The organism is Streptomyces sp. 351MFTsu5.1, from assembly GCF_000383655.1.
Classification (GTDB): Bacteria; Actinomycetota; Actinomycetes; order Streptomycetales; family Streptomycetaceae; genus Streptomyces; species Streptomyces griseorubiginosus.
In genome coordinates this window covers 340873-520431 of record NZ_KB911779.1, presented here as the reverse complement: position 1 = coordinate 520431, position 179559 = coordinate 340873, and the positions used below count along the sequence as shown (strand labels likewise).

At 70.6% G+C, this 179559-nt stretch carries 168 protein-coding genes, 1 rRNA gene, 1 pseudogene and 1 riboswitch (1 of these 171 only partly in view); of the genes and pseudogenes, 106 read left to right on the top strand and 64 right to left on the bottom strand.

What is annotated here, in order from left to right; translation table 11 throughout:
- Window positions 1-111 precede the first annotated feature (111 nt).
- The 10 genes from rrf to H295_RS0114430 all read left to right on the top strand — a co-directional run bounded on the left by rrf (window position 112) and on the right by H295_RS0114430 (window position 8098).
- A 5S ribosomal RNA gene (gene rrf / locus H295_RS0114475) occupies window positions 112-228 on the top strand.
- A gap of 62 nt (window positions 229-290) precedes the next feature.
- Window positions 291-935 carry an HAD family hydrolase gene (locus H295_RS0114470; protein ID WP_028809354.1) on the top strand — a complete coding sequence of 215 codons (645 nt, stop codon included), beginning with the start codon at window positions 291-293 and terminating at the stop codon, window positions 933-935.
- 78 nt (window positions 936-1013) lie between these two features.
- Complete coding sequence (locus H295_RS0114465; RefSeq protein ID WP_020136050.1) at window positions 1014-1697, top strand: VC0807 family protein; 684 nt, start codon at window positions 1014-1016, stop codon at window positions 1695-1697.
- A 76-nt stretch (window positions 1698-1773) separates the two neighbouring features.
- Window positions 1774-2985 carry an MFS transporter gene (locus tag H295_RS0114460; protein ID WP_028809353.1) on the top strand — a complete coding sequence of 404 codons (1212 nt, stop codon included), beginning with the start codon at window positions 1774-1776 and terminating at the stop codon, window positions 2983-2985.
- Entirely contained in the window at window positions 2936-4108 is a 1173-nt protein-coding gene (locus H295_RS0114455; RefSeq protein WP_028809352.1) for an acetoin utilization protein AcuC, read from the top strand. Before H295_RS0114460 ends, H295_RS0114455 begins: the two co-directional genes overlap by 50 nt.
- Before the next feature lie 178 nt (window positions 4109-4286).
- Window positions 4287-5102 carry a phosphatase gene (locus H295_RS0114450; RefSeq protein ID WP_028809351.1) on the top strand — a complete coding sequence of 272 codons (816 nt, stop codon included), beginning with the start codon at window positions 4287-4289 and terminating at the stop codon, window positions 5100-5102.
- Window positions 5103-5231: 129 nt separating this feature from the next.
- Window positions 5232-5441 carry a helix-turn-helix domain-containing protein gene (locus H295_RS0114445; protein WP_016437488.1) on the top strand — a complete coding sequence of 70 codons (210 nt, stop codon included), beginning with the start codon at window positions 5232-5234 and terminating at the stop codon, window positions 5439-5441.
- Window positions 5442-5616: 175 nt separating this feature from the next.
- Window positions 5617-5715 (top strand): 30S ribosomal protein bS22, encoded by a 99-nt coding sequence (locus H295_RS45435; RefSeq protein WP_003948845.1) that lies wholly within the window; start codon window positions 5617-5619, stop codon window positions 5713-5715.
- A gap of 233 nt (window positions 5716-5948) precedes the next feature.
- The gene (locus H295_RS0114435) at window positions 5949-7031 is read left to right on the top strand and encodes an NAD-dependent epimerase/dehydratase family protein (protein ID WP_020136046.1); all 1083 of its coding nucleotides are present in this window, start codon (window positions 5949-5951) and stop codon (window positions 7029-7031) included.
- Between the two features lie 14 nt (window positions 7032-7045).
- Window positions 7046-8098, top strand: a complete 1053-nt coding sequence (locus tag H295_RS0114430) for a lysophospholipid acyltransferase family protein (RefSeq protein ID WP_020136045.1) — start codon at window positions 7046-7048, stop codon at window positions 8096-8098.
- 69 nt (window positions 8099-8167) lie between these two features.
- Here the strand turns inward: H295_RS0114430 and H295_RS0114425 are convergent, their stop codons facing one another.
- The 3 genes from H295_RS0114425 to H295_RS0114415 form a co-directional block, all read right to left on the bottom strand.
- Complete coding sequence (locus H295_RS0114425) at window positions 8168-9382, bottom strand: DUF5667 domain-containing protein (protein ID WP_020136044.1); 1215 nt, start codon at window positions 9380-9382, stop codon at window positions 8168-8170.
- A 243-nt stretch (window positions 9383-9625) separates the two neighbouring features.
- Window positions 9626-10399, bottom strand: a complete 774-nt coding sequence (locus H295_RS0114420) for an ECF subfamily RNA polymerase sigma factor, BldN family (RefSeq protein WP_028809350.1) — start codon at window positions 10397-10399, stop codon at window positions 9626-9628.
- 315 nt (window positions 10400-10714) lie between these two features.
- On the bottom strand, window positions 10715-11617 hold the full coding sequence (locus H295_RS0114415) for an HAD family hydrolase (RefSeq protein ID WP_051135548.1): 903 nt from the start codon (window positions 11615-11617) through the stop codon (window positions 10715-10717).
- A 103-nt stretch (window positions 11618-11720) separates the two neighbouring features.
- Here H295_RS0114415 and H295_RS0114410 point away from each other — a divergent pair, with 103 nt between their 5' ends.
- The 7 genes from H295_RS0114410 to H295_RS0114380 all read left to right on the top strand — a co-directional run bounded on the left by H295_RS0114410 (window position 11721) and on the right by H295_RS0114380 (window position 19269).
- Window positions 11721-11999 (top strand): glutaredoxin family protein, encoded by a 279-nt coding sequence (locus tag H295_RS0114410; protein ID WP_020136041.1) that lies wholly within the window; start codon window positions 11721-11723, stop codon window positions 11997-11999.
- Between the two features lie 235 nt (window positions 12000-12234).
- Window positions 12235-13035 (top strand): redox-sensing transcriptional repressor Rex, encoded by an 801-nt coding sequence (locus tag H295_RS0114405; RefSeq protein ID WP_020136040.1) that lies wholly within the window; start codon window positions 12235-12237, stop codon window positions 13033-13035.
- On the top strand, window positions 13032-14741 hold the full coding sequence (locus tag H295_RS0114400) for a glutamyl-tRNA reductase (protein WP_020136039.1): 1710 nt from the start codon (window positions 13032-13034) through the stop codon (window positions 14739-14741). The genes H295_RS0114405 and H295_RS0114400 overlap by 4 nt, the downstream gene beginning before the upstream one ends.
- Window positions 14738-15697 (top strand): hydroxymethylbilane synthase, encoded by a 960-nt coding sequence (gene hemC, locus H295_RS0114395; RefSeq protein ID WP_028809349.1) that lies wholly within the window; start codon window positions 14738-14740, stop codon window positions 15695-15697. Before H295_RS0114400 ends, hemC begins: the two co-directional genes overlap by 4 nt.
- Complete coding sequence (locus tag H295_RS0114390; protein ID WP_043217452.1) at window positions 15694-17400, top strand: uroporphyrinogen-III synthase; 1707 nt, start codon at window positions 15694-15696, stop codon at window positions 17398-17400. The genes hemC and H295_RS0114390 overlap by 4 nt, the downstream gene beginning before the upstream one ends.
- Before the next feature lie 224 nt (window positions 17401-17624).
- Window positions 17625-18617 carry a porphobilinogen synthase gene (gene hemB, locus H295_RS0114385; RefSeq protein WP_020136036.1) on the top strand — a complete coding sequence of 331 codons (993 nt, stop codon included), beginning with the start codon at window positions 17625-17627 and terminating at the stop codon, window positions 18615-18617.
- 295 nt (window positions 18618-18912) lie between these two features.
- Window positions 18913-19269 carry a DUF805 domain-containing protein gene (locus H295_RS0114380; protein ID WP_020136035.1) on the top strand — a complete coding sequence of 119 codons (357 nt, stop codon included), beginning with the start codon at window positions 18913-18915 and terminating at the stop codon, window positions 19267-19269.
- A gap of 29 nt (window positions 19270-19298) precedes the next feature.
- Here the strand turns inward: H295_RS0114380 and H295_RS47515 are convergent, their stop codons facing one another.
- Window positions 19299-19475 (bottom strand): hypothetical protein, encoded by a 177-nt coding sequence (locus tag H295_RS47515; RefSeq protein WP_199788585.1) that lies wholly within the window; start codon window positions 19473-19475, stop codon window positions 19299-19301.
- A 231-nt stretch (window positions 19476-19706) separates the two neighbouring features.
- Between H295_RS47515 and H295_RS0114370 the strand changes: the two genes are divergently transcribed.
- Both H295_RS0114370 and H295_RS0114365 read left to right on the top strand, forming a co-directional pair.
- Window positions 19707-20609 carry an SAM-dependent methyltransferase gene (locus H295_RS0114370; RefSeq protein ID WP_020136033.1) on the top strand — a complete coding sequence of 301 codons (903 nt, stop codon included), beginning with the start codon at window positions 19707-19709 and terminating at the stop codon, window positions 20607-20609.
- Window positions 20610-20723: 114 nt separating this feature from the next.
- Window positions 20724-21926 (top strand): PLP-dependent aminotransferase family protein, encoded by a 1203-nt coding sequence (locus H295_RS0114365; RefSeq protein WP_020136032.1) that lies wholly within the window; start codon window positions 20724-20726, stop codon window positions 21924-21926.
- A gap of 46 nt (window positions 21927-21972) precedes the next feature.
- Here H295_RS0114365 and H295_RS0114360 read toward each other — a convergent pair whose 3' ends face one another.
- Entirely contained in the window at window positions 21973-22569 is a 597-nt protein-coding gene (locus H295_RS0114360; protein ID WP_020136031.1) for an NADPH-dependent F420 reductase, read from the bottom strand.
- Between the two features lie 25 nt (window positions 22570-22594).
- Window positions 22595-23428 (bottom strand): inositol monophosphatase family protein, encoded by an 834-nt coding sequence (locus H295_RS0114355; RefSeq protein ID WP_020136030.1) that lies wholly within the window; start codon window positions 23426-23428, stop codon window positions 22595-22597.
- Window positions 23429-23575: 147 nt separating this feature from the next.
- Between H295_RS0114355 and H295_RS0114350 the strand changes: the two genes are divergently transcribed.
- Window positions 23576-24517: a LysR family transcriptional regulator gene (locus H295_RS0114350; RefSeq protein WP_020136029.1), complete on the top strand. Its 942-nt coding sequence runs from the start codon at window positions 23576-23578 to the stop codon at window positions 24515-24517.
- On the opposite strand, the gene H295_RS0114345 is transcribed toward H295_RS0114350, so the two are convergent.
- The 3 genes from H295_RS0114345 to H295_RS0114335 are packed head-to-tail and all read right to left on the bottom strand — an operon-like array spanning window position 24487 to window position 26356.
- Window positions 24487-25314, bottom strand: coding sequence for a DUF4253 domain-containing protein (locus tag H295_RS0114345; RefSeq protein WP_028809348.1), 828 nt, complete (start codon window positions 25312-25314; stop codon window positions 24487-24489). The genes H295_RS0114350 and H295_RS0114345 overlap by 31 nt on opposite strands.
- 44 nt (window positions 25315-25358) lie before the next feature.
- Window positions 25359-25535, bottom strand: a complete 177-nt coding sequence (locus H295_RS0114340) for a DUF397 domain-containing protein (protein WP_020136027.1) — start codon at window positions 25533-25535, stop codon at window positions 25359-25361.
- Window positions 25532-26356: a helix-turn-helix domain-containing protein gene (locus tag H295_RS0114335; protein WP_020136026.1), complete on the bottom strand. Its 825-nt coding sequence runs from the start codon at window positions 26354-26356 to the stop codon at window positions 25532-25534. Before H295_RS0114335 ends, H295_RS0114340 begins: the two co-directional genes overlap by 4 nt.
- A gap of 113 nt (window positions 26357-26469) precedes the next feature.
- On the opposite strand from H295_RS0114335, the gene H295_RS0114330 reads away from it, so the two are divergent.
- From H295_RS0114330 to H295_RS45430, 3 genes are read left to right on the top strand one after another with little or no spacing between them, the layout of a single operon-like run.
- Window positions 26470-26871 (top strand): ATP-binding protein, encoded by a 402-nt coding sequence (locus H295_RS0114330; RefSeq protein ID WP_020136025.1) that lies wholly within the window; start codon window positions 26470-26472, stop codon window positions 26869-26871.
- A gap of 56 nt (window positions 26872-26927) precedes the next feature.
- Entirely contained in the window at window positions 26928-28862 is a 1935-nt protein-coding gene (locus tag H295_RS0114325; RefSeq protein WP_020136024.1) for a P-loop ATPase, Sll1717 family, read from the top strand.
- A gap of 55 nt (window positions 28863-28917) precedes the next feature.
- Entirely contained in the window at window positions 28918-30639 is a 1722-nt protein-coding gene (locus H295_RS45430; protein ID WP_020136023.1) for a serine/threonine-protein kinase, read from the top strand.
- Window positions 30640-30651: 12 nt separating this feature from the next.
- Here the strand turns inward: H295_RS45430 and argS are convergent, their stop codons facing one another.
- Window positions 30652-32406 carry an arginine--tRNA ligase gene (gene argS, locus H295_RS0114315; RefSeq protein WP_020136022.1) on the bottom strand — a complete coding sequence of 585 codons (1755 nt, stop codon included), beginning with the start codon at window positions 32404-32406 and terminating at the stop codon, window positions 30652-30654.
- Between the two features lie 133 nt (window positions 32407-32539).
- Here argS and lysS point away from each other — a divergent pair, with 133 nt between their 5' ends.
- Entirely contained in the window at window positions 32540-34285 is a 1746-nt protein-coding gene (gene lysS / locus H295_RS0114310; RefSeq protein ID WP_020136021.1) for a lysine--tRNA ligase, read from the top strand.
- Window positions 34286-34353: 68 nt separating this feature from the next.
- Here the strand turns inward: lysS and H295_RS0114305 are convergent, their stop codons facing one another.
- From H295_RS0114305 to H295_RS0114295, 3 genes are all read right to left on the bottom strand, one after another.
- Window positions 34354-35616 carry a DUF2637 domain-containing protein gene (locus H295_RS0114305; protein WP_234021607.1) on the bottom strand — a complete coding sequence of 421 codons (1263 nt, stop codon included), beginning with the start codon at window positions 35614-35616 and terminating at the stop codon, window positions 34354-34356.
- Window positions 35617-35720: 104 nt separating this feature from the next.
- Window positions 35721-36620: a DUF3558 family protein gene (locus H295_RS0114300; RefSeq protein ID WP_106960837.1), complete on the bottom strand. Its 900-nt coding sequence runs from the start codon at window positions 36618-36620 to the stop codon at window positions 35721-35723.
- 132 nt (window positions 36621-36752) lie between these two features.
- Window positions 36753-37589 carry a hypothetical protein gene (locus tag H295_RS0114295; protein ID WP_020136018.1) on the bottom strand — a complete coding sequence of 279 codons (837 nt, stop codon included), beginning with the start codon at window positions 37587-37589 and terminating at the stop codon, window positions 36753-36755.
- A gap of 203 nt (window positions 37590-37792) precedes the next feature.
- Between H295_RS0114295 and H295_RS0114290 the strand changes: the two genes are divergently transcribed.
- The gene (locus H295_RS0114290) at window positions 37793-38986 is read left to right on the top strand and encodes an RtcB family protein (protein WP_020136017.1); all 1194 of its coding nucleotides are present in this window, start codon (window positions 37793-37795) and stop codon (window positions 38984-38986) included.
- Between the two features lie 13 nt (window positions 38987-38999).
- On the opposite strand, the gene H295_RS48385 is transcribed toward H295_RS0114290, so the two are convergent.
- A complete protein-coding gene (locus H295_RS48385) occupies window positions 39000-39134 on the bottom strand; it encodes a hypothetical protein (protein WP_258318921.1) in 135 nt (44 codons plus the stop codon).
- Window positions 39131-39895, bottom strand: coding sequence for an SDR family NAD(P)-dependent oxidoreductase (locus tag H295_RS0114280; protein WP_020136016.1), 765 nt, complete (start codon window positions 39893-39895; stop codon window positions 39131-39133). Before H295_RS0114280 ends, H295_RS48385 begins: the two co-directional genes overlap by 4 nt.
- 136 nt (window positions 39896-40031) lie before the next feature.
- On the opposite strand from H295_RS0114280, the gene H295_RS0114275 reads away from it, so the two are divergent.
- Complete coding sequence (locus H295_RS0114275) at window positions 40032-40466, top strand: ester cyclase (protein WP_020136015.1); 435 nt, start codon at window positions 40032-40034, stop codon at window positions 40464-40466.
- Between the two features lie 24 nt (window positions 40467-40490).
- On the opposite strand, the gene H295_RS0114270 is transcribed toward H295_RS0114275, so the two are convergent.
- The gene (locus tag H295_RS0114270; protein ID WP_028809347.1) at window positions 40491-40823 is read right to left on the bottom strand and encodes a YnfA family protein; all 333 of its coding nucleotides are present in this window, start codon (window positions 40821-40823) and stop codon (window positions 40491-40493) included.
- Between the two features lie 129 nt (window positions 40824-40952).
- On the opposite strand from H295_RS0114270, the gene H295_RS0114265 reads away from it, so the two are divergent.
- Window positions 40953-41420, top strand: coding sequence for a hypothetical protein (locus H295_RS0114265; RefSeq protein ID WP_020136013.1), 468 nt, complete (start codon window positions 40953-40955; stop codon window positions 41418-41420).
- Window positions 41421-41543: 123 nt separating this feature from the next.
- On the opposite strand, the gene H295_RS0114260 is transcribed toward H295_RS0114265, so the two are convergent.
- On the bottom strand, window positions 41544-41945 hold the full coding sequence (locus H295_RS0114260; RefSeq protein ID WP_020136012.1) for a winged helix-turn-helix transcriptional regulator: 402 nt from the start codon (window positions 41943-41945) through the stop codon (window positions 41544-41546).
- Between the two features lie 126 nt (window positions 41946-42071).
- On the opposite strand from H295_RS0114260, the gene H295_RS0114255 reads away from it, so the two are divergent.
- From H295_RS0114255 to H295_RS0114235, 5 genes are all read left to right on the top strand, one after another.
- Complete coding sequence (locus tag H295_RS0114255; protein WP_020136011.1) at window positions 42072-42959, top strand: NADP-dependent oxidoreductase; 888 nt, start codon at window positions 42072-42074, stop codon at window positions 42957-42959.
- Between the two features lie 223 nt (window positions 42960-43182).
- Window positions 43183-44298, top strand: a complete 1116-nt coding sequence (locus H295_RS0114250) for an LLM class flavin-dependent oxidoreductase (RefSeq protein ID WP_020136010.1) — start codon at window positions 43183-43185, stop codon at window positions 44296-44298.
- Window positions 44295-44906, top strand: a complete 612-nt coding sequence (locus H295_RS0114245; protein ID WP_020136009.1) for an FMN reductase — start codon at window positions 44295-44297, stop codon at window positions 44904-44906. The genes H295_RS0114250 and H295_RS0114245 overlap by 4 nt, the downstream gene beginning before the upstream one ends.
- A gap of 74 nt (window positions 44907-44980) precedes the next feature.
- Window positions 44981-45706 (top strand): response regulator transcription factor, encoded by a 726-nt coding sequence (locus H295_RS0114240; RefSeq protein ID WP_199788584.1) that lies wholly within the window; start codon window positions 44981-44983, stop codon window positions 45704-45706.
- On the top strand, window positions 45707-47131 hold the full coding sequence (locus H295_RS0114235) for a sensor histidine kinase (protein WP_020136007.1): 1425 nt from the start codon (window positions 45707-45709) through the stop codon (window positions 47129-47131).
- Between the two features lie 139 nt (window positions 47132-47270).
- Here H295_RS0114235 and H295_RS0114230 read toward each other — a convergent pair whose 3' ends face one another.
- From H295_RS0114230 to H295_RS0114220, 3 genes are read right to left on the bottom strand one after another with little or no spacing between them, the layout of a single operon-like run.
- Window positions 47271-48110 (bottom strand): PaaX family transcriptional regulator C-terminal domain-containing protein, encoded by an 840-nt coding sequence (locus H295_RS0114230; RefSeq protein ID WP_020136006.1) that lies wholly within the window; start codon window positions 48108-48110, stop codon window positions 47271-47273.
- A gap of 52 nt (window positions 48111-48162) precedes the next feature.
- Window positions 48163-49536: an alpha/beta hydrolase family protein gene (locus H295_RS0114225; protein ID WP_020136005.1), complete on the bottom strand. Its 1374-nt coding sequence runs from the start codon at window positions 49534-49536 to the stop codon at window positions 48163-48165.
- Window positions 49533-50870: an MFS transporter gene (locus H295_RS0114220; protein ID WP_020136004.1), complete on the bottom strand. Its 1338-nt coding sequence runs from the start codon at window positions 50868-50870 to the stop codon at window positions 49533-49535. The genes H295_RS0114225 and H295_RS0114220 overlap by 4 nt, the downstream gene beginning before the upstream one ends.
- A 161-nt stretch (window positions 50871-51031) precedes the next feature.
- On the opposite strand from H295_RS0114220, the gene H295_RS0114215 reads away from it, so the two are divergent.
- From H295_RS0114215 to H295_RS0114205, 3 genes are all read left to right on the top strand, one after another.
- Window positions 51032-51679 (top strand): RNA polymerase sigma factor, encoded by a 648-nt coding sequence (locus H295_RS0114215; protein ID WP_020136003.1) that lies wholly within the window; start codon window positions 51032-51034, stop codon window positions 51677-51679.
- Window positions 51676-52764 carry a CU044_5270 family protein gene (locus tag H295_RS0114210; protein WP_020136002.1) on the top strand — a complete coding sequence of 363 codons (1089 nt, stop codon included), beginning with the start codon at window positions 51676-51678 and terminating at the stop codon, window positions 52762-52764. The genes H295_RS0114215 and H295_RS0114210 overlap by 4 nt, the downstream gene beginning before the upstream one ends.
- Before the next feature lie 145 nt (window positions 52765-52909).
- Window positions 52910-53416, top strand: coding sequence for a hypothetical protein (locus tag H295_RS0114205; protein WP_020136001.1), 507 nt, complete (start codon window positions 52910-52912; stop codon window positions 53414-53416).
- A gap of 86 nt (window positions 53417-53502) precedes the next feature.
- Here H295_RS0114205 and H295_RS0114200 read toward each other — a convergent pair whose 3' ends face one another.
- The gene (locus H295_RS0114200; protein ID WP_020136000.1) at window positions 53503-53946 is read right to left on the bottom strand and encodes a peptidase inhibitor family I36 protein; all 444 of its coding nucleotides are present in this window, start codon (window positions 53944-53946) and stop codon (window positions 53503-53505) included.
- Window positions 53947-54086: 140 nt separating this feature from the next.
- Here H295_RS0114200 and H295_RS0114195 point away from each other — a divergent pair, with 140 nt between their 5' ends.
- The 4 genes from H295_RS0114195 (at window position 54087) to H295_RS0114180 (ending at window position 57412) form a co-directional block, all read left to right on the top strand.
- Window positions 54087-55088, top strand: a complete 1002-nt coding sequence (locus tag H295_RS0114195) for an ArsR/SmtB family transcription factor (RefSeq protein ID WP_020135999.1) — start codon at window positions 54087-54089, stop codon at window positions 55086-55088.
- Window positions 55089-55199: 111 nt separating this feature from the next.
- Window positions 55200-55421 (top strand): hypothetical protein, encoded by a 222-nt coding sequence (locus H295_RS0114190; protein ID WP_158691048.1) that lies wholly within the window; start codon window positions 55200-55202, stop codon window positions 55419-55421.
- 171 nt (window positions 55422-55592) lie between these two features.
- Window positions 55593-56276 carry a response regulator gene (locus tag H295_RS0114185; protein WP_020135997.1) on the top strand — a complete coding sequence of 228 codons (684 nt, stop codon included), beginning with the start codon at window positions 55593-55595 and terminating at the stop codon, window positions 56274-56276.
- A complete protein-coding gene (locus H295_RS0114180) occupies window positions 56276-57412 on the top strand; it encodes a sensor histidine kinase (RefSeq protein WP_020135996.1) in 1137 nt (378 codons plus the stop codon). The genes H295_RS0114185 and H295_RS0114180 overlap by 1 nt, the downstream gene beginning before the upstream one ends.
- A 54-nt stretch (window positions 57413-57466) precedes the next feature.
- On the opposite strand, the gene H295_RS0114175 is transcribed toward H295_RS0114180, so the two are convergent.
- On the bottom strand, window positions 57467-60343 hold the full coding sequence (locus tag H295_RS0114175; RefSeq protein ID WP_020135995.1) for an ATP-binding protein: 2877 nt from the start codon (window positions 60341-60343) through the stop codon (window positions 57467-57469).
- 450 nt (window positions 60344-60793) lie between these two features.
- Between H295_RS0114175 and H295_RS0114170 the strand changes: the two genes are divergently transcribed.
- From H295_RS0114170 to H295_RS0114160, 3 genes are all read left to right on the top strand, one after another.
- Complete coding sequence (locus H295_RS0114170; protein ID WP_020135994.1) at window positions 60794-61693, top strand: ribosome-inactivating family protein; 900 nt, start codon at window positions 60794-60796, stop codon at window positions 61691-61693.
- A gap of 1107 nt (window positions 61694-62800) precedes the next feature.
- Window positions 62801-64255 (top strand): hypothetical protein, encoded by a 1455-nt coding sequence (locus H295_RS0114165; RefSeq protein WP_234021605.1) that lies wholly within the window; start codon window positions 62801-62803, stop codon window positions 64253-64255.
- An 11-nt stretch (window positions 64256-64266) separates the two neighbouring features.
- Entirely contained in the window at window positions 64267-64671 is a 405-nt protein-coding gene (locus H295_RS0114160) for a hypothetical protein (RefSeq protein ID WP_020135992.1), read from the top strand.
- 980 nt (window positions 64672-65651) lie between these two features.
- Here H295_RS0114160 and H295_RS0114155 read toward each other — a convergent pair.
- Window positions 65652-66296 (bottom strand): hypothetical protein, encoded by a 645-nt coding sequence (locus tag H295_RS0114155; protein WP_078616646.1) that lies wholly within the window; start codon window positions 66294-66296, stop codon window positions 65652-65654.
- 303 nt (window positions 66297-66599) lie between these two features.
- Here H295_RS0114155 and hemL point away from each other — a divergent pair, with 303 nt between their 5' ends.
- The 8 genes from hemL (at window position 66600) to H295_RS0114110 (ending at window position 75422) form a co-directional block, all read left to right on the top strand.
- Window positions 66600-67919 (top strand): glutamate-1-semialdehyde 2,1-aminomutase, encoded by a 1320-nt coding sequence (hemL, locus tag H295_RS0114145; protein WP_020135990.1) that lies wholly within the window; start codon window positions 66600-66602, stop codon window positions 67917-67919.
- Entirely contained in the window at window positions 67916-68605 is a 690-nt protein-coding gene (locus tag H295_RS0114140) for a histidine phosphatase family protein (RefSeq protein WP_020135989.1), read from the top strand. Before hemL ends, H295_RS0114140 begins: the two co-directional genes overlap by 4 nt.
- A 190-nt stretch (window positions 68606-68795) precedes the next feature.
- Window positions 68796-70094, top strand: coding sequence for a hypothetical protein (locus tag H295_RS0114135; protein WP_020135988.1), 1299 nt, complete (start codon window positions 68796-68798; stop codon window positions 70092-70094).
- Window positions 70095-70160: 66 nt separating this feature from the next.
- Complete coding sequence (locus H295_RS0114130; protein WP_028809344.1) at window positions 70161-70769, top strand: TlpA family protein disulfide reductase; 609 nt, start codon at window positions 70161-70163, stop codon at window positions 70767-70769.
- Between the two features lies 1 nt (window position 70770).
- Window positions 70771-71544 carry a cytochrome c biogenesis CcdA family protein gene (locus H295_RS0114125; RefSeq protein ID WP_020135986.1) on the top strand — a complete coding sequence of 258 codons (774 nt, stop codon included), beginning with the start codon at window positions 70771-70773 and terminating at the stop codon, window positions 71542-71544.
- Between the two features lie 3 nt (window positions 71545-71547).
- The gene (gene resB, locus H295_RS0114120; protein WP_020135985.1) at window positions 71548-73260 is read left to right on the top strand and encodes a cytochrome c biogenesis protein ResB; all 1713 of its coding nucleotides are present in this window, start codon (window positions 71548-71550) and stop codon (window positions 73258-73260) included.
- Window positions 73257-74363 (top strand): c-type cytochrome biogenesis protein CcsB, encoded by a 1107-nt coding sequence (gene ccsB, locus H295_RS0114115; RefSeq protein WP_020135984.1) that lies wholly within the window; start codon window positions 73257-73259, stop codon window positions 74361-74363. The genes resB and ccsB overlap by 4 nt, the downstream gene beginning before the upstream one ends.
- Window positions 74364-74504: 141 nt before the next feature.
- Window positions 74505-75422: a transglutaminase-like domain-containing protein gene (locus H295_RS0114110; RefSeq protein WP_043217487.1), complete on the top strand. Its 918-nt coding sequence runs from the start codon at window positions 74505-74507 to the stop codon at window positions 75420-75422.
- On the opposite strand, the gene H295_RS0114105 is transcribed toward H295_RS0114110, so the two are convergent.
- Window positions 75362-76693, bottom strand: coding sequence for a PucR family transcriptional regulator (locus H295_RS0114105; RefSeq protein ID WP_020135982.1), 1332 nt, complete (start codon window positions 76691-76693; stop codon window positions 75362-75364). The genes H295_RS0114110 and H295_RS0114105 overlap by 61 nt on opposite strands.
- Window positions 76694-76785: 92 nt before the next feature.
- Between H295_RS0114105 and H295_RS0114100 the strand changes: the two genes are divergently transcribed.
- The 3 genes from H295_RS0114100 to H295_RS0114090 all read left to right on the top strand — a co-directional run bounded on the left by H295_RS0114100 (window position 76786) and on the right by H295_RS0114090 (window position 79110).
- Window positions 76786-77253, top strand: a complete 468-nt coding sequence (locus H295_RS0114100) for a nucleoside deaminase (protein WP_020135981.1) — start codon at window positions 76786-76788, stop codon at window positions 77251-77253.
- A complete protein-coding gene (locus tag H295_RS0114095) occupies window positions 77246-78220 on the top strand; it encodes an isopenicillin N synthase family dioxygenase (protein ID WP_020135980.1) in 975 nt (324 codons plus the stop codon). Before H295_RS0114100 ends, H295_RS0114095 begins: the two co-directional genes overlap by 8 nt.
- A gap of 80 nt (window positions 78221-78300) precedes the next feature.
- Window positions 78301-79110, top strand: a complete 810-nt coding sequence (locus tag H295_RS0114090) for a hypothetical protein (RefSeq protein ID WP_020135979.1) — start codon at window positions 78301-78303, stop codon at window positions 79108-79110.
- A 6-nt stretch (window positions 79111-79116) separates the two neighbouring features.
- Here H295_RS0114090 and H295_RS0114085 read toward each other — a convergent pair whose 3' ends face one another.
- Window positions 79117-80508 carry a purine-cytosine permease family protein gene (locus H295_RS0114085; RefSeq protein ID WP_020135978.1) on the bottom strand — a complete coding sequence of 464 codons (1392 nt, stop codon included), beginning with the start codon at window positions 80506-80508 and terminating at the stop codon, window positions 79117-79119.
- Window positions 80509-80589: 81 nt separating this feature from the next.
- Entirely contained in the window at window positions 80590-80979 is a 390-nt protein-coding gene (locus tag H295_RS0114080) for a PLD nuclease N-terminal domain-containing protein (RefSeq protein WP_020135977.1), read from the bottom strand.
- Between the two features lie 218 nt (window positions 80980-81197).
- Here H295_RS0114080 and H295_RS0114075 point away from each other — a divergent pair, with 218 nt between their 5' ends.
- From H295_RS0114075 to mqnP, 3 genes are read left to right on the top strand one after another with little or no spacing between them, the layout of a single operon-like run.
- Window positions 81198-82655, top strand: a complete 1458-nt coding sequence (locus H295_RS0114075) for a menaquinone biosynthesis decarboxylase (protein ID WP_020135976.1) — start codon at window positions 81198-81200, stop codon at window positions 82653-82655.
- The gene (locus H295_RS0114070; protein ID WP_020135975.1) at window positions 82652-83122 is read left to right on the top strand and encodes a hypothetical protein; all 471 of its coding nucleotides are present in this window, start codon (window positions 82652-82654) and stop codon (window positions 83120-83122) included. Before H295_RS0114075 ends, H295_RS0114070 begins: the two co-directional genes overlap by 4 nt.
- Window positions 83119-84036, top strand: coding sequence for a menaquinone biosynthesis prenyltransferase MqnP (gene mqnP / locus H295_RS0114065; RefSeq protein WP_020135974.1), 918 nt, complete (start codon window positions 83119-83121; stop codon window positions 84034-84036). The genes H295_RS0114070 and mqnP overlap by 4 nt, the downstream gene beginning before the upstream one ends.
- 58 nt (window positions 84037-84094) lie before the next feature.
- On the opposite strand, the gene H295_RS0114060 is transcribed toward mqnP, so the two are convergent.
- Window positions 84095-84688: a rhomboid family intramembrane serine protease gene (locus H295_RS0114060; protein ID WP_020135973.1), complete on the bottom strand. Its 594-nt coding sequence runs from the start codon at window positions 84686-84688 to the stop codon at window positions 84095-84097.
- Window positions 84689-84771: 83 nt separating this feature from the next.
- Here H295_RS0114060 and H295_RS0114055 point away from each other — a divergent pair, with 83 nt between their 5' ends.
- The 6 genes from H295_RS0114055 (at window position 84772) to H295_RS0114030 (ending at window position 88907) form a co-directional block, all read left to right on the top strand.
- Window positions 84772-85452 (top strand): UbiX family flavin prenyltransferase, encoded by a 681-nt coding sequence (locus tag H295_RS0114055; protein ID WP_078616645.1) that lies wholly within the window; start codon window positions 84772-84774, stop codon window positions 85450-85452.
- Window positions 85453-85568: 116 nt separating this feature from the next.
- Window positions 85569-86024, top strand: coding sequence for an Lrp/AsnC family transcriptional regulator (locus tag H295_RS0114050; RefSeq protein ID WP_020135971.1), 456 nt, complete (start codon window positions 85569-85571; stop codon window positions 86022-86024).
- Between the two features lie 38 nt (window positions 86025-86062).
- On the top strand, window positions 86063-87226 hold the full coding sequence (gene mqnE / locus H295_RS0114045) for an aminofutalosine synthase MqnE (RefSeq protein ID WP_020135970.1): 1164 nt from the start codon (window positions 86063-86065) through the stop codon (window positions 87224-87226).
- A 44-nt stretch (window positions 87227-87270) separates the two neighbouring features.
- Window positions 87271-87795 carry a GNAT family N-acetyltransferase gene (locus tag H295_RS0114040; RefSeq protein WP_020135969.1) on the top strand — a complete coding sequence of 175 codons (525 nt, stop codon included), beginning with the start codon at window positions 87271-87273 and terminating at the stop codon, window positions 87793-87795.
- Window positions 87796-87886: 91 nt separating this feature from the next.
- The gene (locus H295_RS0114035) at window positions 87887-88198 is read left to right on the top strand and encodes a DUF4229 domain-containing protein (protein WP_020135968.1); all 312 of its coding nucleotides are present in this window, start codon (window positions 87887-87889) and stop codon (window positions 88196-88198) included.
- 46 nt (window positions 88199-88244) lie between these two features.
- Window positions 88245-88907: a TetR/AcrR family transcriptional regulator gene (locus H295_RS0114030; RefSeq protein WP_043217485.1), complete on the top strand. Its 663-nt coding sequence runs from the start codon at window positions 88245-88247 to the stop codon at window positions 88905-88907.
- Window positions 88908-89317: 410 nt separating this feature from the next.
- Here H295_RS0114030 and H295_RS0114025 read toward each other — a convergent pair whose 3' ends face one another.
- Together H295_RS0114025 and H295_RS0114020 are read right to left on the bottom strand one after the other, a co-directional pair.
- Window positions 89318-90148, bottom strand: a complete 831-nt coding sequence (locus H295_RS0114025) for a MaoC family dehydratase (RefSeq protein WP_028809342.1) — start codon at window positions 90146-90148, stop codon at window positions 89318-89320.
- Window positions 90149-90639: 491 nt separating this feature from the next.
- Window positions 90640-91923, bottom strand: a complete 1284-nt coding sequence (locus H295_RS0114020; protein WP_028809341.1) for a 3-oxoacyl-ACP reductase — start codon at window positions 91921-91923, stop codon at window positions 90640-90642.
- 89 nt (window positions 91924-92012) lie between these two features.
- On the opposite strand from H295_RS0114020, the gene H295_RS0114015 reads away from it, so the two are divergent.
- Both H295_RS0114015 and H295_RS0114010 read left to right on the top strand, forming a co-directional pair.
- Window positions 92013-93284, top strand: coding sequence for an acetyl-CoA C-acetyltransferase (locus H295_RS0114015; protein ID WP_028809340.1), 1272 nt, complete (start codon window positions 92013-92015; stop codon window positions 93282-93284).
- 218 nt (window positions 93285-93502) lie between these two features.
- Entirely contained in the window at window positions 93503-95419 is a 1917-nt protein-coding gene (locus H295_RS0114010; RefSeq protein ID WP_020135963.1) for an AMP-dependent synthetase/ligase, read from the top strand.
- A gap of 11 nt (window positions 95420-95430) precedes the next feature.
- Here H295_RS0114010 and H295_RS0114005 read toward each other — a convergent pair whose 3' ends face one another.
- The 3 genes from H295_RS0114005 to H295_RS0113995 form a co-directional block, all read right to left on the bottom strand.
- Window positions 95431-97062 (bottom strand): peptide-N4-asparagine amidase, encoded by a 1632-nt coding sequence (locus H295_RS0114005; protein WP_020135962.1) that lies wholly within the window; start codon window positions 97060-97062, stop codon window positions 95431-95433.
- Window positions 97063-97145: 83 nt separating this feature from the next.
- On the bottom strand, window positions 97146-97337 hold the full coding sequence (locus H295_RS0114000) for a DUF397 domain-containing protein (RefSeq protein ID WP_020135961.1): 192 nt from the start codon (window positions 97335-97337) through the stop codon (window positions 97146-97148).
- Window positions 97334-98188 (bottom strand): helix-turn-helix domain-containing protein, encoded by an 855-nt coding sequence (locus H295_RS0113995; protein ID WP_028809338.1) that lies wholly within the window; start codon window positions 98186-98188, stop codon window positions 97334-97336. Before H295_RS0113995 ends, H295_RS0114000 begins: the two co-directional genes overlap by 4 nt.
- Window positions 98189-98305: 117 nt before the next feature.
- Between H295_RS0113995 and H295_RS48575 the strand changes: the two are divergent.
- Window positions 98306-98716: pseudogene (locus H295_RS48575) on the top strand (ATP-binding protein); the annotation flags it as partial.
- Here the strand turns inward: H295_RS48575 and H295_RS0113985 are convergent.
- Window positions 98717-99340 carry a LysE family translocator gene (locus H295_RS0113985; protein ID WP_020135959.1) on the bottom strand — a complete coding sequence of 208 codons (624 nt, stop codon included), beginning with the start codon at window positions 99338-99340 and terminating at the stop codon, window positions 98717-98719. It lies immediately after the preceding pseudogene.
- Window positions 99341-99393: 53 nt separating this feature from the next.
- Window positions 99394-99969, bottom strand: coding sequence for a CGNR zinc finger domain-containing protein (locus H295_RS0113980; protein WP_020135958.1), 576 nt, complete (start codon window positions 99967-99969; stop codon window positions 99394-99396).
- A 165-nt stretch (window positions 99970-100134) separates the two neighbouring features.
- Between H295_RS0113980 and kstD the strand changes: the two genes are divergently transcribed.
- Window positions 100135-101862 carry a 3-oxosteroid 1-dehydrogenase gene (kstD, locus tag H295_RS0113975; RefSeq protein WP_020135957.1) on the top strand — a complete coding sequence of 576 codons (1728 nt, stop codon included), beginning with the start codon at window positions 100135-100137 and terminating at the stop codon, window positions 101860-101862.
- On the opposite strand, the gene H295_RS0113970 is transcribed toward kstD, so the two are convergent.
- Complete coding sequence (locus H295_RS0113970; protein ID WP_020135956.1) at window positions 101859-102080, bottom strand: hypothetical protein; 222 nt, start codon at window positions 102078-102080, stop codon at window positions 101859-101861. The two genes, kstD and H295_RS0113970, sit on opposite strands and share 4 nt — an antisense overlap.
- 148 nt (window positions 102081-102228) lie before the next feature.
- Window positions 102229-102432 carry a cold-shock protein gene (locus H295_RS0113965; protein WP_003992177.1) on the bottom strand — a complete coding sequence of 68 codons (204 nt, stop codon included), beginning with the start codon at window positions 102430-102432 and terminating at the stop codon, window positions 102229-102231.
- 285 nt (window positions 102433-102717) lie between these two features.
- Between H295_RS0113965 and H295_RS0113960 the strand changes: the two genes are divergently transcribed.
- The 5 genes from H295_RS0113960 (at window position 102718) to H295_RS0113940 (ending at window position 107940) form a co-directional block, all read left to right on the top strand.
- Window positions 102718-103566, top strand: coding sequence for a menaquinone biosynthetic enzyme MqnA/MqnD family protein (locus H295_RS0113960; RefSeq protein ID WP_020135955.1), 849 nt, complete (start codon window positions 102718-102720; stop codon window positions 103564-103566).
- A gap of 31 nt (window positions 103567-103597) precedes the next feature.
- On the top strand, window positions 103598-105397 hold the full coding sequence (locus H295_RS0113955; protein ID WP_020135954.1) for a serine/threonine-protein kinase: 1800 nt from the start codon (window positions 103598-103600) through the stop codon (window positions 105395-105397).
- A complete protein-coding gene (locus H295_RS0113950; protein ID WP_020135953.1) occupies window positions 105394-106122 on the top strand; it encodes a prepilin peptidase in 729 nt (242 codons plus the stop codon). The genes H295_RS0113955 and H295_RS0113950 overlap by 4 nt, the downstream gene beginning before the upstream one ends.
- 71 nt (window positions 106123-106193) lie before the next feature.
- On the top strand, window positions 106194-107393 hold the full coding sequence (mqnC, locus tag H295_RS0113945) for a cyclic dehypoxanthinyl futalosine synthase (RefSeq protein WP_020135952.1): 1200 nt from the start codon (window positions 106194-106196) through the stop codon (window positions 107391-107393).
- Between the two features lie 7 nt (window positions 107394-107400).
- On the top strand, window positions 107401-107940 hold the full coding sequence (locus H295_RS0113940; RefSeq protein WP_020135951.1) for an imidazolonepropionase-like domain-containing protein: 540 nt from the start codon (window positions 107401-107403) through the stop codon (window positions 107938-107940).
- Window positions 107941-107998: 58 nt separating this feature from the next.
- On the opposite strand, the gene H295_RS0113935 is transcribed toward H295_RS0113940, so the two are convergent.
- Window positions 107999-109006, bottom strand: coding sequence for a chitinase (locus H295_RS0113935; protein WP_020135950.1), 1008 nt, complete (start codon window positions 109004-109006; stop codon window positions 107999-108001).
- Between the two features lie 222 nt (window positions 109007-109228).
- Between H295_RS0113935 and H295_RS0113930 the strand changes: the two genes are divergently transcribed.
- The 4 genes from H295_RS0113930 to H295_RS0113915 are packed head-to-tail and all read left to right on the top strand — an operon-like array spanning window position 109229 to window position 113776.
- The gene (locus H295_RS0113930) at window positions 109229-109597 is read left to right on the top strand and encodes a hypothetical protein (RefSeq protein WP_078616644.1); all 369 of its coding nucleotides are present in this window, start codon (window positions 109229-109231) and stop codon (window positions 109595-109597) included.
- A gap of 17 nt (window positions 109598-109614) precedes the next feature.
- Window positions 109615-111879 (top strand): bifunctional polysaccharide deacetylase/glycosyltransferase family 2 protein, encoded by a 2265-nt coding sequence (locus H295_RS0113925; RefSeq protein WP_020135948.1) that lies wholly within the window; start codon window positions 109615-109617, stop codon window positions 111877-111879.
- Window positions 111876-113084, top strand: coding sequence for an acyltransferase family protein (locus H295_RS0113920; RefSeq protein WP_020135947.1), 1209 nt, complete (start codon window positions 111876-111878; stop codon window positions 113082-113084). Before H295_RS0113925 ends, H295_RS0113920 begins: the two co-directional genes overlap by 4 nt.
- Entirely contained in the window at window positions 113081-113776 is a 696-nt protein-coding gene (locus H295_RS0113915) for a demethylmenaquinone methyltransferase (protein ID WP_020135946.1), read from the top strand. Before H295_RS0113920 ends, H295_RS0113915 begins: the two co-directional genes overlap by 4 nt.
- 68 nt (window positions 113777-113844) lie before the next feature.
- Here the strand turns inward: H295_RS0113915 and H295_RS0113910 are convergent, their stop codons facing one another.
- A complete protein-coding gene (locus H295_RS0113910) occupies window positions 113845-114162 on the bottom strand; it encodes a PASTA domain-containing protein (protein WP_078616643.1) in 318 nt (105 codons plus the stop codon).
- Between the two features lie 110 nt (window positions 114163-114272).
- Entirely contained in the window at window positions 114273-114797 is a 525-nt protein-coding gene (locus H295_RS0113905) for a GNAT family N-acetyltransferase (protein WP_020135944.1), read from the bottom strand.
- Between the two features lie 98 nt (window positions 114798-114895).
- Between H295_RS0113905 and H295_RS0113900 the strand changes: the two genes are divergently transcribed.
- A complete protein-coding gene (locus H295_RS0113900) occupies window positions 114896-116182 on the top strand; it encodes a geranylgeranyl reductase family protein (protein ID WP_020135943.1) in 1287 nt (428 codons plus the stop codon).
- 40 nt (window positions 116183-116222) lie between these two features.
- Here the strand turns inward: H295_RS0113900 and def are convergent, their stop codons facing one another.
- Window positions 116223-116870 carry a peptide deformylase gene (gene def, locus H295_RS0113895; protein WP_020135942.1) on the bottom strand — a complete coding sequence of 216 codons (648 nt, stop codon included), beginning with the start codon at window positions 116868-116870 and terminating at the stop codon, window positions 116223-116225.
- Window positions 116871-117066: 196 nt separating this feature from the next.
- Entirely contained in the window at window positions 117067-117873 is an 807-nt protein-coding gene (locus H295_RS0113890; protein WP_020135941.1) for a C40 family peptidase, read from the bottom strand.
- A 733-nt stretch (window positions 117874-118606) separates the two neighbouring features.
- Here H295_RS0113890 and H295_RS0113885 point away from each other — a divergent pair.
- The 14 genes from H295_RS0113885 to nuoN are packed head-to-tail and all read left to right on the top strand — an operon-like array spanning window position 118607 to window position 134591.
- Window positions 118607-118966 (top strand): NADH-quinone oxidoreductase subunit A, encoded by a 360-nt coding sequence (locus H295_RS0113885; protein ID WP_007383963.1) that lies wholly within the window; start codon window positions 118607-118609, stop codon window positions 118964-118966.
- A gap of 14 nt (window positions 118967-118980) precedes the next feature.
- A complete protein-coding gene (locus tag H295_RS0113880) occupies window positions 118981-119535 on the top strand; it encodes a NuoB/complex I 20 kDa subunit family protein (protein ID WP_003998928.1) in 555 nt (184 codons plus the stop codon).
- Window positions 119532-120275 (top strand): NADH-quinone oxidoreductase subunit C, encoded by a 744-nt coding sequence (locus H295_RS0113875; protein WP_020135940.1) that lies wholly within the window; start codon window positions 119532-119534, stop codon window positions 120273-120275. Before H295_RS0113880 ends, H295_RS0113875 begins: the two co-directional genes overlap by 4 nt.
- Window positions 120272-121594, top strand: coding sequence for an NADH-quinone oxidoreductase subunit D (locus H295_RS0113870; RefSeq protein WP_020135939.1), 1323 nt, complete (start codon window positions 120272-120274; stop codon window positions 121592-121594). Before H295_RS0113875 ends, H295_RS0113870 begins: the two co-directional genes overlap by 4 nt.
- Entirely contained in the window at window positions 121591-122451 is an 861-nt protein-coding gene (gene nuoE / locus H295_RS0113865; RefSeq protein WP_020135938.1) for an NADH-quinone oxidoreductase subunit NuoE, read from the top strand. Before H295_RS0113870 ends, nuoE begins: the two co-directional genes overlap by 4 nt.
- The gene (gene nuoF, locus H295_RS0113860; protein WP_199788583.1) at window positions 122448-123797 is read left to right on the top strand and encodes an NADH-quinone oxidoreductase subunit NuoF; all 1350 of its coding nucleotides are present in this window, start codon (window positions 122448-122450) and stop codon (window positions 123795-123797) included. The genes nuoE and nuoF overlap by 4 nt, the downstream gene beginning before the upstream one ends.
- Complete coding sequence (locus H295_RS0113855) at window positions 123794-126298, top strand: NADH-quinone oxidoreductase subunit G (protein WP_020135936.1); 2505 nt, start codon at window positions 123794-123796, stop codon at window positions 126296-126298. The genes nuoF and H295_RS0113855 overlap by 4 nt, the downstream gene beginning before the upstream one ends.
- The gene (gene nuoH / locus H295_RS0113850) at window positions 126295-127662 is read left to right on the top strand and encodes an NADH-quinone oxidoreductase subunit NuoH (protein WP_020135935.1); all 1368 of its coding nucleotides are present in this window, start codon (window positions 126295-126297) and stop codon (window positions 127660-127662) included. Before H295_RS0113855 ends, nuoH begins: the two co-directional genes overlap by 4 nt.
- The gene (gene nuoI / locus H295_RS0113845; protein WP_020135934.1) at window positions 127655-128305 is read left to right on the top strand and encodes an NADH-quinone oxidoreductase subunit NuoI; all 651 of its coding nucleotides are present in this window, start codon (window positions 127655-127657) and stop codon (window positions 128303-128305) included. Before nuoH ends, nuoI begins: the two co-directional genes overlap by 8 nt.
- Complete coding sequence (locus H295_RS0113840) at window positions 128302-129144, top strand: NADH-quinone oxidoreductase subunit J (protein ID WP_020135933.1); 843 nt, start codon at window positions 128302-128304, stop codon at window positions 129142-129144. The genes nuoI and H295_RS0113840 overlap by 4 nt, the downstream gene beginning before the upstream one ends.
- Window positions 129141-129440: an NADH-quinone oxidoreductase subunit NuoK gene (gene nuoK / locus H295_RS0113835; protein WP_003974374.1), complete on the top strand. Its 300-nt coding sequence runs from the start codon at window positions 129141-129143 to the stop codon at window positions 129438-129440. The genes H295_RS0113840 and nuoK overlap by 4 nt, the downstream gene beginning before the upstream one ends.
- Before the next feature lie 14 nt (window positions 129441-129454).
- Window positions 129455-131368 carry an NADH-quinone oxidoreductase subunit L gene (nuoL, locus tag H295_RS0113830; RefSeq protein WP_028809335.1) on the top strand — a complete coding sequence of 638 codons (1914 nt, stop codon included), beginning with the start codon at window positions 129455-129457 and terminating at the stop codon, window positions 131366-131368.
- Between the two features lie 5 nt (window positions 131369-131373).
- The gene (locus H295_RS0113825; RefSeq protein WP_020135931.1) at window positions 131374-132945 is read left to right on the top strand and encodes an NADH-quinone oxidoreductase subunit M; all 1572 of its coding nucleotides are present in this window, start codon (window positions 131374-131376) and stop codon (window positions 132943-132945) included.
- Window positions 132942-134591, top strand: a complete 1650-nt coding sequence (gene nuoN, locus H295_RS0113820; protein WP_020135930.1) for an NADH-quinone oxidoreductase subunit NuoN — start codon at window positions 132942-132944, stop codon at window positions 134589-134591. The genes H295_RS0113825 and nuoN overlap by 4 nt, the downstream gene beginning before the upstream one ends.
- A gap of 102 nt (window positions 134592-134693) precedes the next feature.
- Here the strand turns inward: nuoN and H295_RS43215 are convergent, their stop codons facing one another.
- A complete protein-coding gene (locus H295_RS43215; protein WP_020135929.1) occupies window positions 134694-135251 on the bottom strand; it encodes a hypothetical protein in 558 nt (185 codons plus the stop codon).
- 267 nt (window positions 135252-135518) lie between these two features.
- Here H295_RS43215 and recQ point away from each other — a divergent pair, with 267 nt between their 5' ends.
- Window positions 135519-137594: a DNA helicase RecQ gene (recQ, locus tag H295_RS0113810; RefSeq protein ID WP_020135928.1), complete on the top strand. Its 2076-nt coding sequence runs from the start codon at window positions 135519-135521 to the stop codon at window positions 137592-137594.
- A gap of 47 nt (window positions 137595-137641) precedes the next feature.
- Here the strand turns inward: recQ and H295_RS0113805 are convergent, their stop codons facing one another.
- Entirely contained in the window at window positions 137642-138598 is a 957-nt protein-coding gene (locus tag H295_RS0113805) for an alpha/beta hydrolase (protein WP_020135927.1), read from the bottom strand.
- Between the two features lie 40 nt (window positions 138599-138638).
- Complete coding sequence (locus H295_RS0113800; protein ID WP_020135926.1) at window positions 138639-138956, bottom strand: putative quinol monooxygenase; 318 nt, start codon at window positions 138954-138956, stop codon at window positions 138639-138641.
- A gap of 149 nt (window positions 138957-139105) precedes the next feature.
- Here H295_RS0113800 and H295_RS0113795 point away from each other — a divergent pair, with 149 nt between their 5' ends.
- Both H295_RS0113795 and H295_RS0113790 read left to right on the top strand, forming a co-directional pair.
- Entirely contained in the window at window positions 139106-140011 is a 906-nt protein-coding gene (locus tag H295_RS0113795; protein ID WP_020135925.1) for an AraC family transcriptional regulator, read from the top strand.
- Between the two features lie 168 nt (window positions 140012-140179).
- Entirely contained in the window at window positions 140180-140929 is a 750-nt protein-coding gene (locus H295_RS0113790; protein ID WP_020135924.1) for an SDR family oxidoreductase, read from the top strand.
- Between the two features lie 42 nt (window positions 140930-140971).
- On the opposite strand, the gene H295_RS0113785 is transcribed toward H295_RS0113790, so the two are convergent.
- The 8 genes from H295_RS0113785 to fahA all read right to left on the bottom strand — a co-directional run bounded on the left by H295_RS0113785 (window position 140972) and on the right by fahA (window position 150397).
- Window positions 140972-143740: a fumarate reductase/succinate dehydrogenase flavoprotein subunit gene (locus tag H295_RS0113785; RefSeq protein ID WP_020135923.1), complete on the bottom strand. Its 2769-nt coding sequence runs from the start codon at window positions 143738-143740 to the stop codon at window positions 140972-140974.
- A gap of 11 nt (window positions 143741-143751) precedes the next feature.
- Complete coding sequence (locus H295_RS0113780; protein ID WP_020135922.1) at window positions 143752-144531, bottom strand: ABC transporter ATP-binding protein; 780 nt, start codon at window positions 144529-144531, stop codon at window positions 143752-143754.
- The gene (locus tag H295_RS0113775; RefSeq protein ID WP_020135921.1) at window positions 144515-145396 is read right to left on the bottom strand and encodes an ABC transporter permease; all 882 of its coding nucleotides are present in this window, start codon (window positions 145394-145396) and stop codon (window positions 144515-144517) included. Before H295_RS0113775 ends, H295_RS0113780 begins: the two co-directional genes overlap by 17 nt.
- Complete coding sequence (locus H295_RS0113770) at window positions 145393-146730, bottom strand: ABC transporter substrate-binding protein (protein WP_020135920.1); 1338 nt, start codon at window positions 146728-146730, stop codon at window positions 145393-145395. Before H295_RS0113770 ends, H295_RS0113775 begins: the two co-directional genes overlap by 4 nt.
- A 16-nt stretch (window positions 146731-146746) precedes the next feature.
- Complete coding sequence (locus H295_RS0113765; protein WP_018568287.1) at window positions 146747-146974, bottom strand: 4Fe-4S dicluster domain-containing protein; 228 nt, start codon at window positions 146972-146974, stop codon at window positions 146747-146749.
- A 31-nt stretch (window positions 146975-147005) separates the two neighbouring features.
- Window positions 147006-147791, bottom strand: coding sequence for a GntR family transcriptional regulator (locus H295_RS0113760; protein ID WP_020135919.1), 786 nt, complete (start codon window positions 147789-147791; stop codon window positions 147006-147008).
- A 237-nt stretch (window positions 147792-148028) separates the two neighbouring features.
- A complete protein-coding gene (locus tag H295_RS0113755; RefSeq protein ID WP_020135918.1) occupies window positions 148029-148970 on the bottom strand; it encodes a M56 family metallopeptidase in 942 nt (313 codons plus the stop codon).
- A gap of 209 nt (window positions 148971-149179) precedes the next feature.
- On the bottom strand, window positions 149180-150397 hold the full coding sequence (gene fahA / locus H295_RS0113750) for a fumarylacetoacetase (protein WP_020135917.1): 1218 nt from the start codon (window positions 150395-150397) through the stop codon (window positions 149180-149182).
- Between the two features lie 244 nt (window positions 150398-150641).
- Here fahA and H295_RS0113745 point away from each other — a divergent pair, with 244 nt between their 5' ends.
- Both H295_RS0113745 and H295_RS0113740 read left to right on the top strand, forming a co-directional pair.
- Entirely contained in the window at window positions 150642-151880 is a 1239-nt protein-coding gene (locus tag H295_RS0113745) for an ATP-grasp domain-containing protein (RefSeq protein WP_020135916.1), read from the top strand.
- A gap of 51 nt (window positions 151881-151931) precedes the next feature.
- Window positions 151932-153134 carry an FAD-dependent oxidoreductase gene (locus tag H295_RS0113740; protein WP_028809333.1) on the top strand — a complete coding sequence of 401 codons (1203 nt, stop codon included), beginning with the start codon at window positions 151932-151934 and terminating at the stop codon, window positions 153132-153134.
- A 22-nt stretch (window positions 153135-153156) separates the two neighbouring features.
- Here H295_RS0113740 and H295_RS0113735 read toward each other — a convergent pair whose 3' ends face one another.
- Together H295_RS0113735 and H295_RS0113730 are read right to left on the bottom strand one after the other, a co-directional pair.
- Window positions 153157-155988: a right-handed parallel beta-helix repeat-containing protein gene (locus H295_RS0113735; RefSeq protein WP_020135914.1), complete on the bottom strand. Its 2832-nt coding sequence runs from the start codon at window positions 155986-155988 to the stop codon at window positions 153157-153159.
- A gap of 180 nt (window positions 155989-156168) precedes the next feature.
- Window positions 156169-157323: a glycoside hydrolase family 53 protein gene (locus H295_RS0113730; RefSeq protein WP_020135913.1), complete on the bottom strand. Its 1155-nt coding sequence runs from the start codon at window positions 157321-157323 to the stop codon at window positions 156169-156171.
- 357 nt (window positions 157324-157680) lie between these two features.
- On the opposite strand from H295_RS0113730, the gene H295_RS0113725 reads away from it, so the two are divergent.
- The 5 genes from H295_RS0113725 (at window position 157681) to H295_RS0113700 (ending at window position 163271) form a co-directional block, all read left to right on the top strand.
- Window positions 157681-159018: an ABC transporter substrate-binding protein gene (locus H295_RS0113725; protein ID WP_020135912.1), complete on the top strand. Its 1338-nt coding sequence runs from the start codon at window positions 157681-157683 to the stop codon at window positions 159016-159018.
- A complete protein-coding gene (locus tag H295_RS0113720) occupies window positions 159015-160019 on the top strand; it encodes a carbohydrate ABC transporter permease (protein ID WP_020135911.1) in 1005 nt (334 codons plus the stop codon). The genes H295_RS0113725 and H295_RS0113720 overlap by 4 nt, the downstream gene beginning before the upstream one ends.
- A complete protein-coding gene (locus tag H295_RS0113715) occupies window positions 160016-160882 on the top strand; it encodes a carbohydrate ABC transporter permease (RefSeq protein ID WP_020135910.1) in 867 nt (288 codons plus the stop codon). The genes H295_RS0113720 and H295_RS0113715 overlap by 4 nt, the downstream gene beginning before the upstream one ends.
- 35 nt (window positions 160883-160917) lie before the next feature.
- Window positions 160918-161946: a LacI family DNA-binding transcriptional regulator gene (locus tag H295_RS0113710; protein ID WP_020135909.1), complete on the top strand. Its 1029-nt coding sequence runs from the start codon at window positions 160918-160920 to the stop codon at window positions 161944-161946.
- A gap of 512 nt (window positions 161947-162458) precedes the next feature.
- Window positions 162459-163271, top strand: a complete 813-nt coding sequence (locus H295_RS0113700) for an HAD family hydrolase (RefSeq protein ID WP_020135907.1) — start codon at window positions 162459-162461, stop codon at window positions 163269-163271.
- Between the two features lie 35 nt (window positions 163272-163306).
- Here H295_RS0113700 and H295_RS0113695 read toward each other — a convergent pair whose 3' ends face one another.
- Window positions 163307-163789, bottom strand: a complete 483-nt coding sequence (locus tag H295_RS0113695) for a transglycosylase SLT domain-containing protein (RefSeq protein ID WP_020135906.1) — start codon at window positions 163787-163789, stop codon at window positions 163307-163309.
- Between the two features lie 5 nt (window positions 163790-163794).
- A riboswitch (cyclic di-AMP (ydaO/yuaA leader) is annotated at window positions 163795-163997 on the bottom strand.
- A gap of 239 nt (window positions 163998-164236) precedes the next feature.
- Window positions 164237-166210: a CocE/NonD family hydrolase gene (locus H295_RS0113690; RefSeq protein WP_020135905.1), complete on the bottom strand. Its 1974-nt coding sequence runs from the start codon at window positions 166208-166210 to the stop codon at window positions 164237-164239.
- A 282-nt stretch (window positions 166211-166492) separates the two neighbouring features.
- Between H295_RS0113690 and H295_RS0113685 the strand changes: the two genes are divergently transcribed.
- The 4 genes from H295_RS0113685 (at window position 166493) to H295_RS0113670 (ending at window position 170881) form a co-directional block, all read left to right on the top strand.
- Window positions 166493-167503, top strand: coding sequence for a polyprenyl synthetase family protein (locus tag H295_RS0113685; RefSeq protein WP_020135904.1), 1011 nt, complete (start codon window positions 166493-166495; stop codon window positions 167501-167503).
- 230 nt (window positions 167504-167733) lie between these two features.
- Window positions 167734-168981: a LolA family protein gene (locus tag H295_RS0113680; RefSeq protein ID WP_020135903.1), complete on the top strand. Its 1248-nt coding sequence runs from the start codon at window positions 167734-167736 to the stop codon at window positions 168979-168981.
- 30 nt (window positions 168982-169011) lie between these two features.
- Window positions 169012-170010: an ABC transporter ATP-binding protein gene (locus H295_RS0113675; protein WP_020135902.1), complete on the top strand. Its 999-nt coding sequence runs from the start codon at window positions 169012-169014 to the stop codon at window positions 170008-170010.
- Entirely contained in the window at window positions 169997-170881 is an 885-nt protein-coding gene (locus tag H295_RS0113670; protein WP_020135901.1) for an ABC transporter permease, read from the top strand. The genes H295_RS0113675 and H295_RS0113670 overlap by 14 nt, the downstream gene beginning before the upstream one ends.
- Here the strand turns inward: H295_RS0113670 and H295_RS0113665 are convergent.
- Together H295_RS0113665 and H295_RS0113660 are read right to left on the bottom strand one after the other, a co-directional pair.
- On the bottom strand, window positions 170871-171461 hold the full coding sequence (locus tag H295_RS0113665; RefSeq protein WP_020135900.1) for a flavodoxin family protein: 591 nt from the start codon (window positions 171459-171461) through the stop codon (window positions 170871-170873). The genes H295_RS0113670 and H295_RS0113665 overlap by 11 nt on opposite strands.
- A gap of 145 nt (window positions 171462-171606) precedes the next feature.
- Window positions 171607-172068: a DUF6668 family protein gene (locus H295_RS0113660; RefSeq protein WP_020135899.1), complete on the bottom strand. Its 462-nt coding sequence runs from the start codon at window positions 172066-172068 to the stop codon at window positions 171607-171609.
- A gap of 160 nt (window positions 172069-172228) precedes the next feature.
- Between H295_RS0113660 and H295_RS48380 the strand changes: the two genes are divergently transcribed.
- Window positions 172229-173899 (top strand): tetratricopeptide repeat protein, encoded by a 1671-nt coding sequence (locus H295_RS48380; protein ID WP_020135898.1) that lies wholly within the window; start codon window positions 172229-172231, stop codon window positions 173897-173899.
- A gap of 25 nt (window positions 173900-173924) precedes the next feature.
- Here H295_RS48380 and H295_RS0113650 read toward each other — a convergent pair whose 3' ends face one another.
- From H295_RS0113650 to H295_RS0113635, 4 genes are all read right to left on the bottom strand, one after another.
- Window positions 173925-174875, bottom strand: coding sequence for a M28 family metallopeptidase (locus H295_RS0113650; RefSeq protein WP_020135897.1), 951 nt, complete (start codon window positions 174873-174875; stop codon window positions 173925-173927).
- Window positions 174876-175035: 160 nt separating this feature from the next.
- The gene (locus H295_RS0113645) at window positions 175036-175488 is read right to left on the bottom strand and encodes a VOC family protein (RefSeq protein WP_030327247.1); all 453 of its coding nucleotides are present in this window, start codon (window positions 175486-175488) and stop codon (window positions 175036-175038) included.
- A 38-nt stretch (window positions 175489-175526) separates the two neighbouring features.
- A complete protein-coding gene (gene rarD, locus H295_RS0113640; RefSeq protein ID WP_234021609.1) occupies window positions 175527-176522 on the bottom strand; it encodes an EamA family transporter RarD in 996 nt (331 codons plus the stop codon).
- Between the two features lie 186 nt (window positions 176523-176708).
- Complete coding sequence (locus H295_RS0113635; RefSeq protein WP_020135894.1) at window positions 176709-177563, bottom strand: SDR family oxidoreductase; 855 nt, start codon at window positions 177561-177563, stop codon at window positions 176709-176711.
- A gap of 92 nt (window positions 177564-177655) precedes the next feature.
- On the opposite strand from H295_RS0113635, the gene H295_RS0113630 reads away from it, so the two are divergent.
- Window positions 177656-178054, top strand: a complete 399-nt coding sequence (locus H295_RS0113630) for a winged helix-turn-helix transcriptional regulator (protein ID WP_020135893.1) — start codon at window positions 177656-177658, stop codon at window positions 178052-178054.
- A 96-nt stretch (window positions 178055-178150) separates the two neighbouring features.
- Here H295_RS0113630 and H295_RS0113625 read toward each other — a convergent pair whose 3' ends face one another.
- Complete coding sequence (locus tag H295_RS0113625; RefSeq protein WP_020135892.1) at window positions 178151-179230, bottom strand: 2-oxoacid:ferredoxin oxidoreductase subunit beta; 1080 nt, start codon at window positions 179228-179230, stop codon at window positions 178151-178153.
- On the bottom strand, window positions 179223-179559 hold the 3' portion of the coding sequence (locus H295_RS0113620; protein WP_020135891.1) for a 2-oxoacid:acceptor oxidoreductase subunit alpha. It continues 1592 nt past the right edge of the window; the window shows 337 of its 1929 coding nt (coding positions 1593-1929); the start codon falls outside the window, past its right edge; it ends in the stop codon at window positions 179223-179225. Before H295_RS0113620 ends, H295_RS0113625 begins: the two co-directional genes overlap by 8 nt.

The following is a 179559-nucleotide window of genomic DNA, read 5'->3' as shown; positions in this document are numbered from 1 at the left end:
GGGTGGAGGTGACCGGTACTAATAGGCCGAGGGCTTGTCCATATTTGCTCGCGTCCACTGTGTTAGTTCTGAGGCAACGACCGTGTCTTTTCCGGTCTAATTTCATAGTGTTTCGGTGGTCATAGCGTGAGGGAAACGCCCGGTTACATTCCGAACCCGGAAGCTAAGCCTTACAGCGCCGATGGTACTGCAGGGGGGACCCTGTGGGAGAGTAGGACACCGCCGAACTCCTTTTGATGGAAAGGCCCACACCTTATGGTGTGGGCCTTTCTGCGTTTATGGTCAATGGCATGCGCTATGAACTCGTCATCTTCGACAACGACGGCGTCCTCGTCGACAGTGAGCCGATCTCCAATCGGCACCTCGCTGCCTATCTGACGGAGCTCGGGCATGCGACCTCATACGAGGACTCCATTCGGGACTACATGGGCTCCGCCATGCACCGGATCCATGAGCTCGTCCTGGAGCGGAGCGGAGAGCGGCTGCCTGCGGACTTCGACGATGTCTTCCACGCGAGGGTGTTCGCCGCGTTCGAGCGGGAGTTGGAGGCCGTGGCCGGCGTCAGCGGCGTACTGGAGAAGCTGGTCGCGGACGGGGTGCCGTACTGTGTCGCCTCCTCCGGGAGCCATGCGCGGATCCGGGTGGGGCATCGGGCGGCCGGTCTCGACCGGTGGTTCGAGGATGCGCGGATCTTCAGCTCCGAGGACGTGGGGCGCGGGAAGCCGGCGCCGGATCTGTTCCTGTACGCCGCCGAGCGGATGGGGGTCGAGCCCGGGCGGTGCGTGGTGGTCGAGGACAGTCCGCTGGGCGTGCAGGCGGCCAACGCGGCCGGGATGGACGTGTACGGGTTCACCGCGATGACGCCCGCCGCCAAGCTGGCCGGCGCCACTCAACTCTTCTCCGACATGGGGGAGTTGCTCGACCTTCTCGTCTGACCCGTCTGACATTTGTCATGCCGGGTTCCGGACGATCGTTTCTACCGGCGCCCCCTCGCCGGACGAGAAGCTGAGGGCATGACGACGAAGACGAACTCGAAGCACGCGAACCTGACTCCCCTCATCGTGGACGTGGCTGTGCCGATCGGGGCGTACTACCTCCTCAAGGACGGGCTCGGTATGAGCACGCTGATGGCCCTCGGCCTCAGCAGTGTCGTGCCCGCGGTGCGGACCGTCTGGAGCGTGGTGCGGGAGCGGACGGTCAACGCTTTCGCCGCGCTGATCCTCGTCGTGAACGTCGTGGGGCTGCTCCTCAGCTTCGTCGCCGGGGACCCGCGGCTGATGCTCGCCAAGGACAGCGGGGTCAGCAGTGTCATCGGGATCGGCATCCTCGTCTCCGTCGCGCTGGGCAAGCCGATGATGACCGCCGGCATGAAGCCCTGGCTGGTGAAGGGGATCGCCGAGCGTGAGACGGCGTGGGCGCGGCTCCAGGCCGGGTCGGCGGACTTCCGGCGGGCGGAGCGGCGGTTCTCCGTGGTGTGGGGTGTCGTTCTGCTGGCGGAGTGCGTGGGGCGGGTCGTGGGGGCGTACACGCTGCCGGTGGACACGATGGTGTGGCTCGGGTCCGTGGTCATGGTCGCGTCGATGGCGGTGGCATTCCTGGTCAGCGGGGCGCTGGGCGCCGGACCGATGGCCCGGATGCTGATCGCCGAGACGAAGAACCACGCTCCCGCGATGCCCGAGGTCGCCCTCGCCAGGTAAAGACCGGTAAAGCTGAGGGAAATTCACCTTTGGCTGGATCTACCCACGAGTACGTTGGGGCCCTACGCTCGCCGCCATGACAGATGTGCTGCGGCGCGGTAGGGCCTCTTTGGCGTTCAGCTTCTTCGCGCAAGGTGTCGCCTTCGCTCTGCTGGTGACGCGGATCCCGGCGATCCAGGACCGGTACGGGGTCTCCGACGCGCTGCTGCCCGCCTTCCTGGCGGCCGTGCCGATCCTCGCCGGGGTCGGGAGCGTGTCGACCGAGCAGCTGGTGAAGCGGATACCGCCCAGCCGGCTGCTGCGGTTCGCCCAGCCGGTCGTGCTCCTGGCGCTGCTCGGGGTGGGGGCCGGGGACTCGACGGTCGGGCTCGGTGTCTCGCTGGCCGCGTTCGGGCTCGCCGTGGGCATGCTCGACGCGTCCATGAACATGCTGGGGGTGAGCCTCCAGCGGGCGTACGGGCGCAGCATCATGCTCAGCTTCCACGCGGTGTTCAGCCTGGGCGGGATCGTGGGGGCCTCGCTGGCGTGGGTGGGGGCGCACTGGCATCTCGCGCTGTTCGTGTCCTACCTGCCGGTCGTGGCGGTGCTGTTGCCGCTGTGCCTGGTGGGCAGCCGCTGGTACGTCGACGGCGACGGGACCGCCGTGGAGGAGAAGGCGGGAGGCGCGGAGCCGATCGTCTTCAAGCTGCTGCTGCCGCTGTGCCTGGTGATGACCTTCGCGTACATCGGTGACTCCACGGTCTCCAACTGGAGCGCGAAGTACCTCCAGGACGTGCTGGGGAGTTCGGAGCAGCTCGCCACCGTGCCGTACAACGTGTACATGGTGACCACGCTGATCGGGCGGGCCGTCGGGGACTTCGGGGTACGGCGGTTCGGGGCGGTGGCGGTCGTACGGCTGGGGGCGTTGGTGGCGGCCGGGGGGTTCGCGGTGGTGGCCGTGGCGCCCGGGCCGTGGGTCGGGATGCTCGGGTTCACGCTGCTGGGGATGGGGCTGTGTGTGCTGGTGCCGCAGACCTTCGCGGCGGCCGGACGGCTGTTCCCGGGGGCGTCGGACGCGGCGGTGGCCCGGCTCAATGTCTTCAACTACGTCGGGTTTCTGGTCGGTTCGCCGTTGGTGGGCGCCCTGGGAGACACGTGGAGCTATCGCGGGGCCATGCTGGTGCCGATGGTGTTGGTGCTGGTGACGCTGGTGTACGCCAAGTCGTTCGCCGCTCAACCGGACCGATACGGTGGCGGGCATGAGCGGCCGCGCACAGCTGATGTGGGACGAGGCAGTAACGGGCTATGACTTCGGTCCGGACCATCCGATGGATCCGGTCCGGCTGGATCTGACCCGGCGCCTGGTGGACGCCTTCGGGCTGGACCGGGACGTGGAGGTCGTGGCCGCGAAGGCGGCGGGCGAGTCGACGCTGCGGCTCGTGCACCGGGAGGACTACGTCGAGGCCGTGAAGGCGGCCTCCGTGGATCCGGGGGCCGCCGACCAGTCGTACGGGCTGGGGACCATGGACGATCCGGCCTTCGAGCGGATGCACGAGGTCTCCGCGCTGATCGCCGGGCAGTCGGTGGGGGCGGCGGAGGCCGTGTGGCGGGGGGACGCGCTGCACGCGGTGAACTTCGCGGGCGGGCTGCACCACGCGATGCCGGGGGGAGCGTCCGGGTTCTGTATTTACAACGACGCCTCGCTCGCGATCGCGCGGCTGCTGGAGCTGGGTGCCTCGCGGGTCGCCTATGTGGACGTCGACGTGCATCACGGGGACGGGGTGCAGGCGGCGTTCTGGGAGGATCCCCGGGTGCTGACGATCTCCCTGCACGAGCATCCCCGGACGCTGTTCCCGCAGACCGGCTGGCCGGAGGAGACCGGGGCGGACTCGGCCGAGGGCAGCGCGGTGAACGTGGCGCTGCCGGCGGGGACGGGGGACGCGGGGTGGTTGCGGGCCTTCCACGCCGTGGTGCCGGAGCTGATCGCTGATTTCCGCCCGGATGTGCTGGTGACCCAGCACGGGGCGGATACGCATTTCGAGGATCCGCTCGCGCATCTCGCGGTGTCGTTGGACGCGCAGCGGGCCGTGCAGGTGGCCTGCCATGAGCTGGCGCACTCGTATGCCGGGGGCAAGTGGATCGCGCTGGGGGGTGGGGGGTACGCCGTGGTGGATGTCGTGCCCCGGTCGTGGACGCATCTCGTGGGGATCGCGGCGGGGCGGGAGATCGAGCCCGAGGCGATGATCCCCGAGGGGTGGCGGCAGGAAGTGTTCGCGCGGACGCGGCAGTTGGCGCCGGCGCGGATGACGGACGGGCGGTGGCCGGTGTCGTTCGCGGAGTGGGATGCGGGGTACGACCCTGCGGATCGGCTGGATCAGGCGGTGTTGGCCACGCGGCGGGCGGTTTTTCCGTTGCGAGGGTTGTTGGCCTGAGCGACGCCCAAGGGGGTGCCTCGCTGTGTCGTCCGGCGGCTGCGGGTGCGTTGTGGCTTGTCGCGCCCACGCGGCGGAGCCGCATATCGACACAGTCCCGCGCCCCTGACTACTCCGACTGTGCGGTGTTTTCCTGTTCCGCCACCCTCCTCACCCTCCATCCGCCACCATCGCCATCGTGTTGAGCACCGGCGCTCTGCGCGCCCATCTGCTGGCCGCTCGGCTGGCCGGGACCGTGGCCACCTCGCGGGAGGTGAGTCTGCGGAGCTATCGGTTGTTCGCGGCTCGGGATCCTCGGGTGTTGATCGGGATCGACCCCGAGAGGTCGTGGAGTGAGCGGGACTTGCTCGGGCTCATGGCGGACAAGTGCGGGGTTTCGAGCGATCCGAGGTGTACAACTGGCCAGGATGTGATCGATCCTGAGCGGACCCTTGCCGCGCTCGATGCCTTCGCGCTGCGGCTCGCCGCGGTTGCCCAGCGCAGCGGTCCCGTGCTGATCGGGACGGGGCATCCGCACCGGCTGCTCGGGTTCTACGCCGCTCTCGCGGACGCTCTCTCGGCGGCGGGATGTACCGTCCTCACCCCTGCGCATGGTCGCCGTGTCGACATAACGACCCGGTTCGGTCTACGCATGCACAACCTTCGCTACGTACGAGGAGTCGCGCTCGTGCGGGGAGCGGACGGGAAGGGCTCCGGTGGTGAGCCGGGCGCACACACGCACTCACCGCTGCCGGTTCGTACCGCCCTCGCGGCCGCCGCGGAGAGCGGCGGGCCGCTTCCCGGGCTCGTGATCGGGGATCACGGATGGGTCTGCGGAGCAGGTCAGCTGGGGTTTGAGGCCATTGGTCTCGCGGATACGGATGACCCCGCGCTCTTCGTGGGCGAGGCCGAGGGGGTCGTGTCCGTAGTCGTTCCACTTGATGACGCCGTGCGGTCCGCTTACTACCGGCCGCTGACCCGCTACGTACTCAATCGAGCGTGTCTGTCACAGTAGGCCGCCGATGGGTGCACCTCTTCCCCACTTGCATCACCCGCCCCTACATTGGGGAGTGAGCACGCAGCGACGAAGAGTCACCGGAAGGGGAAGCCGGTGGCCGTCGAGTGCGGAAGGTTCAGGTGTGTCATGGCTGCTGAGCAGAGGCCTCTGAGCGAGGTTCAGTTCCTTACCGTGGCGGAGGTCGCCTCGGTGATGCGAGTGTCGAAGATGACCGTGTACCGCTTGGTGCACAGCGGTCATCTGCCCGCGATCAGGGTGGGGCGGTCCTTCCGCGTCCCCGAGAACGCGGTTCACGAGTACCTCCGCGAGAGTTACGTGGGGGTGGAGACAGCCTGACGGCGAGGTTCCGGGGAGGTCATGGGGGCCTCAGGGCACTCGTGGACCCCCTGCCCGATCTCCCCGGTTCACCTCGATTACGACCTCAGCGCTCGGACGGGTAGGCTAGCCCCTCGTAGGTCGTGTGGGCCCATGATGCCCAGCACCGAGTGATGAGAAGTGAGCGAGGGTAGTCGTGGGCTCTGTTATCAAGAAGCGGCGCAAGCGGATGGCCAAGAAGAAGCACCGCAAGCTGCTCAAGCGCACGCGCGTTCAGCGTCGCAACAAGAAGTAAGGCGACGCCGCGCAAGCAGCGTGTCTGTGGCCCCCCACCCAATGCCGGTGGGGGGCCACATGCGTGTCCGGAGGGTGGCGGTGGGCCGGATGTCGTCACCTCGCGCAGTGGGCGGTCATCACAGCGCAACATCGAACCGCTAAGTTGGCGGCACACGGGGAACGCGGCACAGGACCGGTGTCGTATCGGGACGGCACCAGGGCTGGACCACGGCTGGAAGGAAGGCGCTGATCTTGGGAAAGGTCGTGCTCGTGACCGGAGTGGCCCGACAGCTGGGCGGCCGCTTCGTACGACGCATCCAGCGTGACCCGCAGGTGGACCGTGTGATCGCCGTGGACGCGGTCGCGCCCGAACATCATCTGGGCGGCGCCGACTTCATCCAGGCGGACATCAGGCAGCCCGGTATCGCCCGGGTCCTGGCCGAGACGGCCGCCGACACCGTCGTCCACCTGGACGTGACGGCGATGGCGCTCGGCAGCGGGAGCCGGACCACGGTCAAGGAGACCAACGTCATCGGCACCATGCAGCTGCTCGGTGCCTGCCAGAAGTCGCCGAACGTGAAGCGGCTCGTGGTGAAGTCCAGCACCAACGTGTACGGGTCCGCGCCGCGCGATCCGGCCGTGTTCACGGAGACCACGCCGGCCAAGTCGCTGCCCTCCGGCGGGTTCGCCAAGGACGCGGTCGAGGTCGAGGGATATGTGCGCGGGTTCGCGCGCAGGCGTCCTGACGTGGCCGTGTGCGTGTTGCGGTTCGCGAACATCCTGGGGCCGACCACGGACACCCCGCTCGCCTCGTACTTCGCGCTGCCGGTGCTGCCGACCGTGTTCGGGTACGACCCGCGGCTCCAGTTCGTGCACGAGGACGATGTGATCGAGGTGCTCAGGATCGCCTCGCACGAGCCGGCGCGGGGCACGCTCAACAGCGGCACCTTCAACATCGCGGGCGACGGCGTGCTGTTGCTGTCGCAGTGTTCGCGGCGACTGGGCCGGCCCACCGTGCCGCTGCTGCTGCCGGCCGTCACGTGGGCCGGGTCGCTGGTGCGTACGCTGGGGATGACGGACTTCTCGCCCGAGCAGATCCGGTTGCTCACGCACGGCCGGGTCGTGTCGACGGTCCAGATGCGTGAGACGCTCGGATTCCGGCCGAAGTACACGACGGCCGAGACCTTCGCGGACTTCGCGCGCAGCCAGGGCCCGGGGCTGGTGCCGCCGGAGGCCGTCGCGGGGGCCGTCGACCGGATCGCCGCGCTGCCGCCGCTCGCCGGTGCCGGCCACCCCCCGACGCAGAGCGCCAGCTCGACGCAGAGCGCCAACTGAGGAGCGCATCAACGATGGCGGACGCCAAGGTCATTCCGTTCGACGACGACCGGTCCCGCGCGGGCGCCGTGCAGCGGCCGCAGCGGCGCCGGAGCGGGGGGAGCCGGCGCAAGGGCCCCGAGCCCGGGCCGGTCCGTGAGGTCCAGCCCCTGCCCAGCGCGGCCCCGGCGCAGGATGATGTTCCTGTGACGCGTGAGGAACAGCCGCCGCAGCAGGCGAACGACGAGGGCGGTCTGGAACGGCGGATCGCGGGGGGCCTGAACTTCCTGCGCCGGCGGCTCACGGGGGACTACGAGGTCGACGACTTCGGCTATGACGAGGAACTCACCGACCAGGTCCTGATGTCGCTGCTGCGGCCGGTGTACGAGAAGTACTTCCGGGTCGAGGTGAAGGGCGTCGAGAACATCCCGGCGGAGGGCGGGGCGCTGATCGTCGCCAACCACTCCGGGACGCTGCCGCTGGACGGGCTGATGATGCAGGTCGCCGTCCACGACCACCACCCCGCGGGGCGGCATCTACGGCTGCTCGCGGCGGACCTGGTGTTCATGCTGCCGGTGGTCAACGAACTCGCCCGCAAGCTGGGCCACACCCTGGCCTGCGCGGAGGACGCGGAGCGGCTGCTGGGGCAGGGCGAGGTGGTCGGGGTGATGCCGGAGGGCTTCAAGGGCATCGGCAAGCCGTTCAGCGAGCGGTACAAGCTCCAGCGCTTCGGCCGGGGCGGGTTCGTCTCCACGGCCCTGCGTCGCCGGGCTCCGATCATCCCGTGCTCGATCGTGGGCGCGGAGGAGATCTACCCGATGATCGGCAACGCGAAGACGCTGGCCCGCCTGCTCGGGTTCCCGTACTTTCCGCTGACGCCGACCTTCCCGTGGCTGGGTCCGCTGGGTGCGGTTCCCCTGCCGACCAAGTGGACGATCCAGTTCGGTGAGCCGATCCCCACGGACGGCTATCCGCCGGAGGCGGCGGAGGACCCGATGCTGATGTTCAACCTGACGGACCAGGTCAGGGAACAGATCCAGCACACGCTCTACAAGCTTTTGGTGCAGCGGCGGTCGGTGTTCTTCTGAGGGGGTTGGCGGTACGACTGTGGGGGCGCCCTCTCTGCACAGGGCGCCCCCACAGTCGTGCTGGAAGAGCTAGTTGGCTTCCTCGCCGTTGATGCCCAGGCCGGGGAGGAGGCCGGGGAGGAGCGGGGGGAGGGTGACGTCCGGGTCGGCCGAGGGGGACGGGGAGGTCGGGCTGGTGGTGCCGCTGGACTTCGGGGGGTCCAGGAGGCCGCCGGTGCTGCCGCCCAGGAGGCCGTCGTCCTGGTTGCCGGACGGGGACGCGTTGCCGGGGCTGCCGCCCTGGTGCTCGGTGGAGCCGCCGGAGCCCGGGGGCGTGGAGCGGTCGGTGCCTGTCGAGGTGTCCGAGGAGCTCGAACCGGAGCCCTGGCCCGGACCGCCGCCCTTGCCGCCGCTCTGCGTGGGCGTCTCGGGGAGCAGGGACTGGAGCGGGGCGACCTCTTCGTCTATGGCGTCGAAGACCGAGGAGACCTGCTGGCTGACATCGCCGAGCTGCACGGGGAGCCGCTCGCGGAGCGCGCCCCAGGCCTCTCGGTGCGAGCGGGAGAAACCGGCCAGGGCCTGGATGGGCCCCAGCGAGTTCGGGTCGCGCTCGTACGCCTCGTGCAGCAGCCGGTGGCCCTCGGAGGCGTCGTGCTGCATGCCGGACAGGGTGCGGCGGATCTCGCCCAGGGACTCGTGGTCGAGGTGGCCGCCCCGGCCGCGCTCCATGAGCCGACGTGCCTCGTTCAGCCGGGTGGAGGCCTGGTCGAGGTAGGCGACACCGCGCTCGTCGTCCCCGTCGGACAGGTAGTTGAGCTTGAAGTCCTCGATGCCGCGCTTGAGGCCGTACAGGGAGTCCCCCGGCAGCGCGTCCGAGCTGGCCGCGGCGACTCCGCCGAAGGCACCGGCGGCCACGCCGACGCTCAGACCGCCCGCGGCCAGGCCCTTGGTGAGCCGGGAACGCGGTCGCAGTTTGCCCAGCCCACTCGCCCGGTGCGCGCCCTTGGCCCGGTGGGAGCGCTGCTCGGGGACCGCGGGCTCGCCCACGGTGCCCTCCAGCAGCATGGCCTCCATCGCGGCCACCAGCTGGGCCCGCTGGACGACCTTGACCTCGGGGTCCAGCTCGGGCCTGGGCAGCTCGCCGAGACACTCCGCGAGGGTCAGCAGGCGGTCCTGCCCGGAGTGCTCCGCGGCGGCCGGCTGCTGTCCTTCGGACTGCTCGGCCGCCGGGTCCCGGTCGGACTGCTCCTCCAGGGCCTGGGCGAAGGCGTTCGCCCGCCGGTGCGCCGATACGTTCGCGATCACTGGCGGCACCTCCTCTCGTCATGACGGTCGACTCCCCAGGGGGTCCTGAGGGTTGCACACCCTGACCACAAGCACTCGATCGGGTGATCGAAGTCGGCCAGGGAGTGACCACAGGGAGCCTGCATCCCGCACAACGAGCGGCGCGGCACTTGGGTTACGGACTGCGGATGATCGGATCGCGGAGTCAACGGACTTTCACCGAGAGCGAGTTGGCGATTACCGGGTGTGCGCGGACGGGTGCTCTCAGCGGGCGTCGTCCGGGAGGAGCCGGGCCAGGGTGCGGACGGCCCGGTACTGGAGGGTCTTGATGGCACCCTCGTTCTTGCCCATGACCCGGGCGGTCTCGGCGACCGAGAGGCCCTGGAGGAAACGGAGGGTCACGCACTCCTGCTGCTGCGGGTTGAGCCGGCGGACGGCGTCGAGCAGCGCGGCGTTGGAGAGCGACTCCAGGACGGAGTCCTCCGGAGAGCGCTCCACCTCGTTGGCGTCGAGCATCTCGCCGGTGGTGACCTCGAGCCGGAAGCGGCTCGACTTGAAGTGGTCGGCGACGAGGTTGCGCGCGATGGTGACGAGCCAGGCGCCGAAGTCGCGGCCCTGCCAGGTGAAGGTGCCGATCCTGCGCAGCGCGCGCAGGAACGTCTCGCTCGTCAGGTCCTCGGCGGTGGCCTTACCTCCTACCCGGTAATAGATGTACCGGTACACCGTGTCGCTGTACTGGTCGTACAGGCGGCCGAAGGCGTCGGCCTCGCCGGCCTGGGCGCGTTCGACCAGGTCCATCATGCGGGCGCTGTCGCTGTCCGCGGCCGGACGGCGGGCCGTTGCGGCACCGGTCGAACGCCCTCGTCTGCCGACGGCCGCGGAACCTTCGGCCAGTGCGTAGCACGGGCCGATCGGTGCCGTGGCTACGGCGAGGGCGGGGACGGCGTACGCGGTGGGGACGAAGCCGCGCAACAGGTCTTGGACCGTTGCGCGCAGCGTAGCCAGGCCCGAGGCGTCAACCCCGACGTGTGGGTACACGGGACTCCCAGAGGCAGAGCTTCCATCACGTGCAGTGCGGGACCGTTCACCCGTCGTAGCGACGGAAGGGGTACCGGATTGCGTCTGAGGAGAATAACGCTTAGTGCAGGCCCTGCTACACCCAGTTGCTCTATTCATCGATTACGTCGCTTCTGTAACCGATTGATGCCCCATCAAGTACCGCAGAGTGACCGCTTGTTGATCGAAAGCGGTCACGTTCCGTCAGGGAAGGGGGCGTGTTGTGGCCGTGTGCAGCCAATGTCGCTGGACACGGCGTTACGCCGGTAAAACCCGGGGATCGGTGTGTTTGCCTGGCTAGCGGCGGCGCTTGTGCAGAGCGATCGCCGCCGCCGTGCCCCCGGCCACCGCGCCCACTCCGGCCGCCGCGGGGATGCCGACCTTCGCGGCCTTGCGGCCGGTGCGGTAGTCGCGCAGCCGCCAGTCCAGTTGACGGGCGTGCTTGCGCAGCTTGGAGTCCGGGTTGATGGCGTAGGGGTGGCCGACCAGGGAGAGCATCGGGATGTCGTTGTGGCTGTCGCTGTAGGCGGCGCAGCGGGACAGGTCCAGGCCCTCCGCCGCCGACAGGGCGCGCACCGCCTCCGCCTTAGCGGGGCCGTGCAGCGGCTCACCGACCAGCTTGCCGGTGTAGACGCCGTCCACCGACTCCGCGACCGTGCCCAACGCGCCGGTGAGGCCGAGGCGTCGCGCGATCACCTGGGCGATCTCCACCGGCGCCGCGGTGACCAGCCACACCTTCTGGCCGGCGTCCAGGTGGGCCTGCGCGAGGGCACGGGTGCCCGGCCAGATGCGCTCGGCCATGTACTCGTCGTAGATCTCCTCGCCGATCGACTGGAGTTCGGCGACGCGGTGGCCCTTGACGATGGACAGTGCGGAGTCGCGGGCCTCCTGCATGTGCTCGGGGTCCTCGGAGCCGGCCAGCCGGAACCAGGCCTGCTGCCAGGCGAAGCGGGCGAGGTCGCGCGTCTCGAAGAACTTCCGCTTGTACAGGCCGCGCCCGAAGTGGAAGAGGGACGCGCCTTGCATCACGGTGTTGTCCAGGTCGAAGAAGGCGGCGGCCTTGTCGTCGCCGAGGACCGGGAACGCGGGTTCCTCGGCGGGCACCGACTTGCGCGCGGCCTCCGCCGAGGCCTCGCCTGCCAACACGCTCCGCGCCGTGGCGGAGCGCCTACGGGGAGTGAGCCATCCGAGAGCGGCCATGGCGTGAGCATAGCCAGTTTGTTCGGGGGTTCCGGAGTCGTGAGGTTTGGAGGGTGTGAACTCTCCGAGACTCGGCCGTTAATCAGGCGGGAGAATGGGCCGCATGAGTCCCATCTTCCGCCGCAAGCAGGGCCGGGCCCCCGAGGACCGGCTCGTCACCCTGATCCGCAAGCCGGGCTGCCATCTGTGTGATGACGCACAGTCGGTGATCGAGAAGGTGTGTGGAGATCTCGGGGTTTCCTGGGAGTACAAGGACATCGACCAGGATCCTCAACTCCACGACCAGTACTGGGAGCAGATCCCCGTCGTGCTCGTCGACGGCGAGCAGCACACCTTCTGGCGGGTGGACGAGAACCGCCTCCGCAAGGCCCTGACCGACTAGTCTAACTGGTCCCGTTGGTCGCTTAGGATCGATGGCGATGTGGTCCCGGGGGCGAGATTGATGAGGGAAGTGTGCGGTTTTGCCTCCGAGAGAGACGCGCGTGACCCCGGTCACGTTGGCCGGGCAAATCGGACACCATCTTTGTGCACGCGTTCACAAAGACATAGCCTGCATTCGACGGGGCGGTCCGGGGACGCATGACCGCCCACAGCCCCGCTCTACCCGCAGGAGCACCGTGGCAACTGGCCGAACTCACCGACCGGCGACCCGTAGCCGAGGGATTCCCGAGGCCACCGTCGCCAGGCTTCCGCTGTACCTCCGCGCGCTGACCGCACTGTCGGAGCGCTCGGTACCCACGGTCTCCTCCGAGGAACTGGCCGCGGCCGCGGGGGTCAACTCCGCGAAGCTGCGCAAGGATTTCTCTTACCTGGGTTCTTACGGAACGCGCGGTGTCGGCTACGACGTCGAGTATCTCGTCTACCAGATCTCCCGCGAACTCGGCCTGACCCAGGACTGGCCGGTTGTGATCGTCGGTATCGGTAATCTCGGTGCCGCGCTCGCCAACTACGGCGGCTTCGCGTCCCGTGGATTCCGTGTGGCGGCGCTGATCGACGCCGATCCGGCGATGGCCGGCAAGCCCGTCGCGGGCATCCCGGTGCAGCACTCGGACGACCTGGAAAAGATCATCGAGGACAACGGCGTGTCCATCGGTGTCATCGCGACCCCCGCCGGTGCCGCCCAGCCCGTCTGCGACCGGCTCGTGGCCGCCGGGGTCACCTCCATCCTGAACTTCGCGCCGACCGTGCTGTCCGTGCCGGACGGCGTGGACGTGCGCAAGGTCGACCTCTCCATCGAGTTGCAGATCCTCGCCTTCCACGAGCAGCGGAAGGCCGGCGAGGAGGCCGCCGCGGGCTCGTCCGACGGAGCGGGTCCGGTCGCCGCGGCGGGCCGCGGTGCGTCCGCCCCCGCATCCGCTGCCGCCTCCGCATCCGACCAAGGGCCTGACGGGGACGTACCCGCCGTGATGCCGGCATGAGTCTCCTCGTCGTCGGACTGAGCCACCGCAGCGCACCGGTCAGCGTGCTCGAGCGGGCGGCCCTGCATGCCGATGCGCAGGTGAAGTTGCTCCAGGACACGGTCGCCGCGGAGCCGGCCACCGAGGCCGCGGTGCTCGCCACCTGCAACCGGATCGAGCTGTACGCCGACGTGGACAAGTTCCACGCGGGTGTGGCCGAACTGTCCACGCTGCTCGCCCAGCACAGCGGGGTGGGGCTCGACGAGCTCACTCCCTATCTGTACGTGCACTACGAGGACCGGGCGGTCCACCACCTGTTCTCCGTGGCCTGCGGGCTCGACTCCATGGTCGTCGGGGAGGGGCAGATCCTCGGGCAGATAAAGGACTCCCTGGCCCGGGCGCAGGAGCTGCACACCGCCGGCCGGCTGCTGAACGACCTCTTCCAGCAGGCCCTGCGGGTCGGCAAGCGGGCGCACTCCGAGACCGGGATCGACCGGGCCGGGCAGTCGCTGGTCACGTTCGGACTGGAGCAGCTTGCTTCCGGTACGGCCGTGCAGGACTGGGCTCTTGGTAAGAAGGCGCTGGTCATCGGGGCCGGGTCGATGTCCTCGCTGGCTGCGGCGACGCTTGCGCGGGTCGGCGTTTCCGAGGTCGTGATCGCCAACCGTACGGCTGAGCGGGCCGAGCGGCTGGCGGAGATCCTCAACGACTCGGCCGACTCGGACGTGGTTGCCCGTGCGGTACCGATGGATTCGGTGCCGGACGAGCTGACACGTGCCGATGTCGTGGTGTCCTGTACGGGGGCGACGGGCCTTGTTCTGACGGCTGAGGCTGTTGCTGCCGGCCGGGGGCTGGACACACAGCCCGGCGCCGGCGAGGTGCCGCCCCGCTTCGGGTCGGGAGCCGCCCCAGCGGCACGACTGCCCGCAGGCTCCGCGGCCGAAGAGAACTGTCCCCTTGACCTGGCCCCCATCCAGGCCACCCCCGGGTTCTCCGTGCTCGGTGAGGCCGCTGTTGCCGGGATGGCTGCTTCCGAGCTGGAGCAGCATGCCGCCTGGGTGGACAACGCCCCGAGGCCGCAGGGGGCCGTCGCTCTCGTCGATCCGCTCGCGGAGGCCGACGCCATCGCCGCGCTCGCCGCCACCGCCGCCGTCATCGGGCGGGTGCCCGAGCGGCGCAAGCCGGAGCCCGTCGCCGAGATCCCGCGGCCCGTTCCCTCGCTCTTCCTGCTCGACCTCGCCATGCCCCGGGACATCGACGCCGCCGTGCACCGCCTCACCGGCGTGCGGCTCGTCGACATCGAGTCGCTCGCCGAGGCCTCGGCCGACGCTCCCATGGCGGCCGACGTCGACCAGGTCCGCCGTATCGTCGCCGACGAGGTCGCCGCGTTCGGGGCCGCGCTGCGGGCCGCGCACATCACGCCGACCGTCGTCGCGCTGCGGACCATGGCCGCCGATGTCGTCGCCGGTGAGATCGCGCGGCTCGACGGGAGGCTGCCCGGCCTCGACGACAAGCAGCGCAGCGAGATCACGCAGACCGTGCGGCGCGTCGTCGACAAGCTGCTGCACGCGCCGACCGTACGGGTCAAGCAACTCGCGGCCGAGCCCGGTGGTGCCGGGTACGCGGACGCGCTGCGAACCCTGTTCGACCTCGACCCCGAGACGGTGGCCGCCGTCTCCCGCGCCGAGGACAGCACCACCGATGAGGAAGGCCGAGGGTCGGCATGAGTACCAAGGCGCTACGGCTCGGGACCAGGCGGAGCAAACTCGCCATGGCCCAGTCCGGGCAGGTCGCCAAGGCCGTGAGCCAGGTGACCGGGCGGCCCGTCGAGCTCGTCGAGATCACCACGTACGGCGATGTGTCCAGGGAGGCGCTCGCGCAGATCGGCGGCACGGGCGTGTTCGTGACCGCGCTGCGCGAAGCCCTGCTCAAGGGCGAGGTCGACCTCGCGGTGCACTCGCTGAAGGACCTGCCGACCGGGCAGCCGGACGAGCTGGCGCTGGCCGCCGTACCGCCGCGCGAGGACCCGCGGGACGTCATCGTCGCCCGGGACGAGCTGAAGTTCACCGACCTGCCCCGAGGCGCGCGCATCGGCACCGGCTCGCCCCGGCGCATGGCCCAGCTGAACGCGTACGCCCGCGCGCACGGGCTTGATATCGAGACGGTTGCGATCCGGGGGAACATCGACACCCGGGTGCGGTTCGTGAGCGATGGTGAGCTTGATGCGGTGGTGCTCGCCGCGGCGGGCTTGCAGCGCATCGGCCGTATCGACGAAGTGACCGATTTCCTCTCGGTCGACACAGTTTTGCCCGCTCCCGGCCAGGGAGCACTCGCGATCGAGTGCACCGCGGACAACGCGGACCTGATCGCAGCGCTCGGCGAGCTCGACGACCCGTTCACGCGGGTCGCCGTGACCGCCGAACGGTCACTGCTCGCCGCCCTGGAGGCCGGCTGCTCCGCCCCTGTGGGCGCGCTGGCCGACCTTCTGGCCGACGGGCAGATTGTCAAGGAAATGCGCCTGCGGGGCGTCGTCGGCACGACCGACGGCTCTCGCATGGTGCAGTTGTCCACCACCGGTCCCGTGCCCGAGACGTACGACCAAGCAATGGCGCTCGGCCGTGAACTCGCGGCCGGCATGCTTGCCGAGGGCGCGGCCGGTCTGATGGGGGAGCGAGCACAGTGAGCCCCACCACCCTTCCCGCCGGTCCTGAACACGGGCACGTCACCTTCCTCGGTGCCGGACCCGGAGATCCGGGACTGCTGACTCTGCGCGCCGTGGAGGCGCTCACGAACGCGGACGTCCTCGTCGCCGGGCACGAAGTGCTCGACGTCGTGCGCGTCCACGCTCGGTCGGGCGTCGCCGTCGTGAACACGGACACGGAGTCGCCTTCGGCTCCGGTTCCGGGCACGGGCGCGCCCCAACTGACAGTTGTTGACAGCACGTCAACAACCGCCCCTGCCCCCGCTGTACGGGATGCGGCACATCTTGTCATGGAGGCCGCGCGGGGCGGCAGGCGGGTCGTCCGTGCGGTGTCCGGGGACCCCGGACTCGACGCGTACGCCGCCGAGGAGATGCTGGCCTGCGCCCGCGCGGGCGTGCCGTTCGAGGTCGTGCCCGGTGTCGCCGCGGCCGTCGGCGTGCCCGCGTACGCCGGCGTGCCGCTGCGGGACGCGCACGGCGCGGACGTGCGGTTCGTCGACGCGCGCACGGCCTCCGACCGGTGCTGGACGGAGGTGGGGGCGTCCGACGGGACCGTGGTCGTGTCGACGTCCCTGGACTCCGTCGGCGCCGCCGCCGGTGAGCTGGTCGCGGCCGGGCGCAAGCCCGACACCCCGATGACGGTCACCGTCGCCGGTACGACGACCCGGCAGCGGACCTGGACGGCGACGCTGGGCACCATCGCCCAGACGCTCAAGCAGGCCAAGGTGCTGCCCTCGCCCGAGGGCGGGCGGCCGGTGATAGCCGTGGTCGGTGAGCGGTCCGCCGCGGCTCAGCGCGAGCAGTTGTCGTGGTTCGAGTCCAAGCCGCTGTTCGGGTGGCGGGTGCTCGTACCGCGTACGAAGGAGCAGGCGGCGTCGCTCTCCGACCAGCTGCGGTCCTACGGGGCCGTGCCGCACGAGGTGCCGACGATCGCCGTCGAGCCGCCGCGGACGCCGCAGCAGATGGAGCGGGCCGTCAAGGGGCTCGTCACCGGGCGCTACGAGTGGATCGCGTTCACCTCGGTCAACGCGGTGAAGGCGGTGCGGGAGAAGTTCGAGGAGTACGGGCTCGATGCCCGTGCCTTCGCGGGGATCAAGGTCGCCGCGGTGGGGGAGCAGACGGCGAAGGCGTTGATCGCGTTCGGTGTGAAGCCTGATCTCGTGCCGAGCGGTGAGCAGTCGGCCGCGGGGCTCCTTGAGGACTGGCCGCCGTACGACCCGGTGTTCGACCCGATCGACCGGGTGTTCCTGCCGCGGGCCGACATCGCCACGGAGACGCTGGTCGCCGGGCTCATCGAGCTCGGGTGGGAGGTCGACGACGTCACGGCGTACCGGACCGTGCGGGCGTCGCCGCCGCCGGCGGAGACGCGGGAGGCGATCAAGGGGGGCGGGTTCGATGCCGTGCTCTTCACTTCGTCGTCGACCGTGCGGAACCTGGTGGGTATCGCGGGGAAGCCGCACAACGTGACGGTGATCGCCTGTATCGGGCCTGCGACGGCCAAGACCGCCGAGGAGCATGGGCTGCGGGTGGATGTGATGGCTCCTGAGCCGTCGGTGCATCGGCTGGCCGAGGCGCTCGCGGACTTCGGGCTGAAGCGGCGGGCGGCGGCGGTGGAGGCGGGCGATCCGGTGACGCGGCCGAGTGAGCGGCGGCCGGGGGCGCGGCGTCGGCGGTCGACCACCTGAGGTTGTTCGGCGGGTGCGGGTGCGTGGGGGCTGGCGTTTTTTGCGCAGTTCCCCGCGCCCCTGAAATCCGTGGCGCAGGCCGCCTGCACCCCCCAGGGGCGCGGGGAACTGCGCGACGAGCCACAACGCACCCGCACCCGCCCGACTGCCTGACCGGCACCCCCTTGGGCCTCCCGACGTCACGTCGGTAAAGGGGGTCACGGGGCGGGCGTAGCCTCGAGGGTATGACGATGTACGGATCCTTTCCCGGTGCCCGGCCCCGGCGGCTGCGGACCAACCCCGTCATGCGGCGCATGGTCGCCGAGACCCGGCTGGACCCCGCTGACTTCATCCTTCCGGCGTTCGTGCGGGAGGGCGTCAGTGAGCCCGTGCCGATCGCGGCCATGCCCGGGGTCGTGCAGCACACCCGGGACAGTCTGAGGAAGGCCGCCGTCGAGGCCGTGGCCGCCGGGGTGTCCGGGATCATGCTGTTCGGGGTGCCCGAGGAGGAGAAGAAGGACGGCCTCGGGACGCCCGGGACCGACCCTGACGGGATTCTCCAGGTCGCCATCCGGGACGTGCGGGCCGAGGTCGGTGACGAGCTGCTCGTGATGTCCGACCTGTGCCTCGACGAGACGACCGATCACGGGCACTGCGGGGTGCTGGACGCCGAGGGCCGGGTCGACAACGACGCCACCCTCGAGCGGTACGCCGAGATGGCTCAGGTGCAGGCCGACGCGGGCGCTCATGTGGTCGGGCCCAGCGGGATGATGGACGGTCAGATCGGGGTCATTCGCGATGCCCTTGATCAGATCGGGCGGGAGGACGTGGCCATCCTCGCGTACACGGCCAAGTACGCCTCCGCCTTCTACGGCCCTTTCCGTGAGGCCGTCGGGTCTTCGCTGAAGGGTGACCGCAAGACCTATCAGCAGGACCCCGCGAACGCGCGCGAGTCGCTGCGGGAGCTCGCCCTCGATCTGGAGGAGGGCGCCGACATGGTGATGGTCAAGCCGGCCGGGCCCTATCTCGACATCCTCGCGCGGGTCGCGGACGCCGTGGACGTGCCGGTGGCCGCGTACCAGATCTCGGGTGAGTACTCGATGATCGAGGCCGCCGCCGAGAAGGGCTGGATCGACCGGGACCGGGCGATCCTGGAGTCGCTGACCGGAATCAAGCGGGCCGGGGCGCGGAACATCCTCACCTACTGGGCGACCGAGGTGGCTCAGAAGCTGCGCTGACGGGGGCGTTGATACGGCGTGTCACGGCAACGTTTCGAGCTCGGTCCGGATACGGGCCGAGCTCGTTCCGGCCAACGTCAGGACAACGCCGTTCTGTTCGGTCGGTGATCTTCGTATGATCTGTCCCGAATCGGGCTTCTGGCGGGGTGGATTTGTCGGGATGTGACAGGTGCCTGTCTTGATGGACTGCTTACATCCGTCGAATTGACGAGTTCTCGACATCGTTCATATCTTCTGCGCCTGGCCTGATCCATTCGGAACGGTTCCGGATGTCGATTCCTGGGGGGACACCACCATGAGCTGGTTCATCGAGGCACTCAAGAAGTACGCGGTCTTCAGCGGTCGTTCGCGCCGCAAGGAGTACTGGATGTTCGCGCTGTTCGCCGGGATCATCTACGTGGTGTTCCTGGTCCTCGGCCTCGTGAGCAAGCAGTCGTGGCTGCCGATCCTGCCCTACATCGCCTTCCTGCTGCCCGGCCTCGCCGTCACCGCGCGCCGTCTGCACGACACCGGCCGCAGCGGCTGGTGGATCCTCTTCGGCCTGGTCCCGCTCGTCGGTGGCATCACCCTGTTCGTCTTCTCCGTGCTCGACAGCGAGCCGGGTGACAACAAGTACGGCCCGAACCCGAAGCTGGCCCCGGCGCACGTGTGATGCCGTAACTCCGCTTCGAGGCCGCCCGGTCAGTGCCGGGCGGCCTTCGCGTTTTCCGCGGGGGCGACGGCGGCCGGCCCGGCCTTGGCCGGGCCCTCGTCGCGCACGCCCTGGCCGTCTTTGCAGCCCGAGAGGGTGAGGAGGGCGAGGAGGGTCAGCGGAACCATGGCGGTGCGGACGTGGTGCATGTGGGGTCGGGTGGGCATGGGATCAGGTTGCGGGGCGGGTGCGGTGTGCGCCAGACCCGGTGGGGGATTCGGGACGGGGAGCTTGGGGGAGCCCGGCTGACCTGCGCGGATGTCGTGTCCCGAGCGGCCCTCGTGGGATGCGGGACGGGGCATGTCGGGCATCGGGCACCATCAAGTCGCCCTGGGAGTTAGGTTCTTGACCATCGCGGTGGTTGTCCGTTGAAGGACCTACTCACAGGGGAGACGTCCATGTCCGGTGACGCGCTGAGCCAGGATCCGGCCGAGATGGCCAGGCGGATCGACACGACCAAGGCGCACTCGGCCCGCGTCTACGACGTGTTCCTCGGCGGCAAGGACAACTACCCCGTCGACCGTGCGGCAGCCGCCGCCGCGCTGGCCGCCAACCCGCGCGGCTACCTCGATGTGCGCCACAACCGCGACTTCATGCGCCGGGCCGTGAGCCGGCTGGCCGGGCGGGACGGGATCCGGCAGTTCCTGGACGTCGGCACCGGGCTGCCCACCGCCGAGAACGTCCACCAGATCGCCCAGCGCATCCTGCCCGAGACGCGGGTCGTATACGTCGACAACGACCCGGTGGTGCTGGCCCACGCGCGGGCCCTGCTCACCAGTGGGCCCGAGGGGCGTACCGACTACATCGACGCCGACTTCAAGAACCCCGCGCAGATCCTCGAACAGGCCGCCAAGACCCTCGACTTCGACCAGCCGATCGCCCTGGGACTGGTCGCCCTGCTGCACTTCGTCGAGGACGAGCAGGCCTATCCCATCGTGCGGGAGCTGGTGGAGGCACTGCCGGCGGGGAGCCGGGTCATCCTCAGTCATCTCACCGACGAGATGCATCCCGAGCCCATGCGCGCCGTGCAGCGGACGTACACCGAGCGGGGGTTCACCTTCGTGTTCCGGTCCAGGCCGGAGGTGGAGCGGTTCTTCACCGAGGTACCGGGGGTACGTCTGGACGAGCCGGGGGTCGTGCCCGTGCACCGGTGGCACCCCGGCCCGGCGCCCGCGCCGCCCGCCATCGAGCCCGAGGACTTCGAGGCGCTCGACGACATCGAGAAGATCCGCTACCGCGACATCAACGACGTCACGGACGCCGACATCAACGTCTACGGGGCCACCGGCACGAAGTCCTAGCGAGGGTGGTGCGGGTGGCGGAGTCCGTATCGCGGAAAGGTGCTTGTAGACGGCACTTAGTTCCCTAGGCTGCGCTGCACCCTGTCGTCGCAGTCCGCAGCCCAAGGAGCCGTCATGACGGTGCCCACGTTCGCTTCCGTGCCGCCGCTCGCCGCCCGGGCCCGGGCGGTCGGCGGGTCGCCCGTACGGGACATCCTCGCCGTCACCGCCCGCCCCGAGGTGATCAACTTCGCGGGCGGGCTCCCGGCACCCGAGCTGTTCGACGCGGCGGGGATCGCCGAGGCCTACCGCGCGGTGCTGGAGGAAATGCCCGCACGGGCCCTCCAGTACTCCACCACCGAGGGGGAGCCCGTGCTGCGGGCGGCCCTCGCCGAGCGGATGTCGGTGCGCGGGCTCGCCACCGGCGCCAACGACGTCCTCGTCACCACCGGCTCCCAGCAGGCGCTCTCCCTCCTCGCCACCGCCCTGATCGAACCCGGAGACACGGTCCTCGTCGAGAGCCCCTGCTATCTCGCCGCCCTCCAGGCCTTCGGGTTCGCGGGCGCCCGGGTGGTCGCCGTGCCGGGCGACGAGGAAGGGCCCGATCCCGCGGCCCTGGAGGACCTCGTGCTGCGGGAGCGGCCCAAGCTGCTCTACACCGTGCCCACGTTCCAGAACCCGACGGGCCGGACCATGTCCGCCGCACGCCGGGCCGCCGTGGCGTCCGTGGCCGCGCGGTGCGGGCTGTGGATCGTCGAGGACGACCCCTACGGCGAACTCCGCTTCGAGGGCGAGCGGGTGCCGTGGATCGCCGCTCACGAGGAGGCCCGCGACCGGGTCGTGCTGCTCGGCTCCTTCTCCAAGGTGATGGCGCCCGGACTGCGGCTCGGCTGGCTGCGGGCGCCCGGCGAGCTGCGCCGGGCCTGCGCGGTCGCCAAGCAGGCCGCCGACCTGCACACCCCGACCGTCAACCAGCTCGCCGCGGCCCGCTATCTGGCCGACCGGGACCTCGACGCCCATGTGCGCCGGGTCGCGGGGGTCTACGGCGAGCGCCGGGACGCCATGCTGGCGGGGCTCGGCGAGGCCCTGCCCCCGGGCTCGACCTGGACCCGGCCCGAGGGCGGCATGTTCCTCTGGGCGCGCCTGCCGTCGTCGTACGACACCACCGCACTGCTGCCGCAGGTCGTGACCCGGGACGTGGCCTACGTCCCGGGGGCGCCCTTCTACGCCGGCGAGCCCGACCGGTCGACCCTGCGGCTGTGCTTCGTGACGCAGACACCGGAGGAGATCGGGGAGGGGCTGCGACGGCTGGGGGCCGGGTTGCGGGGCGGGGCGTAGGGGCTCGGCCGTCCTGGTGGACCGTGCTTCAGCGGTGATCGAGGCTTCAGCGGGTGATCGAGACGGCGAAGGGCGTGAACCCGCTGGACCGGATCACGTGCGGTACGAACAGGATCGCGGCCTCGGTGGCCCGCGCGGTGCCGATGCCGCCGAGGTCCGTGATCCACTCCTGGTGCCAGCCGAGGTCGGCGAGCAGCCCGCGTACGACCTGCTTGGCCTCCGGGTCCTCGCCGGAGAGGAAGGCGGTCGGTGCCTGGGTGAGCGCGGCGGGCGCGGTCATCACCGTGTAGAGCATCGTGTTGAGCGTCTTGACGACGTGGGTACCGGGGAGCGCTTCCTGAAGTCGCTCCGCGAGGCTCGACCCCGGGTAGAGCAGGTCGGCTGGCAGTCCGTCCGGGCCGTCGACGGTGGCGTTGGAGACGTCCACGAGGATCCTGCCCCGCAGTTCCTCGCGCAACGCCCCGAGCCGTTCCAGCGAGCCGGCGCCCGGGGTGGCGTTGATGACGATCCGCGCTGTCCGGACGGCGTCGGCGGCGGAGCCCGGTGAGCGGTCCGCCACGGTCACCTCGTGCCCGGCCCGGGTGAGGGCCAGGGCGAGGCTGCCGCCGACGTGGCCGTTTCCGAGAACGGCGATCGTGGTCATGGTGAGGGGGTCCTTTCGGCGTCGGTCAACGGGAGAGCGTGGTGACGGCTTCGGTGTGCACGCCGGGCGTTGCGGCCAGGAAGCTCTCGCTCTGCGGGGTCCAGGGGCGGCCCTCGGCGTCCGATATCCGCCCGCCGGCCTCGGTGACGAGCAGCGCCCCGGGAAGCAGGTCCGCACGGGCCCCGGCGAACTGCCAGAAGGCGTCGATCCGCCCCGCGGCCAGGTTCAGCAGGTGCAGGGTGGCGGGCACGGAGGTGCGCACCACGAGCGCGTCGAAGAGCATCGCGGTGATCGAGGCGCCGACGCGCCGCACGACGCCCTCGTCCTCGTCCGGCCTGGCCTGGCTGGTGGCCACGAGGCTCAGGCCGAGGTCCGTGGTCGGGGACACGTGCAGCGGGCGGCCGTCGAGGTGGGCGCCCGCGCCGACGCGAGCGGTGTAGGTCTCACCGGTCAACGGCAGATGGACCGCGGTGAGCACCGGCTGGTTGTCGCGCACGAGAGTGGCGGTCACCGCCCACTCCGGCAGGGCGTGCAGGTGGTTGACGTTTCCCTCGGCCGGATCCAGGACCCACCACTCGCCGGAGGGCAGCGCCCCGCCCGCGAGTTCGTCCTCCACCAGGCGCGCGTTCGGGCGCAGCCGGGTGAGGCGGGGGCGCAGGACGTCGAGCGCCGCGTCGTCGTTGGCGGCGAGCGCGCCCATCAGCTCGTCGCGGGTCTGGTAGCGGACCACGTTGCCGAACCGCTCCCGCAGCACCGCACCCGCCTCCCGCACGGCGATCGCGGTCTGCGCGAGCAGGTCGGCGTCGGACAGGTGGCCGGGAGTCGCGGCGATTCCGGTGGTCCGCGTCGATTCGGGCATGGCGGTGCTCCCGTCGGAGGAGGGGGGGATGAGGGGTGAAGAGGCGGACCAGGTGGAACCGCGTTCGGTTTCCGTGCCCGCATCTCGAAGGTAGGAGCGCCGTTGATTAACTGCAAGTGCATGTAAAGCACGGCTAGCATGACTCTCATGCAACTGGATCTGAACCTGCTTGCCGCGCTCGACGCGCTCCTGGAGGAAGGCAGCGTGGCCGGAGCCGCCGAGCGCCTGCACGTCACCGCCCCCGCGATGAGTCGAAGCCTCGGCCGGATCCGGCGCACGACAGGGGACCAGATCCTGGTGCGTACCGGGCGCACGATGACTCCGACGCCGTACGCGATCGCCGTGCGAGGGCAGGTGCACGAGCTGCTGCGGCAGGTTCAGGGCGTGCTGGCACCGAGCCGTGAACTCGACCTCGCTTCGCTCGAACGCACCTTCACGCTCCGCTGGCACGAATCGCTCGTCGCCCTCGGCGGCCCCGCACTGCTCGCGGCCGTACGGGAGCAGGCGCCGGGTGTGCGTCTGCGGTTCCTCGCGGAATCGAGCGTCGACACCCCCGAGCTGCGGCGCGGCGAGATCGACCTGGAGGCGAACGCGAACCGCCCGACCGCACCCGACATCCGCGCCGAACAGGTCGCCGAGACCCGGCACGTCATCGTCGTGCGGCGCGGCCACCCGCTCACCCGGGTCGGGACGGTCACCGCCGCGCGGTACGCCGAGGCCGAGCACCTCACCGTCTCGCGGCGCGGCAGGCTCGGGAACGCCCTCGACGACGCTCTCGCGCGGCTCAGCCTCACCCGGCGGGTGGTGGCGGCCGTGCCCACCGACGGGGCCGCGTTCGAGTTCGTGCGCGGCTCGGACCTTCTCGTCACCGCCCCCGAGGCGACGACGCGTTCAGCGGCCGCGGTTCTCGGACTGAGCCTGCTCCCCCTGCCGTTCGACCTGCCGCCGGCCGCGGTGTACCTGTCCTGGCATCAGCGCTACGACACCGACCCCGCACACGTCTGGCTGCGCGGTCTGGCGCGGACCGCGTTGGCGCCCGACGCCGATTCCGAGGTGGGTCAGTCCCACCAGAAGGACCAGGTCCGCTGACCGAGCACGGCGTGCTCGGCGTACGCGGCCAAGGTGCTGTGGCTGCCCTGGTGGATGTTGTCCGGGCAGAACGCGAAGTGTTCGGCGGCGACGGCCTCCGCGGCCTCCTGGGTGCTGGGCGGAGCGGCGACCGAGACCTCCAGCCGGTCGAAGTCCAGCGCGATGACGCGTATGCCGAAGCGGTCCTCCCAGGAACGCAGGACCGCGCACAGCCGCGCCACGTCGTTCTCGTGGTTCAGCGGGCCCGTCCAGCCGATCGCCGCCGGGATGTCCGCACTGCGGCGCGCCGGGACCAGCGCCAGACGCGGGTCCTTGAACCACGAGCCCTCGTCGAGAAGGGCGTCGGCGGTCTCGGCGGCCCGCCGGTCGGGGTCGACGGGGAGAGCGGAGGGGGCCTCCGCGAGACCCGGCCAGGACCAGTCGTCCTCCCCGGCCGCCCCCTCGCCGTCGTCGAGTTCGTCCCCGGCGTACGCCTCCCAGAAGTCCGCCAGGACCTCCTCCGGGTCGTGGTCCCCGGGGTACGACATCCTCCCGGGCATCAGCTCCCACTCCTCCGGCCCGCCCTGGCCGCCACCGACCTCTATCAGCACCGGCAGCAGACCCACGCGCGCGGCCCGGCCGCCCAGCGCGGTCCACGCCCCGGACGACGCCGCGTACTCGGCATGCCACAGCAACGGCTCGTGCCACGGACCGTCTTCGGTCTCGTCGATCAGCCTCCCCAGAGGGAGTCCGAGTCCGAGCGAACGACCGCTCGGGTCTGCCGCGAGTCGGGGCAGCGGGTTGGGAAGAGTCGCCATGCCAGTGACTGTAGGGGGAGCCACTGACAACGGGGTGCGGGGCGTTACTTGAGGGCGGTGGTGAAGGTGGTCCAGGTGGTGGGGGAGACCTGGAGGGGGGTCTTTTCAGGGTGCTTGGAGTCGCGGATGTGGATGGCCCGGGGGGAGACAGCCACTTCGAGACACTGGCCGCCCTCACTGCTGCTGTAGGTCGACTTGAACCACTGAAGTGCCGTGCTCATCGCTCTCCTAGCAGACGGTCCAACAGGCGTCTGGAGTCCTCAATGGTGAGGGCCTGAGTCCGCAGCATCGCATATTTGCGCGCCAGGATGGACACCTCGTCCGCGTTGGAAACCCACTGGCTGCCGCGTTGGGACTCGGTGTACGCGAGGTGCTGATGGTCGGGAGTCTCCAGGAGCGTGAAGGGGCCGGCGTCCCCGGCGTGAGAGTGGCGATCCAGCGGCAGGATCTGCAAGGACAGGCAAGGGAGTTCGGAGCACTCGCGCAGGAAGCGCAGTTGGTCCAGATGCGTCTCGCGACCGCCTGTGGGCATGAGGAGCGCGGGCTCCCAGACCACGAAGCTCAGCGTGGGTGGCACCCTGCGCTCAAGGATCTCCCGTCGGCCCACGCGCGCGGCGACCTTCGTCTCCAGTTCGTCGGAGTCGTAGGCCGGGACCCGTCCGCTCAGCAACGCGCGTGCGTACGGCTCGGTTTGCAGCAGACCGGGCACCACCAGGGCGTCGTACCAGGACAGGGCGATGGCCTCGCGCTCGTGCTCCACATACAGCTCCGCCCACATCGGGAACTGGTCGATGTCCGGCAGGTTGGCCACCCCCGCCGCCAACATCCCCTTCGTCTCCAGGACTTCGTCGAGCAGCGCGGCCAGGTCCGGTTTGAGTGTCCTTCTGCCCTGCTCGATCGACGCGATCGTCTCCTCGTCCACGCGGACCAGGCCGGCGAGGGCGATCTGGGTGTGGCCCGCGGCCCGACGCGCGGTGCCGAGTTGCTTGCCCAGCATCTTCAGGGACGTGAGGTTCTTCGGTCGCGGCTTCCTGGCGCTCATGAGATGGTCCATCCCCCTTGGCACGCGTACGTCACCGGGTAAGAGCCCGTACAAAAAATCTGTACGGCTTCACCGAGTGATCCACGGTAGTCACTCTCCGCAACTCTCGTCCCGTGAACGAGACGACCCGACTACCGCCTCTGCGTGAGCGGTTCTTCCGCCGTGAACGCCGATCCGCCCAGGCCGCACGCCGGTTCACGGCCGAGACCCTGGCCGGCTGGGGGCTCGCCGAGACACCGAGAACCGACGACGTGCTGCTCTGCGTGAGCGAACTCGTCACCAACGCGCTGCTGCACGGCGTACCGCCCGGACGGCAGCTGCGGCTGTTCCTGCGTCACGAGGGGCACGCGGTGGTCGTCGAGGTGCACGACAGCGGCCCCGGTGTCCCTCGGGTCGTGTACGACGGCGACGAGGGCGGCCGGGGCCTGCTGCTGGTGTCGGCACTGAGCGACAAGTGGGGGGTGCGGGAGCGGGAGTTGGGCAAGGCGGTGTGGTGCGAGTTCGCGTTGGCGTAGCCCGTCTGTCGGTGCAGCCCGCTACCTTGGGGATCAGTACGACCTAGGGGGACGGGATGGCCGACGGGCCGGGGCTCGCGCAGCTCCACTTCGGGCGTGAGGACGCCGAACGGGATGTGACCGAGGGGCTGTTGCTGCGAGGCGGCTTTCTGCCGAACGCCGCTTACCGGGGCGCGCTCAGCGGGCGCAAGATGCTGATCATCGGGCGCAAGGGGTCCGGGAAGAGCGCCATCTGCATGCAGCTCATGTCCGACGGCGAAGGTGGGCACCGGGGCGGCAAGGTGCTGGTCACCCCCGACGAGGCGGCGGGAGAGGAGATCCGGCGGTTCGAGCTCCAGGGGCTGCCAGGGGACTCCGCCAAGGCGTTGATCTGGCGGTACGTGTTCGCCGTACACGCCGCCAGGCATCTCGTGGACCATGCCAAGGGCGCTCATGACGGCGGCCACAAGGCCGACGCGGTGAAGGCGCTCGCGCGGTTCCTCAAGCAGAACGGCGAGGCGCCGGGTGGGGGCGGCCGGCTCGTGGAGCGTCTGGCGCAGGCCGCCCGTGGGCTGCAGAGCTCGCTGTCCCTGGAGGCGTTCGGGGTCAAGGCGAGCGTGGACCTCGCCCAGTCGCCGTCCGAAGGGGCCCGCGCGGCACGGCAGTTGGAGATCGTCGAGCAGGGCGTGGCGCGGGCCTTCGGCGACCTGGGCTGCGACGGCGCCGTACACCCGCCGCTGCTGCTCATGGTCGACCAGCTGGAACAGGTGTGGTCGGCCGAGCCGGACAGCAACTCCATGGTGATCGGGCTGCTGCTGGCGGCGAAGCACGCGGCGGGCCTGTACGGGCGGGCCGTGCGGTTCCTGCTGTTCCTGCGCGCCGACATCTACGACTCGCTGTCCTTCGGGGAGGGCGACAAGTTCCACGGCGACGAACTGCGCATCGCCTGGACCGAACAGGCTCTGCGGGACCTCGCGTTGGCGCGGGCGCGGGCGTCCGTCGGGGACGAACTGACCGGGGACCGGCTGTGGAAGGAGCTGTTCCCCGAGTCGGTGGCCGGTGAGGAGATCACGGGCCATCTCTTCGGGCGCTGTCTGCCGCGGCCCCGGGACGCCATCCAGTTCCTCAACCTGTGCCAGGAGAAGGCCTGGCTGGAGCACGAGCGGGACCGGATCACCGAGGCGGACGTGGTGCAGGCGGGCCGGCAGTTCTCGGAGTGGAAGCTCAAGGACCTGACCTCGGAGTACCTGGTCGCGCACCCGTTCCTCAGGAACCTCTTCCCGCTCTTCCGGAACACCGGGTACGTCGTCACCCGCACCGCGCTGGCCAGACGGTTCGAGGCCGCCGCCGAGACCCTCCACCACGACTTCCCGGCGTACGCGAACGCGTTGACGCTCCCCGGGATCATCGACGTGCTGTACGGGACCGGATTCCTCGGCGTGCGGCGCGGCAACGACGTGGTGTACGTGGGCGACGACGGACTGCCGGTCCAGCCGCACGAGACGGAGTTCCAGGTCCATCCCTGCTTCCGGGCGGCGCTCGGTGCGACGACCGCGTTCGACCTGCGGCGCTACGAGCCGCAGTTCGCGGGCGCGCGGATCGCCTCAGGCACCGCGGGCCCGCCCGGCTCGGGTCCGTCGTCCCTCAACCGCGACGACCGGCTCCTGATGCAGCTCGCGCGCTCCTGCCACTCGATCCTCGCCCAGGTGGGGCGGGCGGTGGCCCTGACACGGGACGTCCGCGACGAGATCACTGCCCAGGTCACCTGCGTCCTGGACGAGGTCAACGGCATTCCTCCGGGTGGGGCCGCGTCCGCCGGGGTCGACGTCGACGACCACCTCCTCACCACCGCCCACTACTTCACCGGCCTCGCCGCCGAACTCCGCGCCGGCGGCCTCGAGGAGGGCACGGGCATCGGAGAGGTCGCCGGCCGGATGGAGGAAGAGGCACGCAGACTACGCCGCACGGCGGGCGGCTCCTACGGAAGCTCCGGTGAGTCCGGGGGGGCCTGACGCGCCATACTCGTAGGGGACTTGCGGGTCGTGGTGCCTATGGGGGAGGGGACCGGTGCTGAACGAAGTGCTCGCCGGACGATTCAGGATCACCGCCCTGCTGGGCTCCGGCGGCATGGGGCAGGTCTGGGCGGCCGAGGACGAGCGCATGCGGCGGGACGTCGCGGTCAAGGTGGTGCATCCGCAGTACGGCGCGGGCGAGGCCGAGGCCCGGGACCGGTTCGAGCGCGAGGTCCAGCTGGCCGCACGCCTCACCCACGAGAACATCGTGACCGTCCATGACTGGGGAGAGGTCCTCGACGGTGGCCGCCAGACCCTCTACCTCGTGATGGAACTCGTCGACGGGACGTCCCTGGACAAACGGCTCAAGGGACCCGTCCCCACGCTCTGGCCGCTCGCCATCGGATGGGCCGCGCAGATCACGCAGGCGCTGCACGCCGCGCACAGCCAGGGTGTCGTCCACCGGGACATCAAGCCGGCGAACGTACTGCTCAGACCCGACGGGACGGTGAAGGTCCTGGACTTCGGGGTCGCGAAGTTCCTCGGCGACACCGTAGGCGCCCGCAAGCTCACCGCCACCGGAGCCCTGCTCGGCACCCCGGCGTACATGTCTCCCGAGCAGATCGAGACCACCGGGACGATCGACCATCGCAGCGACCTCTACTCCCTGGGCTGTCTTCTCTACCATGCGGTGACCGGCAGACCGCCCTTCGACGGCGACAGCCAGTGGTCCATCGTCGTCAAGCACCAGCAGGAGACTCCCGCCCCGCCGAGCACGCGGGTCGAGGGGCTGCCGCCGGTCCTGGACGACCTCGTCCTGAAGCTGCTGGCCAAGCACCCCGGAGACCGGCCGGAGGACGCCGCCGCCGTCCACGATGTCCTGAGCACGATCCTCGTCGACCAGGCCGTCGCGCTGTCCGATCCGAGCATCCTGACCACTGCCCGGCTGAGCACCGTGGGAAGCCTCGCCGGGCGGCTGGTGACGAGGGCGTGGCAGGTGTGGGAGCGGTCGGAACAGCAGGCGGCGGAGCGGCTGAAGGCCGCCGAAGCCGTCGCGGAGTCGACGGAACGCTCGCGGATCCGCGCCGAGGCCCAGGCCCGGCACCTGATGGAGGAGGCACGCGCCGAGGCCGAGCGGACCCGGGCCGCCGCCCGCGCGGAGGCCCGGAGCATCGTCGCGCAGGCATGGGACAGCACCGGGACCACTGCGCCTGACCGGGCAGACCCGGTCCCATTGACCGACGCACAGTTCGAGATCTTTGTGAAGGCGGCCGTCGAGCGAGCCGTCCGGCGGGACACGGGGGAGGGGGACGCGGGCCCCCTTCCCCACCCCGAGCGGTTCGGTGGGTTCGAGCTGGTGCGGCGCGGTTACGACCGCACGCAGGTGGACGAGCGCCTCCGCGAGCTGGGCAAGGCGCGCGTCCGGCGCCGGGACGAGCTGGCCGCGCTGGAAGGGAAGTTCGTCGAGAGCAGGCTCAGGGCGCGGACCTCGGCGCGCTCGTCCGAGGAGCAACGCGAGGCCGTACTGCGCGATGTCCTGCAGGAACTCGATGACGTCGCCGCCTCAGCCCAGCGGGAACTCGCCGCCCCGCGGAAGGAGCGCCCCAAGAGCGACCTGCCGCCGTTCGAACTCGTCCGCAGAGGCTATGACCGCGAGCAGGTCGACCGGCATATCGAGAGTCTCCAGGCCGAGCAGCACAACCTGCTGTACAGGATCATGACGCTGAACCGGCTTCCGGTTCCTCGAAGGAGCTACCGGAAGCCGGAGGTGCGCTGAACCCATGCCGCGTCAGAGGCGCTCGGGCGTCCTGATGCCCAGCAGGGCCATGCCCTGGTGGAGGGTGCGGGCCGTCAGGTCGCAGAGGAACAGGCGGTTCTCCACCTGGGCCGGGGTGTCGGCCTTCAGGACCGGGCACTTGTCGTAGAACGACGTGTACAGGGACGCCAGTTGGTACAGGTACGCCGCCAGCTTGTGCGGGGCGTACTCCGCAGCCGCCTCGAAGACCGTGCTGCCGAACGCGTCCAGGTGCAGGCCCAGCGCCCGCTCCGCGTCGGCCAGTTCGAGCTCCGGGTGCGCGGACGGCCGTACGTCTCCCGCCTTGCGCAGGATCGACTGGATACGGGCGTACGCGTACTGGAGGTACACGGAGGTGTCGCCGTTCAGCGAGACCATCTGGTCCAGGTCGAACTTGTAGTCCCGGTTGGGGGACGTCGACAGGTCCGCGTACTTCACCGCGCCGATGCCGACCTGCGCGGCCCGCTCCTGGATCTCGTCCTCGGTGAGGTCCTGGGCCTTCTCCCGGACGACCTCGGCGGCCCGCTGCACCGCCTCGTCCAGCAGATCCTCCAGCTTCACCGTCTCGCCCTCGCGGGTCTTGAACGGCTTGCCGTCCGCGCCCAGGACCGTGCCGTAGCCCATGTTGTGCGCGGTGACCTCGTCGGTCAGCCAGCCGGCGCGGCGGGCCGTCTCGAAGACCATCCTGAAGTGCAGGGACTGCCGGACGTCGACGACGTACAGGAGCGAGGTCGCGTGCAGGTCGGTGACCCGGTTCCGGATCGCCGTCAGGTCGCTCGCCGCGTAGCCGAAGCCGCCGTCCGCCTTCTGCACGATCAGCGGGACCCGCTGGTCGTCCTTGCCGCGGATGTCGTCGAAGAAGACGACGAGCGCGCCCTCGGAGCGCTCCGCGACACCCATCTCCTCCAGGAGGCGGGCGGTCTCCGGCATGCCGTCGTTGTACGCCGACTCGCCGACGATCTCCTCGTCCCGGATCTCCATGTCCAGCTTCTCGAAGACCGAGTAGAAGTAGACCTTCGACTCGTCCACGAACTGCTGCCAGAGCTCCAGGGTCTCCTTGTCGCCGGACTGGAGCGCGACGACCCTCTTCCGGGCCCGCTCCTTGAACTCCTCGTCGGAGTCGAAGACCACGCGCGACGCCTTGTACACCCGGTTCAGGTTCGACATGGCCTGCTCGCCGTCGACCTCGGCCGCGGGGGCCAGCTCGCCCGGGTTCTCGATCAGGTACTGGATGAGCATGCCGAACTGGGTGCCCCAGTCGCCGATGTGGTGCCGGCCGATCGTCTTCTCGCCGGTGAAGTCGAGCATGCCGCGCAGGGCGTCGCCGATCACCGCGGAACGCAGGTGACCGACGTGCATCTCCTTCGCCACGTTCGGCTGGGCGTAGTCGATCACCGTGATGCCGGGCCGGTCCTTGACCGGTACGCCGAGACGGTCGCCGTCCTCGTACCGCGCGGCCAGGTTCTCGGTGATCGCCCGGTCGGTGAGCGTGATGTTGAGGAAGCCGGGGCCGGAGACCTCGATGTCCTTGATCACGGCACCGGCGACCACCTGCGACACGACCTGCGTCGCCAACTCCCGGGGGTTCGCCTTCGCCTTCTTGGCGAGCGCCAGGACACCGTTCGCCTGGAAGTCCGCCCGGTCGCTGCGTCGGAGCAGGGGCTCGGCGTCGGCCTCCGGCAGGGTGGCGGAGAGCGCGGAGGTGAGCTGCTGGTTGACGGCGTCGCTGAGGGACGTGACCGGGGCCATGGGAGTGGGTGCCGTTCTCCTCGGGGGATCAGATAGACACGGTCAGTATCCCATGGGGGGTAAAGCGGTTTTCTCCGGCGCGGGGCCGTCTGGGAGAATGGAGCCTCCATCAACGCCATCATTAAAAGAGGACGTGCCGATCGTGGGTCAGAGCGCTGAGACCACCGACTGGGTCTCCCGTTTCGCGGATGAGGTCATCGAGGAGTCGGAGCGTCGGGCCCCGGGCAAACCGGTCGTCGTCGCGTCCGGGCTGTCCCCCTCCGGGCCCATCCACCTCGGGAACCTTCGCGAGGTCATGACCCCGCACCTCGTCGCCGACGAGATCCGGCGCCGGGGCCACCAGGTGCGCCACCTCATCTCCTGGGACGACTACGACCGGTACCGCAAGGTGCCCGCCGGGGTCCCCGGTGTCGACGAGACCTGGGCCGAGCACATCGGCAAGCCCCTGACCTCCGTGCCCGCGCCCGCCGGGTCCGCACACCCGAACTGGGCCGAGCACTTCAAGGCCGCCATGGTCGACGCCCTCGCCGAACTCGGTGTCGAGTTCGACGGGATCAGCCAGACCGCGCAGTACACCTCCGGCGTCTACCGCGAGCAGATCCTGCACGCCATGGCCCACCGCGGGGACATCGACGCGATCCTCGACCAGTACCGGACCAAGAAGGCCCCCGCCGCTGCGAAGAAGCAGCAGAAGCCCCTCGACGAGGCCGAGGTCGAGGCCGCCGAGGGGTCCGGCGCGGCCGCCGAGGACGACGGGTCCAGCGGCTCCGCCGGGTACTTCCCGTACAAGCCCTACTGCGGCAACTGCGAGAAGGACCTCACCACGGTCACCTCCTACGACGACGCCACGACCGAGCTGTCGTACACCTGCAACGCCTGCGGTTTCTCCGAGACCGTCCGGCTCAACGAGTTCAACCGCGGCAAGCTGGTCTGGAAGGTCGACTGGCCGATGCGGTGGGCGTACGAGGGCGTGATCTTCGAGCCCAGCGGGGTCGACCACTCCTCTCCCGGCTCCTCCTTCCAGGTCGGCGGCCAGATCGTCGGGATCTTCGGCGGGAAGCAGCCCATCGGGCCCATGTACGCGTTCGTCGGCATCTCCGGCATGGCCAAGATGTCGTCCTCCCGCGGTGGTGTGCCCACGCCCGGGGACGCGCTGAAGATCATGGAGCCGCAGCTCCTGCGCTGGCTCTACGCCCGCCGCAGGCCCAACCAGTCCTTCAAGATCGCCTTCGACCAGGAGATCCAGCGGCTCTACGACGAGTGGGACAAGCTGGACGCCAAGGTCTCCGACGGCTCCGCGCTGCCGGGCGATGTCGCCGCCCACTCGCGTGCGGTGGGCACGGCTGCCGGCGAGCTGCCCCGCACCGCGCGCGTGCTGCCGTACCGGACGCTGGCCTCCGTCGCCGACATCACCGCCGGGCACGAGGACCAGGCGCTGCGGATCCTCAGCGAGCTGGACCCCGACAACCCCATCTCGGCGCTGGACGAGGCGCGGCCCCGGTACGACAAGGCCGAGGCCTGGATCAACACGCAGGTGCCCGCCGACCAGCGGACCATCGTGCGCGACGAACCCGACGCCGAGCTGCTGAAGTCCCTCGACGAGGCCTCCCAGCAGTCCCTGCGGCTGCTCCTCGACGGCCTCGCCTCGCACTGGTCCCTCGACGGGCTCACCCACCTCGTGTACGGGGTGCCCAAGGTGCAGGCCGGGTTCTCCGCGGACGCCACGCCCAAGGAGCTGCCGGCCGAGATCAAGACGGCCCAGCGGACGTTCTTCGCCCTGCTGTACCAGCTGCTGGTGTCCCGTGACACCGGTCCGCGGCTGCCGACGCTGCTGCTCGCGGTCGGGCAGGAGCGGGTACGGGCGCTGCTCGGGGAGTAGGCGGTACGGCGGTACGGCTTAACGGGAAGGGGGCCCTCCGATGTGGAGGGCCCCCTTTTTCATGCCTCTTACGCGATGTGGTCTTCCTGGAGCTCCGCCGTGTGGCGGTTCGTGAAGCGGTTGACCATGCGCTCGGCGTCGCGCTGCGAGAGGACCACGCCGTACGTCGCCTCCACGTCGCCCCTGAGCTGGCCGGGGGACGGGTAGCTGCCGTCTATCGACTTCTTGAAGACCTGGTAGAAGTCCTCCTCGGTCGGCTCCGGGGTGCCGCCGCCCTCGCCGAGCTCACGGGTGCGGCCGCTGGACACCGGAATGGGGAAGCTGCCGGTCTCCTCCATCGAGGGCTCGACGGCGGGCTCCCTGGGCGGCTCCTCGTACTGGATCTGCTGGAGCTCGTACTGCTCGGCCTCCAACTGCTCCTCGTACCAGCGGTTGTACTGCTCCGCCGGGTCGTAGTCGGGGTTGTAGCCACCCTGGTACTCGACCTGCTTGGGAGTCTCGAACCAGGGGCTCTGGTCGGGCTCGGGCTCAGGTTCCGGAGCTGCTCGCGGAGGGACGGGGGCCGCCACCGCGGGACGACTGTCCGCAGCCGCGGCGACCGGGGCGGCCGAGGGCAGTTCCGCCTGCACCGGCGCCGGGGGCAGCAGGACCGGCTCGATGCCCGCCGCCGCCAGACCCGCCGGGCCCGTCTCCGCCAGCGGGACGCCGTAGCGCGCCAGCCGGAGCGGCATCAGGCTCTCCACCGGGGCCTTCCGACGCCACGCCCGGCCGAAGCGGGAGTGGAGACGGGCCCGGTAGACGAGACGTTCCTGCTCCAGCTTGATGACCTGCTCGTAGGAGCGCAGCTCCCACAGCTTCATACGGCGCCACAGGAGGAACGTGGGGATCGGGGAGAGGAGCCAGCGCGTGAGGCGGACACCCTCCATGTGCTTGTCCGCCGTGATGTCGGCGATCCGGCCGATCGCGTGCCGGGCCGCCTCCACCGCCACCACGAACAGCACCGGGATCACCGCGTGCATGCCCACGCCCAGCGGATCCGGCCAGGCCGCCGCGCCGTTGAAGGCGATCGTGGCGGCCGTCAGGAGCCAGGCCGTCTGACGCAGAAGAGGAAAGGGGATACGGATCCACGTCAGCAGCAGATCCAGGGCCAGCAGGACACAGATACCCGCGTCGATGCCGATCGGGAACACGTAACTGAAGTTCCCGAAGCCCTTCTTGATGGCGAGCTCACGGACGGCCGCGTACGACCCCGCGAAGCCGATGCCGGCGATGATCACGGCGCCGAACACGACCACGCCTATGAGCACGCGGTGCATTCGAGTCAGCTGCATGGGCGCGGCCACCCGTACTCCCCTCCCTGTGCGTGTTGTTGCGCGCAACAGAGTGGCACATATGTGCTGCGCACGGGTGGCCGGATCAGGCCCTCAGTACTGCTTCAGCTCTTCTTCGCGGCCGACTTGGACGGAGAAGCCGACGTCGAGGCCGACTTCGACGCGGTCGGGGACGGCGACGCCGACTTCGACGGAGCCTTGGACTGAGGGGCCGACGGGGCCGGGTTCGCCCCTCCCTCGCCGTTCGCCGCCGACACCGCGGCCACGGTCTCCTTGGCTGCCCGCTCCGCCAGCTTGCTGAGATCGTCCGCGTTCGGCGTCTTGTCGCCGGCCAGACCCGCGCCGTTGTAGTCGACCGTCACCACGACGTTCTCCACCCGGGCGACGACCGTCTGCTGCTTGAAGGCGCCTTCCTTCTTCTTCAGGTCGTAGCGCACCAGCGTCGCCACGTCACCCGTCCCCGCCACCGCCTGCGACTTGGTGTTCTTCGCACCGGCCACCGACTGGGCGTCCTGGATCTGCTGCTCGTAGTACTTCGCCGCCTGCGCCTCACCCGTACCGCGCGAGGTGTCCGACTCGAAGCGCAGCAGCGAGACGTTCAGCCAGCGGAACTGGGAGCCCTTCACACCGTTGTTGTCGAGGCTGCTCCACGAGCAACTGCCCCGCGTGCCCGCCTCCGCCGTGCCCTTCTTGCCCTTGGACGTCTCCGGGGTCAGCGACTTCAGGGTCTTCTTCGACAGCGTCCCGCACGCGTCGGGAAGCGAGTTGTACGCCGCCGCCTGCACCGTGGGAGCCGCGGACGCCGAGGCACCGCTCTCCGCGCCCGGACCGCTGCTCGCGCTTCCGTTGCCGCCGCCGGCGCTGTCACCGCCGGATCCGGAGCCGGAGTCGGAGGAGCAGCCGGCGGCGATCAGCATCACCGGGACTGCGGCCGCGCAGACAAGGACGCGGTGAAGACGCTTCGCTCGCTGGGCACCCTGGTCACGCTCTGCTCGTCGCTGCATGGTTCCTTCACTCAAGACGCTGTGGTTCCTGCCGTCGGATCGGGTCCGAGGGGCCACGGTACGCGGTGAGGATGCCGTGCGGTCCAGCTTCGAACGCCTCGCGCGCATGCGTGAGAGGTGTGTGGAGAGCGCTCAACCGGACAGCGACCCGTCCAGCTGAGAGGCCAGTTTCCGGGCGTTGTCCTGCATTTCCTCACTGTCCGGAGTGACGCCGATCGTCGTCGGCTGCTCCTCGTACTCGATCGTCACGATCACGTTGGACGTGCGGAACGCCACAGTCACCTTGCGCTGCTTGGCCGTCGAACCCGACGTGCTCAACGCGTCGTCCAGGAACGCCTCGTCACCCAGATCGTCCAGCAACCGGGGCTGGACATCGGCCGGGGTGACGGAGGACGACCCGCTCGGGGAAGCGGAGGCCGAGGCGGAGGCGGAGCCGCTGGGCTTGGCCGCCGGGGACGCCGTGGAACCGGCGGCCGTGCCGCTCTCCTCCACGTCCGAGGTGGCACCCGCGGTCGCCGATGCCGGCAGATCGGCCTTCTCCTCGGCCTGCGCGAACACCTCCTGCGCCTTGCTGTCGTCGCTGACCGCGTTGTCGTACGACACCACACGCTCGAAGTCGACCGAGAGGTACTCGGTGGCGTCCGCGGCCTCCACCTTCCAACGGCAGCCGACCTTGCGGTCCGTGTCGTAGGTGAGGGTGGCCTCGCCCTCGTAGGCCTTGGCGCGCTGGTCCTCGTCGGTGATCTGCTGGATGCCGGGCAGCAGCGTGTCCAGGGTGCTCTGGCTGACCACACCGCAGGCCTCGGGCAGGGTGCGGTACTTGCCGGGCTGGGCCACGGCGGAGGCGGTGCCCGCGTCTCCGGGGTTGGCGTCGTCCGTCGTGCCGTCGCCGCCCGAGCTGCCGGTGCAGCCGGCCAACAGCGCCGCGAGGAGGGCGGCGACGCCGGGTACGTAGGCCTTCCGCTGCACGGTGGGGCTCCTCTCGGATGTCTCCGACTCGTGGGGATCTCAGTGTCCCCGCAGGTTATTCGCTTGCCGCGCGGGGGCGTCCCCAGCAGACAATGTGTATCGCACGCACAGCCGTGAACGCCGGTCCGTCATCCCATACGTCGACCTTGGCGCCGGTTTTGCGCTATGAGACTTCTGTTTGTTTCCGGGGGAATGAGGACGATATGTCGTACGTGGAGATGCCGGGCGCCAAGGTCCCGATCAGGATGTGGACCGACCCGGCGACGGTCGAGGACGTGGCCCTCCAGCAGCTGCGCAACGTCGCGACCCTGCCGTGGATCAAGGGCCTCGCGGTGATGCCCGACGTCCACTACGGCAAGGGGGCGACGGTCGGGTCCGTGATCGCGATGCAGGGTGCGGTGTGCCCGGCGGCGGTCGGTGTGGACATCGGCTGCGGAATGTCGGCGGTGAAGACGTCCCTGACGGCGAACGACCTGCCGGGGGATCTGTCGCGACTGCGGTCGAAGATCGAGCAGGCCATTCCGGTGGGGCGGGGGATGCATGACAGTCCCGTCGACCCCGGGCGGATGCACGGCTTCGCGACGGCCGGGTGGGACGACTTCTGGGGGCGGTTCGAGGGAGTGGCCGAGGCGGTCAAATTCCGTCACGAACGCGCCGGGAAGCAGATGGGAACGCTCGGATCCGGCAATCATTTTGTAGAAGTGTGCACGGATACGACCGATTCTGTCTGGCTGATGCTGCACTCCGGTTCCCGGAACATCGGCAAGGAACTGGCCGAGCATCACATCGGCGTGGCCCAGAAGCTTCCGCACAACCAGGGGCTGGTCGACCGGGATCTGGCCGTCTTCATCGCGCAGACTCCGCAGATGGCGGCGTACCAGAACGATCTTTACTGGGCCCAGGAGTACGCGAAGTACAACCGGTCGATCATGATGGCGCTTCTATCGGATGTGATCCGCAAGGAGTTCAAGAAGGCCAAGGTGGTCTTCGAGCCCGAGGTGAGCTGCCACCACAACTATGTGAGCCGCGAGCGGTACGAGGGCATGGACCTGCTTGTCACCCGCAAGGGCGCGATCAGTGCCCGGGCCGGCGAGTACGGCATCATCCCGGGATCCATGGGGACGGGCTCGTACATCGTGAAGGGCCTCGGCAACGAGAAGGCCTTCAACTCGGCGTCCCACGGCGCCGGTCGGCGCATGAGCCGCAACGCGGCCAAGCGGCGGTTCTCGACGCGGGACCTGGAGGAGCAGACGCGGGGCGTGGAGTGCCGCAAGGACTCCGGCGTCGTGGACGAGATCCCGGGCGCCTACAAGTCGATCGACCAGGTCATCGACCAGCAGCGGGACCTGGTGGAGGTCGTGGCGAAGCTGAAGCAGGTCGTGTGTGTGAAGGGTTGAGTTGTACCTGCGTTCACTTCGGGGCGTGCATTGCCGCGTAGATCATGACGAACGCCACGATGTGGATGCCGAAGAGGAAGTAGGCGAGCCACCACCACATGTGGCGTTCGTCGTGGGGGTCTTTTCTGTCCTTCTCGGGTCCGGTCACAGGTCGCGGTGGACCTTCGTGTTGGAGGCCTGGGCTCGGGGGCGGAGGACCAGGAGGTCGACGTTGACATGGCTGGGGCGCGTCACCGCCCAGGTGATGGTGTCCGCCACGTCGTCGGCCGTCAGGGGGGCCGCCACGCCCTCGTAGACCTTGGACGCCTTCTGCTCGTCGCCGCCGAAGCGGGTCAGGGCGAACTCGTCGGTCTTGACCATGCCGGGGGCGATCTCGATCACGCGGATCGGCTTGCCGACGATCTCCAGGCGGAGCGTTTCCGCCAGCACGTGTTCGCCGTGCTTCGCGGCCACATAGCCTCCGCCGCCCTCGTACGTGCCGTGGCCGGCCGTCGAGGAGAGGATCACGATCGTGCCGTCCTCGCTCGCCTCCAGCTTGGGGAGCAGGGCCTGGGTGACGTTCAGGGTGCCGATGACGTTCGTCTCGTACATCGTGCGCCAGTGGGCCGGGTCGCCGGTCGCGACCGGGTCGGCGCCCAGCGCTCCGCCGGCGTTGTTGACCAGCACGCCGATCGTCCTGAAGGCCGTCGCGAACTCGTCGACCGCGGCCCGGTCCGTGACGTCCAGCTGGTAGGCCGTGGCCTGGTGGCCCGCCGCGTTGATCTCCTCCGCGAGCGCCTCGATCCGGTCCTTGCGGCGGGCGGTCAGGACGACGCGGTAGCCGGCCGCGGCGAGCTGCCGGGCCGTCGCGGCGCCGATTCCGCTGCTCGCACCGGTGACGACGGCGATGCGGGACGCTGCGCTGGGCATGGGTGCTCCTCGGGCGGGGGACGATCCGGCTTCGTCAGCCAGGATAGGCAGGCGCTCCGGCCTCCTCTCCGGCGGTCCGTATCGCGGGCCGGTGGGAGGATGGGAGGGGTGATCCTCCGAGCCGAGGAGGTGGATCATGGGAGAAGCGCGTGAGGTCATGGACCGGCTCACCGATGCGCTCACCGAACACCCGGACCTGAAGGTCATCGCCGAGCTGTACGCGGAGGACGCGGTCGCCTCCACCCCGGACGAGGGGGCGCTCCACGGGCGGGACGACATCGTCGAGTACTGGCGGCGGATGACGGAGGCGGTGCCGGACGCCAGGTTCGAGTCGCTGCACTCCTACGAGGTCGGGGACACGGCCATCGACGAGGGCTTCTACCACGGGCGCAACACCGGGCCCATCCAGCTGCCCGACGGAGGCACGCTGCCCGCCACCGGGAAGGAGATCCGGATCCGCGGGGTCGACATCGCCACCGTGAAGGACGGCCGGATCACCGACTACCGGCTCTACTTCGACGAGATGGAGTTCCTGGGGCAGTTGGGGCTGCTGCCCGACGAGGCTTCGTGAGTACGGCTCCCAGCAGTACGGCTCTCAGTCGCGCGGCGCGTACATGATCACGGCCATGCCCGCGAGGCAGATCAGCGTGCCCGCGATGTCCCAGCGGTCGGGGCGGTAGCCGTCCGCGGCCATGCCCCACAGGATCGAGCCGGCCACGAAGACACCGCCGTACGCGGCGAGGACGCGGCCGAAGTGGGCGTCGGGCTGGAAGGTGGCGACGAAGCCGTAGGCGCCGAGGGCGAGGACTCCGCCGGCGGTCCACATCCAGCCGCGGTGCTCCCGTACGCCCTGCCAGACCAGCCAGGCGCCGCCGATCTCGAAGAGGGCGGCCACGACGAACAGGGCGGCGGAACGGGCTACGAGCATGGCGCCCAGCTTCGCACGCCGTCCGGCCGGGACCTGTGTCACCTGATGGAGGGCGCCTGTCGTTCGCCGTACGTGGGATACATCCCTGCGACCACGCGGTTCGGGCGGCGGGAGCGAGGAGTGGGTGGCATGCGGGTGCTTGCGGTGCGGGGTGCGGCGGCGGTGGCGGCTGCGGTGCTGGTGGGTGGGGGTACGGCGGTCGCCGTCGGCGGGCCCGAGGCGGATCTGGCGTATCACGGGGCCGCGTCCCTGGCCGGGGGGCGGGTGGACCTGCGGTTCACTCCGCGCAATCACGGGCCGGCGGCCGTACCGGACGCGACCGTGCGGCTGCGGTGGTCGGAGCCGTTGGAGGACCGGCTGACGTTGCCGGACGGGTGTGCTCGGGCGGAGGAGCGGGTGGTGCTGTGCCGGGTGGGGGCGTTGGCCGCGGACGCGGTGGGGGAGCGGGTGGAGATGCGGGTGCGGTTGGTGGGGGTGCCGTCGGAGGTGCTGCTGGAGATCGACACGGTGTGGAACGGAGGGACGGTGGATCTGAACCGGGCGAATGACCGGCAGCGGGTGTTGGTGCTGGACAGTGGGGACGAGTACTACTTCTGACGGCCGGGGAGGGACGAGGTGGGGGGCGGTGCGGTCGTCGGTCGGCTGCGGCCCGGTGGGGGTTTGTCGCGCAGTTCCCCGCGCCCCTGAGGGAGTTACCTGGGCCGGTGTCGCATGGGAACCTCAGGCCGTTTCCGCGTCGTAGCGGTCTCTTGCTTCGTGGACCTCTTCGATGTGGGTCTCCGCCCACGTTTTCACTGCCGTGAGGAGGCCCGCGAGGCTGCTTCCCAGAGGCGTCAGGGCGTAGTCGACCCTTACCGGGACCGACGGGGTGATCGTGCGGGTGAGGATGCCGTCGCGCTCAAGGGTGCGGAGGGTCTGGGTGAGCATCTTCGGGCTGACGCCGGCGATCTTGCGGCTGAGGTCGCTGTAGCGCATGGGGCCGCCCGAGAGCGCCGCGACGACGAGGCTGACCCACTTGTCGCTGAGGCGGTCCAGGAGCTGGTTGGTGGGGCAGCCCTTGATGAACGCGTCGTACTCCACGCGTGCCTGTTCGCGCCGCTGGGCCGCTGTCGTGGTCGGCATGGCTCACCTCCGGGGGACCTACGCACTTCCAGGTAACTACTTACCGATAGATAGTAGCTCTTCCTAGGGTTGCCGTCAGCGGCGGAGGTTCCGGCGCTGACAGTGACCGATGGGAAGTGCTCAGTCATGCGTGCTGCTGTGGTGAGGACGTTCGGCGGACCCGAGGCCGTGGAGGTGGTGGAGACCGCGCTGCCGGAGCCGGCGGCCGGGCAGATACGGATCAAGGTGGCCGGTGCCGCGCTGAACCCGGTGGACCTGGGGGTCCGGGGCGGGTTCTTCGGCGGCGAGGGCAAGGACCTCGGGCTGGGCTGGGACGTCGCCGGGACCGTGGACGCGGTGGGGGCGGACGGTCCCTGGAGCGTGGGGGAGCCGGTGGTGGCGCTGTACCACGGGCTCACGAAGGACGTGGGGACGCATGCCGAGTACGTCGTCGTCGACGCGGACGCGGTGGCCAAGGCGCCGGTCACGGTCGACGCGGTGCACGCCTCGACGCTGCCGCTGAACGCGCTGACCGCCGTACAGGCCCTGGATCTCCTGGAGTTGACCGAGGGGCAGTCGCTGCTCGTCACGGGGGCGGCGGGGGCGGTCGGTGGGTTCGCCGTGCAACTCGCCTCCCGGCAGGGGGTGTCGGTGACCGGGCTGGCCCGGGAGGGGGACGAGGAGTTCGTACGGTCCCTGGGGGCCGCGGAGTTCACCACCGCTCCCGGTGCGGGTGTCTACGACGCCGTACTGGACACGGCCGTGCTGGGGGAGGCGGCGCTCGCGTGCGTGCGGGACGGGGGTGCCTATGTCGGGGTGCGGCCGGGGGCGCATCCCGGGTCGGTGCGTGGGGTGCGGACGGCGTCCGTGTCGGTGACGGCGGACGGGGCGCGGCTCGCGGAGCTGGTGGGGCTGGTGGATGCGGGGGCGCTGACGCTGCGGGTGGCCGAGACGTATGGGTTGGACTCGGTGGCCGAGGCTCATGCGCGGTTGGAGAAGGGTGGGGTGCGGGGGCGGCTTGTGCTGGTTCCGTGAGGCGTGGGGCGCCTAGGGGGGGTGCCGGGTTCGGTTGTGGGGCGGCTGCGGGCCGGTGGGGGCTTGTCGCGCAGTTCCCCGCGCCCCTGAGTGGCTTGGTGGGGGCGTGGGGCGAGGCTGCACCGCGTCCCTGGGTGGCCCCCGGAATATGTGCGGGTGGGTCCTCGTTCTCCTGGGCGTGCGGTTATAGTTTAACCGTCAACTACTTGGAGGGTGAGCGACCATGCAGTTCGGGATCTTCAGCGTCGGTGATGTCACGCCGGACCCGACCACCGGACGTACGCCGACCGAGCGCGAGCGGATCAAGGCGATGGTCGCGATCGCGCTGAAGGCGGAGGAGGTCGGGCTCGACGTCTTCGCGACCGGGGAGCACCACAACCCGCCGTTCGTGCCGTCGTCGCCGACGACCATGCTCGGCTACATCGCGGCGCAGACCGAGAAGCTCGTCCTCTCCACCTCCACCACGCTGATCACCACCAACGACCCGGTGAAGATCGCCGAGGACTTCGCGATGCTCCAGCACCTGGCCGACGGGCGCGTCGACCTGATGATGGGCCGCGGGAACACCGGGCCGGTCTACCCCTGGTTCGGGCAGGACATCCGCGAGGGCATCAACCTCGCCATCGAGAACTACGCCCTGCTGCGCCGGCTGTGGCGCGAGGACGTCGTGAACTGGGAGGGGAAGTTCCGCACGCCGCTCCAGGGGTTCACCTCGACGCCCCGGCCGCTGGACGGGGTCGCGCCGTTCGTCTGGCACGGCTCCATCCGGTCGCCCGAGATCGCCGAGCAGGCCGCCTACTACGGTGACGGCTTCTTCCACAACAACATCTTCTGGCCGGCCGACCACACCAAGCGGATGATCGAGCTCTACCGCAGCCGGTACGCCCACTACGGGCACGGCACCGCGGAGCAGGCGATCGTCGGGCTCGGTGGACAGGTGTTCATGCGGAAGAACTCCCAGGACGCCGTCCGCGAGTTCCGCCCCTACTTCGACGTCGCCCCGGTCTACGGTCACGGGCCCTCCCTGGAGGAGTTCACCGACCAGACCCCGCTGACCGTCGGCTCCCCGGAGCAGGTCATCGAGAAGACGCTGAAGTTCCGCGAGTACGCCGGCGACTACCAGCGCCAGCTGTTCCTCCTGGACCACGCCGGGCTGCCGCTGAAGACCGTCCTCGAGCAGCTCGACCTGCTCGGCGAGGAGGTCGTCCCGGTGCTGCGCAAGGAGTTCGCGGTGAACCGGCCGGCGGACGTCCCGGAGGCACCCACCCACGCGTCCCTGCTGGCCGCCGCGCAGAACGAGGCCGGACAGGCCGTGCAGAAGAAGGAGGTCGTCGCATGAAGCTCGTCGTCGTGTCCGCGGGGCTGAGCGTCCCGTCGTCCACCCGTCTGCTGGCCGACCGGCTGGCCGCGGCCGTGGGGCGTACCGCCGAGGTGGACGTCCAGGTCGTGGAGCTGCGGGAACTCGCCGTCGACATCGCGCACCACTTCACCAACGGCTTCCCCGGCCAGGCGCTGAGCGCCGCGCTCGACGCCGTGACCGGGGCGGACGGACTGGTCGTCGTCACACCGGTGTTCTCGGCGTCGTACAGCGGGCTCTTCAAGTCCTTCTTCGACCTCGTCGAGCCGGAGGCGCTGGCGGGGAAGCCGGTGCTGATCGCCGCGACCGGCGGGACCGCACGGCACTCCCTGGTCCTGGACCACGCCCTGCGGCCGCTCTTCTCCTACCTGAAGGCCATCGTCGTGCCGACCGGGGTGTACGCCGCCTCGGAGGACTGGGGTGCGGAAGGTCTCGACGCGCGGATCGAGCAGGCGGCCGGGGAGCTGGCCGCGCTCATGAGCGGGCTGTCGGCGGGCCCCGGGGCCACCGGCCGGCGCCCCTCGGCGGACAGCTTCGAGGACGTCGTGCCCTTCGAGGAGCGGCTCGCCGCGTTGCGGCCGACGGGGTGAGAGGCCAGTAAGAAGGGTGCCGGGTGAGCTACGCATCACGTCGCGCGACTCGGCGGGCACGGCACACTGAGGGGGTGCCCCAAAACGTGCTGCTCGCCGAAGACGACCGCGCCATCCGTCACGCCCTGGAGCGCGCCCTGATCCTGGAGGGCTACCAGGTCACCGCGGTCGCCGACGGGGTGGAGGCGCTGGCGCAGGCCCACAGGACGCCGCCGGACGTGCTCGTCCTCGACGTGATGATGCCCGGCATCGACGGACTCCAGGTCTGCCGGGTGCTGCGCGCCGAGGGCGACCGCACACCCATCCTCATGCTCACGGCGCTCGTGGAGACCCAGGACCGGATCGCCGGCCTCGACGCGGGCGCCGACGACTACGTGGTCAAGCCCTTCGACGTCGAGGAGGTCTTCGCCCGGCTGCGCGCCCTGCTGCGGCGGACCAGCCCCGACGGGATGGCCCCGGTCGGCGCGGCGCCCAAGGCCGTGGCGCCCGAACTGCCCGCGGGGCGGATCGAGGCGGCCGGGCTGCGCATGGACATCCAGGCGCGGCGGGCCTGGCGCGGGAACCGCGAGCTGGAGCTGACCCGCACCGAGTTCGAGCTCCTGGAACTGCTGGTGCGCAACGCGGGCATCGTCCTCGACCACTCCACGATCTACGACCGGATCTGGGGCTACGACTTCGGGCCCGGCTCCAAGAACCTCGCCGTCTACGTCGGCTACCTGCGCCGCAAGCTCGACGAACCCGGCGCGCCGCAGCTGATCCACACGGTGCGCGGCGTGGGTTACGTGCTCCGGGAGGACTGAGTGGGGCGGCTGGCTCAACTCTGGGCCCGGCCGCGGCCCCGGCTGCTGTCCCTGCGGACCACGTTCGTGGTGTCCTTCGCCGCGGTGACGGCCGCGGTGACCGTTCTCGTGGGTGTGCTGTCCTACAGCGCCGCGGCCCGTCTGGTGCGGGTCGACCAGGAGTCCGTGTTCGACCAGGTCGTGCAGGATCTGCGCGGTGAGGTCCGCCAGCAGCGGATGGCGACGGAGGACTTCTCGTCCTCGGCGCCCGGGCACGACCTGGTGCGGCCCGCCCGTACGGATGTGCAGGTGCTCGGGGCCACCGGGGCGGTCGCCGACCCCGGGCGGCCGGGACTGCCCGTCACCGCCGGGGACCGGGACATCGCGGGTGCGCGGGTCGCCGGGCGGATGGTGCTGCACAAGGAGGTCTCGGTCGGCAGCGACGTGTACCGGATCGCCACCGTCTCCCTCGGCGGGGGGCGGGGGGCCGTGCAGGTCGCCCAGGAGTTCAGCGACACCGAGGATCTGCTGCGGGCGCTCCAGCAGCGGACGTTTCTGCTCATGGCCGCGGTGGTGATCGGGGCCGGGCTGTTCGGCTGGTGGCTGGCCCGGCGGATCACCCGGCGGCTGGTGCTCCTCACCTCCGCCGCGGAGGACGTGGCCCGGACCCGCCGACTGGAGATCGAGGTGCCGGTCACCGGGTACGACGAGGTGGGGCGGCTGGGGCGGGCCTTCGACCGGATGCTGGGGCGGCTCGCGCAGTCCGAGGAGGACCAGCGGCGGCTGGTGCAGGACGCGGGGCACGAGCTGCGGACGCCGCTCACCTCGCTGCGTACGAACATCTCGCTGCTGCGGCGGATCGACGAGCTGCCGCCCTCGACCCGAGAGGAACTGGTCGCCGATCTCACGCAGGAGGCGCGCGAGCTGACCGACCTCGTCAACGAGCTGGTCGACCTCGCGGCGGGGCAGTCGGACAACGAGCCGCCGCAGCGGGTGGATCTCGCGGATGTCGCCGAGGACGTGGCGGGGCTGGCCCGGCGGCGGACCGGGCGGGAGATCGTGGTCCACGCGAAGGGGTCGACGGTGACGGACGGTCGGCCGGGGATGCTCCAGCGGGCGGTGTCCAACCTGGTCGAGAACGCGGCGAAGTTCGACCGGGAGGGGTCTGCGCCGATCGAGATCTCAGTGTCCGGGTTCACGGTGGCGGGGCCGGTGCGGGTGGAGGTCCTCGACCGGGGGCCGGGGATCGCGGACGCGGATCTCGTGCGGGTGTTCGACCGGTTCTTCCGGGCCGCGGATGCGCGGTCCCTGCCGGGGTCGGGGCTGGGGTTGTCCATCGTGCGTGAGGTTGCGCTGTCGCACGGCGGAGCGCCGTTCGCGTTCTCCCGGGACGGGGGCGGGACGGTGATCGGGTTCACGGTGGGTGGGGATGCGTCCGGCGGTTGAGCGGTGTTGCGTCTGCGGCTCGGTGGGGCGGGCGTGACTGCAACTCCCTAGGGGCGCGGGGAACTGCGCGACCAGCCACAACGGACCCGCACCCGCCGAACAACCGAACCCGGCACCCCTCTAGGCGCCCCGCCCAAGCTCAGCGCAGCGGGACCGTCTCCAGGGACGTCCGGGCCGCCTGCAGGGCCGGGTGGGTTTGTTTGGCGACCTTGTAGAAGGTGTCCTGGGCCGTGTGGGCCGGCCAGGTGGGGGGAAGGTGGCGGGCCGGGAGTCTCGGGTCGGTGCGGATGGTCCACAGCCACTCGCTGACCAGGCGGAGCCGGGTGCCGATCGGGTCGGCGTCGGGGGCGTGGCCCAGCCGGTCGCTCCAGCGCTTGTCGAAGGTGACGTAGCGGGCGGCGATGGAGTCCAGGTCCCAGGTGTCGCTGATCATCTGCTCGATGTCGGTCACCTCGGCGGCCCGCGCGTGGAAGATCTTCACGTGCGCGGTGAGGCCGAGTTCGGCGACCACCGCGGAGACGTCCACCTCGCCCGGAGCGATCCACAGGCCGCTGTACAGGGCGCCGAAGCCGGACCAGGTCAGCCGGGAGCGCAGGTCGTGGCGCTGGCGCTTCCAGGAGTCGGGCAGGGAGAAGCCGAGCAGGGTCCAGGAGCCGTCCCAGTCGTCGTTGACGGCACCCTGCTCCCAGATCCGGGTCCGGCCGTCGATCAGGACACGCGTGGCCTGCGGGGTCAGGCCGAAGAACATCTTGCGCCCCTCGCGCTGCCGCTGGAGCAGGCCCCGGTTGACCATGCGGGTGAGGGTGGAGCGTACGGCCTGTTCGCCCACGCCCACGCGGCCCAGGACGTCGATGATGCTGCCCGAGTAGACGGCCAGGTCTCCCTCCTCCAGGACGTGGTTGCCGAAGAAGGTGAGCATGAGCGACTGCGGGCGTGACTGCGGCCCCTCCGCGGTGTCCAGGATGTCGTCGTCCTCCACGGGGGCAAGCGTACGACCGCCCACCGACCGTGCGGCAGGCGGTCGTACGAGGTCATCGGCGGTCGGCGGGGTGGGCAAGGTCGTACGGGCGCAGGTAGGCGGTGGGGCGGTACCGGACGTAGCGCGTGGGGGTGGTGGGGTCGGCCGCGGTGGCGCGGGCGTTGAGGGACGCCGGGTCGGTGCCCTGCCAGGTGCCGGTGGTCAGGCGGTCCTCCAGGGTGTGCAGGGCGGCGAGCTGTTCGGCGGGGCTGAAGGTGCAGTGGCCGGCGTTGTCGACGTACGCCTGGCGCAGCAGGGAGCCGGAACCGGCCGCCGTGACCGCCCGCTTCAGGGCGCTCTCCGTCTGGACGGGGACCAGGGGGTCGCCGATGGTGTGGATGGTGAGCTGGGGCTTGGCCAGCTTGCCGGTGAAGCTGCTGGTGCGGCTCATCCAGTCGGCGGCCTTCGGGTCGGCGCTGATGCGCGGGGCGCGGTTCAGGGCCGCGAGGTCCTTGCGCAGGGAGAGGCCGGCCTTCTTGTACAGCTCGGTGACCTCCTTGCGGACGGAGGACTCGGCGAGGAGCCGGGTGTAGTCGACGCCGGTGTTCCAGGACATGTTGCCGCCCGCGCGGACCTCGGCCTCCTGGCGCCGGTTGAAGGCGGCGATCTTCAACAGGCCCTTGACCGCGTCGTACTGGTTGGCCTGCTGGGCGTCCCAGTCGGTGGGGGCGGGGCGGGTCTGGGCGGTGGCGTTCCAGACCGGGATGTTGTGGAGGGCGGCGGCGAGGGCGATCCGGGCCCGGCCCTCGGCCGTCGACTGGGCGGAGTCGACCGCGGCGGTGAGGGTGTTGGCCGCGTCGGTGGCGGCCTGCTGCGTCGGGAGGCCGACGAGGGGGACGTCGGAGCCCAGGAGCGTCTTGAGGGCGAAGGCCGGGTCCAGGGTGTTGTTCCAGTTGGCCACGCCGCCCTGGACCAGGCCGCACATGGAGATCGAGCCGTCGATCTCGTCCGGGGCGCGTTCGGCGATCGCGGTGGTGACCAGGCCGCCGTACGACGATCCCCACGCGATGGTGCGGGAGGCCTCGCCGAAGCGGTCGGTGAAGGTCTTCAGGGTGGCCAGTTGGTCGGGGACCGCGTCGGTGACCGCCCAGCCGGTGCTGGCGTAGGAGGAGCCGACGAGGGCGTAACCCTGCTGGAGGAGCAGGGACTGGGCGGCGGCGCTCGGGGCGTCCTGGGCGGGGTTGGCGGGGCCGGTGGCGTAGCCGTGGCTGAAGAGGAGGACGGTGCCGTTCCAGGTGGTGGGGACGTCCATCATGTACGTGGCCCCGGAGGGGAGTCGGCCGTCCACGTGGGTGGTTGCCGGGTCGGCGGCCGCCGTGGCCGCCGGTGCGGTGGTGAGGGTGAGCAGCAGTGCGGCCGCGCAGGCGATGCGGGTGCTGGGCCTCATGCGGTGATCTCCTCGGTGTGGGGGGTGGGGAGTTCGGGCGCCGGGTCGGTGAGGGAGGTCCGGCTCGTCTCGCGGACCAGGAACACCGTCAGCGCGGTGATCAGCGAGCCGCCGCACAGCAGCAGGGCGACCGGGGTGCCGTTGCCGCTGCTCGCGACCAGGCTCGTGGCGATCAGCGGGGAGAAGCCGGCGCCGACCAGGGTGGCGCCCTGGTAGCCGAGGGAGGCGCCGGTGTAGCGGACCCGGGTGCCGAACATCTCGCTGAACAGGGCGCCGAGCGGGCCGTACATCAGCGACTGGGAGATGCCGTGGCCGATGACGACGGCCAGGATCAGCGCCCCCGAGGACTTCCGGTCGACCAGTGCCAGGACGGGGAAGGCGGTCGCGGCGGAGAGGAGCGCGCCGGCGAGGACGACCGGGCGGCGGCCGATCCGGTCCGAGAGTGCGGAGGCGCACGGCAGCACGACCAGGGCGACCGCGGCGGAGACGGTGAGCGCGGTGAGCACCTGCGGGCGGGGGTGGCCGATGCCGGTGGCGTACGAGATGAGGTAACTGGTCAGCAGGGACTGGGCGGTGAAGGCGCCGATGCCGACGCAGCAGGCCAGCAGGACGGGACGGGGGCGCTTGAGGACGTCGAGGATCGGCAGCCGGGACTCCGCGCGCTCCTTCTTCACCTCGGCGAACAGCGGGCTCTCGACCACCTGGAGGCGGACGAACAGGCCGACGCCGAGCAGCAGCACGCTCAGCAGGAACGGCACCCGCCAGCCCCAGGCCGCGAACTGGTCCTTGGGGAGGGTGGAGACCAGGGCGACGACGGCGGCGGAGATCAGGGAGCCGAGCGGGGCTCCCATCTGGGTGAAGCTGGACCACAGACCACGGCGCTTCTCGCCCGCGTGCTCCACGACCATCAGGGTCGCGCCGCCCCACTCACCGCCGATGGCGATGCCCTGGACCACGCGCAGGGTGATCAGCAGGACGGGCGCCCACACGCCGATGGTGTCGTAGGTGGGCAGCAGGCCGATGAGGAAGCTGGCGCCGCCCATCAGGCCCATGGTGAGCAGCAGCATCTTCTTGCGGCCGAGGCGGTCGCCGAAGTGTCCGAAGACGATGCCGCCGATGGGGCGGGCCACGTATCCGGCGGCGAAGGTGCCGAACGCGGCGATGGTGCCGACGGCGGGGTCGGCGCCGGGGAAGAACAGTTCGCCGAAGACGAGGGCCGCGACCGTGCCGTAGACGAGGAAGTCGTAGAACTCGACTGCGGTGCCGAGCAGACCGGAGAGGGCGACTCGGCGGAGCTGGCGGGTGCGGTCGGATGCGGTGGGGGACGGGGGCATCTCGCTCTCCCTTGAGCGGGGGAAGGACACCGTGAAATTAGGCTGTCTGGTGACTGCCGTCAATAAAGTGCACAACATTGACAGGTGCGTGATGGGCGAGTGTGACGTGTGTCACTGGAACTCGGCGATCCGGGCGCGCAGTTGAGGACGTGACCACAGATATGCGAACCCGGATACGGGCCGGAGATCCGGACGCCTTCGCGGAGCTCTACGACCAGTGCGCCCGCTCGGTGTACAACCACGCCTTCCGGCTGACCGCCGACTGGTCCGTGGCCGAGGACGTCATGTCGGCCACCTTCATGGAGGCCTGGCGGCGCCGGACCTCCGTCGACGCCGACGGGGGGTCGCTGCGGCCGTGGCTGTTCGGCATCGCCACCAACGTCGCCCGCTCCCACTGCCGCGGCAACCGGCGCTACCGCGCGGCGGCCGGAGCGGTGGCCGCGGCGGGTGTCCCGGAGATCGCCGACCACGCGGACGAGACCGCCGGGCGCGTGGACGACCGGCGCCGGATCGCCGCCACCGTGACCGCGCTCGCCGCACTGAGACGCCCCGAGCGTGAGGTCCTCGTGCTGTGTCTGTGGGAGGGCCTGGAGTACGCCGACGCGGCCCGCGCCCTCGGCATCCCCGTCGGGACCGTCCGCTCCCGGCTCTCCCGGGCCCGCGGCCGGCTGCGGAAGCTGGCCGAGGCGGAACTGGCTCAACCGGCGGCTCAACCGGCGCGAAAAAAACGGGAACTCACCCGGACGAACCGGCAGACAAAGGGTGATCGCGACTATGTGATCCGGTCCGCACAGGAAGGAAACCGATGAACGCCAGCCCCTCCCAGCCGCACCCGGCCGAGTGGACGGAGACCCAGGGTCTGCTGTCCGCCGAGGAGCGGGACCTGCCGGCGGGCCGCCACCAGTTCCACAAGGAGCAGATGATGGCCCGGATCCACGAGGACCTTCGTACGACCGCCGTCGCCCCGGCCGTTGCCGCGCGTGACACCCCGTCGGCCGGAGCCGCCCCCGCCCGTTCCCGCCCGTTCCTGCGCCGCGCGGTCCTGCTGCCCGCCCTGGCCTGCGCCCTGGCCGGCGCGGTGGTGGGCGGTGTCGCCCTGACCGGCGGCGGGGACGCCGGCACCTCCCCGGCCGCCGGACCCGTGCTGACGACCCGGATCGGCGCCGCCGACGCCCGGGGCGCCGAGCCGCTGCTCGACCACATCGCCCTGGCCGCCGCCGACACCTCCGAAACCACCGTGCGGGCCGACCAGTTCCTCTACATCGCGTCCAAGGTCGCCAGCACCTATCCCAGGACCGTCGGTGACAAGACCACGATCGTGAGCCAGAAGCTGCACTCCCGTCAGGTCTGGCAGTCCCCCGACGGCCGCGACGGCTGGCTGATCGAACCCGGCAACACGGACAAGGACGGCACCACCCTGGCCGGACCGAACCCGGTCAGCTCGGCCTACGACCGGCTCGCGAAGCTGCCCACCGACCCCGCGGCACTGCTGCGGAAGATCTACCAGGAGTCGGACGCCGTCCGGGACCCCGAAGTCCCGCGCGACCAGGCGGCGTTCGTCGCCATCGGCGACATGCTGACCGAGAGCTACCCGCCCGCGAAGCTCACCCCCGCGCTCTTCAAGGCCGCCGCCCGGATCCCCGGGGTCGTCGCGGTGAACGACGCGGTCGACGCGGTCGGCCGTCACGGGGTCGCCGTCGCGCGGCTCGACGAGCAGAGCGGGCAGCGCACGGAGTGGATCTTCGACAAGAAGACCTACGCGTTCCTGGGGGAGCGCAGTGTGCAGGTCGGGCCGAGCGACACCTTCAAGAAGGGGACGGTGACCTTCACGGTCGCGATCACCCGGAGGGCGGTCGTGGACGGGATGAAGGAGGTGCCGGGGCAGGAGGGCTGACGGGCGTGAGGGGGCGGCGGGGTGCCTTTGGGACGGCGGCGTGCCTTTGGGGCGGCGGGTGAACGCGCGTGGGGGTTCACCCGTACCCCCAGGCGACCGTGTGTCCCCGATCGGGCCGCCAGCGCCTGGATACGGAGCAAACGACGTGCCTCTCCCGCAGCCGCCGTCACGCACCGGCCGCACTCCCGCCGTCACCGTCACCCGCCGTCTCGCCCGTGGTGCCGCCGTCGGTGCCGGGCTCGCCCTGATGCCGCTGACCGCGGCCTGCGGCGGCGGGGCGGACGAAGCGTCCGGCGAGCGCAAGGCGTCGAAGAGCCCCGCGATCTCCGCGGTGCGGGCGGGAGTCGTGGCGCCCGCGAAGGTCGAGGTCATCGCGGGACTCACGGGCTGCAAGGCCAAGATCCGCATCGAGGCGGACGAACTGCGCCAGGGCGTCTGCCACACCGAGGACGTCGACTATCTCGTCACCACCTTCCCCGAGGAGCGGTTCAAGGAGGCGTGGCTGGAGTCCGCGTCCGTGTACCGGGCGGACTTCCTCGTGGGCCCCCGCTGGATCGTCAGCGCGAAGATCGACGCGCTGAGGAAGTTCCGCGAGCGGACCGGCGGGGAGATCGTCAGCCACTCGGGCATGGGGCCGACCGGGGGCCGGTAGACGGACGTCCGCGCTGGGCCGGACCCCGGGATGAACCACGGATCGGCGGGACCCGGCACTCCGGGTCCCGCCGCTCCGTCACGCGGTCACGAGCAGGTGGAGCGCCAGCGGTGGGAGCGGATCTTGGTGTTGAACTCCGAGCCGAAGCCGCCGTTCTGCGCCCAGCAGTAGTGGTCGCCGGTGTAGTTGGCACCGGTGTAGAGGACGACCCAGTTGTACGAGGACGAGGTGCCGCGGTTGTAGATCGACCGGACGACCTGGTTGTCGGCCCACGAGCACTGGATGTCGCCGCTGTACCAGTCCGGGTCGGCGTTGCTCCACGAACACCGGCTGCCCGTGCCGTTGTTGCCGCTGTAGACGCACACGTTGCCGCTGTTGCACTCCCACGCCTGCGCCGTGGCGCTCGCGGAACTCGGTGCGACCAGACCCAGGGCGGCGGTGGCGAGGGTGAGCGCCGCGGCGACGAGACCCAGGCGGCCCCGACGGGTGCGGCTGGACGTACGGTCGTGCTCCAACGCGGACGAGATCATGTCGTACCTTCCTGGTGGACTGCGCCAACGGGCCTACGGCTGGCGGGAATTCATGCTTCCCGGCCCGGCGCCTAGCTGTCATGCTCATGCGAGCCCAGTGACACGTCGCAGGTCGGCACCACCGCTCCACGGGGAAACGGATGCTCCGCTTTCACTTCACGTCCGAGGACCTCACCAGAGTCAGAGTGGCGACCGAACCGCACGCCCTCTGGGAGATCGCGGTCAGTCTGCACCGGCTCCAGACCCGCGAAGGCCGCTGGGCCTACGCCCCCTGGTTCCGCACCGCCTGTGACGCGCTGCGACTGACCGGGCTCGAACGGACCGTGAAGACCTTCCTGTTGCCGCTCTTCCCCCGCGCCAGCTACTTCCCGGACTTCCTGACACCGCCGGAGGGCATCCAGGGACTGGACGCCGGTCTTGAGGCGGTTCTGGCGACTCCGTGCGAGCGGGTCGCGCGCGAGGTGGACGCGCTCGGCCGGGCCGTCGGAGCACCGGCCTGGACCCGTCGGCTCACCGAGCCCGACCTGCGCGCACAGCTCGTGGACGCCCTGCGCGCCTACCACCGGGCCGTGATCGCCCCGTACGAGGAGTCCATCCAGGAACGCCTGCACGCCGAACGGGCCCGGCACGCCCACACCCTGTTCCACGCGGGGACCGAAGGCCTGCTGGCCGGACTGGGCCCCACGATCCGCTGGCGGCCACCGGTCCTGGAGATCGATCCGTACCCGGACCACCGCGACGTCCACCTCGACGGGCGGGGCCTGCTCCTGATCCCCTCCTACTTCTGCTGGCAGGCGCCCGTCGCGCTGGCCGACCCCGGGCTCCCGTCCGTGCTCCTCTACCCCCTCCACCACCGGCCGACGACGACCCCGCACACGGACTCACCACCGCTGAACGCGCTGCTCGGCCCCACCCGCGCCGCCATCCTGAGAGCCGGTGCGACCGGCTCCACCACCACCGAGGCCGCCCGCCGGGCCGGCGTGACCCCCACCACGGCCAGCCATCACACCGCCGTACTGCGCGACGCCGGCCTGATCACCAGCCACCGCCACGCCAACACCGTCCTGCACACCCTCACCCCGCTCGGAGCGGCCCTGCTGGAGAACGGGCGAGAGCCGGGCGGACGGAGGCCCGGCAGTTGACCGTTGCGCCGACGGCCACCACCCCGGGCCTGTCGTCTCCAGCCACTCGGCGGGGGTGGTCCCGACAGTCGTCGGATGTGCGGACAGCGCCCGGGTGTCCAGGCTGGGGACATGACACCACACGTGCATGACAAGGAGCCCGGCACCGTTCCGGGGGCGTCGGCCGACGTCGGCGTGCCGGACCGTGACGTCCCGCCCCGCAAGGGCGAAGTGCGGGAATTCCTCGGCCTGGCGCTGGCGGCGGGCGCCGGTGCCCTGTTCGTCGTCCGTCCCGAGTTCTACGCAGCAGGGGTGCACGTCCTCGCCACGCAGGCGGCCGCACTGGTCCACTGAGCCGGCGGTCGCAGATCGGCGGGATCTCACGCCGGGTGCCGGGTGCCGGGTGCCAGGTGCCAGGTGCCGGGTGTCCGCAGTGGCCGTGCCGCCGCCCGCCGAGCCGGACGTAGTGTCGACGACAGCGGTGGACAGAGCAGACGAGTGTGAGGCGACGCGGTGATCCGGGTAGTGGTGGTCGACGACGAGGCGCTCGTGCGGTCCGGGTTCGAGCTCATCCTGAACTCCGCCGACGGCATCCAGGTCGTGGCGACCGCGGCAGGCGCGCAGGCCGCCGACGTGATCCGGCGCGAGCACCCGGACGTCGTGCTCCTCGACATCCGTATGCCGGACGTGGACGGCCTGACCGTCCTGAGGCAGGTCCAGGAGCTGCCGGAGCCGCCCACGGTGGCCATGCTGACCACCTTCGACACCGACGAGTACATCGTGACCGCACTGCGCTCGGGAGCCGCGGGCTTCCTGCTCAAGGACACCGAGCCCGGACAACTCGCCCACCTCGTACGCACCCTGGCCGCGGGTGGGGTGGTGATGTCCCCGAAGGCCTCGCGGGCCCTGCTGCGCGGTCATCCCGGTCCGGGCGGGCCCCAGGACGCGGACGCGGCGCGCGTGAGGCTGCTCAGCGACCGCGAACGTGACGTCCTGGTCCTGATCGCGGAAGGACTGTCCAACGCCGACATCGGCAGCCGCATCCATCTGAGCGCGGGCACCGTCAAGGACCACGTCAGCTCGATCCTGACCAAGCTCCGGGTCGCCGGCCGCGTCCAGGCCGCGCTCCTCGCGGAGCGGGCCGGACTTCTCGGCGGCGGCGGCGGCGACGGTGGCGACGGCGCCGATGTGGCTCGGGGCCACAGGTGATGAGCACGGGCCGGGGACCGTGGCGGCGGGTGCCGCCCTGGGCGGTGGACGCGGGCCTCGTCGTGCTCGCCGCGCTCGACGCCTGGATCAACCTCTACGACGAGGCGACACCGTTCATGTGGGCCTGCGCCGCCCTCGGCTGCGCCGGACTGCTGCTGCGCAGACGCTTTCCCCTGACCGTCTTCCTGCTGACCCTGCCCATGACCCTGTTCATGGACGTGGCGGTCGCACCGCTCTCCGCCCTGTACACACTGGCCACGCACACCCGCAACCGCCCGCTGCTGGCCGGCTGCGCCCTGCTGAACGCGGCGGCGGCCACCCTCGCCTGGCCCCTGTCCGACACGTTTCCCGGCGACCCGACGTCCGGCGACCGGACCTGGACGCTCATCCAGTTCGTCTACACGCTGGCCACGGCCTTCGCGCCGATCCTGTTCGGCCAGCTCGTGCAGGCCAGGCACGACGTGGCCCGTCAGCTCGTCGAGGTCGAAGTGGCCCGCGAACACGAACGCGCCCTGTACGCCCAGACCGTCCTCGCCCGCGAACGCGCCCAGCTCGCCCGCGAGATGCACGACGTCGTCTCCCACCAGGTCAGCCTGATCGCCGTACAGGCCGGAGCCCTCCAGGTCGCCGCCAAGGAACCCGACGCCCGCGCCGCCGCCCGCACCATCCGCACCCTGAGCGTGGACACCCTCGACGAACTCCGCCACATGGTCGCCCTGCTGCGTGCCTCCGGTGGCAAGGAGACCGAACTCACCCCCCAGCCCACCCTCGCCGACCTCCAGCAGCTGGTCGCCCACAGCGGCATCGAGACCACCCTGACCGGCGGCCTCCCGCCCGGCATCAGCACCACCGCGCAACGCACCGTCTACCGCACGGTCCAGGAAGCCCTCACGAACGTACGCAAGCACGCCCCCGGCGCCCGCGCCGACGTACGCCTGTGGCACGACACGCAGGACTTCGGCGTCACCGTCACCAACACCGCCCCCACCCGCCCCTGTGTCGCCCTGCCCAGTGCCCGACACGGCCTGATCGGCCTGAGGGAACGCGCCGACCTGCTGGACGGCACCCTCACCGCGGAACCCACTCCACAGGGCGGATACCAGGTCGAACTACGGGCCCCCGCCCGGCCCGCCTAGCACCACCCGCCCGACGGCCCTTCCGGCACGGAAAAGGGCGAGGCCCACGCGTTCTCAGGCAGGCTCGTCGGATCTGGGCCTGTCGGAGTTGAGCAGGCTGCTGTGGATGTCCTTCCGGCCGGTGCCCAGTTTCGTCAGGACGCGGGCCACGTGCTTCTCGACGGTGCGGGGGGACAGGAACAGGGCCTGGGCGATGTCCTGGTTGGTGGCGCCGTCGGCGAGCAGCTTGGCGATCTCCAGTTCACGGGGTGACAGCTGGGTTCCGTAGCCGCGACGCCCGGGTCGCTGCGACGGCCGGGCACCGAGTTTGCGCAGGCGGCGTTGGCAGCGTGCGGCGTCGCCGGTCGCGCCGAGCTCGGTGAAGCCGCGCGCGGCGTCGGCCAGGTGGGTCGCCGCGTCTTCGGGAGACGAGCAGGTCAGGGCTTCACCTCGGCGTTCGGCGGCCTTGGCGGCCTCGTAGGGCCGGCCGATGTCCTGCCATCTGTGCTGCGCCTCGGCGAAGTGCTCGGCGGCCCGCGCCGGTTCGGTGGAACGGAGCAACACGCCTCGGGCCAGCGCCAGTTCGGCCGAGGCAGCCGGTGCGTCGCGGTCGCACAGGTCCGACTCGGCCTCCGCCACGAGTCGTTCGACCAACGCGTGGTGTCCACAGGCCAGCGCGGCCTCGGCCGCGACCGGGACGAGGTCCAGGGTCCGAGCCCAGGACCTGAGTCCTCGCAACGTGGACAGCGCGGGTTCGGCGATCGCCCAGGCCGCCTGCGGGGCACCCTCGGCGAGCCGGAACCCGGCGAGCGCGGCGGCGACTCTGACGCTCACGTCCACCTCGCTCGTGCCGTCGGCTACCGCCGCCGCGGTGGCGAAGTGGTCGTGGGCCAGGGAGGGCCGCCCCTGGGCGAGGGCGAGGTGTCCCCGGCACAGAGCCCGGTCCACGTTGATCTGCTTCACGTCGGGGTGGGCATCCGCGAGGGCCGCGTAATCCTCCTCCAGCCGGGTCCAGCGCCCGGCCAGCCAGTCCAGGCGTAGCTCCGCAACGCGGGGGAGGCACTCGATGCGCCCGTGGGTTGCGTGTTCGACCAAGTCCTCGACCTCGACCAGTAAAGCGCGGGCCCGCCGGTCGTGGCCGACCTGCATCGCAACCTCGGCGAGGGCATACAGCGCGTAGGCGGCGTGGCGCAGCACCGCTCCGGCGGCATCTCGGCGCGGCAGCCGGTCCAGCAGCGGCCAGACGGCGGGATCGCCGTCCCGGGCCATCAGGATGAGCCGGTTGATCCGGACCACTCTCCGGCTCGCCTCGTCGGCGCTGTCGTGGACGGTCCGCTCGGCTCGGCCTTGCCACTCCCACGCGTGCGCGGCGGCACCGTCCCGCTCGTAGAGGGCCAGGTTGATCATCGCCACAGCCGCCTTGTGCGGCTGTGTGGCCAGCTCGTCGACGGCGTGGGTGATTTCGCGGAAACCGGCCGGGTCGGCGTCGACGATGAGCATGACCAGTCCGAGCCCCAGGCGGATCTCGCCCCGGGTGGCGTCCGGCAATGTCGGATCGTCCAGCACGGTCCGCAGCTCGCGGACGGTCACGGCGTAGTCGACGCCGTAGCTGACGATCCGGGCGAGCATGAGCGCGGCCCGGGACCTCCGTTCGGTGTCCACTCCGGGCCGGTCCAGGATCTGGTGCAGGAGGAAGGCGGCGGTGCCGGTGTCGCCCAGGGCGACGGCCTGGTCGGCGGCCTGCTCGATGCGCTCCAGCCACCCCTTCTGGTCGCCGGTGGCCAGGGTGTGGTGGGCGATCTGCACCAGCGGGAGCGGGTCCTGGCTCTGGAGGCGGTCGATCGCCCGCTGGTGCAGGCGCCTGCGGTGCGGCCCGGGGATGTGCCGGTAGGCGACCTGCTGGGCCAGCACGTGACGGAAGCCGTAGAGGCCGCTTGCGGTCTCGCGCAGCACGGCCGCCCGCAACGCGTCGACCAGCCCGTCCGCGGCCTCGTCGCCGCCCAGAGCGGCGACCTCGGCGAGCAGCGTCTCGCTGGACGGCACGGCCAGTACGGCCGCCGCGTTCACGACCGCCGCACCGGCCGGCGACAGGGCGGTCAGCCGCTCGCTGACCGCTTCCCGCAGGCCGCCCGGCACCTCGGCCCGCTCCAGCTCCGTGCTGTCGCGGCAGCCCTGGTCCCGTAGCGTGATCAGGTCTTCCTCGGCAACCAGCGGCAGCCCCTCGCTGCGGCGGTGGAGCGCCGCGCACAGCTCGGGCGAGGCCTGGTCGCCGAGCGCGGCACCGGCCAGGTCGGCCACATCGTTCTCGGTCAGCGGTGACAGCCGGATCACCGTGCCGCCGGCGCCGGGCGGCGGACGGTAGGCGGCGCCCAGGGCCGCGGCCCCGGGCGGCAGGTCCTCGGCCCGGTAGGTGCCCACCAGCGCGAACTGGTCGGGCAGGTCGCGGGCGAGCAGCAGGAGCAGGTCGCGGGTGGCGTCGTCGGCCCAGTGCAGGTCCTCGACGACCATGATCACTCGTCCGACGTGCGCCAGCACCGAGCGCACGGCCTGGATCAGCTGGTGGCGGGCGGCGCCCGGGCTCTGCGGCGTGCCCGGCGCCGGCGGCAGGCGGTCGGCCAGGTCCGGGAGCAGCGAAGCCAGCGCCCCGGTGCTCGGCGGCAGCGCGGCGTCCGGCAGCCACGGACCGATCTTGCCGAGCGCGTCGATCACCGGCCCGTACGGCAGGGGCTCGCGCAGCGGGTGGCAGAAGCCTGTCATCACCCGCCAGCCTTGCGACTTGAGGATCGTGGTGGCTTCGCGTACCAGCCGGGACTTGCCCATGCCTGCGTCGCCCTCGACCATCACCACGGCCGGTGGCTGCCGGATGGCGGCGAGCACCTGGTCGAGTTCGTGGCGGCGACCGACGAACGCGAAGCCCCGGCCAAGTCCCGAAGAGCCCTGCTGGGCCGCCATACCATCACCGTCCTGTACGGGACGCCCTGCCTCGGTCACGCACAGGGGCCGCTCGGGCCGACGTCATCGGCGATCCCCATCTTAATGGCGGCACTACCCACTAAATGCGTCGCACCCCCCACTAAATGCGTCCTCCTACCCACTAAACGCGGCCCCCATTGTTTCGGCCTCACCTGCACCGGCATCGTCATTGCCATCCACGCAGGTGGAAGCCGCGACAACAGCGTTGTTGCCGCATGGCACACAGCACGAGGGGCCGAGCCCATCGCAGCGGAACCTCTGATCCGGTGCCGCTCAGACCCTCACGAGCACTGAGAGCCCCACACCGCCTGGTCCACTCCGGGTACCGGTCTCCGGTCACGTCGGAAAACGATGGCCCGCACGCCGTTCGACACAGTTCATCTCCTTCCCTGGGCCGGCCCACCGGCCACGCACAACGGAGCGCACACCATGTCCCGAGCACACATCTTCCGCAGGCTCAGCACATCGGCCGTACTCTCGGCGGCCGTCGCCGGCGCCGTCGCCTTCGCCGGTCTGGGCGGCAACCTCACCACCGGTGCGCAGCACCAGTCACTGGGCGGGCACGTCCAGCTGGCCAACGCGACGACCCCGACCGATGGCATGACCTTCGACATGGCGAGCGCCACCCCCGACCAGTACGACGCCATCATCAACTTCATCCGCGAGCGGGGCGGCGGCTGGTCCATCTACAACAGCATCCGTGTCACACGGACGAGCGACGACTACTTCCCCGTCACCCTGCAGAACAACGGGAACCGGGTCACTCTGATCTTCAACGCGCGGAACCTGTACGTGACCGGCTGGTACAACGAAAACACCCACACGTACATCCGGCTGGGTACCGGACCCCAGACCATGCCGGGGCAGCGGGGTGATACGCAGAACCGGAACTGGCTCAACTACACCAATATGGAGTCTGCCGGTCAGGTCGACCGCGGCTCCCTCAGCATCACCCTGGGTTCCATCCGGAATGCGGTCACCGACCTGGCAAACGGCAACTGGCGGGACAGCGCGCGGGGCCTGCTCGTCCTCACCCAGGCCCTCTCCGAGGGTGCCCGCTTCGACTTCATCTCCTACCGGATCGGCCACGCGATGCGCAACAACGGCAGCTTCTACGCCGGGTCCTCGTCCGCCGTCAACGGCGGGGGGCGCAGCCTCACTCTGACGGCCCTGGATCTGGAGAACAACTGGGGAGGCCTGTCCCAGGCAGCCGAGAACGCGACACAGCACGGCTATCCCCTGAACTACCAGATCGGCGATGGGGCCTTCACGACGATGCAGGCGCTTGACGAGCAGCTGGCCCTGGCCCTGTACATCAAGATGGACTAGCTCGAAAGCGCGCAAAATAGCCCAAACTGTAAGCGGGCTCGGGAGTGGGACAGTGTCCGCCCTCGAGCCCGCTTACCGTCGCCGGGCGGTCCTTCCCGCGACCGTGCAACGTGAGACGGCGCACGGATCCGGTCGGAGACGCGTCCGAAACTCCCAGGTCGTGTGCCACGAACGCTGAAGGAGGCGTTGATGTAGGAGCCACCACTCACTGCGTCGGTTAAGTGCCGGTCGTGGTGAGCGCAGCGGGAAAAGGCGCGGCAATGACTGCGCCAGGTATGGGTCGGGAAGGCGAGCGTGAGGGTGTGCTGATCGGTTCGTACGAGCCGCTCGCCCGAGGGCCTCTCTCCGCACGTGACGTGGGCGGGGTGGATAAACCCCGCCCGAAGCCTCTTAAACCCCGGCTCACGGCCACACAAGGCAGTACGGCTGATGCTCCGCCTCATGCAGGCGATGGCTGAAGTCCTGCCATTCGTGCAGCGAATGGGGACGGGAGGCCGCTGAACCGGGGTTTCGCAGCGAAATGTGCGTTGAGCCGGGAAAACTCCTCTCGGTAGTTCTCATCTGTCGACGCCGTTTCCCAGGCTCATGTGCCCTGGATGTGCCCTGGGTCCTCTCGCCGGACGGCCCATTGCCCAGTGAGTCGCAGGCGTAGCCTCTCCGAATTCCTCGCAGCGGCGAGATCCGGCCAAAGAACCCAAGATTCCCCTGGTTGTGTACATTGCCGCGTTTGTGCTCTAGCGCTTTGCTCGCCGTGCAGTGAGGATGCCCGCCGTACTGAGAACCGGGGGGCGGTTAATGGGGTTCGGTTGGGGGTCGCGTGTACGGGAGCGGGCCGAAGGAGGGCTGTCCCACTGGCCCGAAGTGCCGGTCCAGGCCGGTCCTCCGACGGTCGAGGACGGACGTTCCGATGCAGGGGATCCGACTTCTTCAGAAGTGACTGGGTTGCTGTGCCAGGCCGTGTACACGCGTCCTGACCGCATCGGGGCTGTCAAGGCATGGTGGCGCAAGGTACGCGGCAAGGGTGGTAAGGCCGATAAGCCGCGGCGTAGTACGCGTCGGCGTATCTATCTGGAGGGGAGTGACGACTGTCCTCCGCTGGGCGAGCCGATGGCGCGCTGGGTGATGGATCACGTTCTGCATGGGCCGCCGCTGGCTGTCCCGTCCTACGGGTTCGACCTGGTGCCGGTGGTGGCGCACAGCCTCCGCGCACGAAGGGGCTGGTGGGTGAGAAGGCTTGGCGTGCTGCTGGTGGCTGCGGCCTTGGCATACCTGACACCACGAGCCGGCGTGGTGTGGGCCGTTGCAGTCCTCGTAGCCCTGTTGATGCGGTGGGTTGCACTGCGGGCGCAGAGAAAGTCGAAGAAGTCACGGCTGGCGGTCTCTCCCCGGTCGGCGTATCTCGTGCTGTGCGTGCCGTGGGTGCTCGCGGTCGTGCCCTATGCGTCTACCGGCGCGGAGGTGGTGGGCCTGCGGGTCGGCCTGGTCGTCCTGCCATTCGCGCTGCTGGCGGGTGCCGCGCTGGTACATGCCGGTGACCGGTTCGTGGCTCGGGCTGCTCTGAGAGAAATCACCCGTGAGGGGGTGTCCTCGGACCGGTTGCCCTGGGTGGCCCCGATAGGTGGGCGCCGGATGGCGAAACTCGGCCGAGAACAGACGTGGTTGGAGCTGCCGTACGACGATCCCGAGCGCTTCGTCGGTGCCGGCCGCGATGTCTGGGGCGCTGCGGACATCGGCATCCCGCTCGTACCCAAGGACCCCGAGGTGTCGGTCAAACAGTTCGGGGAGGAGGAGCTGCTACGGCGGATGGGCACGGCTCTGAGAGATCTCGGACGTGGAGCGCGTGAGATCACCGAACCGCTGCCCGGCCTGACCGTAACGAAGGTGCAGGGGCTTCCAGCTGCCCTGTGGCTGCAGCGCACCCGCGCGTCGAAGTTGGAACTGCCGGATCTGCGCGGCCGGGGTCGCCGGTCGCCGTCGAGTATCCCTGATCGGCTCTACCTGCGCGCCCAGTGCGTCAGTTGGGACGGGCAGGTCGTGGTGAGCGTCTTCGTGCACGCCGCGCTTGAGGCGGGAGAAGTCCGTCTGACAGTACGACCGCACGTGATGACGCCCCTGTACAACGAATTACGGGTGACCGCCGCTCCGGTCGCCAAGCGTGGACTCCGCCTGCTCGGCTGGGTCGCTGTACAGGCGCTACTGGACGCCCTGTCGGGGCCGCTCGCGCTCTGGAGGTCCGTGTCCCGGCTCGCCCTCGGAGAACCGGGCGAAGACGGACGGGCGGAGGAGAAGGACCCGGTCAGCCTGCGCGACCGGTACTCCACCGAGGAGGTCACCGACATGCACCAGAACGACGACGCCAAACGGCACGTGGTACTGATCCAGACCTGCATCTTCCGCACCGTCTCCGAGTACCTCGACGAACTGGGCGTCGACACGGCGCCGTACGAGCGTCAGGTGGCCGCGGTCATTACCAACATCCAGGTGTACGGCGACAACAACGCTCCCATCCAGAACGTCGCGGGCAGCGACATCCACGGCGTGGGCCAGAGCAACGGATCTTGAGGAGGGAAACGATGATCGTGGGACGTGGCCGTCGTGGGGAGGAGCTGCCTGGGCACGGCTCGGGCATCCATGTGGGCGGCAACAACAATGCCCCCATCCAGAACGTCGCGGGTCAGAACATCTCCCACGTGTACCAGCACGCCCCGGTCCAGGGAGCCGTCGATATCGAGGCCGTACGGGGGCTCCTCACGTCCTTCCGGGCCGAAATCGACCGTAACGAGGGAACCCTGGACCACGCGACGGCGCTGCGGGCGATGACGAACACCATCGATGCGTCCTTGTCGGCTCCCGACCCCCAGGCTCGGGCCGGTGTGCTCCGGGGAGTCGTCCAGGCCCTGCCTGCACTGGTGGCAGGAACGGTGGTTGAGCAAGGCGGCGAAGCACTCGTCCACGCCATTGCCGGCTGGTTGACCTGAGGTGCGGTGGCCCGTGCCGTCCTGATGGCGGCGAACCGCCCTGCCGACGCAGGCTGCTGGCGCGGCAGGGAAACCGGAAAGCCCCTCTCCTGGCGCGACGTGGTTTCGACGCCGTCGCACGGGAGGCGATATAACCGAGATCGGCGCCGGTGAGGGCAAGCTCCACCCCGCGTCCGGCCACGATGCGTTCGCCCATCGGGCACCTGGATACACCATGGGCCCGACGCGGCACCGTCCTCGTCGGCTTTTGCACTGCAGAGGGCGATGACCAACTGGGGCGGCGAAGGGAACCGCGTAGTCTTCCGCTCCGACCGCGGCCCGGAATGCGGCAGGTGCCGGTCCGATGGGGCATCGCCCCCGGGCGTCGCTGAACGCATCATCGGTGGGTTGGTTTTCGCCTACGGCTGCTTGGCCGCCGTGGCAACGTTCTGCGCCCGTCTCGCGCAGATCTTTGAACTCTGGTCCGAGCAGTGCGCTGTCACGGCAGCGCAGACCCGCGGCCGATTGGTTGCGCGTCCGCCTGCCCTCATGGCCCGCGTCATGGCTGCGGCGTCTGCGGCGGCAGCTGGCGTGGCCGAGCTACTGGCCTCTCTCTACGGCTGGCGATCCTTCGGAGGCGAAGTCTCACGACGCGCCCACCTCGCCCGGCTGAATACAGCGGCAAATGCGAAGAGGGCCCGAGCCGCAGCGCAGAGGCCCAGAGCTTGTTGGTGAGCAGGACTGCCCAGCGTCCTTGCTGCGGCGAGATCTACATGCTGGTGCCGGTGAAGCCGTAGTGGACCCAGATGTCCTCAGCGGCACAGAGCGGTGTGTCGCGTACACGCATGTGCTGCCATCCAGCGAGACCCGCACGCGTAAGGCGATCGACGACGTCTGAACAGAAGCCGAGGGAGAAGCCGACGCAGAAGGCGAGGACGACCGGCCCGGCACCAAAAAGGGCGAGGCCCGAAGACCCCGCCCGAAACCACCGAAACCCTAGGTCACGGCCACACAAGGCAGTACGGCTGATGCCCCGCCTCATGCAACCGATGGCTGAAGTCCTGCCACTCGTGCAGCAGTTGGTACACGTTGAACGCGTCCCGCGGGCCGCCCCGGTCCGGGACCGTCGACCAGATGAAGGCCGCCGCGCCGACCGCTTCCTCGCCTATGCCGCGCAGCGGGTCCACCACCGTCATGGGCAGCTTGACCACCGCGTAGTCGGGGTGCAGGACGACCAGTTCGAGCGGGGGGACCTTGTGGAGGGGGACGCCTTCTATGCCGGTGAGGACCATCGCCGCCATGGTCTCCGGCTTGATCTTGGTGAACATGCCGTTCATGCCGAGCTCGTCGCCGCCGAGTTCCTCGGGGCGCATCGAGATCGGCACGCGGGCCGCGGTCGCGCCGTCGGGCGCGCCGAAGTACTTGTACGTCACCCCCACCCGACCACCATTCCTGCTTCCCGCCCTCAACGGATCGATACGACGTTCGATACGTCGCTCGTCGCGATCCGACTCACCCGGCGCCACGGCGCCATGACCCTGGCGTGTCTCGCCGGCTTCCTCCGCCTCGCGCCGGTGTTTCCCCCGCCGGGCACGTCGAGGACCCAGGTCGTCAGTCCCCTCGCCCAGTCCGCCACCGCGATGCATATCTCCACCCGACTGCTTTTCTAGGACGCGCAGGCCCCGCCGCGCAACCCGATCATCGTGTCAGTGACCTCCCCCACGGCCGCCCGCCGAAACGTGCGCTGAAACACCTGTCCGCAGGATCTTCGCAGCCCCCGGACAAACGGCTCGCCGCCATCGTCCCCGTGAGCTGTGTGTATCTGCATCCAGTTTCGCAGATCGCCGGACGCCGGAGGGTTCCGAGGCCTGGCCTACTCTGAGGTGGTCACCGGCAACGGAGTCCGAGAAAGCAGAACGAACCGGAGAAGGTCGGAGTAGTCGCAAGTTATGAGTGAACTGCCCTATTCGTACGATGCGCCTGTCTCGCAGGCCCTGTTCGACCGCGCGTCGGCCGTCACGCCCGGCGGTGTGAACTCCCCGGTCCGCGCCTTCCGTGCCGTGGGCGGCACCCCCCGCTTCATGGTGTCCGGCACCGGCCCGTACCTGACGGACGCCGACGGGCGCGAGTACGTCGACCTCGTCTGCTCCTGGGGCCCCATGATCCTCGGGCACTCGCACCCCGAGGTGATCGCCGCCGTCCAGGAGGCGGTGTCCAGGGGCACCTCCTTCGGCACCCCCGGTGAGGGCGAGGTCGCGCTCGCCGAGGAGATCGTGGCCCGGGTCGAGCCCGTCGACCAGGTGCGGCTGGTCTCCAGCGGCACCGAGGCCACCATGTCCGCGATCCGGCTCGCCCGCGGCTTCACCCGGCGCACCAAGGTCATCAAGTTCGCCGGCTGCTACCACGGTCACGTCGACTCCCTCCTCGCCGCGGCGGGCAGCGGGGTCGCCACCTTCGCGCTGCCCGACACCCCCGGCGTCACCGGCGCCCAGGCCGGCGACACCATCGTGCTGCCGTACAACGACCTCGAAGCCGTCCACGAGGCCTTCCACCGGCACCCCGGCGAGATCGCCTGTGTGATCACCGAGGCCTCGCCCGGCAACATGGGCGTCGTGCCGCCGCTGCCCGGCTTCAACCAGGGGCTCAAGGACGCCTGCGCGCAGAACGGCGCCCTCTACATCTCCGACGAGGTGATGACCGGGTTCCGGACCAGCCGCAGCGGTTGGTACGGCATCGACGGCGTCCGGCCCGACCTCATGACCTTCGGGAAGGTGATGGGCGGTGGCTTCCCGGCCGCCGCCTTCGGTGGCCGCGCCGACGTCATGGCGCACCTCGCGCCCGCCGGGCCCGTCTACCAGGCCGGCACCCTCTCCGGTAACCCCGTCGCCACCGCCGCCGGCCTCGCCCAGCTGCGGCTCCTCGACGACGCGGCCTACGAGAAGGTCGACGCCGTGTCCCGGCAGATCCAGTCCCTGGTCTCCGAGGCGCTCGGCAAGGAGGGCGTCGCGCACACCGTGCAGAACGCCTCCAACATGTTCTCCGTGTTCTTCACGGACCGCGCGGTGCGGAACTACGAGGACGCCAAGGCGCAGGAGTCCTTCCGGTTCACCGCGTTCTTCCACTCCCTTCTGGAGAACGGCGTCTACCTGCCGCCGTCCTCCTTCGAGTCCTGGTTCGTGTCCACGGCCCACGACGAGCAGGCGGTTCAGCGGATCGCCGACGCCCTTCCGGCGGCGGCCCGAGCGGCGGCGGAGGCCACGGCGGCATGAGCAGCGACCACACCAGCGACATCACCGTCGTCCACCTCATGCGGCACGGCGAGGTCGCCAACCCCGACGGGGTCCTCTACGGCCGTCTCGCGGGCTACCACCTCTCCGAGCTCGGCCGGCAGATGGCCGACCGGGTCGCCGAGCACCTCGCCCCCCGGGACATCACCTACGTCTGCGCGTCCCCGCTGGAGCGGGCCCAGGAGACCGCCACGCCGATCGCCAAGGCGCACGGGCTCGACATCGCGACCGACGAGCGGCTCCTCGAGGCCGAGAACGTCTTCCAGGGCAAGACCTTCGGGGTCGGGGACGGCGCCCTGAAGAACCCGGAGAACTGGAAGCACCTCGTCAACCCCTTCAAGCCGTCGTGGGGGGAGCCGTACGTCGACCAGGTCGTCCGGATGAAGGGGGCGCTGGACGCTGCGCGGGACCAAGCGCGGGGGCATGAGGCGGTGCTCGTCAGTCACCAGCTGCCGATCTGGATCGTGCGGTCGTGGGTCGAGAAGCGGCGGTTGTGGCACGACCCGCGGAAGCGGCAGTGCACGCTGGCGTCCCTGACGTCCTTCACGTATCAGGGGGACCGGATCGTGTCCGTGGGGTACAGCGAGCCGGCGATCGATCTTGTGCCGGTTCATCTTCGGGCCGGTGCCAAGCCTGTGAAGGGTAAGTCCAAGGCCTTTGGGGCCTAGCGGTTCGTGGGGGACTGCGGGTCCGTCGTGGCTGGTCGCGCCCACGCGGCGGAGCCGCAAATCGAAACAGGCCCGCGCCCCTGACGGGGCGCGTTCCTGTTACCGAATCCGCAAATAGTGGCGGAACCCTCCCCCCTCCCCGTCACCTCTGACTGGGTGACCACCCAGGAACGTGATGAATCGGGGAAGCATGCCCACTCTCAGTCGAAGGGGAGCACTCGGACTCGGGGCGGGGGCCGCGGCCGCCGTCGGACTGTCGGGGTGCGGGACCCTCACCGGGTCGGACGGGTCGGACGGCGTGTCCCACCCTTCCAAGGGCTCGGATCCCAAGCCCTCGCCGAAGCCCACGGCTCGCCCCATCGGTGACGGCTCCACCTCCTTCACCGGCAAGCAGCCCCACCAGCCCGGCAAGCCCGTGCCGTTGGAGCCGGGGCAGACCCCACCGCAGTTCGTGATCTTCTCCTGGGACGGGGCCGGCGAGGTCGGCAACGGGCTCTTCCCGCGGTTCCTGGACCTCGCCAGGAAGCACGACGCCCATATGACCTTCTTCCTCTCCGGGCTGTATCTGCTGCCCGAGTCGAAGAAGCGGCTCTACGACCCCCCGAACAACCCCCGCGGCGCCTCCGACATCGGCTACCTCACCGACGAGCACGTCAAGGCGACCCTGGCCAACGTCCGGCGTGCCTGGCTCGAGGGGCACGAGATAGGCACCCACTTCAACGGCCACTTCTGCGGCGGCTACGGCACCGTCGCGCACTGGACCCCGGCGCAGTGGCGCTCGGAGATCCAGCAGGCGAAAGCATTCGTCAAGGAGTGGCGCACCAACACCGGCTGGACCGATCTGCCCTCCCTGCCCTTCGACTACGACAAGGAGCTCATCGGCGGCCGCACCCCCTGTCTGCTCGGCCAGGACAACCTGCTGCCCACCGCCCGCGAGCTCGGCTGGCGCTATGACGCCTCCTCGCCCGGCGGCCGCCAGGTCTGGCCCCGGAAGACCAAGGGGATATGGGACCTGCCGCTCCAGGCGATACCCTTCCCCGGCCGCGGCTTCGAGGTCCTGTCCATGGACTACAACATGCTCGCCAACCAGTCGATCAACTCGACCAACGCGCCCGCCTACCGCTACCCGGCCTGGCGCGAGCAGGCGGCCGGCGCCTACATCGCGGGCTTCCAGCGGGCCTACGAGACCAACCGTGCCCCCTTCTTCGTCGGCAACCACTTCGAGCACTGGAACGGCGGCATCTACATGGACGCCGTGGAGCAGGCCTTCACGCACATCGCGCGGGAGAGGGAGAAGGGCGCGGACATCCGCATGGTCTCGTTCCGGCAGTTCGTCGACTGGATGGACGTACAGAAGCCCGAGGTGCTGGAGAACCTGCGGACGCTCGATGTCGGGCAGCGGCCCGCCGGTGGCTGGAACACCTTCCTCAGGACCCCCTCGACGCCCCCCTCGGCACCCACCTCCACAAGCTCCTCGAACGCTGCCTGAAATGCGGGTTTCCGCCCGCAAGGGGGGTGCGCAAGATCCCCAGAACGGGCATGCGAAACTTTTCACATGAGTGCCGCCAGCCGTAGCCGCTCCCGAGTCCGTGCCAGCCTGTTCAGCGCAGGTGCCGCAGCCGCAGCGCTGATCCTTTCCGCGTGCAGCTCGGGCGGCACCTCGGGCGGAGGCGGCGACACCAACTTCATCATGGGCGCGGACGGCATCTCCACGGCCAAGCAGGGCGACCGGGGCACCGCCCCCGACCTCTCCGGCAAGACCGTCGACGGGGCACAGCTCGACGTCGCCGACTACAAGGGCAAGGTCGTCGTCCTGAACATCTGGGGCTCCTGGTGCGCCCCCTGCCGGGCCGAGGCGCCCAACCTGGAGACGGTCTACAAGGACCTCAAGTCCCAGAACGTGCAGTTCGTCGGCATCAACACCCGCGACACCAGTATCCAGAACGCCCGCGCCTTCGAGAAGGACATGGGCATCACCTTCCCCAGCCTCTACGACCCCACCGGCAAGCTGATGCTCCGCTTCCAGAAGGGCACCCTCAACCCGCAGGCCGTGCCCTCCACGCTCGTCATCGACCGGGAAGGGAAGATCGCCTCCCGCTCGCTGGCCGCGCTCAGCGAGAGCAAGCTGCGCAAGATGATCGCCCCGGTCCTCGCGGAGAAGTGACGTGAGCGCAGTCGTCACGCTCGCCGCCGACACCGGCTACAACGGCACCGTCCTCAACGGCGCCCTGCTGCTCGCGCTGCCCATCGCGGTCCTCGGCGGCCTGGTCTCCTTCTTCTCCCCGTGCGTCCTGCCGCTGGTCCCCGGCTATCTGTCGTACGTCACCGGCGTCACCGGGACCGACCTGGCCGAGGCCCGGCGCGGCCGCATGGTCGCCGGGGCCTCGCTGTTCGTGCTCGGCTTCACCGTGGTGTTCGTCTCCAGCGGGGCGCTGTTCGGCTACTTCGGGCAGACGCTCCAGGAGAACCAGGGCGTGCTGTCCAAGGTGCTGGGCGTGCTCATGATCCTCATGGGCGTCTTCTTCATGGGCCTGATGCCCTGGATGACCCAGCGGGAGTTCCGCTTCCACAACCGGCCCGCGATGGGCCTGGTCGGCGCCCCGCTGCTGGGTGCGCTGTTCGGCATCGGCTGGACCCCCTGCATCGGCCCGACCCTCGCCTCGGTGATCGCCCTGTCCTCCCAGCAGGGCAGCGCGGGCCGCGGTGCCATACTGACCGTCGCCTACTGCCTCGGCCTCGGCCTGCCGTTCGTGCTCGCCGCGGTCGCCTTCCGCAAGGCGCTCGGCGCCTTCGGCTGGGTCAAGCGCCACTACGTCTGGGTCATGCGCATCGGCGGCACCATGATGATCGTGACCGGGCTCCTGCTGCTGACCGGTGTGTGGGACCGCCTCGTGCAGGACGTCCAGTCCTGGTCCGCCGGCTTCTCTGTGGGGATCTGATCCATGAGCAAGACCACACCCGACACTCCCGCCACGGACCAGGACCTCGGGGCCGCCGGCTCCCAGCTGTCCACCGCGCCGGTCGAGGGCCCGCCGAACCTGCCCTCCCTCGGTGTCGTCGGCTGGGCCCGCTGGTTCTGGCGCCAGCTGACCTCCATGCGGGTGGCGCTGCTGCTGCTCCTGCTGGTGGCGCTCGGCGCGATCCCGGGCTCCCTCATCCCGCAGTCCGGCACCGACGCGACCAAGGTCGCCGACTTCGTCAAGAACAACCCCACCCTCGGGGACGTCTACGGCAAGCTCGGCCTCTTCCACGTCTACAGCTCGGTGTGGTTCTCCGCGATCTACATCCTGCTGTTCGTCTCCCTCGTCGGCTGCATCATCCCCCGCACCTGGCAGTTCGTCGGGCAGCTGCGCAGCCGGCCGCCGGGCGCGCCCAAGCGGCTGACCCGGCTGCCCGCCTACACCACCTGGCGCACCGAGGCCGAGCCCGAGCAGGTCCGCGAGGCCGCGCTCGCCCTGCTGAAGCAGAAGCGCTTCCGCGCCCACCTCGCCGGGGACAACGTCGCCGGGGAGAAGGGCTACCTGCGCGAGGTCGGCAACCTCGCCTTCCACATCGCGCTCATCGTGCTGCTGATCTCCTTCGCCTGGGGCCAGCTCTTCAAGTCCGAGGGCAACAAGCTGGTCGTCGAGGGCGACGGGTTCTCCAACACCCTCATCTCCTACGACGACTTCAAGTCCGGCAACCTCTTCGACACCGAGGACCTGGTGCCGTTCAGCTTCACCCTGGACAAGTTCACCGGCACCTACGAGACCAGCGGGCCCAACAAGGGCACTCCGCGCCTCTACCAGGCCGCCATCACCTACAGCAAGGGCGCCTACGGCAAGGAGCGCAAGACCCTCGTCAAGGTCAACGAGCCGCTGGAGATCGACGACGCGAAGGTCTACCTCACGGCCCACGGCTACGCCCCCCTCATCACGGTCCGGGACGGCAAGGGCAACGTGGTCTTCCACGACGCGGTCGCGATGCTGCCGCTCGACTCCAACGTCACCTCCACCGGTGTGATCAAGGTTCTCGACGGCTACCGGAACGCCAAGGGCGTCGCCGAGCAGCTGGGCATCTCGGCGTTCTTCATCCCGACCTACACTCCGGGCAGCGAGACGGCCTCCACCTTCCCGGCCCTGAACAACCCGGTGCTCAACCTCACGCCCTACCACGGTGACCTCGGGGTCGACTCGGGCATCCCGCAGAGCGTGTACCAGCTCGACAAGTCGCATGTGAAGGACTTCAAGGACGCCAAGGGGCAGGAGCTCAGGAAGAACCTGCGGCCCGGCCAGACCATGAAGCTCCCGAACGGCGCCGGGTCGGTCACCTACGAGGGCACCCGGCAGTGGGCGAACTTCCAGGTCGTCCAGCAGCCCGCCAGCGGCTGGGCCCTCACCGGCGCCCTCACCGCGATCTTCGGCCTCGCCGCGTCCCTGTTCATCCAGCGCCGCCGGGTGTGGGTGCGGGCGGTGCGCGGGGACGACGGCGTGACCGTCGTGGAGATGGCCGGCCTCGGCCGCAGCGAGTCCGCGAAGGTGCCGGAGGAGCTGGGCGAACTGGCCGGGGTCCTGTACGACCGGGCTCCCGGGGCCCCCGACCCCCAGAACGACCCCCCTCAAGACGACACCACCCCCGAACCCCGAGCAACACCCTCCGAAGGGGCTGAGAAGTGACTCTCGCCGCCGCAACCGAGTTGGCCACCGCCACCAACGAACACCTCGCCAACATCAGCAACACGCTGATCTACTCGTCGATGGCCGTCTACACCCTGGCCTTCTTCGCGTACATCGCCGAATGGCTCTTCGGCAGCCGCAGCAAGGTCGGCCGCACCGCCGCCGCGCTCACCGCCGACGCCGGGAAGACCGGGGCCAAGAAGTCGCCGGCGGTCACCGTGAACCAGGGGGGCAGTACCGCCGTACTGGAGCGGCCGCAGGTCGTGGTGCGGTCGGCGTCGGGCTCGCGCGACGTGCCGGACGGGCCGGGGGCGCACGGCGGGGACGAGCAGGGCGACCTCTACGGGCGTATCGCCATCTCCCTGACGGTGCTGGCCTTCCTGGTCGAGCTCGCCGGGGTGGTGGCCCGCGCGGCCTCGGTGGAGCGGGCGCCCTGGGGCAACATGTACGAGTTCAACATCACCTTCTCCACGGTGGCCGTCGCCGTGTACCTCGGGCTGCTGGCCCTGAAGAAGAACGTGCGCTGGCTCGGGCTGTTCCTGGTCACCACGGTCCTCCTCGATCTCGGCCTCGCCGTCACCGTCCTGTACACCGCCAGCGACCAGTTGGTCCCCGCCCTTCACTCGTACTGGCTGTACATCCACGTCTCCACCGCGATCTTCTGCGGCGCGGTCTTCTACGTGGGCGCGGTCGCCACGATCCTGTACCTCTTCAAGGACAGCTACGAGAACAAGATCGCGAACGGCGGCACGCCCGGCCGGTTCGCGAACTCCGTGCTCGACCGGCTGCCGGCCTCCGCGAGCCTCGACAAGTTCGCGTACCGGGTCAACGCGGCCGTCTTCCCGCTGTGGACGTTCACGATCATCGCGGGCGCGATCTGGGCGGGCGACGCGTGGGGCCGCTACTGGGGCTGGGACCCCAAGGAGACCTGGTCGTTCATCACCTGGGTCGCCTACGCCTGCTACCTGCACGCCCGCGCCACCGCCGGCTGGAAGGGCCGCAAGGCCGCCTACCTCGCGATGATCGCCTTCGGCTGCTGGCTGTTCAACTACTACGGCGTCAACATCTTCGTCTCCGGCAAACACTCCTACGCCGGCGTCTGAACCTCCGTACGGCGAAGGCATGGTGCAGGGCCCCGGATCAACCCGGGGCCCTGGACATTTCGCGGCGAATTTTGACACGGTGGGGTGCGCCGGCCCGTATTCGAACACGTGGTCGATGACGCCTTTCGGGAGGCCGCCGCCGTGTCCCTCTCCTTCTACGCCACGCAGAGCGTGTTCTCCGACCCGGGGGAGATGGCCCCGCTGTACGCCGGGCTGCCCCGCGACCCCGCCCGACTCGCCCGGATCGTCCGGGACCTCATGATCCACCGGGTCGAGGGCGAGCTCTTCGGACACACCCACCCGACCGACCGGCTCCACAACGACGCCGAGTCCCGGTACATCGACGACATCCTGCGGCTCCTCGCCGGGCGGAACGACGCGCCCCTGACCGAACGACGGGAGCCGGGCGACCGGTTCGTCGGGATCTGCCGGGACTTCGCACTGCTGCACGTCTCCCTGCTGCGCGACGCCGGTGTGCCGGCCCGGCTGCGGTCCGGGTTCGCCGACTACTTCGGTACGACCGGCTTCCACGCCGACCACGTCGTCACCGAGTACTGGGACGAGGAGCGGGGCTGGCTGCTGGCCGACGCGCAGCTGACCGACCCCGCCGTCACCGCCCACTGGCCCGTGGACTTCGACCCGATGGACGTACCCCGGTCGCGGTTCCTCGTCGCCGGGGAGGCCTGGCGGGCGATCCGGGAGGACGGGGCGGACGAGACCGGGTTCGGGCTGCACGGGCCCGAGGACGGGCCGTTCTTCGGGGAGCGGTTCGTGGCGGGCAACATCCGGCTCGACCTTGCCGCGCTGAACAAGGTGGAGACGTTGCTGTGGGACGTGTGGGGGGCGGATGACGGGGAGCCGGGGAGTGCGCTGCCGCGGGGTGTGCGGGAGCTGTATGACCGCGTCGCGCCTGTGGTGAGCGGGGAGGTGTCGTTCGAGGCGGTGCGGAAGGTGTTTGCCGAGGAGGATTTGTTGCGGACGCCGTCTACGGTGACTTGTTATGCGCCCTTCAACGGAACCAGTTCGGTGACCTTGCGGGAGGCGGCGGTTCGGAGGTAGTTCGTCTGCGGGTGTGTGGGGGCTGGTCGCGCAGTTCCCCGCGCCCCTGAAGGGCGTTGAGCGACCCGGTATGCGCATGTTGCTGTCAACAACTCACCCAGCAGGTCGGGATTGTTGATCTCAAGGCCCAGCAACGACTCGATGCGTTCCAGGCGCTGGTAGAGGGACTGGCGGCCTATGTGGAGCAGGGCGGCCGTGCGGGTCGGGGAGCAGCCGTTCCGCAAGTGGGTCTCCAGGGTGCGGACCAGGTCGCTCGGGTGGGCGGCCTCCCAGGTCAGCAGCGGGCCCAGGGTGTGCTGGACCAGGGCGGTCAGGCGGTCCCGGTTGGCGTCGATCCCGCCCCGGGTCAGCTCCCGTTCCAGGGCCAGAGCCCTCGACGAGGTCACCAACGGGCCGTCGGGGGCGGCCGGTTCCGCCGCGGGCACCGTCAGCGCCAGTTCCAGGGTCGTACGGGCCGTCCGCAGGGTGTCGCTCCAGCGCAGCCAGCCGGCGTCCCCGGCCACCGCGTGGCCCACCGCCACCGTGAGGCCGGGGTCGGCCACCGTGCGGAAGACCTCCTGCACCCCCTTCACCGGGTCACCGGAGCGGGTTCCGGGCAGGGACAGCAGGGCCAGGACGTCCCCGGCGAACGCGGCCCGCATCGCCCCGGCCCCGCCCAGCAGCCGTACCGCGCGGTCGACGGTGCCGGCGTCCCGGGTGCCGTGCAGCGACACCCCGATCAGGCGGGCTCCGGGCCCCGGGTGGAACCCGGCCAGCGCCGCCCGCGCCTCCACCTCCGGCTGGTTCAGCGCCGCCCCGTCGGCGAGGTCGGCCAGCAGGGCCGCCGTATGGTCGTCGCCCCACGGCCGTACGACCGCACGGCCCGACAGTCCACGGGCCACGATCGCCCGGTTGGCGGCCTCCGTGATCCGCACGAAGGGCACCACCCGGTGCAGGGCCACGAGGGGCAGTTCGCGGCGCTGGGCCTCGTCCACCACCTCGGCGGGCATGGCGGGCAGGGACCGGCCCACCTCCACCGCGAGGCCCGCCGCGCCCCGGGCGGCCAGCTCGCGGACGTAACGGCGGCGGGACTCCTCGTCGGGGTCGGCGAGGCCGAAACCGTTGGTGAGCAGCAGCTCACCGCCGTCCAGGAAGTTGGCGCCCTCGTAGACCTCGCTGGAGTGGACCCAGCGGACGGGGCGGTCCAGGCCGGTGTGGCCGGCGAGCAGCTCGGGCTCGGAGGCGCGGACCGGATCGAGCGCCAGGATTTCGCGGAGGGTGAGCGCGGGCATGGATGCCTCCCGACAGTTCGTCCGGCTGTGGGCTGCCCGGAGAGTACTTTCCGCACGTTGCCCTCGTGTTTCGGCCACAGGAGAGTGAGGACATGAACACTCCGGACCCCTTGGACCAGGCGACGGCACGCCGCTGGCTCGCCACCGCCGTGGCGGAGGCCCGCACCGGGCTCGCCGAGGGCGGCATCCCGATCGGCGCCGCGCTCTACGGCGCCGACGGCACCCTTCTCGGGCGCGGCCACAACCGGCGCGTCCAGCACGACGACCCCTCGGTGCACGGCGAGACGGACGCCTTCCGGGCGGCGGGGCGGCAGCGGTCGTACCGTGGCACGACCATGGTGACCACGCTCTCCCCGTGCTGGTACTGCTCGGGGCTGGTCCGCCAGTTCGGCATCTCGCGTGTGGTGATCGGCGAGGCCGCCACCTTCCACGGCGGGCACGACTGGCTGGCCGAGCACGGGGTGGAGATCGTGCTGCTCGACGATCCCGAGTGCGTCCGGATGATGACCGACTTCATCGAGAAGAACCCCGCACTGTGGAACGAGGACATCGGTGACTGACACCTCCCGGCCGCGCATCCCGACCATCGACCTCGGGCCCTGGCTCTCCGGCGACCCCGACGCTCGCGCCGCCATCGCCCGCACCCTCGACGAGGCCCTCCAGACCGCCGGGTTCTTCCTGGTCACCGGGCACGGTGTCGACCCGGCGCTGCGTGCGGGCATCCGGGAGGCGGCGCGGTCCTTCTTCCGGCTGCCCGCGGAGACCAAGCAGGCCTACGAGGCGAAGGTCGGCGGCCGGGGCTGGCTGGGACCCGGCGCCGAGGCCAACGGCTACTCCGAGGGCACCGAGACCCCGCCCGACCTCAAGGAGTCGCTGACCTTCGCCACCCACGAGCCCTTCGAGGACCCGGTCGTCAACGCGGAGTGGTACGCGCCGAACGTCTGGCCGACCGAGGTCCCCGGACTGCGTGAGCTGTGCGAGGAGTACCTGGGGCGGATGGCGGAACTGGAGAAACAGCTGCTGACGCTCCTCGGGGAGGCCCTCGGGCTCGAACCCGACTTCTTCTCCCGGCACATGGACCATCCCACGTACGGCTTCAACATCAACTGGTACCCCGGTACCGAGGTGATCGGGGAGCCGCAGCCGGGGCAGTTCCGCATCGGCCCGCACACCGACTTCGGCACGGTCACCATCCTCGACCGGCAGGCCGGCAAGGGCGGGCTCCAGGTCTTCACGGACGAGGGCGGCTGGGAGGACGCCCCCTTCGACCCCGACGCCTTCACCATCAACATCGGTGACCTGATGGCCCGTTGGACGGGCGACCGCTGGTGCTCCGGCCGCCACCGGGTGCTGCCGCCGCCCGCGGACGCGCCCGCCGAGGAGCTGATGTCCCTGGTCTACTTCGGCGAGTGCACCCCCGGCACGATCGTCGAGTCCGTCCCGGCCCCGGTCGGCCGGGTGCCCCACGAACCGGTCGACTCCCACGAGTACTTGAGGGCCAAGCTGGACTCGATCACGGTCGACTGAGGGCCCTTGCAAGCCCTCCGGCAAGGGCGGATACAGTTCGACGGCCGTCTTCCGAGGCGGCCGTCGAAGCTGGGGGAGACATGAGGAAGCGTGCCGTCGCGCGTGGCCTGGTGTACGTGGCGATCGCTCTGGTCGCCGGGGCCGCGGGCGTGGGTGGCACGCTGCTGCGCCAGCGGCTCACCGCCCCTGACACGACAGCCGTCGACGCGCAGGCCGCCGCCCTCGCCCAGGACCTGCGCAAGGACCTCAACGCCGGCTTCTACTCGGCGGGCGGCGGCACCTACGGCGGCCCGTTCACCGAGGGCACGCTGGTCGCACAGACCGAGGAGCACGGCGGGGTGTTGCTCAGCGTTCGGTCCGCGGGCCTGACGCACACGGCGGAGGTGATGCTCGGGCTGGTGCCGCCCACCGGGGCCACCGTCGACGCCGACGCCTACCCGGTCCGCTGCTACCGCATCGCCTTCGCCCGCGGCCCGGGCAGTGTGCGGCGGACCCCCTCCACCTGCCCGGCCGTCCGGGCGGACGGCCGACCGGGCAGTCCCGTCGCCCAGTTGGGCGCGCTGCTCGCCCGGCTGCCCGCCAACCCGTACCGCGCGACGTCGGCCGCCGGTTACGACCACACCCGCCGGGGCGCCACGGACTTCCTGAAGGGCGGGGAGCTGGTCTCCGCCTGGGACACCGTGACCGATGTCGCGGGCCGGGAGACAGGCGACGACGTGTACGCCGTCGCCCTGCGCGTCAACGGTGTCTGCCACTACCTGCGGATGTCCTCCGACGCCGACCTGGTCCCGCTGTGGACCGCCCCGGCCGACGAACAGCACACCTGCACGGCCCGACAGGCGGTCACGGCCTCCGCGTTGTACGGGAGCGACCCGGCGAAGGAGGGCTGACCCCCCTCACCGCTGGGGCGACCGCCTCCGCAGCGCCGCGTACAGCAGTGCGCTCAGGGCGAAGCCCACCACCGGGGTGATGTCGCCGAACGACGGCCAGTGCTTCGGTACGTAGCCGACGTAGTCCTCCTGGTTGGAGAAGAGCGGGACCGAGACCGCCACGCCGATCAACAGGGCCGCGAACCCCGGCCAGTTGGTGAAGGAGCGGTCGGTCAGGCGGGCGGACAGGACCTCGTCGGCGTCCCGGCGGCGCAGCAGCCGTTCGACCAGGACCACGCCCAGCCAGGGCGCCACCCAGTACGCGATCACCAGCAGGAACGCCTCGTAGGCCGCCCCCGCGTCGGAGAGCGACGCCCACGCCGCCGCCGTACCCGCGACCCCGGACACCACCACGAGCACGCTGCGGCTCAGCCAGGCCGGGAGGTTCAGACCGAAGGAGGCGATGGAGATCGCGCCGGAGTACACGTTGAGGGCGTTCGCCGAGACCCCGCCCAGGATGATCGCGATCAGCACCAGGTCGCCGAGCCAGCCCGGCAGGTGCCCGGTGAAGGCCGCCGTCGGGGTGGCGTCCTTCGGGGCCACGATCGTCGCCGAGGCCGCACCGATCACGGCCACCACCGAGACCGACAGGAACAGGCCGAGCGCCGGGTAGAGGATCGTCCGGGCCCTGTTCGCGGTACGGGGGAGATAGCGGGAGTAGTCCGCGGCGTACGGGTTCCAGCCCGCCGCGTAGCCCCAGGCCGCGCTGAACGCCAGCAGGAAGCCGCCGACGCCGCCGCCCGTGCCGCCCCCGCCGAGGTGGGCGTCCTTGAAGGTCCACACCCCGGCCAGCAGGAAGATCACCGCGAGGGCGGGGAAGGCGTACTTCTCGAAGACGTGCACGAAGTTGTGGCCGATGAAGCCGATGAGGATCTCGGCGGCCACCACGAGCAGCAGCGACGGCAGCGGTCGCAGGCCGGTCAGGGTGTTCAGCGCGAAGGCCGCGCTGACGCTGTTGACCGCGAACCAGCCGACGCCCGCCACCAGGCCGTTGGCCGCGGCGGGCAGGATGTTGCCGAAGTAGCCGAAGGAGAGGCGGCCGACGACCATCTGCGGGACCCCGAACCTGGGCCCGTCCAGGGACAGCACGCCCTGGGTGAGCGCGCCGAGCGCGGTGCCGAGCACGATGGCGGCCGTGGCCTGCCAGAAGCTCAGTCCGAAGAACAGGACGGCGATCACGCCGATGAAGACGGTCGCGAACTCGATGTTCGGGGAGGCCCAGGTCCACAGCAGCTGGAGCGGGCTGCCGTGGCGTTCGGACTCGGGAATCGCTTCCGAGCCGGCCGATTCGACGGCGATGACCTTGTCGCCGTAGGCGGGGGCGAGAGTGCCGGCGGAGTCGGCGGGAGCTGTCGTCATGCGAGGTAAGTGTCCGGCCCCCGCCCGCCTCCGCCCAGGGGCGAGATGTCCGCTTCGGGGGGCTCGGCGGCGTACAGCTTGTCAGTCGCCCTTCGGCTCCTCGCCGGCCTCCCGGCGCTTCAGCTCCTCCTCGCGGCGGCGCAGGTCCGCCTCCCAGTCCTTCAGCAGGGCCTCGTCCTTTTTGTTCTCGGCCTTGAGGGAGTTCAGGAACTCGGGGTTGTCGTCGGGGGCGACGTACTCCATGCGGTGGTTGCGGTGCCACTCGGAGGGGGTGCGGCCGCCCGTCGGCGGGGTGCGCAGCTTGCCCGCGGCGAGCCAGGCGATCGGGCCGACGATCCAGAACAGCAGGATGATGAAGACCCAGGCGATCTTGGGCAGGTGCTTCGCCTCGTCCTCGGGGGTGTTGAGGCAGTCGATGAACGCGTAGATCGTCAGCGCCAGCGGGATCAGGTACATCAGCAGCCGGAACATGTGCTTTTGGCCCCCAGGGAAGTATGTGCGAAGCCTGTGACAGGCCCCCCGACGGGGTCAGGGTAGCGGCTCGACACCGCACCCTCGCCTTCGCCGGCGGCCGGCTTCGCGGCCGGGGCATCGGGCTGCACCGTGCCGCGGCCCGGGCGGGGTCCGCGCCGAGGGTGAGCGGTGGGGCGGGCGTCGGGGTCGGGCGGGGCTCGGCGATACTGGGGGGCATGGCTTACGACGATCTTCGCTCCCTGCTCAGGGCACTGGAACGCGAGGGAGACCTCAAGCGGATCAAGGCCGAGGTCGACCCGTATCTGGAGGTCGGGGAGATCGTCGACCGGGTGCAGAAGGCGGGCGGGCCCGCGCTGCTTTTCGAGAACGTCCGCGGCTCCGCGATGCCGCTCGCCATGAACGTCTTCGGGACCGACCGGCGGCTGCTGAAGGCCCTGGGCCTGAAGTCGTACGGCGACATCTCCGACAAGATCGGCGGGCTGCTGCGTCCCGAACTGCCGCAGGGCTTCGTGGGGGTGCGCGAGGCCTTCGGGAAGCTCGGCTCGATGGTGCACGTCCCGCCGAAGAAGGTGAAGTCCGACAACGCCCCGGTCCAGGAGGTCGTCCTCACCGGCGACGACGTCGACCTCGACCAGCTGCCCGCCCTGTTCACCTGGCCGCAGGACGGCGGGTCCTTCTTCAACCTCGGACTCACCCACACCAAGGACCCCGAGACCGGCATCCGCAACCTCGGGCTCTACCGGCTCCAGCGCCACGACAAGCGCACGATCGGCATGCACTGGCAGATCCACAAGGACAGCCGCAACCACTACCAGGTGGCCGCCCGGCGCGGTGAACGCCTGCCGGTCGCGATCGCCTTCGGCTGCCCGCCCGCCGTGACCTACGCCTCCACCGCCCCGCTCCCCGGCGACATCGACGAGTACCTCTTCGCCGGGTTCATCGCGGGCAAGCGGATCGAGATGGTGGACTGCAAGACGGTCCCGCTCCAGGTCCCGGCGCAGGCCGAGGTGGTCATCGAGGGCTGGCTGGAGCCGGGGGAGATGCTGCCCGAGGGGCCGTTCGGCGACCACACCGGGTTCTACACCCCGCAGGAGCCGTTCCCCGCGCTGACCATCGACTGCGTGACCATGCGCAAGCGCCCGCTGCTCCAGTCGATCGTGGTGGGCCGCCCGCCGACCGAGGACGGCCCGCTGGGCCGCGCCACGGAACGCTTCTTCCTCCCCCTGCTGAAGATCATCGTCCCGGACATCGTGGACTACCACCTTCCCGAGGCGGGCGGCTTCCACAACTGCGCGATCGTCTCGATCGACAAGAAGTACCCCAAGCACGCGCAGAAGGTGATGCACGCGGTCTGGGGCGCGCACATGATGTCGCTGACCAAGCTGATCGTGGTCGTCGACGCCGACTGCGACGTCCACGACCTGCACGAGGTCGCCTGGCGCGCGCTGGGCAACACCGACTACTCCCGTGACCTGTCCATCGTCGAAGGACCGGTCGACCACCTCGACCACGCCTCCTACCAGCAGTTCTGGGGCGGCAAGGCGGGCATCGACGCCACGAGGAAGTGGCCCGAGGAGGGGTACACACGGGACGGCGGCTGGCCCGAGATGGTGCTGTCCGACCCGGAGACGGCGGCGAAGGTCGACCGCCGGTGGAAGGAGTACGGCCTGTGAGCCCCATCCCCGCGGGCGGCCCGGCCCTGTTCATCGGCACCGACACCGACTACGTGGCGCTCGTGCGGCCCCAGCTGGACCCGGACGACCCGGGTGTGCGGGAGGCCGCCGAGCAGGCGGGCGTCTCCCCGGAGGAGCTGGCCGGCCCCGGCGACACCTGGGCGGTCCTCTTCGAGCGCGGCGGCGACGGTGACGGCTTCGAGCTGCCCGGTGTGCGCGACGCGGAACCCGCCGACTTCGCGGAGCGGCTGCGTGCGGAACTCCTCGCGGCCTCCGGTCCCTTCACGGTCGACGGGGGAGCGGCGCTGCGGCTGGAGGCCCGCCCGGCCGACGCGGACGCATACGCCTTCACCGCGTACATCACCCCGCCCGACGACGTCCTGACACCGCTGACCGTGGAGACGGGACCGCTGCCCGCCGCCGCACTCCTGACCGACCTCGACGCCTTCCTCGGGAGCCTCGCATGATGACCACCGCCGACGGGGTCGTGGGTCCGGTACCGCAGCCGACCGGCAAGGTGAAGGGCTTCCTGCGGCTCGTGATGATCGAGCACTCGGTCTTCGCGCTGCCCTTCGCGTACATCGCCGCGCTGACCGCGATGTACGAGTGGGACAAGAACATCCACTGGGGGCGGCTGCTCCTGGTGACGATCTGCATGGTCGGCCTGCGGACCTTCGCGATGGCCGTCAACCGGATCATCGACCGGGAGATCGACGCCCGCAATCCCCGTACGGCCCAGCGGGAGCTGGTCACCGGGGCGATGTCGGTGAAGCACGCCTGGACCGGGGCGCTGGTCGCGGTCGTGGTGTTCCTCGGCTCGGCCGCCCTGCTCAACCCGCTGTGCCTGGCCCTCGCTCCGGTCGCGGTGATCCCGATGGTGGTCTACCCGTACGGCAAGCGGTTCACGAACTTCCCGCAGGCCATCCTCGGCCTCGCCCAGGCGATGGGCCCGGTCGGCGGCTGGCTCGCGATCACCGGGGAGTGGTCCTGGGACGCGGTGATCCTCGGTCTCGCGGTCGGCATCTGGATCGGCGGGTTCGACCTGATCTACGCCTGCCAGGACGTGGAGACGGACCGGGAGACCGGCGTCATGTCGGTACCGGCGCGGTTCGGCATCCCGGCGGCGATCCGGGGAGCGCGGGTCTGCCACGTCCTGACGACGGCCCTGCTCGTCTGGTACGCGGTCGCCACGGACGCGGGCGGGTTCTTCTGGGTGGGACTGATGATCGTCGCGGGCGCGTTCGTGTACGAGCACTCGATCGTGCGGCCGCATGATCTGTCCCGGCTGAACCGGGCGTTCTTCAGCGTCAACGGGTTCATCGGGATCGCGTTGTTCGTGTGTGCGCTGCTGGATCTGCTGGTGCGGGGGCTCACGGTCTGAGGCGGGTTCGTTGTGGGCTGCGGGCCGGTGGGGGCTGGCCGCGCAGTGCCCCGCGCCCCTAAGTTGCTACAGGTCCCCGGCGTCGAAACGCGAACGCCGCCGCGACCCCTGCCGCGAGGCCCAGCAGGTGGCCCTGCCAGCTGACTCCCGACTGGGTCGGAGCCAGGCCGATCACGATCGACGTGCCCCAGACCGCGGCCACCAGCAGGCCGACCAGGACGCCCAGCGGGCGGCGCTCCACGAAGCCCGCCACCACCAGGAAGCCGAACAGGCCGAAGATCAGGCCCGATGCGCCCGCCGTGTTGGTGTGGGCCGGGGCTATGAGCCAGACGCCGAGGCCGTCGGCCACGATGATGGCCGCGCAGACCATGGCGAAGCGCCGGATGCCGCCGAGGGCCGCGAGGAACCCCATCACCAGCAGCGGGACGCTGTTCGCGGCCACGTGGGCGAAGCCGAAGTGGATGAACGCGGCCGGCACGACGTCGACCAGCTCGGACGGGGTGCGCGGGGTGATGCCGAAGCCGTCCAGGGCGTGGCCGCTCGCCACGTCGACCACTTCCAGCAGCCACAGCAGCGCGACCCAGCCCAGCATCAGCTTGGCCGCGGCCTTAGCCCGGTCTCCGCGCGACCACTCGAGTTCTGTGCCCGTCATGACAGTCCCCTCCCCGTGTTCAGAAGAACGCCCGGCCCCCCTTGACCGGTTCCCACCCTGCGACGCCGGATAGGCTCGGGGGTGTGAACCCAGTCAAGCCAGGAGAGACACGGCGTACACCTTGGATCGTAGGGGTGTCCGGCGCCTCCGGCACCCCGTATGCCGCGTCTGTGCTGCGCGCGCTCCTCGCCGCCGGGGAGAGCGTCGACCTGGTGGTCTCCCGGGCCTCGCGGCTCACCCTCCTCGACGAGACCGGCATCTCCTTCAGGGACGCGCACTGGCGTGAGGACCTGGGGGAATGGCTGGCCCGCGGCGCCGACGGCAAGCCCGCGAGCTTCGACGCCGACCTCGACGCGGTGCGGTACTGGAGCGCCGGGGACCTGGCCGCGGGGCCGTCCTCGGGGTCGTACGCCACGAAGGGGATGCTCGTCGTGCCGGCCTCCACGGCCTGTGTCGCGGGCGTCGCCCTCGGTCTGTCGAAGGATCTGCTCCAGCGCGCGGCGAGCGTCACACTGAAGGAGCGCCGGCCGCTGGTCGTCGCGGTACGGGAGACCCCCCTGAACGGGCAGACCCTCCGGCACCTCGTCACGCTGGACGACGCCGGCGCGAGCGTGGTCCCGGCCTCGCCGGGCTTCTACGCGGGCGCCACCCACATCCAGGACCTGGTGGACTTCGTCGCCGGGCGGGTGCTGGACGCGGCGGGCGTCGAGCACGGTCTGTACCGGCGCTGGCGGGGCGCGCTGGGCGGCGGCAGCGCCGACTGACGGGGCAGGGGCACGGGAGCGCAGCAGCACAGGCCCGCAGGAGCACAGGGTCACAGGGCACGTCGCAGTACCACTCAGCACTTTCAGGAACTTTTTCAGCGGAAGGCATCGATCGCATGGACGCGGTGGACAGGCAGCTCATCCAGGCCCTGAGGGAGAACGGCCGGGCCTCGTACGCGGAGCTGGGGCGCCTCGTCGGTCTGTCGGGACCCAGCGTCACCGACCGCATCAACCGGCTGGAGGCGGCCGGGGTCATCACCGGTTACCGCGCCACCGTCGACGCCGCCTCGCTCGGTCTCGGCGTGATCGCGCTCATCGGCATCTCGCTGTCCGACGCGGCCGACCACGAGGACGTGGCCATGCGGCTGCGGGACCTCACCGAGATCGAGGACTGCTGGTTCATCGCGGGCGACGACTCGTACATGCTGAAGGTGCGGGCGTCGGACGTCGACGGCCTGGAGAAGACCATCCGGCGGCTGTCCGGGACCAAGGGCGTCTCCCGCACCCGGACCACGATCGTGCTCTCCACGAAGTGGGAGAACCGGGTCGGAGAGCTGCCCGAAGAGGCGTAGACGTACGGTGGGACAGGTCGTCGTAGAAAGGGTGTCGCATGGACGTCGGGCTCAAGCGCGAGCTGGAGGAGAAGGTCAGGGCCGGTGAGCGCCTGACCCGTGAGGACGGCATCGCGCTGTACGAGTCGGACGACCTGGCGTGGCTGGGCGGACTCGCGCACGAGGTGCGGACGCGGAAGAACGGCGACGTCGTCCACTTCAACGTCAACCGGCACCTCAACATGACCAACGTGTGCACGGCGTCCTGCGCCTACTGCTCCTTCCAGCGCAAGCCGGGGGAGAAGGACGCGTACACGATGCGCATTGAGGAGGCGGTGAAGCTCGCCAAGGCGATGGAGGGCGAGAACCTCACCGAACTGCACATCGTCAACGGCCTGCACCCGAACCTGCCGTGGCGGTACTACCCGCGGTCGCTGCGCGAGCTCAAGGCGGCCCTCCCGAACGTCTCCCTGAAGGCCTTCACGGCGACGGAGATCCACCACTTCGAGACGATCTCGGGCATGTCGGCGTCGGAGATCCTCGACGAGCTGATCGACGCGGGCCTGGAGTCGCTGACCGGCGGTGGCGCGGAGATCTTCGACTGGGAGGTCCGCCAGCACATCGTGGACCACCGCACCCACTGGGAGGACTGGTCCCGGATCCACCGCCTGGCGCACGAGAAGGGTCTGAAGACCCCGAGCACCATGCTGTACGGCCACATCGAGGAGCCGCGGCACCGGGTCGACCACGTCCTGCGGCTGCGTGAGCTCCAGGACGAGACCGGCGGCTTCCAGGTCTTCATCCCGCTGCGCTACCAGCACGACTTCGTGGACGTGAAGGACGGCAAGGTCAGGAACCGCCTCCAGGCGCGGACGCAGATGGCGACCGGTGCGGAGGCCCTGAAGACCTTCGCGGTCTCCCGTCTCCTCTTCGACAACGTCCCGCACGTGAAGGTCTTCTGGGTCATGCACGGCGTCCAGACCGCGCAGCTGGCCCTCCAGCACGGCGCGGACGACATGGACGGGTCGGTCGTCGAGTACAAGATCACCCACGACGCGGACAACTACGGCACGCCCAACAAGCTGACCCGCGAGGATCTGCTGGACCTGATCCGGGACGCGGGATTCCGGCCGGTGGAGCGGAACACGCGGTACGAGATCATCCGCGAGTACGAGGGGCCGGACGCGGGGCGTCGCGAGGCTCCGCAGCCGATGCGGCTCTGAGGCCGAGCCCGGAAGCGGTGGATCGTAAGGGGTATGATGCTGCCGTGCCCCTTACGTTTACTCTCGACCCGCCCGTCACCCCCGCCCTCCGCGACGGCGTCCTCGACCTGTGGACGGACGTCTCCAACGCGGGCGGTGCCGTCGGTTTCGTCGCGCCCGTGGAGCGGGAGACGGTACGCCCCGAGCTGGTGAGGCACTTCGTGGCGATGGCGGAGGGCCGTACCCGGCTGCTCGTGGGGCAGGACGGCGAGGGGAAGGTGGCCGCAGCCGCTTTCCTCACGCTCAACTCGCACCGGCTGATGACCCACTGGCTGTGGCTGTACACCGTGATGGTCCACCCCCGTCATCAGGGCAAGGGCTACGGCCGTGACCTGCTCGGCGCCGCCGCGGACGCGGCCCGCGGGATCGACGGCATCGAGGCGATACGGCTCACCTGCCGCGGCGGCCTCGGTCTGGAGCGCTTCTACGGCTCCTGCGGCTACAAGGAGGTCGGCCGGATCCCCGGTGCGATCCGGGTCGCGCCGGACGACGACCGCGACGACGTGATCATGCTGCTGCCGCTGCACTGACCCCCGTCGAAGATCGGGTGCCCGGCGTGCTTCACTGGACGGTGCCCCTTTGTGGTGTTCAGAACCGTTCGAAACGGAAGAGTGGATTGACATGCTCCGCTACACGCTGATGCGCCTCGGGATCTTCGTGGGCTGCCTCGTGGTCGTCTGGGGCCTCGTCTACGCCGGTCTCTTCCCGCGCGGTCTCGGCTCCTCCAACGGCATGTGGATCGTCCTGCTCTCCCTGCTGATCTCGGCCCCGATCAGCTTCGTCGCCCTGCGCAAGGAGCGCGACCGCGCCTCCGTCCAGGTCGCCCAGCGCGTCGACCGCATGAAGGCCAACCTGGACGCCAACCGCAGCCAGGAGGACGAGACGGCCGACGAGGCCGGTCACTCCCAGGGGCAGGCCCCGCAGGCCTCCTGAGCACAACGGCCCCGCCGCCGCGCGCACATGACCGTACGCTGTGGTCATGGGTGTCGTGAAGAGCAAGCGGATGCCGCGCGCGGTGCGGGAACAGCAGATGCTGGACGCGGCCGTGGAGATCTTCGGGCAGCGTGGGTACATGGCCGCCTCCATGGACGAGATCGCCGAACTCGCCGGGGTGTCCAAGCCGTTGGTCTACCTGTACCTGAACTCCAAGGAAGACCTCTTCACCGCGTGCATCCGCCGGGAGGCCGCCGCGCTCACCGAGGCCGTGCGGACGGGGGTGCGGACCGAGCTGCCCGCCGACCGGCAGCTGTGGGACGGGCTGCTGGCCTTCTTCACGCACACCTCGCAGCACCCGCACGCCTGGTCCGTGCTGCATCTCCAGGCCCGGATCCACGGTGAGGCGTTCGTCGCCGAGGTCACCGCGATGCGGGAGGAGATCGTCGCGTTCGTGACCCAGCTGATCGTGGTCGCCGCCCGTGCGGCGCACCGCGACCCCGATCTGCCCGAGCGCGAGGTCGCCGGGCTCGCCGAGGCCCTCGTCGGCGCCGCGGAGTCCCTGGCGGCCTGGGGCAACGCGACCTCCGGGGTGACGGCACGGCAGTCCGCGGCCACCCTCATGAACTTCGCCTGGGCCGGGCTCGGCAACCTGATGGAGGGCCGGCCCTGGTCGCTCCCGCAGGAGGCGGAGCAGCCCGTCCTGTGACGCGGCCCCGTCGGCGACGTCCACGCCGGTTCCCGCACGACGGACACTGGGGAACGCCTCCCTCCGTCCGTACTTTCATGCCCATGAAGAAGACCAGGGGCGGGGACCCGCAGAAGACCGACACCGCCTCAAGGGCGAGACCCTGCACGAGTGCACCCTCACCGCCTCCCTCGTCGGCGGCGCGGACATCGACCTCACCGACATCGACATTCCCGACGGCGCCGAGCTCCGCGTCACCAAGCTGAGCCTGATCGGCGGCGTCAGCCTCAAGGTCCGCCCCGACGTCCGCGTCTAGGTCCACGGCATCCGTCTCGGCGGGGTGAAGGACGACGGCCCCACCGAGCCGTCAGCCGTGGCTGAACGAGCCGTCACGGCAGGGGCAGGCGCAGGGGGCAGGCGTCGGGGCGGCGCTACGGCAGCGGATCCACCCGCCCGCTGACGTGCACGCGGCCGTCCTCGCCGCACAGTTCGAAGCGCTCCCCGTTCGCCGCGTACGTCACCGTCCCCGGGAGCAGTACCGGCGCCCTGAACTCCGCCCGGACCAGGGACGCCTGGGGGGTGCCGTGGGCCGCCAGGCAGCGGGCCGCCGTCCACATGCCGTGCGCGATCGCCCTCCTGAAGCCGAAGAGGCGGGCCGTGAGCGGGTACAGGTGGATCGGGTTGCGGTCGCCGGACGCGGCGGCGTACCGCCGTCCCACGTCCCCGGCCAGCCGCCACTCGTCGAGTCCGGGCAGCGGCTCATGCGTCTCCCGCGCCCGCTCCTCGCCGGTCGCCTCGGTGCGGTGCCGTGCCAGATACGTGCTCACCGACTCCCATACGACGTCCTCGCCCACCCGCAGTTCGGTGACCACCGAGGCCTCCGTACCGCGTCGGTGCGGCGCCAGTCCTTCGACGTGCACGGAGAGTTCGTACTCCCCGGTCGCCGTCAGCTCCCGGTACCGGGTGACCTCGATCGACGTGTGCACCAGCCCGAGCAGCGGCAGCGGGAAGTCCGGGCCGCTCATCAGGCTCATCGCCAGCGGGAAGCCCAGCACATGCGGATACGTCACCGGCAGCGCGTCCTCCCCGGTCGGGAACCCGCACACCCGCTCGTACGCGGCCAGCCGGGCCAGGTCGACCCGCAGCCCGCGCAGCACGAGCCGGGTCCTCGGGAACTCGGCGCCGGCGGAGGGCCGCTTGAAGGGCGACCGCAGAGCACCGACGACGAACAGCGGCCCGAGCGAGGGCGACCGGGCAAGCACCCGCGCCGGGCTGACGGGGTCCTGCGGGGCGGGAGGCGGGTTCTCGGGGCGCGTGCCTCCGGCGCCGACCGAACCGGCGGTGGTCGAGCCGCCGACGGCCGAACTGGCGGGGGTCGATCCGGTGGAGGCCGAGTCCGCGGTGGCCGAGCCGCTGTTGGTCGAGGCGTCCGTGGGTGAACTGGCGGGGGTCGACTCGGTGGTGGTCGAGTCCGCGGTGGCCGAGCCGTCGGCGGTCGATCCGGTGGAGGCCGAACCGCTGTTGGTGGAGGCGTCCGTGGGTGAACTGGCGGGGGTCGATCCGGTGGTGGTCGAGTCCGCGGTGGCCGAGCCGTCGGCGGTCGAACCGGCGGGGATTGAGCCGTCGGTGGGCGAACCGGCGGAGGCCGAGCCGCTGTTGGTCGAGCCGTTGGCGGGCGGACCGGCGGAGGTCGAGCCGGTGGAGGTCGGCCCAGGTGGCTGTGAACCGTGGGGATGCGAAGCGCGGGACTCCATCACGCCCCCAGCAGGCTCTGGCCGCACACCCGTACGACCTGGCCGTTCACCGCGCCGGAGGCGGGATGGGCCAGCCAGGACGTCGTCTCGGCCACGTCGACCGGGAGGCCGCCCTGGGCCAGGGAGTTCATCCGGCGGCCCGCCTCCCGGATGAACAGCGGGACCGCCGCCGTCATCCTGGTCTCGATGAACCCGGGGGCCACCGCGTTCACCGTGACCCCGTGCCCGGACAGCGCCCGGGGTGCCAGGGAGCGCACCAGGCCGACCACGCCCGCCTTGCTCGCGCCGTAGTTCGTCTGCCCGGCGTTGCCCGCGAGCCCCGCGATCGAGGCGGTGGCGACGATCCGCCCGCCCCGCCGCAGCGCACCCGCCTCCAGCAGCGCGTCCGTCGTGCGCAGCACGCTCGCCAGGTTGACGTCGAGCACCGAACTCCAGCGTTCGGCGGGCATGTTGACCAGTCTGCGGTCCCGGGTGATCCCCGCGTTGTGGACCAGCACGTCCAGCCCCTCGGGCACCGCCTCGGCGATCCGCTCGCCCGCGTCGGCGGCCGTGACGTCCAGCGTGAGCGACCTGCCCCCGAGCCGCGTGGCCAGCCGTTCGGCGTCCGCCGAGGCCCCCGGGACGTCGAGGACGACCACCCGCGCCCCGTCCCTCGCCAGTGTCTCGGCGACCGCCGCGCCGATGCCCCGGGCACCGCCGGTCACCAGGGCGGTCCGCCCGGCCAGCGGCAGCGACCAGTCGACCTCGGTGTCCTGGACCGTCTCGCCGACCTCGATCACCTGCCCGCTGACGTACGCGGACTTGGGGGAGAGCAGGAACCGCAGGGTCGACTCGGCGGCGGACGCGTCGGTGAGCCGGACCAGGTTGACCGTCCTGCCCCGCCCGATCTCCTTGCCGAGCGAGCGGGTGAAGCCCTCCAACGCCTGCTGGGCTGCGGCCTGGTGATGGTCGACGGACGAGAGGGGCGATCCGAGGACGACGACCCGTCCGCTTGCCGCGACCGTCCGCACGACCGGGTGCAGGGCCGCGTGGACCTCCGCCAGGTCCTCGACGTCCCGCACTCCGGTGGCGTCCAGGAGGACCCCGGCGGGCGCGCCCGCGGGAGAGGCGAAGTCCAGTCCGGACAGCTGTGACTTCCCCGCCGTGAGCAGCAGCACCCCACTCTCGAACCCAGGGGACGCCGTCGACCACCGCCGCAGCTCCGCCGGTTGCGGAAGGCCGAGCCTGCGGGTGAGGAACCTGCCCGGCGCGGTACCGGTGAAGCTCAGATAGCGGTCGGCCATGTCCATCTCCCGGGTCGGTCGCAGATTCCTTACTCTGGAGTAAGGTTACCGCAGGTAAGTCAATCTCCAAGGTGAGGAGCCGGCGGAAAATGAGCCCTGTGAACCCACCGGTCGCCCGGCGCGTGGCGGTCGTCGCCGGTGCCCGTGTGCCCTTCGCCCGCTCCGACGGGCCGTACGCCACCGCCTCCAACCAGGAGATGCTCACCGCGGCCCTGGACGCCCTCGTGGAGCGACAGGGGCTCGAAGGGCCGGGCGCGGTCGGGGAGTTCGTCGCCGGCGCCGTCCTCAAGCACAGCCGGGACTTCAATCTCGCCCGTGAGACCGTCCTCGGCTCGAAGCTGGACCCGCGCACCCCGGCGTACGACATCCAGCAGGCCTGCGGGACCGGCCTCCAGGCCGTCATCGCCGCCGCCAACAAGATCGCCCTGGGGCAGACCGAGTCCGCGGTCGCGGGCGGCGCGGACACCGCGAGCGACGCCCCCCTCGGCGTCAACGACCAGCTGCGCCGCATCCTGCTGGAGGCGCGGCGGGCGAAGTCGGCCGGCGCGCGGCTGAAGGCGCTCGCCCGCATCCGGCCGGGCCATCTGGTCCCCGACATCCCGCGCAACGCCGAGCCCCGCACCGGCCTCTCCATGGGCGAGCACGCCGCGGTGACCGCCGCCGCGTGGGGAGTGACCCGGCAGGACCAGGACGAGCTGGCGGCGACGAGTCACCAGCGGCTGGCGGCGGCGTACGAGCGCGGTTTCTTCGAGGAGTTGGTGGTCCCCTTCCGCGGCCTCACCCGCGACCAGAACCTCCGCCCCGACTCCACGCCCACCAAACTCGCCGCCCTCAAGCCGGTGTTCGGCCTCAAGGGCCCCGACCCGACCATGACGGCCGGGAACTCGACCCCGCTGACGGACGGTGCCGCGGTCGTCCTGCTGGCCTCGGAGGAGTGGGCGGAGGCGCGCGGCCTGGAGGTGCTCGCCCACCTCACCGCCTACGAGACGGCGGCCGTGGACTACGTGGACGGCGAGGACGGCCTGCTGATGGCCCCCGCCTACGCCGTCCCGCGCATGCTGGAGCGCGCAGGTCTCGGTCTCGATGACTTCGACCTGGTCGAGATCCACGAGGCCTTCGCCTCCCAGGTCCTCGCGACCCTCGCGGCCTGGGAGAAGCAGGGGCTGGGCACCGTGGACCGGGACCGCCTCAACATCGCCGGGTCCTCCCTCGCCACCGGGCATCCGTTCGCCGCGACCGGCGCCCGGATCGTGGCCACGCTCGCCAGGCTGCTGGCCGAGCGGGAGGGGCCGGGCCGCGGGCTGATCTCGGTGTGCGCGGCGGGCGGACAGGGGGTGACGGCGATCCTGGAGCGGCCGTAGGAGCAAACAGCTGACAAACTCTCACTTTGCGGTCGAGGTTGCACAGTCCCGGCTCCGGACCATCAACAAACCCGCACGGACTCGCCACTTGTGACCCATAGGATCACCCTCCTAACCCGCGGTAACCCTTCCAGGCGCACTCGCGGGTGAACGCCCCGGTACGTCCCCTGCGTACCTCATGCAGGAGCGGTATCGAGCTGTACGTCCCAGGAGCTGACATGTCCCTCTCGTACGTGTCCGGACACGACTACGACGGCGCCCCCGTCCTCGTGGAACCAGAGATCGTGCGGCTGGACGGTGAGGTCCGCGAGGTGGCGGTGCCTCCGCTGGTCGCGCCCCTGACCCACGGCTCGCTGGCCGACCTGCCCTTCGACAACGCCGAGACGGCGCCGGAGCAGCGGGTGATGAGCCGCCGTACCGAGGACGGCCGGTGGATCGACCTGACGGCGGCGGAGTTCGCCGCGCAGGTCCTCGCGCTGGCCAAAGGGCTGATCTCCGAGGGCCTGATGCCGGGCGACCGGGTCGCCATCATGGCCCGGACGACGTACGAGTGGACGCTCCTCGACTTCGCCGCCTGGGCCGCCGGCCTGGTGACGGTCCCCGTGTACCCGACCTCCTCCGTCTTCCAGACCCGGTTCATCCTCCAGGACTCCGGCGCGGTCGCCCTGGTGACCGAGACCGCCGCGCAGGCCGCCGCCCTCGGCCCCGAGCTCAGCCGGCTCCCGGACCTCAGGCACATGTGGATCATCGAGAAGGGGCATGTGGAGCGCCTGGCGGAGCTGGGCGAGGCCGTCCCGGACCAGGAGATCGGCGTGCGGCGCGGCATGCTGGGCCCGGCCACCGTCGCCACCGTCGTCTACACCTCCGGCACCACCGGCCGCCCCAAGGGCTGTGTGCTCAGCCACGGCAACTTCCTCGCCGAGGTCGACAACGCGATCGAACTCCTCTACCCCGTCTTCAAGTCGAAGTCGGAGGAGGCGGACCTCGCGACCCTGCTCTTCCTGCCCATCTCGCACGTCTTCGGCCGGATGGTCGCCGTCGCCTGCGTCCGCGCCCGGGTCCGGCTCGGCCACGCGCCGAGCCTCCAGGCCGAGGACCTGCTCGCCGACCTCGGCAGCTTCAGGCCGACCTTCCTCCTCGTCATCCCGTACATGCTGGAGAAGGTCTTCAACAACGCCCGGGCCAAGGCGGAGAGCGGCGGCCGGGTCACCGTCTTCGACCGCGCGACCAACGTGGCCGTCCGCTACGGCGAGGCGCTGGAGTCCCGCCACGCGGGCACCGGCTCCGGCCCCGGCACGGCCCTGAAGGCGGCCCGCACCTTCTACGACCCGCTGGTGTACCGCCGTATCCGCAACGCCATGGGCGGCCGCATCCGGCACATCATCTCCGGCGGCTCCCCGCTGGGCCGCCGCCTCGCCGCGTTCTACGCGGGGGCGGGCATGGAGATCTACGAGGGCTACGGCCTGACCGAGTCGACCGGGGCCGCGACCTGCACCCCGCCCCTCAAGCCCCGCCTCGGCACGGTGGGCTGGCCGATCCCCGGCACCCGGATCCGGATCGCGGCGGACGGCGAGATCCTGCTCAACGGCGGCCAGGTGTTCCGCGGCTACTGGGACCCCTACGGCGAGGGCGTGGCCCCCGCCTCCGCCGACGGCTGGTTCCCGACCGGTGACATCGGGGAGCTGGACGACGAGGGCTATCTGACCATCACCGGCCGCAAGAAGGAGATCCTGATCACGGCGGGCGGCAAGAACGTCGCCCCGGCCCCGCTGGAGAACTGGCTGCGCTCCCACCCGCTGATCTCGCAGTGCATGGTCCTCGGCGACCGCCGCCCCTACATCTCGGCGCTGATCAGCCTGGACATGGACGGCGTGAACCACTGGCGCCAGATGAACGGCAAGCACCCCGTCCCCGCCGAACTCCTGGTCAACGACGAGGAGTTGCTCCAGATCCTGCAACGGGCCGTGGACGAGGCGAACAAGCTGGTCTCGCGCCCGGAGTCCATCCGCCGCTTCACCGTGCTGCCCACGGACCTCACCGAGGCGGCGGGCCATCTGACCCCGTCGATGAAGCTGCGCCGGGAGACGGTCATGCGGGACTTCGCGACGGAGATCGAAGGGCTGTACGAGCGCTGAGCGCGTCCTGATCACTGCTGCTCTGCGACACGGCAGCCGTGCACGTCTTCGGTCAGTACCCCCTGCTCCGTCGCGAGCGTGTGGTCGTAGCAGGTGCCGGGGGCCCGCAGCCGGTACCGCTCGCCGGTGGTGGCGACCGCGTGCCGGTCCTCGCGGGCCACGCCGAGGGTGAAGGTGGCGTCGCCCCGGTAGGTGTCGTCGGTCCGGGTGGCCCCCGTCAGGGCGTGGTCGCCCACGGACATCACGACCCGCAGCCGGTTCGCGCTGTCGATGCCGGCCTGTCCGTCCAGGGTGTACTCGCGGTCGGTGCGGGCCGTCCTGCCGTTCGTGGCGACGACCTGCCGGTCCGTCCAGGTGCCGGACACGTCGTCGGTGTTCTCGTCGGGCGTCCACCGGTGGTCGACGGCCGTGGTGAGGGTCCGGTCGACGGTCGTGGTCACGCGGCCGTGGGAGGTGTTCAGATAGCCGGAGACCTTCAGGTGGTCCCCGCCGGAGGTCGCGAGGTGCCTCAGCGAGCCGTCGGTGAAGTCGTCGGACAGCGTGGGGGCGGTCCTCCGGTACGACGTCATGGCCCCGGTCAGCACCGACCGGTGCGCGTCCTGCCACACCAGGACGTTCGTCGGCGCGCTCCACCCGGTCTGCCCGGCCGGCACCCCGACGACCGACACGTCCACGGTGTGCGCCCTGCCGTCGTCGAGGAGACCCGCGAACGGGGTGAGGTCGAAGGTCAGCGGCCGTACGTCGAAGGCGGTCGGGGACGGGATCACCGACCACAGATAGGGCGACCAGCCACCGGTCCACACGTTCGGGTAGGGCGACGCGATCCCGGCGACCTTCCCGTCCACGCTGACCTGCACCTCGCGGTACGGCCCGTCGTCGCCGCCCTGGCAGGAGTACGACGCGGACGGCGTCGTCGCCGTGTACCAGAACTCCTCGCAGCCGCCGCCCGACCCGGTGGCGTACACCTCGGCCAGGATGCGCTCGGAGTTGCGCGGGGTGGTGAGGGAGGCGCCGGTGGTGACACTGTCACCGGCGCTGAGGGGGATGACCTGGTCCGGGGCGTCGGGCGCGGGCCGATGACGCTCGGGGGCGTAGAAGGTCAGGGTCACCCTGACGTCGAGGACGCCCGTGTAGGTGCCGTCGACAACGTTCCCGATGAGCATGGCGACGGGCTGCGTGCCGCTCAGCGTCTTCTCGTACTCGGTGACGTCCTTCTGCACGGACCAGTCGATCCCGTCCTGCGAGGGCTCGGGTGTCGAGGTCCGGAAGACCTGCACCCCGCCGATGTCCAGGTACCCGAGCCGGTCGAACTGCCGGCCTTTCACGGTGCCGTCCATCCGCAGCACGACCTTCGACCACCGTCCGGCCGCGCCGCATCCGGTCGGTGGCGTGTACGTGCCCGTGTACGGCGTGAAGTCCTTGAACTTCGCCTCGGCGACGGTGACTTGGCAGGACCTGGTGTGCGGGGTGCTGATCGGCGGGGCGGCGGTGACGGGGTCGTGGTAGTCGGTGCCGAACTCGACGGGGACGGGCGTGTCGGCGGCCGCGGTGCCCGTCGTGCCCGCCGCGAGGGCCAGTGAGGCGAGGGCGGCGGTGAGCAGAGCGGCCGCGCGCCTTGGGATGTGGGGGAGAGGACGTCTCATGCGGCGCAGTGAACCCGCCCGCCTCGCCGGTGACCAGAGGGCCAGGAGAGGCCTTGACCAATTCCAGGCCGATCGCTGACCGACTACGAGGACGTGACCCAGTGGCGGGAGACGAAGGCGGACCACGCCGTGGGGGAGAGGGTGAGGTGAGGGCCGGCGGGCTGCTTGGAGTCGCGGAGGTGGATGGTGTCGGGGGTGACGGCGACTTCCAGGCACTGCCCGCCCTCGCCGCTGCTGTAGCTCGACTTGAACCAGTGCAACTTCTCTATGGTCATCGCTCTTCCAGCATCTTCTCGATCAAGTCCAGGGACTCGTACGGGTTGAGGGCCTGAGCTCGGATGATCCCATAGCGGGCGGCGAGGATGCGTACCTCTTCCCGGTCGGTGATCAGCCGTGGGTATCCCTGGCTCTCCATGTACCCCACCTGCTCCCTGCCCTTGGCGGTCAGGAGGGTGAACGAGTTGTCCAGGCAGGGGTGTTCGGCCCGCGCGGTCGGCATCACCTGAAGTTGTACGTTCCGCATGCGGCCGACCTGCAACAGCCGCTTGAGCTGCCCCGTGTGCACCGAGCGGCCGCCGATCGGCCGTTCCAGCACGGCCTGTTCGATGACGAAGCTGCACTCGGGCGGCGGCCACTTCTCGAAGAGCTGCTGTCGGGAGAGCCGGTCGGCGACGCGCTTCTCGATGGTCGCCTCGTCGAGCGGTGGGTGCCGTTGCGTGAACACGGCCCGGGCGTAGTCCTCGGTCTGGAGCAGGCCCAGGACGCCCATGGTGCTGTAGTCGTACAGCGAGACCGCCTCGGCCTCCAGCCCCGCGTAGTCGCGATACCACTCCGGATGGCGGGTCCGGCTCTTCGCCATCGCCTGCTCGACCTCCGGGAGGACCTCCTTCAACAGGCCCCCGGCGTCCAGGAGTTCGTCCGCCTTGGCCAGCACCTCCGGCCGGAGCGTCCGTACGCCCCGCTCCATCGCCGAGACCGCGTCCGGGCCGTAGCCGACCAGCTCGCCGAACTCCTTCTGCGTCAGCCCCTTCCGCTCGCGCAGGAGCTTGACCATCTTGCCCAGCGCGACGAACAACCCCGCCGTACCGTCCGCCTCCGCAGGCGTGTCCGGCCTCCGCTCACTCATGCGCCCCACCCCTCCCGCACGACAACCCGTACACCGAACCCCTCGCACCCGTACAGTTACTCAGCGTCGCCGAGTCACCCCTGGTCAGCGTAGAGACAAGGCAGCACGCTCGGTCACGTGAACGCCGAAATCTCCACCCCCATCGACGAACTGACCCAGCGTCTGAGCGCGACCCCGAGAGGCGCCCGGCTGGCCCGCAGGCTCACCGCAGCGAGGCTGGAGGCCTGGGGGCACCCCTACGGCAGCGAGGTGAACGACACCGCGCAGCACCTGGTCGCGGAGCTGGCCGCCAACGCGGTGACCCATGGGCGCGTGCCGGGAAGGGACTTCGAGCTGCGCCTCCTCCGGCTCCCGGAGAACACGCTCCGTATCGAGGTGAGCGACGCGAGGGGGGATCGCCGGCTCCGGTTCGTGAACGACGCGGAGGGCGAGCACGGCCGGGGACTGATCCTCGTGACCCTGCTCGCCCGCACCTGGGGCGTCACGGAGCGGGACGTCGGCAAGACGGTGTGGGCCGAGATCGGGCTGTCAGGCGAGCAGGATCTCGCCGGTGATGGTCCCGGCCAGCACGACGTAGACCGTGCACGCCATGTAGTTCAGCACGGCAGTGGCCTTGGTCGAGCCGGCCAGGCGCGCCTGGAAGTATCCCGCCAGCACTCCGACGGAGCCGTAGAGGATCACCTCCATCAGAATGTCGATCGCGCCGAGGATCGCCATCTGTAGTGCCGGGTTCTCCGCGCTTCCGATGAACTGCGGGAGTATCGCGAGGAAGAAGAGAATGATCTTCGGATTCGTGATGCTGACCAATATGCCCCGCACGTACCAGCGGCCCGCCGGGACATCGGTGTGTCCACTGATCGCCCGACGGGCGTGGCGCATCGTGACGTACGCCAGCCACAGCAGGTACACCGCGCCCAGGATCCGGATCGTGTCCAGGAGCGACGGGTGCGAGCGGGCGATCTGCCCCACGCCGGCCACCACGGCGGCGGCGTAGACGCTCATGCCGGTCGCGATGCCGAGGATGGCCTTCACCGCGGCCCGGCGCCCGCCCTCGAGGCCCACCGCCAGCATGTAGGCCATGTCGGGCCCGGGCGGGCCGAGGAAGAGCATGATCACTGCCACGTAACCCGGCAGCACTGTCAGATCCACCATCGGCGGCGACCTCTCGTCGGATGGAACCGTCTAAGGTGGTTCCACCGTACAGGTCAGTTCGCCGGCGGTGACTCCTTGCGCTTGTTGGCCAGGTAACGGGCCTTCTTCTCGCGGTTCCCGCACGTGTTCATGTCGCACCATCTGCGGGTGTGGCCCCGGCTGGTGTCGACGAACGCGGCTCGGCACGTCGGAGAGGCGCACAGCGAGATCTTCCCCTCCCGCTCTCCCGAGAGAAGGCCGATCGCGTCGGCGGCGATCACGCTGAGGGCGTCCTCCACCGACGCGGAAGCCAGTCGCCACTCACGGCCGCCCTGCGGGGTCAGAACCGCCGAGGCCAGGCCGTGGGTGCTGCGGTCATTGATGACCTGGACAGCCGAGGAGGGCAGGGGGTTCTCGTTGGCGACAGCGGTGGCAGCCGCGTGGATCGCTTCCCGTAGCTCCCGCGCCCGATCGAGCTGGGCCTGATCGCAGGAGTCGACGGCGAGTCCGTTGTCCGCCAGCCAGTCCACGAGCCGGGAGGGGACAGGAATGCGCTCCAGCGTCTCGCCGTGACGCTCCGAGAGGGTTCCCGTGAACCTGGTCGCCAGTACCTTGCCCGTACGGAACTCGGGGAAATGCTGCACCGCCACGAAAACCACCTCAGCCGGTTGCCTCTTGCGGCGCAAGCATAGGAGAACCCGCTCAGATGGTTCCGCAGCTCGGGTTCCCGTTCCCTTCACGCCCCTTGACTTCTCAAGACCCCCGCGCGACGTTCCGGACCTCTTCGTCCGTACCAACCGCTGGGGGACCTGCCCATGAGCGTGACCCGAAGACACCTGCTCGCCTCCGGTGCCGGTCTGGCCGTCGCCGCCGGGGTGCAGCAGGGTGCGAGCGCCGCCGACCTGCCGACGGCCGGGATCTACGACGTCGTCGTCATCGGCTCCGGGGCCGCCGGGATGACGGCCGCGCTCACCGCCGCCAAGCAGGGACTCAGTGTCGTGGTGCTGGAGAAGGCGCCCACCTTCGGCGGGTCCGCCGCCCGTTCCGGCGCCGGGATCTGGATCCCCAACAACCCCGTCCTCCTGGCCGCCGGGGTCCCCGACACCCCGGCCAAGGCGGCCGCCTACCTCGCCGCCGTCGTGGGCCCGGACGTCCCCGCCGCCCGGCAGCAGGCCTTCCTCACCCAGGGACCGGCCATGATCTCCTTCGTCATGGCCAACAGCCCGCTGCGCTTCCGCTGGATGGAGGGGTACAGCGACTACTACCCGGAGCTCCCCGGCGGTCTTCCCAACGGCCGCTCCATCGAGCCCGACCAGCTCGACGGCAAGATCCTCGGCGCCGAACTCGCCCACCTGAACCCGCCGTACCTCGCCGTGCCCCCGGGACTGGTGGTGTTCAGCGCCGACTACAAGTGGCTCGCCCTGTCCGCGGTCAGCGTCAAGGGCGCCGCCGTCGCCGCCGAGTGCCTGGCCCGCGGCACCAAGGCCGCCCTGCTCGGGCAGACACCCCTCACCATGGGACAGTCCCTCGCGGCCGGCCTCAGGAAGGGCCTCCTGGACGCGGGTGTGCCCGTCCGCCTGAACACCCCCCTCACCGAGCTGTACGTCGAGAACGGCACCGTCGCCGGAGCGGTCACCCCCGCCGGCCTCTACCGCGCCCGCCGAGGCGTGATCGTCGGCTCCGGCGGCTTCGAGCACAACGCGGCGATGCGGACCCAGTACCAGCGGCAGCCCATCGGCACGGCCTGGACGGTCGGCGCGAAGGAGAACACCGGGGACGGCATCCGCGCCGGACAGCGGCTCGGCGCCGATGTCGCCCTCATGGACGACGCCTGGTGGGGACCGGCCATCCCGCTGCCCGACGAGCCGTACTTCTGCCTCGCCGAACGCACCCTCCCCGGCGGCCTCATCGTCAACGCGGCCGGACGCCGGTACGTCAACGAGGCCGCTCCCTACAGCGATGTCGTCCACACCATGTACGACCGGAACCCGACCGACCCGGACATCCCGTCCTGGCTGGTCGTCGACCAGAACTACCGCAACCGGTACCTCTTCAAGGACATCGCGCCGACCTTCGTCCTCCCGGCCGACTGGTACAGCTCGGGGGCCGCGCACAAGGCCTGGACGTGGGACGCCCTGGCCACCTCCATCGGCGTCCCCGGCGCCGCCCTCCGCGCCACCGTCGACCGCTTCAACTCCCTCGCGCTCAAGGGCGACGACACGGACTTCGGACGCGGGGACAGCGCCTACGACCACTACTACACGGACCCCGCGGTCCTCCCGGACTCCTGCCTCGCCCCCCTGTGGCTGCCCCCGTACTACGCCTTCCGGATCGTCCCCGGCGACCTCGGCACCAAGGGCGGCCTGCGCACCGACGCCCGCGCCCGCGTCCTCAGGCCGGACGGCTCGGTGATCCCGGGCCTGTACGCGGCCGGGAACGCGAGCGCGGCGGTCATGGGCCACAGCTACGCGGGCGCGGGCTCGACGATCGGACCGGCGATGACGTTCGGGTACATCGCCGCCCGGGACATCGCGGGGAGTTAGGGCCGGCGGGCGATCAGGAACGCCTGTTGCGACACCTGGTCGGGGGTGGGTTCGCGCACCGTCCGCGAGACGAGCGCGAACCCGGCCGCCCGGAGCAGGCCGGCGACCAGTTCGGGCCGCCGCCTGCGGAAGGTCAGCGCGACGGGGCGCCCGCAGGGCCGGTCATGGTGCCGGTCCCGGTCCCCGGCCTGATGGCCGGGGACCCTGGTGGCCCCCACTGACACCCGCCCGGTTCCGGCCGTCCGGGCCGGACAAAGCGCCCGTGCCGGACAAAGGCAGGAGCCCCGCTGCCGTGCGGCGCGGGGCTCCTTGTGTACTGCATTCAGGTCCGGATCAGAGGCTGGAGTGCCTCGGAGACGGGATCGCTCAGACGGGGGTGACGTTCTCCGCCTGCGGGCCCTTCGGGCCCTGGGTCACGTCGAAGGAGACCTGCTGGTTCTCCTCCAGCGAGCGGAAGCCGCTCGCGTTGATGGCGGAGTAGTGGACGAACACGTCCGGGCCGCCACCTTCCTGGGCGATGAAGCCAAAGCCCTTTTCGGCGTTGAACCACTTCACGGTTCCGGTAGCCATAAGCCCTCCTTGGGCCCAAAAGGGTTGCCCTGCTCCAGAACCTGCAAGTGTGAAACAGTGCCGCACAACTGCATACGTCTGAAAACGACTAGAGCCCGCGGTTACATGCTCCGCAGGCTCTGTACTGCAAGGGAAACCAAACTGCAACTTGCGGCGAGCCTAGCACGCGGGCAGCCGAAAGCAATAGAGGCCAAGATCACGTCACCCGGATGTTTGAAGATCGTGTCGGGGTTTGACTTGGGGGCCGAAGTTCGAAGCGTACCGCAAGGGGTCTACTGTCGCGATGTGGACAATTCTCGCACCCGGCCGCGCGTCGGCCACATCCAGTTCCTGAACTGCCTGCCCCTGTACTGGGGGCTCGCGAGGACGGGCACGCTCCTCGACTTCGAGCTCACGAAGGACACCCCGGAGAAGCTCAGCGAGAAGCTGGTGCAGGGAGATCTCGACATCGGTCCCATCACCCTCGTCGAGTTCCTCAGGAACGCGGACGACCTGGTCGCCCTCCCCGACATCGCCGTCGGCTGCGACGGCCCGGTCATGTCCTGCGTCATCGTCTCGCAGGTCCCGCTGGACGAGCTGGACGGCGCCCGGGTGGCCCTCGGGTCGACCTCGCGCACCTCGGTCCGTCTCGCCCAGCTCCTCCTCGCCGAGCGCTACGGCGTCCGGCCCGACTACTACACCTGCCCGCCCGACCTCAGCCTGATGATGCAGGAGGCGGAGGCCGCCGTACTCATCGGGGACGCGGCGCTGCGGGCGAACCTCCTCGACGGGCCGAAGTACGGCCTCCAGGTGCACGACCTCGGCACGCTCTGGAAGGAGTGGACCGGGCTGCCGTTCGTCTTCGCCGTCTGGGCCGCCCGCCGGGAGTACGTGAAGCGCGAGCCGTTCATCACCCGCAAGGTCCACGAGGCCTTCCTCGCCTCCCGCAACCTCTCCCTGGAGGAGGTCGGCAAGGTCGCCGAGCAGGCGGCCCGCTGGGAGGACTACGACGAGGAGGTCCTGGAGAAGTACTTCACGACCCTGGACTTCCGGTTCGGGGCGCCGCAGCTGGCGGCGGTCACCGAGTTCGCCCGCCGGGTCGGCCCCACGACGGGTTTCCCGGGGGACGTGAAGGTGGAACTGCTTCAGCCCTAACCTGCATCTGAACCTTATGGGGGAGGCCGGTATGCAGCCGCTGGGAGTCGACGAGCCCACCGCCGTGGGTCCCTACCGGCTGCTGGGCCGGCTCGGGTCCGGCGGCATGGGCCGGGTCTACCTCGGCCGCAGCGCCGGGGGCCGCACCGTCGCCGTCAAGATCGTGCACCCGCACTTCGCGCTCGACGAGGAGTTCCGCGCCCGCTTCCGGCGCGAGGTGGACGCGGCGCGCAGGGTGGGCGGGGCGTGGACGGCCCCCGTGCTGGACGCCGACCCGGAGGCCGCCGTCCCGTGGGTCGCCACGGGGTACGCGGCGGGCCCCTCGCTGGCCACGGCGGTCGCGGACGGCGGCCCGCTGCCCGAGCACTCCGTACGGGTCCTGGGCGCGGGCCTCGCCGAAGCCCTGGCGGCGGTGCACGAACTGGGGCTCGTCCACCGGGACGTGAAGCCCTCCAACGTGCTGCTCACCGTCGACGGCCCCCTCCTCATCGACTTCGGCATCGCCCGGGCCACGGACGGCACGGCGTCGCTGACGTCCACCGGCGTCTCGATCGGCTCCCCCGGCTACATGGCGCCCGAACAGATCCTGAGCAAGGGGATCTCCGGCGCGGCGGACGTCTTCTCGCTGGGCGCGGTGCTGGCGTACGCGGCCACGGGTGCACCCCCCTTCCCCGGGGACTCCTCGGCCTCCCTCCTCTACAAGGTCGTCCACGAGCAGCCCGAACTCGGCTCGCTGAGCGGCGAGCTGCGGGACGTCGTGGAGTCCTGCCTCGCCAAGTCGCCCCAGGAACGGCCGGCTCCGGGGGAACTGGCCCGACGGCTCGCTCCCGAGGGCGCGGCCCGGCTGGTGGCCGCGGGATGGCTGCCGGGGGCGCTGGTCGAGCAGGTGGGGCGAAGTGCCGTACAGCTGCTGAACCTCGACGCGGCGGGGGAGCAGGTGCTGTCCGGGCCGGTGGAGTTCAGCACGCCGTCGGTCGGCGGGTTCGGGCCGCCGCCGGTGATGCCGGTCGTCTCCGCGGGCGCGCCGCCGGCCGAAGCGGCCGGGCCCCCGGCGTTTCCGGTCACGCCGCCGACTCCTCCCGGTGTGCCCACCGGGCCCGGCGTTCCGGAGCCCCGGGACGCCACGCCGGACGAGACGGTGGTGCCCTCCGACCAGCGGCCCGGCCGGCTCTCCGTCTCGGTCGCGGCCACCGCCGCACCGGGGGAGGGCGGTCGCGGCCGCCGGATGAGCTGCACCGTGGCGCTCGCGGTCGCCGGGGCGCTGGCCGCGGTGACCGTGGGCTCGGTCTTCCTGTTCGACCTGCTCCCGGGGCGGGGCGACCACGACTCGGCGGGTGCTCCGACCGGCAGCGACGCGTACTCGTCGGCGCCCACCTCCGAGCCGTCGGCCTCCGGACCGCCCGCGCCCGAGGCCTCGGCGACCTCGGTCTCCCCGTCGTCGAGCGACACGGCGACCGATGCGGCGAGCGGCGCGGCCGAAGTCCCCGCCCGCTACCTCGGCACCTGGGAGGGCGAGGGCAGCGGCCTCGGCGGGAGCGTGCCGATGGGGACCTTCCGGATCACCGTCAAGAAGGTGGCCGTGGGCAAGGAGCTGGGCCGGCTGGTGCAGACCGACCCGATCGGCGCCGTGTGCACGGACGTCCTCACCCTCAAGAAGGTCACCGACACCGGGCTCGTCACCACGGCCGTCGGCGCCCCCGACAACCACGCGGGCTGCAACCCCACCGCGCACACCGTCCGCCTCACCCCGGACGGCGACGACCTGAAGTACACCTCGGAGAGCGCGGCCGAGGGATACCCCGAGGCACGGATGTCGAAGGTCGAGGAGTGACCGGGCTGATCGTCGCCCTCGCCGCACTGTGGGGAGCGACGGCGGGCGCCCTGCTGCCCCGCGCCGCCCACCGCTTCTCCGTGCCGAGCGGGGAACCCTGGCGGCACACCTGTCCCGAGGGTCACCGACTGGGTGGCTGGCTCGGCCCGGCGAGCTGCCCCACCTGCGGCAGGGGGCAGTCGTACGGCCCCGGCGCGCCCCTCCTCGCCGGCGTCACCGCCCTTGTCTGCGCCGCCCTCGCCGCCGCCACCGGCACCCGCCCGGAGCTCGCCGTCTGGCTGCTGCTCGCCCCCGCGGGCGTGCTCCTCGCCGTGATCGACCTGCGGGTACGACGGCTGCCCGACCCGCTCACGCTCCCCCTCGCGGCCGCCGCGCTCACACTGCTCGGCCTGGTCTCGCTCGTCCCCGAACACGCCGGGAGCTGGACGGACGCCCTGCTCGGCGCCCTCGTGCTCGGCGCCGGGTACTGGGTGCTGTGGCGGATCAACCCGGGCGGCATGGGCTTCGGCGACGTCAAGCTGGCGCTCGGCGCGGGGGCGGTCCTCGGGTGGTACGGCTGGGACACCGTGCTGCTCGGGACCTTCGCCGGCTTCCTGCTCGGCGCGCTGTGGGGCGGTGTCCTGGTCCTCCTGGGCAGGGCGGACCGCAAGACGGCGATCCCGTTCGGGCCGTTCCTGATCGCGGGGGCGTACGCGGGGCTGCTGATCGGCGCGTACACGGCCTGAGGTCGGGCCTGTCACAGGGCTGGCGTAGGCTGGCTTGGTCCGTGAGAACCCTTGACGAAAGGCACGCCCCGGTGACCGAGAAGGCCGACCTTCAGACCGTCCTCGACCGTGCCGCCGAGGGTGGGCGCATCACTCCGGAGGAGGCGCTCGACCTCTACCGCGACGCCCCGCTGCACGCGCTGGGCTCCGCCGCGGACGCCGTGCGCCGCAGGCGGTACGCGGGCACCGAGCACATCGCCACGTACATCATCGAGCGGAACATCAACTACACGAACGTCTGCGTGACGGCGTGCAAGTTCTGCGCGTTCTACGCCCCGCCCACCGCCAAGGACAAGGGCTGGACCCGCGACCTCGACGACATCCTGCGCCGGTGCGCGGAGACCGTGGAACTCGGCGGCACCCAGATCATGTTCCAGGGCGGCCACCACCCGGACTACGGCGTCGAGTACTACGAGAAGCACTTCGCCGCCATCAAGAAGGAGTTCCCGCAGCTGGTCATCCACTCCCTCGGTGCCTCCGAGGTCGAGCACATGGCCAGGATCTCCAAGGTGAGCGTGGAGGAGGCGATCCAGCGCATCCACGCGGCCGGCCTCGACTCCTTCGCGGGCGCGGGCGCGGAGCTGCTCCCCGAGCGCCCCCGCAAGGCCATCGCCCCGCTCAAGGAGTCCGGCGAGCGCTGGCTGGAGATCATGGAGACCGCGCACCGGCTGGGCGTGGAGTCCACCTCCACCATGCTCATGGGCACCGGCGAAACCAACGCCGAGCGCATCGAGCACCTGCGGATGATCCGCGACGTCCAGGACCGCACCGGAGGCTTCCGCGCCTTCATCCCGTACCTCTACCAGCCGATGAACAACCACCTGAAGGGCCGCACCCAGGCCACGATCTTCGAGTACCTGCGGATGATCGCGATCTCCCGGCTCTTCATGGACAACATCGCCCACATCCAGGGCTCCTGGCTCACCACCGGCCAGGACGCGGGCCAGCTGACGCTGCACTACGGCGCGGACGACCTCGGCTCGGTCATGCTGGAGGAGAACGTCGTCTCGGCGGCCGGTGCCCGGCACCGCTCCAACCTCCAGGAAATGATCGACATGATCCGCACCGCGGGTCGCGTCCCGGCCCAGCGCGCCACGACCTACGAGCACCTCGTGGTCCACGAGGACCCGGCGAACGACCCGGTCGACGCGCGCGTCCAGTCCCACATCTCCTCCACGGCCATCGAGGGCGGCACGGCCCACCCCGAGCTGAAGATCCTCGCCTCCAACTAGGCCCGCGTTGCTGACGATCCACACCGCCGACGAGCTGCTCCGCGGGGACGGGGGACCCTCCTTGCCCGGCGGGGCGGTCCTGGTCGAGGGCCGCGAGATCGCTGCCGTGGGGGCTTACGAGGAGTTGATCGCCGCCCATCCCACGGCAAGGGTCCGCCGCTGGCCGGGAGTCATCACCCCGGGTCTGTTGAACCCGGACGGCCCGGAACTCCTGGAGCGGTCCTACCACCCGGACCCCCGCGAGGACTTGGGCAGCGAACCCCTCACGGGCGAGGCGCTGTCGGCCCTCGACATGACCGAGGCGAGATGGGGCGCGAGCGCGAGGCGGGGGGTGCAACGGCTGCTGGCCCGGGGCACGGTGGCGGTCAGGGGTCCCTTGCAGCGCCCTGCGGTGATCGACGCGGTGCACAGGTCGGGCCTGACGATCGAGCACGGGGTAACACCGATGCCGTTGCGGCCCGGCGCGGACGCGACGTTCGCGGTCTTCGATGCAACGGAATGCGTGGCCACGGTCATCAGGGGCCGCTTGCTGCACAGGCGCAGGTGACGTCCTTTAGGGGCGCGGGGAACTGCGCGACAAGCCACAACGGACCCGCACCCAAAACTCAACCGGCCAGCGCCTCCCCGAACGCCCCCGCCGACTGAGAAACCCCACTGCAATTCGTCAACGCGTCACCCCCCTCCTCGCACTGCTGATCCCGAAACGTAGCCCACATCGACACCCACGCCACCCCCTTCGACTCGGCGAACTCCCTTACCTGCGCCGCGTCCGACAACGTGAACGTCTCCCCGGCCACATCATTCGTGCCGATCATCGAAGTGAGCGCCAAGGCCCGCCACGCAGTGGAGTCGTCCGTGCCGAACACCGACTTCAACTGCTTTTGCGCCGCCTTCGCCGAAGTGATCGCGTATTGCCCCATGTCCCCGTCGTAGGACTCCCCGTAGCTCATCGTCATGATGTTGACCGTGGAGACCTGAACCGAGTGGTTGTTCGCGGACTCCAACAGGGCCACGCTGTCGGCGTCGAGCCCGGACGGCATGACCGGCAGCGTGAACGAGACGGCGACATCGGTCCGTTCCTTCTGGAGCAGCGCGATCGCCTCCGACCGCAGGTCCACCGAGTCGGAGTCCGTCAACGCGTCCCCCTCGATGTCGAAGTCGGCGCGGGAGGAGTCGGCGGCGTCCAGGGCGGTGCTGTACGCCGCCGCCAACTTCTCCGCGCTGGAGCAGGTTTCGGCCAGCTCCTGCCCGGACGCCCCGCCGAAGGACACCCGCACCTCGGCACCGTCCTCCTTCAGTGCACTGATCCGGGACGTCACCGAGGAGTCGCCGACGGCGTTCGTACCGTTCCAGGACGGCGTGCAGTCACTTCCGTCGGCGATCACGAACGCGAGGTTGTAGACGGACGGCGACCCCGCGGAGTCGTTGCCGGAGGCCTCGGTCGCGCTGACGTAGGGCGCATAGGCGGTGGCGGCCGACGGGGTCTGCGACGCGGTCTCCCGGGGTGCCGCCGGCGCGCCCTCCGCCGCCCGGCCGGCCTGCGCGGAACACCCCGTGCCGGCCAGGACGAACAGGCAGGTGAGCCCGGCGGCCGGCCTCAGGAATCCCCGCATGGTTCATGCACCCGCTCTCGTTCTCCGTCTCGGGAGCAGCGAATGTCTCACACCCACCTGGGTCCACGACCACATTCTGCGAACAGCCGCCGCACAGACAAGCGGGCTGGTAAAGGGCGAATCGGGAAACCTCTCAGGGAACAGACAGGGCAAGGCATTTCTCGTATGCGTCGCACAAGCACGCCACATGTGAACACATAAGGGCTCTTTAATCTCTGCGGAATGCATTTCGAGCCAGCCACCGAAAAGAGTGCGGCCCCGCGCGGTCGCCGCCGTGAACGCGGCGGTGACGAGCCCGCCGAGGGGCCCGTGTTCGTCGACAACTCCGGACGCCGCTCCCGACTGCTGCGCCGGATCGGAGTTCTCCTCGGCGTCCTGTGCCTCGGCTACGCCGTGGTGCTCGGCCTCGCCTTCCTGGGCATCGGCGTCTCCAGCACCTCGCTGCTGCCCTTCGGGGGCGGCGGACCGGGCGCCGGCGCCGGCTCCGGTCCCGGCGGTCTCCAGCCGCAGGGCGGCATCGGCAGCCCGCCTGCGCTGCCCACGGGCACCCCACCGACCGCCGCCCCGACCGCCTCCGCGGCCTCCGACTGACCTGAACGGCCCACCACATGACCACGACGACGCCCTCCCGCGGCCGCCGGCGCGCCCCCACCCGCATGGAGCGGGCGGCGGGCAGGGCCGCGGCGTTGCAGAAACCGCGGGTCATCCTCGCCCTGCTGCTCCTGCTCGGCCTGACCAGCGTGATGCTCCTCGACGGCTATCTGCGCGCCGAGGTCGGCGGCGACGAGCGGGTCCGCGACGGCGCGAGCTCCAGCAAGGTCCCCGAGAAGATCCTCGACGGCGGGCCGATCCTCAGCTTCCGGGGCGGCCGGGCCACCACCACCTCCGTCCCGGCGAAGACGATCGCCCTCACCTTCGACGACGGCCCGAACCCGACGTACACGCCCCAGGTCCTGAAGATCCTGGAGAAGTACGACGTCCCGGCCACGTTCTTCGTCGTCGGCTCGATGGTCTCGCGCTACCCGGAGATCGTGAAGGACATGGTCGACCAGGGCAATGAGGTCGGCATCCACACCTTCACCCACGTCGACCTCTCCTACCAGAGCGACGCCCGGGTCCGGCGCGAGATGACCCAGACCCAGCTCGCCCTCGCGGGTGCGGCCGGCATCACCACCACGCTGTTCCGGGCGCCGTACTCCTCGGAGACGGACGCGATCGACAACTACAGCTGGCCCGTCTACAAGACGCTCGGCGAGGAGGGCTACACCAGCGTCTTCGTCGACACCGACAGCGACGACTGGAAGAAGCCGGGCGTCTCGAAGATCGTCCAGTGGGCCACGCCGTCCGGGACCTCGGGCGCCGCCGTGCTGATGCACGACGCCGGTGGCGACCGCGAGCAGACGATCGAGGCACTGCCGAGGTACATCGAGAAGATGCGGGCGAAGGGGTACACCTTCACCACCGTCAGCGGAGTCGTCGAGGCGCAGAACGCGGACGCGCGGATCCCGGCCGCGGACCGGACCGGCGGGCAGAACGCCGCCGACCAGAACGCCGCCGACCGCCTCCAGGCCGCCCACCGCGAGGCCACCGGCACCACCCTCTACGAGGGCAAGGCGCTCGTCGCCGCGGTCGCCGTCGCCGAGTACGCGGTGCCCACGCTCTCGGTCGGGCTGGTGATCGTCGGCGTGGCCGTCCTGGGCCGGTTCGGGATGATGCTGGTCCTCGCCCGCCGCCACTACGGACAGCGCAACAGACGCCGTTTCTGCTGGGGGCCCGTGGTCACCCGCCCCGTGAGCGTGATCGTCCCGGCGTACAACGAGAAGGAGTGCATCGCCAACACCCTGAAGTCGCTGGCGAGGAGCAGCCATCCGATCGAGATCATCGTGGTCGACGACGGCTCGACGGACGGCACCTCCGAGATCGCCCGCGAGGCCGCCCGGCGACTGGGCATGACCAACGTGCGAGTCATCCGCCAGGAGAACGCGGGCAAGCCGGCCGCCCTCAACAACGGGGTCCGCAGCGCCCGTCACGACATCGTCGTGATGATGGACGGCGACACCGTCTTCGAGCCGGACACCGTACGGCAGCTGGTGCAGCCCTTCGCCGACGAGGAGGTCGGCGCGGTCGCCGGCAACGCCAAGGTCGGCAACCGGAACACGGTCATCGGGGCCTGGCAGCACATCGAGTACGTGATGGGCTTCAACCTGGACCGCCGCATGTACGACCTGCTGCGCTGCATGCCCACCATTCCGGGCGCGATCGGCGCCTTCCGCAGGGACGCCGTGCTCCAGGTCGGCGGGATGAGCGAGGACACCCTCGCCGAGGACACCGACATCACCATCGCGATGCACCGCGCCGGTTGGCGGGTCGTCTACCAGGAGCACGCGCGCGCGTGGACCGAGGCACCGGGCTCCCTGAAGCAGTTGTGGTCGCAGCGCTACCGGTGGTCGTACGGCACCATGCAGGCGCTGTGGAAGCACCGGAAGTCCCTCACCGACCGGGGGCCCTCGGGCCGCTTCGGCCGGGTCGGGATGCCGCTGGTGGTGATCTTCCAGATCGTCACGCCGGTCTTCGCCCCGCTGATCGACGTGTTCACCGCCTACTCGATGATCTTCGTCGACTTCCGGGCGGCCCTGTACGCGTGGCTGGCGGTGCTGGGGATCCAGCTGGTGTGCGCCGCGTACGCCTTCCGGCTCGACCGGGAGAAGTACCGGTACCTGCTGATGATGCCGCTCCAGCAGCTGGCCTACCGGCAGATGATGTACCTCGTCCTGATCCACTCCTGCGTCACCGCCCTCACCGGCGGCCGGCTCAGGTGGCAGAAGCTGAAGCGCACGGGTGAGGTCGGGACACCGGCGGGGGTGGGCCGATGAGCTGGGAGCAGCAGGCCCACGAGCAGTCCTGGCCCTCGCCGGGATACGACCCCGAGTACGGGTACTCGGGGTGGGCGCAGCAGCCGTATCCCCGGGAAGCCCCCGTTGACGCCGAGGCGGAGGAGGAGAAGCCTCCGCCTCGGCCCCCCGGCCGGGACCGCTACTTCGACACCCTGCGGGCCGCCGCCCTGATCCGGGTCGTCGGCTATCACACCTTCGGGTGGGCCTGGGCGGGCATGGTCTTCCCGTCCATGGGGATCATGTTCGGCCTGGCCGGCACCCTGATGGCCAGGTCGCTGGAGAGACCGGCGTTCGAGGTCGTCAGGAGCCGGATGCGGCGACTGCTGCCGCCGTTCTGGTTCTGGGGCGTCTTCGTGGTCCTCGCGATGCTGGTCCACGGCTGGATGCCGGGCCGGCAGATCGTCTTCTGGATCGTGCCGCTCGGCGATCCGCCCGGCAACGCCTGGGGCGAGCAGGCCTGGGAGATCCTCTGGTACCTCAGGACCTATCTCTGGTTCGTGCTGCTCTCCCCGCTGCTGCTCCGGGTGTTCCGGCTCGCCCCGGTGCCGGTCCTGCTGCTGTCCCTGGCTCCGGTCGTGGTCCTCCAGTTCCTGTGGGAGCCGCCGGACAACCGTCTCGGCAGCGCGCTGACCGACCTCGCGACCTTCCTGTTCTGCTGGATCCTCGGCTTCGCCCACCGCGACGGGGTCCTGGAGCGGCTGAAGCCCTTCGCCGTCGTCGTGCTCTCGCTCGCCGCGATCGGCTTCGGCGGCTGGTACGCCCTCACCCACCAGGCCGCCACCGGGTCGTACGACCTCGACGACATCCCGCTCGCCCAGGCCTTCTGGTCCGCCGGGTACGTGACACTGCTGATGTGGGCCACCTCTTGCTTCGGGATCGACTTCGCGTGGCTCATCCGCTTCCGGCGGACCGACCGGCTCGTCACCGTCTTCAACTCCCGCGCGGTGACGATCTACCTGTGGCACGAGATCGCGCTCATCCTCGCCGTGCCGCTGATCGACCTGTTCTGGGACGTGCCCGCCTTCGAGAAGTGGCTGCCGCTGGAGAGCCAGTGGTTCCTGTTCGGCGTGGGGTGGGTGCTGATCGCGGTGTTCGTCCTGCTGTGCGGATGGGTGGAGGACGTGGCCGGGAAGAAGAAGCCGCAGCTCCTTCCGGGAGGGCGGCCTGCAAGAATGGGGCCGTGACCCGCGCCTCCCTGAACAAGCAGCCGCACGAAGTCGCCTCGATGTTCGACGACGTGGCGGAACGGTACGACCTGACCAACGACGTGCTCTCGCTCGGCCAGGACCGGGCGTGGCGCAAGGAGGTGGCCAAGGCCGTCGACGCCCGCCCCGCGCAGAAGGTCCTGGACCTGGCGGCGGGCACGGCCACGTCCTCGCTGCCCTTCGCGCGGACGGGCGCCTACGTCGTCCCCTGCGACTTCTCCCTCGGCATGCTCAGGGTCGGCAAGAAGAACCACCCGTGGCTGCCGCTCACGGCGGGCGACGCGACGAAGCTGCCCTTCAAGGACGACACCTTCGACGCCGTCACCATCTCCTTCGGGCTGCGCAACGTCCAGGACACCGACGCGGCGCTGCGCGAGATGTTCCGGGTGACCAGGCCCGGCGGCCGGGTCGTGATCTGCGAGTTCTCGCACCCCACCTGGGCGCCCTTCCGCACGGTGTACACCGAGTACCTGATGCGCGCCCTGCCGCCGGTCGCCCGCGCGGTCTCCTCCAACCCCGACGCGTACGTCTACCTCGCCGAGTCCATCCGCGCCTGGCCCGACCAGCCTGCCCTGGCGGAGCGTCTCCAGAAGGCCGGCTGGTCCAAGGTGGCGTGGCGCAACCTCACGGGCGGGATCGTGGCGCTGCACCGGGGCGTCAAGGCGCACTGAGCCACTGCGTGGGTGACCTTCCGGCGCGGTGCGCGGTGTCCTCCGGTGTCCTCCGGTGTCCTCCGGTGTCAGAGTCCCGTCACGCACCGGACCACGTAGGGGTCGCCCGGCTCGTCCAGTTCGCGCTGGAGGCCGCCGCTCGGGGGCCTCGGGACGCGGGGCTCGCGGATGCCTCCGCCGCCCTCACCGGGACCGTGGTCGAACCAGACGTACACCAGGGACTCCCGCGGCACCTCGGCACCGGGCTGCGGGTACTGGCGTACGACGTAGTCGACCACGGCCAGGTGGAAGTCCTTGCGGTCCGGCGCGTTGATGAACAGGCCCTGCGCCTGGGCCGTCTCCCGCGCGTCCACCGCCATGAGTCCGACCAGACGCGGCACGCGCACTTCGGGTGTTTTGGGTGTTATGCGCACAGATGTCACCCCCAGTGGTACTGGCAGGGTAACTCTGCCGCCGTGACAGCCGGAAGGGTCGCGCTCCGTTCTGTAGCAGACGGCTACGCTGTGTCACCGTCGCGCAGGGAGAGCCGGAAGCACAGGGCGTCCTCCGGGACCCGCGGGTCCGGAAAAGTCTCCGCGAGGTCCATGCCGAGGCGCTTGGTGACCGCGATCGACCGTTCGTTGCCGGGTCTGACCATCGCGACCACGTCCTTGACGCCCGCAGCCCGCAGTCGCTCCAGCGTCATCCGCGCGGCCACGGTGGCGTACCCGTTGCCCCAGTACTCGCGCCCGAGCCGCCAGCCGATCTCGATCTCGCCGGTCGGCCCCCAGTCCCGCGGCCACGGCTGGGCGCCCGTGAAACCGATGACCCGGCCGTCCTCGCCGACCATCGTCCACAGGCAGAACCCGAGCTCGGCGTCGTGCCGGCGCTGGCGCGCGGTGAGCTCCTCGTAGAAGGACAGCTCCGCGGACTTCCCGCCGTGGAACTCCATGACGTCCGGGTCGTCGAAGACCCGGTGCCAGGCGACGGCGTCCTCGTCGGTGGGGACGCGCAGCCGTACTACGGGCAGAGCTCGGTTCACTGGGGCAGCCCTTCAGCCGGGTGATCAATTCTGCTGAATAGACTGCCCATGTCCAGTGCCGGTCGGCACGCAGATTTCGAACTTGGGGAGATCCCGCCGTGACCGAGCCCCTGTCCGAGAACACCGCCGATGTCATCGTCGTCGGCGCGGGGCCGGCCGGCTCCACCACCGCGTACCACCTCGCCAAGGCCGGACTCGACGTACTCCTGCTGGAGAAGACCGAGTTCCCGCGCGAGAAGGTGTGCGGCGACGGCCTGACCCCGCGTGCCGTCAAACAGCTCGTCGCCATGGGCATCGACGTCTCCGAGGAGGCCGGCTGGCTGCGCAACAAGGGCCTGCGGATCATCGGCGGCGGGGTGCGACTCCAGCTGGACTGGCCTGATCTGGCCTCCTTCCCCGACTACGGGCTGGTCCGCAAGCGTGACGACTTCGACGAGCAGCTCGCCCGCCAGGCCCAGAAGGCCGGCGCCCGGCTGTACGAGCGCTGCAACGTCGGCGCCCCGATCACCGACGAGCGCACCGGCCGCATCACCGGCGTGCACGCGAAGCTCGGCGAGGAGAAGCGCGAAGTCACCTTCCACGCGCCCCTGGTGGTCGCCGCCGACGGCAACTCCACCCGGCTCTCCCTCGCGATGGGCCTGCACCGCCGCGAGGACCGCCCGATGGGCGTCGCCGTACGGACGTACTTCGAGAGCCCCCGCCACGAGGACGACTACCTGGAGTCCTGGCTGGAGCTGTGGGACCGGCGCGGCCCCGGCGAGGACCGGCTGCTGCCCGGCTACGGCTGGATCTTCGGCATGGGCGACGGCACCTCGAACGTCGGCCTCGGCGTGCTGAACACCTCCGACTCCTTCAAGGAGCTCGACTGGCGCGAGGTGCTGAAGGCCTGGTGCGCCTCCATGCCGGAGGACTGGGGCTACACCCCGGAGAACATGACCGGGCCGATCCGCGGGGCCGCCCTGCCCATGGCCTTCAACCGGCAGCCCCACTACACGCGCGGCCTGCTGCTCGTCGGCGACGCCGGCGGCCTGGTGAACCCCTTCAACGGCGAGGGCATCGCCTACGCCATGGAGTCCGGCCAGATCGCTGCCGACGTCATCGTGCAGGCCCACGCCCGCTCCACGCCCGCGGGGCGCGAGATGGCCCTCCAGCGCTACCCGCGCGTGCTCAAGGACACCTACGGCGGCTACTACACGCTGGGCCGCGCCTTCGTGAAGCTCATCGGCAACCCGAAGGTCATGAAGATCGCGGCCCAGCGCGGGCTGACCCACCCCGTGCTCATGAAGTTCACCCTGAAGATGCTCGCCAACCTCACCGACCCCACGGGCGGCGACGCGATGGACCGGATCATCAACGGGCTGAGCAAGGTGGCGCCGAAGGCGTGACGCCCGCCCGGGAGCCGGGCTCCTCGGGGGACGGTGCCCCTCAGGCCTCCAGGGTGCCCTGAGCGCCCTTCAGCGCCTCGACGTTGGCGGCCCGGCGGGCGAAGACCTCGTCCCGCCGGGCCGCCGCCTGCCGCAGCGCCTCCTTGCGGTCCCGCCCGGACAGCCGGTCCACATACACGTGCCCGTTCACATGGTCGGTCTCGTGCGCGAGGCAGCGCGCGAAGTACCCGGTCCCCTCGATCACGAGCGGCTCGCCGTCCTTGTCGAACCCGCGCACCACGGCCCGGTCCGGACGCGGTACGTCCATCACGGCACCCGGCACGGACAGGCACCCCTCGCCGTCGTCGACCAGCCTGCGCGCGGCCGGATCGAGCGGATCGAGGACCGGGTTGACGATGTGTCCGACATGTCGGACACCGTCGTCGTCGGGGCAGTCGTACACGAACAGCCGCAGGCCGACGTCGACTTGGTTGGCCGCGAGTCCGGCCCCGTCCGCGATGTACATCGTGAGGAACATGTCGTCGATCAGCGCGGCCAGGTCGGGCCCGAACTCGGTCACGTCCCGGCACGGCCGGTGCAGGATCTCCTCGCCGACCTCCGTGATGCGCCGGACCCGCCCGCGCCGGGCCTCGGGCGCGAGCCGCGGGTACGCGTCGGTGGGCCGGCCCTGTACGAACACACTGGGCATGGTGAAGTCTCCTGTCCTGTCGGGGCGGTGCGGGGATGCGCCGCCCGCACCCATCCAACCCCGGACGGGCCGACGGCAGGACCTCTGATCCCGGACAGGACAACGGAAGGGCCGCAGCCCCCGAGCGGCTGCGGCCCTTCCGTGTGTTCGTGCTGTTCTGTGACTCGATGTCCCAGGTGTTCCAGGTGTCCCGGTGTCAGAGCACCCGCACCGCGCCGGTCGGCGGGTCGTACGACAGCGGCTTCTCGGCGACGCCGGTCGAGGGGTTCTGCGCGCCGACGAACATGCCGTCGCCGACGTACACCGCCACGTGGTACGCGCTGCCCGCGCTGCCCCAGTACAGGATGTCGCCCGGCTGAAGGTTGCTCAGCGAGACCTGGGTGCCGGCCACCGACTGGTCCTGCGAGACGCGCGGCAGGTCGATGCCCACCTGCGCGAAGGCGGTCTTGACGAGACCGGAGCAGTCCCAGGAGCTGGGGCCGGTGCCGCCGGAGACGTAGGCGTCACCGATCTGCGCCTTCACGAAGGCGATGACCGCCGCGGCCGAACCGGTCGCCGTGGACGAGCTCGTGGAGACGCTCGCGCCCGCCGAGGCGGACAGCGTGGCCCGCGCGGAGCTGCGCGAGGCAGCCTCCTCGGCGGCGGCCCTGCGGGCCTCCTCGGCCTTCTTCTTGGCCTCCGCCTTCTTCTTGGCCTCGGCGAGGTCGGCCTTGGCCTGCTTGGCGGCGCTCGCGGCGGCAGCGTCACGCTCCGCCTGAAGCTGGTAGTTCGCGGCCGCCTGCTGCATGGCGTCGGCGGACTCGGCGACCTGGCTGCCCAGGTCGGCCGAGAGGGTGGGCAGTTCGATGGTCTGCGTCGTCGACTCGGCGGCGAACGCCGAAGCCGACGCGCCCGCCGCTGCCATGCTGAGAACGCCACCGGCGACTCCGGCACGCACGGCGATCGAAGTCGTCGCGCTGCGGCGGGGTTTCCGGTGGCTGCGTATGTGAGCGGTGTGGGACATGAGACCAACTCGTATCAGGGGCTCCTCCATACCTTCAAGAAACGTGGGCTGCGCCACAGTTGTTCAATCGGCGGCCCGAATTCATGGTGGGCGACTCTTTATTGACGCCGTAACGGACATTGCGGACGCACGTGATCAAGCCTGTGATCATGGGCTTTCGCTGTTACGCCCGAATTGACCCGCATCTACCATCGGTTGAGGCCGTTGGCCAAGCCCCGTTCCTGAGGGGCCCTCACGTGTGTGGCGGAGGTCACGCAACGGTTACGGCGGCGGCTGCGTCCTGAGTCGGCCGTCGCTCGTGAATGTGTGCACGCGTCCACATCCGTCCTCGCGGCTCCCTCTGATGTGTGAACGCGGTCCTCTACCAAGCGCTCTCGTCCAGCACCAATTTGCATGCAGCGGAACTCTCTTGATATGGAGACGCCTCCTCTTACCTGCATCGACTAGCGAAAATGTCACTTCTGGTGATCACTCGGGCGCTTCTCGTAGGAAGATCGTCGCCGTTCGGTCTCCATGATCCTTCGTCAGGTGGTGGAGATCACAAAGCTTGTGCAATACCCCGTGTCGCAGATCACAGACCGGCGGGCATAGGATGCGGGTCAGTTGGGCTTGTGACCTGCTTCACATGTTCGCGATCTTCGTCGGGACGGCGGGGGTTGGAGTGACGTATGAGTCGGGTGTGAGTCCGATGCCATCGCCAGCAGTCAGTGCCGACTGAGAGGAGCGAGGAGCGGTGAACGCCTATGCGCCCATCCTCGTACTGGGAGCCCTCGGGGCAGGCTTTGCGATCTTCTCCGTGGTCATGGCCACGCTGATCGGTCCGAAGCGGTACAACCGGGCCAAGCTCGAGGCCTACGAGTGCGGCATCGAGCCGACCCCCACGCCGGCCGGCGGCGGGCGCTTCCCCATCAAGTACTACCTGACGGCGATGCTCTTCATCGTCTTCGACATCGAGATCGTCTTCCTCTACCCCTGGGCCGTCACCTTCGACGCCCTGGGTGTTTTCGGGCTCGTGGAGATGCTGCTCTTCGTGCTCACCGTCTTCGTCGCGTACGCGTACGTATGGCGGCGCGGCGGCCTGGAATGGGACTGAGGGGCCTTTAACTCATGGGACTCGAAGAAAAGCTGCCGAGCGGCTTCCTGCTGACCACCGTCGAGCAGGCCGCGGGCTGGGTGCGCAAGGCGTCCGTCTTCCCGGCCACCTTCGGCCTGGCCTGCTGTGCCATCGAGATGATGACCACGGGAGCCGGACGCTACGACCTGGCCCGCTTCGGCATGGAGGTCTTCCGCGGCTCACCCCGCCAGGCCGACCTCATGATCGTCGCCGGCCGGGTCAGCCAGAAGATGGCGCCGGTGCTCCGGCAGGTCTACGACCAGATGCCGAACCCCAAGTGGGTCATCTCCATGGGGGTCTGCGCCTCCTCGGGCGGCATGTTCAACAACTACGCGATCGTGCAGGGCGTCGACCACATCGTGCCGGTCGACATCTACCTGCCCGGCTGCCCGCCACGGCCCGAGATGCTGATGGACGCGATTCTCAAGCTCCACCAGAAGATCCAGACCTCCAAGCTCGGCGTGAACGCCGAGGAGGCGGCCCGTGAGGCGGAGGAAGCGGCGCTCAAGGCCCTGCCCACGATCGAGATGAAGGGGCTGCTGCGGTGAGCGACGCGAACGGCACCAACGGAGCCAACCCTGAGAAGGACCTCAGCGGCTCCAACCTCCCCGGCCAGCGCGGCGAGGGAGGTGAGGAGATCCGCGTCCAGCGCGGCATGTTCGGCGCCGACCGCGGCGGCGACACCTCCGGCTACGGCGGCCTGGTCCGTTCCATCAGGCTCCCCGGGGCGGCCACCCGCCCCTACGGCGGCTGGTTCGACGAGGTCGCCGACGAGCTGGAGGGCGCCCTGGAGGAGCAGGGACTGCTCCCGGACAACGCCATCGAGAAGACGGTCGTCGACCGTGGCGAGCTCACCTTCCACATCGAGCGCGAGCACCTGCTGCGCGTCGCACAGACCCTGCGCGACGACCCGGCCCTGCGCTTCGAGCTGTGCACCGGCGTCAGCGGGGTCCACTACCTCCACGACAAGGGCCGCGAGCTGCACGCCGTCTACCACCTGCGCTCGATCACCCACAACCGGCTGATCCGCCTGGAGGTCAGCGCCCCGGACGCGGACCCGCACATCCCGTCCCTGGTCTCCGTGTATCCGACCAACGACTGGCACGAGCGCGAGACCTACGACTTCTTCGGGATCGTCTTCGACGGTCACCCGGCCCTGACGCGGATCATGATGCCGGACGACTGGCAGGGCCACCCGCAGCGCAAGGACTACCCCCTCGGCGGCATCCCCGTCGAGTACAAGGGCGCCCAGATCCCGGCTCCGGACCAGCGGAGGTCGTACTCGTGAGCACTTCCCACGCCTCTCCTCGTGAGACCACCGAGGGCACCGTCTACACGGTCACCGGCGGCGACTGGGACGAGATCGTCCAGGCCGCGGCCCGCGCCGACGACGAGCGCATCGTCCTCAACATGGGCCCGCAGCACCCCTCCACCCACGGCGTGCTCCGGCTGATCCTGGAGATCGACGGCGAGACGGTCACCGAGGCCCGCTGCGGCATCGGCTACCTCCACACCGGCATCGAGAAGAACCTCGAGTTCCGCACGTGGACGCAGGGCACCACGTTCGTGACGCGCATGGACTACCTGACGTCCTTCTTCAACGAGACCGCCTACTGTCTCGCCGTCGAGAAGCTCCTCGGCATCGAGGACCAGATCCCCGACCGCGCCACCCTCATCCGGGTGCTCCTGATGGAGCTGAACCGGCTCTCCTCGCACCTGGTGTGCATCGCCACCGGCGGCATGGAACTCGGCGCCACCACGATCATGATCTACGGATTCCGTGATCGTGAAATGATTCTCGACATCTACGAGCTCATCACGGGCCTCAGGATGAACCACGCGTACATCCGCCCCGGCGGACTCGCGCAGGACCTGCCGCCCGGCGCGGTGGACCACATCCGCGAGTTCGTGAAGAAGATGAAGAAGAACCTCCCGGAGTACGACAAGCTCGCCACCGGGAACCCCATCTTCAAGGCCCGTATGCAGGACGTCGGCTACCTGGACCTCGCCGGCTGCATGGCCCTCGGCGCCACCGGCCCCATCCTGCGCTCCACCGGCCTGCCGCACGACCTGCGCAAGGCACAGCCCTACTGCGGCTACGAGACCTTCGACTTCGACGTCCCGACCGCCGACACCTGCGACTCCTACGGCCGCTTCCTGATCCGCCTGGAGGAGATGCGCCAGTCGCTCAGGATCGTCGAGCAGTGCCTGGACCGGCTCCAGCCGGGACCGGTCATGGTCGCCGACAAGAAGATCGCCTGGCCCGCCCAGCTCGCGCTCGGCCCCGACGGGCTCGGCAACTCCCTCGACCACATCAAGAAGATCATGGGCACCTCCATGGAGGCCCTGATCCACCACTTCAAGCTGGTCACCGAGGGCTTCCGGGTACCGCCGGGACAGGCGTACGCGGCCGTCGAGTCGCCCAAGGGCGAACTCGGGGTGCACGCCGTGTCCGACGGCGGCACCCGCCCCTTCCGGGTCCACTTCCGGGACCCGTCCTTCACCAACCTTCAGGCCATGGCGGCGATGTGCGAGGGCGGCCAGGTCGCCGACGTCATCGTCGCCGTCGCGTCCATCGACCCCGTGATGGGAGGCGTCGACCGGTGACCACCAGTTCTTCCGAGCGGGGCGTCAGCCTGGGCATGCCCGAACTGCCCGCCCCCGCTTACCCGGACGACGTCCGAGCCCGCCTGGAGACGGACGCGCGCGAGATCATCGCCCGCTACCCGGACTCCCGCTCGGCCCTGCTGCCGCTGCTGCACCTCGTGCAGTCGGAGGAGGGCCATGTCACGCGCACCGGGATGCAGTTCTGCGCGGACGTCCTCGGGCTGACCACGGCCGAGGTCACCGCGGTGGCCACCTTCTACACCATGTACCGGCGCAGGCCCTCCGGCGACTACCAGGTGGGCGTCTGCACCAACACCCTGTGCGCGGTGATGGGCGGCGACGCGATCTTCCAGGAGCTCCAGGAGCACCTGGGTGTCGGCAACGGCGAGACCACCGACGACGGCAAGGTCACCCTGGAGCACATCGAGTGCAACGCGGCCTGCGACTTCGCGCCGGTGGTGATGGTCAACTGGGAGTTCTTCGACAACCAGACCCCGGCGAGCGCGAAGCGCATGGTCGACGACCTGCGCGCGGGGCGGCCCGTCGAGCCCACCCGCGGGGCGCCGCTGTGCTCCTTCAAGGAGACCGCGCGGATCCTCGCGGGCTTCCCCGACGAGCGGCCCGGTGCCGTCGAGGCGACCGGCGGAGCGGGACCGGCGTCGCTGGTGGGCCTCCGCCTGGCCAGGGGAGAGACCGCACCTGCGCGCGTGGTCCATCCGCGCGAGGGCGCCCCCGCGGACAGGGACGTCCACGAGCCGTCCCCGTCGGAGCACTTGAGCTCACATGACGCGCCACAGGACACGTCGGCCTCCGACCCGGCCCACCCGGCCGGGCCCGCCGCCGAGGAGGGGGAGTGATGACCTTGGCACCCGAACTCAGGAACAACAGCCCCGAGAAGCTGCTCGCACCCGTGCTGTCGGCGTTCTGGGACGAGGACAAGTCCTGGACTCTGGACGTCTACAAGAGGCACGACGGGTACGAGGGGCTCCGCAAGGCGCTCGCGATGTCGCCGGACGACCTGATCGCGTACGTCAAGGACTCCGGTCTGCGCGGTCGCGGCGGCGCGGGATTCCCCACGGGAATGAAGTGGCAGTTCATTCCCCAGGGAGACGGAAAGCCGCACTATCTAGTTGTCAACGCCGACGAATCGGAGCCCGGGACCTGCAAGGACATCCCGCTCCTCTTCGCGAACCCGCACAGCCTCATCGAGGGCATGATCATCGCGTGTTACGCCATCAGGTCGTCGCATGCCTTCATCTATCTGCGGGGTGAAGTCGTCCCCGTGCTGCGGCGGCTGCACTCGGCCGTGAGCGAGGCCTATGCGGCCGGCTACCTCGGACAGAACATCCTGGGCAGCGGCCTCGATCTCGACATCACCGTGCACGCGGGCGCGGGCGCGTACATCTGCGGTGAGGAGACCGCACTGCTCGACTCGCTCGAAGGCCGCCGTGGTCAACCGCGGCTCCGTCCCCCCTTCCCTGCGGTCGCAGGCCTCTACGCCTGCCCGACTGTTGTGAACAACGTGGAGTCGATTGCGTCGGTTCCCGCGATTCTGACGCGGGGCAAAGAATGGTTCCGGTCGATGGGCAGCGAGAAGTCCCCGGGCTTCACGCTGTACTCGCTCAGCGGCCACGTCGCGAGCCCCGGCCAGTACGAGGCCCCGCTCGGCATCACGCTGCGCCAGCTCCTCGAGATGAGCGGCGGGATGCGGTCCGGTCACCGGCTGAAGTTCTGGACGCCGGGCGGCTCCTCCACGCCGATGTTCACCGACGAACACCTCGACGTCCCCCTCGACTACGAGGGCGTCGGCGCCGCCGGATCCATGCTCGGCACCAAGGCCCTCCAGTGCTTCGACGAGACGACCTGCGTGGTCCGCGCCGTCACCCGCTGGACCGAGTTCTACGCCCACGAGTCCTGCGGCAAGTGCACCCCGTGCCGTGAAGGCACCTACTGGCTCGTGCAGTTGCTGCGCGACATCGAGGCCGGCAAGGGCGCGATGAGCGACCTCGACAAGCTGAACGACATCGCCGACAACATCAACGGCAAGTCGTTCTGCGCCCTCGGCGACGGCGCCGCCTCGCCGATCTTCTCCTCGCTCAAGTACTTCCGCGAGGAGTACGAGCAGCACATCACCGGCCGGGGCTGTCCGTTCGACCCGGCGAAGTCCACGGCCTGGGCCGACCGCCCGGAGGTGAACGCATGACCGTGACCACCAATGCTCCCTCGGGAGGGGGAGAAGCGGCGGTCCCGCCGGAAGACCTCGTCTCGCTGACGATCGACGGCGCCGAGATCAGCGTGCCCAAGGGCACCCTGGTCATCCGGGCCGCCGAACAGCTCGGCATCGAGATCCCCCGGTTCTGCGACCACCCCCTTCTCGACCCGGCCGGCGCCTGCCGCCAGTGCATCGTCGAGGTCGAGGGCCAGCGCAAGCCGATGGCCTCCTGCACCATCACCTGCACCGACGGCATGGTGGTGAAGACCCACCTCACCTCGCCGGTCGCCGAGAAGGCCCAGCACGGTGTGATGGAGCTCCTCCTCATCAACCACCCGCTGGACTGCCCGGTCTGCGACAAGGGCGGCGAGTGCCCCCTGCAGAACCAGGCCATGTCCCACGGACAGGCCGAGTCCCGGTTCGAGGGCAAGAAGCGGACCTACGAGAAGCCCGTCCCGATCTCCACCCAGGTGCTCCTGGACCGCGAGCGGTGCGTGCTGTGCGCGCGCTGCACCCGCTTCTCCAACCAGGTCGCGGGCGACCCCATGATCGAGCTGATCGAGCGGGGCGCGCTCCAGCAGGTCGGCACCGGCGAGGGCGACCCCTTCGAGTCGTACTTCTCCGGCAACACCATCCAGATCTGCCCGGTCGGCGCGCTCACCTCGGCGGCGTACCGGTTCCGCTCCCGCCCCTTCGACCTGGTGTCCTCCCCGAGCGTGTGCGAGCACTGCTCCGGCGGCTGCGCCACCCGCACCGACCACCGGCGCGGCAAGGTCATGCGCAAGCTCGCGGCCAACGACCCCGAGGTCAACGAGGAGTGGATCTGCGACAAGGGGCGCTTCGCCTTCCGGTACGCGCAGCAGCGTGACCGGCTGGAGCACCCCCTGGTACGAAACCCCGAGGGGGACCTGGTGCCGGCCTCCTGGCCGGAGGCGCTCCAGATCGCCGCCCAGGGCCTGCTCGCCTCCCGCGGCCGGGCCGGCGTCCTCACCGGCGGCCGCCTCACCGTCGAGGACTCCTACGCGTACAGCAAGTTCGCGCGCGTGGCGCTCGACACCAACGACATCGACTTCCGCGCGCGCGTGCACAGCAGCGAGGAGGCCGACTTCCTGGCCGCGCGGATCGCGGGCCGCGGCCGTGACCTCGACGGTACGGGCGTCACGTACACCGCACTGGAGAAGGCCCCCGCGGTCCTGCTGGCCGGGTTCGAGGCCGAGGAGGAGGCGCCCGGCGTCTTCCTGAGGCTGCGCAAGGCCTGGCGCAAGCACGGCCAGAAGGTGTTCTCCCTCGCCACCCACGCCACCCGCGGCCTGGAGAAGGCGGGCGGCACGCTGCTGCCGGCCGCTCCCGGTACCGAGACCGAGTGGCTGGACGCGCTGGCCGGCGGGGTCGGACTCGCGGACGACGGCAGCAGGGCCGCCGAGGCGCTGCGCGCCGAGGGCGCGGTGATCGTCGTCGGCGAACGCCTCGCCGCCGTGCCGGGCGCCCTGACCGCCGCCGTACGGGCCGCCTCCGCGACCGGCGCCCAGCTGGTGTGGATCCCGCGGCGGGCGGGGGAGCGCGGGGCCGTCGAGGCGGGCGCGCTGCCGTCCCTGCTGCCGGGCGGACGCCCGGCCACCGACCCGCGCGCGCGTGAGGAGGTCGCCTCCGTCTGGGGCGTGGCCGAACTCCCGCACCGCTACGGCCGCGACACCGGCCAGATCGTCGAGGCCGCACTGTCCGGCGAGCTCCAGGCGCTGGTCGTCGCCGGCGTCGAGGTCGCGGACCTGCCCGATCCGGCACGCGCGCGTGAAGCGCTCCAGGAGGTCGGCTTCGTGGTGTCGCTGGAACTGCGGCCCGGCGAGGTCACCGAGCACGCGGACGTCGTCCTGCCGGTGGCCGCGGTCGCCGAGAAGCCCGGCACCTTCCTGAACTGGGAGGGCAGGGTGCGCTTCTTCGACGCCGCCCTCAAGCCCGACCAGATGACCCGCCGGCTCGCGCCCACCGACGCACGGGTGCTCCAGATGCTGGCCGACGCCATGGACGTCCACCTGGGCCTGCCGGATCTGCGCACCACGCGCGCGGAGATCGACCGGCTCGGGCCCTGGGACGGCCCGCGCGGCACCGAACCCTTCGAGACCGGGGTCCAGTTGCCGCGGCCGGCCGCCGGGGAGGCCGTGCTGGCCGGACACCGGCTGCTGCTCGACCAGGGGCTCCTCCAGCAGGGCGACGAGGCGCTCGCCGGGACCCGGCACGCCGCCCACGCGCGTGTGTCGGCCGCGACGGCCGCCGAGGCGGGCGTCAAGGACGGCGACCTCCTCGCCGTGACCGGACCCGCCGGAGTCGTCGAACTGCCGCTCCAGGTCACCGAGATGCCCGACCGCGTGGTCTGGCTCCCGCTGAACTCGACCGGCGGGGGAGTGGCCTCCGACGCCGGAGCGGTGCCCGGTTCCCTCGTCCGCATCGGCCCGGCCGGCCTCGCCGCCGACGCTCCCAAGGAGGTGGAGGCATGAGCCCGTCCCTCGCCGCGGAAGACCTCTCGATGTTCGGCACCGACCCCTGGTGGCTCGTCGTCGTCAAGGCCGTCTTCTGCTTCGCGTTCCTGATGGTGACCGTGCTGTTCTCCATCGTGTGGGAGCGCAAGGTCGTCGCCTGGATGCAGCTGCGCATCGGCCCCAACCGGCACGGCCCCTGGGGGATGCTCCAGTCGCTCGCCGACGGCATCAAGCTGATGCTGAAGGAAGACGTCATCGTCAAGCGCGCCGACAAGGTCGTCTACGTCCTCGCGCCGATCGTCGCGGCCATCCCGGCCTTCATGGCGATCGCGGTGATCCCCTTCGGCCCGTCCGGCAACGAGATCTCGATCTTCGGCCACCGCACCGCGATGCAGCTCACCGACCTCCCGATCGCGATGCTCTACATCCTCGCGGTCGCCTCGGTCGGCATCTACGGCATCGTCCTCGCCGGCTGGAGCTCCGGATCGACGTACCCGCTCCTCGGCGGGCTGCGCTCCTGCGCCCAGATGATCTCGTACGAGATCGCCATGGGCGCCGCGTTCGCCTCGGTGTTCCTGTACTCCGGGTCGATGTCGACCTCGGCGATCGTCGAGGCCCAGCAGGACCGCTGGTACATCGTCCTGCTGCCGGTCTCCTTCGTCATCTACGTCATCACGATGGTCGGCGAGACCAACCGCGCGCCCTTCGACATGCCGGAGTCCGAGGGCGACCTGGTCGGCGGCTTCAACACCGAGTACTCGTCGATCAAGTTCGCGATGTTCATGCTCGCCGAGTACGTGAACATGGTGACGGTCTCCGCCGTGACGACCACGCTCTTCCTCGGTGGCTGGCGGGCCCCCTGGCCCATCAGCACCTTCTGGGAGGGCGCCAACCACGGCTGGTGGCCGCTGCTCTGGTTCGTCATCAAGGTGCAGCTGCTGCTGTTCTTCTTCATCTGGCTGCGCGGCACGCTCCCCCGCGTCCGCTACGACCAGCTGATGAAGCTCGGCTGGAAGGTCCTCATCCCGGTCTCCGTGGTCTGGCTGATGCTCGTCGCGACCGTGCGGACCCTGCGCAACGAGAACTACGACTTCGCCGACATCGCCCTCTACGTCGGCGGCGCGGTCCTGGTCCTGCTGCTGCTCTCCTTCGTCGCCGACATGTTCCGCGAGAAGTCCCGGGCGGCCGCCGCAACCGCCGCGGAACCGGCCGGCTTCGACCCGATGGCCGGCGGATTCCCCGTGCCGCCGCTGCCCGGACAGGAGCTGCCGCCGGTGCCCAGGCGCCGCCCCCACCGGGAGCGGGAGCTGATTGTCAGTGGTGGGTCCGATACTCAGAGTGACGGCGGATCTACGGAGGGAAAGGAGGCGTCCGATGGCTGAGGAGCCCAAGGAGACCGAGCAGTTGAAGCCCGGTTTCATGAACCCGGTCGCCGGCTTCGGCGTGACCTTCAAGGCCATGTTCAAGAAGCGGCTGACCGAGCAGTACCCGGAGCAGCAGAAGACCACCGCTCCGCGGTTCCACGGACGGCACCAGCTCAACCGCCATCCGGACGGCCTGGAGAAGTGCGTCGGCTGCGAGCTGTGCGCCTGGGCCTGCCCCGCCGACGCCATCTACGTGGAGGGCGCCGACAACACCGACGAGGAGCGCTACTCCCCGGGCGAGCGCTACGGCCGCGTCTACCAGATCAACTACGCCCGCTGCATCCTGTGCGGACTGTGCATCGAGGCCTGCCCCACGCGCGCGCTGACGATGACCAACGAGTTCGAGCTGGCCGACAGCAGCCGCGCCAACCTCATCTTCACCAAGGAGCAGCTGCTCGCCGGTCTCGAAGAGGGCATGGTCGACTCGCCCCACGCCATCTACCCCGGCACCGACGAGCAGGACTACTACCGCGGCCTGGTCACCGAGGCCGCGCCCGGCACGGTCCAGCAGGTCGCCGTCTCCAAGGGCGAGGTGGTCCAGGAGGCCGACTCGACCTTCGGTGCGGACGAACCGGCGTCGGAGAAGGTGATCGGCCGATGAGCGCGCCCCTCCAGCTCGCCGCCTCCACCACCTCCACCGGCGAGGCCTTCCAGTTCTGGGTCCTCGGCACCGTCGCCGTGATCGGCGCCCTGTGCACCGTCTTCATGAAGAAGGCCGTGCACAGCGCGCTCTGCCTCGCCGGCACCATGATCATCCTGGCGGTGTTCTACCTCGCCAACGGCGCCTACTTCCTCGGCGTCGTCCAGATCGTCGTCTACACCGGCGCGATCATGATGCTGTTCCTGTTCGTCGTCATGCTCGTCGGCGTGACCGCGGCGGACTCCCTCAAGGAGACCATTAAGGGTCAGCGCTGGCTGGCCCTGGCGTGCGGACTCGGCTTCGGCGTCCTGCTGTTCGCCGGCATCGGCAACGCCTCCCTCCACCAGTTCAACGGCCTCACCCAGGCCAACTCCGGCGGCAACGTCGAGGGCCTTGCGACCCTCATCTTCACCAAGTACGTCTTCGCCTTCGAGATCACCGGCGCTCTGCTGATCACGGCCGCCGTCGGCGCCATGGTGCTCACCCACCGCGAGCGCACCGAACGCGCCCTGACCCAGCGCGAGCTGGCCGAGAAGCGCGTGCGCGAGGGCAAGCACGTCCCGCCGCTGCCCGCCCCCGGCGTCTACGCCCGGCACAACGCGGTGGACATCGCGGGCCTGCTGCCCGACGGCACCCCGTCCGAGCTCACCGTCAGCAAGACCCTGCGCGACCGCGGCCAGATGCGTGACGTGTCCACCGAGGCGATGAACGACCTCAAGGCGCTGGAACAGCGCGCCGAGGAACGCCTGGAGCGGACCGAGATCGAACCGGCCACCTTCAAGAGGGAGGCGTCGAAGTGAACCCGGTCAACTACCTCTACCTCGCCGCCCTGTTGTTCACGATCGGCGCCACCGGCGTGCTGATCAGGCGCAACGCGATCGTCGTGTTCATGTGCATCGAGCTCATGCTCAACGCCTGCAACCTCGCGTTCGTCGCCTTCTCCCGGATGCACGGCAATCTCGACGGCCAGATCATCGCCTTCTTCACGATGGTCGTCGCCGCCGCGGAGGTCGTGGTCGGGCTCGCGATCATCGTGTCGCTGTTCCGTTCCCGCCACTCGGCCTCGGTCGACGACGCCAGCCTGATGAAGCTGTAAGGGGTCGCTGAATCGTGGAGAATTTGATCGCGCTGCTCATCGCGGCGCCCCTGCTCGGAGCGGCGGTCCTGCTCACCGGCGGCCGGCGGCTGGACGCCGTCGGCCACTGGATCGGCACCCTGCTCGCCGGCGCCTCCTTCGTCTTCGGTGCCATCCTCTTCGCCGACCTGCTCGGCAAGGACGCGGAGCACCGCACGCTCACCCAGCACCTGTGGACCTGGATCCCGGTCGAGGGCTTCCAGGCGGACGTCACCTTCCGCCTCGACCAGCTGTCCATGACGTTCGTGCTGCTGATCACCGGCGTCGGCTCCCTCATCCACCTGTACTCCATCGGGTACATGGAGCACGACGAGCGCCGCCGCCGCTTCTTCGGCTATCTGAACCTGTTCCTCGCGGCGATGCTCCTGCTCGTCCTCGCCGACAACTACCTCCTGCTGTACGTCGGCTGGGAGGGCGTCGGTCTCGCCTCCTACCTGCTGATCGGCTTCTGGCAGCACAAGCCCAGCGCGGCCACCGCGGCGAAGAAGGCCTTCCTGGTCAACCGCGTCGGCGACATGGGCCTGTCCATCGCGATCATGCTGATGTTCACGACCTTCGGCACCTTCGCCTTCGGCCCGGTCCTCGGCAGCCACGAGAAGCCCGGCCTCGTCACCGGCGCCTCCGAGGCCACGCTGACCGGCATCGCCCTGATGCTGCTGCTCGCGGCCTGCGGCAAGTCCGCCCAGGTGCCGCTGCAGTCCTGGCTCGGGGACGCGATGGAGGGCCCGACCCCGGTCTCGGCCCTCATCCACGCGGCGACCATGGTGACCGCGGGCGTCTACCTCATCGTCCGCTCCGCCAACATCTTCAACCTCGCCCCGGACGCCCAACTGGTCGTCACCATCGTCGGCGCGGTCACGCTCCTGTTCGGTGCGATCGTCGGTTGCGCCAAGGACGACATCAAGAAGGCGCTGGCCGGCTCGACCATGTCGCAGATCGGCTACATGGTGCTGGCCGCGGGACTCGGCCCCATCGGCTACGTCTTCGCGATCATGCACCTGGTGACGCACGGTTTCTTCAAGGCCGGGCTCTTCCTCGGCGCCGGCTCGGTCATGCACGGCATGAACGACGAGGTCGACATGCGGAAGTACGGCGGCCTCAGGAAGTACATGCCGATCACCTTCGTGACGTTCGGCCTCGGCTATCTGGCCATCATCGGCTTTCCGGGTCTGTCCGGCTTCTTCTCCAAGGACAAGATCATCGAGGCGGCCTTCGCCAAGGGCGGCACCGAGGGCTGGATCCTCGGCGCCTGCGCCCTGCTGGGCGCGGCCATCACCGCCTTCTACATGACGCGCGTGATGCTGATGACGTTCTTCGGCGAGAAGCGCTGGCAGCCGGATGCCGAGGGCCACGAGCCGCACCCGCACGAGTCCCCCAAGTCCATGACGATCCCGATGATCGTGCTGGCCTTCGGATCGGTCTTCGCGGGCGGCTTCTTCAGCATCGGCGACCGCTTCCTGCACTGGCTGGAGCCCGTCACCGGGCACAGCCACGGAGACGCGCCGATCAGCGCGGCCACCGTCACCGCGGCCACGGTCACCGTGATGGTCGTCGGTGTCGCCATCGCCTGGCTCCAGTACGGCAGGCGCCCGGTCCCGGTCGTCGCCCCGCGCGGGTCCCTGCTCACCCGGGCCGCCCGGCGCGACCTGCTCCAGGACGACTTCAACCACGTCGTCCTGGTCCGCGGCGGCGAACACCTCACGCGGTCCCTGGTCTACGTCGACCACACCCTGGTCGACGGAGTCGTCAACGGCACGGCGGCCTCGGTCGGCGGCCTCTCCGGGCGCATGCGCAAGCTCCAGAACGGCTTCGCGCGGTCGTACGCGGTCTCGATGTTCGGCGGTGCGGCCATCCTCGTCGCCGCGACCCTGCTGATGAGGGCGGTCTGATACCGATGTCCTTTCCTCTGCTGACAGCGACGGCGGTGCTCCCGGCGGTCGGAGCCATCGCCACGGCCGCCGTGCCGGCCGCGCGACGCACCGCCGCCAAGTGGCTGGCGCTGCTCGTCTCGCTAGCCACCCTCGCCCTCGCGATCACCGTCCTGGTCCGCTTCGACCCGGACGGCGCCCGCTACCAGCTCACCGAATCCCACGCCTGGATCGCGGACTTCGGGGTCCGCTACGAACTCGGCGTGGACGGCATCGGGGTCGCGCTGCTCGCGCTGACCGCGCTGCTGATCCCGTTCATCATCCTGGCGGGCTGGCACGACGCCGACCCGCTGGAGACCGGAAGCAAGCGGTGGCGGCCGACGCAGGGCTTCTTCGCCCTGATCCTGGCCGTCGAGGCGATGGTGATCATCTCCTTCGAGGCCACCGACGTCTTCCTCTTCTACATCTTCTTCGAAGCCATGCTGATCCCGATGTACTTCCTCATCGGCGGCTTCGGGGACCGCGCCCACGCGGGCACCGACGAGAACGCGGCGGCCCAACGCTCGTACGCCGCCGTGAAGTTCCTCCTCTACAACCTCGTAGGCGGCCTGATCATGCTGGCCGCGGTGATCGGCCTCTACGTGGTCGCCGGGAACTTCAGCCTCCAGGAGATCGCCGAAGCGCGCGCCAACGGCACGCTCGACATGGCGACCAACACCGAACGCTGGCTGTTCCTCGGGTTCTTCTTCGCCTTCGCGGTGAAGGCGCCCCTGTGGCCGCTGCACACCTGGCTGCCCAACGCGATGGGGGAGGCCACCGCCCCGGTCGCCGTCCTCATCACCGCGGTCGTCGACAAGGTGGGCACCTTCGCGATGCTCCGCTTCTGCCTCCAGCTCTTCCCGGAGGCCAGCAAGTGGGCCACGCCCGCGATCCTCGTCCTCGCCCTGATCAGCATCGTCTACGGGGCGCTGCTCGCGGTCGGCCAGCGGGACATCAAGCGCCTGGTAGCGTACGCGTCGATCTCCCACTTCGGCTTCATCATCATGGGCATCTTCGCGATGACCAGCCAGGGCCAGTCCGGCGCCACGCTCTACATGGTCAACCACGGGATCTCGACGGCCGCGCTGATGCTGGTGGCCGGGTTCCTGATCTCGCGGCGCGGCTCACGGCTCATCGCCGACTACGGCGGTGTCCAGAAGGTCGCCCCGGTGCTCGCCGGCACCTTCCTGATCGGCGGCCTCGCCACCCTCTCGCTGCCCGGGCTCGCGCCCTTCGTCAGTGAGTTCCTGGTCCTGGTCGGCACCTTCGAGCGCTACCCGGTGATCGGCATCATCGCCACCTTCGGCATCGTGCTCGCCGCGCTCTACACCCTCGTCCTCTACCAGCGGACGATGACGGGCCCGGTGAAGCCGGAGGTCTCCGCCATGCCCGACCTGCGCCTGCGCGAGGTCGCGGTGGTCGCCCCCCTGGTCGTCCTGCTGATCTTCCTGGGCGTCTACCCGAAGCCGGTCACCGACATCGTGAACCCGGCGGTGAAGTCGACCATGTCCGACGTACACAAGAAGGACCCCAAGCCTGCGGTGGAGGCGGCCAAGTGAGCGCAGTAGCCGTCCACAGCCTGTGGACAACCGCGGCCGACCCGATCTCCAAGATCGACGCGCCGAAGATCGAATACGGGCAGTTGTCGCCCACCCTGATCGTCCTGGGCGCGGCGATCATCGGAGTGCTGGTCGAGGCCTTCGTCCCGCGCAAGTCCCGTTACTACGCCCAGCTGTTCGTGTCCGTCGTAGCCCTGTGCGCCGCCTTCGCGGCGGTCGTCGCACTCGCCGCCGACGGATACGCCACCACCAAGGCCGGAATCGCCGCCATGGGCGCGATCGCCGTCGACGGACCGGCCCTGTTCCTCCAGGGCACGATCCTGCTGGCGGGCCTCGTCGGCCTGTTCACCTTCGCCGAACGGCGCCTCGACCCCGAGACGCACGGCAACAGGGTCGACTCCTTCGCCGCCCAGGCCGCGTCCGTGCCGGGCAGCGACAGCGAGAAGTCCGCCGTCAAGGCCGGGTTCACCACCACCGAGGTGTTCCCGCTGCTGCTCTTCGCCATCGCCGGCATGCTGATCTTCCCGGCCGCCAGCGACCTGCTGACCCTGTTCGTGGCCCTGGAGGTCTTCTCCCTCCCGCTGTACCTGCTCTGCGCCCTGGCCCGCCGCAAGCGGCTCATGTCGCAGGAGGCCGCGGTCAAGTACTTCCTGCTCGGCGCGTTCGCCTCCGCGTTCACCCTCTTCGGCATCGCCCTGCTCTACGGCTACGCGGGCTCGGTGTCCTACGGCACCATCGCGCGGGTCGTCGACGGCACGGTCGCCACCGTGGACCCGGCACTCGCCGACACCATGGGCAACGACGCGCTGCTGCTGATCGGCGCCGCGATGATCGTCATGGGCCTGCTCTTCAAGGTCGGCGCCGTCCCGTTCCACATGTGGACCCCGGACGTCTACCAGGGCGCGCCCACCCCGGTCACCGGGTTCATGGCGGCGGCGACCAAGGTGGCCGCCTTCGGCGCGCTGCTCAGGATCCTCTACGTCGTGCTGCCGGGCCTGCGCTGGGACTGGCGGCCCGTCATGTGGGCCGTCGCGATCGTTACCATGCTCGGCGGTGCCATCGTCGCGATCACCCAGACCGACATCAAGCGGCTGTTGGCGTACTCGTCGATCGCGCACGCCGGGTTCATCCTCGCGGGTGTCATCGCGACCACGCCGGACGGGGTGTCGTCCGTCCTCTTCTACCTGGCCGCGTACTCCTTCGTGACCATCGGCGCCTTCGCGGTCGTCACCCTGGTCCGCGACGCGGGCGGTGAGGCCACCCACCTGTCCAAGTGGGCGGGCCTGGGCCGGCGGTCCCCGCTGGTGGCGGCCGTGTTCGCGGTGTTCCTGCTGGCCTTCGCCGGCATCCCGCTGACCAGCGGCTTCGCCGGGAAGTTCGCCGTGTTCAAGGCGGCGGCCGAGGGCGGCGCGGCCCCGCTGGTCGTCGTCGGTGTGATCTCGTCCGCGATCGCCGCGTTCTTCTACATCCGCGTGATCGTGCTGATGTTCTTCAGCGAACCCCGGCCGGAGGGACCGACGGTCGCCGTGCCGTCACCCCTGACGATGACGGCGATCGCGGTCGGCGTCGCGGTCACGCTCGTCCTCGGTGTGGCACCGCAGTACTTCCTGGACCTGGCCAACCAGGCGGGAGTGTTCGTGCGCTGACCGCAGGCGTCGACCGGCGGCATCGATCGACGGCGCCGACCGACGGTGTTCTCACACAAAGGGCCCGGCTCCCGCCAAGGGAGCCGGGCCCTTTGCGCGCGCTCAGGTGACCAGCGCCGTCCAGTCGATGCCGGCCAGCAAGTCCGGCTCGGGAGCCGTGCTCGGGGCCGACGCGGGAGCACACGTCACATCGGGATCCGTCGGCTTGAAGAGCCCGCTGGGGTTCGTCCGGTAGATCCAGGCGTGCAGGGTGTAACTGGAACCCACGCCGGGCACATCGGCCGGTCCCTGGAACTCCTGGCCGAACAGCGTCGGCCTGGTGACCCCGGACCCCGCCGGCACGATCCACTCCACCCCCAGCAGCCGGCGCCCGTGCGGACCGTCGTCGTACAGAAGCGCCGCGGGCCGCTCGGGGTCGGTCTCCCCGACGTTGTCCGCGTTGACGTAGTGGTAGCCCATGCCCGGCACGCAGGACATGGGCACGAAGCCGTCGGCGACGGCGAGGGGTGCGTAGCCGTACGCGCCGGTGGCCGTGTACGTGGGGGTCAGGTCCGTCCAGACCGTCGGGGCCGGGTCGGCCGCCTGGGCCGGGACTGCGGAGAGCGAGAAGGCCGCGGCGGCCGCAAGGGTGAGGGCTGCCTTCAGGGGCCGAGGGGCCATGAGGTTCTCCTTGAACGCGTGAGCAGTACGGGACGGGAGACACGCACACGCGGGACACACCGTCGGCCGGGAGGGACGGACCGCACCGGCCCGCCCCAGCAGCATCTCCTCGCCTCGAACGAGTGCGCCATGTGACAGCGGCCGATCGAATGACCGGGGCCGTCACAAGGTCACCGCCGGGCCGGCCTGTGGATAACCCCGGCGGTGTCGGTGCGGACCCCTATCGTGGAAGCAGTGGTCGAGGGACGACGTACGGGGGACGGGACTATGGGCGCGACACGCGCGATGGGCGGGATCAGCGAGATGCCAGGGATCACCGGGACACCGGCCGGCAGTGACAGCGAGGCACTGGCCACGCTCCACCGGGTCTTCGGATACGACGCCTTCCGCGGCGAACAGGAAGAGATCATCGAGCACGTGGTCGCCGGCGGGGACGCCGTCGTCCTCATGCCGACCGGCGGCGGCAAATCGCTCTGCTACCAGATCCCCTCCCTGGTCAGACCCGGCACAGGCATCGTCGTCTCACCGCTCATCGCCCTGATGCAGGACCAGGTCGACGCCCTCAGGGCGCTCGGCGTGCGCGCCGGGTTCATGAACTCCACACAGGACTTCGACGAGCGGCGCGTGGTCGAGGCCGAGTTCCTCGCCGGCGAACTCGACCTGCTCTACCTGGCACCGGAGCGACTGCGCCTCGACGCCACCCAGGACCTCCTCTCCCGCGGCAAGATCGCCGTCTTCGCCATCGACGAGGCCCACTGCGTCTCCCAGTGGGGCCACGACTTCCGGCCCGACTACCTGATGCTGTCGGTGCTCGGCGAACGCTGGCCCGACGTCCCCCGGATCGCCCTCACCGCGACAGCCACCCGGGCCACGCACGAGGAGATCACCCAGCGACTGAACATGCCGACGGCCCGGCACTTCGTGGCCAGCTTCGACCGGCCCAACATCCAGTACCGGATCGTGCCCAAGGCCGACCCCAAGAAGCAGCTGCTGGCCTTCCTCCGGGAAGAGCACGCGGGCGACGCGGGCATCGTGTACTGCCTCTCCCGCAAGTCGGTGGAGGCCACCGCCGAGTTCCTCTCCCGCAACGGCATCGAGGCGGTCCCCTACCACGCGGGCCTCGACGCGGGCACCCGCGCCGCCCACCAGTCCCGCTTCCTGCGCGAGGACGGCCTGGTGGTGGTGGCGACCATCGCCTTCGGCATGGGCATCGACAAGCCGGACGTCCGTTTCGTCGCCCACCTCGACCTGCCCAAGTCCGTGGAGGGCTACTACCAGGAGACCGGCCGTGCCGGCCGTGACGGCCTCGCCTCCACCGCCTGGATGGCCTACGGCCTCAACGACGTCATACAGCAGCGCAAGATGATCGAGACCAGCGAGGGCGACGAGGCGTTCCGGCGCCGGGCCGCCGCCCACCTGGAGTCCATGCTCGCGCTGTGCGAGACCTCCCAGTGCCGACGCGGTCAGCTCCTCAACTACTTCGGCCAGGAGCCCGAGCCGACGGGCTGCGGCAACTGCGACACCTGCCTGACCCCGCCCGAGACCTGGGACGGCACGGTCGCCGCCCAGAAGGTGCTGTCCACCGTCGTGCGGCTCCAGCGGGAGCGAGGGCAGAAGTTCGGCGCGGTGCAGATCGTCGACATCCTGCTCGGCAAACGCACCGGCAAAGTCATCCAGTTCGACCACGACCAGCTGTCCGTGTTCGGCATCGGCGAGGAACTCACCGAGGGCGAATGGCGGGGCGTCGTCCGGCAGTTGCTCGCCCAGGGGCTCCTCGCGGTCGAGGGGGACTACGGCACGCTGGTGCTGACCGAGGCCAGCGGCACGGTGCTGCGGCGCGAGCGGGAGGTGCCGCTGCGCAAGGAACCGAAGAAGCCCGCGACCGCCAGGACGAACTCCTCGTCCGGGCGGGGCAGGGCCAAGGCCGCGGTGGCCGAACTGCCCGAGGCGCTGGTCCCGGCGTTCGAGGCGCTGCGGGCCTGGCGCGCCGAACAGGCACGGGAGCAGGGCGTCCCGGCGTACGTCATCTTCCACGACGCCACGCTCAGGGAGATCGTCACGGCGTGGCCCACGTCCGTGACACAGCTCGGCTCCGTCGGCGGGGTCGGCGAGAAGAAGCTCGCGACGTACGGGGAGGGCGTGATCGAGGTCCTCGCCGGACTGGCCGACGGCGGGACGGCAACCGACGGGACGGCAGCCGGTGTGGCGGCAACCGGTGGGGCGGCCGACGCCGGGCTCGCTTCGCCGGCAACGGGCCGGGCCGCGGACCCGGACCAGGACCCGGGAGCCGACCACTGGCCCGAGATGGACGCGGACGCGGAGCCCGAGGACGACTGGATGTAGCTCGGACACAGCTCGGGGCTGTGCATGATGCGGCCCCCTTCCCGGTCTCATCCACGCAGGACCCGGGCGAGCCACTCGGTGCGGGTTCGGCGGGCGGTGGCCGAGAGGTGTGCCTGTGGGTACAGGGCGTCGAATCCGTGGAAGCCGCCTGCCCAGACGTGGAGTTCGGCCTGGCCGCCGGCCGCCCAGATGCGGGTGGCGTAGTCGGTGTCCTCGTCGCGGAAGACCTCGGCGGAGCCGGTGTCGATGTAGGTGGTCGGCAGGCCCGCGAGGTCGTCGGCCAGGGCGGGGGAGACGTACGCGGGTATCTCGTCGTCGGTGAGGTCGCCGAGGAGACAGCGCCAGCCGAATCCGTTCATCTCGCGGGTCCAGACGCCGGGCCCGTTCGAGTACTGGAGGCTGGACGTGGTGGTGTTGCGGTGGTCGAGCATGGGGCCGATCAGGACTTGGGAGGCGATCGCCGGGGTGCCGAGGTCGCGGGCCAGCAGGGTGACTCCGGCGGCGAGGCCGCCGCCCGCGCTGGCGCCCGCGACGATGATCCGGGCGGGGTCGATGCCCAGTTCGGCGGCGTGGTCGGCGATCCAGAGCAGGCCCTGGTAGCAGTCCTGGACGGGGATGGTGCCGGTGGACTCGGGCGCGAGCCGGTAGTCGACGGAGACCACCACGGCACCGAACTCGTCGAGCCACTCCAGCGGGATGTCGATCTGCGAGAAGCGGTCGCCCATGACCATCCCGCCGCCGTGCATCCAGTAGACGCAGGGTGCGGCGGCGGTGCGATCGCTGTTGGCGGGGCTGAAGACGGACAAGGGGATCGGGGTGCCGTCCGGACCCGCGACGGTGACCTCGCGCCGGTCGATGGCGCGGCCTTCGAGGAGGGGTTCGACGGGCGTCGAGGAGAAGGGGCGTACCTGGGCCAGCACTTCCGGGCTGAGCCGGGACATCAGCGGCATGCCGGCCAGGAGTTCCTGCAGTTCGGGGTCGAGGGAGGGGCGTGCTGTGGTCATGGTCGTGGCCTCTCGTGGGTGGTGGCGGGACGGTCGGGCGTCAGAGGGCGGATCTGCCGCGGACCGGGACGTGGTCGGTGTACTCGGAGTCCTTGGCGAGCAGCGGGCCGATCTGCGCCACGATGGCCTGGGCGGTCTCGCCGGCGAAGACGCGGTGGTGGTCCTCCTCGCTGGTCCAGCCTTCGGCGACGTGGACGACATCCGGGTCGGACGCGGAACGGGAGACGAGGTAGAGCAGGCAGTACTCGCTCGCGCCGGGGCTGCCCTCGTCGAGTCCGGTCAGCAGCAGGTCGACGAGCTCGTCGCCCCTACCGGGCCTGGCGGTCAGGGTGGCGGCGAAGCCGTAGCCAGCAGTCATGGATTTCTCCTCTTGCTCTTCGGTGGTGGAGTGTGGTGATTCCATTCAAGTCCGTTGAGCTGGGGAAACGTTAGACAGATGCTCCGGAGTACTTGCACGATCCTCGCTATTTTGGGGATCGCAGTGCGGAATGGTGCTGCAATGGACGCATGTACCTCGAGGAACTCCGCACCCTGCTGGCCCGCCATGCGCGGCCCGACTGGACCACCGCCGTCGACGGTGTCCTCATCTCGAAGGTCGACCGCCCGGATCCGCCGGCGCCTTCGATGTCCGGCACGCTGCTGGCGGTCATCGCGCAAGGCGCCAAACGCCTCGCCCTGGGCGAGAGGGTGTTCGAGTACGGGCCCGGGCAGTACCTGGTCGCATCCGTCGATCTGCCGGTCACGGGGCAGTTCACCCAGGCCGACCCCGAGCAGCCGGCGCTGGGATTCGGTCTCGTCCTGGAACCGTCCGCCGTCGCCGAGCTGTTGCTCGAGGCCGGGCCCGGTACCGCCCCCCGGGGCAGCGGAAGCGCTCCGTCGGGGATCGCCGTCAGTGACGCTCCGGCCGCGCTGCTGGACGCGGTGGTCCGCCTGTTGCGCCTGCTCGACGAGCCCCGCGACCGGGCCGTACTCGCCCCGCTGGTCAAGCGCGAGATCCTGTGGCGTCTGATCACCGGTGAGCAGGGTGCGACGGTTCGCCAGCTCGGCCTGGCCGACAGCAGCCTCAGCCACATCTCGCGGGCCGTGCGCTGGATCCGCGAGCACTACGCGCAGCCCTTCCGGGTCGAGGACGTGGCGCGGCAGTCCGGCATGGGCGTCTCCGCCTTCTACCGCAACTTCCAGGCGGTGACCGCGATGAGCCCCATCCAGTTCCAGAAGCAGATCCGACTCCAGGAGGCCAGGCTGCTGCTCGCCACCCACCCCGGAGACGTCACCGGAGTGGGCCAGCGCGTCGGCTACGACAACCCATCGCAGTTCAGCCGGGAGTACCGCCGCCAGTTCGGCGCACCCCCGAGCCAGGACGCCGCCCGCCTGCGTCAGGCCGTGCGAGCGCCTGCCGCGCTCCTGCCCTGAGCCGGATGTGCTTCTGGAGGATCGTGCAAGGAGTAGCGAGGATAGTTCTATCATCTCCGCAGTTCAGAGCGATCCAATGGGATTACCGGTTCTCGACCGGTTCTCCCGGGAGGCAGGAAGATGCCTGCCCGCCCGGAGGATCCCACCACCTCGCCAAAGGGGCACACCATGAAGACCGTTCTGATCACCGGCACCTCGTCCGGGTACGGGCGGGAGACCGCCCTCCACTTCCACGCGCGGGGGTGGAACGTCGTCGCCACGATGCGGACGCCGCGTCCGGGCGTCCTTCCCGAGTCGGACCGGCTCCGTGTCCTCGAGCTCGACGTGACCAGGCCCGAGAGCATCAAGGCCGCGTTCGAGGCCGCGGGCCCCGTCGACGCCCTGGTCAACAACGCGGGCGTGCCCTCGATGGGCGTGTTCGAGGGCACCCCCATGGCCCGGGTGCGGGAGGTCTTCGAGACCAACACGTTCGGCGTGATGGCGATGACGCAGGCGGTGCTGCCCCAGTTCCGCGAGCGTGGCTCCGGCGTGGTGGTCAACGTGACCTCGAGCGTGGTGCTGGGACACATGCCGCTCACGGCCGTCTACAAGGCGAGCAAGATGGCCGTCGAGGGGTTCACCGCATCCCTCGCGCTCGAACTCGCGCCGTTCGGGGTGCGGGCGAAGACCGTCGAGCCGGGCGCCTGCCTGACGACGAACTTCGCGGCCAACGCGGCGAAGGGCGGCTCGCCGGCCGAGTTGGTCCCGGCGCCCTACGCACCATGGGCGAAGAAGACCATGGGCGACTTCATGGGCCAGGACCAGTTCACCAAGGAGAGCGACGTCGCCGAGACGGTGTGGCGAGCCGTGCACGACACGACCGGCCAGCTGCGATTCCCCGCCGGCGCCGACGCGGTCGCGCTCTCCCAGGCGAAGTGATCGGCGCCGGCCTCAATGCCGTCACAACCGGCCTCGCCACCGTCACAAGGCGCGTGCGGCGTACGCCCTGACGTCCGCGTCCGGGTCCGCCGTCACCGTGGCCAGGGCCGCCCGGGCGTCCTCGGCGGCCGAGTGGCGGGTCAGCGCCAGGACGGCGGCCTTGCGGACATCCGCGTTGGGGTCGGCCAGGGCCTTGGCGAGGGCGGGGACGGCCACCTCCGGGCCGGCGGCGGAAAGGGCCGTCGCGGCACCCGAGCGGACCTGCCAGGCGGCGTCCGACAGGGCGGTGACGGCACGGGCGGCGAGCAGCGGAGGGCAGCCTGTGGTGCCCAGCGCTCCGTAGGCGGCCCCCTGGACCAGGACGTCGGCGTCCTCGGTGAGCCGGGTCAGGGCGTCCAGGACGGCGTCCAGCGGGCGTTGGGCCCACACCGTCGCCAGCGCCTTGGCGAACGTCACCCGGACCTCGCGGGACGGGTCGGCGGTGGCGGCGCGAGCCAGTTCCGTCGCCGCGTCCACCGAGACCAGGGCGCGGACGGCCTCGATGCGGACGGGGATGTCCGCGTCGGTCAGGGCCCCGGCGAAGAGTTCCGTGTCACCGAGGCGCAGGGCGCGCAGCACATCCAGGGAGGCGGTGCGGACCACGGGGTCCGGTTCGGCCAGGGCGGCGGCGAGGCCGTCGCGCAGGGCGGGTTCGGGCGGCAGCGTCTCGACGAGCTCACGCAGGGACGCGGCCGCGGCGGCGCGGACCTCGGGCGCGGGGTCGCGCAGTGCCTCGGCGAGGGCGGGGCCGGTGCCCGGCGGCAGCGTCTCGGTCAACACGGCGACGGCCTCGCGCCGGACGGCGGGCGCCGGGTCGGTCAAGTAGGGCCGCAGCGCGGCGAGTTCGGGCTGTTCCTCGGCGAGGGCGACGAGTTCGAGGAGGCGGGCGGGGGAGTTCACCACTTCCGCCGCCACCTCCACCGCAGCTTCTACAGCCCCCGCCACCCCGGCCTCCACAGCCACCGCCACCGGCGCCCGATCCCGGCCCCCTGCCGTGGCCACCTGCTCCGGGTGCACCTCGCCGATGTGCCGGGAGGGGCCGCCGACCGGGGTGAACTCGTCGATCGGGACCAGGTAGGGGGCCACCGGACGGGCCGTGAACTCCATCGCGCCGGAGGGGGACTTGTGCAGGTCGAGATGGTGGAACCAGGAGTCGTCGTCGCGTCGGGGGTGGTCGAGGCGGTCGTGGTAGAGGCCCCAGCGGGACTCCGTGCGGGCCAGCGAGGCACGCGCGGCCATCTCCGCGCAGTCGCGGATGAAGGTGACCTCGGCGCAGCGCATCAGCTCGTGCGGGGTGTGCGCGCCCATCGCGGCGATGTCGTCCCGCATCCGCTCGAAGTGCTCAAGTGCCAGGGACAGACGGGCGCCGGACTTCGGCGGGGCCACGTAGTCGTTCACGAAACGGCGCAGCTTGTACTCGACCTGGGGCTGGGGCGGGCCGTCCGGGTTGCGCAGCGGGCGGTAGATCAGTTCGTGCGCCGCGCGGAGCTGGTCGGTCGGCAACTCCCCTTCGTACGGGGTGTACTGGGAGGCGTCGGCGCCCGCGAGGTCGCCGAAGACGAACGCGCCGATCATGTAGTTGTGGGGGACGCAGGCGAGGTCGCCGGCGGCGTAGAGGCGGGGGACGGTCGTACGGGCGTGGTCGTCGACCCGTACGCCGGAGGCCGAGTGGCCGCCGCAGAGGCCGATCTCGGAGATGTGCATCTCGATGTCGTGGGTGCGGTAGTCGTGGCCGCGGCCTTCGTGGAAGGTGCCGCGGGTGGGCCGCTCGGTGGAGTGCAGGATCGACTCCAGGGACGCGATCGACTCCTCGGGCAGGTGGCTCAGCTTCAGGTACACCGGGCCCCGGTCGGAGGCGACCTCCGCCGCGAACTCGGCCATCATCTGGCCGGACCAGTAGTCGGAGTCGACGAAGCGTTCGCCGTGCCGGTTGACCTGGTAGCCGCCGAAGGGGTTGGCGACGTAGGCGCAGGCGGGGCCGTTGTAGTCCTTGATCAGCGGGTTGATCTGGAAGCACTCGATGCCGGTGAGCTCGGCGCCCGCGTGGTAGGCCATGGCGTAGCCGTCGCCGGCGTTGGTCGGGTTCTCGTACGTGCCGTACAGGTAGCCGGAGGCGGGCAGGCCCAGGCGTCCGCAGGCGCCGGTGGCGAGGATGACCGCGCCCGCGCGGACCGTGACGAAGGCGCCCGTGCGCGTGTTGAAGCCGACCGCACCCACGGCCCGCCCTTCCGCGGTGAGCACCCGTACCGGCATCACCCGGTTCTCGATGCGGATCCGCTCCCGCATCTCGCGTCGCCGCAGCTGCCGGTACAGGACCTTCTTGACGTCCTTTCCCTCGGGCATCGGCAGGACGTAGGAGCCGGAGCGGTGGACCTGGCGGACCGCGTAGTCGCCGTGTTCGTCCTTCTCGAACTTCACGCCGTACGACTCGAGGCGCTGCACCATGCCGAAGCCGCGGGTGGCGGTCTGGCGGACGGTGGACTGGTCGACGATGCCGTCGTTGGCGCGGGTGATCTCGGCGACGTAGTCGTCGGGTTCGGCGCGGCCGGGGATGACCGCGTTGTTGACGCCGTCCATGCCCATGGCGAGGGCGCCGGAGTGCCGGACGTGGGCCTTCTCGAGGAGCAGGACGTCCGCGCCGTGCTCGGCGGCGGTCAGGGCAGCCATGGTGCCGGCGGTGCCGCCGCCGATGACGAGGACGTCGCAGCGGATCTCCTCGGCGTCGGTCAGGGCGGGGATCTCCAGCGGGATGTTCAAGGAGGCGGTGGTCACCGGGGGGCCTTTCAGGTACCGAGCGAGGTTCCGAGAGAGGACAGGACGTCGCGCCGCAGTGCCAGGCGCGCGGGATCGTCGTGCGCCGACCGGTCACGGGGGCGCGGGACGTCGCGTACGGCGGTGAGGCGGCCGCCGCCGAGGAGGGCGACGCGGTCGCCGAGGAAGAGGGCCTCGTCGACGTCGTGGGTGACGAAGACGACGGTGGCGCCGGTGCCCTGGAGGACCTCGACCAGCAGGTCCTGCATGCCGGCGCGGGTCTGGGCGTCGAGGGCGCCGAAGGGTTCGTCCATGAGGACGGCCCGGGGCGCTCCGGCGAGGGCGCGGGCCAGCTGGGCGCGCTGGCGTTGCCCGCCGGAGACGCGGTGGGGCAACTGCCGGGCCTGGTCGGTGAGTCCGACCCGGGCCAGCCAGGACTCGGCTTGTGCGCGGCGCTCAGTGCGCGACAGGCCCTTGATGGCCAGAGGGAGTTCGACGTTGGCGCGCAGGGTGCGCCAGGGCAGCAGGGCGTCATCCTGGAAGACCAGCGCGCGGTCGGCCGAGGGGCGGGTCAAGGGGCGCGAGTCCTGGGTGACCTGGCCTGAGAGGGGAGCCAGGAGGCCGGCCAGGGTGCGCAGCAGGGTCGACTTGCCGCAGCCGGAGGGCCCGACGACGGTGAGGATCTCGCCGGGGGCCACATCGAGTTCCACGGCGTCGAGCACGGGTGCGTCGGGTCGTCCCAGGGTGGTGCCGCGCAGGGCCAGTGCCGCACCGGTGCGGGAGCGGGCACGCAGGTCAGACGAGCTGGTCATGGGGGATGCCCTCCTTGGCCCTGGGGCTGACCGGCATGGCGGCCCGGGTGTCGCGTGTCCGCCGGGGGGTGCGCCCGCCGGCGGACGACGTCCTCGGCAGCCACCGTGTCAGGCGGCGCCCCAGCAGCTCCACCGCGGTGGAGGTGAGCCAGCCGAGGACGCCGATGGTGACCATGCCGACGAAGACGCCCGCGTAGTTGACGACGGTGTAGTCCTGCCAGGTGCGGTAGCCGACGCCGTACTGGCCGGAGATCATCTCGGCGGAGATCACACAGATCCAGGAGACGCCGATGCCGACGGACAGGCCGCCGAAGATGCCGGGCAGGGCACCCGGCAGGACGACCGAGGCGAGGATCCGCCACCGGCCGCCGCCCATGGTCAGCACCGCCTCCTCCCACACCGGGGTCAGCGCGCGGACCGCGTGCCGGGTGGAGACCAGGACGGGGAAGAAGGCGGCGGTGCAGGTGATGAAGACGATGCCCTGCTCGTTGGAGGGGAACAGGAGGATCGCGACCGGGACGAGGGCGATCGCGGGGACCGGCCGGATCACCTCCAGGACCGGGCCGAGCAGGTCCTCGGCGAGGCGGGAGCGGGCCACGAGCACGCCGGTGGCCACGCCGAGCACCGCGGCGAGGAGGAACCCGGTGAGGATGCGGGTCAGGCTGTCGGTGAGGTCGGTCCAGTAGTCCGGGCCGGACAGCCGGTCGGCGAAGGCGCTCGCCACATCGGTGACCGTGGGGAACTGCGAGAAACGCAGCCACAGGTCGACGTCCAGGCTGGTCAGCAGCTGCCACACGCCGAGGGCGACCGCCAGCGAGGCCGCCCTGAGCGCGTACCGGCCGGCTTTCGGCAGGGGCCGGCTCACGACGCCCGCTCCAGTGCGTCGGCGTACGTGACGACCCGGGCACCGCCGTGCGAGGAGACGTAGGCCCGCGCGGTCTCCGGGGCGACGAAGGGCAGCAGCCGGTCGCCGTCGGCCACCCAGACCGCCTTGTCGGCGAACCAGAGGGTGCCGGTGGTGGCGTCGGGGACGTAGGCGGCGCGGATGCCGTCCTTGTGTGCGGAGACGTACGTCAGCAGCTCGGCCGGTGTCTTGAAGGTCCGGGTCTCGGAGGAGCCCTTGGGCCAGACCTCGCTCGCGGAGGCGGGCGGAGCGGCGGCGAGGCGCTTCGCGTACCCGGACCCGAGGGCCTTCCTGACGTACCTGTCGTCGACGAAGGAGTCCACGTCGATGTCGCCGGTGAGCTTGGCGGCCTTCAGCACCGAGACGTCCTGCTTGAGGGCGGAGACCAGCTGGGGTTTGACGGCCGGGTCGAAGGTGGAGATGCCGTGGGCGCCGTTGTAGAGGTAGACGACCTCGGGGGGCAGGCCGGTGGCCTCGGCGACCGACTCGGCGGCGGCGACCGGGTGCCGGTTGAGGTAGTCGGTGGCCTCGGCCTGGGCCTTGAGGAACGCCTCCAGGACCGCGGGGCGCTGCTCGGCGAAGTCCTCGCGGGCGGTGACGCCGTGGAAGGTGGGCAGGTTCAGCTCGGCACCGTCGTACAGCGCCTTCGCCTTGCCCTGGTAGGTGAGGAGTCCGGGCCAGGCGACGAACTGGGAGAGCGCGTCGGTGCTGCCCGCCGACAGGGCCGAAGCACCCACCGCGGGCTGCTGGTTGAGCTTCTCGACGCCCTTGTCGGGGTCGATGCCGGCCCGCTGGAGGGCGCGTACGAGGGTGCCGTCGGCGGCGGAGCCGACGCTGGTGGAGACCTTCCTGCCCCTGAGGTCGGCGAGGGAGGCGAGCTTCGAGTCCGGGGCGGTGACGATGGTGTTGAGGCCGCCGCGGAGGTTGTAGCCGGTGACGGAGACCAGGTGGGTCGGCTTGCCGAGCTGCTTGCCGCGGGCCGCGTTGATGAGCAGCGGGAAGTCGCCCATCGAGCCGATGTCGATCTTCCCCGCGGTCATCTGGGCGGTGATGGGGGCGCCGGTGGCGTAGTCCTGCCAGTCGACCTTGTAGGTCTTGCCGTCGTGCAGCGCGTCGAGCTCCTTCTCGAAGTAGCCGAGGGAGCGCAGCAGGGTGCCGGCGGTGACGGTGTTGATGGTCTTGGACTGGTAGCCGACGGTGACGGTGACCGTGGAGCTGTCTCCGGCCTGGGCGCTGCCGCAGGCGGTCAGGGGCGCGAGCAGCAGGAGGCCGGCGACGACTGGTTTGATCTTCATGGGAGTTCGGGACCTCTCACCGGAGCAGATAGGGCATGTTGACCGTGACGGCTCCGGTGGGACAGCGGGCCGCGCACGGGCCGCAGTACCAGCACTCGTCGACGTGCATGTAGGCCTTGCCGCTGCTGGTGTCGATGGCGAGGGAGTCCAGCGGGCACATGTCCACGCAGAGCGTGCAGCCGTCGATGCACTTCGACTCGTCGATGGTCACGGGCACGTCGGCCCGCTGGGGCGCCAAGGGCATGGCTGTCTCCAGGAAACGGCTCGGAAAGAGGTCAGAGGGAGCGGCGCAGTTGGCCGCTCATGGTGATGCGGTCGCCGCGGAAGCGGATGAACTCCAGGTCGACGGGGCGGCCGTCGGCGAGGTGGGTGAGGCGCTCCAGCATCAGGACGGCCGCGCCGCGCGGGGCCTCCAGTACGGCGGCGGAGTGGGCGTCGGCGTTGACGGCCTCCAGGGTGATCTCGGCGTGGCCGAGGCCCTGGCCGGTGATCGTCTCCAGGAGGCGGAAGACATCGGTGTTCTCGAGGTCGGCGCCGAGCAGGGCGGTGCCGATGTCGAGGGGGATGTAGGTGAGGTCGAGGGAGAGGGGCAGGCCGTTCAGCCGGCGCAGCCGCTCGATGCAGAGGACGTCGGTGCCGGGCGGGACTTGGAGGCGCTGGGCCACCGGGTGCGGGGCGGGGGCGGGGCCCATGGTGCGGACCTCGTTGGTGACCGTGCCGTGCTCGTGGAGGGTTTCCGCGAGGCCCATCAGACGGTCCAGGCCGTGGGGGTACTTCTGGCCGACGACGACGGTGCCGACACCGGGGTGGCGGGCGACGAGTCCTTCCGCGCGGAGCAGGTCCAGGGCTTGGCGGACCGTGTTGCGGGAGGCGCGGTAGTCGGTGGCGAGGACGCTCTCGTGGGGGAGGGTGCCGCTGTCGAATCCCCCGGTGAGGATCTGGTGACGCAGCAGATCGGCGAGCTGCCGCGCCTGATCCGCACGCAGCCGGCGCCGGGCCCGGGCGGCGACGGTGGTCGCACCCTGGCCGGCGTGGTCCCGGACACGGTCGGTGGATGGCATGGCTGGAACCATACCGAGCAGGTAGGAAAAGGAGTGTTGCCGCATTGTTGCGCCACCTGACGGGCCAACGGATACGCGCCTGACCTGCGATGACGACCGCTGTGCGGCGAGATGTGCCACCTGATGGTGAAGACGAAGGGGGACGTCACCCACCCAGGGGCGCGGGGCTGTATCGATTTGCGGCTCCGCCGCGCGGGCGCGACAAGCCCCCACCGGCCCGCAGCCGACAAACAACCCTTACGCCAGCGCAGACAACCCAGGCCCAAAAACGATCAGCAACGGCAACAACGGCACCAGCGCAGCCGTCGCAGACGTAAGCGCCCGCTGCCGCCGCAACAACCTCGGCGGCGGCTCCAGCAACCGGTCCACCCGCTCACCCAGCAACCGGTGACTGGACGCACACGACAGCACCCCCCGGTGCTGGTTCAGCGTGATCAGCGCGAGCGCCGTCGTCAGATGCCCGCACCGCCGCGACGCGGTGTCGTCCGCCGCCAGCTCCACCAACCGGTGCGTCTGGTCGCAGAAGTGGGCGAACAGCGGCACCCGCGGGAACCCCGTGGCCAGTGCCGTCGACAGATGCAGCAGCCAGTCGTGACGGGCCCGCGCGTGCCCCCGCTCATGGGTGAGGACGGCGTCCAGCTGATGGTCGGTGAGCCGGTGCAGCGCCCCCGTGGTGACGATCAGCTGCGGCGGGCTCCCCGGCATCCACCACGCGTCCGGGTACTCGTCCTCCAGGACCAGCAGCGGCCCGCGCTCCAGCGTCCCGAGCCCCGCGGGCAGATCCGGTGCGCGCTCCCGCAGTTGCGCCCGCGCGGCGCCCCGGCGGCGCCGGGTCTCGACCAGCTCGCGGGCCAGCATCGCCGTGGTCCAGGCCGCTCCCGCCGCCAGCAGCAGGGTCGAGACGACCGCCCAGACCGGCGCGGCCGAGAGGTCGTACGCCGCGGTCACGGCGGGCGGTGCGGGGGCGAACACATGGTCGCGGACCGTGTGGAAGACGGCCGCCGCCCCGAGGACCAGCGCGGCGAGGCAGCACAGCAGCACGGTGGCGACCAGGCACTGCCACACCCACAGGCCGACCACCGGTTCCCGTTCGGGCCAGGCGGCCCGGGTGAGTGCGCGCGGGACCGGCACGGCGGCCGCCAGGGCGACGGCGCTCAGCAGGAGCAGGCAGAGTGTCATGCCACGGGCTCCGGATCCTGATCGGAGACAGGGGAGGGTGGGGCTGGGTGACGAGGTGCTGCGGGGGCGGTCGCGACGCGTCCCACGCGGACCCCCGCGGCCAGTATGCCGTGAGGAGGCCGCCCGCGGCAGGACTCGAACAGTCCCAACGGCCCCGGACGCACCTTTCCGGCACCCCGGCACCCTCCCGCCCCCGCACCCCCCTCACCTCACCGGTCGCCCGGCACCACCCGTCCCACCACGTCACCCAGGCCCACCCGGGCCCCGCCCGGGCCGGGTGCCCATGCCGACAGCGTCACCACGTCCCCGTCCTCCAGGAACGTCCGCTTGCCGTCCGGGAGTTCCAGCACGTCCCGGCCGTTCCAGGTCAGCTCCAGCAGGGAACCCCGCTCGTCCACCGCGGGCCCGCTCACCGTCCCGGAGCCGTACAGGTCGCCGGTGCGCAGCGACGCCCCGTTCACCGTCATGTGCGCCAGCTGCTGGGCGGCGGTCCAGTACATGGAGGCGAACGGCGGCCGGGACACCTCGTGGCCGTTGATCGCGACGGACATCCGCAGGTCGTAGCCGCCCGGCTCGACCTCGGGGACCGTGTCGTCCAGATAGGGCAGCAGGGCGTGCGTGCGCTCCGGCGGCGCCACCCGCGCCTCCTCCAGCGCGTCCAGCGGGGTGATCCACGCGGACACCGAGGTGGCGAAGGACTTGCCGAGGAACGGGCCGAGGGGGACGTACTCCCAGGCCTGGACGTCCCGCGCCGACCAGTCGTTGAGCAGGCACAGCCCGAAGACGTGCTCACGGAAGTCACCGAGCCCCACCGGCCGGCCCAGTGCGGACGGGACGCCGACCACGAAGCCGACCTCCGCCTCGATGTCGAGCTTCACCGACGGCCCGAAGACGGGAGCGGCGTCGGCGGGAGCCTTCCGCTGGCCCGAGGGCCGTACGACATCCGTGCCCGACACCACCACCGTGCCCGAGCGGCCGTGGTAACCGATCGGCAGATGCTTCCAGTTGGGGGTCAGGGCCTCCCCGTCGGGGCGGAAGATCTGCCCGACGTTCCGGGCGTGGTTCTCGGAGGCGTAGAAGTCGACGTAGTCCGCCACCTCGAACGGCAGATGCAGTTCGACCGAGGACAGCGGGCGCAGGAAGTCCGCGACCACCTCCTGGTGGGCCGGCACCGTCACCCACGCCGTCAGCGCCCGCCGCACGTCCGACCAGGCGGTGCGGCCGGCCGCGAGCAGCGGGCCCAGGGTGGGCCGGGCCAGCAGGTCGGCGTACGGGGAGCCCAGCGCGCCGGCCGCCGCGCCCGCGTCCAGGACGTGGTCGCCGAGCCGTACGCCGACGGTCCGTGGCGAGGACGGGGTGGAGAAGACGCCGTAGGGGAGGTTGTGGGGGCCGAAGGGGTCACCCTCGGGAACATCGAAGGGGGGCATGGGGTGCTGCCTCACTCTCGAACAGGCGGTGCCGGTGGTCGCGCCACACGTTACGGCCGAGCCACTGTTGGCGGGAGTGTCTGAAGGGTTGGCGATGTGGCCAAAGAGTTGGCAATGTCCCGTTAAGGCACGGTCGGAGTGGACCATTCCGGCTTAGCGTCCTTTGCGAGACACGGACGGGATGGGTGGGATCGCGTCCGTCGGGGGGACGCGTGGGGGGACCGTGGCCAGGAGTTCGAGCAGTGTGCCCTTCGAGGCCGACACCGACGTACCGGCCTTGATCGTCAAGTTCGGCGACTACCCGCTGCACCACGGCGGGGTGGGCGCCATCCGCAGTCTGGGCCGCCTCGGCGTGCCCATGTACGCCGTCACCGAGGACCGCTGGACACCCGCGGCCGCCTCCCGGTACCTCACCCGCGCCTTCGTCTGGCCGACGACCGGCACCGAGGACCCGGGGCGGCTGGTCGAGGGACTGATCCGGATCGGCCGCCGCATCGGCCGCCCCGCCGTCCTCGTGCCGACCGACGAGGAGGCCGCGGTCCTGATCGCCGAGCACCGCCGGGACCTCGGCGGCCGCTTCCTCTTCCCCGGCGTGGAACCCGGCCTGCCGCGCCGGCTTGCCAGCAAACAGGGCCTGCACGAACTGTGCGTGGAGCACGGCATCGCCAGTCCCGAGACCGCCTTCCCGCAGTCGTACGACGACATCGTGGCCTTCGCCGAGAAGGCCCGCTTCCCCGTGGTGGCCAAGAACCGCGAGGCGTTCGTACGGCGCAGGCGGCCCGCGGTGGGCGGCACCACCCGCATCGCCACCCGTGAAGGGCTGCTCGCCCTCGCCCGTGACTGGGGCGAGCGGCCCGGGGTGATCCTCCAGGAGTACCTGCCCCGGGAGGACGCCGAGGACTGGATCGTGCACGCCTACTTCGACGCCAACTCCGCCCCGCTGGCCCTGTTCACCGGCGTCAAGGTGCGCTCCTGGCCGCCGCACGCGGGCATGACGGCCAACGCCTATGTCGTCGACAACCCCGAACTCGCGGACCTCGCCGCGCGTTTCGTCAAACAGCTCGGCTACACCGGCATCATCGACCTCGACCTGCGCTTCGACCGGCGCGACGGCCAGTACAAACTCCTCGACTTCAACCCCCGCATGGGCGCCCAGTTCCGGCTCTTCGAGAGCGAGTCGGGAGTGGACGTCGTACGCGCCATGCACCTGGACCTGACCGGGCGGGCCGTCCCGGAGGGCGAACAGCGGGCCGGGCACCGCTATGTCGTGGAGAACATCGACCTGCCCGCCCTGCTCGCCTACCGCCGCAGCGGCTATACGACCCCGCACGCGCCGAAGCGGCCCAGCGGGACCGAACTGGCTTGGCTCGCGGGTGACGACCCGCTGCCGTTCCTCACCATGCTCGGCCGCTTCGTACGGCCGGGCGCCAAGCACCTCTACCAGCTGTGGCGCACCAACCGCCGCGGCGGCCTGACCAGTTGACCAGCCGTACCACCACGAAGTGACGAAGTGAACGTCCTGGGGAGGGACTTCGTGATCCATCCGGTAGCAGTCATCGGCGCCGGGCCCTTCGGCCTGTCCACCGCGGCCCATCTGCGGGCACGCGGCATACCCGTGCGCGTCTTCGGCGACCCCATGGTCAGCTGGCGCGACCACATGCCCGCGGGCATGCTCCTCAAGTCCACCCCGGCCGCCTCCAGCCTGGACGCGCCCCAGCCCGGACACACCCTCGCCGACTACTGCGACGCGGCGGGGATCCCGCGCCTGGTCACGGACGAGGACATCATCCCCGTGGAGACCTTCGTCGCCTACGGCCAGTGGTTCCAGCAGCAGCTGGTACCCGAACTGGAGCAGGTGCGGGTGGTCTCCGTGGACCGCAGCGAACAGGGCGGCTTCCAGCTCAAGCTCGACTCCGGGGAGTCCTTCACCGCACGGGCCGTCGTCGTCGCCACCGGCCTGTCGGGCCTGTCCCACCTGCCCCCGGAACTGGCCGCCGCTGTCCCCGACGGCCCCGCCCCCACCGCCCCCGTCTCGCACAGCTCCCAGCACCACGACCTCACCCGGTACGCGGGCAGGGAGCTGATCGTCGTCGGCGCCGGCCAGTCCGCCCTGGAGACCGCCGCCCTCGCCGCGGAGGCCGGCGCGCAGGTCAGGGTGGTCGCCCGCGGACACGGCCGGGTGGCCTTCGGGGCACCCCCGTGGCGGCAGCCGAAGCTGCGCCCCGAGTCGCCGTTCGGCCGCGCCTGGTCGCTGTGGGCCCTGACCTACTACCCGCACCCCTACCGCCTGCTCCCCGAGAGCACCCGCCACTACCTGGTGCGCCGGGTCCTCGGCCCGCTCGGCGCGTGGTGGCTGCGCGACCGCTTCGAGGGCAAGGTCCAGGTCACCGAGGTGGACCGGATCGTCACCGCGGACGGGACCGAGGGCCGACCGGTGCTGGAGGTCCTCGACCGCACCGGCCGCAAGAACCGCCTCGCGGCCGACCACGTCATCGCGGCCACCGGCTACCGCGTCGACATCGCCGCGATGGACTTCCTCGGCCACGAACTGCGCACCGAACTGGCGGTCAGCCGCGGTACGCCCCGGCTCGGCGCCGGCTACGTCTCCTCCGTACCGGGCCTGTACTTCACCGGCCTCCCGGCAGCGGCCTCCTACGGCCCGGTGATGCGCTTCGTCTGCGGCACGGAGTTCGCCTCACCGCGGTTGGCGGGGCATCTGGCGGCGCATCACGGGTAGGTCCTGCCCGCTGCTCACGGCATCACTGGGCCACGTACGCGCCGTACTGGTCGGCGAGGACGTTCACCGCGGTGGAGCCGCCGTTGTAGAGGTCGACGTATCCGTCCGACCCGACCGGGGGCAGGATCTCGTTCGGTGTCGTGCGTCCGGTGCCGTAGTCCAGGCTCGCCGTGCCCGGCCGGGGGGTGCCGTCGGCCCAGGCGGTCAGGTAGCCGCCTGCGGCGGGGCTGACGGCGGTCAGCACCAGGTCGGCGGCCGTGGTGCCGGACGACGGGATGCCGTGGACGCCGCTGACCTTGAGCCTCAGCGTCTGGTGCGCCCCGAGCTTGGCGACCCGTCCGCCGGTGCCGGTGCCGTTGCGGGTGTCGAGGATCCGGGTGGGCGTGGACGACAGGTAGACCGAGCCGGTGCCGGTGGTGTCGGCGTAGCCGAAGACGTCGGTGACCATCTGCACGGAGCCGCTGCTGCTGTTGTGCAGCACGACCTTGCCGTCGACGAGCGGCACCACGGTCAGGTTCGACACCGTCTGCCCCTTGGCCCAGTACGACGTGGTGACGGCCGAGTCCGCCATGCCGTGCGAGGTCACGCCGAGCGACCCGGAGGCCTGGGCGCTCGTCGTCTGGACGTCGAGGACGACGGCCGCCGCGTCCGCCGGGATGCCGTGGGTCCCGGCGACGGCGACGGTGATCGACTTCCCGGACGCCACCGGACCGGTGACGCCGCCCGTGCCGTTGCGGGTGTCGAGCACCCGGACGGGGGCGACGGGTGTGTAGGAGTGCCCGAACTGGGCGTGGCTGAAGATCCCGGCGGTGACGACCTTCACGCTGACGGAGGCCGCACTGCCGTTGTAGAGGTACACGTCCCCGGAGGAGTCCGTCCTGACCGTCATGCCGTTCTCGGTGGTCTGGTGCGCGGCGAAGTTCACAGCGGAGACGGACGGCCGTGTCGTGCCGTACGGATAGAGGGTCAGATAGCCGCCCGCGCTGCCGCCGGTGGCCGTGACCCTCAACGCCGCGGCGTCGACGCCGTTCGTGTCGGTGTGCAGGGTGCTGCTGTCGAGGGTGAGGAGGCCGTGCGCCTTGACGGTGCCCTGGTAGTCGTATTCCGGTGGCGTCAGCGGCGTGTAGGAGTCGGCCGGCCGGAAGGTGGTGGTGGCCGTGGCGGTGCGCCCGAAGATGTCGGTCTGCGTCAGCGTCACCGTGTAGGTGCGGAGCGGGACGTCGTCGTAGTCGTGCCCCGCGGCCCCCGCGGTGACGGGCACGCTGTAGGTGCCGGAGTCGCCCCAGGAGACCGTGCGGGAGGCGAGCTCCCAGTTGTCCGAGTGGTCGAACGTGAGGACGGCGCTTCCCGCGTCCACGGTGCCCTGGCCGAGGTCCGCGTGCACGGCCGCGGACGTGGCCGGGGGCGTCGCCGTACCGACGGTGACCTTCGCCGTCCGGCTCGCGCTGGACCCGTTGGCGTCGGTGACAGTGACCTTCTCGGCGTGGACGCCGGGGGTGGTGTACGTGTGCGTGACGGTCCCCGAGGCGTCCGTGACGGCGGGGCTGCCGTCGCCGAAGTCCACCGTGTACGTCTGCGGCAGACCCCAGGAGCCGGGCCGCGCGCTGCCCGGTGTCACCGACACGGTGAGCGGGCCGATGCCGCTGGCCGACGTCGGGCCGCTGGGCAGGGGGAACGTGTCCTGTCGCTCGAAGGCGCCGCGGTCGTACGTCGTACGGGTGCCGGTGCCGGTGTCCGTGACGAGGGGGTCGTCGACCCGGGGCGCGCCGTGCACGTCGGTGGCGAGTTCGCCCGGCGCGTCGGCGTCGGCCGAGTCGATCACCGGCGAGTTCTCGTCCGTGGCGTCCGGATAGGCGTAGCCGACGTGGTCGAGGTCGTGGGCGCCCTGGCCGGTGGCCGCGGTGAAGGCGGCGACCGTGGGGTACGCGGTGCCGCCCCAGGAGTACTCGGTCCGGCCGCTGTCGACCGCGAGGGCGTTGTAGTCGGCGGTCACGGAGGCCGCCGAGTCGGCGGCGACGGAGAACGCGGGGGCCGTCGGGGCGGGACAGACGACGCTCTGCCCGAAGCCCGTGAAGACGTTGTTCTCCACGGTCGCGGAGGAGCCGCCGTCGATGGTGAGGCCCGGGCCGCACGCGTCGTCGAGCGTGTTGCCCGTCACCTCCGCGGTCGCGGTGCCGCTGACCGCGACCTCGGCATACCGGCTGGTCACGAGCTCATTGGTCGTCACGGTGACGTCGTGCGCGCCGGACGCGACCTGGACGGCGTTCCCGGAGCTGTCGAAGATCTGGTTGCGGGAGACGGTGACGCCTGAGGAGGCGCCGTCGACGGAGACCCCGTCGGTCAACGCGGCCGCGCCCGGGGAGGCCTGATCGGCGATGTACAGACGGTCGAGCAGCACGTTCTGCGAGCCCTTGACGTCGACGGCGTCGGTCGAGGTGTGGTCCAGGAGAAGGTAGGACAGGTGCACGTCGTGCACGCCCGACAGGGTGATCGTTCCGTCCAGGTTCGGCGGCAGGACCAGGTTGGCCGAGGTGTTGACGGGGTCGGTGGAGACGCCCTGGAAGGTGATCGGCGCGGAGGGAGTGCCGGACCGGGTGAGCGTCACCTTCCCGCCGTGGAACGGAGCGCCGACGATGTCGACGGTCTGACCCGGCATCACCACGTCGGCGGCGGCCTGCACCGAGCAGAACGGCACGTCCTGCGTGCCCGGGCCGGTGTCGCTGCACCAGTCGACGCCCTGCACGTACAGCGTCCCGGGCTGCCCGGTGTCCGCCGTGGCGGCCGGCGCCCCGGCCAGGGCGCTCACGACGACCAGCGTGCTCGCGGCCAGGGCGACGAAGCGTGACGAGCCCACGGTTCCCCCAATGGATCAGATGTTCTGGCGCGCAGTCTGGCACCGGCATCACAAAGAGGGGGTCTTGCGTTGCCCTTGATCCGCTCTCCCCTTCCACCTGATTCGGTCAGAACGCCCCCGCCCGGCCGGGGCCCGCCCCATGACGTCCCAGCGTCCACAGCCCCGCCCGGCCCCCGTCCTCTACCCCCGGTACCGCCCCAACGTCCCCAGCCCCGGCAGCTCGCGGTCCTCGAAGTCGAACAGGGCCAGGTTCTCCCACGCGTTGCCCGAGGCTGGGTTCGTCGGGTCCCAGCCGCTGCCTGCGCGGTAGGTCCACAGGCCCTCCCAGTAGCAGTAGCCGAGGCCCTGACCGTTCGGGACGCCCGCGGCGAGGTCGGCCACCGTGCGCAGCCACGCGGCCTGTCCCGCGGGCGTGGCCGGGTAGCCCTCGGTCAGCTGCGAGGGGCTGTTCATGATGTCGTTGACGTCGTCCTCGCTCTCCAGCGTGAACGGGTACGCCGTCTCCGCGATCACGCACGGCTTGCCGTAACGCGCAGTGATGTCAGCCATGTTGGCGGCCGCGTCCGCGAGCGGGCCGTGCCAGAACGGGTAGTACGAGAGCCCGATGACGTCGAAGTCGACGCCGTACGACACCACGTTGTCGAACCACCAGCGGTACAGCCCGTTGTCGCCCCCGTTCGCCAGGTGCAGGATCGTGCGGACGCGCGGGGTGGTGTCGCGGGCCGCGCTCAGACCGGCCTTGAGGAAGGCGGTCATGGCGTCGAAGTGCTCCCAGTTGCCCTCCGGCCAGATCAGCCCGCCGTTCAACTCGTTGCCGATCTGCACGAGTTGGGCGGGCGTGCCCTGCCTCCGCAACGCACCCAGCACATCGGCCGTGTGGTCGTGCACCGCCCTGGCCAGCCCCGGCACGTCCAGGCCCGCCCACGCGGCCGGCTTGGTCTGGTGGGCGGGGTCGGCCCAGCTGTCGGAGTAGTGGAAGTCGACCCAGATGCCGACGCCGGCCCGCTTCAACCGCCGTGCCAGCGCCAGGATGTGCGCCTTGTCGTTGTAGCCGTCGGCCGGGTCCACCCACACCTTGAGGCGGGCGTGGGTGACACCGGCCCGCGCGATCAGGCGGATCGGGTCCTCGCGGCGGCCCTCCGCGGTCCGGTACACGGCCCCGTGGTCCTCGTTCTTCGGCAGCGAGGAGATGTCCACACCCCGGATCTCCAGGCAGCCCCGCCGTCCGGCGGCCGGTGCCGCGGCGGCCGGTGCCGCGAAGACCGGCGCGGCCCCCAGCACGGGAACGGCCAGCGCGGCGGCTCCGGCAGCGGTGAGAACACTGCGTCTGCGCATCTCAGGGGGTCCTTTCGCGGACGGTCACGGGGATACCGGCTCTGCGGTGACTTCGACAGCCGGGGGAGCGCCGGGGAAACGGGGTGAGGGGAGTCGGCGCCATGCGTCACGACCCAGAAAACCCTCATTTTCTGTGATCGTGCACAGCTCCCCTCACCCCAGTCATCGGCGGGCATCAAGTAGATAACCGCACGGCCTCGCCATTGACAAGGGCCGGAAACAATTCTCTACTGTGCACGATCACAGAGCCGCGCGGCCCTCGCGCACAGCCTCTCGGGCCCGTCCGCAGAACCTCCCCCCACGGCGGTTGCCGCGTACGCGGGATGTCCGGGACCGGCTGGTTCCACGTCAGGGGAGATGAAGATGTCGATCAACCGCCGCCAGGTCAGCAGGCGCAGCATCCTCGCCGGGGCCGCAGCCCTCGGCCTCACCGGCACCCTCGCCGCCTGCGGCGGTTCCGACGACGACTCCGGCGGCAGCGACAGCGGGCCGGTCAGGCTGACCTACTGGTCGTGGGCTCCGAACATGGAGAAGGTCGCCGCGATCTGGAACAAGAAGAACCCCGGCATCACGGTCACCGTGTCCAAGCAGGCCAGCGGCGGCGAGATCGTCTCCAAGCTGATCACCGCGAAGAAGGCCGGCAACGCCCCCGACCTCATCCAGGTCGAGTACCAGTCGCTGCCCACCCTGGTCTCCAACGACGTGCTGGCCGACATCACCAAGTACGCCGGTGACACCAAGTCCCAGTTCGCCGAGGGTCTTTGGGGCATGGTCACGCTCGGCACGGACGCGCTCTACGCGATTCCGCAGGACGCCGGGCCGCTGATGTTCTACTACCGCGAGGACCTCTTCAAGAAGCACGGCCTGACCGTCCCGAAGACCTGGACGGAGTTCGCCGAGACCGCCCGCGCCGCCAGGAAGGCCGTCCCGGACGCCTACCTGACCACCTTCTCCGCCAACGACCCCGGTCTCTTCGCGGGCCTCGCCCAGCAGGCCGGCGGCAAGTGGTGGACCGTCGACGGCAACGGCAAGTGGACCGTGGGCATCGACGACGCGGCCACGAAGCAGGTCGCCGGGTTCTGGGGCGGCCTGGTCCAGGAGGGCGTCATCGACAACCAGCCGATGTACACCCCGGCCTGGAACAACGCCCTCAACAAGGGCACCCACCTCGCCTGGGTCTCCGCCGTCTGGGCGCCCGGGGTGCTGGTCTCCTCCGCGCCCGACACCAAGGGCAAGTGGCGGATGGCCCCGCTGCCGCAGTGGAAGTCCGGCGAGAACGTCACCGGCAGCTGGGGCGGTTCCTCCACGGGCGTCTCCACCGACTCCCAGCACGCCGAGGCCGCCGCCAAGTTCGCCACCTGGCTCAACACCGACCCGGAGGCGCTGGCCGCCCTGGTCAAGGAGGTCGCGATCTACCCGGCCGCTACGAAGGGCCAGTCCGGGGACGTCCTGACCACGCCCGAGTTCTTCTCCAACCAGGCGGACTTCTACACGACCGCCGGTCAGATAGCCGCGACCACCGCCGCCGCAGCCTGGGGCCCCAACGTCAACACGGCGTACACCACCTTCCAGGACGCCTTCGGCAAGGCCTCCAAGGCGAAGAAGGAGGCCCAGTTCGACTCCGCCCTCGCCACCGTGCAGTCGAAGACGTTCGCCGACATGAAGAAGCAGGGCTTCGAGGTGACCGAGGCATGACCAGCGCGCCGCTCAAGGGCGCCGACCTCGTCGAGGCCGGCCCCTTGGCGGACGGCACCGGCACCGCCGCCCAGTCCGTCCGCCCCAGCCGCCCCCGTCGCCGTGGCCGTGGCCGCGGCGCACCGTACTGGTTCCTGGTCCCCACCCTCACCCTCTTCGCCGCCTTCACCGTGGTGCCCATCGGATACGCGATCTGGCTGAGCCTGCACAAGGTCCAGGTCAGGGGCATCGGACTCGGCAAGGGCGCCCGGCAGCAGGTCTGGAACGGCCTCGGCAACTACACGGACGTCGTCAAGGACTCCGAGTTCGGGCACAGCGTCCTGCGTGCCCTCGGCTACGGCCTCATCGTCATCCCGACCATGCTGGGCCTCGCGCTGCTGTTCGCCCTGATGCTGGACACCCCGAGGGCCCGCAGCGCGCCCTTCGCCCGGCTGATGATCTTCCTGCCCTACGCGGTCCCCGGCATCATCGCCGCCCTCATGTGGGGCTTCCTGTACCTGCCGGACGTCAGCCCCTTCTACTACCTGCTGGACAGGCTCGGCCTCCCGCAGCCCGACCTGTTCGACGGCGGCAACCTCTACCTCTCCTTCGCCAACATCGCGGTCTGGGGCGGCACCGGCTTCAACATGATCGTCATCTACACCGCGCTCAGGGCGATCCCGCCGGACATCTACGAGGCGGCCCGGATCGACGGCGCGTCCGACCTGAAGATCGCCCTGCGGATCAAGATCCCGATCGTGCTGCCCTCCCTGGTGCTCACCTTCTTCTTCTCGGTGATCGCCACCCTCCAGGTCTTCACCGAGCCGATGGCCCTCAAGCCGCTCACCAACGGCCTGCCCAGCTCGTGGAGCCCCCTGATGGCCATCTACGACAAGGCCTTCCTCCAGTCCGACATCTACGGCGCCTCCGCCACCGCGGTCGTCCTGGCCCTGGCCACGTTCGTCCTCTCCTTCACCCTGCTGCGCATCTCCGACCGCTACACCCGGGAGGACCGGGCATGACCCCGCTCACCCTCACCGCCGGCCCCAGGGGCGGCCGCCGCACCGCCTGGGTGCCCACGCTCGTGCTGCTCCTCGGCGCGCTGTACTGCCTGATCCCCATCGCCTGGGTGGTCGTCGCGGCGACCAAGGACCGGTCGGAGCTCTTCTCCACCTTCACCTTCGCCCCCGGCACCGGCTTCCTCCGGAACCTGAGCGACCTGACCGCCTACCGGGACGGCATCTTCTGGCGGTGGATGGCCAACTCGGCCTTCTACGCCGGTCTCGGCGCCCTGCTCTCGGCCGCGGTCTCCGCCGCCGGCGGCTATGCGCTGGGCCGGTTCGCCTTCCGGGGCCGCGAGGCCGTCTTCAAGATGATCCTGGCCGGCGTCCTGGTGCCGTCCGTCGTGCTCGCCGTACCGCAGTACCTGCTGCTGTCGAAGCTGGGCATGGCCGACTCGTACGGGGCGATGCTGCTGCCCTCGATCCTCTCGCCGTACGGCGTCTACCTGGTCCGCATCTACGCGGCCGCGTCGGTGCCCGCCGAGCTGATGGAGGCGGCCCGGATGGACGGCGCGAGCGAGTGGCGGATCTTCTCGCGGATCGCCGTACCGATGATGATGCCGGGCCTGATCACGGTGTTCCTCTTCCAGTTCGTCGGCATCTGGAACAACTTCCTGCTGCCGTACGTGATGCTCGCCGACGACGAGAAGTTCCCGATCACCCTCGGCCTCTACACGCTGCTCGCCCAGGGCGCCTCGCAGCCGGCCCTCTACACCCTGGTCATCACCGGCTGTCTGCTCGCGGTCCTGCCGCTGATCGGGCTCTTCCTGGTGATCCAGCGGTTCTGGTCCCTGGACCTGCTGAGCGGCTCGGTCAAGGCCTGAACGCCCCCTGCTGAAGTCTCTAGTTGACGAGGAACATGACCACGAGTGCGAACGGGCGCCGCAGGCCCCCCACCATCCACGACGTGGCCCGGGAGGCGGGCGTCTCGCGGGGCACCGTCTCCCGCTTCCTGAACGGCGGCCACTACGTCTCGCCCGCCGCCGGGCGGGCCGTGGAGTCCGCCATCAGGAAGACCGGGTACGTGGTCAACCGGCATGCCCGCAGCCTCAGTACGGGCCGCTCCGACTCGGTGGCGTTCCTGCTGACGGAACCGCAGGAGAAGTTCTTCGAGGACCCCAACTTCAACGTCCTGCTGCGGGGTTGCACCGAGCGGCTCGCCCAGCACGACATCCCGCTACTGCTCATGCTCGCCGAGAGCGACGACGACCGCCGGCGCCTGACCCGGTACATCACCTCGGGCCACGTCGACGGGGTGCTGCTGCTGTCCAACCACAGCGGTGACCCGGTCGCGGCCGAACTCCACGACGCCGGGATCCCGTTGGTGGTGTGCGGCAAGCCGATCGGGCGCGGGACCAAGGTGAGCTACGTGGCCGCCGCCGACCGGGAGGGCGCCCAGGAGATGGTCCGGCATCTCCTCGCGGGCGGCCGTCGGCGCGTCGGCATGGTCACCGGGCCGCTGGACATGCCGGGCGGCCCGGACCGGCTCGCCGGCTACCGGGACGTGCTGGCCGAGGCGGGCCTGCCCTACGACCCGGCGCTCGTGGTGGAGGGAGACTTCCGGCGCAGCGGCGGTGAGCGCGCGGCCCGGCGCCTGCTGTCCCGGGCCCCCGACATGGACGCCGTCTTCGTCGCCTCCGACCTCATGGCCCTCGGGGTGGTGAACGTCCTTCAGCAGTCCGGGCGTTCGGTCCCCGACGACATCGCGGTCGGCGGCTTCGACGACTCGCCCGCGGCCACCGCCGTCGCCCCCGCCCTCACCACCATGCGCCAGCCCTTCGACCGCATCAGCACCGAGATGGTCCGCATGCTCCTGGCCCAGATCGCCGGCGAGGACCCGGCGGGCGTCATCCTCCCGACCGAACTGGTGGTGCGGGACTCGGCGTAGCGGTTCGCGGGAAGCGCCGAGGGGCCGCCCGGGCGCGGGGGTACAGCGGTCTCCGCGGCGGCGAACGCGACGGCGCGCGTGGCGGTCCCGGCGGCCGCGCAGGTGGCCCATGCGGCCGGCCGGGCCGGCGGCCCCGCGGCCGGTGACGCGTCACGGGCCGCCGCAACCCGCAAGTGCGGCGGGCACGTCGGCGCGAGCGGCACAGGTCACTTCTCCGGCCCGCCGTCGAAGTCCTCGGCAAAGACCATCCCGTCGGCTCGTGGGGAGACCGCAAGGCCGCCGCCGTAGAGCAGGAGGCTCGCGGCCTCCACAAGGGTCCGCCGGTAGTGGTGAACGCCCCCGACCGGCCGTGGGTTTCGGGCCGCGCCCGGCAGGGTCCGTCGGCCGGGGCGGTGCCGTACCACCGCGTGACCGCCGCACCCCGGAACCGGAACTGCCGTCAACGGATGTGAAAGCAGCAGCCGTCCGGTTCGCGTCGAGTCGGAGGGGCCAACCATCCGTATTCTCTGATCATGGCCGCCTCCCCCGCATATTCACTCATCGCCACCGACCTGGACGGCACGCTGCTCCGCGCCGACGACACCCTCTCCGACCGGTCGCTGGCCGTGCTCGCGAGGGTCGCGGAGGGCGGGGCACAGCACCTCGTCGTGACGGGACGGCCGGCCCCCAGAGTGCGGCCCCTCCTCGACGACCTCGGCAGCACGGGGCTCGCGGTGTGCGGACAGGGCGCGCAGGTGTACGACGCCGGCGCGGACCGCCTGCTCTGGTCGGTCACCCTGGACCGGGAGCTGGCCGAGACCGCGCTCGGGAAGATCGAGGCCGAGGTGGGGCAGGTGTACGCGGCGGTGGACCAGGACGGTGTCGACGGGCTCACGCTCATCGAGCCGGGCTATCTGATGCCCCACCCGACCCTGCCCGCCGTGCGGGTCGGGCGGCGCGACGACCTGTGGTGCGAGCCGATCAGCAAGGTGCTGCTGCGCCACCCGTACCTGTCCGACGACGAGTTGGCGGTCACGGCCCGCTCGGTGGTCGGTTCGCTGGCCACCGTCACCATGTCGGGGCCCGGTACCGTCGAACTCCAGCCATGCGGCATCACCAAGGCGACCGGCCTCGCGCTGGCCGCCGAGCACCTGGGCCTGGGCCCCGAGGTGACGATCGCCTTCGGCGACATGCCCAACGACATCCCCATGTTCGACTGGGCGGCCCACGGCGTCGCGATGGCCAACGCCCACCCCGAACTCAAGGCCGTGGCCGACGAGGTGACCCTGTCGAACGAGGACGACGGCATCGCCGTCGTCCTCGAAAGACTCTTCAGCCAGGCGTAGTTCCCAGCAGGCGTGGTTCCCGGCAGGCGCCGTTCCTAGTACGCGCCGAACACGTTGTCGATGGACCCGTACCGCGCCGCCGCGTAGTTGCAGGCCGCGGTGATGTTCGCCACCGGGTCGTACGGGTCCCACGAGGTGTTGGCCACGTGGTACGCGTTGAACGTCGGGTCGATCACCTGGAGCAGGCCCTTGGACGGGGTGCCGGCGGCCGCGTTGGAGTCCCAGAGGTTGATGGCGTAGGGGTTGCCGGAGGACTCGCGGATGACGTTGCGGTAGATGCCGTCGTAGGAGCCGGGAATCCCGTGCTCCGCCATGACGGCGAGGGAGGCGCGGATCCAGCCGTCGAGGTTGTTGGCGTACCCGAGGGTGGTCGCGGTCTGCACGGTCGGGGTGGCCGCGGACGCGGTGGTCGCGCCGACGAGCGGGAGCGCGAGGACGGCGACCCCGGTTCCGGCGATCGCGAGCTTGCGGACGAGACGGTTGGTGCGCGAAGCGCGGTGCTGAGCGGCAGCGGGCATGGCGAAGTTCCTCTCCGTCGCCTGCGAGGTGAGCTGTCGGGTTCGGGCGGGGAGTTGCCCGGCCATGCCCGCAAAAGGCATGACTTCACCCCGAGCCGTACCGGTTTGTCCGAAGACGCCCGTTCCGGCGACTTACCTGGGTCCCCCGCTCCTGCCGTGGTTTCTCGGTGGGTGTACGGGCGGTGGCAGGATTCGGCGTCCGCCCGACAGGCCGGGAACGTATGCGAGAGCACATGTCCGGAACAAGTGGCGAATTCACATGCGGTGCCTATTGACCTTGGTCGGGGGTATTTGGGGCACTTGATCCTTTGCGGTCGCAAGCCTCAACTCGCTCGCACGGAAAGGCGGATTGGAGGATTCCGGATATCTGCCGGTCCGTCAGTCGGAGTGAGTCAAGTCACGCCCGAGCGCAAGACGCGCAAAACGGGCAAGAGGCCCAACTCGGAGTCAACCGGCTGTTCGTGGGATCCGCTTCTCCCACGTCCGGTGGAACACCACCTCGCCGCCTTCGGCGCAGATCACCTCGTTCGAGGTGTGGAAGTCGCTGCCGTCGCAGCTGATCTCCGAGCGGGTGCGCACGGTGGTGTCCCAGGCGAGCTCGGGGCGGTGCAGCCGGATCGACCAGTCCGAGCGGGCGCGCGCCGACAGGGGGTCCTGCTCGTCGATCGTGTACGACTCCCGCACGTCCTCGGTGCACTCCAGCCCGTCGGGGTACACGCGCGTGCCGCCGTACCGGGGGTCGATCTCCAGACGCCACTCGCCCTTGGCCACGTCCCGCACCACCAGGCGCGCGGGGCGGGGCTCGTCCAGGGTCACGGGGCTCCACCCGTCAGCGGCCACGCCACGGGCCACCCCGAGCGACACGGACTGCTCCGGCTCCTCGAACGCGATGTCCGAGGGCGCGTGGCCCAAGGAGGCATCACGCGCGCGTACCGGCAGCTCGAGGAAGCTGCCCGCCGGGTCCAGCGAGAAACCGGCCTGCGACTCGGGCTGCGGCCAGATCCACGGCCAGTACGCCGAGGACACGGCGAGCCGGATCCGATGGCCGGGCCGGAAGGCGTGCCCGGCGCCGTTCAGCTCGAAGGCGACCTCCTGCGTGGCCCCCGGCTCCCAGGGCACCGCCCGGTCCGGGCCGAGGCGCGCGGAGAGGTTGAGCGCTCCCCGGGTCACCAGGGTCGACGAGCCGTCCGGGGCGACATCGCACAGCCGCGCGACGACCTGCCCGCGCGACACCTCCGAGGTCACCCTGAGCCGCACCCGCGGCCGCCCGAGCACCCACGTCTCCGCGCCCACCGCGAAGTCGAAGCAGGCCGAGCGGGCGTCCTCCTCCCGCTGGTCCGGCGGCAGATCGGCGTCCTGGCCGAGCGGGACGAACCGGCCGGCGTCCACCCCCGTGTGCTGCGGCGAACGGACCAGCGCGGCGGGGCCCTGGAGGCCGTACGACACCGTCGTGACGTGAGGGGAGGGCCAGACGGGCTCGCCGGCCCAGCGGCCGGGCAGGGTGCCGTAGGCCGCCGTCGGCGGGTGGGAGTCGCTGATGTGGGCGCGCAGCAGGGGCTCGCGCATGACGCCGGTGTCGATGCCCTTGAGGTGCTGGTCCCACCAGCGCAGGGTCTCCCGGAGGAGGCCGGTCACCGGGCCCGGCAGACCGTGGTCCGGGTGCGGGTGGGTCCAGGGGCCGATGATCCCGCGGACCCGGTCGGCGGGCAGGTGCTCGACCAGCCGGAGGACGGTGTCGCGGTACGGGTCGTGCCATGCGCCCACCGCCAGGACGGCCGCGTCGATCGCGCCGTAGTCCTCGCGGACGCTGTTCCGGCGCCAGTACGCGTCGCGGGTCTGGTGGGCGAGCCAGGTGTGCAGGGGCGGCTCCACGGTCTCCAGGCGCCTGAGCCACATGTCCCGCCAGGCCTCGCCGACGTGGAGCGGGTCCGGCGGCCGGCACGCGAGCGCGAGCGTGGCCGCCGCGCACGCGTGCGTGTCCACCGCGAGGACGGAACCGCCCAGGTGGTGCACGTCGTTGTCGTAGCGGTCGTCGGTGCCGCAGACCGTGACGACCGCCTTGAGCGGCCCGGGTGCGAGGGCCGCGATCCGCAGGGAGCCGAAGCCGCCCCCGGCGCTGCCGATCATGCCGACCCGGCCGTCGCACCAGGGCTGCGCCGCCAGCCAGTCGATCACCCCGACCCCGTCGGCGGGCTCGGCCGTCCCGTACGGCTCGCCCGGCACGCCCTCGCTGGCGCCGTGCCCGCGCGCGTCCACCCGCACGGCGGCATAGCCGTGGCTCGCGTACCAGGGGTGGCGCCGGCCGTCGCGGGCCGCCGTCGAGTCGGTGAGGCCGCCCGGCAGGTATTCCAGGATCGCGGGTACCGGTTCAGGGGTGAGCGGCCGCCACACGCGCGCGTACAGCAGCGTCCCGTCCGGCATCGGGACACGGACGTCCTCGTGGACCGTCTCGTGTGTCAACGCACCGGGCGCACGGTGCGGCGCAGCTGGGACACAGTCGGTTACTTCCCTACAAGTCGATGGATATCCGTTCTTTTCAGGTGATCAAAAACATACCGGTCGTGATCCGATACCGCCTGGCATGGACGGGGCGGGCGCTATCGGTGATCCAAAGGTGACCGGATACGCTGACTTGAGTGATGGCAGCGCCTTATCGACATTCCGTTTGACCGCCAGAAGACACCAGCAGACAGGAGACCCCTCGTGACCGTCGTCGGGCCGTTCGGGCTGAGCGTGCGGGACCAGGCTCTGGAAGCCGATGTCCAGGCCGGAATGACGGCTGTCGAGGAGGGACTGCTCGAAGCCACCAAGAGCGAGGTCCCCTTCATCACGGAGGCCGCCCAGCACCTGGTGCGCGCGGGCGGAAAGCGGTTCCGGCCGCTCCTCGTGATGCTCGCCGCCCAGTTCGGCGACCCGTACGCACCCGGCGTGGTGCCGTCCGCGGTGGTGGTGGAGCTGACCCACCTCGCCACGCTGTACCACGACGACGTGATGGACGAGGCCGCGGTGCGCCGCGGCGTCGACAGCGCCAACACCCGCTGGGGCAACTCGGTGGCCGTGCTGACCGGCGACTTCCTGTTCGCCCGGGCCTCGCACATCCTGGCCGACCTCGGCCCCGAGGCGGTCCGGGTGCAGGCCGAGGCGTTCGAACGCCTGGTCACCGGCCAGATCCTGGAGACCGCGGGTCCCATGGACGGCCGTGACCCGGTCGAGCACTACCTCGACGTGCTCGGCGGCAAGACCGGCTCGCTGGTCGCGGTCTCGTGCCGCTTCGGCGCGATGATGTCCGGCGCCGACGAGAGGGTCGTCGACGTCCTGACCCAGTACGGCGAGCGCCTCGGCGTCGCCTTCCAGCTCGCCGACGACGTCCTGGACATCGCCTCCGACTCCCACGAGTCCGGCAAGACACCGGGCACCGACCTGCGCGAGGGCATCCCCACCATGCCGGTGCTGCGGCTGCGCGAGCGGGCCGCCCGCCTCGGGCTCGCCGAGGACATCGCCCTGTGCGACCTCCTGGACTCCGACCTCACCGACGACGCCCGGCACGCCGAGGCGCTGGCCGCGCTGCGTGCCCACCCCGCCCTCGAACAGGCCCGCCGGGACACCGTGCAGTACGCCCAGGACGCGCGCTCGGCCCTGGCCCCGCTGCGGGAGTGCGACGCGAAGGCGGCCCTGATGGAGCTGTGCGACGCGGTGGTCCACCGCGCCGGCTAGCCGTGCAGGGAACGGGCGCCCCCTACGGGTTCCGTAGGGGGCGTTCGCCCGTCGTGTCATACCCCAGGTGTACGCGGAGTTGGCTCCGTGGTCTGACGCATGTTCATGGCCGATTTGGTCAGATGGACACCACGGAAAACACCACTGCTCACCGATTCGGGTGAGAATGGCGGCTACGGGTGGACGTACGGGAGTTGACAGCCGCCGCCGACGACGGAGGTAAGGCACACATGGCACCGAACGCATCCGACGACAGCGCTACCGCCGCGGACGCCGAGGAACTGCGCGCGGCGCGCCGGCGCAAGGCCGCGCGCTACGTCGTCCCGGCCACCGTGGTGGGAGTCGCGGCGGCGACCATCGGGCTCGTCCCGGCGCTCGCCGACTCCGGCGACCCCGACCTGCCGAAGATCAGCGCACAGGAACTCGTCGAGAAGATCGCCGCGTCGGACGTCCAGCAGCTGTCCGGCACCGTGAAGATCACCACCGATCTCGGACTGCCGGACCTCGGCGGCCTGGAGAGCTCGCTGGGCTCCGCCGCCGGCCCCTCGGGCTCGGGCGGCGGCTCCTCCGCCGACCCGGCGGGCAAGCTCACCGAGCTCGCCTCCGGCACCCACACCCTGCGCGTCGCGGCCGACGGCGAGAACAAGCAGAAGGTCTCGCTGCTCGAGGACGCGGCCGAGTACAGCCTCATCCACAACGGCAAGGACGTCTGGGGCTACGACAGCAAGTCCAACTCGGTCTTCCACACCACCGCCTCCGAGCGGGACGGAAAGCCGAAGGACGAGCTTCCGGCCACCCCCAAGGACCTCGCCGAGGACGCCCTCAAGGCCGCCGACAAGACCACCTCGATCACCGTCGAGGGCACCGCCCAGGTCGCGGGCCGGGACGCCTACCGCCTGGTCGTCAAGCCCAAGGACGAGGACACGACGGTCGGTCAGATCACCGTCGCGGTCGACGCGAAGACCGGCCTGCCCCTGAAGTTCACCCTCACCCCGGCGAGCGGCGGAGCGGCCGTCGTGGACGCGGGCTTCACCCAGGTGAGCTTCGACAGGCCGGCCGCCTCCACCTTCGACTTCACCCCGCCCAAGGGCGCGAAGGTCGAGGAGGGGGACGCGGGGGACGCGTCGAAGGCGCCCGGACACGCGGAGGACTTCGGCAAGGAGCAGCGCAAGCACCTGGACAAGGGTTCCGCCGGGCTCGGCAAGAACGGCCCCGAGGGCCTGAACGTCCTCGGGGACGGCTGGGACTCCATCGCCACCTTCGACACCGGCGGCAAGGGCGTCCCGTCCGGCTCCGAGGTCGGCGGTGACGCGGGCAGCTTCCTGGACTCGCTCGGCGACAAGGTCTCCGGCGGCTTCGGCCAGGGCACCGTCTTCAAGACCCGCCTGATCAACGCCCTGATCACCGACGACGGCAAGGTCTACGTCGGCGCGGTCACCCAGGACGCCCTGGTGAAGGCGGCCGACGCGGGGAAGTAGTCCCGGCAGCACGACGAATCGAGGAAGCCGATGGGCGAAGCGTCCGCCACGGAGCCGCATCCGGAGGGGCCGGACGACAGCGCTCCGCAGGGCGCCGGTGACGACGTCATCGTCACCCGCGCCCTCACCAAGCGCTACCGCGGCGGACAGCTCGCCGTGGACGGTCTCGACCTGACCGTCCCGGCGGGCAGCGTCTTCGGCTTCCTCGGCCCCAACGGCTCCGGCAAGACCACCACCATCCGCATGCTGATGGGCCTCATCGCACCGACCTCCGGCTCGGCCCGGGTCCTGGGCGGTCCGATGCCGCGTGCCTCCCGGACCGTGCTGCCGCACGTGGGCGCCCTCATCGAGGGCCCGGCCCTGTACGGCTTCCTCTCCGGCCGCGACAACCTCGTCCGCTACGACGCCGCCGACCCGACCGCCGACCCGCGCACCCGGTCCACCCGGGTGGCGGCGGCACTGGACCGGGTGGGCCTCGCCGCCGCCGCGGGCAAGAAGGCGAAGGCGTACTCGCTGGGCATGAAACAGCGCCTGGGCCTGGCGGCGGCCCTTCTCCAGCCCCGCAGACTCCTGGTCCTCGACGAGCCCACCAACGGCCTCGACCCCCAGGGCATGCGCGAGATCCGCTCCCTGGTCAGGGAACTGGCCTCCGACGGCACCACCGTCTTCCTCTCCTCCCACCTCCTCGACGAGATCGAACAGGTCTGCACCCACGTGGCCGTGATGGCCCAGGGCCGCCTGATCACCCAGGGCCCGGTGGGGGAGCTGGCGGCGGGCGCGAGGGGAAGGCTGGTGGTGACGACGCCGGACCCGGCGGAGGCGGCGCGGGTGCTGAAGGAACAGGGCGTCGGCGATGTGGTGCTGGAGGAGGACCGCGTGACGGCCGAACCCCCGGACCGCGAACTGGCCGACATCAACGCCGCGTTGGTGAAGGCGGACGTAAGGGTGCGTGGCTTCGCCCTGGAACGCGCCTCCCTGGAGGACGCCTTCGTGGCCCTGACGGGGGAGGGCTTCGATGTCGCAGGCTGAGTTGAGCGACAAGCCCCCACAAGCCGCGAGCCGCCGTACAACCTTCTACGCCACCCTCTTCCGCAACGAACTGACCACCACCTTCCGCCGCTGGCGCACCCTCGCCCTCCTCGCCGTACTCGCCGCGGTCCCGATCCTCGTAGGCATCGCGGTAAAGATCGAGACAGGCGGCGACTCCGCGTCCGGCCCCAGTGGCAACGGCCCCGCCTTCATCTCCCAGATCACCAACAACGGCCTGTTCCTGGTCTTCACCGCCCTCGCCGCGACCCTCCCCTTCTTCCTCCCCATGGCCATCGGCGTCATCGCGGGCGACGCGATCGCGGGCGAGGCCAACGCCGGCACCCTCCGCTACCTCCTGGTCGCCCCCGCCGGCCGCACCCGCCTGCTGCTGACCAAATACGCGACGGTGATGACGTTCTGCCTGGTCGCCACCCTCGTGGTCGCGACCTCGGCGCTGGCGACGGGCGCCCTCCTTTTCCCGCTGGGCGACCTCACCACGATCTCCGGAACCCGGATCACCTTCACGGAGGGACTCGGAAGGGCTCTGCTGATCGCCCTGGTGGTGGCCGCGTCACTGGTCGGCGTGGCGGCCCTGGGTCTGTTCGTCTCGACGCTCACGAACAGCGGCATCGCGGCGATGGCCACCACGGTCGGCCTGCTGATCACGGTCCAGATCCTCGACCAGATCCCCCAGCTCCACGCCCTCCAGCCGTACTTCTTCTCCCACTACTGGCTGTCCTTCGCCGACCTCATGCGGGAACCGGTCTACTGGGACGACCTGGTGAAGAACCTCGGCCTCCAGGCGCTGTACGCGGCGGTGTTCGGCTCGGCCGCGTGGGCGAGGTTCACGGCGAAGGACATCACGGCGTGAGCTGCTCGTAGGGGAACCGCGCGAGCGGGGCCTCCTGCTCGAAGAACGTCTTCGCGCGGGTGAGGGCCTCGGTGTCCTTCAGGACGTCACCGGGCTTGCTGCCGTTGCCGAGCAGCACCCCGCCGAAGCGCATCCCCATGTACGCGGCCGAGTTGTTCAGGGTGCCGACGAGCGGGTCGGCGACGTCGAACTCCTCGTGGGCCAGGGCGGTGACCCCCCACAGCGTCCGCCCCGCCATGGTCGCCTTGAAGTCGGCACCCGGGGTGCGCAGCCAGCCCGACCAGTGGTCGAGGTAGCGCTTGACGTGTGCCGAGACGGAGTACCAGTACAGCGGCGAGGCGATCACGATGTCCGTCGCCGCGAGCGTCGCGTCGAAGAGCAGTGCCGTGTGGCCGATCGTCGGACGCACATGGTCCGTGTCGTGCCGGAGGTCCTCGAAGTCGGGCAGCGGATGCGTCGCGAGGTCGATCCACTGCTGCTCGACGTCCGGGGGCAGTTGCTCGGCGGCCCGGCGGGCCAGCAGCTCGGTGTTGCCCTCGCTGCGGCTGCTGCCGAGCACGAACAGGAAGCGGCGCGTCATGAAGATCTCCCGGATGGGCGGCGTAGGAAAGTAATCGCACGTGCATTATATGTGCGTGCATTGACTTGTCCAGGGCGAGTCACGGCGAATCACGGCGAGTCACGGCGAGCCACGGCAGGGGCCGCGCGGCGGGGGCCGGGGATCGTCAGGGGGTGGCGGACCGGACGAGCCGGAGCAGGGCCTCGGTGCCGCGGGGCGGCTTGCCGCTCAGGTCGCCGAGACGCCAGTCGGACACCCAGGGCACGCGGTACACGTCGACCGCCGACTCGATCTCCTTGATCCGGCCGGCGAGGGGGCGGGGGAGGCGTCCGGGGGCGTCCGCGACGAGCACGACGGCGTCGAGGTCCAGGCCCGGCGGATGCTCTCCGTGCCGAAAGCCCTCCAGGGCGCGGTGGGCGGCGATCAGGCCGGTGGCGTGGGTCCGGGCGACGAGCAGCACGGAGGTCGGGGCGCCGGGGCCCGGCCAGGCGCGTCCGCTGTCGTGACCGCCGTAGACGCCGGCCAGGGTGGAGACGCCGGCGCCACCATGGGTACCGACCCACGCGAACCGTCTCCCGGCCGGGGTCACCGGTCCGCGGATCCAGATCTCCGGTCCCTGGTGCTGCACGTTCTCCGCCTTTCGCCGTACCCGGTGCGCATGCCCACGCCCCGACCCTGTCATCCCACCCGCACCCGGCTCCTGGAACAGGCCTGTGACATCACGGTGACGTGAGAACCGGGGGCGAGCGGAGAGACTCGACAGTACGTGCACGACCGTGAGGGATGAGATGTCTCGACTCAGCCGCGACAAGAAGCGGGACCAGCAGTGGGGGGCGACCCCGATCGACGTCCGCGTCCCGCTGACGGGCGAGTGTGCGACGGTGGCCGGAAGGACGGTCACCGCGCCGCCGGGCGAGGAACTCCACCAGGCCGTCCTGACCCACCTCCACCACCTCGCCCTCTCCACGGGCCACCCCGTCCACGCCACGGTCCACGACGCCCGCATCGGCTACGTGGTCCCCCTGGAGATCACCACGGACGGCTCCAGCCGCTTCACCGCGGAGCCGGTCCGCATGCCCCGGCACGAGGAACCGGCCCCCGAAACGCCGAAGCCCTTCGAGGCACCGTCCGGCCCGATCCTCCTCCCGACGACACCAGGGCCGGAATCCCCGCCAGGGTCCGGGACCGGGGGAGCGGGTGTTGCTCCGTCGACGGGCCGGGCGACCGAATCCTCCACCGCGCCGGCTTCGCACGATCGGGTGACAGGGGCCGGGGGAGCCCCTGCGCCGTACGACGGCGAGCCGGCCCCTTCCGCCGCGCCTGGGCGGTACGACCGCGACGAGCCCGAGCCGTCCGCCGCACCTGGGCCGTACGGCCGTGTATCCGGGGATGCCGGTGCACCCGCTTCGCACGGCCCCGTGTCCGAGCCCCTCGCCACACCCGCTGCGTACGACCGCGAGCCCGAGCCGTCCGCCGCACCTGGGCCGTACGACCGCGAGCCCGAGCGGGAGGCCGACGCCACCTTCCGGATGCGGAAGCTCTCCGTGCCCCAGCCGTCGGACGTCGAACCGGCTCCCACGCAAGTGCTACGACAAGTCCAGGACACGCGGCCGTCCAGCGCGGCGAACACCCCGGCTCCCGTCCCGGCCCCGCCCCCCGGCACCGCCGTACCCCCCACCGGCGCGTTCGGCCCGCCCCCCGTCATGGACGCGCGCCCCGCATCCGCCGCCGAGCCCCTCGCCTCCCCCCACTCCGCCTACACCCCGACGCCCCGTCCCCCGACGACCCCCGCTCCACCCCCCACCGACACCCGACCCGCCCCCCTCCCCCCGACCGACCTCACCGCCACCCCCCTGCCGTCAGCCGGCTCCACCCCCCGTTCCGCCCCCCTCCTCACCCCCGTCCCTCTCCTCGACGACCCCGACCCCCAGCCGGCCCCCGTGCGGGGGTTCGACGCGGTGGCCGAGGCCGTGATGGGGGAGGGGCTGGTCGTCGAGGACACGGCGGCGCTCGGGGAGCCCGTGGAGCGGATCAGCGCGGCCGTGCGGGAGGGGCGGACGGAGGTCGCCGCGGAGCTGGCCCAGGACGTGGTGGCCGAGGCGTCGCGGACCCTCGGCGAAGAGCACCCCGATGTACTGCGGGTGCGTGAACTCGCCGCGTACATCGCCTACTTGGGCGGCGAGCCGGAACAGGCCGCGGTGATCTCCCTCGACCTCGCCGGCATCCACCACCGCGCCGGAGACGCCGAGTCGGCCTACGGCAACGTGCAGAGCGCGGTCACCGCGTGGAAGGCCGTACGGGATCCGTCACGAGGCCTGGCCCTCGGCAGCGACCTGCTCGCGCTGTGGACGGAGATGGCCGCCGGGGAAGGCCCGGCGGCCGGTGAACCGGACAGGCTGGAGTCGGCCCGCTCCCGCATGCTCCGCCTCGCGGAACGCGCCCGGAAAGCCGACTCCTAGACCCGCACGGAACCAGGAGGCCCTGTTACTGGGACAACCCCCACACCGCGTACGCCACCGCGTCACTGTTGCGGTCCAGCGCGGTGTCGTCGATGTTGGCCGTCGTGTCGCACGACGAGTGGTAGCAGCGGTCGAAGGCCCGCCCCGAGGTCCCGCCCCACTTGGCCGCCTGCGCCGCCGTCTTGATGTAGTCCGCCCCGCTGAACAGTCCGCCCACCGGAACGCCCGCGTTCTTGAAGGGCGCGTGGTCGGAGCGGCCGTCGCCCTCGGTCTCGATCTCGGTCGGGACGCCGATGCCGGCGTAGTACTCCTTGAAGGTCTTCTCGATGCCCGGGTCGTCGTCGTAGACGAAGTAACCCGGGTTCGGCGAGCCGATCATGTCGAAGTTGAGGTAGCCGCTGATCTTCGAGCGGTTCGCCGTCGACAGGCTGTTGACGTAGTACTTGGACCCCACCATGCCGAGTTCCTCCGCTCCCCACCACGCGAACCGCAGGTGCTTGGTGGGGTGGAAGCCCGCCCGGGACACCGCCAGCGCGGTCTCGAGGACGGCCGCCGAACCGGAGCCGTTGTCGTTGATGCCCGCGCCCGCCGTCACGCTGTCGAGGTGCGAGCCGGACATCACCACCTGGTTGGTGTCGCCGCCGGGCCAGTCGGCGATCAGGTTGTACCCGGTGCGGCTCGAGGACGTGAACTGCTGGACGGTCGTGGTGAATCCGGCGGCGTCCAGCTTGGCCTTCACATAGTCGAGCGAGGCCTTGTAACCGGTGCGGCCGTGCGCGCGGTTGCCGCCGTTGGCGGTGGCGATGGACTGGAGCTGGGTCAGGTGCGCCTTCACGTTGGCCACCGGGATGTCCGGGGCCGCGGCCACCGCGGATGTTCCCGCGGGGGCCGCGCCGGCTATGGATCCGCCGGCCAGGAGGGAGACGGTGGCGGCGACGGCGGTGGCCGTGACGCGCCCGGGAACCGAGAGCTTCATGTGGGGGGCTCCGAATTCCATGGGAGTCCCTGACGTCACAGGAACTCCACAGCGAATGGTGCCTGGATGGTGAAGCTGATGTTGACTCACCGTCAAGGGCGGTATTCGGTCACGGAGTTCGGACACCGGTTCGCCGGGCGGGAACGCGAACGTGAACGCCTCAGTGGACGCAGAACTCGTTCCCCTCCGGGTCCTGCATGACGACCCAGGCCCCCGAGGGCCCGCTCACCTCGTTCAGCACGCTCGCCCCGAGCCCCGTCAGCCGCTCCACCTCGGCCGCCCGTCTGCCCTCCCCGGGATGCAGGTCCAGATGGAGCCGGTTCTTGACGGTCTTCGGCTCCGGCACCCGCTGGAAGAGCAGCCGCCGCCCCAGACCGGTACCGCTGTCCTTGTCGTACGGATCGTCCGGGTGCCGTACAGCGACCAGGTCCCGGAAGGCCAGCCGGGCGTGGTACTCCACGGTGGCCTCACGCGGCAGGGCACCGAGCTCCAGCAGCCGCTGGATCAGGGCGTCGTTGTCCTCGCTCTCGTAGTGCAGCGCGGCGGCCCAGAAGTCGGCCTGGGCGTGCGGGTCCTCGGCGTCGATCACGACTTTCCAGTGCACGGGTGTCATACCGTCACTTATAGCGGTGCCCACTGACACCGCCCCCGCTACGGCCTCGCGGCGGGCGAGTCCAGGACCTCCGGACCCGAGGCCGCGACCTCCGGACCCGAGGCCGCGACCTGCGGACCTGAGGCCGGGCTCTCCGGACCCGAGGCCGGGCTCTCCGCCCTCGGCCCGGCACCGACCAGGGCGCCGGGCCTCGCGCTCTCCCTCCTGAGCGTCCGCGCGGTGCGCAGGGCGTTCCAGGTGAGCAGCGTCAGCGCCAGCCAGACCAGCGCGAACCCAGCCCAGCGCTCGGGCGGCATCGCCTCGTGGAAGTAGAGGATGCCGAGCAGGAACTGGAAGACCGGGGCCATGTACTGGAGCAGCCCCAGGGTGGACAGCGGCACGCGGATCGCGGCGGCGCCGAAGCAGACCAGGGGGAGCGCGGTGACGATGCCGGTGGAGGCGAGCAGCGCCGCGTGTCCGGGGCCCTCGGTGGAGAAGCTGAGCTCGTCCCGGCTGCTCAGCCACAGCAGATAGCCGAGCGCGGGCAGGAACTGGATCGCGGTCTCGGCGGCCAGCGACTCCACGCCCCCGAGGTTGACCTTCTTCTTGACCAGGCCGTAGGTGGCGAAGGAGAAGGCGAGCGTGAGGGAGATCCACGGCGGCCGCCCGTACCCGATCGTCAGGACCAGCACCGCGGCGGCACCGACCCCGACCGCCGCCCACTGCACGCGCCGTAGCCGTTCCTTGAGCAGCAGCACGCCCATCGCGATGGTGACGAGGGGGTTGATGAAGTACCCGAGCGAGGCCTCGACCACATGGCCGGAGTTCACGGCCCAGATGTAGACGCCCCAGTTCACGGTGATCACGGCGGCGGCCACGGTGATCAGCGCCAGTCTGCGCGGCTGCCGCAGCAGCTCACCGGCCCAGGCCCAGCGCCGTACGAAAACGAGCGCGACGGCGACGAAGGCGAGCGACCACACCATCCGGTGGGCCAGGATCTCGCCGGCCCCGGCGGGCTTGAGGAGCGGCCAGAACAGGGGCACAAGCCCCCACATGCCGTACGCGGCGAAGCCGTTCAGCAGACCTATGTGCCGCTCGCCTCTCGACTTCACGGGACCCTCCTCGTCGCACTCTCCTCGCCTGCACGAAGGTAACGCCGAGCACCCCCGCCTGTCATGCCCGTATCGCCATACGGTCATGACAGGCGGGGGGTGGAGTGCCGCGGACCCGCCGGGAGGGGGTCAGCCCTTGAGCGCGGCCTCGATCGACGTGGCGATCGGGGTGGTCGGGCGGCCGGTCAGGCGGGAGAGGTCACCGGAGGTGACGACCAGCTCGCCCTTCTCGATGGAGGCGTCGACCCCGGCGAGGACCGCGGCGAAGGGGGCGGGCAGCCCGGCACCGGTCAGGATCTCGGTGTAGGCCTCGACGGGGACGGCGTTGTAGGCGATCTCCTTGCCGGTCTGCTTGCTGAGCTCGGCCGCGTACTCGGCGAAGCTCCAGGCCTCGTCGCCGCCGAGCTCGTACGTCGAGTTCTCGTGACCCTCACCGGTCAGGACGGCCACGGCGGCGGCCGCGTAGTCGGCGCGCGAGGCGGAGGAGACGCGACCGTCACCGGCGGCCTGGACGACCGCGTTGTACTCCAGGACGGGGGCGAGGTTCTCGGTGTAGTTCTCGTTGTACCAGCCGTTGCGCAGCAGCGAGTAGGGCAGGCCGGAGGCGAGCAGGGCCTCCTCGGTGGCCCGGTGGTCGTCGGCGAGCGCGGCGCTCAGGGGGCCGGGGGCGCTGGTGTACGCGAGGAGGGCCACGCCCGCGGCCTTGGCGGCGTCGATGACGACCTGGTGCTGGGCCGGGCGGCCCTTGTCGAACTCGTTGCCGGAGATCAGCAGCACCTTGTCGCCGGCCGCGAAGACGGTGTCGAAGGTCTCGGGGCTGTTGTAGTCGGCGACGGCTATCTTCACGCCCTTCGCCGCGAAGTCGGCGGCCTTCTCCGGGCTGCGGACGACGGCGGTGACCTGCTCGGCGGGAACCTTCTCCAGCAGCTGCTCCACGACGTGACGGCCGAGGTGTCCGGTGGCTCCGGTGACGACGATGCTCATGGTCTGCGATCTCCTTGTGGGGTGCGGTTGGCACTAACCCTAGGGGAGGCGCTAACTCTGCGAAAGTACCCACTTTGAAGTAAGGTACTTGCATGTCGGTAAGTACGGAGAACCTCCTCCCGGAGGTCACGGCGGCGCAGGGCGAGGCGATGTGCCCCCACCGCCTCGTCCTGGAACACGTGACCAGCCGCTGGGGCGTCCTGGTCCTGTTGCAGCTCCTCGACCGCCCCTACCGCTTCAGCGAGCTCCGCAGGGCGATCGGCCGCGTCAGCGAGAAGATGCTGACGCAGACCCTCCAGACCCTGGAGCGGGACGGCCTGGTCCACCGCGACGCCAAGCCCGTGATCCCCCCGAGAGTCGACTACTCCCTCACCGGCCTGGGCCGCGAGGCAGCGGAACAGGTACGGGGCCTGGCGGAGTGGACGGCGAGGCGGATGGACGCGGTGCAGGAGGCGCGGGAGAGGTACGACACGGCCAAGAAGCAGCCCTGACCCCACCGCCTGCGGGAACGCCGAAGGGCCCGGACGCCGAGAAGCGTCCGAGCCCTTCCTGTGTGCGTACGCCGGGTCCTGTGCGCGTGCGGCGGGTCAGCCCACCACCGTCCAGGTGTCCCCACCCGCCAGCAGCGCCCCCAGATCCCCCTTGCCGTTCTGCTCGATGGCCGTATCCAACTGGTCCGCCATCTGCGTGTCGTACACCGGCCGGTCCACCGAGCGCAGAACGCCGATCGGGGTGTGGTGGAGCGTGTCCGGGTCGGCCAGGCGGGACAGGGCGAAAGCGGTCGTCGGAGACGATGCATGCGCGTCGTGGACGAGGATCTGCGCCTCGTTCGACGGTGTCACCGGCACCACCTTCAGGTCACCCGTCGCCGCGTCCCGGACCACTCCCTTGGACAGGTCCGCGCCGAAGCGGATCGGCTGCCCGTGCTCCAGGCGGATCACCGCCTCCTCGGCCTGCTGGTTGTCCTTGAGGGCCTCGAAGGCTCCGTCGTTGAAGATGTTGCAGTTCTGGTAGATCTCGATCAGGGCCGTGCCGGAGTGGGCGGCGGCCGCCCGCAGCACCGACGTGAGGTGCTTGCGGTCCGAGTCGACCGTGCGGGCCACGAAGGACGCCTCCGCGCCGATCGCCAGGGACACCGGGTTGAACGGTGCGTCCAGCGACCCCATCGGCGTCGACTTCGTGATCTTGCCGACCTCGGAGGTGGGGGAGTACTGCCCCTTCGTCAGGCCGTAGATCCGGTTGTTGAACAGCAGGATCTTCAGGTTGACGTTGCGGCGCAGGGCGTGGATCAGGTGGTTGCCGCCGATCGACAGCGCGTCCCCGTCCCCCGTCACCACCCACACCGACAGATCCCGGCGCGAGGCGGCGAGGCCCGTCGCGATCGCCGGCGCCCGACCGTGGATCGAGTGCATGCCGTACGTGTTCATGTAGTACGGGAACCGCGACGAGCAGCCGATGCCCGAGACGAAGACGATGTTCTCCTTGGCCAGCCCCAGCTCCGGCATGAAGCCCTGGACCGCCGCGAGGATCGCGTAGTCACCGCAGCCGGGGCACCAGCGGACCTCCTGGTCGCTCTTGAAGTCCTTCATGCTCTGGCGCCCCTCGGCCTTGGGGACCAGCGAGAGTGCCTCGATCGTGCCCGAGCCTTCCGTGGACGTCTCAGCCATCGATGGCCTCCTTGAGAGCCGTGGCGAGCTGTTCGGCCTTGAACGGCATGCCGTTGACCTGGTTGTAGCTGTGCGCGTCGACCAGGTACTTCGCCCGCACCAGCGTGGCGAGCTGCCCGAGGTTCATCTCGGGGATCACGACCTTGTCGTACGCCTTCAGCACCGCGCCCAGGTTGCGCGGGAAGGGGTTGAGGTGGCGCAGATGGGCCTGCGCGATCGACTCACCGGCTGTCCGCAGCCGCCGTACCGCCGCCGTGATGGGCCCGTACGTCGACCCCCAGCCCAGGACCAGCGTGCGCGCCTCGTGCGGGTCGTCGACCTCGAGATCC

Bases quoted from the DNA above. Each gene is read 5' to 3' on its own strand.
- H295_RS0114085 (WP_020135978.1), bottom strand. From the start codon at position 80,508: ATGACGACAGCTCCCGCCGACTCCGCCGGCACTCTCGCCCCCGCCTAC.
- H295_RS0114345 (WP_028809348.1), bottom strand. From the start codon at position 25,314: ATGGCGACTCTTCCCAACCCGCTGCCCCGACTCGCGGCAGACCCGAGC.
- H295_RS0114365 (WP_020136032.1), top strand. From the start codon at position 20,724: ATGACGGTGCCCACGTTCGCTTCCGTGCCGCCGCTCGCCGCCCGGGCC.
- H295_RS0114350 (WP_020136029.1), top strand. From the start codon at position 23,576: ATGCAACTGGATCTGAACCTGCTTGCCGCGCTCGACGCGCTCCTGGAG.
- H295_RS0114300 (WP_106960837.1), bottom strand. From the start codon at position 36,620: ATGCAGCGACGAGCAGAGCGTGACCAGGGTGCCCAGCGAGCGAAGCGT.
- H295_RS0114090 (WP_020135979.1), top strand. From the start codon at position 78,301: ATGAGGAAGCGTGCCGTCGCGCGTGGCCTGGTGTACGTGGCGATCGCT.
- H295_RS0113965 (WP_003992177.1), bottom strand. From the start codon at position 102,432: ATGGCTACCGGAACCGTGAAGTGGTTCAACGCCGAAAAGGGCTTTGGC.
- H295_RS0113930 (WP_078616644.1), top strand. From the start codon at position 109,229: ATGCATTTCGAGCCAGCCACCGAAAAGAGTGCGGCCCCGCGCGGTCGC.
- H295_RS0114340 (WP_020136027.1), bottom strand. From the start codon at position 25,535: ATGAGCACGGCACTTCAGTGGTTCAAGTCGACCTACAGCAGCAGTGAG.
- H295_RS0114010 (WP_020135963.1), top strand. From the start codon at position 93,503: ATGTCCCTCTCGTACGTGTCCGGACACGACTACGACGGCGCCCCCGTC.
- H295_RS0113935 (WP_020135950.1), bottom strand. From the start codon at position 109,006: ATGCGGGGATTCCTGAGGCCGGCCGCCGGGCTCACCTGCCTGTTCGTC.
- kstD (WP_020135957.1), top strand. From the start codon at position 100,135: ATGAGCGTGACCCGAAGACACCTGCTCGCCTCCGGTGCCGGTCTGGCC.
- recQ (WP_020135928.1), top strand. From the start codon at position 135,519: ATGGGCGCGACACGCGCGATGGGCGGGATCAGCGAGATGCCAGGGATC.
- H295_RS0113985 (WP_020135959.1), bottom strand. From the start codon at position 99,340: ATGGTGGATCTGACAGTGCTGCCGGGTTACGTGGCAGTGATCATGCTC.
- H295_RS0114130 (WP_028809344.1), top strand. From the start codon at position 70,161: ATGAGTGCCGCCAGCCGTAGCCGCTCCCGAGTCCGTGCCAGCCTGTTC.
- H295_RS0114415 (WP_051135548.1), bottom strand. From the start codon at position 11,617: ATGGCCGCTCTCGGATGGCTCACTCCCCGTAGGCGCTCCGCCACGGCG.
- H295_RS0114465 (WP_020136050.1), top strand. From the start codon at position 1,014: ATGACGACGAAGACGAACTCGAAGCACGCGAACCTGACTCCCCTCATC.
- H295_RS0113720 (WP_020135911.1), top strand. From the start codon at position 159,015: ATGACCAGCGCGCCGCTCAAGGGCGCCGACCTCGTCGAGGCCGGCCCC.
- H295_RS0114210 (WP_020136002.1), top strand. From the start codon at position 51,676: ATGAACGCCAGCCCCTCCCAGCCGCACCCGGCCGAGTGGACGGAGACC.
- H295_RS0113920 (WP_020135947.1), top strand. From the start codon at position 111,876: ATGAGCTGGGAGCAGCAGGCCCACGAGCAGTCCTGGCCCTCGCCGGGA.
- H295_RS0113765 (WP_018568287.1), bottom strand. From the start codon at position 146,974: ATGCCCTTGGCGCCCCAGCGGGCCGACGTGCCCGTGACCATCGACGAG.
- hemB (WP_020136036.1), top strand. From the start codon at position 17,625: ATGACGATGTACGGATCCTTTCCCGGTGCCCGGCCCCGGCGGCTGCGG.
- H295_RS0114355 (WP_020136030.1), bottom strand. From the start codon at position 23,428: ATGCCCGAATCGACGCGGACCACCGGAATCGCCGCGACTCCCGGCCAC.
- H295_RS0113880 (WP_003998928.1), top strand. From the start codon at position 118,981: ATGGGACTCGAAGAAAAGCTGCCGAGCGGCTTCCTGCTGACCACCGTC.
- H295_RS0114075 (WP_020135976.1), top strand. From the start codon at position 81,198: ATGGCTTACGACGATCTTCGCTCCCTGCTCAGGGCACTGGAACGCGAG.
- H295_RS0114460 (WP_028809353.1), top strand. From the start codon at position 1,774: ATGACAGATGTGCTGCGGCGCGGTAGGGCCTCTTTGGCGTTCAGCTTC.
- H295_RS0114360 (WP_020136031.1), bottom strand. From the start codon at position 22,569: ATGACCACGATCGCCGTTCTCGGAAACGGCCACGTCGGCGGCAGCCTC.
- resB (WP_020135985.1), top strand. From the start codon at position 71,548: ATGAGCAAGACCACACCCGACACTCCCGCCACGGACCAGGACCTCGGG.
- H295_RS0113790 (WP_020135924.1), top strand. From the start codon at position 140,180: ATGAAGACCGTTCTGATCACCGGCACCTCGTCCGGGTACGGGCGGGAG.
- H295_RS0113800 (WP_020135926.1), bottom strand. From the start codon at position 138,956: ATGACTGCTGGCTACGGCTTCGCCGCCACCCTGACCGCCAGGCCCGGT.
- H295_RS0113670 (WP_020135901.1), top strand. From the start codon at position 169,997: ATGTCGCAGGCTGAGTTGAGCGACAAGCCCCCACAAGCCGCGAGCCGC.
- H295_RS0114000 (WP_020135961.1), bottom strand. From the start codon at position 97,337: ATGACCATAGAGAAGTTGCACTGGTTCAAGTCGAGCTACAGCAGCGGC.
- H295_RS0114060 (WP_020135973.1), bottom strand. From the start codon at position 84,688: ATGACGGGCACAGAACTCGAGTGGTCGCGCGGAGACCGGGCTAAGGCC.
- H295_RS0114445 (WP_016437488.1), top strand. From the start codon at position 5,232: ATGGCTGCTGAGCAGAGGCCTCTGAGCGAGGTTCAGTTCCTTACCGTG.
- H295_RS0113665 (WP_020135900.1), bottom strand. From the start codon at position 171,461: ATGACGCGCCGCTTCCTGTTCGTGCTCGGCAGCAGCCGCAGCGAGGGC.
- H295_RS0114305 (WP_234021607.1), bottom strand. From the start codon at position 35,616: ATGCAGCTGACTCGAATGCACCGCGTGCTCATAGGCGTGGTCGTGTTC.
- H295_RS0114035 (WP_020135968.1), top strand. From the start codon at position 87,887: ATGCTCCGCTACACGCTGATGCGCCTCGGGATCTTCGTGGGCTGCCTC.
- H295_RS0114245 (WP_020136009.1), top strand. From the start codon at position 44,295: ATGAAGCTCGTCGTCGTGTCCGCGGGGCTGAGCGTCCCGTCGTCCACC.
- H295_RS0114190 (WP_158691048.1), top strand. From the start codon at position 55,200: ATGACACCACACGTGCATGACAAGGAGCCCGGCACCGTTCCGGGGGCG.
- H295_RS0113650 (WP_020135897.1), bottom strand. From the start codon at position 174,875: ATGAAGCTCTCGGTTCCCGGGCGCGTCACGGCCACCGCCGTCGCCGCC.
- H295_RS0114140 (WP_020135989.1), top strand. From the start codon at position 67,916: ATGAGCAGCGACCACACCAGCGACATCACCGTCGTCCACCTCATGCGG.
- H295_RS0113760 (WP_020135919.1), bottom strand. From the start codon at position 147,791: ATGCCATCCACCGACCGTGTCCGGGACCACGCCGGCCAGGGTGCGACC.
- H295_RS0114335 (WP_020136026.1), bottom strand. From the start codon at position 26,356: ATGAGCGCCAGGAAGCCGCGACCGAAGAACCTCACGTCCCTGAAGATG.
- H295_RS0114265 (WP_020136013.1), top strand. From the start codon at position 40,953: ATGCGGGTGCTTGCGGTGCGGGGTGCGGCGGCGGTGGCGGCTGCGGTG.
- H295_RS0113710 (WP_020135909.1), top strand. From the start codon at position 160,918: ATGACCACGAGTGCGAACGGGCGCCGCAGGCCCCCCACCATCCACGAC.
- nuoI (WP_020135934.1), top strand. From the start codon at position 127,655: ATGGCTGAGGAGCCCAAGGAGACCGAGCAGTTGAAGCCCGGTTTCATG.
- mqnE (WP_020135970.1), top strand. From the start codon at position 86,063: ATGGACGTCGGGCTCAAGCGCGAGCTGGAGGAGAAGGTCAGGGCCGGT.
- H295_RS0114015 (WP_028809340.1), top strand. From the start codon at position 92,013: ATGAGCCCTGTGAACCCACCGGTCGCCCGGCGCGTGGCGGTCGTCGCC.
- H295_RS0114050 (WP_020135971.1), top strand. From the start codon at position 85,569: ATGGACGCGGTGGACAGGCAGCTCATCCAGGCCCTGAGGGAGAACGGC.
- H295_RS0113825 (WP_020135931.1), top strand. From the start codon at position 131,374: ATGTCCTTTCCTCTGCTGACAGCGACGGCGGTGCTCCCGGCGGTCGGA.
- H295_RS0113730 (WP_020135913.1), bottom strand. From the start codon at position 157,323: ATGCGCAGACGCAGTGTTCTCACCGCTGCCGGAGCCGCCGCGCTGGCC.
- H295_RS0113795 (WP_020135925.1), top strand. From the start codon at position 139,106: ATGTACCTCGAGGAACTCCGCACCCTGCTGGCCCGCCATGCGCGGCCC.
- H295_RS0114215 (WP_020136003.1), top strand. From the start codon at position 51,032: ATGCGAACCCGGATACGGGCCGGAGATCCGGACGCCTTCGCGGAGCTC.
- H295_RS0114250 (WP_020136010.1), top strand. From the start codon at position 43,183: ATGCAGTTCGGGATCTTCAGCGTCGGTGATGTCACGCCGGACCCGACC.
- H295_RS0113805 (WP_020135927.1), bottom strand. From the start codon at position 138,598: ATGACCACAGCACGCCCCTCCCTCGACCCCGAACTGCAGGAACTCCTG.
- H295_RS0113690 (WP_020135905.1), bottom strand. From the start codon at position 166,210: ATGCCGGACGGGACGCTGCTGTACGCGCGCGTGTGGCGGCCGCTCACC.
- H295_RS0113635 (WP_020135894.1), bottom strand. From the start codon at position 177,563: ATGAGCATCGTCGTCACCGGAGCCACCGGACACCTCGGCCGTCACGTC.
- H295_RS0113715 (WP_020135910.1), top strand. From the start codon at position 160,016: ATGACCCCGCTCACCCTCACCGCCGGCCCCAGGGGCGGCCGCCGCACC.
- H295_RS43215 (WP_020135929.1), bottom strand. From the start codon at position 135,251: ATGGCCCCTCGGCCCCTGAAGGCAGCCCTCACCCTTGCGGCCGCCGCG.
- H295_RS47515 (WP_199788585.1), bottom strand. From the start codon at position 19,475: ATGCCCACCCGACCCCACATGCACCACGTCCGCACCGCCATGGTTCCG.
- H295_RS0114105 (WP_020135982.1), bottom strand. From the start codon at position 76,693: ATGCCCGCGCTCACCCTCCGCGAAATCCTGGCGCTCGATCCGGTCCGC.
- H295_RS0114270 (WP_028809347.1), bottom strand. From the start codon at position 40,823: ATGCTCGTAGCCCGTTCCGCCGCCCTGTTCGTCGTGGCCGCCCTCTTC.
- H295_RS0113700 (WP_020135907.1), top strand. From the start codon at position 162,459: ATGGCCGCCTCCCCCGCATATTCACTCATCGCCACCGACCTGGACGGC.
- H295_RS0113955 (WP_020135954.1), top strand. From the start codon at position 103,598: ATGCAGCCGCTGGGAGTCGACGAGCCCACCGCCGTGGGTCCCTACCGG.
- H295_RS0114325 (WP_020136024.1), top strand. From the start codon at position 26,928: ATGGCCGACGGGCCGGGGCTCGCGCAGCTCCACTTCGGGCGTGAGGAC.
- H295_RS0113855 (WP_020135936.1), top strand. From the start codon at position 123,794: ATGACCGTGACCACCAATGCTCCCTCGGGAGGGGGAGAAGCGGCGGTC.
- H295_RS0114220 (WP_020136004.1), bottom strand. From the start codon at position 50,870: ATGCCCCCGTCCCCCACCGCATCCGACCGCACCCGCCAGCTCCGCCGA.
- H295_RS0114290 (WP_020136017.1), top strand. From the start codon at position 37,793: ATGTCGTACGTGGAGATGCCGGGCGCCAAGGTCCCGATCAGGATGTGG.
- H295_RS0113675 (WP_020135902.1), top strand. From the start codon at position 169,012: ATGGGCGAAGCGTCCGCCACGGAGCCGCATCCGGAGGGGCCGGACGAC.
- H295_RS0113680 (WP_020135903.1), top strand. From the start codon at position 167,734: ATGGCACCGAACGCATCCGACGACAGCGCTACCGCCGCGGACGCCGAG.
- H295_RS0114030 (WP_043217485.1), top strand. From the start codon at position 88,245: ATGGGTGTCGTGAAGAGCAAGCGGATGCCGCGCGCGGTGCGGGAACAG.
- H295_RS0114195 (WP_020135999.1), top strand. From the start codon at position 54,087: ATGCTCCGCTTTCACTTCACGTCCGAGGACCTCACCAGAGTCAGAGTG.
- H295_RS0114200 (WP_020136000.1), bottom strand. From the start codon at position 53,946: ATGATCTCGTCCGCGTTGGAGCACGACCGTACGTCCAGCCGCACCCGT.
- H295_RS0114170 (WP_020135994.1), top strand. From the start codon at position 60,794: ATGTCCCGAGCACACATCTTCCGCAGGCTCAGCACATCGGCCGTACTC.
- H295_RS0114005 (WP_020135962.1), bottom strand. From the start codon at position 97,062: ATGAGACGTCCTCTCCCCCACATCCCAAGGCGCGCGGCCGCTCTGCTC.
- H295_RS0114370 (WP_020136033.1), top strand. From the start codon at position 19,707: ATGTCCGGTGACGCGCTGAGCCAGGATCCGGCCGAGATGGCCAGGCGG.
- H295_RS0114280 (WP_020136016.1), bottom strand. From the start codon at position 39,895: ATGCCCAGCGCAGCGTCCCGCATCGCCGTCGTCACCGGTGCGAGCAGC.
- H295_RS0113995 (WP_028809338.1), bottom strand. From the start codon at position 98,188: ATGAGTGAGCGGAGGCCGGACACGCCTGCGGAGGCGGACGGTACGGCG.
- H295_RS0114470 (WP_028809354.1), top strand. From the start codon at position 291: ATGCGCTATGAACTCGTCATCTTCGACAACGACGGCGTCCTCGTCGAC.
- H295_RS0113755 (WP_020135918.1), bottom strand. From the start codon at position 148,970: ATGACACTCTGCCTGCTCCTGCTGAGCGCCGTCGCCCTGGCGGCCGCC.
- H295_RS0114180 (WP_020135996.1), top strand. From the start codon at position 56,276: ATGAGCACGGGCCGGGGACCGTGGCGGCGGGTGCCGCCCTGGGCGGTG.
- H295_RS0113840 (WP_020135933.1), top strand. From the start codon at position 128,302: ATGAGCGCGCCCCTCCAGCTCGCCGCCTCCACCACCTCCACCGGCGAG.
- H295_RS0114080 (WP_020135977.1), bottom strand. From the start codon at position 80,979: ATGTTCCGGCTGCTGATGTACCTGATCCCGCTGGCGCTGACGATCTAC.
- argS (WP_020136022.1), bottom strand. From the start codon at position 32,406: ATGGCCCCGGTCACGTCCCTCAGCGACGCCGTCAACCAGCAGCTCACC.
- H295_RS0114400 (WP_020136039.1), top strand. From the start codon at position 13,032: ATGAGTCTCCTCGTCGTCGGACTGAGCCACCGCAGCGCACCGGTCAGC.
- H295_RS0114020 (WP_028809341.1), bottom strand. From the start codon at position 91,923: ATGGCCGACCGCTATCTGAGCTTCACCGGTACCGCGCCGGGCAGGTTC.
- H295_RS0114255 (WP_020136011.1), top strand. From the start codon at position 42,072: ATGCGTGCTGCTGTGGTGAGGACGTTCGGCGGACCCGAGGCCGTGGAG.
- H295_RS48380 (WP_020135898.1), top strand. From the start codon at position 172,229: ATGTCTCGACTCAGCCGCGACAAGAAGCGGGACCAGCAGTGGGGGGCG.
- H295_RS0114100 (WP_020135981.1), top strand. From the start codon at position 76,786: ATGAACACTCCGGACCCCTTGGACCAGGCGACGGCACGCCGCTGGCTC.
- H295_RS0114155 (WP_078616646.1), bottom strand. From the start codon at position 66,296: ATGCATCGCGGTGGCGGACTGGGCGAGGGGACTGACGACCTGGGTCCT.
- H295_RS0113770 (WP_020135920.1), bottom strand. From the start codon at position 146,730: ATGAAGATCAAACCAGTCGTCGCCGGCCTCCTGCTGCTCGCGCCCCTG.
- rarD (WP_234021609.1), bottom strand. From the start codon at position 176,522: ATGTGGGGGCTTGTGCCCCTGTTCTGGCCGCTCCTCAAGCCCGCCGGG.
- H295_RS0113780 (WP_020135922.1), bottom strand. From the start codon at position 144,531: ATGACCAGCTCGTCTGACCTGCGTGCCCGCTCCCGCACCGGTGCGGCA.
- hemL (WP_020135990.1), top strand. From the start codon at position 66,600: ATGAGTGAACTGCCCTATTCGTACGATGCGCCTGTCTCGCAGGCCCTG.
- mqnP (WP_020135974.1), top strand. From the start codon at position 83,119: ATGATGACCACCGCCGACGGGGTCGTGGGTCCGGTACCGCAGCCGACC.
- H295_RS0114430 (WP_020136045.1), top strand. From the start codon at position 7,046: ATGGCGGACGCCAAGGTCATTCCGTTCGACGACGACCGGTCCCGCGCG.
- H295_RS0114225 (WP_020136005.1), bottom strand. From the start codon at position 49,536: ATGAGGCCCAGCACCCGCATCGCCTGCGCGGCCGCACTGCTGCTCACC.
- def (WP_020135942.1), bottom strand. From the start codon at position 116,870: ATGCCCAGTGTGTTCGTACAGGGCCGGCCCACCGACGCGTACCCGCGG.
- H295_RS0114455 (WP_028809352.1), top strand. From the start codon at position 2,936: ATGAGCGGCCGCGCACAGCTGATGTGGGACGAGGCAGTAACGGGCTAT.
- H295_RS0114275 (WP_020136015.1), top strand. From the start codon at position 40,032: ATGGGAGAAGCGCGTGAGGTCATGGACCGGCTCACCGATGCGCTCACC.
- H295_RS0113630 (WP_020135893.1), top strand. From the start codon at position 177,656: ATGTCGGTAAGTACGGAGAACCTCCTCCCGGAGGTCACGGCGGCGCAG.
- H295_RS0114410 (WP_020136041.1), top strand. From the start codon at position 11,721: ATGAGTCCCATCTTCCGCCGCAAGCAGGGCCGGGCCCCCGAGGACCGG.
- H295_RS0113890 (WP_020135941.1), bottom strand. From the start codon at position 117,873: ATGTCCCACACCGCTCACATACGCAGCCACCGGAAACCCCGCCGCAGC.
- H295_RS0113645 (WP_030327247.1), bottom strand. From the start codon at position 175,488: ATGACACCCGTGCACTGGAAAGTCGTGATCGACGCCGAGGACCCGCAC.
- H295_RS0113925 (WP_020135948.1), top strand. From the start codon at position 109,615: ATGACCACGACGACGCCCTCCCGCGGCCGCCGGCGCGCCCCCACCCGC.
- H295_RS0114260 (WP_020136012.1), bottom strand. From the start codon at position 41,945: ATGCCGACCACGACAGCGGCCCAGCGGCGCGAACAGGCACGCGTGGAG.
- H295_RS0114135 (WP_020135988.1), top strand. From the start codon at position 68,796: ATGCCCACTCTCAGTCGAAGGGGAGCACTCGGACTCGGGGCGGGGGCC.
- H295_RS0113695 (WP_020135906.1), bottom strand. From the start codon at position 163,789: ATGCCCGCTGCCGCTCAGCACCGCGCTTCGCGCACCAACCGTCTCGTC.
- hemC (WP_028809349.1), top strand. From the start codon at position 14,738: ATGAGTACCAAGGCGCTACGGCTCGGGACCAGGCGGAGCAAACTCGCC.
- H295_RS0114165 (WP_234021605.1), top strand. From the start codon at position 62,801: ATGGCGCGCTGGGTGATGGATCACGTTCTGCATGGGCCGCCGCTGGCT.
- fahA (WP_020135917.1), bottom strand. From the start codon at position 150,397: ATGCCCCCCTTCGATGTTCCCGAGGGTGACCCCTTCGGCCCCCACAAC.
- H295_RS0114160 (WP_020135992.1), top strand. From the start codon at position 64,267: ATGATCGTGGGACGTGGCCGTCGTGGGGAGGAGCTGCCTGGGCACGGC.
- H295_RS0114380 (WP_020136035.1), top strand. From the start codon at position 18,913: ATGAGCTGGTTCATCGAGGCACTCAAGAAGTACGCGGTCTTCAGCGGT.
- H295_RS0113725 (WP_020135912.1), top strand. From the start codon at position 157,681: ATGAAGATGTCGATCAACCGCCGCCAGGTCAGCAGGCGCAGCATCCTC.
- H295_RS0113625 (WP_020135892.1), bottom strand. From the start codon at position 179,230: ATGGCTGAGACGTCCACGGAAGGCTCGGGCACGATCGAGGCACTCTCG.
- H295_RS0114175 (WP_020135995.1), bottom strand. From the start codon at position 60,343: ATGGCGGCCCAGCAGGGCTCTTCGGGACTTGGCCGGGGCTTCGCGTTC.
- nuoH (WP_020135935.1), top strand. From the start codon at position 126,295: ATGAGCCCGTCCCTCGCCGCGGAAGACCTCTCGATGTTCGGCACCGAC.